132 protein-coding genes, 1 tRNA gene, 2 pseudogenes and 1 riboswitch are annotated in these 172,702 nt (G+C 53.8%); of the genes and pseudogenes, 49 read left to right on the forward strand and 86 right to left on the reverse strand.

Going from position 1 to position 172,702, the window contains the following annotated elements:
- Window positions 1-5 precede the first annotated feature (5 nt).
- Entirely contained in the window at window positions 6-1,346 is a 1,341-nt protein-coding gene (locus tag BLO43_RS06715; RefSeq protein WP_090906410.1) for a DEAD/DEAH box helicase, read from the forward strand.
- 56 nt (window positions 1,347-1,402) lie between these two features.
- Here BLO43_RS06715 and BLO43_RS06720 read toward each other — a convergent pair whose 3' ends face one another.
- The 6 genes from BLO43_RS06720 to BLO43_RS06745 form a co-directional block, all read right to left on the reverse strand.
- A complete protein-coding gene (locus BLO43_RS06720; protein WP_254773376.1) occupies window positions 1,403-2,599 on the reverse strand; it encodes a BaiN/RdsA family NAD(P)/FAD-dependent oxidoreductase in 1,197 nt (398 codons plus the stop codon).
- A gap of 36 nt (window positions 2,600-2,635) precedes the next feature.
- Entirely contained in the window at window positions 2,636-3,268 is a 633-nt protein-coding gene (locus tag BLO43_RS06725) for a class I SAM-dependent methyltransferase (RefSeq protein ID WP_090906412.1), read from the reverse strand.
- A gap of 212 nt (window positions 3,269-3,480) precedes the next feature.
- The gene (locus tag BLO43_RS06730; protein ID WP_090906413.1) at window positions 3,481-4,236 is read right to left on the reverse strand and encodes an HvfC family RiPP maturation protein; all 756 of its coding nucleotides are present in this window, start codon (window positions 4,234-4,236) and stop codon (window positions 3,481-3,483) included.
- Window positions 4,217-5,068, reverse strand: coding sequence for an HvfB family MNIO-type RiPP peptide maturase (locus tag BLO43_RS06735; protein WP_090906527.1), 852 nt, complete (start codon window positions 5,066-5,068; stop codon window positions 4,217-4,219). Before BLO43_RS06735 ends, BLO43_RS06730 begins: the two co-directional genes overlap by 20 nt.
- Window positions 5,069-5,081: 13 nt before the next feature.
- Window positions 5,082-5,489, reverse strand: a complete 408-nt coding sequence (locus BLO43_RS06740) for an EF-hand domain-containing protein (RefSeq protein ID WP_090906414.1) — start codon at window positions 5,487-5,489, stop codon at window positions 5,082-5,084.
- Window positions 5,490-5,625: 136 nt separating this feature from the next.
- Entirely contained in the window at window positions 5,626-6,006 is a 381-nt protein-coding gene (locus tag BLO43_RS06745) for a CREC-EF hand family protein (RefSeq protein ID WP_090906415.1), read from the reverse strand.
- Between the two features lie 562 nt (window positions 6,007-6,568).
- Here BLO43_RS06745 and dksA point away from each other — a divergent pair.
- Window positions 6,569-6,991 (forward strand): RNA polymerase-binding protein DksA, encoded by a 423-nt coding sequence (gene dksA, locus BLO43_RS06750; protein ID WP_074630862.1) that lies wholly within the window; start codon window positions 6,569-6,571, stop codon window positions 6,989-6,991.
- A 149-nt stretch (window positions 6,992-7,140) separates the two neighbouring features.
- Here dksA and pnp read toward each other — a convergent pair whose 3' ends face one another.
- The 12 genes from pnp to BLO43_RS06815 all read right to left on the reverse strand — a co-directional run bounded on the left by pnp (window position 7,141) and on the right by BLO43_RS06815 (window position 22,915).
- The gene (gene pnp / locus BLO43_RS06755; RefSeq protein WP_090906416.1) at window positions 7,141-9,249 is read right to left on the reverse strand and encodes a polyribonucleotide nucleotidyltransferase; all 2,109 of its coding nucleotides are present in this window, start codon (window positions 9,247-9,249) and stop codon (window positions 7,141-7,143) included.
- A gap of 143 nt (window positions 9,250-9,392) precedes the next feature.
- Window positions 9,393-9,662 (reverse strand): 30S ribosomal protein S15, encoded by a 270-nt coding sequence (gene rpsO, locus BLO43_RS06760; RefSeq protein ID WP_074630860.1) that lies wholly within the window; start codon window positions 9,660-9,662, stop codon window positions 9,393-9,395.
- Window positions 9,663-9,877: 215 nt separating this feature from the next.
- A complete protein-coding gene (locus BLO43_RS06765) occupies window positions 9,878-10,609 on the reverse strand; it encodes a phosphorylase family protein (protein ID WP_090906417.1) in 732 nt (243 codons plus the stop codon).
- Window positions 10,606-12,543 carry a squalene--hopene cyclase gene (gene shc / locus BLO43_RS06770; protein WP_090906418.1) on the reverse strand — a complete coding sequence of 646 codons (1,938 nt, stop codon included), beginning with the start codon at window positions 12,541-12,543 and terminating at the stop codon, window positions 10,606-10,608. The genes BLO43_RS06765 and shc overlap by 4 nt, the downstream gene beginning before the upstream one ends.
- Window positions 12,544-12,766: 223 nt before the next feature.
- A complete protein-coding gene (locus tag BLO43_RS06775) occupies window positions 12,767-13,546 on the reverse strand; it encodes an MlaA family lipoprotein (protein WP_090906419.1) in 780 nt (259 codons plus the stop codon).
- A 363-nt stretch (window positions 13,547-13,909) separates the two neighbouring features.
- Window positions 13,910-16,576 carry an MMPL family transporter gene (locus BLO43_RS06785; protein WP_090906420.1) on the reverse strand — a complete coding sequence of 889 codons (2,667 nt, stop codon included), beginning with the start codon at window positions 16,574-16,576 and terminating at the stop codon, window positions 13,910-13,912.
- Window positions 16,577-16,625: 49 nt separating this feature from the next.
- Window positions 16,626-17,321, reverse strand: coding sequence for an HpnM family protein (locus BLO43_RS06790; protein WP_254773367.1), 696 nt, complete (start codon window positions 17,319-17,321; stop codon window positions 16,626-16,628).
- Between the two features lie 118 nt (window positions 17,322-17,439).
- A complete protein-coding gene (gene hpnH / locus BLO43_RS06795; protein WP_090906421.1) occupies window positions 17,440-18,549 on the reverse strand; it encodes an adenosyl-hopene transferase HpnH in 1,110 nt (369 codons plus the stop codon).
- 323 nt (window positions 18,550-18,872) lie between these two features.
- Window positions 18,873-20,126 (reverse strand): porin, encoded by a 1,254-nt coding sequence (locus tag BLO43_RS06800; protein ID WP_090906422.1) that lies wholly within the window; start codon window positions 20,124-20,126, stop codon window positions 18,873-18,875.
- A gap of 269 nt (window positions 20,127-20,395) precedes the next feature.
- Window positions 20,396-21,229, reverse strand: coding sequence for an indole-3-glycerol phosphate synthase TrpC (trpC, locus tag BLO43_RS06805; protein WP_090906423.1), 834 nt, complete (start codon window positions 21,227-21,229; stop codon window positions 20,396-20,398).
- 2 nt (window positions 21,230-21,231) lie between these two features.
- On the reverse strand, window positions 21,232-22,275 hold the full coding sequence (gene trpD, locus BLO43_RS06810) for an anthranilate phosphoribosyltransferase (RefSeq protein WP_074630852.1): 1,044 nt from the start codon (window positions 22,273-22,275) through the stop codon (window positions 21,232-21,234).
- 76 nt (window positions 22,276-22,351) lie between these two features.
- Window positions 22,352-22,915 (reverse strand): anthranilate synthase component II, encoded by a 564-nt coding sequence (locus BLO43_RS06815; RefSeq protein WP_090906424.1) that lies wholly within the window; start codon window positions 22,913-22,915, stop codon window positions 22,352-22,354.
- Window positions 22,916-23,373: 458 nt separating this feature from the next.
- On the opposite strand from BLO43_RS06815, the gene BLO43_RS06820 reads away from it, so the two are divergent.
- From BLO43_RS06820 to BLO43_RS06830, 3 genes are all read left to right on the forward strand, one after another.
- Window positions 23,374-24,048 carry a heavy metal response regulator transcription factor gene (locus tag BLO43_RS06820; RefSeq protein WP_090906425.1) on the forward strand — a complete coding sequence of 225 codons (675 nt, stop codon included), beginning with the start codon at window positions 23,374-23,376 and terminating at the stop codon, window positions 24,046-24,048.
- Complete coding sequence (locus BLO43_RS06825) at window positions 24,035-25,468, forward strand: heavy metal sensor histidine kinase (protein ID WP_175443881.1); 1,434 nt, start codon at window positions 24,035-24,037, stop codon at window positions 25,466-25,468. The genes BLO43_RS06820 and BLO43_RS06825 overlap by 14 nt, the downstream gene beginning before the upstream one ends.
- Before the next feature lie 393 nt (window positions 25,469-25,861).
- Window positions 25,862-26,125, forward strand: coding sequence for a hypothetical protein (locus BLO43_RS06830; protein ID WP_090906427.1), 264 nt, complete (start codon window positions 25,862-25,864; stop codon window positions 26,123-26,125).
- 275 nt (window positions 26,126-26,400) lie between these two features.
- Here the strand turns inward: BLO43_RS06830 and BLO43_RS06835 are convergent, their stop codons facing one another.
- The 5 genes from BLO43_RS06835 to BLO43_RS06855 all read right to left on the reverse strand — a co-directional run bounded on the left by BLO43_RS06835 (window position 26,401) and on the right by BLO43_RS06855 (window position 31,699).
- Window positions 26,401-27,093, reverse strand: a complete 693-nt coding sequence (locus BLO43_RS06835; protein ID WP_254773368.1) for a DNA repair protein — start codon at window positions 27,091-27,093, stop codon at window positions 26,401-26,403.
- A gap of 130 nt (window positions 27,094-27,223) precedes the next feature.
- Entirely contained in the window at window positions 27,224-28,927 is a 1,704-nt protein-coding gene (locus BLO43_RS06840; protein WP_090906428.1) for a putative porin, read from the reverse strand.
- A gap of 24 nt (window positions 28,928-28,951) precedes the next feature.
- Window positions 28,952-29,620: a TonB C-terminal domain-containing protein gene (locus BLO43_RS06845; protein WP_090906429.1), complete on the reverse strand. Its 669-nt coding sequence runs from the start codon at window positions 29,618-29,620 to the stop codon at window positions 28,952-28,954.
- 4 nt (window positions 29,621-29,624) lie between these two features.
- Entirely contained in the window at window positions 29,625-30,029 is a 405-nt protein-coding gene (locus BLO43_RS06850; RefSeq protein ID WP_074630844.1) for an ExbD/TolR family protein, read from the reverse strand.
- An 11-nt stretch (window positions 30,030-30,040) separates the two neighbouring features.
- Window positions 30,041-31,699, reverse strand: coding sequence for a DUF2341 domain-containing protein (locus BLO43_RS06855; RefSeq protein ID WP_090906430.1), 1,659 nt, complete (start codon window positions 31,697-31,699; stop codon window positions 30,041-30,043).
- Window positions 31,700-32,270: 571 nt separating this feature from the next.
- Between BLO43_RS06855 and BLO43_RS06860 the strand changes: the two genes are divergently transcribed.
- From BLO43_RS06860 to BLO43_RS06870, 3 genes are all read left to right on the forward strand, one after another.
- Complete coding sequence (locus BLO43_RS06860; protein ID WP_090906431.1) at window positions 32,271-33,578, forward strand: glycerophosphodiester phosphodiesterase family protein; 1,308 nt, start codon at window positions 32,271-32,273, stop codon at window positions 33,576-33,578.
- A gap of 222 nt (window positions 33,579-33,800) precedes the next feature.
- Window positions 33,801-35,894: a PhoX family protein gene (locus BLO43_RS06865; RefSeq protein ID WP_090906432.1), complete on the forward strand. Its 2,094-nt coding sequence runs from the start codon at window positions 33,801-33,803 to the stop codon at window positions 35,892-35,894.
- 63 nt (window positions 35,895-35,957) lie between these two features.
- Window positions 35,958-36,602, forward strand: a complete 645-nt coding sequence (locus BLO43_RS06870) for a PEP-CTERM sorting domain-containing protein (RefSeq protein WP_090906433.1) — start codon at window positions 35,958-35,960, stop codon at window positions 36,600-36,602.
- Window positions 36,603-36,789: 187 nt separating this feature from the next.
- Here BLO43_RS06870 and BLO43_RS06875 read toward each other — a convergent pair whose 3' ends face one another.
- From BLO43_RS06875 to gspG, 16 genes are all read right to left on the reverse strand, one after another.
- Window positions 36,790-47,028, reverse strand: coding sequence for a filamentous haemagglutinin family protein (locus tag BLO43_RS06875; RefSeq protein ID WP_090906434.1), 10,239 nt, complete (start codon window positions 47,026-47,028; stop codon window positions 36,790-36,792).
- Between the two features lie 122 nt (window positions 47,029-47,150).
- The gene (locus BLO43_RS06880; protein WP_090906435.1) at window positions 47,151-48,875 is read right to left on the reverse strand and encodes a ShlB/FhaC/HecB family hemolysin secretion/activation protein; all 1,725 of its coding nucleotides are present in this window, start codon (window positions 48,873-48,875) and stop codon (window positions 47,151-47,153) included.
- 123 nt (window positions 48,876-48,998) lie between these two features.
- Window positions 48,999-50,495 carry a hypothetical protein gene (locus BLO43_RS06885; RefSeq protein WP_090906436.1) on the reverse strand — a complete coding sequence of 499 codons (1,497 nt, stop codon included), beginning with the start codon at window positions 50,493-50,495 and terminating at the stop codon, window positions 48,999-49,001.
- 101 nt (window positions 50,496-50,596) lie between these two features.
- Window positions 50,597-51,472 carry a PEP-CTERM sorting domain-containing protein gene (locus tag BLO43_RS06890; RefSeq protein WP_090906437.1) on the reverse strand — a complete coding sequence of 292 codons (876 nt, stop codon included), beginning with the start codon at window positions 51,470-51,472 and terminating at the stop codon, window positions 50,597-50,599.
- 95 nt (window positions 51,473-51,567) lie between these two features.
- A riboswitch (cyclic di-GMP riboswitch) is annotated at window positions 51,568-51,649 on the reverse strand.
- A 272-nt stretch (window positions 51,650-51,921) separates the two neighbouring features.
- Window positions 51,922-52,692, reverse strand: coding sequence for an XrtB/PEP-CTERM-associated transcriptional regulator EpsA (gene epsA / locus BLO43_RS06895; protein WP_302847681.1), 771 nt, complete (start codon window positions 52,690-52,692; stop codon window positions 51,922-51,924).
- Window positions 52,693-53,089: 397 nt separating this feature from the next.
- Complete coding sequence (locus BLO43_RS06905; protein WP_090906440.1) at window positions 53,090-53,740, reverse strand: type II secretion system protein; 651 nt, start codon at window positions 53,738-53,740, stop codon at window positions 53,090-53,092.
- Between the two features lie 16 nt (window positions 53,741-53,756).
- Window positions 53,757-54,203 carry a type II secretion system protein gene (locus BLO43_RS06910; protein ID WP_368086134.1) on the reverse strand — a complete coding sequence of 149 codons (447 nt, stop codon included), beginning with the start codon at window positions 54,201-54,203 and terminating at the stop codon, window positions 53,757-53,759.
- Between the two features lie 3 nt (window positions 54,204-54,206).
- Window positions 54,207-54,707, reverse strand: coding sequence for a type II secretion system protein (locus BLO43_RS06915; RefSeq protein WP_090906441.1), 501 nt, complete (start codon window positions 54,705-54,707; stop codon window positions 54,207-54,209).
- A 4-nt stretch (window positions 54,708-54,711) separates the two neighbouring features.
- Window positions 54,712-56,979: a secretin N-terminal domain-containing protein gene (locus tag BLO43_RS06920; RefSeq protein WP_090906442.1), complete on the reverse strand. Its 2,268-nt coding sequence runs from the start codon at window positions 56,977-56,979 to the stop codon at window positions 54,712-54,714.
- 11 nt (window positions 56,980-56,990) lie between these two features.
- A complete protein-coding gene (locus BLO43_RS06925; RefSeq protein WP_090906443.1) occupies window positions 56,991-57,506 on the reverse strand; it encodes a secretion system X translation initiation factor in 516 nt (171 codons plus the stop codon).
- The gene (locus BLO43_RS06930) at window positions 57,503-58,072 is read right to left on the reverse strand and encodes a hypothetical protein (RefSeq protein ID WP_090906444.1); all 570 of its coding nucleotides are present in this window, start codon (window positions 58,070-58,072) and stop codon (window positions 57,503-57,505) included. Before BLO43_RS06930 ends, BLO43_RS06925 begins: the two co-directional genes overlap by 4 nt.
- Window positions 58,054-58,590: a fimbrial assembly protein gene (locus BLO43_RS06935; protein WP_090906445.1), complete on the reverse strand. Its 537-nt coding sequence runs from the start codon at window positions 58,588-58,590 to the stop codon at window positions 58,054-58,056. The genes BLO43_RS06930 and BLO43_RS06935 overlap by 19 nt, the downstream gene beginning before the upstream one ends.
- On the reverse strand, window positions 58,590-59,414 hold the full coding sequence (locus tag BLO43_RS06940) for a hypothetical protein (RefSeq protein ID WP_254773369.1): 825 nt from the start codon (window positions 59,412-59,414) through the stop codon (window positions 58,590-58,592). The genes BLO43_RS06935 and BLO43_RS06940 overlap by 1 nt, the downstream gene beginning before the upstream one ends.
- The gene (locus BLO43_RS06945; RefSeq protein WP_090906531.1) at window positions 59,395-61,098 is read right to left on the reverse strand and encodes a GspE/PulE family protein; all 1,704 of its coding nucleotides are present in this window, start codon (window positions 61,096-61,098) and stop codon (window positions 59,395-59,397) included. Before BLO43_RS06945 ends, BLO43_RS06940 begins: the two co-directional genes overlap by 20 nt.
- A gap of 77 nt (window positions 61,099-61,175) precedes the next feature.
- Window positions 61,176-62,360 carry a type II secretion system F family protein gene (locus BLO43_RS06950; protein WP_090906447.1) on the reverse strand — a complete coding sequence of 395 codons (1,185 nt, stop codon included), beginning with the start codon at window positions 62,358-62,360 and terminating at the stop codon, window positions 61,176-61,178.
- A 6-nt stretch (window positions 62,361-62,366) separates the two neighbouring features.
- A complete protein-coding gene (gene gspG, locus BLO43_RS06955) occupies window positions 62,367-62,801 on the reverse strand; it encodes a type II secretion system major pseudopilin GspG (protein WP_090906532.1) in 435 nt (144 codons plus the stop codon).
- A gap of 1,351 nt (window positions 62,802-64,152) precedes the next feature.
- Between gspG and BLO43_RS06960 the strand changes: the two genes are divergently transcribed.
- Window positions 64,153-65,496: a hypothetical protein gene (locus BLO43_RS06960; RefSeq protein WP_254773370.1), complete on the forward strand. Its 1,344-nt coding sequence runs from the start codon at window positions 64,153-64,155 to the stop codon at window positions 65,494-65,496.
- A gap of 575 nt (window positions 65,497-66,071) precedes the next feature.
- Here BLO43_RS06960 and BLO43_RS06965 read toward each other — a convergent pair.
- The 4 genes from BLO43_RS06965 to BLO43_RS06980 form a co-directional block, all read right to left on the reverse strand.
- Window positions 66,072-66,656: a DUF1292 domain-containing protein gene (locus tag BLO43_RS06965; RefSeq protein ID WP_175443883.1), complete on the reverse strand. Its 585-nt coding sequence runs from the start codon at window positions 66,654-66,656 to the stop codon at window positions 66,072-66,074.
- A 98-nt stretch (window positions 66,657-66,754) separates the two neighbouring features.
- Window positions 66,755-67,351: an SCO family protein gene (locus tag BLO43_RS06970; protein WP_090906448.1), complete on the reverse strand. Its 597-nt coding sequence runs from the start codon at window positions 67,349-67,351 to the stop codon at window positions 66,755-66,757.
- 131 nt (window positions 67,352-67,482) lie between these two features.
- Entirely contained in the window at window positions 67,483-68,859 is a 1,377-nt protein-coding gene (locus tag BLO43_RS06975; RefSeq protein WP_254773371.1) for a hypothetical protein, read from the reverse strand.
- Window positions 68,860-69,126: 267 nt separating this feature from the next.
- Window positions 69,127-69,606: a hypothetical protein gene (locus BLO43_RS06980; protein WP_090906449.1), complete on the reverse strand. Its 480-nt coding sequence runs from the start codon at window positions 69,604-69,606 to the stop codon at window positions 69,127-69,129.
- 573 nt (window positions 69,607-70,179) lie between these two features.
- On the opposite strand from BLO43_RS06980, the gene BLO43_RS06985 reads away from it, so the two are divergent.
- From BLO43_RS06985 to BLO43_RS07005, 5 genes are all read left to right on the forward strand, one after another.
- Window positions 70,180-70,902 (forward strand): response regulator, encoded by a 723-nt coding sequence (locus BLO43_RS06985; RefSeq protein ID WP_090906450.1) that lies wholly within the window; start codon window positions 70,180-70,182, stop codon window positions 70,900-70,902.
- Window positions 70,903-71,003: 101 nt separating this feature from the next.
- Window positions 71,004-71,627, forward strand: a complete 624-nt coding sequence (locus BLO43_RS06990; protein ID WP_090906451.1) for a LexA family protein — start codon at window positions 71,004-71,006, stop codon at window positions 71,625-71,627.
- 19 nt (window positions 71,628-71,646) lie between these two features.
- Window positions 71,647-72,357, forward strand: a complete 711-nt coding sequence (gene imuA / locus BLO43_RS06995) for a translesion DNA synthesis-associated protein ImuA (protein ID WP_090906452.1) — start codon at window positions 71,647-71,649, stop codon at window positions 72,355-72,357.
- Between the two features lie 5 nt (window positions 72,358-72,362).
- Window positions 72,363-73,865, forward strand: a complete 1,503-nt coding sequence (locus BLO43_RS07000) for a Y-family DNA polymerase (RefSeq protein ID WP_090906453.1) — start codon at window positions 72,363-72,365, stop codon at window positions 73,863-73,865.
- A 3-nt stretch (window positions 73,866-73,868) separates the two neighbouring features.
- A complete protein-coding gene (locus BLO43_RS07005; RefSeq protein WP_090906454.1) occupies window positions 73,869-77,012 on the forward strand; it encodes an error-prone DNA polymerase in 3,144 nt (1,047 codons plus the stop codon).
- A gap of 109 nt (window positions 77,013-77,121) precedes the next feature.
- Here the strand turns inward: BLO43_RS07005 and BLO43_RS07010 are convergent, their stop codons facing one another.
- From BLO43_RS07010 to BLO43_RS07025, 4 genes are all read right to left on the reverse strand, one after another.
- On the reverse strand, window positions 77,122-78,057 hold the full coding sequence (locus BLO43_RS07010) for a hypothetical protein (protein ID WP_090906455.1): 936 nt from the start codon (window positions 78,055-78,057) through the stop codon (window positions 77,122-77,124).
- Between the two features lie 244 nt (window positions 78,058-78,301).
- Window positions 78,302-79,765 (reverse strand): 4-hydroxy-3-polyprenylbenzoate decarboxylase, encoded by a 1,464-nt coding sequence (ubiD, locus tag BLO43_RS07015; protein WP_090906456.1) that lies wholly within the window; start codon window positions 79,763-79,765, stop codon window positions 78,302-78,304.
- A complete protein-coding gene (gene ubiA / locus BLO43_RS07020) occupies window positions 79,762-80,634 on the reverse strand; it encodes a 4-hydroxybenzoate octaprenyltransferase (protein WP_090906457.1) in 873 nt (290 codons plus the stop codon). Before ubiA ends, ubiD begins: the two co-directional genes overlap by 4 nt.
- Window positions 80,631-81,176 (reverse strand): chorismate--pyruvate lyase family protein, encoded by a 546-nt coding sequence (locus tag BLO43_RS07025; protein ID WP_090906535.1) that lies wholly within the window; start codon window positions 81,174-81,176, stop codon window positions 80,631-80,633. The genes ubiA and BLO43_RS07025 overlap by 4 nt, the downstream gene beginning before the upstream one ends.
- A 318-nt stretch (window positions 81,177-81,494) precedes the next feature.
- Between BLO43_RS07025 and BLO43_RS07030 the strand changes: the two genes are divergently transcribed.
- Together BLO43_RS07030 and BLO43_RS07035 are read left to right on the forward strand one after the other, a co-directional pair.
- Complete coding sequence (locus BLO43_RS07030) at window positions 81,495-95,789, forward strand: non-ribosomal peptide synthetase (protein ID WP_175443884.1); 14,295 nt, start codon at window positions 81,495-81,497, stop codon at window positions 95,787-95,789.
- A 10-nt stretch (window positions 95,790-95,799) separates the two neighbouring features.
- Window positions 95,800-96,432, forward strand: coding sequence for a class I SAM-dependent methyltransferase (locus BLO43_RS07035; RefSeq protein WP_090906459.1), 633 nt, complete (start codon window positions 95,800-95,802; stop codon window positions 96,430-96,432).
- A 40-nt stretch (window positions 96,433-96,472) separates the two neighbouring features.
- On the opposite strand, the gene BLO43_RS07040 is transcribed toward BLO43_RS07035, so the two are convergent.
- The 4 genes from BLO43_RS07040 to hda all read right to left on the reverse strand — a co-directional run bounded on the left by BLO43_RS07040 (window position 96,473) and on the right by hda (window position 99,731).
- On the reverse strand, window positions 96,473-97,246 hold the full coding sequence (locus tag BLO43_RS07040) for a 4'-phosphopantetheinyl transferase family protein (RefSeq protein ID WP_139149248.1): 774 nt from the start codon (window positions 97,244-97,246) through the stop codon (window positions 96,473-96,475).
- 62 nt (window positions 97,247-97,308) lie between these two features.
- A complete protein-coding gene (locus BLO43_RS07045; protein ID WP_175443885.1) occupies window positions 97,309-98,289 on the reverse strand; it encodes a FecCD family ABC transporter permease in 981 nt (326 codons plus the stop codon).
- A gap of 99 nt (window positions 98,290-98,388) precedes the next feature.
- Window positions 98,389-99,051 (reverse strand): histidinol-phosphatase, encoded by a 663-nt coding sequence (locus BLO43_RS07050; protein WP_090906462.1) that lies wholly within the window; start codon window positions 99,049-99,051, stop codon window positions 98,389-98,391.
- On the reverse strand, window positions 99,048-99,731 hold the full coding sequence (hda, locus tag BLO43_RS07055) for a DnaA regulatory inactivator Hda (RefSeq protein WP_090906463.1): 684 nt from the start codon (window positions 99,729-99,731) through the stop codon (window positions 99,048-99,050). Before hda ends, BLO43_RS07050 begins: the two co-directional genes overlap by 4 nt.
- Window positions 99,732-99,846: 115 nt before the next feature.
- Between hda and purM the strand changes: the two genes are divergently transcribed.
- From purM to BLO43_RS07080, 5 genes are all read left to right on the forward strand, one after another.
- Window positions 99,847-100,905 (forward strand): phosphoribosylformylglycinamidine cyclo-ligase, encoded by a 1,059-nt coding sequence (gene purM, locus BLO43_RS07060; RefSeq protein ID WP_090906464.1) that lies wholly within the window; start codon window positions 99,847-99,849, stop codon window positions 100,903-100,905.
- Between the two features lie 44 nt (window positions 100,906-100,949).
- The gene (gene purN, locus BLO43_RS07065) at window positions 100,950-101,588 is read left to right on the forward strand and encodes a phosphoribosylglycinamide formyltransferase (RefSeq protein ID WP_074630809.1); all 639 of its coding nucleotides are present in this window, start codon (window positions 100,950-100,952) and stop codon (window positions 101,586-101,588) included.
- Window positions 101,585-102,340 carry a DUF3108 domain-containing protein gene (locus tag BLO43_RS07070; RefSeq protein WP_090906465.1) on the forward strand — a complete coding sequence of 252 codons (756 nt, stop codon included), beginning with the start codon at window positions 101,585-101,587 and terminating at the stop codon, window positions 102,338-102,340. The genes purN and BLO43_RS07070 overlap by 4 nt, the downstream gene beginning before the upstream one ends.
- Before the next feature lie 224 nt (window positions 102,341-102,564).
- Complete coding sequence (locus BLO43_RS07075) at window positions 102,565-103,845, forward strand: RsmB/NOP family class I SAM-dependent RNA methyltransferase (protein ID WP_090906466.1); 1,281 nt, start codon at window positions 102,565-102,567, stop codon at window positions 103,843-103,845.
- A gap of 340 nt (window positions 103,846-104,185) precedes the next feature.
- Window positions 104,186-105,481 carry a mechanosensitive ion channel family protein gene (locus BLO43_RS07080; protein ID WP_090906467.1) on the forward strand — a complete coding sequence of 432 codons (1,296 nt, stop codon included), beginning with the start codon at window positions 104,186-104,188 and terminating at the stop codon, window positions 105,479-105,481.
- Window positions 105,482-105,696: 215 nt separating this feature from the next.
- On the opposite strand, the gene gloA is transcribed toward BLO43_RS07080, so the two are convergent.
- The gene (gene gloA / locus BLO43_RS07090) at window positions 105,697-106,086 is read right to left on the reverse strand and encodes a lactoylglutathione lyase (RefSeq protein ID WP_090906469.1); all 390 of its coding nucleotides are present in this window, start codon (window positions 106,084-106,086) and stop codon (window positions 105,697-105,699) included.
- Window positions 106,087-106,275, reverse strand: a complete 189-nt coding sequence (locus BLO43_RS07095) for a rubredoxin (RefSeq protein ID WP_074630801.1) — start codon at window positions 106,273-106,275, stop codon at window positions 106,087-106,089.
- Window positions 106,276-106,320: 45 nt separating this feature from the next.
- Here BLO43_RS07095 and thiD point away from each other — a divergent pair, with 45 nt between their 5' ends.
- The 3 genes from thiD to hemL all read left to right on the forward strand — a co-directional run bounded on the left by thiD (window position 106,321) and on the right by hemL (window position 109,218).
- On the forward strand, window positions 106,321-107,163 hold the full coding sequence (gene thiD / locus BLO43_RS07100) for a bifunctional hydroxymethylpyrimidine kinase/phosphomethylpyrimidine kinase (RefSeq protein WP_090906470.1): 843 nt from the start codon (window positions 106,321-106,323) through the stop codon (window positions 107,161-107,163).
- Entirely contained in the window at window positions 107,160-107,828 is a 669-nt protein-coding gene (gene thiE / locus BLO43_RS07105; RefSeq protein ID WP_090906471.1) for a thiamine phosphate synthase, read from the forward strand. The genes thiD and thiE overlap by 4 nt, the downstream gene beginning before the upstream one ends.
- Window positions 107,829-107,934: 106 nt before the next feature.
- Window positions 107,935-109,218 carry a glutamate-1-semialdehyde 2,1-aminomutase gene (gene hemL, locus BLO43_RS07110; RefSeq protein ID WP_090906472.1) on the forward strand — a complete coding sequence of 428 codons (1,284 nt, stop codon included), beginning with the start codon at window positions 107,935-107,937 and terminating at the stop codon, window positions 109,216-109,218.
- A gap of 74 nt (window positions 109,219-109,292) precedes the next feature.
- On the opposite strand, the gene BLO43_RS07115 is transcribed toward hemL, so the two are convergent.
- Window positions 109,293-109,946, reverse strand: coding sequence for a c-type cytochrome (locus BLO43_RS07115; RefSeq protein ID WP_074634108.1), 654 nt, complete (start codon window positions 109,944-109,946; stop codon window positions 109,293-109,295).
- A 111-nt stretch (window positions 109,947-110,057) separates the two neighbouring features.
- Here BLO43_RS07115 and BLO43_RS07120 point away from each other — a divergent pair, with 111 nt between their 5' ends.
- From BLO43_RS07120 to BLO43_RS07130, 3 genes are all read left to right on the forward strand, one after another.
- Window positions 110,058-110,690 (forward strand): hypothetical protein, encoded by a 633-nt coding sequence (locus BLO43_RS07120; protein ID WP_090906473.1) that lies wholly within the window; start codon window positions 110,058-110,060, stop codon window positions 110,688-110,690.
- Window positions 110,691-110,957: 267 nt separating this feature from the next.
- Window positions 110,958-111,758 (forward strand): type I methionyl aminopeptidase, encoded by an 801-nt coding sequence (gene map / locus BLO43_RS07125; protein ID WP_074630796.1) that lies wholly within the window; start codon window positions 110,958-110,960, stop codon window positions 111,756-111,758.
- A 5-nt stretch (window positions 111,759-111,763) separates the two neighbouring features.
- Window positions 111,764-114,409: a [protein-PII] uridylyltransferase gene (locus tag BLO43_RS07130; protein ID WP_090906474.1), complete on the forward strand. Its 2,646-nt coding sequence runs from the start codon at window positions 111,764-111,766 to the stop codon at window positions 114,407-114,409.
- 44 nt (window positions 114,410-114,453) lie between these two features.
- On the opposite strand, the gene BLO43_RS07135 is transcribed toward BLO43_RS07130, so the two are convergent.
- Both BLO43_RS07135 and metE read right to left on the reverse strand, forming a co-directional pair.
- Complete coding sequence (locus BLO43_RS07135; RefSeq protein ID WP_090906475.1) at window positions 114,454-115,197, reverse strand: 4-aminobenzoate synthase; 744 nt, start codon at window positions 115,195-115,197, stop codon at window positions 114,454-114,456.
- Window positions 115,194-117,500, reverse strand: coding sequence for a 5-methyltetrahydropteroyltriglutamate--homocysteine S-methyltransferase (gene metE, locus BLO43_RS07140; RefSeq protein WP_090906476.1), 2,307 nt, complete (start codon window positions 117,498-117,500; stop codon window positions 115,194-115,196). The genes BLO43_RS07135 and metE overlap by 4 nt, the downstream gene beginning before the upstream one ends.
- A 165-nt stretch (window positions 117,501-117,665) precedes the next feature.
- Here metE and BLO43_RS07145 point away from each other — a divergent pair, with 165 nt between their 5' ends.
- A complete protein-coding gene (locus tag BLO43_RS07145) occupies window positions 117,666-118,580 on the forward strand; it encodes a LysR family transcriptional regulator (RefSeq protein ID WP_090906536.1) in 915 nt (304 codons plus the stop codon).
- A 123-nt stretch (window positions 118,581-118,703) separates the two neighbouring features.
- Here the strand turns inward: BLO43_RS07145 and BLO43_RS07150 are convergent, their stop codons facing one another.
- Window positions 118,704-119,447 (reverse strand): 4-aminobenzoate synthase, encoded by a 744-nt coding sequence (locus tag BLO43_RS07150; RefSeq protein WP_090906477.1) that lies wholly within the window; start codon window positions 119,445-119,447, stop codon window positions 118,704-118,706.
- Between the two features lie 408 nt (window positions 119,448-119,855).
- Here BLO43_RS07150 and BLO43_RS07155 point away from each other — a divergent pair, with 408 nt between their 5' ends.
- Window positions 119,856-120,278 carry a YqaA family protein gene (locus BLO43_RS07155; protein ID WP_074630791.1) on the forward strand — a complete coding sequence of 141 codons (423 nt, stop codon included), beginning with the start codon at window positions 119,856-119,858 and terminating at the stop codon, window positions 120,276-120,278.
- Window positions 120,279-120,395: 117 nt separating this feature from the next.
- Here the strand turns inward: BLO43_RS07155 and grxD are convergent, their stop codons facing one another.
- The 4 genes from grxD to hemA all read right to left on the reverse strand — a co-directional run bounded on the left by grxD (window position 120,396) and on the right by hemA (window position 124,043).
- Window positions 120,396-120,704: a Grx4 family monothiol glutaredoxin gene (grxD, locus tag BLO43_RS07160; protein ID WP_074630790.1), complete on the reverse strand. Its 309-nt coding sequence runs from the start codon at window positions 120,702-120,704 to the stop codon at window positions 120,396-120,398.
- Between the two features lie 97 nt (window positions 120,705-120,801).
- Window positions 120,802-121,662 (reverse strand): peptide chain release factor N(5)-glutamine methyltransferase, encoded by an 861-nt coding sequence (gene prmC / locus BLO43_RS07165; protein ID WP_090906478.1) that lies wholly within the window; start codon window positions 121,660-121,662, stop codon window positions 120,802-120,804.
- 54 nt (window positions 121,663-121,716) lie between these two features.
- Window positions 121,717-122,793 (reverse strand): peptide chain release factor 1, encoded by a 1,077-nt coding sequence (gene prfA, locus BLO43_RS07170; RefSeq protein ID WP_090906479.1) that lies wholly within the window; start codon window positions 122,791-122,793, stop codon window positions 121,717-121,719.
- Window positions 122,790-124,043 (reverse strand): glutamyl-tRNA reductase, encoded by a 1,254-nt coding sequence (gene hemA, locus BLO43_RS07175; protein ID WP_090906480.1) that lies wholly within the window; start codon window positions 124,041-124,043, stop codon window positions 122,790-122,792. The genes prfA and hemA overlap by 4 nt, the downstream gene beginning before the upstream one ends.
- Before the next feature lie 489 nt (window positions 124,044-124,532).
- Here hemA and epsA (BLO43_RS07180) point away from each other — a divergent pair, with 489 nt between their 5' ends.
- A complete protein-coding gene (gene epsA / locus BLO43_RS07180; protein WP_090906481.1) occupies window positions 124,533-125,336 on the forward strand; it encodes an XrtB/PEP-CTERM-associated transcriptional regulator EpsA in 804 nt (267 codons plus the stop codon).
- 59 nt (window positions 125,337-125,395) lie between these two features.
- On the opposite strand, the gene BLO43_RS16745 is transcribed toward epsA (BLO43_RS07180), so the two are convergent.
- Entirely contained in the window at window positions 125,396-125,569 is a 174-nt protein-coding gene (locus BLO43_RS16745) for a hypothetical protein (RefSeq protein WP_175443886.1), read from the reverse strand.
- 61 nt (window positions 125,570-125,630) lie between these two features.
- Between BLO43_RS16745 and BLO43_RS07185 the strand changes: the two genes are divergently transcribed.
- On the forward strand, window positions 125,631-126,698 hold the full coding sequence (locus BLO43_RS07185) for an acyltransferase family protein (protein WP_254773372.1): 1,068 nt from the start codon (window positions 125,631-125,633) through the stop codon (window positions 126,696-126,698).
- A gap of 607 nt (window positions 126,699-127,305) precedes the next feature.
- Here the strand turns inward: BLO43_RS07185 and BLO43_RS07190 are convergent.
- The 3 genes and pseudogenes from BLO43_RS07190 to BLO43_RS17045 all read right to left on the reverse strand — a co-directional run.
- A complete protein-coding gene (locus tag BLO43_RS07190) occupies window positions 127,306-129,219 on the reverse strand; it encodes a PIN-like domain-containing protein (RefSeq protein ID WP_090906483.1) in 1,914 nt (637 codons plus the stop codon).
- A gap of 492 nt (window positions 129,220-129,711) precedes the next feature.
- Window positions 129,712-129,930 (reverse strand): hypothetical protein, encoded by a 219-nt coding sequence (locus BLO43_RS17040; RefSeq protein WP_254773378.1) that lies wholly within the window; start codon window positions 129,928-129,930, stop codon window positions 129,712-129,714.
- A 756-nt stretch (window positions 129,931-130,686) separates the two neighbouring features.
- Window positions 130,687-131,064: pseudogene (locus BLO43_RS17045) on the reverse strand (phospholipase D family protein); the annotation flags it as partial.
- A 333-nt stretch (window positions 131,065-131,397) separates the two neighbouring features.
- Here BLO43_RS17045 and BLO43_RS07200 point away from each other — a divergent pair.
- On the forward strand, window positions 131,398-131,724 hold the full coding sequence (locus tag BLO43_RS07200; RefSeq protein WP_090906485.1) for a replication endonuclease: 327 nt from the start codon (window positions 131,398-131,400) through the stop codon (window positions 131,722-131,724).
- Window positions 131,725-131,984: 260 nt separating this feature from the next.
- On the opposite strand, the gene BLO43_RS07205 is transcribed toward BLO43_RS07200, so the two are convergent.
- Genes BLO43_RS07205 through BLO43_RS07230 form a run of 6 tightly spaced genes read right to left on the reverse strand, consistent with a single transcriptional unit; the run spans window position 131,985 to window position 138,342 of the window.
- Entirely contained in the window at window positions 131,985-132,509 is a 525-nt protein-coding gene (locus BLO43_RS07205; protein WP_139149249.1) for a hypothetical protein, read from the reverse strand.
- 8 nt (window positions 132,510-132,517) lie between these two features.
- Window positions 132,518-134,194, reverse strand: coding sequence for a DEAD/DEAH box helicase family protein (locus BLO43_RS07210; RefSeq protein WP_090906487.1), 1,677 nt, complete (start codon window positions 134,192-134,194; stop codon window positions 132,518-132,520).
- A 1-nt stretch (window position 134,195) separates the two neighbouring features.
- Window positions 134,196-136,538: an ATP-binding protein gene (locus tag BLO43_RS07215; RefSeq protein ID WP_090906488.1), complete on the reverse strand. Its 2,343-nt coding sequence runs from the start codon at window positions 136,536-136,538 to the stop codon at window positions 134,196-134,198.
- A 24-nt stretch (window positions 136,539-136,562) separates the two neighbouring features.
- Window positions 136,563-137,744, reverse strand: coding sequence for a DNA cytosine methyltransferase (locus tag BLO43_RS07220; protein ID WP_090906489.1), 1,182 nt, complete (start codon window positions 137,742-137,744; stop codon window positions 136,563-136,565).
- Window positions 137,737-138,144, reverse strand: a complete 408-nt coding sequence (locus BLO43_RS07225) for a very short patch repair endonuclease (RefSeq protein ID WP_090906490.1) — start codon at window positions 138,142-138,144, stop codon at window positions 137,737-137,739. The genes BLO43_RS07220 and BLO43_RS07225 overlap by 8 nt, the downstream gene beginning before the upstream one ends.
- Before the next feature lie 3 nt (window positions 138,145-138,147).
- The gene (locus BLO43_RS07230; protein ID WP_090906537.1) at window positions 138,148-138,342 is read right to left on the reverse strand and encodes a ribbon-helix-helix protein, CopG family; all 195 of its coding nucleotides are present in this window, start codon (window positions 138,340-138,342) and stop codon (window positions 138,148-138,150) included.
- Window positions 138,343-138,641: 299 nt separating this feature from the next.
- On the opposite strand from BLO43_RS07230, the pseudogene BLO43_RS17050 reads away from it, so the two are divergent.
- Both BLO43_RS17050 and BLO43_RS07235 read left to right on the forward strand, forming a co-directional pair.
- Window positions 138,642-138,728, forward strand: a pseudogene (locus tag BLO43_RS17050) (DUF736 domain-containing protein); the annotation flags it as partial.
- A gap of 206 nt (window positions 138,729-138,934) precedes the next feature.
- A complete protein-coding gene (locus tag BLO43_RS07235; protein ID WP_217628040.1) occupies window positions 138,935-141,076 on the forward strand; it encodes a helix-turn-helix domain-containing protein in 2,142 nt (713 codons plus the stop codon).
- A 281-nt stretch (window positions 141,077-141,357) separates the two neighbouring features.
- On the opposite strand, the gene BLO43_RS16395 is transcribed toward BLO43_RS07235, so the two are convergent.
- The 6 genes from BLO43_RS16395 to BLO43_RS07275 all read right to left on the reverse strand — a co-directional run bounded on the left by BLO43_RS16395 (window position 141,358) and on the right by BLO43_RS07275 (window position 145,858).
- Window positions 141,358-141,627: a hypothetical protein gene (locus tag BLO43_RS16395; protein WP_139149250.1), complete on the reverse strand. Its 270-nt coding sequence runs from the start codon at window positions 141,625-141,627 to the stop codon at window positions 141,358-141,360.
- Between the two features lie 286 nt (window positions 141,628-141,913).
- A complete protein-coding gene (locus BLO43_RS07250; RefSeq protein WP_090906494.1) occupies window positions 141,914-142,384 on the reverse strand; it encodes a MuF-C-terminal domain-containing protein in 471 nt (156 codons plus the stop codon).
- A gap of 234 nt (window positions 142,385-142,618) precedes the next feature.
- On the reverse strand, window positions 142,619-143,065 hold the full coding sequence (locus BLO43_RS07255; RefSeq protein WP_090906495.1) for a hypothetical protein: 447 nt from the start codon (window positions 143,063-143,065) through the stop codon (window positions 142,619-142,621).
- Between the two features lie 139 nt (window positions 143,066-143,204).
- Entirely contained in the window at window positions 143,205-143,513 is a 309-nt protein-coding gene (locus BLO43_RS07260) for a helix-turn-helix transcriptional regulator (RefSeq protein WP_090906496.1), read from the reverse strand.
- 136 nt (window positions 143,514-143,649) lie between these two features.
- On the reverse strand, window positions 143,650-144,390 hold the full coding sequence (locus BLO43_RS07265; RefSeq protein WP_090906497.1) for a hypothetical protein: 741 nt from the start codon (window positions 144,388-144,390) through the stop codon (window positions 143,650-143,652).
- A gap of 259 nt (window positions 144,391-144,649) precedes the next feature.
- Window positions 144,650-145,858 (reverse strand): tyrosine-type recombinase/integrase, encoded by a 1,209-nt coding sequence (locus BLO43_RS07275; protein WP_090906499.1) that lies wholly within the window; start codon window positions 145,856-145,858, stop codon window positions 144,650-144,652.
- Between the two features lie 392 nt (window positions 145,859-146,250).
- Here BLO43_RS07275 and BLO43_RS07280 point away from each other — a divergent pair, with 392 nt between their 5' ends.
- From BLO43_RS07280 to BLO43_RS07300, 4 genes are all read left to right on the forward strand, one after another.
- Entirely contained in the window at window positions 146,251-147,579 is a 1,329-nt protein-coding gene (locus BLO43_RS07280) for a tyrosine-type recombinase/integrase (RefSeq protein ID WP_090906500.1), read from the forward strand.
- A gap of 94 nt (window positions 147,580-147,673) precedes the next feature.
- Complete coding sequence (locus BLO43_RS07285) at window positions 147,674-148,567, forward strand: hypothetical protein (protein WP_090906501.1); 894 nt, start codon at window positions 147,674-147,676, stop codon at window positions 148,565-148,567.
- Between the two features lie 567 nt (window positions 148,568-149,134).
- A complete protein-coding gene (locus BLO43_RS07295; protein ID WP_175443888.1) occupies window positions 149,135-150,253 on the forward strand; it encodes a plasmid recombination protein in 1,119 nt (372 codons plus the stop codon).
- A gap of 238 nt (window positions 150,254-150,491) precedes the next feature.
- Entirely contained in the window at window positions 150,492-150,764 is a 273-nt protein-coding gene (locus BLO43_RS07300; protein ID WP_254773374.1) for a hypothetical protein, read from the forward strand.
- 220 nt (window positions 150,765-150,984) lie between these two features.
- Here the strand turns inward: BLO43_RS07300 and BLO43_RS07310 are convergent, their stop codons facing one another.
- Window positions 150,985-151,722 carry a hypothetical protein gene (locus BLO43_RS07310; RefSeq protein WP_090906504.1) on the reverse strand — a complete coding sequence of 246 codons (738 nt, stop codon included), beginning with the start codon at window positions 151,720-151,722 and terminating at the stop codon, window positions 150,985-150,987.
- A 426-nt stretch (window positions 151,723-152,148) separates the two neighbouring features.
- Here BLO43_RS07310 and BLO43_RS07315 point away from each other — a divergent pair, with 426 nt between their 5' ends.
- The 7 genes from BLO43_RS07315 to BLO43_RS07345 all read left to right on the forward strand — a co-directional run bounded on the left by BLO43_RS07315 (window position 152,149) and on the right by BLO43_RS07345 (window position 157,879).
- Window positions 152,149-152,925, forward strand: a complete 777-nt coding sequence (locus BLO43_RS07315) for a hypothetical protein (RefSeq protein ID WP_090906505.1) — start codon at window positions 152,149-152,151, stop codon at window positions 152,923-152,925.
- 358 nt (window positions 152,926-153,283) lie between these two features.
- Window positions 153,284-153,880, forward strand: a complete 597-nt coding sequence (locus BLO43_RS07325) for a LexA family protein (protein ID WP_175443889.1) — start codon at window positions 153,284-153,286, stop codon at window positions 153,878-153,880.
- Window positions 153,858-155,147 (forward strand): Y-family DNA polymerase, encoded by a 1,290-nt coding sequence (locus tag BLO43_RS07330; protein ID WP_090906508.1) that lies wholly within the window; start codon window positions 153,858-153,860, stop codon window positions 155,145-155,147. The genes BLO43_RS07325 and BLO43_RS07330 overlap by 23 nt, the downstream gene beginning before the upstream one ends.
- A gap of 30 nt (window positions 155,148-155,177) precedes the next feature.
- Window positions 155,178-155,309 carry a hypothetical protein gene (locus tag BLO43_RS17155; protein WP_302847683.1) on the forward strand — a complete coding sequence of 44 codons (132 nt, stop codon included), beginning with the start codon at window positions 155,178-155,180 and terminating at the stop codon, window positions 155,307-155,309.
- Between the two features lie 279 nt (window positions 155,310-155,588).
- Window positions 155,589-155,960, forward strand: coding sequence for a hypothetical protein (locus BLO43_RS07335; protein ID WP_090906509.1), 372 nt, complete (start codon window positions 155,589-155,591; stop codon window positions 155,958-155,960).
- A gap of 160 nt (window positions 155,961-156,120) precedes the next feature.
- Complete coding sequence (locus BLO43_RS07340) at window positions 156,121-156,369, forward strand: YlcI/YnfO family protein (protein ID WP_090906510.1); 249 nt, start codon at window positions 156,121-156,123, stop codon at window positions 156,367-156,369.
- A 175-nt stretch (window positions 156,370-156,544) separates the two neighbouring features.
- Window positions 156,545-157,879 carry a hypothetical protein gene (locus BLO43_RS07345; protein WP_139149251.1) on the forward strand — a complete coding sequence of 445 codons (1,335 nt, stop codon included), beginning with the start codon at window positions 156,545-156,547 and terminating at the stop codon, window positions 157,877-157,879.
- Window positions 157,880-157,950: 71 nt separating this feature from the next.
- On the opposite strand, the gene BLO43_RS07350 is transcribed toward BLO43_RS07345, so the two are convergent.
- Genes BLO43_RS07350 through hsdR form a run of 3 tightly spaced genes read right to left on the reverse strand, consistent with a single transcriptional unit; the run spans window position 157,951 to window position 163,568 of the window.
- Window positions 157,951-159,651: a restriction endonuclease subunit S gene (locus BLO43_RS07350; protein WP_090906512.1), complete on the reverse strand. Its 1,701-nt coding sequence runs from the start codon at window positions 159,649-159,651 to the stop codon at window positions 157,951-157,953.
- A complete protein-coding gene (locus tag BLO43_RS07355; protein WP_090906513.1) occupies window positions 159,648-161,105 on the reverse strand; it encodes a class I SAM-dependent DNA methyltransferase in 1,458 nt (485 codons plus the stop codon). Before BLO43_RS07355 ends, BLO43_RS07350 begins: the two co-directional genes overlap by 4 nt.
- Before the next feature lie 3 nt (window positions 161,106-161,108).
- Window positions 161,109-163,568, reverse strand: a complete 2,460-nt coding sequence (hsdR, locus tag BLO43_RS07360; protein WP_090906514.1) for an EcoAI/FtnUII family type I restriction enzme subunit R — start codon at window positions 163,566-163,568, stop codon at window positions 161,109-161,111.
- A gap of 69 nt (window positions 163,569-163,637) precedes the next feature.
- Between hsdR and BLO43_RS16400 the strand changes: the two genes are divergently transcribed.
- Complete coding sequence (locus tag BLO43_RS16400; protein WP_139149252.1) at window positions 163,638-163,868, forward strand: hypothetical protein; 231 nt, start codon at window positions 163,638-163,640, stop codon at window positions 163,866-163,868.
- A gap of 164 nt (window positions 163,869-164,032) precedes the next feature.
- Here BLO43_RS16400 and BLO43_RS07365 read toward each other — a convergent pair.
- A tRNA-Phe gene (locus BLO43_RS07365) sits at window positions 164,033-164,108 on the reverse strand.
- Between the two features lie 328 nt (window positions 164,109-164,436).
- Between BLO43_RS07365 and BLO43_RS07370 the strand changes: the two genes are divergently transcribed.
- From BLO43_RS07370 to lspA, 3 genes are read left to right on the forward strand one after another with little or no spacing between them, the layout of a single operon-like run.
- Window positions 164,437-165,426, forward strand: a complete 990-nt coding sequence (locus BLO43_RS07370) for a bifunctional riboflavin kinase/FAD synthetase (protein WP_090906515.1) — start codon at window positions 164,437-164,439, stop codon at window positions 165,424-165,426.
- Between the two features lie 25 nt (window positions 165,427-165,451).
- Window positions 165,452-168,277 carry an isoleucine--tRNA ligase gene (gene ileS, locus BLO43_RS07375; RefSeq protein WP_090906516.1) on the forward strand — a complete coding sequence of 942 codons (2,826 nt, stop codon included), beginning with the start codon at window positions 165,452-165,454 and terminating at the stop codon, window positions 168,275-168,277.
- 33 nt (window positions 168,278-168,310) lie between these two features.
- Entirely contained in the window at window positions 168,311-168,772 is a 462-nt protein-coding gene (gene lspA, locus BLO43_RS07380) for a signal peptidase II (RefSeq protein WP_090906517.1), read from the forward strand.
- Between the two features lie 149 nt (window positions 168,773-168,921).
- Here lspA and BLO43_RS07385 read toward each other — a convergent pair whose 3' ends face one another.
- The 4 genes from BLO43_RS07385 to BLO43_RS07400 form a co-directional block, all read right to left on the reverse strand.
- Entirely contained in the window at window positions 168,922-169,488 is a 567-nt protein-coding gene (locus BLO43_RS07385) for a cob(I)yrinic acid a,c-diamide adenosyltransferase (protein WP_090906518.1), read from the reverse strand.
- Window positions 169,489-169,535: 47 nt separating this feature from the next.
- Window positions 169,536-171,074: a DEAD/DEAH box helicase gene (locus tag BLO43_RS07390; RefSeq protein WP_090906519.1), complete on the reverse strand. Its 1,539-nt coding sequence runs from the start codon at window positions 171,072-171,074 to the stop codon at window positions 169,536-169,538.
- Window positions 171,075-171,435: 361 nt separating this feature from the next.
- Window positions 171,436-172,221 (reverse strand): hypothetical protein, encoded by a 786-nt coding sequence (locus BLO43_RS07395; protein ID WP_090906520.1) that lies wholly within the window; start codon window positions 172,219-172,221, stop codon window positions 171,436-171,438.
- A 302-nt stretch (window positions 172,222-172,523) separates the two neighbouring features.
- A partial coding sequence (locus tag BLO43_RS07400) for a NapC/NirT family cytochrome c (protein ID WP_175443890.1) occupies window positions 172,524-172,702 on the reverse strand: 179 nt, incomplete at its 5' end.

Here is a 172,702-nt window from a genome sequence, read left to right on the forward strand (position 1 = left end):
GTTTTATGTCTTTCTCTATCTTCGGCCTGTCCGATGAAATCATTCGTGCCGTGACTGAATGCGGCTATACCGACCCAACCCCCATTCAGCTGCAAGCGATCCCCGCCGTGCTCGCTGGCGGCGACTTAATGGCCGGGGCTCAAACCGGCACTGGCAAAACCGCCGGCTTTACCTTGCCCATCCTGCATCGTTTGTCCGATAAAAGCGTAAAAGGACCATCCAGCGGCCGTCCGCCGATACGTGCACTCATTCTCGTTCCCACGCGCGAACTGGCGGCACAGGTGGAAGAAAGTATCCGGGAATACGGCAAATACTTGAAACTGAATTCGATGACGATGATCGGCGGGGTCAGTATTAATCCTCAGATTACTCGCCTGAAGAGCCGTGTGGACATTCTTGTAGCCACTCCGGGGCGCTTGCTGGATCATGTGCAGCAACGAACTGTCGACTTGTCACGTGTTGAAATCCTGGTACTGGATGAAGCGGACCGTATGCTCGACATGGGCTTCATTCGCGAAATCAGAAAAATACTCGCGCTACTGCCTAAACAGCGGCAGAGTCTGCTTTTCTCGGCAACTTTCTCCGACGAAATCCAGACGCTGGCTGCCAGTTTGCTGAACAAGCCGGTGAAAATTGAGGCGGCGCGCCGCAACGCCACTGCCGATAATGTAACGCATGCGGTCCATCCGGTAGACCGTGAAAGAAAGCGTGATCTGCTTGCCTATCTCATTAAGAAGCACCATTGGTCGCAGGTGCTCGTGTTTACCCGCACCAAGCATGGCGCCAACAAGCTGGCGGAGTATCTGATCAAAAGCGGTATCCCGTCACTTGCCATACATGGCAACAAAAGCCAATCGGCGCGCACCCGCGCACTGGCTGAATTCAAGACGGGTAGCCTGCAGGTGCTGGTGGCAACCGACATCGCGGCGCGTGGAATAGATATTTCCGAACTACCCCATGTGGTCAACTTCGAGTTGCCTAACGTGCCGGAGGATTACGTCCATCGCATCGGACGCACTGGCCGTGCCGGGTCTGACGGCGATGCCGTGTCGCTGGTCTGTGTGGATGAGTTTAAACTGTTGACTGACATTGAAAGGCTGATCAAGCGAGAATTATCTCAACAGATCATCGCGGGTTTCGAGCCCGACCCGCGCATTAAAGCCGAACCGATTATGAATGGGAGCAACGGCGGGCAACGCCGCACACCACCGGAGCTACCGGGACGGCATGGCCGTACCCAACGAAAGAGCCAGCCAGGTACCAAACCACCAGCAGCCAGGATACCCGCAAAACCCGCTGCGGGTCGCATACCCACGCTGCATCGTTCGGGCGGGCGTGGCCGTTAATCCGATTTGTTCTCGTTACAACGTGATGCAAGGCACGATGGCAGCCAGCGTCTGAATTACACGAACTGACCCGCCGCATGACCAGACGCCCAAGCCCACTGAAAATTGAATCCACCCAGATGTCCCGTCACATCCACGACTTCGCCAATAAAATATAATCCGGGTATTTTTCTTGCTTCCATCGTCTTGGATGACAATTCACGGGTGTCCACCCCGCCCAGTGTCACTTCCGCTTTTTTATATCCCGCGGTGCCGCTGGGTGTGATTTGCCAATTATGCAATTGCGCGGCGATCTGCCTCAATCCGGTTTCACTGTACCGGTTTATCGGCTGGGCAGGCTGATCCCGCATAATATCGTCGCACCAGGCCTGTGCAAAGCGTCTGGGTAGATATTGCGTTATCAGCTTGGATAGCAGTCCCGTGCTGTGCCTGTGATCGAGCAGCCACGCCGCCGCGTCGAGATCCGGCAGCAGATTGATATGAATTGGGATTCCCGGTTGCCAATAGGAAGAAATCTGCAATATTGCGGGACCGCTCAAACCACGGTGTGTGAGTAATAGATTCTCCCGAAAGCAGGCGCCATTACAACTCACCGCCGCGTCAATTGCGACACCTGGCAGCCCTGCGACGCTGCTGGCTAGCTGACCCTGCGCGAAAGTCAGCGGAACAAGTGCTGGCTGCAGCGGCGTAACAGTAATGCCAAATTGCTCGGCGACACGATAGCCGAAGGGGCTTGCACCGATTTGTGGGATGGACAAGCCCCCTGTTGCGATGACCAATGAATCGGCCATCAAGATGCCGCAGTCGGTTTCCAGCATGAATCTGCCGGGGGCTGTATCGGCATGGATGCGGCTTATGTTGTTCACTCGACATGGCATTTGCCATTCGACGCCCGCCGCATCGCACTCATGCCGCAACAAGTCAATTATTTGCTGCGAGCTGCTGTCGCAAAATAATTGCCCCAGTTTCTTTTCGTGATAATGGATGCCATGTTTCTCCACCAACGTGATAAAGTTTTGCGGGGTGAAGCGTGCCAACGCGGATCGGCAGAAATGCGGATTGTGTGACAGGAAATTTTCCGGCCTGGTGTGGCGATTGGTGAAATTACACCGTCCCCCACCGGAAATACGAATTTTTTCCGCAAGCTTCGATGCATGATCCAACAGCATGACCGAGCGTCCACGCTTACCGGCCTCGATCGCGCACATCATCCCGGCCGCCCCAGCGCCTATCACTATTACATCCTTTTTTATTTTCATTCGATGTAACTGAACTGGATCCGGCAGGTGCTACTCCCCCACCTTGCGCCATACGCTGGCAAACCACGGCTGCTGCGCGCACGGCCGGCCGACGGGACGGTAATAGTGGGTAATTTCGACGAATTCGGCAGCGGCCATATAGCCTCGCCACCTTTCAATATCATGATATACGCCATAACGCCCGTGGGTCCAGCCCTCTTCGTCGTTCCCGCGCGGGTTGGAACTGAACAGCACGCCGCCCGGTTTCAGCGTCTTACACAACTCCGTCAGCACACGTGGCAGCTCACTGCCGGGAACATGAAACAGCGAAGCATTAGCGAATATGCCGTCGAAGTATTCATGCGGCAAATCGAGTCCGAGAAAATCCTGGTGCCACACTTCACAGCCGGTATGGCTGCGAGCCATCTCAACGAAGCGCGGTGCACCCTCAAGTCCGATCGCGATATGGCCGAGTTCGGTAAATACCTTGAGATCACGGCCCGGTCCGCAGCCAAAATCCAGTATGGTATAAGGTGATTTACCCTCGATGTATTTCAGCAACGCCGCGATATTCTGGTCGACGTCATGATCTTTCGTTCCTTCCCAGAAATGCTCGGCGTGCTCGTTGTAGTGGGCGAGCGTAAGGGAAGAAATATTCTTCAGGTCCAGCGGGTCGAGCTTCATGTGATGTTCGTATGTGCCGTCATAATAATCAAGTTTTTGTCACATCTCATACCCCAATTTGCGGAAACAAGAGAAATACGATGCTCAGAGATGCAATATCCGGTGTTCGGCGGGAGGTCTCTGATTTCCGCGTTGGGGGTATTCATACTGCCCGGGAATGTGGGAAACCCGCTTCGAGTTACGGAGAAACCCGGCGCATTACATTGTGTCCCCTAACGCAGAACACCCAGCAGCGCGCCCCGCGCCTGTAAATCACGCATAATTGCCAGCCCTCCCTGAATCACGACTTCAGGCGAGGGATGATGACTTTCCGTGGCAACAATTTCGAGTGCCGTTTGACCTGTATGCTCGGCGGTTTCTAACAGGCTCATTAGCCGCGAGGTAAATGCGTTGATTTCGGTGAATCGAATCTGATCGCTGTTATCGCGGAATACCAGTAAATAGGTTTCTATGGGCATGGTTCGTGCGCGCGGGCTGATACGATGCACGGGCCACCGGTAACAAAGATTGGCGAGTGCCGGGTTTAGAGCGGGACGTTGTTCCAGCAGGCTGCCGCCGGGATCGATGCAGTCCCAATTCGGAGCATCCGTTGAAACGGATAGTACCAGTTCCACCCATTCGTAGTGCGCAAGTTCCAGCATGAATTCCGGATAATCCGCCGGTGACGTCCATTCCGTTTGCAGGAATTGAATAAACTCATTGGGTATTTCCCTGAAAAAAGGCGAGCGGCTGCGATGCAGGGCAAGGAACGCACGCACGAGCCTCCTCCAACGACGCATTCCAAGTACTTTTCTGAGTACGGGAAAGCAGGTCAACAGGAAGCTCTCAACGTTGTTGTAAACCAGCCTTCTATATATCCGCATACGCGCTGCTTCAACGCCACGCGGACAAGCGTTCGCCTTAGGGTCACGGATATGTGCGGTAAAGGCGTACTGGAAGCGCTGAAATTCAGGAAGCGGCGCGGACATGGTTCGCACCCGCATATCGAGTCTGAGTCAGACCGATGCGCTCGACCTCATGCATCAGTTCATGCAGGGGGGGAATATTGAAGTCGCGCTCCAGCAACGTGGGCGCTATGCCGTGAATGCGGTAAGTTTGATCCAGCAATGACCATACCGGATCAATTACGTCCGCGCCATGAGTGTCAATAATCAGATTTTCCGCTTCATTGTAATGCCCGGCCATATGCATGTAGACAATGCGTTCCGTAGGCATCGCGCAGATAAATTCGATGGGATCATAAGCATGATTAACGCTGTTGACGTACACGTTGTTGATGTCAAGATGCAGGTCGCAGTCCGCTTCGGTTAATACAGCGCGGATAAAGTCTGCTTCACTCATCTCGGTAATAGGCGATCGCACGTAAAACGAGGCATTTTCCAGCGCAATGCGACGCCCCAGGATATCTTGAGCACGGCGAATGCGTGTGGCAACATATTTCACTGCTTCTTCGGTAAAGGGTATGGGAAGCAAATCATAGAGATGACCATCATCGGAACAGTACGAGAGATGTTCTGTATAAAGGGAAATCTGATGCTGATCCAGGAATTGCCGGATCTTGTGCAGCAACTCCTCATCCAACGGCGCCGGGCTACCAATGGAGAGTGAGAGTCCATGACAGACAAAGGGGTAACGCTCCGTGAAGCGGCGCAAATCCCGCCCCGTCACACCACCGAAGTCGATCCAGTTTTCCGGCGCGATTTCAAAGAAGTCGATAGCGGCGGGAACACACTTTTTTAGCTCAGGAATTAATTCCCGCCGAAAGCCCAGCCCTACGCTGGCACGGCACAGGGATTCCACCACGGATTGGGAATTACTTCTTCATCCCGCCATGGGGCGCTGTACTGGGTGCGCCGGGAGCATGGGGTGCGGTGGGTTTGGCTCCTCCATAGCTGTCAGCCTCAGGCTGATCGACAGCGCCATCCTTGTTGGCATCCATCCTGTCAAATATGACCTCGTGATGTTTCAGGAATTCCTGCTTCGTGACTTTGCCATCCTTGTTGGTGTCCACCATCGACATGCCGCATCGGCCTTCACCGGATTTTGCTCCACCCCCATATTTATTGGGATCCACCTTATCGGCATACGCGAGCATGATGCCTTTATCCAGGGATTGCGCGATGAAAGGATTATCGGTCGCCGAGGCGAGCGGCGCCGCACCGAGCGTAGCTGCAAAAGCGGAACCCACAGCCAAGGAAATCATGGTTTTCTTATTGCGCATGATATTTTCTCCTAAATTTTGGATGAAATATTATGTCACAATTCAAGAGGAATTGGAGGGCGGGCTTAGCTAGGGGGTCGACTTTCGTGTGAAAACCAAGCTCAGAAAAATCGCCCCCAGCTCAAAAAATTATCTCTTACTTGCTGCCTCCACACTTGCCGTCTTTCGTTTTCCCCTTTATCTCATCTTTGCTGACAAAGCCGTCTTTATTGGCATCCATATGTTCGAACATGGCGTTGTGATGCGCGGTCCACTCTTCCTTGGTGATCTTACCGTCATTGTTTGCATCCGCCATAGCCGCGCCACACCTCCCTTCGCCACATGCACCCTGACCACCGCATTTACCTTCTCCACCCTTCTTTTCGCCATATTTATGCGCATCGGCTACCATGTAGCCCCTGTCAAGAGATTGTACGGCAAAGGGGCTATCAGCCGCGGAAACGACCGGTGCACCACCAAGGCTAGCAACGAAAGCAGAACCAACGGCTATGGAAATAACGGATTTTCTGTTAGACATGATTTTCTTCTCCTGTATATTATAGAGGGATGTTGCGTTGCACTCTGATAGAAAACCGCACTTGTCGTAGCAACCCACAAACTTGCTCTCTTTCTTCTGCAACCAGGTCTCGACGCACGCGGATACCCTAAACAATCTCAACCATTATTGAAGCACCCAGCCCCAATTATTTGATCGGCAGAGCAAATAATGGCTATAAGTAACATAGCACAATTTTCGGCCAGGTGCGACAAATTGTCGCACCTGGCCGGTCACGGCGTGGGAACCACGAGAAGAATACTCATAGCAATGCTCATCGTTTATGGGCGATTTTGAGAAATGTGGCATTTATTTTATTCCAGGGGTATCCAAGCAATAGGAATTCTGCAAAAATTCGTGCTTCCGTGCGGGTGGGGTTCATGCAAACTGACTGACTCCGAAGTTATCTACAAACTCTTATATGGGTTAGAATTGACTTTTGCCGTATGTCGCGGCGGACGAATAGCAAGCGTATTGCTGTATAATATTTTTTTCTGTAAAAGTACCTTTATACGTCACCTGAAATATAAAAGGGATATTAAAAATGCCGCAAGAACTGCGTAAACCAGCGACCCCTTATAAGCTGAAGAAGGGGGAAAGCTACATGAGTTCCAGGCAGCTTATGCATTTTCGCAACATACTGGAAGGTATTAAAATTGAATTAGGGCAGGATATCGATCGCACGGTGCATACCATGCAGGATGAAGCGACGATTTTCGCCGATCCTAACGATCGTGCCAGCCAGGAGTCAGACATGGCACTGGAATTACGCAATCGTGACCGCGAGCGTAAATTAATCAAGAAAATTGATGAGACCATTGCCAAAATAGATACTGGCGATTATGGTTATTGCGATAGTTGCGGCATTGAAATTGGCCTGAAGCGCCTTGAAGCCCGGCCCACTGCCACTCTCTGCATAGACTGCAAGACTCTTGACGAGATAAGGGAAAAACAGGTAGCTAAGTAAAATTGATGTGTTTTCCGCAGGCCTATTTGCATCTGCCTGTTGTCGCAAACTTGTTTCTTCCCGTAAAAAAGCCCCTATCGCGCGATAGGGGCTTTTTTATAATCAACCGTAAAGAAATCAACATAAAGTCGTATTTTCTTGGTTAAAGCTTATGAAACAGTATTGTCAACACCCTCCATGGTAACGGCTTTCATGCTAAGACGTAGCCGTCCCTTGTCGTCCGCCTCCAGGACCTTGACCCGCACCGCCTGACCTTCCTTGAGATGATCGGCGACACTATTGACACGCTCGTTGGCAATTTGCGAGATATGTAACAAACCATCCTTGCCTGGAAGAACGCTAACAATCGCGCCGAAATCCAGGAGTTTCAATACGGTCCCGTCGTATACTCTGCCCACCTCCACCTCAGCGGTGATGTCTTCGATCCGTTTTTTTGCCACTTCGCCGCCTTCGGCGTTAATACAGGCTATCATAACGGTACCATCGTCGGCGATATCAATGGTGGTCCCGGTTTCTTCAGTCAGTGCACGGATTACCGCACCACCTTTGCCAATTACGTCACGGATTTTTTCGGGATTGATTTTAATTTTAATGATGCGTGGCGCATGTTCGGAAATATCTTCGCGTGTTGAAGGCAGCGCCTGCTTCATGATTTGAAGAATGTGCATGCGGCCTTCCTTGGCCTGTATCAGTGCGGCATGCAGAATATCTTTGGTGATGCCCTGAATCTTGATATCCATCTGCAGCGCGGTAATGCCCTTCTCGGTGCCCGCCACTTTGAAGTCCATGTCGCCCAAGTGATCTTCATCCCCGAGAATATCGGTCAGCACGGCAAACCGGTTGCCCTCTTTAATGAGCCCCATGGCAATGCCCGCCACATGCGCTTTCAATGGTACGCCCGCATCCATTAATGCAAGACAGCCACCACAGACCGAGGCCATGGAACTCGAGCCATTCGATTCGGTAATCTCCGATACGACCCTTAGCGAATACCCAAACTCTTCGGCGGAAGGCAGCACTGCAACCAAAGCCCTTTTGGCCAGACGTCCATGTCCGATTTCACGGCGCTTGGGCGTGCCTACACGGCCAGTTTCGCCGGTGGCGTAGGGCGGCATATTGTAGTGGAGCATGAAACGCTCTGAATAATCTCCCTGCAAGGCATCGATTTTCTGTTCGTCTCGCCCCGTGCCCAGGGTTGCAATCACCAGCGCCTGGGTTTCCCCCCGAGTAAACAAGGCGGAGCCGTGAGTACGCGGCAACAAGCCGTTGCGGATTGTAATGGGACGAACGGTACGCGTATCACGTCCGTCTATGCGAGGCTCGCCATCGAGAATCTGGGAACGTACTATTTTTGACTCGAGAGCAAAACAAACCTCCTTTACAACTTGCCCATCCGGCCCACCCTCTGTGTCGACACCGACTTCAGCAAAAACTTTTCTCCAGATGTTGTCGATAGCCTCGGATCGAGACTGCTTCTGCCTCAATTGGAATGCATCGCGCAAATCCGTTTCCGCCAGACCGGCGATTTTCTCAGTCAGCGCGATATCCGTTTCCGCTGGTGTCCAGTCCCATGCAGTAACGCCTGCTTCGTCGGCCAATTCATTGATGGCGTTGATTACCGCTTGCATTTGCTGATGACCGTACATAACCGCGCCCAGCATGATGTCTTCGGACAATTCCAATGCCTCGGATTCCACCATCAGCACAGCTTGCTGAGTACCCGCCACCACCAGATTCAACTGGGTTTGTTTCAGTTCGGTCGTGGTGGGATTCAGGATATACTCCCCGTTGATGTAGCCCACCCGCGCAGCACCAACAGGACCATCGAAGGGGATACCGGAAAGCACAAGCGCAGCCGAGGCACCTACCAGTGCGGGTATATCCGCGTCCACTTCATTATCGGACGACAGGACGGTGGCTACGATCTGTACTTCATTGTAAAAACGTTCTGGAAACAGAGGACGGATAGGACGATCAATCAGACGGGAAGTAAGAATCTCTTTTTCGGAAGGGCGACCCTCACGCTTGAAGAAGCTGCCGGGTATTCTACCGGCGGCATAGCTTCTTTCCTGATAATCCACCGTCAACGGAAAAAAATCCTGACCCTGCTTGGCATTTTTTGCACCCACCACAGTCACCAGAACCACGGTGTCGTCCATGGTAACCATCACCGCCCCGTGCGCTTGTCTTGCTATCTCCCCGGTTTCCAGCGTTAGTTGATGACGCCCGTAGCTAATACTTTTCTTGATTGATTTCAATTAACTGCCCTTTTTTTCAAAAAAACGTTCCCATCCATTTGCGATCAACCCGTTCCAGCATGAGACGCGTACTATCGTTTATCGCAAGAGACAAGAATTTTCATGTGCTCCGCAGATTTCCGTCGTAATTACGGATCGATAGTCTATTTGCGCAAGCCAAGACGCTCGATCAACGTACGATAGCTATCAGCGCTGCTGCGCTTGAGATAATCGAGCAGCTTGCGACGGCGGCTGACCATACGCAATAACCCACGGCGGGAGTGATGATCCTTGACGTGTGCTTTGAAATGATTTGCCAGATCATTGATACGAGTGGTCAATAATGCCACCTGCACTTCGGGAGAACCCGTATCTCCAGTGGCACGCTGATACTCGCGCACCACTTGTGCTTTTTGATCGGTTGTGATTGGCATGCGTGCTCTCCATTAAATGCTTGATACGAAAGGCCGGTATTTTACTCTTTAACAGCGTGAATTCTCAAGTAATATGATGACTTTATTTTATCGCTGATGTGACTTGAACAACCGGTGCCTATATTGATCTTCCATGACGAAAATCTTCTTTGGTACAAATATCACCCACTTGCGCAGCCAGGAAGCCACCTGGAATTTCAATATCTTTATCCATGCTAATCCGCTTCATGGGCGGAATGCGCCGAGGCAAGCCCCATTTCCCTGTCCGCGTGGTGTACCACTGCGGATAACGTGGAGCACGCAGCACGGGAGTCCACTCCGAGACGCAGTAGCGTGCCGAGCGGCACGGATCGCCGCAGCAATAACGGCAGCAGACGCATCATGTCGGGACTGCCGTCGCGGCGTATCGCGCTAAGCAGAATCGAGGGGGGTGAAAACTCCACCGGGTCCGAGATTGCCCGCACCGTCAGGAATGGCAACCCGGCATGGGCGGCGGCCTCCGCCACCGCGCCACTTTCCATATCCACTGCGCAAGCTCCGGTAGCCTGCGCCAACTCGCGCTTTGCGGTTGCTGAAGCCAGCACCTGCGTACTCGCCGCCAACATGCCACCCGCCACCCGTAAGCGGGCAGGAAGAAGCTGTCGCAGCCGGGCACGCCAGCCCAAATCAATTGGCAACAAGCGACCGCCGTAAATCGACTCCGGCAACACCAGATCGCCCGGCCGCAGGCTGGAGTCCAATGCGCCGGCGAGCCCGAAACTCATCAGAGCGGTAGCCCCGCCGGCTTTCAGGCCTTCCGCCGCTTCGTGAGCCGCCTCCGCGCCTATCCCGCAGAGCCATATCGCCGCGCTCTCCCCCAGGCTGATTCTTTTGTTAAATGGCAAGCGAAGTGGGGTAACGCAGCGAGCTTCCACCCGCATTGCGGTGACGATACCCACCTCCCTCACGCAGAGGTCTTCCGGGTCAGCGCATGAAATCTAGCCAAAGCCCACAGCGGAAAATAACTCGTATACCCATGATATTTAAGATAGAAAACCCGCGGGAAGCCCGGCGCGGTAAACCAGGGCTCATGCCATAGGCCATCGCTATCCTGCTCATGCAGCAGGTATGCTATACCACGGGATACTTCATGGCTCTGCCCCTCACCTGCCGCCATCAGACCGAGTAGCGCCCACGCTGTCTGGAAGGATGTGCTCGTCTCAAAACGCCCCGCTTGTTGTGGTTCGGAGTAAGAGTCGTTGCCCTCACCCCAGCCTCCGTCATCACGCTGCACGGACTTTAACCACTGTACCGCGCGACGAATGGCAAGATGACCGGAATCCACACGCGCCAACTGGAAAGCCTCCAGTACCGCCCAAGTACCATATATATAATTGCTCCCCCAGCGTCCGAACCAGGCTCCGCTGGGTTCCTGCTCGCGAAACAGGTAAGTCAAGCCCCGTTCCACCGCATTCTTATGCCTGGGGTCGCCGTGTAATGCCAGAAAACCGGTACAGCGGGCAGTGACGTCGCTGCTGGGGGGATCAAGCAAGGCACCATGGTCGGCAAACGGAATTTCGTTCAGGTAGTAATAGGTATTGTCACTATCAAAGGCCGCAAAACCGCCGTTGCGGGACTGCATGCCGGCGAGCCAGTCCGCCGCACGTACAATGCTTTCGCGATAACCCTCGGGATCCGCTTGATGCAATGCCCATCCCACCGCGGCAGTATCATCCAGATCCGGGTAATGAGGATTGGCGTACTGAAAAGCCCAGCCACCGCCCGCCAGGCCAGGATGCTCGTCCTGCCAGTCGGCGGGTGCGTCAAGTATCTGATTGGGAATCAACCAGTCAAGGGCCTTGCGGATGGGCTTCTCATCTCTGCCCGCGCCCTCCTGTAATGCAAGGCCTGTCAGCACGGTATCCCATACCGGCGATGTGCATGGCTGACACCAGACACGCTCGCCTTCGTCCACCAGCAATCCTTTAAGTGCGTTGCGGCACTGCTCTCGATACGGATGCTCATAGGGGTAGCCCAGCAATGCCAGCGCCTCGCTGGCATTTACCATCGCCGGGAAAATCGCTCCCAGTCCGCACTCGCCGTTAAGCCGCTCCACTGTCCAGCGCTCCGCCCGCTTTAATGCGATGCGCCGCAGAAAAGACGGAATAAATCGCTCGAATGGCGAGGCAATGCGCTCAATCATCAGAAATAGCCAATTCAGCCGGGTGCGTACCGGAAAGTAACCCCGTTCATTTTCCGGAGACACTGTAAACAGCTCTTGAATATGGATATTGCGCGGATTCGCGGCACGCGCTTTCAAGCTGCAAAGAATGGATAACGGTACCGTGACGGCACGTGACCAGTAGGCGATTTTACTTAAGTGGAACGGAAACCAGCGAGGCAACAATATGATCTCGACCGGCACAAACGGAACACCACGCCAGGGAATCTGGCCATACATGGCAAGCAGTATCCGCGTAAATACGTTTGCCCGCGCCGCGCCTCCATGTTCCAGAATAGCTGTGCGTGCGCGTATCATGTGCGGCGCGTCGGGAGAGTCGCCCACAAGCTTCAGGGCATAGTAGGCTTTGACCGTACAGCTTTGATCGAAATGGCCGCCGTAGTATAACGGCCAGCCACCATGCGCGGAATCCTGTTTTTCACGGATGAATCGGGCGAGCCTGACTTCGAGGTCCCTATCCACATCATCCATGAAATGCATCATTAGCACATACTCCGCCGGAATTGTACAGTCCGCCTCCAACGGAAAACACCAGTGGCCATCCTCTTTCTGCAGGGAAAGCATGGCCTCGCGCGCCGCGGTCAATCCATCTTCCAGCGCCGTTGAACTCAGGAATCTATCTTGCGAAGACAATCTGGCGGTACGCTCCAATCTTTTCATTCGTTTTTACCTATTACCGTACTACGTGGATCCATCGGCATATCCATCATTGAATCCCGATGGTAACCTCCGGCGATGCGGAGGTGGGTTGCATGGTCGGTTTCCCTTGCGGATGAGCCATGAGCTACCACCTGCCAACAACCGTCATTCCAGAATGACTGTCACATCGCAGAAAGAACTGATGCCGATCTAACGTTTTATTATACTCGCTTGAAATTAATTTTCAGAGTAATGGCTTGACCGTAGGCTTATTCTGCGCGGGATCGTCGTCGATCGGGTCATCGTAGACCTCCGGTGGCGGATCACCGTCATAAATCAGATGCTTACGTTGTTGTAAAAACCCCTCACGTACAAATAGATAAGGATCAAGCGCCGCTTGGTCGCGCACGCGCATGGGACCGGATAATCTCGCCCGCTTGTCAATAATACCCAGAACGGTGACGGGCCCCACAATGGCGGTACTGGCAACAGTCCCCGCATAAAATAAAAGATTGCTGAAAACGCTTACGGGAATGCCGGGCGCATCCCGATAGCTGCTGGGCCCAATCAGGGGAACAAACAAATAAGATCCTGTATTAACCCCCCACACGCCGAGCGTCTGCCCAAAATCTTCGTCGTGCTGCACCAGACCCATGGGCGTTGCCATATCAAAAAGTCCTCCCAGGCCAATGGTCGTATTAACCACAAAACGCAAACTGTCCTGGAGTCCCTGGCGACCCTTGCCCTGCAAAAAAGCATTCAGAATAACGTTCGGGTATGCAAGATTGTCATAGAAATTTCCGATCGAACGTTGCATGGGATTGGGAATATACTTGATATAAACATCGGCAACCGGCGCCAGAACGTTCCGGTCAACCATATCGGTGAAATCATAAAACTTGCGATTGGTTTTCTCGTTGGGATCGATCGAATCCATGCCTGTGACGTTCGGGCGCACGGTGGCGCAACCGGTAAACAGCACCGCACATACTAATAATAGAATGGTTGCCGGTGTATGCGTCATAATCAAGTAAGGCGTAAACCAACCTTGTTAATCGTAAATCTCCCGGGGCAGTAACATTTTTGCAACATAGCATAATAATTCAAGGTGCGCAGTATAAACAATTATTGTCAAATTGGCGCATAACTTTCTTTCCCGGATTTTTCTTAAATTCACGCTAAAATTTAATAAAAATTGTTTTGTAATGATATTTTGCAATTGAGTGGCATAGTTATTCATATGCCAAATTGAACAAAGTTTCCATACGAAACAAAAGACCAGCGAGGATGCGCGTCAATTCATAAAACATCCGGATTATAACTCCATGGATGCGACGTTCGCCGGAGAGGGCTTATTCCAATGACAGAAATGTTTCCCCGACCGCCCTTACGGCGAAGTGGAATGCGCGCTCCGGACGGGGGTACGCAGTATCGCCGGCAATATAACGAGTGTACAGATCAAAGTAAAAGTCAGTCCCACTGTCAGCATTATTCCAATACTGGCGGTGCCCTGGTGCGATGAAAGCATAAGACTTGCGAAATCCACCAAAGCGGTCAGAGCGCTATAAAAAATGGCGCGTGCGGTACTGGTGTGAATCAAAACTTCGCTCACCATTTCATTGTTCAGACTTCGGTGCACCATATGCAGACTGCTGTCGATACCAAGACCCAGCAACAATGGCAGAGCGATAATATTGGCGAAATTGAATGGGACATTCAACAGGATGGTGAATGCGGCGGTGAACAAACTGGATAACAAAAGCGGGGTCAGCACGAGCAACATGTATTTCACACTGCGCAGTATTATCAGCAATGCGACGACAATCCCCAACAGCGCCAGCAAGAACGCCTGAACGAATGCCTTCACGACGGCCTCGCCTGCATCAAGACTCACTATGGGTGCCCCGGTTGCATTGGGCGCCACTTCCTGAACCGCCCGCACAAAACGTCGTAATGCCTCATTGTCGTTGAGATCTTCCGCAGGATAAACCGCCAGCCGATATTCACCTGACTGGCTATGCCAACGCCCCCCAAGCGACGCGGGCAGATCCTGTTCCTTAAATGGAGCGGCTTCCGTGGCAGTGTGCAGACTCCGCAAAGCAATAGGCAGCGTCGCAAGCAGATCTTCCTCAATGGCATTCAGCAGCTTGCGTTTTTCGTCTGTGCTGGCTGCATCGAGCTGGACGAACAGCGAAGTCAGAGACGCCTTGAGGGTTCGTACGGTTCCAGACGCGGGATGACCAGGACGCTCGGCTATGAATCGATCTAATGCGGTGGCCAGTTCATCAAGCGCTTTTCGCTGCCGCAGCGAGGTATCTTCCCCGGTAGCTTGAGCCTTGCTTGAAACCGAGATCGGTCCCATCGTCAGTGCCATTTCCTCGACAAGCTGGAGTTTCTCCTCCTGCTCTGCCGGCACGAAATCGAGAATCGTGATCACCTTGCTCACTTCGGGAAGCTCAGCCAATCGCTGCGCCAGGCGTTTCGTTTCCTGGTGATCTTTGGCCAATACAACTGCGTGCCAGGGTGAATGGTCGGTATCCGCAAGAAGCTCCCGGAAAGTCCGCACCGCTTCCCCAGTCTGATCTTGCATATTCAGCAGATTGTAGTCAAATCTTACCTGAGGCAATAGGGCAATCGCGGCAATGGCTGCCACTGCCGTAGCGGCATAGGTCAACTTGTGCCATTTTAATGACCATTCGAGCACTTTGCCGACAGAACCCTTTGTAATGGAAGTCTTTGGCGGCCGTTTCGGCAGATAACGCAGGAGGGCAGGCCCCAAAGTAAGGGTGACCAACAGACTAATGATCATGCCGGTACCGGAGATGATCCCCAACTCCGCTACTCCGCTATAATCGGTAGGCATGAATGCGTAGAACCCAATGGCGTTGGTGATGGTACACGCAGTCAATGCGGCGCCTGCATCCCCGCCAGATATATGCGCGGCCTCTGTGGGCGGAAGACCATTTTCCAGAACCTCGCGATACCGCAGCAGAAAGTGGATTGCAAAATCCGCCCCCAAACCAATGTATAACACCGCAAAAGCAATGGAAATCAGGTTCAGGTGACCGACTACAGCAGTAGCGAAGGCCGCAGTGAGAATCAGACCCATTGTCAGGCAAAGTAGCACGTTGAATATCAGTCCAGCGGTGCGCATCGCGAAATAAAGTACCACCGCCACCAGGATAAATGTAATCATCCCGGCATATTCCATCCCGCGAAGCGAACTGTTGAGCTCCTCTTCGGCCAGGGCTACCTCACCGGTGATGCGCAACCGCACCGGCCCATCTTTCGTTACGCCAGTATCTTTTGCGGCGGCATGCAGCGCTGCGATGGATTGCTCGGCCGGGAACATCAGGGTGTAATCCAGTCTCGGTTTTACGACGATCAGTTCCTGGTATTTGCTTTTCTGGGGTTCGCCATGGAATAGGGATTGCCATGACAACACCCTGGGCGCACCCGCGAGCCGCGCATCCAGAGTCGTACTCAACCCGCTTAGCACAGGTTGAAGCTCCATGCTGCGCCCCTTGCGTAATTCGTCCACCGCGCCGGAAAGTACAGAAACAAAAGCGGGCAGGGTGGGATCTCTGACGATATGCGCTATTAACGGCTGTGCCGCGGCCAGACTGTCAGTGATCTGCTCCAGTTCCGGGAGGTTTTGATAGAGCAAGCCATTGCGCGCGAAGAAGTCATTTACGTTCGGGGGATAGACATCATGAAAGTTTGTGGTGTCCTCTTTTAAACGCGCCACAAGACGGTCTGCTGCCATATAGGCCTGCTCGGGTGTGGGCGCATCCAGCACCACCAGCAGAGTTTCCATGTCTTGCGGGAAGGTTTTATTGTAGTGCTTCATGTTGACGCGAAATGGCAGATGCTCGGAGAGCATGTCTGTGGTATCGGTATTCATGCCGAGGTTACGCGAAACATAGACGCTGGATGCCACAGCGGTCAACAACGCTCCAAAAAGAATCCAGGCGCCGTAACGGTAGGAGATGGTGGACCAGCGCGCAAAAATATCATAGATGCGGCTGTGAGAAGCTTTGGCGGAAATAGTCATCCTTCAGGAAGAATTTGGAGCGATCGGCCCTTGGTGCTGCGTGATTTTCTTATTCTTCTTCGGTCAAGGCGATCTTTTTCTTGAGCATGTCGATGAGCGTCTGAAAACCGTCACGCTGAAGGATAGCACGGTATTCAACACGCTTGAGCGCAAGGTCACTGACGCCGTCGGCAAGGATATTGACAATGCGCCACCCCTCCTTCCCCTGACGCAAAATATAGTCGAAACGTACAGGCTCGCCCTTCAATGGAACGAGCCTGCTGCGCACCATTATCTGCTCTCGCGGCATGACCTGCCGCTCCAGAAATTCAAAACGCTCACCCTCATGACTTTTAAACCACCCCGCGTAGGTGCCAATGCTGAGCTTCCGGAAAACATCCGTGAAAGTCTGCTGCTGAGCGGTACTCAGCTGAGTCCAGTTGGGACCCAAAGTGGTACGTGCGATAAAGTCCAGATCGTGAGTTTGATTGATGACGGGGGTCAGAAGTTCGAGACGGCCTCGATAGCCGAGTTTTTCGCCTTCGCGCATTGCCTTGATCAGGGACTCGTGCAGATGACTGACGACCTGCTCCGGGCTGCCGGAATCCATCGTCTCGGCCCAGGATACGGGCGTAACCATCAGCATGGCCGCTACTATTATCTGGAATTGCAATACAGACTTGATTGCACGCAGGACTTTCATATTGACTACCTTTACCGCAAATGTGCTGACCGCGCTGTAACGAAGCACCGAAATCCTTGTCATGGCCCAGAGAAATTCCTCGCCGGAACTACACGCTGGCAACAACTCGCGAATTCGATGGCGCTCTGACGCGCCACCGAACCCACGTGAATGCTCCGCGCCAACTCGCTGACCGGATCTTCTATCGCTCCACCCTGACAGGAATTCCGCCAATTGTTTTGCGAGCTTTCAGTTCTTCGGTTACCCATTTAGGTGTAGGCTCGGCCACCATTGGACCGGTCGTTCTCGGACCTTTGAGCGAGGCGAGCAATGCCTTCAGCGGATGCTGCAATGTATCTTCAACGGCCGTCGCTTCGTAACCGCAGTGGGCCATGCATTGCGCACATTTGGGATTGCTGCTGTTCCCGTATTTCTCCCAGGGAGTATCATCCAGCAGCTCCTGGAAACTGGCCGCATACCCCTCATCCGGTAATAAATAGCAGGGTTTCTGCCAGCCGAATATATTACGCGTCGGATTACCCCATGGGGTGCACTCGTAATCCTGGTTGCCGGCCAGAAAATCAAGATAAAGCTTGGAGTGATTCAATTTCCAGTCGCGCTTCTTGCCGATTTCAAAAATACCCCGGAATAGTTTCTTGGTATCTTGTCCCTTAATAAAGATATCCTGCTTCGGCGCACGTTCATAGCTGAATCCTGGTGCAATCGTTGCGCCCTCGATGCCTAGCTCCATGGCGTAATCCAGAAATTCGGCAACGTCCTCCGGGGTTTCACCCTGAAACAGGGTACAGTTCACGGTAACTCTAAATCCTCTTGCCACACACAATTTGATTGCCTCAACCGCACGGTCAAAAACGCCGTCCTGACAAACCGAGGCATCATGTCTCTCTTTCATGCCATCCAGATGGATGGAAAAAGTCAGGTAAGGAGACGGCGTATAGTCATCAATCCTTTTTTTCAACAAAAGCGCATTCGTGCAGAGATAAACATATTTCTTCCGGGCAATGATACCCGCGATAATTTGCGGCATCTCCTTGTGTATCAATGGTTCGCCGCCGGGAATCGATACCATCGGTGCGCCACATTCATCAACAGCCTGCATGCATTGCTCAAATGAAAGGCGCTGGTCAAGAACATCTTCCGGATAATCAATCTTGCCGCAGCCCGCACAGGCCAGGTTACAGCGGAATAAAGGCTCCAACATCAGGACCAAAGGATATTTTTTTACTCCTTTCAACTTTTGCTTGAGCAGATAGCTACCGACAGCTATCTGTTGACGTAAAGGAACTCCCATGAGTAAATCCTCCAAAAAACTTCAATAAAACTGACTGATAGCCGCACAGAAACCACTGTTCTTATTATTCTAAAATCATAAAGATTTTTTACGCTGCGCTGGCGGCCTATGTCATCTCTCTTTTTTGTTTCTTCCTGGTGGCATTTTATTGCATCAGTATATTAGCACGTATGCCTCATAAACTAAACACACAGCCACTTTAGGGTTAATACGCGAGTCTTGTTTATAACTTGGTCCTGAATTTCCCGCACAGCATATTTCATCACAAATCCGGCCAAAAAAATGGGGCGCCGAAGCGCCCCATTCCAATTGATTTGACTCGATTAAAAGTTGTGACGAACACCAACCGTGTAGGTAGCGCGGCTACCCGTTGCATAGCTGGGAGCCACTATACCACCGATATCATTTGCTGACGCAGCGTTGGGATTATCCACATATACATGCTGATAGCCACCGAAAACGCTGGTGCGCTTGCTGAGGTTGTGGATGGCACCTACCGTAAAGCTGTCAGAGCTGCGTTTCGCTGCTGAATTGATACCACCCGCATGTGCCTTGGTCATACCGCCTTGAGCCACTAAAGTAGTATTACCCCATCTGTATTGGGCACTGGCAAACCAGATATTTCCGTCCCCACCGGCGTTCATGGCAGAATTACATTGTCCTGAACCGGCTCCAGGAGCATCCAGCGGATTAGCCGTCAGGGAAGCAGCAGTGCTACAGGTTGCGGCGCCAATAGCATTGTTGATGTCTTCATATTGACCGCTAAGCTTGAAGTTTTCGAAAGCCCAGGAGGCACCAACACGCCATACTTCTTCGGTCTTCAAACCTATGGACTTCTGTGTCTGGTTGGCATTGTCCCTGGAATAGCCACCGAATATATCAAAACCCATGCCCATGTAATCCATATGGTATTTGGCAGCGGCCTGACCATCGAATTCGCCATTCCTACCGCCGGTATTACCATTGCTACCCAAGCCGCCGGGGGCTATGCCGGAGAAAATGCCGCCCTGTTGGAGAGGATTAAGCGTATTTGCGTCGCCGGGCATCAATAAACCTGAGAAGGAGAAACCTTCTATGTTAGCGGAATCGTAACGGATCGCGCTGTTGACGAACGTATTCGCACCGGAACCCATACCATTGGCGCTTGCAGTCATGGTGCCGCCGGAACCGCCGGCTTGCAGTGTGGTGTAGGCAAACGGATCAATCGTCATGCCGCCCGCGAAGTCCTTGAATGGAGACTGAACACGGCCGAATTTGATATCGCCCCATTGATTGCTGGAAAGACCAACCCATTGCTCACGCGGGGTGGTAGCCGAACCGGAACCGGCATTCAAGCCCTGTTCCAAACGGGCATTGGCCTTAAACCCATTGCCCAGATCTTCGGTGATATGCAGACCCCAACGTGACGAACGGGAATTGTCCTGCAACGATCCCTGGCTGGGCGTACCGGAAAAATCGACCAGGCTATATTCAGCTTGCACCCGGCCAAATATCGTGACATTCGTCCCCTGAGCGGATGCAACCACCGGGGCTGCGAGTGCCCCGGCGACAGCCAGTGCAATCAGTTTCTTTTTCATGTGGAAAATCTCCTTTAAAGTTGAAACGGTGGGGCCATCTCACCGACCCTATTTTCGGTAAAGTGCGTCCCGCTACTTGGACCTCTCAAAGTGAGAAGGTTGAGAGAGATTGTGCCCAAAGCAACAACGTGTAGCAAGGAAATCAAGAAACTTTCGGAATACGGGAGAAACTTGTGTTGCTTTTTTGCAACAAAATTGACTATACCGCGATTCACAACGCATACACCCGGAGAAGAAGGCCTGTTCGGCCATTTTCAGTGACTTAAACCCTACACGAATAATCGTTCCAGTTCAACCCCCGGATCATCGGCGCGCATGAACGCTTCCCCCACCAGGAAAGCATCAACCTGGTGATTACGCATCAATATCACATCGGCCGGCGTGTGAATTCCGCTTTCGGTAATCACGATACGCGCCGGCGGAATATGCTCAAGCATTTGCAGCGTAGTATCCAGCTGTGTCTCGAACGTGCGCAAGTTACGGTTGTTGATGCCAATCAGGGGGGAATATAACTGTAACGCGAGTTCCAGTTCCACACGATCGTGAACTTCAATCAATACCCCCATGCCCAATTCCCGGGCAAGCGATTCGAGCTTGCGCATTCCCGCAACGATTTCGTTTTCTGAGTGGCGTTGTCCGGTCAAAGACGAAGGCATGCAAAACACCGCGACAATGATCAGAATGCAGTCCGCTCCCATCGCACGGGCTTCGATCACCTGATATTCGTCCAGCATAAAATCTTTGCGCAGCACCGGCAGGTCGCAAGCGGCCCGGGCCTGCTTGAGGTATTCCGTGCCACCACTAAAAAATTGGCTGTCGGTCAACACCGACAGGCAGGCTGCGCCATGCGACGCATAACTCGCGGCGATCGTGGCAGGATCGAAGTGCTCACGCAGCACGCCCCGGCTAGGGCTGGCTTTCTTGATTTCCGCAATGACCGCGGGCAGGCCAGCGGCAATTCTAGCGCGGATCGCTCCCGTGAAGTCACGCGGCGGCGGGGCCGCTTCCGCTTCCTGACGCATCGCGGATAGCGGCTTGATCGCTTTTGCTGCGGCAATTTCCTGTACTTTGACGGTCAGAATCTCTTGCAGAATATTGGACATGACTAACCTGGCAAGACACTATTCCGATTTGAGAACTTGATCAGTTCCCGCAGCTTCGCCTTGGCCGCACCGCTTTCTATCGCGGCGCGAGCTTTTTCCACACCCTGCACCAGCGATTTCGCCACCCCTGCGACATAAATCGCCGCCCCCGCATTGAGCAGCACAACATCAAGCGCGGGGCCTGGTTGATTATCCAGCACCGATATCAACATTTCCCTGGATTGTACGCTGTCTTGCGCCTGTATCGTTTCAATCGCGGCCGCCTTCAAACCAAAATCCTCCGGTTTAACAGTATATTCGGTCACCTCGCCCCGCCTGAGTTCACCGATACGAGTCTCACCCGCTATGGTGATTTCATCCAGACCGCCTTGCCCGTTCCCGCCATGGACCACCATCACATGATCACTGCCCAGGCGCTGCAACACCCGCGCGAGAATACCGACAAGATCGGGATGAAATACACCCAGCACCTGATTTTTCGCCCCGGCGGGATTGGTCAATGGCCCCAGGATATTGAACAATGTGCGCACCCCCAGATCTCGCCGCACCGGCGCGGCATGCTTCATCGCACTATGAAAATTGGGAGCAAACATGAAACCGAGACCGATTTCCCTTATATCCTCCGCTATTTGTCCGGGTGTCTGATCAAGGTTGACGCCCAAGGCCTCAAGCACATCGGCGCTTCCCGATTTGCTGGATACGGAGCGCCCACCGTGTTTGGCGACACGCGCTCCAGCAGCGGCGGCGACAAAAGCGGCGGTGGTGGAAATATTGAAAGTATGCGCGGCATCCCCGCCGGTCCCGCATGTATCCACAAGATACCGATGATCCGCCACCTCTACCCGGGTGGCAAATTCGCGCATCACCTGTGCCGCGGCGGTAATTTCACCGATGGTTTCTTTCTTCACCCGCAGTCCGGTGATAATGGCCGCGATGAGCACTGGCGACAACTCTCCCCGCATGATCTGGCGCATGAGCGAAAGCATCTCGTCATGAAATATTTCGCGGTGCTCGATAATGCGCGTCAGCGCCTCCTGCGGGCTCATGATCCCGAATCCAAGGGCTGGCCAGGGTAGATTGTGCGGCGTTTGAAGCGCACAGCCAGGTGCGGAGACATGGCTCTCACTGATTCAGAAAGTTTTTCAGCAATTTGTGTCCGTGCTCGGTCAGAATGGATTCCGGATGAAACTGGAGACCTTCGACCACCAGAGTCTTATGGCGTACGCCCATGATTTCGCCATCCTCCGTCCAGGCAGTGACTTCCAGGCAATCCGGGAGACTCTCACGTTCAATGACAAGGGAATGATAACGCGTCGCCGTAAACGGACTCGGCAGATCTCGAAACATACCTGTGCCTTTGTGGAAAATGGGCGAAGTTTTGCCATGCATGAGTTTTCTGGCATGAACGATCTTGCCACCAAATGCCTGGCCTATGCTTTGATGGCCGAGGCAGACCCCCAGTATGGGAACCTGGCTATTGTAAAGTTCAATCAGCGGTATCGATATCCCCGCCTTGCTGGGCGTACAAGGGCCGGGCGAAATGACAATGCGCGCGGGCCTTAACCGTGCAACTTCATCAGGCGTGATTTCATCGTTGCGAAACACCCTCACTTCCTCACCCAGCTCACCAAAATATTGCACCAGGTTGTAAGTAAAGGAATCGTAATTATCGATCATCAACAGCATATCACCGCTATCTATTTGATTTTATTCGTCCAGAAACCAATGTTAGTCCCTCAATACCCGCTTTTTCTTGAGATATCGCTGGCTTTGACCCAAAGCCAAATACGTCATTATCTCCCAGTTAGTTTTAGAATATACCAGAAGTTCCAGATGGGGATCTGGCTGTGGTTATTTTTAGCAGCTTCCATACGCAGATAATTCTCGATTCGAAACAGCTTGAATCTCTTAACAGGACAAGTCGTTCTCCTTGGGTAGACGGGAGTATTTAATCCCGGCCCTACGTAGGCTGATATCACCCCATTTGCTTGATCCAGCAACAAAAGTACGGTTAAATTCGATCTAATTTATGCTCTACCACGCTCTGGTATAAACTATTGTCTAAGCTCTACAAAATTTCTGATGCCAGAAAAAACTTTCTCAATTGAATGTGATCGTAAGGTGCTTATACGTTAATTATATCAATGCATATTTTAATTATCGAAGACGAAAAAAAAACCGCCTCCTTTCTTAAGAAGGGATTGTCTGAAGCTGGGTATGTTGTCGACACTTCCGAGGATGGTGATGAAGGTCTGCTTCTTGCGCTTGACATAGACTATGACCTCATTATCCTGGACGTGATGCTGCCGGAGCGGGATGGCTGGTCTATACTTTCGGTGCTGCGCTGCAAGGAAGACAAGCGGACACCCGTACTTTTCCTGACTGCCCGGGATACTGTGAGCGACCGGGTAAAAGGACTGGAGCTCGGCGCCGACGATTACCTGATAAAACCATTTGCTTTTTCCGAACTGCTGGCAAGAGTTCGTCTGCTACTGAGGCGCACGCCGGTCCTGTATAGTGAAATCCTGAAAATTGCCGATCTGGAAATAGTACTTGGACGCCAAAAAGTCACACGCAATGGGAGCCGCCTCGACCTTACCCCCAAGGAATTTGCACTTCTATCGCTGCTAATGCGGCGCACGGGAGAGGTATTATCCCGCACACTGATTGCCGAGATGGTCTGGGACATCAATTTCGACAGTGATACCAACGTCATTGACGTGGCGATACGCCGGTTGCGCAGCAAGGTCGATGATCCATTCGAGCAGAAATTGATCCATACCATTCGTGGTGTGGGGTACGTGCTTGAGAACCGATAATCTCTTTCAGTCGAATACCGGCCCCACGCACGGATCGATTTCCCGGAAGCTGGCATGGCTGTATGCACTATCGGCCTCTGCCATGCTCTTCTTTACCTCGGGGTTCCTGTACTGGGTTCTTATCACGACATTGGAACAGGAGGATGAGCATTTTCTGCGCAGTCGACTTGGCATTCTTGAGACTATTTTACGGGAACAGCCGGGAGATACTCAGGTACTGGAGCGCGAGATCACCGAGGAAAACATCGCATTCGCCGGATCCCAACATCTCACGCATAGCCGGATATTAGACGAATCTGGTCGTACGCTGCACGAGTCCCGCGGTATGAAACAGGAAATCCCCACCAGCGCATTTCCTTCTCCCGAGACGCGCCCCCCAAAGGCAAAAAGATGGCGCTCCGACACCAATAAAACCTATTGGCTGATCGCCACATGGGCAGAAGACAATTCCCTCAGCGGCTCCCGGCGGCAAATACAGGTAGCCCTGGATGAGACAGAGGAGGAGCTGCTGATCACCCGGTATGAGTATTATTTATTCGACATATTATTGGTTGGTATTCTGGTATCCGTGATCATCGGTATTCTGATTACGCAACGCAGCATGAGACCACTTGCGGATATTACCGGTGCCGCGGAACGCATTACTGCCAGCCAACTGCACGAACGTCTCAATAGCGCACCATGGCCCCGGGAACTGGCTTTACTGACACGAGCATTGGACAGCATGCTTGCCCGACTGGAGGATTCATTTAATCGTCTTTCGCAATTCTCCGCCGATTTGGCGCACGAGTTGCGCACCCCGCTCAATAATTTGCGCGGCGAAGCGGAAGTGGCCTTATCCAAGCCGCGCGAGGCCCATGAGTATCGCGAAATACTCGCATCCAGTCTGGAAGAATACGACCGCATGTCACGGATGCTGGACAGCCTGCTGTTCTTGGCTAGAGCAGACAGCGAGCAGGCTGTGATTGCACTTTCGCTCATTAACGTGCGCACGGAAATCGAGAAAATAATCGTATTTTATGAGGCGGTGTCCACGGAGAAAAGTATCAGGGTACTGTGCGAAGGAGATGCAACGACTAAAGTCGATCCAGATCTTTTCCAGAGAGCCATTAGTAATCTACTTGCCAACGCCCTATATCACACCCCTGATGGTGGTTCCATCATTTTTTCCATAGATTCCAGCCAGGAGCGAGGAACCGGGATCATCTGCCGCGATAGTGGCATAGGCATTGCCCAGGAACATCTGCCAAAAATATTCGACCGTTTTTACCGCATCAATCCTTCGCGTAACGGGGAAGCAGAGGGCGCGGGACTCGGACTGGCTATCGTCAAATCGATTATCGGCCTGCATGGCGGTAACATCACTGTACAGAGCGTCATCGGCGAAGGCACGGCAGTGCGGCTTTTCTTTCCAGCCTAAACGTACGTCATAGCGTTATCCGACGGACAAGCAGGGCTCATACCCCCGGCTTCGCAAAGCACCTTCCATATCACATACAGGGTGTGTACAGCCCTTCCCCGAACATTACAGATTCGTAATAATTTCGCCATCTTCACGTCAGAATTCCCTCCCTATAATCCACCATGGTGGCTTTTGAAACACTATGGTTTGAAATCAATAGTACACACCACTTCGGGCTGGAGATGACTATAGAAACTAATCGCATAGTTGCTAAGCTCTTAGGTGATCTTATTGCTCACGGTCAGAAAATAATGTTTCGAGTATGATCATATTTATCTTATAGACGAGTGCCGAAGAGCTATCACGCGACTTTCCCAAGCGCACGTTGTCTCATTATGGAGGGGGACCACTTTGGAAACCTTAAGGGATGCCTTGGCAAGACTGAGCGAAGCAAAAGGCGAGAATTTCGCTATGCTTTGTTTACTGATTTGCTTCATAAATTCGTTGCCAACCGATAAACGGAAAAACTTGCGAAATGATTTTGAGAAAGAAGTAGAACTTATTCGAGTGGAGTGTTTGGACTCAAATATTTCAGAGCATTTTGACATGGGTGTAGAGAACACGGTGACCGCCATTCGCCTCCTCTTATCTGATGCTTTAAAAACATCAAACTGACCGCCTTTCTTCCGAACAGCACGCCAAAGCCAAAAAAAGTAACTGGTACGCGGCACAAGTAAAAGATGGCCCGGCGCAATTGTGACCGGTCGCCAACACCGCAGCAGCGTATCATTTGAAGATTCAGAAGATTAAAAAATAATCCGCTCGAGAAAGAGATTGTAAATCTCTCATGACCCGGTGTCCGGGCAGATGGACCAGGATGAAGGTAAGGGGGGAGGCTTCAAACCCCGGCAAGCCCCCCGCGAAAGGCACAGGGATTACCCGAAGCATCCTTAATGAATGGAACGTTCGAGACGCTGACCCTCAATCTCGTCCCGATAGGTTTCAAGCAGGTTCTCCATTTCGACGCGTTTCATCGCCGTAAATGGCTCCGCCTCCAGTATGGCGTTCACGGCGCCTTTGCTGGTATACCAATCGGACAGTTCCCGGCCTATCCGATAAAGCTCGCCATTATGCGTTTCGCAAAGTTTTGTTTGCTCATTCTGTTTTGTAAGGGCAGCTGTCATATTCTTCAGATCCTGTTCCAATTGTTTGCGTTGACCGGACAGTTCTTCATTCCGCTTGCCCGCTCCATCAAGCTGGGTGCGCAATTCGGCTGTTTCCTTGTTCGCCGCTTCGATATCCCGCTCAAGCCGGGACGCTTTGGCCGCCGCGCTCGCCGCAGATCGTTTGTGGGATTCCGTTTCGTTACTGGTTTTTTTCAGTGTTTCTTCCAGCGCTGTTTTTTCCTGATCCAATGCCGATTTCTGCTGCTGTACTTCGTTCAATTGCTGCTGCATGCGGCGTAATGCCTGCCGCTCCTTTTTTTGATCCGCATTGCCGGCGGCGCTTGCAGCCAGGGAAGGGGGGGACAAGGCTCCCGCCAGCAATACGACGGCGATTCCTTGGCACAACCATCGCGGAATCATTTTCTTACGGTTATTCATGCGAAAGCTTTCGATTGTCAGCAGAGTTTTTTTATCCAATTAATGTCTCTCACAGGAAACGGTATAGGCGTTGAACCCACCACCACCATACGTGCGCGGTAAGCACACCTTTTGGATCCCGCATTTCCCTGCCAGCCGGAAACTCGCGGCCCCACTTCCGCTCAAAAAGTCAGAACCGGGCATTCAGATCCAGATTGATCGAATCGATGGACAGAGGCAAGCCGCTGACTTGATCGTATGACATATAGCGGAGGCCAAGCCAGGTGTTATGCGCCACGCCGTACAGGCCCTGGATAGTGTAGCCCTTGTGGTTGGTTCCGCCCATGAGATAGTTGGAATCAGTGAAGGCATCCAGCATCGAATCCCGCTCGGAGCGGCGATAAAACCCAAAAACCTGCCACTGGTGCCGCTCCGCGATTATGGGGTAACCCACGGTGAGGCGGAGCTGATAAGCATCGATCTCCGGCTTGATGTTCTGCCCACTGCGGGCAAAAATTTTATTCTCGTCATAACCCACGTTGCGTACGTAGTCCACAGTGCCAATAACATGGATGGGCTTGAATTTGGAGTAGTCAGCCACCATGGTCACGTTGGCAAGCCGGTAATCGGCCGCCAAAGCCCATAGATTAGTAGTGGGGTCACCATCGTTGTCGATGTTGAAAAGACTGTTGCCTTTTTGCCTGAACAGCGGGGCGCTCTGATTGAACAGAGTATCGCCAAAGTTCGGGTTGCGGACGCCGTTAATATTGCGGTAGTCATAATAGGCGGCTCCCAGCCTGAACTTGGTGTCGGTATTCTCGGGTGCCCACTCCAATCCGGCCTGAGCCCCGAAGAACCATTTGTCCTTGGCCTTGACGGTCTCGCTTTGATTGATTTGCTGCAATGGAAATACCCCGGCGTTGAGGAACGGCTTGACGGTCCTGCTTTCTTCTTTCAGCCAAGGATGAAGATTGATTGCCAGCCCTTCAAAGTTTAGGTCAACGTCCCATAACAGATCGGTGTGTACGACTCCGGCCGTGGGTACGGTATGCGGCCCCGTCCTGAGCGTTCCCGTGTAGATATTTCCGACAGTGCCCACGAAGAAAGGATTGGGAATACGTCCGGCACTGACCGTGACCCAATCAAGGGGCTTGAGTTTGAGGTAAACCTGATCCACCACAATGGCAAATTTGCTGTTAAAGGTTCCAAATGTCTGAAGGGTGGAGACCGGCGATCCGATGGATATCGGGGGGGGGCCCAATACATCCCCGGTAAGTGGCGGATCATTGATATTACCGGTGGTTAACCGCAACCCCAGATCCACTCCGCGGGTGACGTTGGCGTTGATGCCGAGCCGGAAGCGCACCCGTTCCCGATGAAGGCTGTCCTCAGTGGTATTGTCGATATTCTGGCCGTTGGCCTGAAAATTGGCCGCGGGAGCGTTGGTGTTGGCGTAAAAGTCAGCTTGCTCGCGCAGGCGTATATCTCCTTCCATCGTAAAGCGGTTAACCCACTCGGGAACGGCATTCACGTCACCCCAGCGTTCCTGCTTGGCCTGACCCACCACTTCTTGGCGTAACTCATCGCGAATTTCCTTTTTGACATGCTCGGGTATGTAAGGAACCCGTACCTCGCCTTTCTTCGGCTCGCCAGCCGCCGGCTGCGGGTTCCCCTGTGCTTGCTGCAGGGAAGCCCTTGCCTTCAGTTCCGCCTTTTTAATCATTTCGTCGGCCACTTCCTGCTTGATCACGCCTTGCTCAACCAGCAACCGAATCAGATTCAACGTGGTTTCATACAGAACTTCGACCTTCTCGCGCTCATCGGGTTTTGCGTGCGCGCCGCCCGCGAATATCGCCGTCATGGCGGCAAGGGTGAGTATCAATCGGATATTCATTATAGTTTTTTTTCTTATACAAAATCAGGCACGCGAGGTCACGCGTATCTTCAACGGTTGTGGCATGTCGGCGGGTGGATTCTCACGCAGGGTCCGCAAGTTCTTCAGCACATCCTGGATTAATTCATCGACTTTCGGATCACCTGTTTTATCGACCGCCGCTATTCGTGATACCTTCCCGTCAGCGTCAATCCATACCTTCACCACCACCCTGTAAGTCTTGTCTTTGAGCGCATGCTCACGCGCCAGCGCATCCTGAAAAGCGGAATTCACCGCGTCATTTACTATGGCGTCATACCAGGCCCATGGATTCCCCCTGGAGCCGCCGATAAGATCGGCCCCGCCTTTCCTCCCCACGAGTCCGAATCCGTCACCACTTCCCGTTCCTTCGGCATCGACACCCAGATCCGGCCCCGGCGGCGGTTCATCGGCTTGATCCATCGGTTCTGGCTCTGGTTCGGCCAGCTTTATTTCTTCCTTCACCACCGGTTCCGGGGGTTTTTCCGGTGGGGGCGGGGGAGGCGGCGGTTTGATCAAAGTAATCTGCTGAAGCGACGGCTTTCTCTGCGGCGTATCGTCGTCCAGGAAATGTTTCAACCACAGCCCCGACCCGACCAGGACAACTCCACAAACCGCAACACCTGCCCAGCGCCTCCAGGAGACTGGCCTTTGCTCTTCCTTGGGGTCTTCCATGGCATTATTTCACCAGGCGCTGGGTCACCAAGCCCAACTGCGTGATATCCAGCTGACCCAGTAATTCAAGTACATCCATCACCTTGCCGTACTGCACTACCGTGTCCCCCTTGACTACGACCGGCAATTCTGGATTAGCCGCTTTCAATTGACCCAGACGGGTTCGAAGCTCATCCAGCGTCACGGGATAAGCATCCAGAAATATTTGCCCGCTTTCGTTGATCGTGATCGCTTTGGTTTGCGGTTTAGCCAGACTGGGGGAACTGCTGGCTTTGGGCAGGTTGACTTTTATACCCTGTACCGATGCCGTCGTCATGATAATGAAAATCACCAGCAACACGTAGGCGAGATCCAGCATGGGCACCACATTGATCTCGTCGTAAAGCTCGTTGTCTTCCTGAACCTTCATGCCATTCCCTGTCAGCGGCTGTAATTTTCGGCAAGCTTGGTAATAAACTCATCGACAAAGATATGCATTCTCGATACGATGGCCTTGATGCGTGAAGCCAGGTAGTTATAGCCAAACAGTGAGGGGATCGCTACCCCCATCCCCGCCACCGTCGCCGCCAGGGCCGCCGCGATGCCGGGCGCAATGGCGTTGACATTGACATCACCAGCGGCCGCAATCGCCGCAAACGTGATCATGACCCCCATTACCGTGCCCAGCAGGCCGATGAAGGGCCCGCCGGAGATGGCGATGGTGAGCAGTACCATGAATTTGTTCATGCGCTGAATTTCTTCCAGCAGCCCGGCGTCCAGGCTGGCGCGAATCGCATTAAGCGATTGCGGCGACAGCGACTTGTCAATATGGGTCGCATCGGTATCGTCGAAGCGATGCGCCAATTCAACTGCGCCAATATGATAAATACGGTAGATCGACGAATGCTCGAACTCTTTTCCCAACCCCTTGGCTTTGTCTATCACCGCCAGATCGGTCGATAGTTCGCGGAATTTGGTCATAAAGCGGTGATTGGACTTATCCACCCGGTTAATGTAGACAGCCTTGCTGTACATCACCCATATGGCGATCATTAGCATGATCGCCAGGAAACCAATCGCAATCCACCCATCCACTGTCAATGATTTGAGGATAATGCCCAGGTGCGAGGCTTCTTCACCGCCTTCGCCTGCCTCATCCTCGCCCAAGGTGACCAGTTTGCCGTCCTGCCCCTGCGCGGCCTGCACCGCAATCCAGTCCGCATTGCGCGCCACGCCAGACACCTGCAACTCGTCCATCTCACCCTGGAATCCAGCCCCCAGCGTTGCGCTGCCGGTTGGCAATACCACGCCCGGCGCTTCGCCCGCCGGCTTGCCGTCCACATATATGCGTAGCGCATTCGATACCGTTAATCCAAGGTGATGCCATTTACCCAGGCTCACCGCCGTGCTGGACACCAGGCTTGACGCGCCCGATTGCACCTTGACCATACCGCCTTCCAATGAGACGCGCAGACCATCGGATTGAACGATGACGCCATCCAGCGAGGCTGGCTTGATCCATACGGCGAAGCTGAATCCGCTGGTTGCATTCACGGCGGGAAGCGTGATGCTTTGTGACCCGTTGAATCCGGCACCACCGTTCGAGAAGGAGGCAGCTACCCGCTGGACGGAAGACTGCACCGCATGCAGGCCGTTTACGCCGCTGTCCTGGGGATTTCCGTCCGGCTCCGCAAAATGATAGACGACGCTGGCGGCATCGTAAGTGGCTTTCGGATTCGCTGCGGAGGTCGCCTTCTCGTTACCGAAATAAAGGAATATTTCCGTCTGCGATAACAATTTAGGTACGTTAACCCATACCAGCGCCAACTCATTCCCTACATCCCATTTCTCAAAATGGAATTTCAGTTCAGTCTTGTCATCTCCGGCGATCAGGCGCAGGTCGCTGCCGTTATCGTTGGCCGAGAAAAAATCAAAGTTTCCCGTGTGCAAGCGGATCAGTACCGGCGCATCCGCGACTTCACCCGCTGGATTGGTCAGTGTGATTTTCTTGCGGCCGGTCCATTCGTCATTCCACCAAGCGTGACTGGATAAAGAAACGGTGCATAAAGCAAACGCAAGCAGGAACGTAACGACACGCATGGGTCTATCAACCTGGGTATAAACGAGCGAGGATTATGCGCGTCCCAGATTACAGACATTAGTAGCGATAATGATCCGAACGCATCATGACCGGTCCCTGGGCAATGGAACGCGTTGAAGGTTGGAGAATTAATATCCACGGCCATCGCGGGCGGGAATCCGACTAATCGCGTCTAGTCTGTTTGACTCAGGCTTAGCCTGCAATATCAATAGGGTTTTGTAACATAGGACGATGAACCAGCCCATTAGAATTTGCATTGAACCGGCGGCTGTCGTTTCATCGAAATGGAGATTTTTGCGCGGTGGATTTCGCCCCTGCGAGAGGGACGGAAAGAATTTATTTGGTGTTGACTCCGGCTTTTATTCCCCGGCTTGCGGGCTGCGTCCAAGCCGGACTTGTTCTGATGTTTCCTGCTGCTACAGGCAGGTTTTTTTGCGGTACGATTTTCTCGCTTTGATCCGTTTGGATTAACAACAGCCACGTCAAATTGAAAAAGAAAACAGGTAGCGTCAGAAGTTACCATTGATCGTAGATGTCACTACCAAAGTTTTTTGTTACCCGGAGCCCGACATGTCTACCAAAAATTCAGCTTTCGCACTGGCGGCTTTTGCCCTGCTGGCTACGCTATCCATCATCGACATTGCCTCTTCCGCAAGCCGGCACGATGACGATGGGGATGATGGCGAATCGAGAAACAGTATGAATATCCAGCTCGGTCCGCGTCCTTTCTTCCTCGTCAATGACATGGAGCCCAGCGCTCTCAAGAACAGGCTCAAACATTGCGGCAATGGCCTGTTCCGTAAGACCGATTTCTCCATTGGCCACCGTGGCGCCGCTTTGCAGTTTCCGGAACATACGAAAGAATCTTACGAGGCGGCTGCTCGCATGGGGGCGGGTATTGTGGAGTGCGACGTGACCTTCACCAAGGACAAGGAACTGGTTTGCCGCCATTCGCAGTGCGATCTGCACACCACCACCAATATTCTTGCTACGCCGCTGGCTGAAAAATGCGCCAAGCCATTCACACCAGCGCAGGTTGATGCCGCCGGAAACATTATTCAGGAGGCTTCGGCACAGTGTTGCACCAGCGATATCACTGTGGAGGAATTCAAGAGTCTTAAAGGCAAAATGGATGCCTTCAACCCCGCCGCGACGAGCATTGCGGAGTATCTGGGCGGCACACCCAACTGGCGCACGGACCTGTATGCCGGTCCCACCAGCGGCACCCTGCTTACCCACAAGGAGAGTATCCAGTTATTCAAGACGCTGGGCGTGAAAATGACACCCGAACTCAAAAGCGCCAGCGTGACGATGCCTTACGACAGCGATGGCGACGGTGTGGGCGACTATACGCAGGCACACTATGCTCAACAGATGATTGACGAATACAAGGCGGCGAACGTCAAGCCCCGGAATGTGTATGCCCAGTCCTTCGACATTCGCGACGTGCGCTATTGGATCGCCAACGAACCGCAGTTCGGCAAACAGGCGGTTTACCTTGACGACGCCAATATCGTAGCTGAACTGCCCAATGCCGCGCAATTGGCCGCCTACAAGGCCGAGGGCATCAATATCGTCGCCCCGCCCATGTTTGCGCTGCTGGATATCGATGGCAACGGCAACATCGTGGCCTCCCGATATGCCCGTCACGCCAAGGCCGCTGGACTCGACATTATCACCTGGACCCTGGAGCGTTCCGGCATTCTGGCTGATGGCAACAACGACTTTTATTATCAGACTTTTGATTCCGCCATCAAGCGCGAAGGCGACATGATGAAAGTGCTGGACGTTCTGGCCAGGGATGTCGGCATTCGCGGCATATTCAGCGACTGGGCCGCCACCGTGAGTTACTATGCCAATTGCATGAAACTCAAATAATTCCCGGATCCCGCGGCTTTCAGGGTACGGAGTAAGGCGCAACGGCGCGAAATGGCGCCGTTGCGCGGGGCGGAGGGTTACTGGAGGCCGGTCATAGACTATTAGCTTTTATGACAATACAAAATTTGTAACACGAGAGTATGAAAATAAGCTCATGTAGAACAATTATGCGTTCAATTCAAGCCACTCACTGAACACCCCTGACACCTGCAAGGAGATATGATGAGCAGCGCCCTGCACCCCGATGGAAAAACAAATCCCCGTCGTACCAGCAGTAACGAATCCAACAACCCGTCCCTCCATGATCTGATCGAAGCGCGCAAACTATCGCGCCGGACCTTCCTTCAAGGTTCCCTGGGCATCACGGCGATGGCCGCATTCGGTGGTTCTTTGTTCGATGGCCTGGTCAAGTATGCCTATGCGGCACCCGCCCCTCTGAACGGCATCGGCTTCAGTTCGGTGCCCGCCAATTTATATCTTTCGGCGGGGGATGACAGGGTCACCGTACCCGCCGGCTACACTGCCCGGGTACTGGCCGCCTGGGGCGATTCCCTCACCGATGCGCCACATTGGGACTCTTCGGGCGCGATGACCGAAACGGTGCAGTTGCATACTTTCGGCGCCCATATCGACGGCATGCACCTGTTCCCTTTCCCCGCCACGGGCGCAGCCGGCATCGCCAATACTCGCGGTCTGCTGGTAACCAACCATGAGTACGTCGATCCTCCCCTGGTCAATAACATCACTCCCGCATCCGGCTACGCGGCCGCTGCCATCACCCTTGACATGATACGCGCCCAGCAGGCCGCGCATGGCATAAGCGTGGTCGAGGTATGGAAAAAAGACGGCATCTGGGAAGTCAAGCGTCCCTCCGCCTTTAACCGGCGCATCACCGGCAACACTCCCTGCAAGCTCAGCGGTCCAGCCGCCGGCCACGATTTGATGAAGACTGCCGCCGACCCCAGCGGCACGAAAGTGCTCGGTACGCTTAATAATTGCTCCAACGGCTATACCCCCTGGGACACCTACCTTACCTGCGAGGAAAACTGGAATGGCTATTTCTCCAACGAGACCGGGGATGCAATCGGCGTATCCGATCCGCAGCGGAAGCAGGAAATTCTTGCCGGCCAGGCACGCTACGGCGTGGTCAAGGGAGGCTCCGGCTACCGCTGGCACGAGGTCGATCAGCGCTTCCGCACCGACCTCAACCCGAATGAGCCGCATCGTTTCGGCTGGGTGGTGGAAATCGACCCCTGGAACCCAAAAAGCACTCCCATCAAGCGCACCGCGCTGGGTCGTATCAAGCATGAAAACGCCTGGAGCGTGGTGGGCGCCGACAACACAGTCGCCATATACATGGGTGACGATGAGCGCAATGAGTATCTTTACAAATTTGTCTGCGCCAATAAATACAACCCCAGGAACCGCGCCGCCAATCGCGATCTGCTGGACTCCGGCACGCTTTTCGTTGCCCGGTTCGACGCCGGCGGCAGCGGCCTCTGGCTGCCCCTTACGTGGGGCCAGAATGGCCTGGTACCGGAAAACGGCTTCGCCGATCAGGCCGAAGTGCTGATCAAGACCCGCCAGGCCGCCGATCGCCTGGGCGCCACCATGATGGACCGTCCGGAGTGGATAGCGTCGCACCCCGTCACGCGCGAGGTCTACATTACCCTCACCAACAACAATCGCCGCGGCAGCAACCCGCCCTCCGGCAACAATCCAGACGGCACCACCGGCGCCGGCAGCGCCCGGCCGCCGGTGGACGCCGCAAATCCGAGACCGGACAACCGCTATGGCCACATCATCCGGTGGCGCGAAAGCATGGGCAAGGTCGATGCTACGGATTTCGAGTGGGATATTTTTGTCGAATGCGGCGACAAGCTGGCCCCGCAGCCTCACCACCGGGGCAACATAATCGGTGACGACTATGGCGCCCCGGATGGCCTCTGGTTCGACCAGGACGGCCGCTTGTGGATCGAGACCGACCAGATTGGCAACGCAACCGGCGACTGGGCCAACATCGGCGGAAACGTGATGCTATGCGCCGACCCCTCTACTGGAGAAACCCGCCGGTTTCTCACCGCGCCGAAGAACTGCGAAGTCACCGGCGTCACCCATACCCCGGATGGCAAGACCCTGTTCATCGGCATCCAGCACCCTGGCGAGGATTGGCAAACCCATTACACCGAGAACTCGACCTGGCCCGATAGCGGTATCAATGGTCCGACCACGGCCAGCGGTTCTCCATCCGCATTCAAGCCACGCTCCGCGGTGGTGGTCATCACCAAGGACGGTGGCGGCGTGATTGGCACTTGAGGCGGCCGTTTAATTCACCCCCGCGATGCTAAAATCATCGCGTCTCGAAAAGGAAGAAACCTCATGAAGCTGAAAGCCCTGTTCATAGCCTGCACCATGAGCCTTGCCCTGCCGGCTCATGCCGCGCTCACCTCAAGGGCCACCGATATCCTTGATCCGCAAAGCATCGATTTCGAGAATTTTGACGGCCTTATCACCAGCGGCCCGGAGATCGTCGCACCCGGCGTAAGCTTCACCGGCACTCCGAACTCCATCCTGGGCGCCTACATCGCCGATCTGGGGAACAACGGCATATGGGGCGCAGGTAATCATTTTGCTGGCACGGATATCACCGGCACGCTCAGTTTTACCTTCGTCACTGGACTGACCCAAGCCGTGGGAGCTTTTCTTAACAGTTACAACGGCAGCCCCGTGGTCATCAGTGTTTTGGGGGATAACCACCAGGTAATCGAGTCCCATACCGTTAGTATTGATACACCGGATGGCCTCAATTCAGGGAGCTTCTTCGGCATCACACGGACGAGCGCCGACATTCGCTCGATTTCATTCAGCGGGCAAGGGCTGGTGGCTGACGACGTGACATTTACAACACCGATCCCGGAACCGGAGGCATACGCCATGCTCCTGGCGGGATTGGGCCTTGTAGGTTGGACAGCTCGCCGCCGTAGGACAGCAATAAGTAGGAATAAGCCTGAATCCGCCGGTTGACCACTCGTCCTTCATTAACGATGATTCGCTAAGGCTTTCTGTCTTGGCGAATTCGCTCCACGGCGGAAGCCGATAAAGGTTCAGACTGGATTTCGGGTCAAGCCCGGAATGACGAAAGATGCGGTAGCCCGCTGCTTATTTCTCCCGAACCACCGGCAGCCGGCTTCATCCTCCACCCCCGTTCTCGCTATTCCCCACGCCCGATCACCTCGGCTGAAATAAAGGTGGGTTTAATCTTTCTCATCGCGTCGGCAGTCCGTGCGGCATCCGACAGATTCTGCGACAAAGCCGCCGTCGCCTTGGATACATCATCTCCTTGCGAAGCAGCGCCCGAGGTGGTGGCACTGACCGCGCTGGCATCCGCCACCGGGGTGCCGGTGGAAGTCCCGGCCACGGCAATGTTGTCCGCGCCCAGCACGACCTGAGCGGCGATATTGAGGTTGTTCGCCCGGATGCCGGCGTCGCCCGCATTCACCGTGCCTTTGGGCGCGATCAGATCGATATCGCCCGCGACCTTGCCGCCGCTGGAAAGCGCACCGATCCCGCTGCCGGAAGCGGCGCCCTGCAATTCCTGCGTCACGTTGCCCTGCGAATCCACCTTGATGATCGGCGGCGGCACCGCGGTCGCCGTCTTCTTGCCTTTACCGGCGTCGATATCGCCCTCGCTCGACCACAGCAGCACATCCCCCCCGCCCACGGTAAGAATGCGCGACTGATTGACCAGGATATTGTTACGGGTGAATCCACGCACATTACCGTCGGCCACCGTGAGCATACCCAGGACGTCATTGCCGGTATTCACCAGCACTTCCGGCGTATTGCTGAGACCGACGATCAGGTCGCCGCCCGGCACCATGAACTCGATATTGCCGCCCCGCTCGGTCTTGATGCGGCTGGCGAACAGGTTGATCTCTCCCTGGTAATTCTTGAAGCTGCCATCCTCATTCTTCTCGCGTATCCCCGGAAACACCAGTTCCAGCGCCGCATAGCCGCGTTCATAATCTCCCGCGAACGGACTGTCGGGATTGTTCGTATCGCGACCGGTGACCAGCAAGGCGGTATAGAGCATCTCGCGCACCATGCCGCGCTGGGTATCCGCATCCCGCGCCTGGACCGCCTGGACCGCCGCCAGCGCATCGGTGCCGTTCAAATCGTCGTTCCCCACCAGCCAGCGCGCCTGCCATAGCAAGGCATCATCCGGGTTGCTACCTGCTTCTTCCAGTTCGGCGGCCAGCCGGCCAACGGCGCCAGTATAGTCGATTCCCTGCGCACCCACCCCCGCTGCCACATGAATATCGGCACCGCCCCTGGGCAGTTCGGCATTGTCGAGGTCGCCCCGGCTGACGATACCCGCCGACGTCCCGAGGTCGATATTACGTCCCGCAGTCACCTCCAGCCGTCCCAGGCCGCCTACCCAGATTTTGGCGTTGTCCGTCCGATCATTTCCGGAAGTAAAGACCACATCCCTGCCTGCGACTACCCGGCTGAGATCACCGGCATTGGCATGTTGCGCCAGAATGCCCACATCGCGCACATCCTGTCCCGCACGTACTTGAACCGCCTTGGATAAGTCCAGAGTAACTTCATTAAAGTTGCCCTGGATATCTCCCGCGACAGCATATACCCGCGCCGGTTGATTATCACCCGCATGCACGGGAACAGGCGCATGAAGAAATACTTTAAAATCGGAATCTATCGTGGAAAGCGGGAATTGATTGGATCTTACGGCGGGCCGGACTTCATCCGGGACCAGTGCCGGATCCCTGTCGCTCATGACTAGCGGCGCACTCATAGTGATGGAATTCGCCGCCAGCAGCGCCAGGTCAGCACGGGCTGCCGGACTCAGTACGCTCGATGTAGACGGCGTGTGAATATCTCCCTGAAACGCCGTAACCAAAAGGGTGGGCGGCAGCAAGGATAGTAGCTCGGGGTCATAGATAGTTTTCGATACATTGAAATTCAGCGGTCGTGTGTAACCGCTTACCAGTATGCTGGTCTGGTTGGTCAGAGTCGCCGCTCCATCCAGGCTCTGCAGTTGCACGCCGCTGTCCCGGCCGTAGGTCGAGAAGAGACTCCAACCAGCGACGTTGGAACTGGGGTTAGCAGCATTGAGGTTGAATGTTGTTCCCCTTCCGGCAGACTGGATCACCAGATGCGGATTCAATACCGTTTGAATATTGACATCCCCCCGCGCTTCCACCCGCGCTTGAGCATCCCCCAGCGCTAGGATGGTATAAAGTGGGCCACCACTCACATTCTGCCCGCTATCCACCTTGCCGCCCGCCTTCAGTACCAGTTCGCCATGGTCGGCATAATATTGGCCGCCCAGCAGATCACCGCCAGCTTCCACCCGCACGTCGCCACCGCCGGTTTTCACCAGTTGGCCGACATCCGGCGCGGTCGCCATCATGCGCGCCTGGGTCGGCGTGCTGGCAGAGACATTCTCCACCTTACCGCCGGCAGTGAGCGTGACACTGCCGCCGCCCAGCGCGCCGATCCCCTGCTGGAACTGGTCGAAGCGCACCCACCAGGCAGGCTGGAGCGTATATTCGCCAGTGGCATCATTCAATTTTCCCTGGCGGAACAGCCAGTTGGAATAGAGCTGTTTCGAGGGCATGCCCACTATATCGCCCGCCGCCGCCAGGCTCACGTCGCCGCCGCCCTGGCTGAACTGGGCATTGGCGGGTACGACAAATCCATTAGCCAAGTCGGCAATCCGGCCAGCGGTATAAATCGCCGCGTTTTCATCAGCCAGCCTGATATCGCGCCCCGCCGCAATGCGGATGTCGCCGGTGCCGGTGCGCACGAGTTTGCCCGCCGCCAACGTGACATCACCGCTGCCCGCCCTGACCGCCAGCGGATCGGCCGCATCGGCATCCGCTCCCGCAACCAGCCGGTAACCCCAGGAATCGCCGGGCAACAGCGTGGCCGGCGTGGTGCCGCTGCTGAATGACGTCGCCACGTTGAATCCATCCGACAGATTGTTATCGAGATTGAGGTTGCCCGCCGCCCGCAAGGTCAGCATGCCTGGCTCTTCTCCCGCGGGACGGGTGGCGAGATTCCAGTTATTGCTGAGGGTGAGATCGCCGGCCGAACGCACTTCAACCCCGGCGCGCACATGGAAGGCGGGATCGCCGGCCTTGCCCAGCCGCGAGGTTATCGCGGCAGCGTGAGACGCGAAGCTGGTGTTGTCGGTGTTCACTGTATCCAGGCTCAGCGTCGTGCCGCTGCTCGCACCGCTACCGGTAAGCGTGGTGATATTGTCGTAGACCTTGACCGCTTCGACCACTACTGATCGAGCACCGCTGATGTTGCTGTTGATGTTGCCCACTGCCACGTCGCTGCCTGCGCCGCCGCCGGTGCGGGGTGCGCGCAGCAACACCTCTCCTCCCTCGCTCGCCTGGGCGCCACTACCTCCATGCACATCCAGGGTACTGCCCGCAGCGAGATTCAGCCTCCCTGCGGTGGTGCCGATTTCCACTTCACCGCCATGCTTACCATTGCCGGTGGCGTAGGCATCCAGCTTTGCACTTGCCAGCACCGTTACATCATTCTTTGCATAAAGACGGATGTTGCCCGCATCGCCACCCGAGGCATCGACATGCCCCGCGACATCGAGCTTGCCGCCATCCACGGCAATATGGATGTCCTTGGCCTTGACCGTATCGGTTGCAGCCAGCCTGACATCGCCGGTGCGCACACGCAGCGTCCTCGCACCATCGAATACGCCCTGGTTGAGCGCCGTGTTCAACACGGAGAAGTCGGTCAGCGCAGCCACATCCAGGTCGAAGCGCCCGCCCTCGCCCCGGGCGCCGCCAGCATTCGCCAGGGCCGCGCCCTGCAAACTGCCGTCTGCTATATCCGCCGTACCATTGGCTGCGCGCACGATCACCTTGCCCGCGTCGCCGCCCGGCGACGCGGAGACATTCACCTGGGCGCCGGTTTGCACCACCACGTTGCCGTTATCGCTGGCCAGCTCGACGATACCGCCGGGCGAGGCGCGCTCGACGTCGAAAAAAGCCATCGAACGTCCGGCAGCGCTCGCTACCGCGTTCGCGCCCAGCGTAAGATTGCCGGACGTCGCCGTCAGTTGGAGCTGCCCCGAGGGCAAGATGGCCTCGGTATCGAACATCAAATCCGTGCCCGACAGCGCCCATCTCGCCCCCAGCGCAGTCACCGGCGCGAGCGCACGGTCTGCCGCCGTGTCGGCTACGTTGAGCGAGCCGGTTGTGGTCAGGGTTTGGTTGGTCCCCAGCTCGCCACTGAGGCGCGCAACATTCAGGTTTGCAGTTGCGGCGGCGATATCGGTGCTGCCCGAGCCGCGCCCGATGAGTTCATTGGCGCGGATGTCGACCTGGGAAAATCCCTGGATGGCTTTGGCGCCTTCGCCCAGCACCAGTTTGTCCGCCTGGATCGCCAGTACGCCGTTGCCAGGCGTGCCACCGGGGGTGAAGGTCGCTGCCGCCGGGTTGGAAAGTACGATGCTGGTTGCGCGCAGATTTGCGGTTTTACCGCCGTTGTTCAGCCCGGCCAGCCCGGCGCCCGACAGATTCAAGGCTTGCAGAGTCGGCTTGCCCTCGGCATTCACCCCGCCCACGCTGACATCCCCATACAGATCAAAGGTGGTGTAACTTGCCAGCGTCAACGAATTCAGGCTGTTCAGGCTGTCCAGTTCCGCCTGGCTGAATATCAGGCCTTCGGCGCCCGCCGGCGCATTGCCAAAATTGACGCGGGTCGCGCCTATCGTCAAATTTCCGGCGACCGGATTACCCTTATCGTCAGCAAAAAGAGTGGTGCCCGTAAACGCATTCTGCAGCGTGGCGTCCAGCGTGATCGAATTTGCCGAACGGATCGTGCTGCCGGTTTCACCCGCCAGCGTACCCACACTGCGATCCGGGCTACCGGTACGCGAAAAGCTGGCGGACGTTGACGCGACCCGTACCAGGGCGCCATTGTCGGCGGTTTCGTAGCGGTTTGTGTTATTCGCATCGCCCCCCGCACCGGGCTTAGGGTCTTGCGTCTCGATAGCGCTACCGGCTTTCAGCGTCAGGGTATCCTTCGCCGCCAGGATGATTTCGTCGCCCTTCAGGGCGTGATTGGCGTCGTTGGCCAATATCACCTCCTCGGCATTAACCGTGAGGAGTGTGCTGGCGCTACCCGGGGCGAGGCTGCGCGTGCCACCCAGGAACAGGCTGGCCGCACCCATGGCGTTGAGCGTGCCGGCCGCGATACGCGTGGCCAGCGGATCGATTCCCTGCGTTCCGGACGATGTGCCGTTGGTGATGGCGATTTTAAACGCGCTGATATCCACCGCCGCCCCCCGGCCGCCCCCGGCCGCGCCCAGTTTGAAAAGGGCATCCAGCTTAAGCCCGCCTGCGGTATCGATGGAGAGAAGCCCACCGTCCTGCGGGCGAACAGGGTTGGCGGCGAAAAAGTCCGAAGCACGGGTAAGCGTAATTTCCGACCGCTGCAAAACCTGCTCACGGGTCAGCACTTCAAATCCGCTCCACAAGGCGTCACGCGGCCCCCCTACCGGTGCCCGGCTGTCCGTGACATAACCCGGCACGACCTGGGTGCCATCCTGCCTGCTGTAAGCCTGGCCCGGCAACAGGTTATGCACGTCCGCGCCCAGCCTTACCGCATACGCGCCGGGCAGCAGTGCATAGTGCGCGGGCAGCAAGGTGTACACACCTGCCGGCAGACCCGGTATGCCGGAGAGATACACGGCATCCCCCGCCGCGCGGTCGAAACCAGTACTCTCCTGCCTGTCGCCTGGGGCGAATCCGCTCGCATAGCCCGGCAGGATGGCATAGGTATGGGCATCGTTCAGGATATCGCGCGACCCCCCTGGACCCACGCTGAACTCGTAGGCCTGCAAGTCGCCGCCGCCGGCGAGATCCAGAGTTGCGCCAGCTTGCATGTCGATATTCGCCGCCTGGGTGCGTATGGATTTTTCGGTCAAGCCAGACTGCGGGATTTCGTTCGAGTCGGGCCTGTACACCCAGCTGCGGCCATTCACCAGCATGCCAAACGGAATCAGGCTGCCGGGCGTGGCGGAGATCGAGGTCAGGCTGCCTTCCTTGAACGTCAAGGTATCGGTGGCGTTGAAAGCGAGTTGGCCGAACGGCGCCCACACATTGCCGTCCTGCACGATATTCGCGGCCGTAACCGTAAGGCTGCCCAGGGCGGATAGCGGCAGTGATGGCGGCAGGGTATTGCGGCTGAATGCAACCGTTTGCCCCGGCGCCTGGATGTTGATCTGGCTATAGGTTGTGGGGGCGATCACCGCACCGCTGAAAAGCAGATCGGACGCGCTCGCGAACGTGCCTGTCGGACGCGGCAAGCCGCCGCTGCTTACCCCCGACAGCCTGACCTCCTGGGTGCCGTTCAGTTCGGCGCGTGCCATGCCGGTCAGGGTCAGGTTGCCCGCGAGTTCCAGCAATTGTGCAGCCGCCTTGAGTGTGCCGCTGCCTGCAACCGGCGTGTTGACCACATCCACACGGTTTATGTCGTAATTTCCCAATCGCAGGGTCTCCGCCTTCAGTGCGGCATTCCCTCCCGCCGTTTCGATACGCGGCGCGTCGAGCACTACCTCTTTCAATGATAATGCCCGATTGGCGCCCAGATTCAGATTGTCTTCCAGCCGGATAGCGTCGCGGCTTTTGAGTGTGATGCGATCGAAACCTACCGTTTCCAGCGCTGTAGTGCCAACCTTTGTCTGCCCGTTCAGCCCGCCGGGGATGGCGGCGCCCGGAGCCAGTCCGCCTGCCAGCGGCGCCACTGCCGGTGCCAGACTCAGCACGCGCTCTCCAAGTGGAAAGCCTTTAGTGAGCGCATCACCCACATCTTCAAGTCCCAGAACAAGGTCAAACGTTCCACCGCGATTGAATACACCACCCGCCTGCGCCAGCAGGGTCCCGTCCAGCAGAATTCCCTCGCGTGCGATAATACCGAGCGAACCTGCGTCGCTGCCCACCCACTGCCCCAGCCCCCCCGCCTCATTCAGAATATCCAGCCGCACCGGCGCAGCCCCCGCCATCTTGATACTCGAACCCGCCTCAGCCACAACATAGCCATATTGTGCATTCAAAGCAACGGTGCCACCATTCAGCACTTCGCCCTGTGTAAGGCGATTGTTGTCAAGAAAAGTCAGCGCCGCGCCTGATACATCGAGAACCGCCTGCTTGCCCAGCCACAGACTATTGCTTGCATTGAAATCAAAGCTCTGGTCATGATCGAGCGTCGCCGTAATGCTACCGCCGGGCGCGCTGATGCTCCCTTGTATATCCAGCAGGCGCCCGGCCGACAGCGTGATGTTTGCCCTGGGATCGGCCTCGATGCGTGCGCCCGTGCCGATCGACAAATCACCCGTCCCATCCGCGGTATTTTTTGCCGTCAGGCTCAAATTCGCTGGTTGGCGCACCAGGTCATCCAGCTTTACCTGGCGGGCAAAATCCTCCACCCTGCCACCGCTGGGGCGCAGGGTATAGTCAGGTTGCAATTCCAGGCTAAGGACAGCCGGCTTGATCCGGACACCCTCGGATAAGGTCACATTGTCAATCCCCGCAAGATTGACATCGGCAAACCCGCCGCGCTCGAAAAACGCGGCGCCCAGGTTGACCGTGCCGGCAGTGCTGTCTGGCGTGCCGCCGATCCGGATTTTATTGCTGAAAACGGTCAGCATGCCACCTTTGCCGATGCCGTAGCCATGCATATTCTCCTCGGTGACACCCGACACTGCGTGGCCCGACAGGCTGATCTCGCCGCCATTGCCGGTGATGACATTGCCGCGGCCATCGATCCTGAGCCGGCCGCCGCCGGTGACATCCAGCAGCGTGTTTTGTCCCAGCGCAACATTGTCAACCGCGGTAAGCATGATTTTACCGCCATGCACCAGCGCGACCTCGCCCGAACCCGTCGGCACGCCGCGTAATTCATTCACCCAGGCCCCTCGTGCCGACAGCACCACGCCATCGGCCACCACAACATTTAATGGATCTGGTGAGCGACCGGGCAGCTCGTTTCTATGTGCATCGAGCACAATCGAGCCGCTTGGGGCCTCGATATCGGCGCCGACCGATATACCCTCCGCCGTGATATGCACGCTGCCTCCCTGGGGGACACGCAGAACCTCACGCACTGCCACCGCCTTGTTACTGAAAACTTCCAGGTTGGCAACTTTATCCTTGCCTAGCAATGCGGGATTGATGCGCAGGGTATTGATGAGATCGGATGATAACGCATCGCCAAACTTGAATCCCGCCGGCAGGAGGGCGCCGCTGCTGCTCAACTCGACCAACTGGTTAAGTTTGAATTCAATACTTCCCCCGAGAAGGGGAGCAGCCACTGGGTCGTAGCCCACCCTCAAACGCGCGCCAGCAGGCATGATGCCAAGGTCGCGCTGTACTTCGCCTACGATGGTGCGGCCCTGAATATCAGCCTGCATCACGCTCGCCCGCAGACCGATAACTTCCAGTGCGCCGGCATTCTTGCCCTCGGCATAGCCGGGGTCATAGTTGAAGCTCTGCCCCAGGTCGATCACCTCTTTTATGTTCCAGCGGCCGAAGTCTTGCACGTAGCGGGTGGCAATGCCGTCATAACGCACATCAGCGCGGGCATTGGCGATGTCGGTCAATACGCCACGGGACATGAGCAGCGTGGTAGGCACGCTGGCCGGAGTGTAATTCAGGCTGCCGCCCGACAGGTCAATCACCGCGCCGGATTCGATGATGGCCTCGCCCTGAGAGCTTACACGCACAGTCCCCCCCTCGGTCGAGCGTTCGGCCACGCTCCGTTCCAGGCGCGCCTGATAGGATTGCAGACTGTCCTTGGCGATGAGAGTGGGTTTACCCGCGTTAGCGTTGGCCAAGGCACGATTGATATCGACAAAAACCTTCTGACTGCGAAGCGGGCCGTCGCGATTGACCGGAGAGTCTTTCAGCTCATCCCCCCGCAGTTCGACTTCCACCCCATTGCGCGCCGTGGAAACAGCCACATTTTCCAATCCGGCCACATTGATGCGCGCACCGCTGGCAATATGAACACGGGCAGCATCAGAGACGGGTGCATCAAACATCTGCGTGACCGGATCATTGGTAAATAGCAAGCTAGGATTGTCCACAGCGATGAAATTCACTTCACCCGCCGGCGCATTGATCGCCGCGCCGCCCTCCATCCGCACATCCTGCCCCACCACTTTCACCTGGGAGGGGAGTACCAGTCCGGTGCCGGTCAGCCCATCCAGCACGCCAGTAGAGTCGGATACGTCCGGCAATACCTCGGTCAGGCTGCCGGCGCCGAGTACCGCGCGACCACCACGCGTGGAATTGTCCTGCCCCGTTGCCGCATCCTTCGCCAGCAGGTACACCGAGCCATTGGCAATCACCGAGGTCGTCGCCCGCGCGATGCCCTGCTGGTTGACCGCATATCCCACCATGGTGACGTTGCCGCGCGGCGTGCTCAGCTCGCCCAGATTGGTGACATGGCCGAGTTTGTCCAAGGCAGACTCTTTCAGTGCCACGGTCTGGCCATCCAGCTTGCCATCCTTGACACCAGTGTTGGCCGTTTCGAAATCAGCGAGGCCGGCCGGGCTGTCCACTTCCACCAGCAGGCCGCGCACATTGACGTCTTTGGGTTCAGCCGAAGCCGAACGCAAAAACACCCTGGTGCCCGCCGCCGCGATCACCTGTCCGTCGGGCGCTGCCACCGTGCCTTTATTGATCACCGTCGGCGCGATCAGCATCACCCGGCCCTGGCTGCCCGCCGTGATGCGTGCGCCCTCGAACACCTTGATGAAACCGCCCGTGCCCTCAAATTGCGGGGTCGTCTTCTGCGTGGTCAGGAAGGAATTAAGGATGAAGCTGTCGGCAATATCCAGACTGCTGGCGGTGAAGCTGCCGAGGTTCACCTGCGAGGAACCCATGAAAGCGATACCATTGGTGTTGACCAGGATGATATTCGCATTCTGCCCAACTGCCTGGCTGAGGATGCCGGCGATCACGCTGGGATCATTGTCCCAGACGCGGTTGAGTGTGGTGAAGTTCGCGCCCTGCACCAGGTTCTGCGCGGCGAGGCTTTCCACCTGCTGGAACTGCACCGAGTGGCCGGGGCTGACGTTAAAACTCTCCCAATTGAGAATCGCCTTGTCGCCCACCTGGTTGACAATGGCCTGATGGTCGTGGACATGATAATTCGCCTGCCCGGCCGTGACGAAATCCGGTATCCCGCCGCCGCAACTGCCGCCCGCGCAAGGCACCGGCAGTTCGGCCTGCGCGGATGGGCTCAGCAGCAACTCTACCAGCAGTAGGCCGGTTAGCAGCAGCGCAGCGCCGCTTGCCGCCTTGCCACGGCTGCGCGCGACTTCCGCCGCGGGAACCCGCATGCCCAGGGTGGTGCTGAAAATTAGTCTGTATAGTTTGCGATTCATATTCTCCCCGCTTTTTTTGTAATCCGGCCGAACGCAGTGTCTTGCGCGCTTATGCCGGTTTTCTGAATACGGCTTCGATATCGGTCATACGATGACAAAAATAAACTTTGTCTCAATCGGCATCACCACGCCTGCCGCACCAGAAAATGCACACGCTTATCCCCTGCTTTCGTTCTGTTCACATCTTCCAGCGCCACCGCCCAGCTGAATTCAGCCGTAAAACCGTGCCGGGCCTTGAGGCGCAAACCCGTTCCGGTACCGAGCAGATTGAAATGGTCGATCTGGCCGGGCAATGGTTGCTTCACCCGCACATAACCCCCGTCTATGAAAGCCAGCAGATGGAATTCTTCCAGCGCGGTGGTCAGATGCTTCGCATAATTGGGCGTAAAAGCTTCCAGCCCTCCCGTGGCACTGTCGTCACCCAAAGCCGCGACTTCGAAATAGCCGCGCACGGTACTTATCCCACCGACGATGGACTGCTCATTATTGATAAGCGGTTGGTCCGCGATCTGCCAGCTGGCGCGCCCATACAAACCCCATCCTTGGCGGAAAGTTTCGGTATGGGAAAAATTACCGCGCAGAAACATGTAATTGGAGTGTGCCTTGAACCGCTTGTTGGCAAATTCTGCTTCGTCCCCGACCAGCCCGCGCACATGGAAATTCAGCGATAGTCCAAGTTTGGTATTACGCCTTTCTCCTACCCAGGTACCGTCCCACCCCACGGTAAAGGGCAGATAGCTGATGGGCGTATTAAAGCTGCCGCCGTCAAGAAGATTCACTGCCTGACCAAAATCCTTGTAGTCCACCCCCAGCGTTGCGGTATGGAAGAATGTTTGCCCTCCCGGCAGCGGCAGGATGTAGCGCCCCCCGACTATCAAGCCATTGCCCAGCACATTGAGCGCACCCACCGACGCCACGTCGGACGCGGAATAGACGCTATACAAGGCGAGAAAGCCACCAAACGCCATGGGCATGGTGTAGTTGCCTGAAATCACCTTGCTCTGGTCGGGGTTCTGCGGCGTGATGAGTGCGGTCACCCCGAGACTGTGCTGCTTGTGCCACAGATTGTCCCAACTTACATTCGCACTGAGCCGCGTCAGTGTCGTATTCGGAATCTGCCGGCTGTTCAGCTCTATGCTGCCGTGCAATGGCAACTGATCCTTCACTTTCAGATCGACTTCCACCGTGCCGGGCGTTTTACCCGCCCTTAAAACCGGGGTGACCCCGCGATCGGCTGTGCGATTCAGGGATGCAAGCTGTTTCTGCATCTCGGTGAAGTTCGGCACGTTCCCCTCCGCCAGCTCCGGTACCGCGGCTTTGATATCAGCCGGGCTGAAATAGCGCGAATCGACCACACGCAGGCGTTTCACCGGCGCTTCGGTGACTGTCAGGTTGACAACTCCATCTTCGACTTTTTGCTGTGGAATGCTCACCAGAACCGTGAGATAGCCCGAGTCATGATAGGCGCGTTCCAGCGCATCACGCGCCTGCTCCACCTCCTCCAAGGATTTTTTCTCGCCCATGTAGGGATAAACCGCTTGCTCTATCATCGTGACAGGCAACAATGTCGCACCCTGGACCCGATATTCGAATATATCGAATCGCGCATCTTGCGCGTGGGATGCGGGCATCCATCCCATCAGGCAAACCAGATACGCCAGGTATCCCGTACGCAGCGCATTACGAAGGAACCGCTGAATCAGCCCTCCACGGCGCGCACCGCTCGCAAGAGCGGTAGAATCACGCCGCCCACCCCAAAGAAAACTGGGGACGTAGCCGGTCCCCCTGTGCCAAGGCTTACCGCCTGCCAGCAAAATTGGAGACTGATTCAGCGGTTCCCTAATCATTCGCAACATCCAAACCCACTTTGACCACCCGGCTTCCATATGTACAAATGGGACAACCCTCGAAAGGGTTGTCCCGAACACTACCTCTACCGGCGGCATTGCACCGCCTGTCAAACGCGATTACTACTGGACCGCAGGCTGGCAGGAGTTGCCAAGACGCGCACCCTTGGAGGTGGGGCCGCTGGAACCGGCCACCGGTGTAGCGAAGATGCCCTTCAGATCGCTCTCCCCCAGGGTACCGGTGACTGCCGCGATCAGTGCGGCGCCACTGGCGCTGGCAGGACTGACCGAACCGCCGGCGGTAAACGCCGCCATTTCATACCAGAAGTCGTAAGACCCATCCATCGCTTCCTCGCGCTGCTGGGCATCGGAGTTGGGGGATACACGATTCAGTTTGACGAAAGCCCAGCGATCCGCTGTGGCGGTAGGTGCTGGTGTGTTTTCCATGGATACCACGCCCAGGGCAAATTGGCTCGCGCCGGTGGCCGTGTTCAGCGCGGTTTTCACGCCGCCAGTGCTGGACTGCTCGGTCACGATAGCGGTAGCCGTGCTGTCGGTGGCACGTGCCGGCTCCAGCGAACCTCCAGACAATCCGGTAGCACACGGCTTGGCCAGGAAGCGCATGTTGGAAGCGGACTGGGTGCCGGAGGTAGGCACGCGGCGCGCTAGATTAACCACGGAACCCGCAGGTCCGCCGAAGATGCTGCCATCCACGCTGCCAATCGTACCTTGACCGGCAACAGCGGTATAACGCTGTGACGGCAGACTAGGCTGGCAGGCAGGCGTTAGATTGGGAGCGGTGGGTGTGCCATCGTCGCACGTCGCGGCCAGCAAACCATCGGCCACGTCATTCTTCTGCAACTGGAGGTACAACGGGTAGCTTACCGCCACGCCGAAGGCTTGGCCGATGTTGGTTGCCACTTCGCTGCCGATGGCGCCCAGATCCCGTCCGATTTCCAGGTTCTGCTTGTTGATCGTGTACTCGGTGTCGGAAAAACCGCCATCGGGATAGCTCTGGCCAGGAAGGGCCGAGGCATCGCCTTTGAGCGTGGTGGTGAAGGTCTTGGTAACCGTGTCGCTACAGTTGTTGTAACGGCCGATGGCATAGGACACACCGTTCAGGACGACGTTGGTGCTGCCGGCAGCGCCTGCGGCGCATTTACCGGCAGCGCCCAGCAATGCCAGGTTATTGACGCGTTTGATATTGCCCGGCAGGTAACCATTGGGATTGGGCTCGCCCGCCATGCTCAGATGCGGGGCGTAAGCGTTGAAGGAACCTGCTTCAACTGTGTGGTACACCACCACTTTCTTGCCCGCCAGCGAACCGGCGGCGGCACTCATGGTGCAGGCATAGGCGACCCGGTCGCCGCTGCTCTTGCCGGGCTCGGTGCCGGTGCTTTCCAGGTACATGTGGGCGTCATTGGCGCCGCCGTTGCCGGCCAGGCCATTGCAGAGCGACATCACACTGCGAAATACGGCATTGCTGGGGGCGGACGCGCCGGACAGCCACACGTAGGTGGTGGGGCCGGCGGCAATCTGTGCAGGAGTGAGGGCGAAAGCAACCGGGGTTGCGCCTAGCGTCGCGACTGCGAGCGCGATTTTACTCAATTTCAGTTTCATTTTGATATCCTTTTAACGGGTTGTATATGCGTATTCATCCCTTCTCCGCCTCCCCAAACGGGAGGCGGAAGCGGATCGAAGAAGCGAGTGGCAGTGGTGTTTCAGACCCCTGTGCGGCGACGGACCATCGCGCCGAGCATGCCGAGCCCGGCCAGCAGCATGGCCCAGGTATCGGCTTCCGGTACCGGGCTGGTGATGCTGAGGATACCGGCTTCGTTCAATGCAATCTTGGTGAACTCGCCCGCACCGATAACGCCGTCGTGATTCAGGTCAACACCGAAAGGAGTCTTGGTAGCCTGGGCAAGATTGGAAGTGGAGGAAGTCGTCAAAAACCAGAAGTTCTGCTCCGTACCCAGTACCTGGGTGGTGTCAACCGTAGTCTTCGCCATCCAGTTATCACCTTGGGTCGAACCACCAATTGCGCCGAAGAAGGTATTGGGAGCATCCGTCGGCATGGCAACACTGGCGCCATTGGCATCGGTGGCATGGGTGCCGCGACTATTATTGGCATCGATATACGCTTCCATGATGTTCATCGTTTTCACGTTTGTATTCCCCTGGCTTGGCCAGGAATTCACATTTCCCGTCATCAGATAACGCGAACCGCCGGCGAGATTCCGGTCGGTGTCATCCAGAGCGATCACATTGAATTCGATTTTACCTATGTTGGCTGCACCGACAAAATTCACCAATTGATTCCAGGAGGCGCCGTAGGCACCAGAATTAAGGTTCCACGTTCCGGCAAGGCCGGTCAGGCTGCTGTTCGCGGCGAGCACATCGTTCATTTTTAAGCCCAGATCGAACAAGGCCGAGATATCATCCCCACCGGTGGTAGCGGAATCGCCACCGTAATAGCGTACGTTGAGCAGGAGTTCACCGTTGCCGGTCACGCCACCGTCGATAGCGGCAAAAGCCGGCGCCGAGGCTGCCATGATGGCGGCGACCGCGAGTGCCTTAAGCTTGAAGTTCATTTTCATTACTGATGCTCCCTAAAAAGTTAAATGAGTTGCGCCTGATATCCGATTTCAACCGGCTGACCCATGCGGCTCGTGGCCCATCTGATCAGCCATCCTGGAGCAACCCGGCTACCTCCGCTAACGCTTAGGCCCGCGGCTTTCCGTCCCCGCCTCGCAACGGGTTTGGCTTTGTTCCCGTCTGGCGTGAAGTGCTTGCACTTTCTGCCGGACCCTTGCCACTATATGCAGTGATGGTTAAGCGCTTATGAAGCTCGACCATAGTTTCTGTAGTCCTTCCTGTTCATTTTTCCGTACCGGAACGACACCTGATCCATATCAATCCTTTTTCATGCCGCCCTCTTAGGTTAAAGACCCGATGTGACGTTAAATAGATAGGTCGATGAATTTTTCATAAGGCGTTCGGACTACGCAGCCGCTCGTGTCCGGATGTCTCAACGACTCGCTAGCGGCTAGAGCGTGATCTTCAACGCCATCGCCTTGGCTACCGCATGCGCCCGGTTGTTGACGTTCAACTTGCGCAGGATTTTTTGAATATGATTTTTAACGGTAAGGGGGCTGATTTTGAGCAAGCTCCCGATTTCAAGATTGCTCTTCCCCATCTGCACATAGCGCAGAACTTCCGTCTCCCGGTCCGTGATGAGTTTTCTGTTTTTTTCCACTATGGCACCGGGCTGGTGATGCCGTTCATGGAATAGCATTCGTACCAGTGCCATATGCATATGAGGCGCCAGCAGTTCGAGAAAGTATGCGTGGCGCTCGGTTAACACACCGGAAATTTGCGTAAAGGCAAACAGACTGCTCGTCCGGCCATTGGCATCGAACATTCCGTGCGCCGCGACGCGCTCCAGATTACCGCGCTTGAGATCATTCACAAAATGCTTGTAGGCAATGCCATTGGGATTATTAGGGCAAAGTAGAAATGGCTGGTTCTTGCCCGCGCTCCATGCCGACATGACACGGAATACAATGCCCCCATCCGGCCGGCAAAGCTCGGAAAACAGAATCTCGCTTATTTCAGTACGGCTGAATTTTTCGATGCTGATCGATTGGCCGGACCCCTCATCGAACACGCATATGAGCATGCCGTGCGGCAAAAGGCTTTGTAGCTCGCCTTGTGACCAGAGGAAGAATTGATGGCGCCGGAAAATGCAGGTTGATGAGTCGATGATCCGGAACAGATATTCCATTTCTCGTTCCGTGAGAGTAATGGTTCCCCCCATGATGCCTCTTATGCCTTGATTTTATTTGTGTCGCATACCCGGCCACAACATCGGTAAAGTTGTATTCTTACTCAACTTCGGAGCCCGGCTATTTTCAGCGCTCTGGATGACAGAATCATTAAGGTCGTGTGTCAAATTCGTGAATATGATGCAGGTAGAAAGGATCATGTCAGACGGCATACGGGCATTCATGGCGCCGCGGCGCAGATCCGGAGTCAAAAGATCGTTCAACCTGAATCGGTAGTTTGACATGAGCAGAGTGTGCGGTTTTTGGGATGCGGGCAGCGCATAGGGATGCAACGCGGTCACTGCGACCCTCGCACCGCCCGATTCCCGGCGGCTTGATATCTGGTTGCCGTCGCGGGGGAGTGGTTTCGCGACGAGCTAAGGCATGCGTTCAGTAGGCTGGCGGCGGGGAGACTGAACCTGACGCGGCCGATGGATCAGGTGAGAGTGGAGGGGGCGATGCTTCCGGCTGCGCCGGGGATTGCGGCTGGGATGGGGGTTTGGGTTGCGATTGAGGTGCGGGCTGAGACTTGGACTGAGACTGAGATTGGGGTTGTGATCCCGGTTGCTGCGGGGTGCTGCCAGCCTCTCCCGGCGTGTAGACGAACGCCCAGTCCTGATAACTCGCTGCGTCGGCAAACTTCGCATAGCGCTCGTGAAAATTTGCCCGCTTAAATGGTTTACGGGTCGAAAAACTATGGACTCCGACAATTCCGATGCCGGGCTTTCTGATCAATCCCCACTCTGCTCTGCCCGTCATGGGATCGAAATAGATTTTGCGCAAATGCCGTTTGGGTATCGGGAAACGATCATCGAAAAGCAATTTCTGCTCCGAATCCGGAAAACGCTTGGGCATTCCCGGAGAGCTCTCGTAGTATGATCCGATCGCCTGTCTGAACTGTTCTCCCACGAACATGAGTTCCACTTCTTTTTCCCGTCGCGCTTCGGTTTGCCATAGTTGTCCCGCGGCAGCCAGAACAATACCTGCCAGCGCGACTGTGAAGAGTATCCAGATATAGGTGAATCCTCTTTCCGCACCCATGCCTCAGATCCCTTTTTTACCACGCCTCGTAAAGTGTGCCATCTTTTGCCTGCTCAGGTGAACCGCTACGCACGTCATAAACCCCTCCGCCATCACGGGGGGGAGGCACGGCAACCCATGTTGCCGCGCTTTCCGTCAGCGGGTCGACCGGAATAGCGCGCAAATATCGCTTCTCCACCAATTCGTTCAGTTCGCTCGGGTATTTTCCGGTATCACTATAAAATTTATCAATCGCATCGCGCATGACGTGGAGATCCTGTCGCAGCACCACTTCTTTGGATCTGTCGAGCGAGTTAAAATACCTGGGCACCACAATACTGAGTAAAGTGGCAATGATCGCCATTACGACCAGTAGCTCGATCAGGGTAAAACCGGAATATCTCCAGTTTTTTACCGGAAACCCGCCGACTTTTCCGGCACTTTGCCTGGTTCTCAAAATGAAGGCGGAATAAGCGTTGCGCATCTCTCACCACCTGTCGTAAGCAATGCCATTCAAGCCAATTTGCTGCGAACGGGAGTACACATCAAAAACATCGTTACCCTCTTGCGGATTATCCGGCGGGCTTTCATAAGAACGCTTGCCCCAGGTTTCGGCATCAGGCAGCGCCGGGTCGGTGGACATGGGATCGCGGGGCAATCGCCGCAAAAAATAGATCTTGCGCTTTTCCGGATCCCTGGCATCGGGTACCCCGGCAACCAGGTCTTCCAGTTTGCGAGGATAGTCCGATTCGTCCGCTTTTCTAGCGATACGCCCGTCATTCACCGCCCGCTTATAGGCATCGAGCGCTTCCCGGATCTGCCTTAGCCCCACCCGCAATTCTTTTTCTTTTTCGCGCTGCGCGGTGAGTTCATACAACGGCATGGCCGAAGAGACTAGAACCGCCATAATGGCCATCACGACTGTCAACTCGACCAGGGAAAAACCACCATTTCCCGCTGGGCTTGCGGCCGGAATTATTTTCGCCATGCACTCAACGGATCTCGATATTCGCCACAGGGGGTAATTTAACCTCGGGTGGCGCACCCTCGCTGTCTCCCTGAAATGTAACGCTCCTGACGCTGACCTGAGCCGTGCCCGATTTTTGCGCAATGATCTTGAACGTCAGACTCGCCATCCCCCCGCCTTTGCCCAGTTTCAATTGGCGTACCCCGGATTTTTCTCCCTCATCCAGTACTTCAAGCTGGGCTGCGTCGTAATCCAGTTCAAGGTCGGCGGCGGGCAGGTTTTCCGCACCGGCAAGATTCACGCTAACGGTGAAATCCTTGCCAGGCGCAACCTGTTCCGGCACGTTCAAAGATAGCACCGCCGGGGCTTGAGGGGCGGCCGCGGCGGCCTCACGGACCGGCCGGGATTCATCGAGAAGCGGGCGCGGGATGTCCCTCTGAGTCGCCGCCACGCCTCCCGCGGGTGTGGATGATATCGCCAGCGATCGCGCCGCGACCTTGCTGATCCTTACCGGCAGCATTCCCGCGGTGTTCTCTGTGCCAAAATGAAACTCACTATCTATTTTTGTGCGCCGTGAAATATTGCGCAGGATACGTGGCGTTATCAGCAGCGCGATCTCGGTCTTATTGCGTGTAAGACTCTGACTCGAGAATAATTTACCAATCCAGGGCAAATCTCCCAACCCGGGGACCTTGGTGATGGTGATGCGCTCATCGTCGCTGATCAATCCCGCCAGAACCTGGGTTTCACCATCCCTCAGCATCAGCGTGGTTGCCGCGGTACGGGTACCCACCTGATAGGCGAGCCCACCCCCGGTCACGGGCACTTCCTTGACGATATTGCTGACTTCAAGACTGACCTTCATGGATACCTCATCCTGAAGCGAAACTGTGGATTCGACATCGAGCTTGAGCCCCACGTCAAGATAACTCACCGATGAGGCCACGCCGACATTGGCGGTGGCGGTCGTGGTGACAACGGGAACCTTGTCGCCAATGAGAACTTTTGCTTTCTCGCGGTTCTTGACACGAATGCGCGGATTGGCAAGGACATTGATGATCCCATCCTGCTGCTTGAGGTTGACGATCACTGCGGGATTGGCAATAAATGCGGTTAACCCCTTGGCGCTCCAGCCGAGGTCGTTGATCCCGGTGCTATTAATGGTCCAGGTTGCAGGAATGCCGGCGGCCACACCGCCCGCGGTGAGCATGTTCACATTGATTTGGTTAGGATACTGTAAACCAAGCGTTTGCAGTTTAGTACGTCCGATTTCCAGTACTTCGACTTCCAGCATGACTTCGGGATCGGCCAGATCATTCAGTGTAACCAGCCGCTCGACAAGTCGAATCGCGTCCGGCGTGTCTTTCATGACGAAGAGGTTTAGCGCCTCGTCCACGTGAATATCCTTGGTTTTGACCAGCCCCTTGACCATGGCGACCATCTGTTTCACATCCACGTTCGAAACATAGAAACTGCGTACCGCCAGGTCCTGGTATTCCTTCTGTTTGGCGGGTGTATTGGGATAAATCAATACCGAATTTTCGTTCAGCACTTTGTGTGTCAGCTGATTTGTCATGAGCAGCAGCTTGAACACATCTTCAATGTGGGTATTGCGCAGGAAAACAGTGGTTTTGGTATCCTGCTTGACGTCTTTGTCGAATACAAAATTGATCCCCGCGGTACGCGCCATAATTTCGAATATCGATTTCAAACCGGTATCGCGAAACTCGAGGGTAATCGGTTGCTTGAAACCTGTTTTTAACAAGGGTGGCTGCTCCATGGCCGCCCCGTCTCGCAACTGAAGTTCGGTAAGCTGTCTTATCAGCCGGCGGGCATCCTCTTGCATCGGATTTTCCTGCAGAACCAACCGGATCCCGGCTTCCGCAGCGGGATAGTCATTGCGCTGAAGCAATGCTTCCGCCTGCTTCAACGCCTCGATATGACGGCGGTCCATCTCGATAACCGCCAAACCCACCTGCGCACGTTCATTGCGCTGATTCAACTCAAGTACATGGCGAAATCCCCGCTCCGCGGCATCGAGATCGCCCGAGAATCGGGCATTCTGGGCCTCGACGAGCACGCGTCCCGCTACCGCCTCGCGCTGACGCGCGAGCACCGCGCGAATCTCCAGATTGTCCGGTTCTTCGCGTGCCGCCTTTTCCAGGCTTGCCAGGCCGGTATCCATCTTGCCCTCGGCAATAAGCTGCTTGCCCTCGTCAAAAGCCTTATTTGTCGCGCATCCGGCAAATATGGCCGAGATCATCACGATCAAGATATACCTTCCAGTTTTCATCGCGGGTTTCTTTATACTCCACTGCCTATCGAAAGCACTTGCTTGGCATTGAGCGGTATATAAGTCAGGGTGATGGCGTGATCGGTCACCTCATCCACCCGATATTGGTTATCTATTTTTTCTCCCACCTTGACGACATAGTTGCGTTCAGCCAAAGCGAGAAAGACCTGTGTTTGATCCCCTTCGGTCACTTTGCCGAGATATTTGAACATAAGGGGCGGCGGGGAGGGCGGCTGGGGTTTCGCGGTGGGGGGGGGCGGTATCCACGATTGACGGCTAAAAAGGTTGCCCGCCTGTGCACTGAATTTTCTGCGTTCCAGCCGCTCAAGTTCTAGTTGCGCGGTGTCATCTTCGGTGGCGTGCAACTCCTTCCTCTCCCCTGTTATCTCCCTTTGCGCCTTTTGTTCGGGAACCGCGGCTACCGGATCTGTGCCTCCATCTCCACCGCTCACCCACTGGGTAGCGAGAAGTGTCGCCAACAACGCTCCTCCCAGCCACACTACGCGCCCCCGTCCTGTTGTCTTCATCTCTTGCCTTCGTTCAAATAAAGATGAAACTTGAGACTCGCTTCGAGCAAATCGGATTCCACACCTTCACGTTTGATCACAATATCCACGAGCGCGATGGCGGGAACAACGCGCAAGGCATCGGCGATAAAAGCGCGCATTTGCGGATAACCGCCCCGAACCGGCAGCATCATTTCATAGCGCGCAAGCTTCCATCCCTTGTCGCGCACCATACGATACTCGCTACCGCTGATCTCCACGTTGGCTGCTTCCGCAACCTGCACCAGTTCCTTGATCCAGAACGGTGATGAATCAATATTCGGGAAAAAAGCATAGAAATCCCCCAGCCCTTGATCGCTTTGCATTTTTCTGCCTGATACACGCACCGGTTCCGCCCGAAAATGCAATCGCATCGTTTCGGCTTTCTCCATGAGTGCGCTTGACTCGGCCTGGCGCGGCAGCACCGCCGAAAAGAAAAACACAACCGAAAAAACCAGCAGTCCGAAGCCGATTTTTCCAGCACTGCCAAGCCGCTCCGTTTGCCAGCGTACCCGCAGCAATGTATTTGTCAGGACGCTTCGATCCATGATGCCATAACGGAAAAAATAATCGGCCGCTGCGGATCGTCCTGCTTGACTTCATACTTAAGCAGATAGGCATCCTTGAGGACCGGTTCGCGCTCCAGGGCGCTGACGAAATCAAGCAATGCCGCCATACTCTTTGCCTCACCTCCCATTCGCATCGTTCGGCCGGCGGCATCCGGCTGGAACGCCAGCAGAGCCACCTCGGGACTTGTTGCATATTCGACAGAATCAAAGAGCGCACCCCACGGCAAGTCGATCTCGCTCAGCACCGCGTTGGCTCTTCTAATTTCCTGCTTTATTTCCCGTCCTCCCTGTGCTGGAGAAACCAGTGGCTTCGTCTTCCTTCCCGTCCGTGAATCCATTGAGGCGATGCGCAAATCCCAGTAGGCCACTTCGTCCGTTGCCCCTTGATATTGATAGAGCACACCGGCTAAAGCAAGCATACCCAGCGCCAGCATGATGTATCCGGCACTTCGTGCTTCCTGTCCGCCGTCAGGAAATTTCAGATCGAGGCTACGCATCAGTTTTTCCCGTCTGGAGCCGCGACAGCGAGCGGATAATGCGACGGTGCGAGCATACTCTCGGTCTGCAATGGAATAATCCGCCAGCCGCAATCTCCCGGTAATGCCAATTCCGGATGCTCCGGCGCAAATAGATAGACCTGCTCGACGGCTTCCTTGCGCGCTGAAAACAATATTGCTTCCTGATCCAGCGCAGCAAGCAGCTCGTCTTCCGCGTTATGCAACATACGCTGGTTGCGTATCCCCTGCCAGACGCCGTTCGATAACGAGACGAGGCAAAGGCGCCCGGTTTCCATGAGGGCAAACCATATCCGTTCCCCCTTGAATCGTTTGCACCATTGATCGAAGGCGCCCGACAGGTAAGGCACTATACTTTTTAACCTGACTTTGTGTTGCGTTGCGAGTTCGTTCAATCGTTGAAGCAGGATACTTTCTATCGCAGCGCAGACGCCCCCGTTGCATGGGTCCCAGGCACTCATGCTCAGCGTCCATGCCCCCGCTCTCTCTCCGTACACCTCACGCATGTGAAAAGCCGCGTAGGCGTACAACTCGGCGGGGGTCAGGATTTGCGCTTGTGGTGATACCACCGCGTATCGCACAAAGTCGTTAGAAATCGTGATTATCATATCCACGCCGGCGGCATCCACGATCATCTGATCCAATTGCCTTAGTGGTTGCTCCCAGGCAGGCGAATCCGGATCGCGCTCGCAAGCCGCCGCCAGCCTGGCAGCCTGCACCGGCTTTATTCCGCGGTAAGAACGCACCAGCTCGACCCGGCCCGGCGCGAAAAAAACCCGCATCTGATCACGCCACAATGGTGACACGATTGGCCTCCTGCAGACTTGTTTGCCCGGTTTTCACCATCTCCAGCGCCGCTTCACGCAGGAAACGGGTACCGCCACGCCGCGCCGCCTCTTTTATCCGGCGTATGGGTTCACGCGCTATGATGAGTTCACGGATTTCATCGTTCAATACCAGCATTTCCGCGATTGCATTTCGCCCACGGTAACCGCTCCCCCGGCACTGGCCGCAACCTTTGCCAACGCGGAACCGGAATTCGCTAGCTTGCTCGGAAGTAATGCCGGATTCCGTGATCAGTTGCTCGTCCGGCCGTTCTTCTACCGCGCAATGTGAGCAAAGCAGCCGAATCAGCCGTTGCGCGGCGATTCCGTTCAAGGCTGAGACAAAACTATAGGGGTCCACCCCCATATGCGAGAAGCGGCCGATGACGTCGAACACGTTATTGGCATGCACCGTGGTAAATACAAGATGGCCCGTCAACGCCGCTTGTATGGCGATCTGCGCCGTTTCGGGGTCACGGATTTCGCCGACCATGATCTTGTCCGGATCGTGCCTCAAAATCGAGCGCAAACCACGTACAAAAGTCAGCCCCTTTTTTTCGTTGACCGGTATCTGCAGCACACCGGGTAGCTGGTATTCGATCGGGTCCTCTATGGTGATAATTTTGTCTTGCCCATCATTGACTTCCGAGATCGCGGCGTACAGCGTTGTGGTCTTGCCGCTGCCGGTGGGACCGGTAACCAGCAACATGCCATACGGTTCGGAACTGAGACGGCGGAAACTCGCTATGGCGGCCTGATTGAAACCAAGATGATTCAATGTCAGTCCCTCGACATGGTCGGCAAGCGCCTGCCGGTCGAGAATACGCAGCACGGCATCCTCGCCAAAAATACTCGGCATGATCGAAACGCGGAAATCGATCTCCCGTCCCTGGATCGAGATCTTGAAACGGCCATCCTGCGGTACGCGGCGTTCGGCAATATCCAGATCGGACATCACCTTGATCCGGGAAATCACTTGCTCGGCCAGGTCTGGACCCTGCACCACACCGATCAGGCTCAGCACACCATCGATCCGGTATTTGATTGACAATGCGCCTGTCACCATTTCGAGGTGAATATCGCTTGCCTGCGACTTATGGGCGTCATATAGCGTGGAATGTACCAGCCGCACCACTGGGCTGCTGCCTTCATTAATCGTCTTGAGCGAAAGATCTTCCTCACCCGCTTTCGTGGTCCCGCGTTCCGTTGCGGGGAGTACACTATCCATTGCGCGCATTGTCTTTTCCTGCAGCGCAAAAAAAGCGGCCAGGTCGGCGGGATGCACCAGATGCCATGCCGCCGCGACATCAAACCGGTCTTCCGCCCACGATCTCAGGTTAGGCGAGAATGGATTGCCCACGGCAAGAACGTATTGTTTCTCCCGCTGGAGCAATACGCATTCCCGTGTAACCGCCTCATTAAAAGACAGCGTCTCAAACGCAGGATGAAATGCCCGCAAACCTTCCATCGTTAATACGGGCATCCGGAATAGACGGCCGAGTTCCGCAATCAGCTGATCGGGCGCAAGACCGCAGGTTTCTTCCAGAACCGCCATCACTGAAACGCCCCGGATCAAAGCCTCCCCGCGCGCCTGCTCAAGCCGATGCGCATCCACCAGCGGCGTTGCAGCCGAGGGGAACGCGAGATCACGCGCCGCGTCAGCCATATTCTCGGAAAGCACATCCACCGGCAGCGTTGCAGCCAACGGTAACGGTAACGGTACGGCGGCTTCAGTCAATTGACTCAATTGACGCTTCCCGCCAACTGGAATATCGGCATATACATGAGTATGATAATTCCACCGATCACGCCGCCAATCACTGCCATGAGCAAAGGTTCGATCAGCTTCGTCATCCACTCGACCCAGCGTGCAATTTCTTCATCGTGAAAGTTGCCGATACGCTCCATCATTTCTCCCATGAGACCGGTTCTTTCTCCGACCCGCAGCATGCGATCGCCAACCGCAGTGGTCAGCCCCTCTGCTTCCATCGCGCTGGAGATTGTTTTTCCCTCGCTTATGCGAGCGGCAGCCGCCTTCACCCTGGGCCGGAAATGCGGCTCCAGCAGGCCGCTGACCATTTCCAGCGCTTTTGTTATCGGAATGCCGCCGCGTAACAACATGCCCAGCGTCCGGTAGAAACGGGCAAGCTGATAAACCCGCATACGTTCTCCAATGGCGGGAATGCGCCATAATTGCTGGGCCAGCCACACTCTGAACAACGGTCGCGTTATACCGTAAATAACAACGCCAAGCACGGCTGTTCCGCTAACTGCCAATAGCTCGCCCTGATCGTGCACCAAATTCCCCCATTCAATCAGCATGACGGAAAGCCAGGGCAGGTCGGAGCCCATGTCCTCGTAAATGGCGCTGAACTTCGGTACGACAAAAACCAGCAGAAACATTGCTACCAGCAGTCCGATCACCAGCAAAAGAACCGGGTAAATGGAGGCACCGATCAGTTTCTTGCGAACCAGATCCATCTGCGTCTGATAGCCGATGAAACGCGTCAGCGCTTCGGGCAGATCGCCGGTGCGCTCGCTGGCCCGCGCAGTCGCGACATACAGGGGAGGAAACGCTTGGGGATATAGCTCCAATGCGCGTGATAAAGTGATGCCTTCATAGAGTCGCGCCAGCAGACCCTCGATAACTTTCCGCACAGCGGTATCCTGCTCTTTATCCAATAGCGTCTCGATACTCTCCACCAGGCTGAGTCCCGCTTCCAGCAGGGACAACAACTCCTGGCTGAAATGCGCCAGCGGAAAACGCAGACGGGATTTTGGCATCCAACCGCCAAACCTTCGGCGTACGTTCAAAACCATGCCGCCCTGCGACGTTACCTGGAGACGAGCGTCATCCTCGTTCTCCGCATCGAGTTCGAGAAATACCGTGCCTTGTCCGGTAAGCACAGCTTTCACTTCGTAACGCATCTCAGTCTACCAGTTCGTGATATCCGCCGCGTCGCCCGTCCCGCCAGGCTGGCCATCCTTACCTTGGGAGTACAAATCGAATTCCGAGCGTTCACCCGGATTTTTATAAATATATGGCCGCCCCCACGGATCAGGCGGCACTGCCTTTTTCAGATAAGGCCCCTGCCACCTCAGTTCATTGCCCGGACGTGTCACCAGTGCGGCCAACCCTTGCTCGGTGGCGGGGTAGCGGCCGATATCCAGGCGATACTGATCCAGCGCCTTCTCTATGGCATCAATTTGTGCCTGAGCCGCTTTGACTTCGGACTTGCCCACCTGGGAAAAATACTTGGGCGCCACATAACCGGCCAGCAGTCCAATGATGACCATGACGACCAGCAACTCAAGCAACGTGAATCCATTTTCTACTTGTGTGCGACGCTGGATACTCCAATATTTCATTTTTTTATTTCTTGAGCTATTCATAGACTCGCATGGCACAGAGTGTAGGGGTCTCACGTGACAGAATGATTACCAGAGTTGATGAGACGTGTGAAGTGATTAAACCTGAATCAGGTGGATAATTGCTTTTTCGATTCAACAAATTGATCCGTAAAGACATTCTCAGAAACTTGATCTTCGCTTCCTGGATGGATTCGCCGCAGGATCAAGGTTGATCCGTAGCTAAATTGTGCAAATTATATATGCCTTCCCATAATGATGCGCGCTATCAGGATAATAAAATGCTGTGAAATTCTTTCCGACATCTCAAAGGGATGGGGGCACAGCCATCAAGAAGATATCAGGAATCTCTTGGCATTGAATATGGCAAGGAAACCCCGATGCAGCGGTGGTTATTGTCCTTTTCAAAGGCGCTGGGTGTTCGTGCTTCTTCGGCACGGTGGGTATCTGGGCGATTGCGGCAATCCTGGCGAGTCACCGGGACAGGATTGCGCAGAGCGATTCGTCGATCCATTTTTTCCGCATCTGCATCTTTGTACCATGCGACTGCTTTAGTCCGCATGCTCTCTAAACACCCGGCATGTCGTTCCGCTGTCATAAGCTCGACATACCGTTATGAGATAGTTGCGGTGTCTATCTTCTCCTTGATAGATATCTTGGGTGTCTATCCGAAAAATGGACACGCCAGCCCGGCCCAGTAGAAGTAATTCTGCGCCGGGTTTTTTTATTTGATGCTCATCTGTTATTGCGCAGGGCAAACCTAAATCCGGCAGCTGTCCGCTCATTCACTAGGTTGCCAATGATCAGTATCAATATTTTGCGCTATTTGCCCTCATATTCTGGATAAACCCCCATCCAGCTGCCGGATTTAGGAAAAAGGCCGATTAGCTCAACAATCCGTATCGATTCATTTCCATCAGACAATTCAGCTTCCTGAATAGTGTTATTCAGAATGAATTCGGAATCCGTTTCTCAATGGCCCGGCTGGTCTTCTAATATTTGTGCATCATGCACTTATCGGTTTCTGCAGGTAACGGACGAGGGCAAGCACATGGTCATAGCAATAATTGCCCCTCAGCCTCGTAATTATTAGCCAGGCTTTAAAAACAATTACCTTGATAGACGATATAAGCGATCGTCATTATTATTTTACATGCATAAAGAAGCCTGCGAGCTGCAGGCTTTCAGCATCGGTGTTTCAATTAAACTTAACGTCTTCGTAAACACTACGCAATGTTGCCGTGTGAAACTTCTGCAAAGCAATCTTCAAAAAAAGATTCATTACATAACAACGTAAAGGGGATGACATCCGAATTTAATTAATAATTTACGCTCTGGGAGGTGCATCATCATGAGAATTGATGGGAAGAAAGAAATTGAAGAGGGCATGAGGGTATCACCCCCAGCGATACAGCTCGATCTAAACAGAAAGAGCGGTTACCTGTACGTTAAAGTCGCGATGTTAGCGGCGCTAGCGACGAGTTTTGTGGCTTTCCCATCCGAGGCGCTTGCCCTGAACGGTCTGGGGCACCCCGAGATGAGACCTCGGTGGACTATCGATGACACCAAATGGTTCACCCTCGGCGCTGGTTTTCGCGGTTCGGGTGTGTGGGTGGAAAATAAGGATGCCGGTAACTTTCAAGATAACTTCAGCATCGACAATGCGCGTGTCTTTCTCAACGGGCAGATCCATAAATATATCAAGTTCGAAAGCTATACCGAGTGTATTTTCTGCAATAACACCGGCCCGGGGGACAATCCCAAGATGTCCTACAATATTCTCGCCGCGATCGGAAAAGTCGAGATCAACCGTTATGTCAATATTTGGGGCGGACGCATGCAGATACCGACAGAACGGGGAGAGTTAAGCGGTCCTTTTCACCAGGCGACTCATGACGCCTTCAAGACGCCTTTTTTTCCGCAGGATTTCAGCACTAAATTTGGTAGCGGGGGTGCGGGCCGCTATGGCCACGATGACGGTGGCACTTTCTGGGGTAGTGTTGAGCCAGGTTTCATCAAAGGTACGCTGGGTTATGCCGGAGGCGTATATAGAGGACTCCAGTCATCTACTCCCATGCACATGGGACCCAATCAGGGTAATAGCGTTGCGTTGGCCGGACGCCTTACTTACAATTTTTTGAATCCGGAAAAGAATCCGGGCTATTACAACCGCAGTACTTACTTTGGTAAAGCCGGAGACATTCTCGCGCTTGCGGTCGGTGCCTCGTATCAAAAAGACGGTGCCGGCTCATTCGCACATCGCAGTAATTTCCTTGGTCTTGTCGGCGATATCCTGTTTGAAAAAGCTCTGCCTAAAAATAGGGGCGTATTCACCGTCAATGGAGAGTACAAGCAATTTTATGCAAATTATTCCCCTGCGGCCTTTGCCGATCCGGACTGCTTTTGCTTATTCGACGGAAAGTCATGGACGGTTACCGGGCTTTATCTGATACCCGTCACGGTAGGGATCGGACAATTCCAGCCTTATGGAAGATTCACCAGTATTCAGCCTGATCACAGCAGCAAGCGGGAAGAAATCGAGGCGGGTGTGAACTATATCATTGATGACTTTAATATGCGTATTGCGGCGTATTACCAGCATGGCGACCTTCGCACCAAAGGCTCGAACTACGCGCCAGATGTGGTCGGCGACAAAGTGGATGTTTTCAAATTATCATTCCAGCTGATGATGTAAAACTAGGTTAATCTGGACATAGATGTTGGCGAAATGGGAACGGGTTTTCGATCTTTAAATTCTATGGTCGGGTTACGCTGCGCTAACCCGACCTATCAGATTTGGATAGTCATGGCAGGAGGATTCCGTTTCCCTTCCTCTTTCCTGGATTCTTCCGCCGTATTTACGGTGCGCCAGGATCATTGGGAAACATGGCAGGGTTATATTTTAGGGAGATCTCAACAGGCGATTTTCCGAACTTGCTGGTATCGTTGCTGGGGCAAGGGGCGACGAGGTTAAGCGCGGTATTTTAGCAATGTGCTTGAACTTGGGAAATACGCTGAATAATGCTGGCCGCTTCCGCGTAGATTGAACTAATCGTCAAAGTTATTTCGGATATTCCGTTCAAACAGGGTCATGACGAAACCCGAAAATCATCAACGAATCGTCACCCGATTCAGCTGCGATTCAGCAGCCCATCATTTAATCGTAGTCTGATCGTTGTTAAATGTTGGGATTGGTGGGCTCTGTTACGCTTTACCCATCCTGCATAAGCCATATGCGCAAAACTGAGAATGATTCACCGGCATAATTGGCTATTTTTCACCCTGAGACTGTTGCGAAACAGGTTGATTGAGACTTTGCTCACCGGTATTGGGCTGTTGCCCAGTCCTTCGCGGTGTACAAATCTTATTGAGCAGCGTGACAGCGGAGAATCGTTTCTCCTCGCCACGACCTTTTCTTGCTTGATCATATACTTCACTAATTTTTAAAATATTCCCTTGTATGCTTGCCTTGACGGTATAAACATCAAAACCCAAATCACCGCCGAAATTAATCCAGTCGATAGGTACAGTGAATTCCACTCCCCGAAATATATGCCTGGCATTAAAACCGGCACGTAAATTATATTCTCCAGGTTCACTGAATATTCTTGACAATGCCTGGTTTTCTGGTTGCAAAGCTCCCTCATATATCAAAAGCTTATTTCCATTTTCCTTATTTATCGGAATAAGGAAAACATGAGTTTTTTCGTGCAGAACTTGCAGGAGCAAATAATTGTTGTCTTCTCCGCCAATCCATTCGCCTCTGGTTTTGACTTGAAATACCAAATGATTATCTGGGGAAATATCGGTTGTTACACGTAAAATATCAAGCTCTGGAGACAGGGATTTATCCATGGACGATATGATGGAACGGGGATCGGCTTCGATTTGCATCGCTGAGACGGGTAGATTACCGATCATCATGAGTAGTGACAGGAGCACAGGGGTCCAATTCATGACTTGAATAACTCTTTATTTTCACGGAATATTTTTGCAATATTGGCTGTGTCTTTTAACGCATCGAATATCACTCTGATTTTTCCTTCGGGGTCGATTAAAAATGCCGAGGTGCTATGATCAACTTGATAGTTGAGCTTGTTGCCGGCATTCTTCGTATAGAAAACGGCTTCCACACCAAAAGTCGCCTTAAAACGCTCCAGTTCTTCACCTCCAAAGCGTAGATAAGCAATGTTTGATCCAAAGCTTTTCGTGTAGCTGGATAAGATCGCATTCGTATCTCTATCCGGATCCACTGTTACGAATGTCCCATCCAGTTTGATCTGCTCGGCAGCGGCGGCTTTAACGAGCATGGATAAATTGGCAAGTGACATGGGGCAAACATCCTTGCAATGTGTAAATCCAAAAACTACCAGCTGCCACTGATTACTTTCGCCCGCATGCGCTTGCCTCAAATAAGAAATCGTTTCAACTTGTAGAGCCACTGGACGAGGCAGGATGACAATTGCCGCGTTGGCGTTGGCTTGAGTAAATAGCAGGAATATAATGATAGCGGCTAATAGGCGCGGTTTTTGCAAAACCCTTTGTTTCATTCGGTTTATCCTTTTTTCCAGTCCCGATGATCATCTTGTTTGCCACATTTAAGACGGCCCACCTTTGATTTCACCCGCATGATGAATCCTTAGGTAAAAATAGATGGGCCGGGCATAACGATGATTAAGAATTAACGAAGACCCCCTGCCGCAAATATGCCATGCGGTTGCACAAGGCCATCGCTAGGCCCCCATACCTTGGTAACTGTATCCGTTGCGGTATCAATTTTGATCACATACCCGGAAACCCAGCTTGCCACCAATAAGTAACGATTATCCGGAGTTGGGCTAATCGTGTGCGCAACGGTATATCCCTTGGGGAGCTCGAAACCTGGTTTGAGTCTTTTTATGAATCGTGGTTTATCGCGATTGGTTAAATCGAAAACCGAAATGAACCCATCATTCGCAAATGTATTGTCAAGCGTATCTTCTTCCGCAACATAGAGCTTGCCATTCACTACCGCAATATCGGATGCTGAACGGAGGACGCCAGCGCCATTGACATCAATGGTAGGGTCGGCAATTTTTTTAGCGAATCCTGCCAAAGTATCAAGTATCCATACACTGGGTGGGATAATTTTCTCTGTGGTTGACGGGGTTAGTGAGGTTTTATCGAACTGCATTGAGGCGGTAACCGCATATCGCTCATCCAACCAATACACGAAATGGGTTAAAGCCGCGTGCCTTTTCTCATTACCCAGCATGATCTGGCCTACCACTTCCAGTGCACCGGTTTCCCGGTTGGATTTGTATACATCAATCACACTGTTATCAAAGAAATACCCGGTTCCAAGGCCAATGGTGCCTGACCTGTTGAAATTCACGCCATGGGTCTGTTCCGTGTACCCAGGTATGACAATGGGGTCTACACTTGCGAATTGATTCGTCTTGTGATTGATCACACGTACTCTGTCCGAAGTAAACTCCGTGAAATAAAGGAAATCCGAATAAGGTAATAGCGTGGGACCATGAATCTGGGTTCCCCTGCCTATCATCCAGTTAGGAATGGCCTGGACGCCATTAACCGGTTTGACGAACGGGAGCTCCGAAGGCGTGTTTGGGGTATCGACCGGCAACAATGCGTCCACTGTTAGCGAAGCTGAACCCGCATCCCAATTAATACTGTTAACACTCAGGGCGATAATGTAGGAAGGATGATCTGGCGTATTATCGGACGTTATAAAGATTTTATTCCCTTCCGGCATAATCACTGTATGCTGCAGAGGAAGATCTCCTGGCCAGCCAGGGATACTAAGCGGATCCACTATTATTAGCTTGTCATTCTCGTAGTTAAAGAGATAAATCATGCGGGTGTGATAATCGATGGAGGTTGCCACAGGCTGCAGATAATTGTTATAAACATTTGGAGATTGCCAAATTGGCAGTGGCTTCGGAGGATATTGATAAGCTGACAGCGGCGAAGTCTCATCTATTGCACTGACAGTGCCGGCCGACAGCGTAAGCGCGCATATGGCCGCTAATGGAACCAGGCGAGATAGTCTCTTCATTAAAATCATTAGAAATCCCTCTTGCACGATATTGGTAATAAAATTCTTAATACACTGGAATCACCATATTCCAATCGTTTAAGAAAACCGAATTGAAGAACATGCTACTTTTGATTTAAAGCAACCTTTGATTGACCTGATGTATCACGATCGATCGCAGGCTCAATACAGGTACTCCACTTCAACCCGCGCCAGGGGGTGGGACATTATTCATAATGCTTAGTCGGTTTACCCCACCGCATGCGGTGGGGTATCTGACCCAAGAAATTAAAGCCCTTCCCCTTGTGTATGCGTACGCATGTTGACACTATAGGAGTCTGCCCTGGCTCCGGTGGAATGGTCCTTCGCACTCGGGACTATTGCCTGGCCACCATACGTCAAGTCTCCTTTTATCTTCCGTGTTTCCTCCAATTTCAGGTGCTCATGTCCTGCATAGGAATCCGCCCTGGCTTCGACTGAATAGTCCTTCATACCCGGGGCTATTGCCTGACCGCCATATGTCAAGTCTCCTCTTATCTTCCGTGTTTCCTCCAATTTCACGTGCTCAAGCCCTGCATAGAAATCCGCCCTGGCTTCGACTGAATGGTCCTTTATACCCGGGACTATTTCCTGACCACCATACGTCAAGTCCCCTTTTATCTTCCGTGTTTCCTCCAATTTCACGTGTTCATATCCTGCCTGTGCCGCGGTAATAGTCAGAAAGCTGAGCGTACCAGCGGTTAAAAATGCTCTATATGAAATATTCATGAAACCTCCTCTATATAACGTAGAAATTGAATACACCAAATATCGATTTGAATACTTGGTTACGACTACCTAATTGTCATATTATGTGGCTGCTAAATTACCAGAGCTATTGTTGAAAACTCCTGAAACCGCCAGTCCGTATGCATATAGGGCTGTACGCTCTGTTATGACAGGAATTTCGACTTCGCTCTGCCGGTTCTTGCTTTGATTTTTTTATTCGTACTGCTTTCAGTACGTCGATACGCCTTACCCAGAACAGGGATTACTTAGGCGCAATTGAGTCTTCTTTGAGAAACCTGTCCGATGGAGGTTTATGTGGTTGAGACTTTATTGAACTCAGTTTAAATTCTGGCCGCTTGACCGACCGGAGCATTTAAACATGTAGCAATCATGGCATAATCATATGACGACAATATGAAACCAATTAAATTACGCCAAATTAAATTATCTTTGGCAAAGTCGCGCCAACAGCAATTCTTAGATTGATACGATTTCCACCTGCTGGTGACAAAGGTGCATAATCGATAAAACCATACTATGCTTCTTAATAACTTCAAAGATTGGTAGAACGCTATGGACCCTTTCTCTCACATACCCATCCGCGTCTTGCTGGTCGACAGCCGTCAGATTGTTCTATGGGGATTGGAGAAACTCATAAACAGCGAGTCTCCGCGCATGGAAACCGTCGGCAAGGCGAGCAATGGCACGGACGCCAGGCGGCTGGCCAGAGAGAGTCAACCCAATATTGTTTTACTCGACCTGGAACTTGGCGGAGAAAGGGGCGTGGACCTTATTCCCGATTTGTTGAAGATGGGAAATTTTCACATCATTGTCTTTACCGAAATTCACGATCCCACCACCATCGACGTGGCTATATTTAATGGCGCCCGAGGCGTGGTATATAAAGAAGAGCCTACGCCAACTATCCTAAAGGCTATTCAGAAGGTTCACGATGGCGAGCTGTGGCTCGATCGGAGGACGACCGGACGGGTCTTCATCAACTTTTTACGTACAGGCCAAAAGCTGCCAGTCGACCCGGTTGCGGGAAAAATCACTGCGCTTACGCGCAAAGAACGCGTGATCGTCAATGCTTTCGCGAATGAGGCGGGCGCCTCGAACAAGAAAATCGCGCACACGCTGGGTATTAGCGAACAAACCCTGCGGAATCATTTGACATCCATTTTCAGCAAGCTGGAGATCACGAACCGCTTTGATCTTTTCATGTTTGCCAAACTCCACCATCATCAGTTCAGTGTGACAGGTACCCGAACTGAGTCTCCCGCAAGCCGTTTATAACTGGCTGATTGCGGGCGGCACCCCATTTCCTCTTCAGTTCGCTTGAATACAGAACAATTGTTCTCTATAATAAGGATGATCGTTCTTTATACTTGGTTATTATGCAACCGCTCGATATCTCCTCTTATCTTGGCAAACTACAGGATTACTATGCCAGGGAAAGCGTTATCCCTTCAATAACCGCATTGTCTGCACTTTGGAACGGAAAAGCGCGTTCCTGGACACATCAGATTGTTCGGCGTTTGAAGGAAGAAGGCTTTCTTGAGAATGCGCCGGGTGGCCGGTCACGTCCCGGACCCCGTTTTTTCGAGCGAACAGTCGGACATGCGGTTCGGGCGGGAATGCCTCAACAGGCCGCCGACGTCCAACCTGAATTGCTGCGCATCGACGATTATCTTATCGAGAAACCTTCCCAGACCATCCTGTTTCCCGTCAAAGGCGATTCGATGATTGATCTGGGGATATTCGAGGGCGATATGGTGATTATCGAACGCGGCAATTCACCTTCATCCGGTCAAGTGGTATTGGCAATCGTGGATAACGAATTCACGCTCAAAATCCTGGCAAAGGATAAAAGAGGTTATTACCTCGAAGCGCGCAACCATAACCGAGCCCAGGACTACCCGCCCATCCGTCCTGAACAGGGACTGGAAATCTATGGCTTGTATGTGGGCCTCATTCGAAAAGCCCGTACTTCCGGATATCCCCTTGGTTCCAATCGTTGATTGATGAACACCCTTAGCCATGCCAACGCTTGCTTCTCCATCCTTACCCTTGGCACCCCTATCGCTTTTACAAATCGAAACCCGATTCCGGGACCGGATATGGCGGGGCGACCCATCAGGATCTGCCCCTGATCAGATCATTTCCAGTGGCTTCAATGAACTGGATAAAGCGTTGCCGGGGGGAGGATGGTCACTTCACGGTCTGACGGAATTGTTGTTACCAGCGGAAGGGCTGGGAGAAATAAGATTATTGAGTCCATCGCTTGAGCAAATCACCCGGAATGGCAGGCATATTCTATTGGTGAGCCCGCCTCATATTCCCTATATGCATGCGTGGGAAAATCTGAATATTGATAGCCGGCACATTGTGATGGTCAGCGTTGACAGACCGGCCGAGCGGTTATGGGTGCTCGAACAAGGCATCAAAAGTGCCGCCTTTGGGGCTGTCATCGGCTGGCTGCCCGACATAAACCAGCAAATGACGCGCAGGCTTCAAATTATTGCGCGGACTGCCGCCAGCCTGGTTTTTTTATTCAGGCCGGCGAGCGCACAATTTGAACCCTCCGCAGCCTCGCTAAGAATATTGCTCGGTTCAGTACGACAACATATGCTTTCCGTGCGCTTGCTGAAGCGCAGGGGTACCCCGACTGACTTGCCCATTTTCATCACCCTGCCCGCCAGGCCTTTCCCCCGCTTCATGACTTCCTCAGCAACCTTAGCTCATGCGTGAATGCAATGTTGTGGATCGCCCTCCATTGCCCGACACTATCGCTTGACTGGATCGAGCGCCGATTTCCTGCGGCATTGATTCCCGCAATGGCGGCAACGATTCGCAAGGGAAATCAGGTTTACATCCGGCAAGCCAATAAGCCGGCACAACGGTGGGGAGTTGCGGCGCACCAGCCTCTGGCCAGCGCATTGTCTCTTTTTCCCGGTCTGGTAGTGGTGGAACATGACCCGCATGAAGAAATGAAAGCATTGCGGGAAGCTGCGTATGCCGCGTTTCGTTTCACGCCCCATATTGTCATGCAAGGCAGCGGCCTGATCGCTGAAGTTTCCGCAAGCTTGAAGCTATTTGGCGGCTTGAAAAAATTATGCCAGCTGCTCAGCCAGGCAGTGGCCGCGCAAGGCTTGCAACTCTGCGTGGGGATTGCCCCCACTGCCAAGGGGGCATGGCTGCTTGCGCAATCCGCCCCGCTGAAAACCGTCATCAATGGCGCGGGCTCCAGGTTCCGATCGTTGCTGGATTCCCTGCCCATTTATTTACTGGAATCGGCTCAGCCTTATCTGGAAGTCATTCGCGGCATAGGCTGCAGGACATTGGCTGATTTACGGCGACTGCCTCGCAGCGGCCTGGCACGCCGGTTTGGTCCAGATTTGCTGACAGAACTGGATCGTGCCTGCGGCGACTCGCCAGATCCGCAGCAGTGGCTTGAGGTACCGGAATATTTTCAACAAAAAACGGAATTAATGGCACAGGTTGAAAGTGTCGAGTTGATATGGGTGCCGATGCAGCGAATGATCGGGCAAATGTGCGGCTGGCTGTCTTTGCGTCATGCCGCAGTCCTGGAATTCTCATTCATCTTGCATCACGAATATTCACTGCGGCAACCGCACAAATCCACGCCACTCCACATAAAACTTTCCGAACAAAGCGACGACGCGGAACACCTGAGGCTCTTGTTGCGTGAACGGCTGGAGCGCATGGAAATAGTGGCCCCGGTTTGCGGATTGGAGCTGATAGCGGATCAGATAACGGCAGGAACAAATCCTAATCTGGAGCTGTTCCCAACCTCGCAATCGGAAGCAACCTCACTGAACCGGTTTATCGAAAAAGTTTCTTCCCGCCTCGGGCCGCAAGCCATTACCGGTTTGAATGTTATCTCTGACCATCGGCCGGAATACAGCCAAAGGTTTCGGCCTTTGGAAATGAGCAAGGAGAGTCACGCTTCATGCCGGAAAGCAACTCCATCGGCATCGACGTATCCCTTGACTCGTCCGGCATGGCTGATGAAAGTCCCACTGGAACTGAAGGTGCAACGCGATCAGCCGGTCTATGGTTCGCCATTGACATTGATTGCGGGACCGGAGCGAATCGAAGCAGGCTGGTGGGATGATGCGCCGATCACCCGCGATTATTTTATTGCGGAAAATGCGCTCGGCCAATTGTTATGGATTTACCGCGAACATCCGGCAGAGAGAAATAAAGGCTGGTATTTGCAGGGGCTCTTTGGATAAATCATGGCCCCTTCTGCTCCTGACTACGCTGAACTGCATTGCTGCTCCAGCTTCAGCTTCCTGAAAGGCGCATCCTTTCCGGAAGAGCTGGTGGAGCAGGCGGCGGAGCTAAGCTATAGCGCACTGGCCATAACGGATGAATGCTCCATGGCCGGCGTGGTGAGAGCGCACGCGGAGGCGAAGAAAACCGGCCTGCATCTTTTGATCGGCAGCCAGTTCATCCTGGAAGATGGGTTACGACTGGTCTGCCTCGCGATGAATCGGAATGGCTACGGCAACCTGTGCGAATTGATAACACTGGCAAGGCAACGTGCCGAGAAAGGGACTTACCGTATAAGCCGCGAGGATCTTGAAAGCTGTCACGACGCGCCGCACCTGGCTCTCCTGCAGGATTGCCTGGTCTTATTAGTCCCTGGCCGGGCTCAGAAGAGCAGATCCCTCATACATGACATGCGCTGGATGCTGTCGCTATTTCCAGAACGCTGCTGGACTGCTGTCGAATTATTGCTGCACGCAGACGAAAATCTGTTGTTTGAGAGAGTCCGGCAAGCTGCAAAAATTACGGGAATGCCGCTTGTGGCGGCTGGCGATGTCACCATGCATGACCCTTCCCACAAGCCCCTGCAAGATACGATGACCGCCATCCGTCTCGGCAAGCCGTTGTGCGAATGCGGCTATGCGCTACAACCCAATGCTGAACAGCATTTACGCAAGAGGGAACGGTTGAATCAGCTCTATCCGCCGGAATTCCTGCAAGAGACCATCGCAGTGGCAAAACGCTGCACTTTTTCGCTGGATGAGCTGCGCTATGAGTATCCCGAGGAATTAACAGGTACGGATGCCAGGGCGGATGAAACGTATGCGGATTATCTGCGGCGAATGGTCGAGGAGGGCATGGCAAGACGTTTTCCCAACGGTACTTCGATCAAGGTCGAAAAGCAGATCGAGCAGGAGTTGCAATTGATCGCCGAGCTTGAGTATGAACCCTACTTTTTAACGGTGTACGATATCGTAAGGTTCGCCCGGTCGGAGGGCATTCTTTGCCAGGGGCGCGGCTCGGCAGCCAATTCCGCGGTCTGCTATTGCCTGGGTATTACCGAGATCGATCCGGAACGCAGCAATTTGCTGTTCGAGCGGTTTATCTCCAGGGAACGCAATGAGCCGCCCGATATCGATGTCGATTTCGAACACCACCGTCGGGAAGAAGTTATCCAGTATATCTACCGGAAATATGGCCGGGATCGTGCCGCCATCGCGGCCACGGTCATCACCTACCGCACTCGTTCGGCGGTCCAGGATATCGGCAAGGCGCTGGGGCTTGATCTCGAACGTATCAAACGCCTATCCAATTCTTTGGCCTGGTGGGATAAAGCCTCGGACATTCGCAATCGCCTGGCCGAAAATGGCTTCGATCCCGACAGCCCGGTTATCCAGAAGCTGATGCAATTGATTCCAGTCCTATACGGGTTTCCACGTCATTTGTCCCAGCATGTAGGCGGTTTCGTCATCTCGCGCGACAAGCTGTGCCGCATCGTGCCTATCGAAAACGCCGCCATGCCGGATCGCCGTATCATCCAGTGGGACAAGGACGACCTTGCAGCGGTAGGGCTGATGAAAATCGATGTGCTTGCGCTGGGCATGTTATCCGCGATTCGCCGCACGCTTGATCTGGTTTCCGCCCGGCGAGGCAGCCCATTCCGGATGCAGGATATCCCGAAAGAGGATAAAAAAACCTACGACATGATCTGCAAAGCCGACACCATCGGCGTCTTCCAGATCGAATCCCGCGCGCAGATGTCGATGTTGCCACGCCTGAGGCCACGAGAATTTTACGATCTGGTGATAGAAGTTGCCATCGTCCGTCCAGGGCCGATCCAGGGCGGCATGGTGCATCCTTATCTGCGCCGCCGCCAAGGACTGGAGCCCGTGAGTTATCCAAGCGATGAAATCAAAACCGCCTTGGAGCGAACACTCGGCGTCCCCATCTTCCAGGAACAAGTCATGCAAATAGCCATGCTTGCCGCCGGCTTCAGCCCAGGCGAAGCGGACCAGTTGCGCCGCTCCATGGCCGCCTGGAAAAGAAAAGGCGGACTCGGTTCCTTCCATGCACGGCTAATCAACGGCATGGTCAGCCGGGGTTATGACCATGAATTTGCCGAGCGAATCTTCCGGCAAATCGAGGGTTTCGGCGAATACGGGTTTCCGGAATCCCACGCCGCCAGCTTTGCGCTACTGGTTTACGTATCATCCTGGCTTAAATGCCACGAGCCCGCCGCATTCCTGTGTGCGATGCTCAACAGCTTGCCGATGGGTTTTTATGGCGCTTCGCAATTGATCCAGGATGCGCAACAGCATGGCGTTCAAATCAGGCCGGTGGACGTGACAATCAGTAAGTGGGATTGCACGCTTGAACAGATGACCAAGGCTTCTAGACCCGTCCCACCCAATGTGCAGCTAGGCTTGAACAGGGTGAAAGGAATCGGCTTGAAAGCCGCCACACGTATCGTTGCGACAAGAGAAACGGCTTCTTTTGAAAGCACGGCCGATCTGGCGAACCGCGCCTCTCTGAATACTACTGAAATACGCGCTCTCGCCAGCGCCGATGCATTACGCGCCTTGGCAGGCCACCGGCGCGAAGCCCTATGGGCAGCCGCCTCCCATATCAGACAATCAGACCTGATGCGGGATGCTCCGGTAAAGGAGACACTGCCCACCATTGCTGCTGCGCCTGAAGGAGAGGAAATTGTTTCTGATTACGCCAGCATGGAACTCACCCTGCGCAGGCATCCACTTGCGTTGCTGCGGCCAAAACTGGCCAGAATGAATTTGCGCTCGGCAATTGAGCTGGATAATTACCCGACCGGGCGATTGGTGCGGACGACCGGTATCGTGACATGCCGGCAACGCCCTGGAACTGCAAGCGGCGTCGTATTCGTAACGCTGGAAGATGAGACCGGGATAATAAATGTGGTGGTGTGGAACCTGCTCGTCCTGAAACAACGCCGCGAGCTATTGAACTCAAGGCTTTTGACGGTGTATGGGGTGTGGCAACGCGAGGGTGAAGTTAAACATCTAATCGCCAAGCGGCTGGTAGACCATAGTCATTTACTGGGTAACCTGAGGGCGGAAAGCCGGGATTTTCATTAAGCTAAGGATATATATGTTTCTCCATGAAGAGGATTTTCCTTTCTGTTTAATGTTTGATCAAAATTTCAGTCTTCGCATAACTCGATGCGTTAAATAGAGAAGTCCACTCTCATTGCCTTACGCCGGCCGCCCGTTTTTCTATAGCCTCAACAAAACTCCTATCGTGCTCCCCCGTGACCAAATAAGCAAAAATGGAGCGTAATGAGCTTCGAAGATGATAGAAATCATCAATCATCAAGGGCGCATATGGAAACTCGCCGAATCGACTAGAGGGATGAAGGGTCATTACACGCTGGTCGTAAAATTCTTGAAAATACCTCTCCAATGGAGCTTCAAAACCTAAATATTTGTCAAAATGATCGTGCAACCATTTTGCAGCATCTTTGGCATTAGGATTTTTCGCCCCTTCTGCGGTTAGTCGTTTGAGTATCAAACGGAATGAGGCCTCAAGCGCAATAAAGCAGGTAATAGTTGCTTCTTCAAAAAACTCCGAATATCTCGATAGCATGTCTGACTTTAGCAGCGCACTAAGCCCCCTTAACAAGAGATTGTCGTTTGGTGCAATGTTTTGCCAGATTGACGATTGACGAGATAAATCAACATGATCCTCTTCCACCAAAGAGTAACGATGTGTAAGACATTCTTGCAGCGCTGCGACTTGATACCCCCAATTGGGTCCGTTTATGCCCTGTATCACTAAGTTGCGAATAGCTTCGGCAGTAGAGTCCTTCATAAGGTCGAGATTCTTCCGATTAATGACAGGTGAGTAATAATGGACGGGATAAAAAATAAGCTGTTGCTCGTCCCAGAGTTCACACAGAAAAATAGACCCAATAAAGCGGAGTTCCTCAAGGGTAAGCCAGTCCATTTCAGAATATGGCACGTTCGCGTTGACCGGTATCCCTCGCATGCTTAGTGTTACGCAAAAGACAATCTGCTCGTCCGCCCAGAACAGTCCCTCAGGTTGAGAAATGCGAGCACGGGGATATCGGCCTCTAGGGTGAAAAACCCGAACCTTGTACCGCGGCTCATTGAGAGCCGCCATAAGCTCTTTTCCCTGAAGATAGCGAAAGTATGGGCGCCGAAACATGCGTCAGATATTGCCTAGCGTCTAAATTAAGGATCGCATTTCAGCAGGTCCCACTTAAATGATTAGTTAGCGAATTGAACAAATGCCGCAAATTGTTCTAAAGTCTCTCAACATCGTTGCCAATTAATCCATTTAGGATGAGAGTCTTGAAAGTCACAATCAGTTTTGGTGGTAGTAGTTTCGAATTAATGGAATGAGGTCAAAGTCCCAGTTCCTTCCAGATCTCATCCACCCGTGCTTTCACCACCGCATTCATCACAATGGGCGTACCCCATTCCCGATTAGTCTCTCCCGGCCATTTATTGGTGGCGTCCAGTCCCATTTTCCCGCCCAAGCCGGAGATTGGACTGGCGAAATCGAGATAATCGATCGGCGTATTTTCCACGATCAGTGTGTCACGCGCGGGGTCGACGCGCGTGGTAATGGCCCAGATGACTTCCTTCCAGTCGCGGATATTCACATCGTCGTCGGTGACGATGATGAATTTGGTATACATGAACTGCCGCAAAAAACTCCACACGCCAAACATGACGCGCTTGGCATGACCGGCGTACTGCTTTTTCATGCTTACCACCGCCATGCGATAGGAACAGCCCTCAGGAGGCAGATAAAAATCGACGATTTCCGTGAACTGCTTTTGCAGCAGTGGCACGAATACCTCATTCAGCGCCACGCCGAGTATGGCCGGTTCATCCGGCGGCTTGCCCGTGTAGGTGGAATGATAGATCGGGTCGCGCCGCATGGTGATGCGCTCGACCGTGAATACCGGGAAAGTCTCTTGCTCGTTGTAATAGCCGGTGTGATCGCCGAAGGGGCCTTCAAGCGCTGTTTCGCCGGGATGGATATAGCCTTCCAGCACGATTTCCGCGCTGGCCGGGACCTGCAAATCATGACTCAGGCATTTGACGATTTCGGTCTTCGCGCCGCGCAGCAACCCGGCAAATTGGTATTCGCTCAAGCTATCCGGCACCGGTGTCACGGCGCCGAGTATGGTTGCCGGATCGGCCCCCAGCGCAACTGCCAGCGGGTAGGGCTGCCCCGGATTGGCCAGACAAAAATCGCGAAAATCCAGCGCGCCGCCACGATGGGCGAGCCAGCGCATGATGGCCTTATTGGGCGCGATCACCTGTTGCCGGTAAATACCCAGATTCTGCCGCGTCTTGTGCGGACCTCGGGTGACGGTCAGCCCCCATGTGATCAGCGGACCCGCATCACCCGGCCAACAGGTCTGGATCGGCAGTCTGCCGAGATCCACGTCTTTTCCTTCCCATACAATGTCCTGGCAAGGCGCGCGGGAAAGCTCCTTCGGTGCCATGTTGAGTACCTGCTTCAGCACGGGAAATTTTTCCCACGCATCTCTCAAGCCTTTGGGCGGATCGGGTTCTTTCAGATAGGCAAGAAGTTTCCCTACTTCGCGCAGCGCTTCCACCGACTCCTGCCCCATGCCCATCGCCACGCGCCGCGGCGTACCGAACAAATTCCCCAGCACGGGAATGGTATGACCCTTGGGTTTCTCAAACAGAATTGCCGGACCGCCTGCTTTCAATACCCGGTCGCAGATTTCGGTCATCTCCAGATGGGGATCGATCTCCGCCGTGATGCGTTTCAGTTCGCCCTGGCTTTCCAGTTGGGCGATAAAATCTCGCAGATCCTTGTATTTCATGGGAGATTGCCTATCAGATAATCAAGCGCGATGCCGGCAAATATCGTTGCGCCGACCCAGTTGTTGTGCAGAAAAGCCTTGAAGCAGCGCCCCCGGTCACGATCGTGAATCAGGCGGTATTGATAAATCATCAGTCCCAGTGCAACCGCCAGCCCCGCATAATACATGACGCCCAGTTTCTGGATCATCCCCACGATGGTCATGATACCCAGAAAAATGGCATGGCATAGCATCACGCCGAGGACATCGAAACGGCCGAAAGTAATGGCGGAGGTCTTGATGCCGATCTTGAGATCGTCAACCTTATCCACCATCGCATACTCGGTATCGTAAGCAATCACCCAGAGAAGGTTGGCTACCATCAATATCCAGGCGATGAATGGCACCTCGCCGGTCTGCGCGGCAAATGCCATCGGGATGCCGAAGCTGAAAGCAATGCCGAGATAAGCCTGTGGCATCGCGAAGAAGCGCTTGGTGAAGGGATAGCTTGCGGCCAGAAATAGCGCGAATACCGACAGCTCGATGGTAAGGCGATTCAACGGCAGTATCAGCAAAAAAGCGCACAAGCTTAATCCCGCCGCCAGCAGCAGCGCCTCCTTCGTGCTCACTACGCGCGTGGCCAGCGGACGGTTTTTGGTGCGTTCGACATGCGCATCAAAATTGCGATCGGCATAATCATTGACGACACAACCGGCGGAGCGCATCAGCACCGTGCCCAATATGAATATCACCAGGACAGTCATGCTGGGCAGGCCATCCGCGGCAAGCCACAAGCCCCACAATGTCGGCCACAGCAGCAGCAGAATGCCGATGGGCTTATCCAGCCGCATCAGCCTCTCATAATGGCCGAGGCGTTGTGTGAGCGTCACGATGACAGCTCCAGAATGGAAGGAAGAAATACTTCGGTGACGAGTATGGATTGCCCCCGCAAGCTGAACAGGGAACGGCGCGCCCATAAGCCCAGGGGGTTTACCTGCAAATTCTGACAGGCACGGCGGAAAAGCGGATGCGCTGAATTCAACTTCCTGAATCGAAGCGGGGTGCGTTTAACCACGGGATTCGTGAACAATACGGTGCCCAGCGACCGGTTACCCAGGCCATTCAAACTGCGCCAGGCGCCGCGAAGATCTTTTCTCGCCACCACCGAATGTGCAAATACCACGGGCGTATTGCCACAATACAAATAGACCTCCCGTACCAGCGCCAGCTCGTTTCGACGCAAGTTCATCACGGCAAGCTCATCCCCGCACACCGTGGCCAACGACTGGAACACCGGTTTTACGCGAAATTCGCCGCGGCAGCGCTGTTGGATAAGTTGGGTCAAAGAGCCACGATTCTGCAACCAGCCGCGCGCACGAGGCGATAAGGAGGGAGGTGCGGGATACCATGCGGACAACTCGGCAGCGTTCATCAGGGGTAAAACTGAAAAGGGTGAATTATGCCGCATAATCCAGCGTGGCTGAATCCTTTATCCCTGAACGCGATCAGTCAGGGCCCAACTTGTATTTCTATAACGTCTTGTACGCACCCCGAAGGCTGTGCGCTTCACCTCATCCAAACGCCGATCCGGGTTGAAATCTCCCTGGAACTGACCTAAGTTTAAAGTGGCCTTTTAATCCGGGTTTGATTTATGGCGAGGAGAAATACTGTTCCTTACAGCACGAGAGCACTCGAAGCCGACGCATACGACAAATGCACGGGATCGGGGAATGACGCCGAGGGAACGGTCATGATCGAAGACGCCGTAGAATCGTCTCGATCGGCTAACAGTGAAGCATTCCTCTTTCCCACGTCTTTTGCCCAGCAACGGCTCTGGTTTTTCGAGCAGTTGTATCCGGGCAGCGCAGTGTATCACTTGAGCACGGTGCTGCCGTTCGATGGTCCCCTGGACCGCAAGGCGCTGGAAGACAGTTTGGGCGATCTGCTCGACCGCCACGAGGCACTGCGCACCACATTCACCGCCCTCGACGGTGTGCCGGTGCAACTCGTTGCACCAGGCTTGCGTATCGACTTGCCGCTGGTGGATGTCAGCCAGCCGGCGGCCGGTTGTCTGGAACGTGCCCGCGCCGCCGCCAGCGCCGCCCTGGCCGCCCCCTTCGATCTTGTGCGCGGCCCGCTGCTGCGCGCCAGCCTGTTGCGGCTCGAGACGGATTATCATTGGCTGGTGCTGGTGTTCCACCATATCGTGGCCGATGGCTGGTCGCTGGAGATCCTGCATCGCGATCTGCGCACGCTCTATGCCGGCAGGGTCAGCGGTGAGCCGCCGCTGCTGCCGGCATTGCCGATCCAGTACGCCGACTTTGCCTGCTGGCAGCGGCGTATCCTGCAGGGCGAACGGCTGAATGCTTTATTCGCCTACTGGCAAAAACAGCTGGAGGATGCGCCGGTGGAACTTTCCCTGCCCACCGACCGGCCGCGCCCGGCCCAGTCCAGCTATCGCGGCGGACGTTGTGGGGTATGGCTGAATGCATCGCTTACCACGCGCTTGCGTGCACTCGGGCAAGCGCAGGGTGCCACCTTGTTCATGACGCTCCTGGCCGGCTTTGGCGCGCTGCTGGCGCGCTACAGCGGACAGTCCGATCTGGTGATCGGCACGCCCATCGCCAATCGCACCCGCAGCGAGCTGGAGGGATTGATCGGGTTTTTCGTCAATACGCTCGCCTTGCGCCTCGATCTTGCCGGCGACCCCTCGTTTGCCGCCCTGCTTGAGCGGGTACGCACCGTGGCGGCCGAGGCGTATGTGCATCAGGACATGCCTTTCGAGATGCTGGTGGCCAGGCTCGCTCCTGCCCGCCATCTCAGCCAGGCGCCCCTCTTTCAGGTGATGTTCGCGCTGCAAAACGTCCCTTCCGGAGAGCAGGAGGAAGCAGAAACGGAAGGGGCATCGGCGCCGGCCCATCGCACCCAGGAAGAGTCCACCGCCAAGTTCGATCTTCTGCTTTCCCTGGTGGATGATGGGCGCCGGGTGACGGGGTATTTTGAGTATAGCGCCGATCTTTTCGATTCCGATACCATCAATAGGATGGCAGGTCATTTCGAGGCATTGCTGGCGGCCGCCGCTGCCGATCCGGCCTGCCGCTTCTCCAGCCTGCCGATCCTCACCGAGGCCGAGCGAGCACAGCTTTTGTTCGAATGGAACGCCACGCGGACCGAATATCCCCGAGAATCGTGTATCCATGAACTATTCGAACAGCACGCGGCGGCATGCCCCGACGCAGTCGCCCTGGTTCTTCAGGATCACCGCCTCACCTACGGTGAACTCAACGCCCGCGCCAATCAGGTTGCGCACCGCTTGCGCGGGCTTGGCGTGGGTTCCGAGACTTTGGTTGGGATCTGTGTTGAACGCTCCTTTGATCTCATCATTGGCCTGCTCGGTATTCTCAAAGCTGGCGGAGCCTATCTGGCGATGGACCCCGGCGACCCGCCTGCCAGGCTATCGGCAATGATAAGCGACGCGAAACCAGCGGTTTTGCTGACCCACCGCCGGTTCCGCAAGATACTTCCGGGAAAGACTGTAAAGCTGGTTTGCCTTGACGACGCGCGGGAGGAAATCGGGCGCGAGTCCACGGATAATCCTGTCAGCGGCGTAGTGGCGGACAACCTCGCATATGTCTGCTACACGTCGGGATCAACCGGCGTCCGCAAGGGGGTGGCAGTCGTGCAACGTGCCGTGGTGCGGCTGATAAAGGAAGCCGGCTATGCGACATTTACGCCCGATGACGTATTCCTTCAGTTCGCGCCGATAGCGTTCGACGCTTCAACATTCGAGATCTGGGGGTGTCTGCTTAACGGCGGGCGGCTGGTAATCATGCCACCCATCGCACCATCGCTCGAAGAACTCGCCGATGTGATAGAACAATACCGGATCAGTACGCTCTGGTTGACGACAGGGCTCTTTCACCAGATGGTCGATAGCCATTGCGAACGCCTGGGTGGTGTGCGCCAGCTCCTTACAGGCGGCGACGTGCTGTCGCCGGACTACATCCGCAAGATGCGCGAGCGACATCCACAATGTCTGCTGATCGCCGCTTATGGCCCCACCGAGAACACCACATTTACCTCCTGCTATCGCGTGCCGCCTGCGGAAAAAATCCACATTCCCATTTCCATTGGCCGGCCGATTGCGAATACGGAAATGTATGTGCTTGACGACCGGCTTCAGCCGGTACCCATCGGAGTGCCGGGAGAACTTTATATCGGCGGCGAGGGCCTGGCACGCGGCTATCTCCACCAACCGGAACTCACCGCGGAGCGATTCATTCCCCATCCCTTCCGCGCCGGTGCACGCGTGTACCGGACCGGAGATTGGGTACGCTATCTTCCCGACGCCAATCTGGAGTTTCTCGGACGGCGCGATCAGCAAGTCAAGGTGCGCGGATTCCGCGTCGAGCTGGGCGAGGTGGAAGCGGCGCTGCGCGGATATCCCGGCGTGCGCGAGGCAGTGGCAACCGTGCGCGAAGACACGCCCGGTGACAAGCGCCTGGCCGCTTATGTGGTGGCGGATAAATCGCCTTCGGCGAGCGAGTGGCGACACTTCCTGCAAGCACGCCTGCCGGACTACATGGTGCCCTCGGCATTCATGACATTGCCGGCCTTGCCGCTGACCGCCAATGGCAAGATCGACCGGGCGGCCCTGCCGGTGCCGATGGTACCAAGGGAAACCGAAGCCGTGGTGCCGCGCACCGAAGACGAGCAGCGACTGGCGGAGATATTCGCCCAGGTACTGCGGCTCGGCCAGGTCGGTATCCACGATAATTTCTTCGAACTGGGCGGCCATTCGTTGCTCGCCACGCAAGCCATCTCCCGCATCCGCGATGTTCTGCACGCGGCAGTGCCTCTGAATGTTCTCTTTGAGGCGCCCACCGTCGCGGAGCTCGCGCTGCGCCTGGGCCCCCGCTTGATGTTACAGCCAATCCCGCGCCGTAGCCACGAACAGGACAGCTCCCCCCTTTCCTTTGCCCAGCAGCGTCTTTGGTTCCTCGATCAGCTGTCACCGCAAAGTACCGCCTACAACCTCTGCACAACGTTCTCCTTTACCGGCCCGCTGAATACGGAAGCCCTTGAAAAAAGCTTGGGCGAAATTGTCCGACGACACGAAATTCTGCGCACCATCTTCACTACTATCGACGGACAGGGAGCCCAGGTAATCATGCCACCCTCACCGCCAGCATTCACCGTGGTGGATCTGCGCCATGCACCGGCAGGTGAGGCACGCAGGATGACCAATTCCGACGCCGCGACGCCATTCGATCTTGCGCGGGGTCCACTCTTGCGGGCTACATTAATGCACACAGGCGAATCGGATCATGTACTGATGCTGACGATGCACCATATCGTCGCCGACGGCTGGTCCCTCGGCATTCTCCAGCGCGAACTGGAAATCCTTCTCGAGGCCAATTCAGCTGGCCAGCCTTCGCCATTACCGGAATTGCCGATACAGTATGCCGATTTCGCCTGCTGGCAAAGGCACATTCTCCAGGGCGATCGGCTGGACTCTTTATTCGCCTATTGGAAAAAACAACTCGAGGACGCACCGGTGCAGCTTTCCCTGCCCACCGGCCGGCCGCGCCCAGCGGCGCAGAGCTTCCATGGCGCTTCACTGTCGGCAACGCTACCCTCGGCGTTGACCGAGGGGCTGCGGACCCTGTCGCGCAACGAAGGTACAACCCTGTTCATGACGCTTCTGGCTGCCTTTGGCGTGCTGTTGTCGCGCTACAGCGGGCAGTCCGATCTGGTGATCGGCACGCCTATCGCCAATCGCACCCGCAGCGAGCTGGAGGGATTGATCGGGTTTTTCGTTAATACACTCGCCTTGCGCCTCGACCTTTCGGGCGATCCCTCGTTCGTTGCCCTGCTCGAGCGGGTGCACACCATGGCAACCGGAGCGTATACACATCAGGACATGCCCTTCGAGGTGCTAGTGTCCAGGCTCGCCCCCGCACGCCATCTGAGTCATACGCCCCTCTTTCAAGTGATGTTCGCACTGGAAAATCACGCGGAAGAGACGCTACCGCCCACGAGCGGCCGGGCCATGGGCGATATCGTCGAATCACGCGGAGCGGCGAAGTTTGATCTCACCCTGATAATTGCCGAGTTCAATGACGTAATTACAGCAACCTTCGAATATGCCACGGACCTCTTTGATTCGACGGCCATACGTCAAATGCTCGGTCATTTCGTCGTGATGCTCGAAGGCGTCATCGCCAGCCCTGAACAACGCATATCCGAGCTGCCGCTGCTTTCCCAAGCGGAACGACAGCAACTTCTGGTGGAATGGAACGCTACCGAATCCGCTTTTCCACGCGATTGCTGCATCCATACATTATTCGAGATCCAGGCAGCACGAACGCCGGAGGCCATTGCGCTTGAAACGGTCGATGAACAACTCACCTACGCGCAACTCAATCACCGGGCCGATCAACTCGCCGCCCGCTTGCGCGGACTCAGCGCCGACACCCCGATAGGATTGCTGACCGATCGCGGCACAGGACTGGCCGTTGGCGCCCTCGGCATCCTCAAGGCAGGCGTGGCGTATGTTCCCATCGACGCCACGTTTCCGGAAGAACGAATCGCTTTCATTCTTTCCGATACCGGCGCACCGGCGGTGGTGACCCGTAGCGCATTTACCAACCGGCTCAGCGGCTACCGCGGCCGCGTCATCTGCATGGATACCGCCCCTCCGGACGAAGCAGGCAATGCCCCGGCGGGCGGCATTGCCTCAGGCACCACGCCGGATAGCCTTGCATATGTCATTTATACTTCCGGCTCTACCGGGCTGCCGAAGGGGGTAATGGTTTCGCACCGGGCGCTGGTCAATCATGCCACGGCGGTCTCCGGCGCTTATGAACTCTGTGCGGCGGATCGCATATTGCAGATTGCGTCTCCCGCGTTCGATGTAGCGGCGGAGGAGATTTTCCCCCCCTGGCTGTGCGGAGCAACCGTCGTCGTATGGCCCGATATCGGTCCTCCGGTCTTTTCGGATCTGCTGGATTTCGTGGAAAGCCGTCGCCTCACCATCCTGAATCTTCCCGCTTCCTACTGGCATGGATGGGTGGCGGAACTTGCGACGTTGCGGTTGCCGGAAAGTCTGCGGCTGGTGATAGCCGGCAGCGAACCGATGATTGCTGCGCGATTGAACGACTGGATGCAGCACACGCATGAGCGAATCCGCCTGATCAATGCTTATGGCCCCAGCGAGACCACCATCACGGCAACCCTCTGCCAGATCGCCCGGTTTGCGGTTCCCGCGGATCAGACCGGCGTCCCGGCTTCTGTCGGCCCTGTTCCCGTTCCGTCTGTACCATCCGTCCCTATTGGCCAACCGATTGCGAATACGGAAATCTATGTGCTTGACGACCGGCTTCAGCCGGTACCCATCGGAGTGCCGGGAGAACTTTATATCGGCGGCGAGGGCCTGGCACGCGGCTATCTCCACCAACCGGAACTCACCGCGGAGCGATTCATTCCCCATCCCTTCCGCGCCGGTGCACGCGTGTACCGGACCGGAGATTGGGTACGCTATCTTCCCGACGCCAATCTGGAGTTTCTCGGACGGCGCGATCAGCAAGTCAAGGTGCGCGGATTCCGCGTCGAGCTGGGCGAGGTGGAAGCGGCGCTGCGCGGATATCCTGGTGTGCGCGAGGCAGTGGCAACCGTGCGCGAAGACACGCCCGGTGACAAGCGCCTGGCCGCTTATGTGGTGGCGGATAAATCGCCTTCGGCGAGCGAGTGGCGACACTTCCTGCAAGCACGCCTGCCGGACTACATGGTGCCCTCGGCATTCATGACATTGCCGGCCTTGCCGCTGACCGCCAATGGCAAGATCGACCGGGCGGCCCTGCCGGTGCCGATGGTACCAAGGGAAACCGAAGCCGTGGTGCCGCGCACCGAAGACGAGCAGCGACTGGCGGAGATATTCGCCCAGGTACTGCGGCTCGGCCAGGTCGGTATCCACGATAATTTCTTCGAACTGGGCGGGGACTCCATTCTGGCGATCCAGATTGTCGCCCGCGCGCGTGGCAAGGGGTTGCGCTTCACACCCCGCCAGCTTTTCGAGCAGCCCACCATCGCCGGATTGCTGACCGTTGCAAATACCGGCTCCATCGCGGCGGAGCAGGGAATAGTGACGGGAACCGCGCCGCTCACCCCGATTCAGCGCTGGTTCTTTGAACAGGAACTGGCAGATCCGCAGCATTACAATCAGGCGGTGCTACTGACCGTCTCGCGGGACATCGATGACAATCGCTGGATACGCACTTTTGACCAGCTTCTGGCCCACCATGACGCATTGCGGCTACGCTTTTTTCGCACTGGCGATGGATGGATCCAGACACTTGCCGATCCGGGTTCAGCGACGCCTTACCGCCGCATCGACTTGTCCGGGGTTGCACGATCGCAACGCATGACGGCTGTAGCGGAACGAGCGGCGCAGGTGCAAGCAAGCCTCGATCTTTCCCGTGGACCACTCCTGCACGCCGCACTATTCGATTTCGGACCGGAAGAAGAGGCCTCCTTGCTGATCGTGATCCACCATCTGGCGGTTGATGGGGTTTCATGGCGCATCCTGCTTGAGGATCTGGATACCGCCAATGCCCGGATGGACCATCCCGCCGTCCTGCCGCCGAAGACCACGGCTTTCACCTCCTGGGCCGGTAAACTGGCGGCCCACGCAAACTCGGCAGATCTCATGGTGGAGGCGAAATACTGGCTCGCGGTGTTGCCCATGCAGGCGGCACCACTCCCCAGGGATTTGCCGGCGCCGCCGGAGGCCAACACCGCCGGATCAAGCCGCACGGTGGTGGTTTCTCTCAGCACGGAAGAAACCGCGTGCTTGCTGAGGGACATCGCACGGACTCATCGCGCCCGCATTGATGAGATACTGCTTACCGCCGTGGCTCTCTCCCTTGCCCGGTGGATCGGGGCGGGTGAGACGCTGGTTGACGTGGAAGGCCACGGCCGGGAAACCATTTTCGATGACGTCGATTTATCCCGAACCGTCGGCTGGTTTACGACGATCTTTCCGGTAGCCCTCGATGTCGGCGATTGCGCCAACCCCGGCGGGGCGCTGCGGCGAATCAAGGAGCGGCTGCGTGCGATCCCCCGGCGCGGTCTCGGTTATGGGCTCCTGCGGTACATGAGCAAGAGCGAGGCTGGAGACCGTCTGAAAACGCTCCCGCAAGCACAAATGAGCTTCAATTACCTCGGACAATTCGAGTATTCCGCCGATCCCGTTGATGCCGATGGGAACTATGGGAACGATTGGCGAGGACCAGCGTTCAGCGAGCGCGGCAGGCGGCGTTATCTTATTGACATCAATGGGGGCATTTTCTCCGACCGGCTGCACCTTTCCTGGATTTACAGCGAGGCGATACATCACCGCGCCACCATCGAAACACTGGCGGCGGCATTCCTGGAAGAATTGCGTGGAATAGTCACCTATCACCCATCCTCCAGGGATATGGGATTCTCACCGGCGGATTTCCCGCTTTCGAATCTTGACCAGGCGCAACTGGACGAGCTCCTGCGTGACAATCCTGACCTTGAGGACATCTATCCTCTGTCGCCGATGCAGGAAGGAATGTTGTTCCACACCCTCCTCGATCCGGATTCCGGAATCTACGTCGAGCAACTCCTCCATTCCTTCGCAAGTGATATCGATATCGAAGCATTTGAGCAAAGCTGGCGGTGCATGGTCATGCGTCATCCGGCGCTGCGGACGACGTTCCATTGGAAAGGTCTCGACGCGCCGTTACAGGTTGTCCACCGCGACGCCCAACTGGACTGTGTCCACCTTGACTGGCGTGAATCTTCCCAGACAAGTCAACGGCTCGATGATTTTCTTGACGCGGATCGGAAGCGGGGTTTCGATCTTTCGAAAGCGCCGCCGATGCGAATTTTTCTTATCCGAACCGGCGACAATCAGTTTGAGTTCGTCTGGAGCCATCACCATGCCCTCCTTGACGGATGGAGCGTGCCGATTCTCTTCTCGGAACTGGGAGATTTCTACGATGCGATCCAGCGTGGTGTCCGCCATGAGCCGCCGCCACCGCGCCCTTACCGGGACTATATCGCCTGGTTGCAAGAGCAGGACCGGAATGCTGCCCAGGCTTACTGGAAGCAGGCGCTCCAGGGATTTTTTGCCGCCACACCGTTGGTGGTGGACCGGCCACATTCGGGGGCAGGAGGAGCGGGAGAAGCAGGGGGAGCCGAGGAACATGGGGAACGATATATCCATATGTCAACCGCTTCAACAGCAACGCTGGAAACTTTCGCGCGCACGCACCAGCTCACGCTCAATACACTGATTCAGGCGGCCTGGGCACTGCTCCTGAGCCGCTACAGCGGTGAAACCGATATCGTGTTCGGCGTCATCGTGTCGGGACGTCCGGCAGCGATTGCCGGCGTCGAATCGATGCTGGGGCTTTTTATCAATGCATTGCCGTTACGCGTTTCCGTGGCAGAAGATGCCCCCCTCCTTGATTGGTTGCAGGATCTGCAAGCCCGTCAGCTCAAGGACAGGGAATATGAATACAGCTCGCTCGCGGAGGTGCAACGCTTAAGCGAAGTAACCGCCGGACAGCCCCTTTTCGAAAGTCTGCTGGTTTTTCAGAATTATCCCCGTCGCGAACCGGCAACGGGAAGCAAAGCCGCCAGCGCAACCCGGTCGGTGGAACGCACCAGTTACCCCTTGACGGCAATCGCGGCACCGGGCGAGGAACTCCTGCTCAGGCTTCTGTATGACCGTGCGCGTTTAGACGATGCCACCATCATGCGCTTGCTCGATCATTGGCAGGCGCTGCTGGAAGCCATAGCGGCGAACCCTGCCGGGCGTCTCGCGGACCTTTCATTGCTCACGGCTGCCGAGCGGCGACAGCTCGCGGACTGGAACCATACCCGGCGCGAATATCCGCGCGACCGTTGCATTCACGAGCTCTTTCTGGAACAGACGGCACGCACGCCCGATGCAGTCGCCCTTGTCCATGGCACCACCCGCTTCACTTATCGCGAGATCAGTGATCGTGCCCACATGATTGCCAACCATTTGCGCCGCCTCGGCGTGCATCCGGATACACCGGTGGCGCTCTGTCTTGAACGTTCGCCGGAGATGATAAGCGGAGTACTTGCCGTTCTCATTGCCGGGGGCGCCTGCGTGCCGCTCGATCCGGCATACCCGCGAGAGCGGTTAACCTTCATGCTGCAAGACAGCGGAGCACTTTTACTACTTACCCAGCGCGCGCTGGTTGATCGGTTGCCAGCCCATCGCGCACTGTGCCTGGATGAACCGCTTCCACCGCTGCCGGGCGACCCGCTACATGCCATGCCAAAACCGAAAAATCTGGCCTACATTATTTATACCTCGGGGTCGACCGGCAAGCCGAAGGGAGTAGCTTTACCCCATCGGACACTCGTTAATCTGACAGGCTGGCAGCATGGGGAACTCGGTTCAGGGGGCAACACGCTGCAATTTGCGCCATTGAGCTTCGACGTCTCGTTTCAGGAGATTTTCTCGACCCTTTGTGCCGGCGCGACCCTCATCCTGGCCCCCGAAACATTGCGGCAGGACCCAGTGGGGTTATGGCGGCTGATCAGCGAACAACAAGTTAACAGGTTATACCTTCCCTTTGTTGCACTACAGCAACTGGCGGAGGCTGCCGTTCACGTCGAGCCGCTCCCGGCAACCTTGCGAGAGATCATCACTGCCGGGGAGCAGTTGCAGGTCACGCCCCAGATCCGCAACCTGTTCAGAAATCTCCCCGGATGCCAATTGCACAATCATTATGGTCCATCGGAAACCCACGTGGTCACCGCTTACACGCTTATGGGTCCACCCAGCACTTGGCCCCTTCTGCCCCCCATCGGCCATCCGATTGCCAATACGTACATTCACCTGTTTGATCCAAGCCAGCGCCTCGTACCCATTGGTGTGCCGGGAGAAATGTATATCGGCGGGGACAGCCTTGCACGGGGTTATCTCAACCGGGATAAACTGACCGCCGAAAAATTCGTTGCCGACCCTGATTGTCCAAGTGCACGTCTTTATCGAACCGGTGATCTCGCCCGCTATCTTCCCAGTGGCGATATCGAGTTTCTTGGCCGCCTAGATCACCAGGTCAAGATTCGCGGTTTTCGGGTTGAGCCAGGCGAGGTGGAAGCCGTGCTCACCAGCCATCCCGCAGTGCGTGAGGCCGTCGTGATGGCACGGGAGGATGAACCAGGCGACCGCCGGCTGGCCGCCTATGTGGTGTCCCGGATGGAAACACAGCCTGCAGCCGTCGATCTGCGCCGGTTTCTACTCGAACGGTTGCCGGAGTATCTGGTACCCCCGGCTTATGTCTTTCTCGGCAGTCTCCCTCTCACACCGAGCGGCAAGATCGACCGGCGAGCGCTTCCGGCTCCGGATCACTCACGTCCGGATCTCGGACGCGCCGCCGTTCTGCCTCGTACGGACGACGAAACACGAATTGCGCAAATATGGATGCAGGTTCTCGGTCTCGACGCTGTCGGGGTGGAGGATAATTTCTTTGAGTTGGGTGGGCACTCATTGCTGGCAACGCGCGTAATCTCAAGGATTCGGGACACTTTCCGCATCGAAGTCCCATTGCGCCAGCTTTTCGAGTCCCCGACAGTTGCCGGTCTCGCGCGTGCCATAGGCCGGGAAACAGGCGAGGCCACTGCCGAGCCGGCTATTCTGGCCGGGCTACGGACGGATCCCTGTCCGCTATCTTTTGCCCAGCAACGGCTCTGGTTTTTCGAGCAGTTGTATCCGGGCAGCCCGGTGTATCACTTGAGCACGGTGCTGCCGTTCGATGGTCCCCTGGACCGCAAGGCGCTGGAAGACAGCCTGGGCGATCTGCTCGACCGCCACGAGGCGCTGCGCACCACCTTCACCGCCCTCGACGGCGTGCCGGTGCAGCTCGTTGCACCAGGCTTGCGTATCGACTTGCCGCTGGTGGATGTCAGCCAGCCAGCGGCCGGCTGCCTGGAACGCGCCCGCGCCGCCGCCAACGCCGCCCTGGCCGCCCCCTTCGATCTTGTGCGCGGCCCGCTGCTGCGCGCCAGCCTGTTGCGGCTCGAGACGGATTATCATTGGCTGGTGCTGGTGTTCCACCATATCGTGGCCGATGGCTGGTCGCTGGAGATCCTGCATCGCGATCTGCGCACGCTCTATGCCGGCAGGGTCAGCGGTGAGCCGCTGCTGCTGCCGGCATTGCCGATCCAGTACGCCGACTTTGCCTGCTGGCAGCGGCGTATCCTGCAGGGCGAACGGCTGAATGCTTTATTCGCCTACTGGCAAAAGCAGCTGGAGGATGCGCCGGTGGAACTTTCCCTGCCCACCGACCGGCCGCGCCCGGCCCAGTCCAGCTATCGCGGCGGACGTTGCGGAGTGTGGCTGAATGCATCGCTTACCGCGCGCTTGCGTGAACTGGGCAAAGCTGAGGGCGCCACCTTGTTCATGACGCTTCTGGCCGCCTTTGGCGCACTGCTGGCGCGCTACAGCGGGCAGTCCGATCTGGTGATCGGCACGCCTATCGCCAATCGCACCCGCAGCGAGCTGGAGGGATTGATCGGGTTTTTCGTCAATACGCTCGCCCTGCGCCTGGATCTTGCGGGCGACCCCTCGTTTGCCGCCCTGCTTGAGCGGGTACGCACCGTGGCGGCCGAGGCGTATGCACATCAGGATATGCCTTTCGAGATGCTGGTGGCCAGGCTCGCTCCCGCGCGCCATCTCAGCCAGGCGCCGCTCTTTCAGGTGATGTTCAATCTGCTGAATATCGATGGACGACTCCCCGGCGATGCAGCGCAAACGCCGGATGCCGGACCGGATGCTGAACGGGATGGCGACTCCGGTGAACCGGCCGAACCGGAAGAATCGGGAGAGTCGGGAGAGTCGGCAAAATTTGACCTCACGCTCTATGCCATTGAATATGACCGGACCATTCGGCTCCATGCGGTGTATGCGCGAGATCTTTTTGAGTCCGGGACCGTAAGACGCATACTCGGCCACTTTACAACACTCCTGGAAGCCATAGCTACCCATCCTGACGTACCACTCTCGCATTTACGGCTCACTCATCAAATACCATCCGGAAAAAACAGGGTTGCGCCCGCGAGCTCTTTTAATGAATTCCCCGAACAAGCGATCGAACAATCGATAGGGGGCCGTTTTCGCGAGCAGGCGGAGCGCTATCCCGATCACATTGCCATCCGGATAAAAAACGAGCAATGGACTTATAAGCAACTGGAAGCGCTTTCCAACCGGATTGCCAATGCGATTCTCTCCTTGCGTGGCGAAAGCGTGGAGCGCATCGCCCTGTTCTTTCGCCACGACGCATCGATGATCGCCGCCATATTTGGCATACTGAAAGCCGGCAAAATCTACGTCCCTCTTGATCCCGCTCATCCTCCCGCCCGGACTGAGCGGATTATCGACAGTTCCGGGGCGGCCGCGGTCCTCACCGATATCGATGGCTTTTCCACAGAATATGCGCAGGTGATCCGGCTTGGCGAGACCGAACGCTTCGAGACAAACCCGCCACCCCCCGTGTCTCTTGGCGCTATCGCCTACATCCTCTATACCTCAGGATCCACGGGGGAACCGAAGGGTGTCGTGCAGACTCACCGCAACGTTCTTGGGCATGTCCGGACCTACAGCAATAACCTGCATTTATGCGCCGATGACCGGCTGACATTTGTCTCTTCGTACAGCGTTGATGCCGCGGTTCAGGACATATTCGGTGCCCTGCTTAACGGCGCGGCGGTTTATCCTATTTCGGTGCGGGAGAATGGCGTGCAGGCGCTCGTCGATTGCCTGGTGGAACAAGAAATTACGGTTTTTCATTGCGCGCCGACCCTATTCCGCCATCTCATCCATGCACTGTCCAATTCAGCGCCTGGAATCACGCGTCTGGAAAAAATCCGCCTTGTCGCGCTCGGAGGCGAAGCCGTGTACCGGCGCGATGTCGATCTTTTCCGCACCCATTTTTCTCCGGACTGCCTGCTGGTCAATGGTTTCGGCCTGACTGAATCGACCCTGGCGCTACAATATTTTATTGATACTGGAGCCACGCTGATGCGCGACGCTGTACCCATCGGCTACCCGGTCGACGGTGTCGAGCTTTTATTGCTGGGCGACACCGGAGAACCGGTGGACGTCTACTGCCTAGGGGAAATCGTGTTGCGCGGTCCCTTTATCGCCATGGGCTATTGGCGGCAAGGCGGAATCGCGGCATTTCCACCGGATGGCGGAGGAGGGCGGCTTTACCGTACGGGTGACCTCGGCCGCCGGCTTCCGGATGGCAGCATCGAATTCATCGGGCGGCGGGATTTCCAGGTGAAGATCCGGGGCTACCGCATCGAACCGGGAGAAATCGAAAAACAGCTTCTGGAGTATCCTGGAGTGAAGCAAGCGGTGGTTATCCCGCAGGAATACGTCGATGGCCAAAGGCTTGTAGCCTACGTCTCGGCGAGGCTCGAGCAGGCTCCGGCGTCCGATGGCTTACGGCGGCATCTTGACCGGCGATTGCCTGATTATCTGATACCAGCGGTATTCGTCGTGCTTGAAGAATTGCCGATCACCCCCAGCGGCAAGATTAATCGCCTGGCATTACCGGTGCCGGAAACTTCGGACGACAGCTTTGCTCCACCGCGTACCATCGCCGAGACAAAACTCGCCGCAATCTGGCAGCAGGTACTCGCCATCGAGCACATCGGTATTCATGATAATTTCTTCTCCATCGGGGGACACTCGCTGTTCGCGACCCAGGTGATCTCACGGTTACGCGATGAATTCGGGGTCGAACTGCCGCTACAGCAGATTTTTGAGATTCCCACCATCGCCGGCCTGGCGCTGGCTGTGGCCGCCGCGCAGGCTGAAAGCGCGCCGCTGCCAAAGATTGACCCGCTGCCGCGCTGGCGGCATCGGGCAACGGTTTCCCCGCTCGGGGAGCTTATATTTTCCAATGATCTGAAGGCGATGCTGGATCGATTTGCCGCCACCGGCGGCACGATCGCGACGCCATTTTGAGGAGAGCGCTATGGACGCAATACAGCAACGGGAAAACCCGGAGATAAAGCTCGTCGAAAATAACGAGGAGGTTACGCTCTACATAGACGATGGACAGGCAATGCAAGGATGGGAAAGTGCGCTGATGTGGGAATCCGCCGACATCCTTTGCGGCTACGGTTCGGAATTTCTGGAAGTGGGATTGGGTCTGGGTATTTCGGCGTTACGCATCGCCGCCAACCCGGCCACGCGCCATCATACCGTCATCGAGAAATTTCCGCGGGTCATCGAGCTTTTTCGCGAACGCAACCCGTCCCCGCCGCCAGCGCTGGAGATTGTTCATGCGGATTTTTTCGAGTATATCCAGCGGATGGAGCCGGAAAGCCTCGACGGCATCTTCTTCGATCCCTATCTCGTACCGGTTTCACTGTGGGACGACGAAGCCTTGTGGATGGAAGTGATGCCGGCCGTGACGCGCGCCCTGCGCAAAGGCGGAGTCTTCATCCCCTGCTTTTCCACGCGCCCGGTGCTGCGGTGGCAGTTCGTCCACCACTTCGATCGTATTGTTGTCGAGCGCCGCTCCTATGCATCGTACGAAACCACGGATTACGTCAAGAAGGATACCGGCGACGCATATATCCAGTGCTTCGTTCGAACCCGATGAGAACCGGCGATACGACAGCCACAGCGCCAAGCTCTCCCACTCAGACTATACGCCGCAGCAGCACGCCTGAGTCGTAATCACGCAACTCGACCCGGGTTGACGCAACATCCACGGCGACGCAGCCCAATACGTTCCGGCGGGGCTCGAAAGGCAGCAGCCGCCATGAACTCAGGTGAGCGTCATCCTCGGAATCGGAGAGAATTTTCGGCTCCCCTCCTTCTGCGAGGCTGATCTCAAAGCTGTTCAAGGGCTTTGACAACCCCCGCCCAAGAGCCTTGATATAAGCTTCCTTGCACGTCCAGAGAGTGAAAAACCGGGTGTCCCGCGCCTGAGCGTCAGCCGCAAGCAGCCATGCTTGTTCGCCAGCGGCAAAATACGATGAAATCGAAGCAAGCTCAACGGAATTGCGAAGGATCTCGACATCCACTCCAACGTCGGTCCCCTGAGCGATTGCGTGGACGATGCAATCGCCGGAATGGGTGACATTGAACCGCACCAAACTAACCGGATGATGGATATACAATTTTCCGTATGGATCCTGCTTGAACCGGATCTGAGTGGGATCGGCACCCGTATATCGCGCCAGTAAACAACGCAGGGAGGTGCGCGCCAGGATAAAGGATTCCCGGTCGCGATCGAAATGGAATCGGGCTGCGCGGCATCGCTCCTCTTCATCAAGAATGGATAGATATTGATCGAGCGGAGTCCTCGTCTGCGGTACGGACATATACCAGAGGTGAACCGTCCCTGCGGGTAATTCGGTGGCTGGTACGGAAGTCATGGAGTGCGTGTGATGATATTTCCTGACTTGCAATTCTAATTCCTGGAGCCAGCCTTATCGAAGACTACGGAGCAAACCGGCGGTCTGCCACAAAACTACGAATGTTTTTTCGACAGCAGCAGCAACAGCATCGGTACGCCCAATAATGCTGTCAACACCCCGACCGGCAATTGCTGGGGCGCCCACAAGGTGCGCGCCAGGGTATCGGCCAGCGTAAGAAAGCCGCCCCCCAGCAACACCGACAAGGGCAATAGCCAACGAAAGTCGCTCACCCCCAGCAGGCGGACGGCGTGGGGCACGATCAGCCCGACAAAACCGATGGCGCCCGCCAGCATCAGCGCCGCCACAGTCGCCAATGACGCGCCAAAGTAGACCCCAATCTGCAATGGCAGCACGGCCACACCCAGCGTTTTTGCCTTCATCTGGCCGAGACTCAGAACATTGAGGCTACCGGAAAATAGCAGGCTCATGGCCGCTACCATGATCAGGGTGATCCACGCAGGCAGCAATCCTTCGGCGCGGGAAACGTCGCCCATCAGCCAGAACAGCATACCTTTTACATCGCTGGCCGGCGCCAGGGTCAGAATCAACGTGGTCAGGGCGGTACAGCCAGCGGACAACACGACGCCTGTCAGAAGCAGCCGGTAAAGATTCCAGTCACCAGCGCGAAAACTCAGGCCAAACACGATGGCAATCGCTGCCAATGCGCCCGCCAGTGATGTCAGATTGGTCAACAGGAGTCCCCATCCCAGCAGCATGGCGGCAAGCGCGCCCACCGCCGCCCCGCCGGATACGCCCAGAATATAGGGATCAGCCAGTGGATTGCGCAATAAAATTTGCAGTAGCGCTCCCGCTAGGGCGAGCAGGCCACCACAGGCGAATGCCGCCAATACGCGCGGCAGGCGCAGTTGCCAGACTATTTGATGGGAAACGCTGTCAGCTGGCGAAAACAATGCACTGGCAACGCCGGAAACAGGGATATCCACGCTGCCGAATAGCAATCCGGCGAACAGGCTGCCGAGTGCAAGCACCGAAAACAGAATCAGCAACCGTAAAGGATGTCTGGCGTAAGTCACACCAGAACGCAAACACTCAGAATCCCGGGCGAGGGCATACAGGCAGCACGGACTGTTTGTTCCAGCCCCTCCCGCGCACGGCGGAACGTTCCCGCAACGTTATCGCAGGCTGATGATGGGCCACGCATTTTTTTCGGCATAACCCTTGAGTGTTGCATCAGGATCCACCGCGACAGGATGGGTAACTTTGTTGAGCAGCGGCAGGTCATTCAGTGAATCGCTGTAAAACCAGCTTTCCAGGAACGACAGCCACGTCAGATTGTGCGCATCCAGCCAGCTTTCCAGCCGCGCTATCTTGCCTTCCCTGAAACAGGGTAATCCTGAAACCTGGCCTGTAAATTCGCCATCCTTCTGCTCTGGCTCGGTGGCGATCAAATTGCTTATACCCAGTGTCCGCGCGATCGGTGCGGTAACAAAGCGATTGGTGGCCGTGATGATGACACATAGATCGCCGCCAAGCATATGCCTGTTAATCAGTTCGCGCGCACCGGGCGCTATCAGGGGCAGAATCCTCTTCTCCATGAATTCACGGTGCCAGGCATCGAGCTGAGTGCGAGGGTGGCGCGACAATGGCTTTAACTGAAAATCCAGGAATTCGTGGATATCGAGCGTACCGGCTTTGTACTGCTCATAGAATTCCACATTGCGTGCTTCATACACTTCCCGATCCAGCACGTGCTGCTCGATAAGGAATTGCGCCCATTCGAAATCGCTGTCGCCGGCCAGGAGGGTATTGTCGAGGTCAAACAGGGCAAGTTTCATGATGCCACCTGCAATAACTCGCGTACCAATGGAACGGTGACTTTACGCCGGTTCGCCAGCGAATAGCTATCAAGCGCATCGAGCGTAGCCATCAGGGACGGTAAATCGCGCCGTCCATGACGAAGCAGGTAGTCGCACACCTCCTGCGACAGATCGAGCCCACGGCTGGCGGAGTGGCTTTTCATGGCTTTTGCTTTTTCCTCGTCAGTCAATTCATGCACCTGATATACCAAACCCCATCCCAAGCGGGTAACAAGATCTTCACGCACTTTCAACTTCAATTGCGCCGGAGCGGCGGAGCCGCTTACCAGGAGGAGCGCACGGCCCTCCTCGCGAATACCATTATAGAGATTAAACAAGCCAATTTGCGCATCGGCATTAAGGCGATCCACGTCATCCACCATCACGCAATCGGCATCGCTACCCGCGATGAAACTGGTATTCGCATCACATGCAAAATATGCTGTACTCATTTTATCGTGCATGCATAGTCCCGCCATCCCCTGCAGCAAGTGGCTTTTGCCGCATCCCGTACCGCCCCATAGATAAACAAAATGTTCCCGCTCCAGTCCGGCGAGGATATTACCCAGGGTCTGTAACAGTTCGGCGTTCCGGCCCGGCACGAAATTTGCCAGCGTTGGGGGTGGCGATGGGGCGATGTCCAGCACCAGTTGTTTCATCTACGAGCTTTATATCGTGCAGATCGCGGAAGTCGGAAGTGTTTAGGGATCATTTACGGTAAAATTGTGCTTCCTGAAAAGCGGCACTCTATCTGCAACTGAGCGAGAACTCAACTTGACTTCATCTAATCCCGAAAATCCCGACGCTATCCAGCTTTCCTACCGCGATGCGGGCGTGGATATTGATGCGGGTGACCGCCTGGTAGAAAACATCAAGCCCTATGCCAAACGTACCATGCGTCCGGAGGTGCTCGCGGGCATAGGCGGCTTTGGGGCGTTGTTCGAAATCTCCAGGAATTACCGCAATCCGGTGCTGGTATCGGGTACCGATGGCGTGGGCACCAAATTGAAGCTCGCATTCCAGTTGAACCGGCACGACCATATCGGAATAGACCTGGTGGCAATGAGCGTCAATGATATTCTGGTACAGGGGGCGGAACCATTGTTCTTCCTGGACTACTTCGCCTGCGGCAGATTGGACGTGGATACCGCCACCCAGGTAGTCAAGGGTATCGCGGCGGGTTGCGAACAAGCGGGTTGCGCCTTGATTGGCGGTGAGACCGCCGAAATGCCGGGCATGTACCCGGAGGGTGAATACGACCTTGCGGGTTTCGCGGTAGGCGTGGTGGAGAAAGATCATATCATCACCGGTTTAACTATCCGGGCGGGTGATGCAGTGCTTGGACTGGCTTCCAGCGGTGCGCATTCCAATGGTTACTCACTGATCCGCAAGATTATCGAAAAAAATAACACAGACTTGTCGACCGATTTCGGGGGTAAAGCGTTAATGGATGTAATCATGGCGCCGACCCGTATTTACGTAAAAGCGGTGCTCGAACTGATGAAGCATCTGCCGGTTAAAGGGCTGGCTCACATTACGGGTGGCGGATTGGTGGAAAATATTCCACGCATCCTGCCAGAAAGTGTCGTTGCGGTACTGCAAAAAGGCCACTGGGAAATCCCGCTGCTTTTCCGCTGGCTGCAGGAGCAAGGCAACGTGACCGAAAGTGAAATGCACCGTGTGTTTAATTGCGGCATTGGCATGGTGCTGATCGTGGCGCCGGAACTTGCCGATAGCGCGGTGAAGATATTGCAGTCTGGGGGCGAAACCGTTTGGCGTATCGGCATCATCCGGCAACGGGATGCGAATGAATCGCAGACGATCATTGAGTAATCGAGACAAAGATTGTCTTTGGTCATCCTGTTGATGCTGACATAATGAAGTCCCTTGTTATTCTCATTTCCGGTCGCGGCAGCAACATGGAAGCGCTGATCGACGCAAAACTCCCGGTCAGGATAGCCGCTGTCATCAGTAACAGGCCGGATGCGGCGGGGCTGGAAATTGCCAGGATGCATGGATTTGAAACAAAAGTACTGGATCAACGGTCTTATCCAGTTCGCGAGGCATTCGATACCGCCTTGGCGGAAACAATCGACGCTTACGAACCGGACCTGATCGCACTCGCCGGTTTCATGCGCATTCTGGGAGATGGCTTTGTTAACCGTTATTGTGGAAAGCTGATGAACGTTCACCCTTCACTGCTGCCCGCCTTTCCCGGCCTCGACACTCACGCCCGGGCCCTGAAGGAAGGCGTGAAGATACATGGCTGCACCGTGCACTTTGTAACCTCGCAGGTGGACCACGGCCCGATCATCATTCAGGCGGCGGTCCAGACATTGCCCGGCGACACCAAAGAAACGCTCGCTGCACGGGTATTGCAACAGGAACACCGCATTTACCCCGAAGCGATACGCTGGTTTATGGAAGGCCGACTGAAAGTCGCCGATAATCGTGTGGAAGTGAGCGATGCCGTGGCTGATGGTTCAATTTTATTCTCACCGGAATTACACCAATGAAACTTCTATCTGTTGCCCTGTCATGCGGACTATACTTTTCCGCTTTTTTCACCTCGTCCGCTCTGGCCGCCGATATTCCCGCTCGTGTCGACATTAGCTACTCGATAACATCCGGCGGCCTGGAAGGAGAAGTGAATGATACATTGCAAATCAAACGTGAAAAAGGCATGCGCAGCTATGCCATCAGCAGCGAAGCCCGCGCCAAGGGGATGCTGGCGTTAACACAACCGGAACCTATCATGCTTGGTAGTGCGGGCAGTATCACGGCGGAGGGATCACTGCGCCCCAGCCGCTTTTCCGATCAGCACGGCAAGAAAATACCCAAAGTAGCTATTTTTGACTGGAACAAGAAATTGCTGACCCTTCAGCATAAACGCGGGGAAGAGCAGAAGGCCCTGCCTGCCAACATCCAGGATAGGCTGAGCCTGCACTATAGCTTCATGTTCTCGCCTGCTCCCGGCAAAGTTATCGATCTGTACGTAACCGACGGCAAGCGGCTCGAATCGGTTCGCTACACCGTTGGTAAGGAAACACTGGATACCCCGATGGGCAAGCTCGAAACCATCGTGCTCACAAAACAGACTGAAACGGATGGCGAGCGCGACAGGAAAATCTGGCTTGCCGTTGACCACCATATGCTCCCGGTACGTATCGTGGCCACCGAGAAAATGGGCATTGTGACGGATCAGATGGTTACGAAAATAAGCTATGGAGAGCCCGCGAATAGCTTAAAACAGGGACGCCTTCAATAATCCCGAATTCGGCGGCGGACCATTTTTGTGCGGTATGGCGGTATGATCGACAACCATCTCGTGCGCCACTTGACTCTCCTCCTGGTGAATTCGCGACAGGCCGAATTTCGAATAATTTAAAGCCTGAGAATTTGTCATCCTTCCACAATTTGGGATGTATGTTGTACCCCACTGTGCGGATGTGCCACGTCTCCCTCACTCCTACTTTCGCGGTATCGACATAGATGCGTATTACTCCTGCTCACCTGGACATGGTCACCGCCGCGCTGCGTGCCGTGCTGCCGCTGGATCACCCTGCCGATTCAATACTGCGGCATTTTTTTCGCGAGAATCCGGCGTTTGGGGCGAATGACCGGGCATTTATCGCGGAAAGCGTATTCGGCATTTTGCGCCACCGTTTTTTTCTTGAAAGCGTATCCGGCACTTCCACGCCCCGTTCCTTGTTGCTTGCCTATCTGGCCAGGTTTCAGGGTATGAATTTGCGCGAGCTGCTGCCGCTCGTCAGCGAGGTTGAAGCAAAATGGCTTACCGGGATCAAGGCAGTGACTCCGGAATCGCAGTCGCCTGCCATACAGGCCGAATTCCCTGAATGGCTGATGGAGAAGCTGCGTGGCTTCATGCCAGATAACGAGATTCTCGATCTGGGACGTTCGCTGCAACGCCCCGCTTCACTTGATTTGCGCGTCAATACGCTGCTTGCGAACCGCGACGAAGTCCTTGCGTTGCTGAACAAGGACGGAATTGAAGGCAATGCCACGCCGTACTCGCTTATCGGTATCCGCCTGACCGGCAAGCCGGCTATCAACCGCCATGAACTGTTCCTTACCGGCAAGGTGGAGGTACAGGACGAAGGCAGCCAACTGCTGGGCTATTTGCTCGCACCAAAGCGTGGCGACATGGTGGTGGATTTCTGCGCGGGGGCGGGGGGGAAAACGCTGATGCTGGGTGCGCTGATGCGCTCACAGGGACGCATCTATGCTTTCGATATTTCCGAAAAACGGCTGAACAACCTGAAGCCGCGCCTCAAGCGTTCCGGGTTATCCAATCTTTATCCGCAGCGTATTGCCAACGAAAACGACATCAAGGTAAAACGTCTGACGGGAAAGATTGACCGGGTACTGGTGGATGCACCGTGCAGCGGGCTGGGAACATTACGCCGCAATCCGGATCTGAAGTGGCGGCAGTCACCGCAGAGTATCGAAGAACTCAAGCGCAAGCAAGTGGCGATTCTATCCTCCGCGGCGAACCTGCTCAAGCCGGGTGGCAGGCTGATCTATGCTACTTGCAGCTTCCTGCCGGAGGAGAACCAGGAAATTGTCGAGCGCTTTCTCGCTGGCCATCCCCGGCTCATACTGCTGAACTGCGCCGAACTTTTGGCGCAACAGAAAATTCCGCTCGATACCGGCGTATATTTGCGGTTATCGCCCGGTTTACACGGTACGGATGGTTTTTTTGCCGCCGCGATGGCACTGGTAAAGCAGGAAGATGACATTCCCAATCCGTAGCGCTTCCCTGGTTGGCTGTCTGATTGTCCTCCCTGCAACGTCCGCGGCTGCCTTCGGCCATCCTGCAATTTTGGCAGCCGGTCTCCTGTAGTTATTCCCGTCGCCGGCACGGCGCAAGCTGCCTTTACGCCAGGAGACGCTGCCGGCCCAAGCCGCGCTGCAAAAATTTGGAGAATGATGAGTGGGTGACAAGAAGAAACCCGGCGCTCACCGATCTTTATCTGAAAAATCGACACCGCCACTACGAACACTCGCAACCCAGCGTACGGCACGGCAAACCGGTCCTTGCTGTTGCTCGTGCTAGAATTTATTACAGCGCACGCTTGGTTCCAATCTACTCATGCAACCTGATAACGAAATCGAAATCCAGAGTCTGCTACGCAGCCTGATCACCGATGTGCAGGAGATCAGCGTCCTGTGGCAGCTTGCCGTGATACTTGCAAGCCTGGGACTGGCATGGCTGCTGCAAAAACAATTCAGACAACGCATTTCACCGGAAGCAAGCGCCAGCCGCACGCTGAATATCAGCATGGGCAGCTTGAGCCGGCTTTCATTCCCACTGCTGGCGCTTGTCCTGGTTATTGTTGGAAGAGAGGCGCTCAGGCACTGGCATTCGACCCATCTCCTCAATATCGTTATTCCGTTATTGTTTGCGCTCGCGCTGATTCGCGCGGCTGTGTATATACTGCGCCGGGTTTTTTCCAGCCAGGAGTGGTTGCGTCCCTGGGAGCGGTTCATTGGCTGGGCAGTGTGGATCGGGCTGGTACTCCACATAACCGGTCTGTTGCCGGAAATTTTGACCCTCCTTGATGAAATCTCCTTCCATATTGGCAAGCAACGTCTCTCAGTACTGCTGATCGTGCAGGGAATTCTTGCATTTACAATCAGTATGCTGTTGGCGCTTTGGCTGGCCAGTTCGCTTGAAGTGCGTATCATGCAAGCCGGTGCGCTAAATATCAATCAGCGGGTAATCCTGTCAAAAGTTACCCGCACTCTGCTGATTCTCCTGGGTGTGCTGGTCGCATTGCCCATGGTGGGGGTCGACATTACCGTCCTGTCCGTATTCGGTGGCGCGCTTGGCGTTGGGCTGGGATTGGGTCTGCAGAAAATTGCCAGCAACTACATAAGCGGCTTTATCATTCTGCTGGATCGCTCCCTGCATATCGGCGACGTCGTGACAGTGGATAACCGTAAAGGTGAAGTCACTTTACTTACCACGCGGTACGTGGTGCTCAAAGTCGACGACGGTACCGAAGCCCTTATCCCCAATGATACCTTCATCACTTCAACGGTTATCAGCCAGACCTATTCGGACCACCGGATACGCCTGATTCTTCCGATTCAGATCGGCTACGCAAGCCCTGTTGAAGCCGCCATGAAAATCATGCTGGATGCCGCGAAAAAACAGCAACAAATATTGACCGATCCCGAACCCATGGTGATCCTCAAGGAATTTGCCGACAGTGGAATCAATCTTGAATTGATTATCTGGGTTGAGGATCCAGAGGGTGGAGCACTCCGCTTACGTTCCAGCCTGAACCTTGAAATCTGGACAGAATTTCAAAAATACGGTATCGAGATCCCCTTCCCGCAACGGGAAGTGCGGCTCGTGCGGCCAGCCAAATTAGAAAATTAATGGCGGGAATTTAACAGCAGAATCCCAGAATCCATTAGGCCGCGAGATGATGGCGGGGCAGATTGCGAGACAGTTTTGGCGTTTGGGAAAAGTCCATAGTCTGGTCTATAGACGCTGCGCTGGTGGCAAAAACGGCAGCGAAAATCGCCGAAAACTGACCGCCCTCACTCAGGTAGGCTCGGAGAGCCGCCTGATGGATTATCTGGATTTAATGCTCATACTGTCTTTTTTTGTATGAACTCGATCTTGTAACCGTCCGGGTCCTCGACAAATGCAATCACGGTGGCACCATGTTTCATGGGTCCTGCTTCCCGTGTAACGTTGCCGCCACGCTTTTTTACTTCTTCACAGGTCTTGTAGGCGTCATCCACTTCTATGGCAATATGTCCATAGCCGGTGCCCAGGTCGTATTTTTTTACATCCCAGTTATGGGTTAATTCAAGTACCGCGCCATCCGCCTCATCCTGATAACCGACAAACGCAAGCGTAAATTTTCCCTCGGGGTAATCCCGCCGGCGCAATACTTTCATTCCCAGCACACCCGTGTAGAAAGCAATGGATTCTTCCAGATCGCCGACTCGCAGCATGGTATGCAAAATACGCATTTAAATTTCCACCATTTCAAAATCTTCCTTGCGCGCGGCACATTCGGGACAAGTCCAGTTCATTGGTACGTCTTCCCATCGTGTCCCGGGGGGAATACCTTCTTGCGGCGATCCTTCGGCTTCGTCGTATATGAAGCCGCAAATGAGGCACATGTAACAACGGTAAGCGCGAGTTTCGGTAGTGGGCATGATGACAGGGATTTGGGTTAAAATGCCATTTTACGGTATTAGTCCATGTCTCAGCCACCCCCTATAGTACTTTCTTTCGCCGCCAGCGACTCCAGCGGCGGCGCCGGTATCCAGGCCGACATCCTCACTCTTGCCAGCATGGGTTGTCATCCGCTGTCGGTGATTACCGCTATTACCGTGCAGGACACGGCCGGGGTGGATGATGTCATGGCGCTGGACCCGGAATGGGTGGCGGATCAGGCGCGCGCGGTTCTTGAAGACATGCCGGTACATGTCTTCAAGATCGGAATGCTGGGCAGCGTGGAGATTATCACGGCCATTGCTGAAGTGATTTCAGATTATCCTGATATCCCGCTGGTGCTGGACCCGGTGCTTACCTCGGGCCGCGGCGACGAACTCGCCAGCGAAGATATGCTGATCGCGATGCGCGAATTATTGCTTCCCCAGGCGACCATCATCACTCCCAATAGCCTGGAAGCGCGGCGGCTCGCCCAGGATGATGAAGACGATGATGACGACATACAGAACCTGAGTCAATGCGCAGGCCGTCTTTTACAGATGGGTTGCGAATACGTGCTTATCACGGGAACCCATGAAAATACGCTACAGGTGGTCAACCATCTGTATGGAAACGATGGCGTTATCCGATCGGATTCCTGGCAACGCCTGCCGGGTTCCTACCATGGTTCCGGCTGCACGCTCGCTTCGGCCATTGCCGCCGCGCTTGCGAATGGCTTACCCATTGCCGAGGGGGTATATGAAGCACAGGAATATACCTGGCAGTCGCTTAAAGCCGGTTTTCGTCCGGGAATGGGACAGTTTCTGCCCGACCGGCTATTCTGGGCCCGCGATGAGATAGATGCCGTGGGCGAGGATAAAGTGAAATGACCCGGCCAGAACTCGGAGGGCTATACGCCATCACACCGGAGATGACCGACACCTCAGGCCTGGTTACGATGACGCAACAGGCGCTGACAGGTGGAGCACGTCTGGTTCAATACCGTAACAAGACAGCGGGTACCGCGCTGCGACTGGAGCAGGCATATTCACTTGCACATCTTTGCCGAAAATTCGGCGTACCCTTTATCGTCAATGATTATCTCGATCTTGCCGTTGAGGTCGGTGCGGATGGTGTACATGTGGGACGGGACGACGCGTCCGTAGCCGAAGCCCGACGCAGGCTCGGGAAGGGGAAAATTATTGGAGTTTCTTGCTACAACCGGTTGGAGCTTGCCGTCGAAGCCGAGCGGGACGGTGCGGATTATGTCGCATTCGGCGCTTTTTTTGATTCTCCCACCAAACCGGGTGCGGCGGCGGCACCCATGGATTTGCTGGATCATGCAAGGCGGAAACTGCATGTTGCTGTGGTAGCTATCGGGGGCATTACTTCGGATAATGCCGGAGAACTGATAAGCCGGGGCGCCAATGCAGTAGCGGCGAGCAGTGCTCTGTTTGCGACTGGGTATATTCGATCCGCAGCCGAGAATTTTTCCCGGTTATTTCAATCTAATCCCACGGCTGATTGCTTATTTCCAGATCATTCTTCAGTGTAACGCGTGGCCCACAATACCTTGCATCGCTTGATACTCTTTTTTATGAGTTCGCCATAGCTGCGGACTCACTCTCCGTATTCCATTCCCAATAAACATAGGTTATCAAATGACTTCACGTAATCAGCAATTGTTTGAGCTTTCCCAGAAATATATTCCAGGCGGGGTTAATTCGCCTGTACGTGCCTTCAAGTCGGTGGGCGGCACGCCGGTATTCTTCCGTCGGGGGCAGGGCGCCTACGTATGGGATGCGGACGATAAACCTTATATAGATTACGTCGGTTCCTGGGGACCGCTGATTCTTGGCCATGCCCATCCCGAAGTAATTAAAGCGGTCCAGGCAGCGGCGCAAGACGGTTTGACTTTTGGCGCACCCACCGAGGCTGAACTCGAAATAGCGGAGTTGCTGTGCACACTGGTTCCATCGATCGAGCAGGTGAGACTGGTAAGCTCGGGAACCGAAGCGACGATGAGCGCCATTCGCCTGGCACGCGGGTATACCGGGAGGAACCGCATTATCAAATTCGAAGGATGTTATCACGGCCATGATGACGCCCTGCTGGTGAAAGCAGGGTCCGGGGCGCTTACTTTCGGTCATCCCAGTTCCGCCGGGGTTCCCGCCGGAACCACATCCAGCACCGTAGTGCTGGATTACAACGACCTCGCCGGCGTGGAGCAGGCGTTCAGCCAATTTGGCGACGAAATCGCCGCTGTCATCGTCGAACCCGTGGCGGGCAACATGAATCTGGTCGCGCCGAAATCCGGCTTCTTGCCTGCCCTGCGCGAGTTATGCACGCAACATGGCAGCGTACTTATCTTTGATGAAGTGATGACCGGCTTTCGTGTTGGACTGGAATGCGCCCAGGGGCTCTACGGCATCAAACCCGATCTTACCACGCTCGGCAAAGTGATCGGCGGCGGCATGCCGATGGCTGCTTTTGGCGGTAGACGTGACATTATGCAGTGTCTGGCCCCATTAGGGCCCGTGTATCAGGCCGGTACGCTTTCCGGCAACCCTGTCGCAGTGGCCGCGGGGCTTGCCACGTTGAAGCTGGTGCAAATGCCGGGATTCTACGAAAAGCTTGCTGCCAGGACTCAACAACTTATTGAGGGTCTGGCTGCAGCCGCAAAAAAACACGGTATTCCCTTTTGCGCACAGGCGGTGGGGGGCATGTTCGGCCTTTATTTCCGGGAAGGCTTGCCGGCAAGCTATATTGAAGTGATGGAATGCGACAAGAAATCTTTTAACCGTTTTTTCCATGCCATGCTGCAAGAGGGGATTTACTTTGCGCCGTCAGCATTCGAGGCGGGCTTCGTTTCGACAGCACATGGTGATGTCGAAATCGATAAAACGCTGGATGCGGCTGACCGGGTATTCGGTGCGCTGAAATAAAGAAATAAGAAACGGCCGGATCAATCTGGATCAGGCCGTTTTATTTTGATTGGCGTCATTTCAAATTCGAGGGCTTAGCGCAAACCGGAAATAAACTCTGATACCACCTGAATTTCCCGTTCGCTCATGCGAGAAGCAATCATGTGCATCACGTTATTGGGATCTTTGGTGCGCTGATCGGTCCGGAACGCTCGTAGTTGCGCCGCAACATATTCCGAATGCTGGCCCGCAAGGCGCGGGTAGTTAGGTGGAATGCCAACACCATTGGGAGAGTGGCAGCCGGCACAGGCGGGCAGGCCGGATTCCAGATTTCCACCACGATAGATCTTCTCACCCTGTTGCGCCAGTGCTTTGTCCTTGGCGCCACCAGACCTGGAAGTTTGCTGAGCATAATAGGCACCGAGATTCTTCATATCCTCCGCGGAGAGCGGCGCCACCATGGCACCCATAATCGGGCTTTCGCGCTCTGCGGGTTTGCCATCTTGCGGCTTGAAATTCTCCAGTTGCTTGGTGATATACTCGGCATGCTGGCCAGCCAGGCTGGGATTTGTGGGTATGACACTGTTACCGTCGGGGTTGTGACAAGTTGCACAAATTTGTGTGGCAATTTGCTGGCCTTTAGCTGCGTCACCCTTGCTCTTATGGACCTCGGGAGCAGTTTCAGCGGAGACTTGATTGGATAGCGCCAGTGCGGCAAATAACAACACCACATTCGAAACTGATTTCATGCCATGCATTTCATGACGCTCCGAGAAAAATAAATATAACCATGCTATCAACATTGTATTTTAACAAGGTGAAAGCCGGTTAACAACCATAAAACCATAAACCGCCAACAAATGAAAACATTATTTTTTCTGCTGTTGCTTGTCAACGTTGTTTTCGCATTCTATATTCAGATGCCGAGACCGTTATCCGGTAGCCACGTACAGCCATTGCCGGAACTTCAGCCGGAAGGAATCAAGCCGTTAGCCACGTCTGTCAACTGCCTGGAATGGGCCTCCTTTTTTGAGGCGGATCTGGAGCGGGTCGAGGCTGCGATAGCCAGGCAAGAGCTGGGGGATAAGATAAGCCGGCAACCAATGGGCAAGACTCCGGTCTTTTGGATACATATCCCTCCCCTCAGAAGTAAATATCATGCCATAAAGAAGATGGGGGAGCTTGGAAGGTTGAAGTTAACCAATTTTTCTCACGTTCAAGACGATAGCAAATGGAATAACGCTATTTCCATGGGGTTTTTCCATAACATAGATGAAGCCCAGAATATGATGGTATCGCTCAGGAGCAAAGGCGTAAGATCGGCGGTTATCGGAGCACGCAACCTGGAGCAGATAAAATTCGTAGTGCAAGCACCATCGGACGATATTGTCAGGAGGATGACGGACCTGGAGCGCGAATTCCCCGGCAGCGAGCTGAAGAGGACCGAATGCAATGCATCGGAGCAGGAGCTGATGGGTACCAATGATAAATAACAAGTGCAATCCTTGCGCAAACATGCCAGGTCCTTTTCATTATCACGCGTAACCCAGGGAATCTCGGGGCGGCCGTGGAGCGTGTCGCTGGCAAACCCGGATGATTTGTTGAGGGGTTCCCAAAGAAGGGTCCGGAATGAATCCCGGGCTGATTTTCTCCCCCCGCCCCTTACTGCAGTTCTCTGCCAATTGCACACACGATACCACTCTTGCAATGCATTCACTCAACCGCCATCATACGTTCTTATTCACTCATCGGAAGCGACCATGACCGTACCTCTCAAATCCCCGCAAGAAATAGAGAAAATGCGTATAGCGGGCAGGCTGGCGTCGGAGGTACTTGATTATATAACCCCCTTTGTCAAACCGGGGGTCACGACCAATGAGCTCGATACCTTGTGCCATGATTATATGGTCAATGTGCAGCATACCGTTCCCGCTCCACTCAATTACGCACCGCCGGGATATTCACCTTATCCAAAATCCATCTGTACCTCGGTCAATCATCAGGTGTGTCACGGTGTGCCGGGGGAGAAAACACTGAAATCCGGAGATATCGTCAACATTGATGTTACCGTCATCAAGGATGGGTATCACGGCGATACCAGCCGCATGTATTATGCTGGCGAACCAGGAATCCAGGCCAGACGCTTGTGCGAAATTACGTATGAATCCATGTGGCGTGGTATCGAGGAAGTTAAGGCAGGAAAACAATTGGGGGATATTGGCCATGCTATCCAGCATTTCGCCGAAGGTCATGGATGCAGTGTGGTGAGGGAATTCTGTGGCCATGGGATCGGCACAAAATTTCATGAAGACCCTCAGGTACTCCACTATGGCCGTGCCGGTACCGGGCTGCAGCTCAAAACGGGGATGATTTTTACCATCGAGCCCATGATCAACGCGGGGAAAGCGCCCATACGCCAAATGGCCGACGGTTGGACCATCGTCACCAAGGACCACAGCCTGTCGGCACAATGGGAACACACCGTGCTGGTCACCGAAACCGGATACGAGGTGCTGACCCTGTCCGCCGGTGCGCCACAGAAGCCTGCTTTTCGTTCCTGAACGTCATGAAGCCCCCCGGTGCCAGCTCACCGCGGAATCCTTCCGATATCGAAGTAGGCAAGAAAGCGCTTCTTCAAGGCCGCGAAGCACTACGTCAGCACTATTACATGAGCAAGAACGGCACAGCCCTTCTGCGCGGCCATTGCCGCCTGGTGGACGACGTTTTATGTCAAGTCTGGCGTGACATGGCGATGCCGGCTTCCATAGCGCTGCTGGCGGTAGGCGGTTATGGACGCCGGCAGCTTTTTCCCTATTCCGATATCGACCTGCTGGTGCTGCTTCCCGCAGGGAAAAATAAGTCTGGGACGGTGGACGATGCTATCGAATCCCGGCTGGAACACTGGGTAAGATTATTATGGGATATCGGCCTGGAGGTTGGACACAGTGTCCGCACGCTCGCTGAATGCGCGGAAGAGGCGGACAAGGACATCACCGTGCAAACCAGTCTGCTGGAAGCCCGTCTACTTGCCGGGCGCCGTCCGCTGTTCAGTCAATTTTCGCGAGCCATGCAGGCAATGCTTGAGCCGCGCGCTTTTTTTATCGCCAAGCAGCTTGAGCAACATCAGCGTCATGGCAGATATCACGATGCCACGCACAACCTTGAACCCAATATAAAGGAAAGCCCTGGCGGGCTTCGGGATTTACAGAACATTCTATGGGTCAGCCGTGCCGCGAAGCTGGGAAAATCCTGGCCGGATCTTGCCAAAGGGGGGGTTATTACGCAACGGGAAGCCCGCCTTGCCCAGCGTCATCAAACTATCCTGCAAAACCTGCGCATCCGGCTGCACTACCTCGCGGGAAGGCGCGAGGACCGTTTACTGTTCGATTATCAGACTTCTCTCGCTGAAGAGCTCGACATAGTCGGCAAGCCACCGCGTCGTGCAAGTGAAATACTGATGCAACGCTACTATCGTGCCGCCAAGGCGGTGACGCAGATCAATACGATCCTGTTACCTACACTACGCACGGAGATTTTTCCTGTTACGGATACCGTGCCGGTCATCATCAATGAACGTTTTCAGAAGTGCGGCGAATTGCTGGAAGCTTGCGACGAAGATATTTTCCGGCGGGAGCCGGGCACGATCCTGGAAAGTACCCTGCTACTGCAGCAGCATCCTGAGTTAAAGGAGCGCAGCGCGGCGACGCTGAGGGCGATGTGGCGGGCCACACCTCTCATCAATGCAGCCTTCCGGCGCGATCCGCGCAATCGCGCCCTGTTCATGAGAATCCTGCGGCAACCACACGGACTGACAGATGAGCTGCGCCTTATGAACCGCTATGGCATCCTTGGGCGCTATATCCCGGCGTTTGGACGCATTGTCGGCCAGATGCAGCATGACCTGTTTCACGTTTATACGGTGGACGAGCATATCCTGATGGTGGTGAGAAACCTGCGTCGTTTCATGGCGCCGGAATTCACTCACGAATATCCGCTATGCAGCCGGCTCATCGGCGAATTCGAACGCCCGGAGGTACTCTATCTTGCGGGACTGTTCCATGACATTGCCAAGGGGCGCAATGGAGATCACTCGGTGCTTGGAAAAACCGACGCCAGGCAGTTCTGCGAACGACACGGGATGCGAGCGGAAGATACAGAGCTGGTTACGTGGCTGGTGGAAAATCATCTGGTAATGTCGATGACGGCCCAGAAAAAAGACATCTCAGATGCGAGCGTGATTGAGGATTTCGCCACGCGTGTCGGCGACGAACGTCATCTCATCGCGCTTTATCTGCTCACCGTTGCGGATATTCGAGGTACCAGTCCAAAAGTATGGAATGCCTGGAAGGGCAAGCTGCTGGAAGATTTGTTCTGGATAACGCGGCGGCATTTTTACGGCGAGTCCATCCATGCGGATGGAACGCTAAAAAACCGCAAAAACAAGGCGCTGGAATTGCTGCAACATGCCGGCATTCCCACCAGTGCGCATGAGCGGCTATGGTCGGCACTCGATCCCACTTATTTGTTGCTGCATGATCCACAGGAAATCGCCTGGCATACGCGCCACTTGAGCCACCGGATGAAATCGCCCACGCCGGTGGTCAAGGCACGTATCGCACCCGCCGGGACAGGCATTGAGGTATTGGTCTACGCACCTGACCAAAAGGATTTGTTCGCACGTATCTGCGGCTTTTTCGATGGTCTGGATTACAACATCGTCGAGGCCAGAATTCATACCACCCGCGACGGCTATGCGCTCGATAGCTTCCTGGTGCTGGATCCCTTCAATGTGGTGGAGCATCAGCGCGATGTCGTCGGTATTGTGGAGCATGAACTGGCACAGCAATTAAAGCAGCAGGTACCCTTAAAACCCCCGCTGCAAGGACGCCTGAGCCGCCATCTCAAACATTTTCCGATTACGCCGGAAGTCGATATCGAACCGGATGAAAAGGGTATGTACCATGTTCTGTCGATTGTAGCGGGAGATCAGCCGGGACTGCTGACGCGCATCGCGCAGGTGTTGGTGAGCTTCAGTGTCAATGTACACGGCGCCAGGATAAATACCCTGGGTGAACGCGCCGAAGACACATTCCTGATTACGGGAGAAATACTGAATGAGACGCGAACCGTGATCCGCCTTGAGACAATGCTGCTAGAGGCACTACGGACCTCGAGCGAAACATCCGGCGCCAACCCGGGAAATCGTCATTAATCAACACTGATCTATTAAATAAGCGTCAACTACCGGATTTAGATTTAATGCACCGTAACCGCGGCTTCTTCCTCGCTGGCAAGGTCCTGGCAGTAATTCTCGTAGATACCATCGAGAAATCCCCATAGCGCATCGCATGCCCGGGTGGTTGCCGCCAGCACTTCTGCCTGCTTCTCCGGCGTATCGGCAAAGCGCTCGATCAATGCCCATTCCGCTTGCGAATGGTGCACGTCGGCTTCCTGGTGGACCGTAAAGAATTCATAGCTGTCCGGATCATTCATTCCATAGAACTTTGTCAGACCGTCAATCTTTACAGCGGCAATTGCCGGTACCTGCGATTCAAACGCGTGCATCGCCGCTAGACCTGCATAAAACGGCTGGTTCAGGCAGATGTCCCGGTAGGTCGATACCAGCCTCGCCGTGCTTGGCAGGGCGGCGGCATTGGCCAGGCTCTTGTCGCTGGAACCCAGCGCCAGGGCGAAAGTCTTCCATAAGGCGGGATGGTTCTTTTCGCCATGCTCTTCGCTGATCAGATTCTTCAGTACTTCCTGGCGCACGCTGATGTCGCCGCTATGGGTTTCGGTATGAAGATGCGGCGTATTGAAATGCACCGCGCTCAGATAGGTCGGCTCGGCCAGCACGTTATGAAAATACTGTTCCGCGTAGTGGCGCAATTGCTCTTTGGAAAGCTTCCCTTCCGTCCACGCGACATAAAAAGGATGCTTCAGCAGATGCCGCGCATCAATGATGGAGGTGACTTGTGTTTTGAGTGACGAGGTTATTTTCATGCTGGCAAGGTTTCCGTTTGGGAAGTATTTATTTGGGCGCGTAGCTGCCGCGCGGCTTCGACCATGCGCTCCAGTGCTGTGACGACTTCCGGCCAACTGCGCGTCTTCAAGCCACAATCCGGGTTAACCCATAATTGTTTTGAATTGATCACCTGGCAGGCTTTCTCCAATAATTCCAGCATCTCGCCGGTCTCTGGAATTCTTGGCGAATGAATATCGTATACGCCGGGCCCGATTTCATTCGGGTACTTGAATTGACCGAACCCATCCAGCAACTCCATACGTGAGCGCGAGGTTTCGATGGTAATAACGTCGGCACCCATATCGGCGATAGCTGGCAGAATGTCGTTGAACTCCGAGTAGCACATATGAGTGTGTATCTGCGTATCATCCTTTACACCGGAACTGGATACGCGGAATGCTTCCACCGCCCACTTCAGGTATTCATTCCAATTGGCTTTTTTGAGCGGCAGCCCTTCGCGAAACGCCGGCTCGTCAATCTGAATGATACCGATTCCGGCACGCTCCAGATCGGCGACTTCATCACGGATGGCTAGAGCGAGTTGCAGCGCCGTGGTTGAGCGTGGTTGATCGTCACGCACGAACGACCACATCAGCATGGTAATGGGACCGGTTAACATACCCTTCACCGGCTTTGTGGTCAGACTCTGCGCATATTGAATCCAGTCCACCGTCATGGGTTCGGGACGAAAGATATCGCCGTACAGAATTGGCGGCTTGACACAGCGGGAGCCGTAGCTCTGCACCCATCCGTTCTCGGTAAAGGCATAGCCGCATAATTGCTCGCCGAAATACTCCACCATGTCGTTGCGCTCGGCTTCGCCATGAACGAATACATCCAATCCGATCTCTTCCTGTTTCCTGATTGCCAGCTGGATTTCCCTGCGCATCGCTTCCAGATACTGCAAATTGCCGAGCTCACCTTTTCTGAACGCGGCACGTGCCTGACGAATCTCCGGGGTTTGCGGAAATGAACCGATCGTTGTGGTGGGCAAGTCGGGAAGTTGAAAACGCTGCTGCTGCAGCACCTGACGCACTTCGAACGGACTCGTACGGTGACTGTCATTCTGCGTCAGGCGTTGCAGGCGTTCCTGCATTACCGGGTTATGGTTGCGGGGTGACTCACGGCGCTCTTGTCTTGCCCTGGTGGAGGCATCCAGTTGCTCGCGTATGGCGTTCTCTCCCTGGTTCAGACCCTGCCCGAGGATCGATAACTCTTTTAGCTTCTGTACCGAGAACGCCAGCCAGTTTTTTATCTCGCTATCCAATCGGGTTTCCAGCTCAAGATCCACCGGACAATGCAGCAGCGAACAACTGGGCGCAATCCATAACCGCTCACCCAGGGTCAACTGCGCGCGCGCCAGAATCGCCAACGCCTGTGCCAGATCGGCGCGCCATACATTGCGTCCATCAATGATGCCCAGCGACAGAACTTTTTCGGTTGGATAACCTTCGAGAAAAATATCAAGCTGATCCGGCGCACGGCATAAATCGATATGCAAACCATCCACCGGCAGGTTTTTCAAGCGAGCAGCATGGTTATCCACCGCTTCAAAATAAGTGGCCAATAACAACTTCGGCAGTTTTGTTCCGGTCGCGGCCAAGGCAGCGTATGCCTGATCCAGACCGCTCAACCAGTCATCCCCTAGATCAAGCGCCAGGAAAGGTTCGTCGATCTGCACCCATTCCACACCAAGGGAGGCGAGCCGGGCCAGAATTTCACGATAGACCGGCAGCAGATGCGCTAACAAGTCGAGCCGGTTGAAGCCGGGCTCTGTCTCTTTGCCGAGATATAAATAGGTCAGCGGCCCGATCAGCACCACCTTCGGTGAAATGCCCAGCGCCTTGGCTTCCGCCACTTCCCGGAAAAGTTGCGACGATGCAATACGGAATCTTGTGTGTGCATCGAATTCAGGGACGATGTAGTGATAGTTAGTGTCAAACCACTTGGTCATCTCCATCGCCGGCTGACTCGCCGTTCCACGCGCCATTGCGAAATACAGATCCAGTCCGATTTCGTCACTGCCCGCGTTGAATCGTGCGGGCGCCGCGCCCAGCAGCGCCGTCATGTTCAGCATTTGATCGTAAAGTGCGAAATCCCCAGCGGGAATCAGGTCAATACCCGCTTCACGCTGTGTGATCCAATGGTGTTTCCGTAATTCGGCCGCTCTGATTTGCAGCTGTTGTTCGTCGATATCGCCACGCCAGCACGCCTCGAGCGCCTGTTTCAGCTCGCGACGCGCGCCGATGCGCGGGAAACCGAGATTATGTGTCAAAGCCATGATTGCTCCTCATTCCTGCCGGTTATCGGGTTAGTTGCCAACTCAGTTGCCGGCTCAAGTGCCGGCTAGTTGCAGTAAGCGGCCATTGTGTGGCAGACTACGCTATGAATCAAATGAAATGTTCTAAAGAAATTATGAATGGTGTTCATAGTTATAGCCAAGATCATGCTTGAGTTACGCCACCTGCGCACGCTGGCGGCATTGCATGAAACCGGCAGCGTGTCGCGCGCCGCCAAGCGTGTACACCTGACCCAGTCTGCGTTGTCCCATCAGATCAAGGCACTGCAAAGTCACTATGGCCTGCCGGTCATACAGCGCCGGGGACAGTCCATCGAACTCACCGATGCCGGGAAACACCTGGTGGCGCTTGCCGGAAAGGTGTTGGATGAGATTCAGGAAACTGAACGGGATCTCGCTAAAATCTCGCAGCAGGCATCAGGAAGCTTGCGCATCGTACTGGAATGTCACACCTGCTTTGATTGGCTGATGCCGCTCATGGATGAATTCCGCCTGCACTGGCCGGACGTGGAACTGGATCTCGTTTCCGGATTCCATGCCGATCCTGTCAAACTGCTGGAGGAAGGAGGCGCAGATGTGGTCATTGGATCGGAACACAAGCGGCAACGGGGCATTGTCCATCACCCGTTATTCCGTTTTGAGATTCTCGCGGTATTGGCACCGGAGCACCCCCTGCGCTCAAAGCGGATACTGCATGCGGCGGACTTTGCCGATGTAACGCTTATTACCTATCCGGTGCCGGAAGATCGCATCGATCTTATACTCAACGTGCTGAAGCCCGCCGGTATCCAGCCACAGCGGCGCACGGCGGAACTGACCGTCGCCATCCTGCAACTGGTGGCCAGCCGCCGTGGTGTCGCCGCGCTACCCAGTTGGGGCATCAAAAACTATGTGGATCACGACTATGTGATTGCCCGCCGCATCGGGACCAATGGACTATGGAGCGACCTGTATGCATCAACACTCAAGGAAACTGCATCCCGCCCCTATCTGCGGGACTTCCTGACAACCGCAAGGAATACCTGTTTCGCCACACTGGACGGAATTATTCCGCTGGAATGAGGTTTTTCACTCCAAATAGTCAACACGGAAGAAACTGAAGGGAGTAAATCAGGGAAGGTAATGATTTAAATCCGGTGAGCAAACGAACCATCGTTTGCTCACCGTTAATGTGCCGATGAGTGCCTAGTGTAGCGTAACCGCGGCTTCTTCCTCGCTGGCAAGGTCCTGGCAGTAATTCTCGTAGATGCCATCGAGAAATCCCCATAGCGCATCGCATGCCCGGGTGGTTGCCGCCAGCACTTCTGCCTGCTTCTCCGGCGTATCGGCAAAGCGCTCGATCAATGCCCATTCCGCTTGCGAATGGTGCACGTCGGCTTCCTGGTGGACCGTAAAGAATTCATAGCTGTCCGGATCATTCATTCCATAGAACTTTGCCAGACCGTCAATTTTTACAGCGGCAATTGCCGGCACCTGCGATTCAAACGCGTGCATCGCCGCCAGACCTGCATAAAACGGCTGGTTCAGGCAGATGTCCCGGTAGGTCGATACCAGCCTCGCCGTGCCTGGCAGGGCGGCGGCATTGGCCAGGCTCTTGTCGCTGGAACCCAGCGCCAGGGCGAAAGTCTTCCATAAGGCGGGATGGTTCTTTTCGCCATGCTCTTCGCTGATCAGATTCTTCAGTACTTCCTGGCGCACGCTGATGTCGCCGCTATGGGTTTCGGTATGAAGATGCGGCGTATTGAAATGCACCGCGCTCAGATAGGTCGGCTCGGCCAGCACGTTATGAAAATACTGTTCCGCGTAGTGACGCAATTGCTCTTTGGAAAGCTTCCCTTCTGTCCACGCGACATAAAAAGGATGCTTCAGCAGATGCCGCGCATCAATGATGGAGTCTATTCTTTGCTTAAGAGATACGTTGGTTGTCATGGTTTTCCTCTTTAACAGAGATGGGTAATCGGACAGCATATCATCGCGAAATAATATCGTGAAGTCAAATTTTGGCGACTAAATTTCCATCGACATTAATTAGTGACCGTAGCCGTGCCCGTAAAACCATTCCTTACCGGCATCCACTTGCGGCGTATTAACGGCTACACTGCTGCTTTATCTGCTTTCGGATTATCCTGAATCCGATAGTGGGACCGGGTAAGTGTGTGCGGTTTTTGAGGACAGGGCAAGGCGCAGCAACGCAGAGTCCGGTGTCGCGAGAGTCGTGCAGTCCGCCCCGTAGCGAACTCACCTGGAGCGTGAGCGTCAAGTGGCACATAGAATCGTTATTAATCATAGAATTGAACTGATAAATGAGCGGTCAACTACCGGATTCAGGGTTACTTTATGGATGAGCAAGCCAGCCTGCTGGCGCTATTCACCAGCAGTTTTCTTGCGGCCACGTTGCTCCCCGGTGGCTCGGAAGCTGTCCTATTCGGCGTTCTGACCGCTTATCCCGAGCTTTACTGGTCTGCTTTGGGAGTCGCGTCGGTGGGCAATACCCTGGGTGGCATGAGTTCGTACGCTATCGGGCTCTTTTTACCCGATGAGAAGGCATTTTTTGAAAAATCCGGGGGTAATCTGCGCGGCCTGGCGTGGGTGCGTAACTACGGCAGTCCGATACTCTTGCTGGCGTGGGTGCCGATTATCGGCGATCTGTTGTGTGTCGCCGCGGGGTGGCTTCGGATCAACTGGATATTGGCAATGCTGTTCATGGCTGCCGGAAAGTTTGCGCGTTACTGGGCAATCGCGGCGGCTATCAGCCCGTAGTTCAATTGACTGTTGCCCAATAAAAAAGCCGGCTGCTGACTTATCGGCCGGCTTATCGGTTCTTGTCGACTTATATCGGTCTTCTATCGATTCTCGCGCAAGATCAATCCATCCTCGTCATTTCTGAAGTAACTTCTGTAGTTCACCGCTCTGGTACATTTCTGTCACGATGTCGGAACCGCCGACAAACTCACCGTTGATATAAAGCTGCGGAATAGTCGGCCAGCTGGAATACTCCTTGATGCCCTGCCGGATTTCCGGCTCGGTAAGCACATCCACCGAGAAAAGATTATCCACCCCGCATGCATTCAGAACTTTCACGGCATGGGCGGAGAAGCCGCACTGAGGGGCTTGCGGCGTACCCTTCATATAGAGCACCACGGGATGAGTGGTCACCTGCTGTTTGATGGTTTCTTGCGTATTCATATAGGGCTCCTCGTCAATTTAATCAATCTGAAATCTGATCATGGGAAATAAAACCGTCTTCAGAAATATGATGCATCTCGGTTAATGTATCCCAGAATTACATTCTAGCAGTTTCTTGCGAGAAACTTCCAAACCGTCCGCCACTGACCCGCGGTATGCCTGCCAGATCGGAACGGGAAAGCACGCTATGAAAACCCGCTTCACCCAGCAGATGCCTGCATGCTTCCGCCTGATCGTAGCCATGTTCGAACAGCAGCGTACCATCCGCAACCAGATAAAGGGGAGCGGACGTAATGATGAAGCGAATGCAGTCAAGACCGTCGTCACCCGCTCCTTCCGTGAGTGCCATGCGAGGCTCGAAACGCAAGTCGCCCTGAGTGAGATGAGGATCACCGTCGGCGACATACGGGGGGTTGGAAACAATGAGATCGAACCTTTCCCCGGACAGTCCATCGAACCAGTCGGTTTCGATGATGCGTACATTGCTTGCATTGAGCTGCCTGGCATTTATTTTGGCGATAGCCACGGCACCGGCTGAGGAATCTACCGCCATGATGTCAGCAAGTGGGCGATGTTTGGCGATGGTCAGTGCGATGGCGCCACTCCCGGTCCCCAGATCAAGAACTTTGCAAGGACGATCCAGAGGAAGCCGCTCCAACGCCAAATCCACCAGTAACTCGGTTTCAGGCCGGGGAATGAGTACCGCCGGTGTAACATTGAAATCCAGGCTGTAAAATTCACGTTTTCCCATGAGATAGGCGACCGGTTCGCCATGAACACGCCGTGCCGTCAATAAGTGAAAGGATTGCGCCTGTTCCGCGGTAAGCTCGTGTTCGGGATGGGCAGCAAGATGGGCATGGCTGGCGTTGAGCACACTTTGCAGCAACATGCGTGCGTCGGTATCGCCAATGTCTCGGCGCGCTTGATGGAGCGCTTGCAATATGGTGATTTGCTGCATCACGAGATTCAACCAGATAATCGCGCAAAAGTAAGGAGTTGATACAGAGGCTGTCTACTCGCCCATCGCCGCCAATTGCTCCGCCTGATGCTCGGACATGAGCGCTGAACACAGTTCAGTCAAGTCTCCATCCATGATCTGTTCGATCTTGTAAAGCGTGAGATTGACGCGGTGATCGGTTATTCGACCCTGCGGAAAGTTATAGGTACGAATGCGTCCCGCGCGGTCGCCGCTGCCGATCAACGATTTACGGGTAGCCGCCTGTTTGCTCTGCTGTTCCTGCGTTTGCTTATCGCGGATTCGTGCGGCCAGAACGCTCATCGCCTGCGCTTTGTTTTTGTGCTGCGAGCGTCCATCCTGGCACTCGACCACGATACCGGTCGGCAAGTGAGTGATGCGCACCGCGGAATCCGTCTTGTTGATATGTTGGCCGCCCGCGCCGGAGGCGCGGTAGGTATCAATTCTTAATTCCGCCGGATTCAGCACCACGTCCATGATTTCGTCCGCCTCGGGCATTACCGCGACGGTACAGGCGGAAGTGTGGATACGGCCCTGCGTCTCGGTAACAGGCACACGTTGCACACGATGACCGCCTGATTCGAACTTGAGTTTGGAATAGGCGCCGTTACCGATGATCTTGGCGATGATTTCCTTGTACCCGCCCGCTTCGGACGGGCTTTGAGAAATAATTTCCACTTGCCAGCGCTGACGCTCCGCGAAGCGCGCATACATGCGAAACAAATCGCCCGCGAATAACGCCGACTCGTCCCCGCCTGTTCCGGCACGGATTTCCAGGAAAATACTGCGCTCGTCATTGGGGTCTTTGGGCAGTAACTGTTTCTGCAGTTCCGCCCCGATCTGTGTGAGCCGCTCTTTGCCATCGCGCATTTCAGCGTCGGCAAAGTCGCGCATCTCGGCGTCGCCACACATTTCCTGCGCGGTTTGAATATCGCGCTCGCTTTGGAGGTAGGCCTCGTAAAGCTCCACCACCGGCGCGATCTCCGCACGCTCACGCGTGAGCTTACGATAATTATCGAGATTAGCGGTGATGGTTTCGCTACTCAGCAGACGATTCAACTCCTCCAGGCGCACGCTGAGCTGCGTGAGCTTGGCAGCGATACTTTTATTCATTCTGGACGGTGGAGGTGGTACAGGCGGTTGATCAGATCGACGAGATCGTCACGTTCTTCCGCCGCGGCATGATTGAGCGCGTAAGAGGGAATGTGCAGAAATTTGTTGGTCAGGCCGTTACTCAGGGATTCCATGATTTTTTGCGGATCTTCGCCCTTGGCCAGAAGCTTCCTGGCCCGCTCCAGCTCATGGCGCCGATATCGTTCGGCCTGGTCACGCAATGCGCGGATGGTGGGAACCAGCTCACGCGACTCCAGCCAGTGCATGAAATTGATCACATTCGAATCGATAATCGCCTCGGCCTGGGCTACCGCGCCCTGGCGTGAATCCAAACCTTCTTTGACAATGTCAGCCAGATCGTCCACGGAGTAGAGAAACACATCATCCAGTTCCGCCACTTCCGGCTCTACATCTCGCGGCACTGCCAAATCCACCATGAAAATGGGACGATGCTTGCGCGCTTTGATCGCGCGCTCCACCATGCCCTTACCCAGTATAGGCAGCGTACTCGCGGTACAGGTCACTACAATATCGTGCGATGCCAATTGCTCAGGCAGCTCATTCAGCGTAATCGCCTGCGCATTGAAACGATGCGCCAGAACCTGTGCGCGTTCACTCGTGCGGTTGGCTACGGTGATACGCTTCGGATGGCGTGCGGCGAAATGACTGGCGCATAACTCGATCATTTCCCCCGCTCCGATAAACAATACGCGCTGCTCACCGATGTCGCCAAAAATCCGCTCCGCCAGCCGCGTGGCGGCCGCGGCCATGGAAACGGAATTCGCGCCGATCTCGGTGGAGCTGCGAACTTCCTTGGCGACGAAGAAAGTACGCTGAAACAACTTGTGCAACAGCATTCCGAGCGTGCCGGCGTGCTCGGCGGACTTCACCGCACTCTTTAATTGGCCGAGTATCTGCGGTTCGCCCAGCACCATGGAATCCAGTCCGCTGGCCACCCGGAAGGCATGCTTAACCGCTTTTTCGCGAGGCAGTTTATAGAGATACGGTTCCAGTTCACGCGCCTGCAAGTGATGAAAATCCGCCAGCCAGTGCGTTGCCTCTTCCGGTTTCTCGGTACTGCAATAAACCTCGGTGCGATTGCAGGTTGAAACGATTGCGGCTTCTCTTACCGGACGGCGGCCCACAAAATCTTGCAGCGCGCGCTCCATCGCATCTTCCGGGAACGAAACCTGTTCGCGGACATCCAGCGGCGCGGTCTGATGATTAATGCCAAAGGCAAATAGCTGCATAGAAGACAATGTAAGCAACCGGGAAGAATCTGAAAATTTGTTGATTATAGTATTACAAGCGTTTGAATACCATTAATTAGAAGGATTTTTGCGTGGAAGAGTTTCCAGTTTACAGAAAAATATGAGGCGCTTGATGGGAATATCACGCCTGCTTCGGCTGCCTGCCGCTCATCTCTCGATGGAGATCCGCCTCATGATTCTTGATACGCTTTTTCACGGGGATCGTCATCGTTGTCGCAATTATTTACATATTCTCCAGCCTCTCTTTTTGGCTTCTGTTAAGCTCCTGTTTATAAGCAGGATTAATGATGGGAACGAAACTTGCTTCAGCAAGAAGCGTGTATGAAGCATGGGTGGTCAGCACTTCATACCATCGAGACATGATAGGCCAAGTCTTGCATACAATAAGTCATGATGCTGGCGATATCCTGCAGCGAGAGGGTTTCAAAAGTCCCGCGCCGGATGTTGTCTGAACATCAGGCGTAAAGCATGACCTACAGAATGGATCATCTCTCCACCTTATCCGCCGAACATCTCGACCGTTACCAGCGGATCATTACGGAAGCGATAGGCATACGTCGGCACAGCGAGTTGCTGGCATGGTTACAGGGGGAGTTGCAATACTATCTGCCGCATGAAATCTTGATTGCCGTGTGGGGTAATTTCACGGAAAATCTGATTTGTTATGACATTGTTTCAGCATTGCCCGGGGTCAGAACCGAGTACTCCGACCCGCGAACACTCACGCCGCTACTGCAAGGATTGTTTAATCGCTGGGTCGAACTGGGAAAATCGCCGTATACACTCGGCGCCGGTGACTCCGGTTTCCTGCTGGAAGAAGGCGATCTTCAGTGTTCCCTCGGCAAAGCATTGCAGGGCATGCGATCTTTACTGGTACATGGCCTGACGGACGAGCGGTCAAACCAGGACTGCCTTTATGTCATCTTCAGCCTGGAAAGAAAACTTCAAGATTCGCTTGGCGCAATGCAAATTCTGCTGCCTTATCTTGACACGGCGTTAAGCCAGGTTACGCCCCTTGTTCATCCCGAGTCTAATGCACCGGTATTAACAGCTCAGCCGAAAGATGGAGAATACTGGGGGTTGAGCAAACGTGAAACAGAGATCATGAATTGGGTAAAGATAGGCAAAACCAATCTGGAAATTGCCGCTATTTTAGGCATAAGCGTATTTACGGTTAAAAATCACCTGCAGCATATCTTCAAAGCACTTAATGTTGCGACTCGAATGCAAGCTGCTATAAAGATTACAGAGAGCCGCAAGCGGGATAGCTGAAGCCCGCTCAAAAATAGTTAAAGCCCATTAATCAGCCGATAGAATTTATATTCTATGGACTACAAAATTATATTAAAATAACCATATTCGATAAATGGACTAACGCTGTCGGGAGAAAACCAATCCCGGCCGAAAATCTGAGCCAATACCGTGCCGAAATCCTGTTTCTCTTTTCCCCGCCATGCATCGCCATGGGTCAATGAGAGACTTGGCATCTGTTCTGCGAATCTCATCCTGTCCCCCGCAAAATCTCTCTGAGTAAACCTACGCTACATGCGCGCTGATATTACGAGGATGCCCCTTGTGGATGCCCTCAAGGCCATCGCCTGCTTATTAATTGTGTTGCATCACCTGGCGGCCTATGGCCCCATGTCGGAGATCGCATATCCGCTGTTTCCTGGTCTGATCGACGGGCTTTACGAATATGGAAGAATGGCTGTACAAGTTTTTTTTGTCATTGCGGGCTTTTTGTTTGCCGGGAAACATGCGCCAGGCGGGACATTACTTGTGGCCCGCCCCGTTCAAGCCATCAAACAACGCTATTTCAGACTGGTCGTACCCTATCTCGCCGCCTTGATCCTGGCGATCGGATGCGCAGCTGTTGCAAGAAGCTGGATGATCCACGATTCCATCCCTGACGTGGCTGAACCCCTCCAGTTTCTGGCACATGCATTTTTGCTGCATGATTTACTCGATCAGGAGGCGCTATCGGCAGGTGTCTGGTACGTGGCGATCGATTTTCAGTTGTTCACCGTTACCGTGATTCTGCTCTGGCTATCAGGGAAAATCCAATCCGGATACCCGAACCTGAAAGCAGCCGGTCTAATTTTGATTACCGGCTTAACTTTAGCCTCACTGTTCGTATTTAACCGGGATACGTCCCTGGACGAAACCGCTTTCTATTTCTTTGGATCATTCGGTCTCGGGATTCTGATTTATTGGACTTCGAGCAGACAACAATCTCTCTGGCTCCTCCTGCTGCTGATTCTGATCGTGGTAGCGGCCTTGCTGGTGGACTTCCGTTCCCGGATAGCGGTTGCAGGGATTGTAATGCTGATGTTGGGCCTTGCCAGGCAATATCGCTCCGTACTAGAAAATTTTCCCTTACCGAATTTCCTAAGCACTCTTGGACGTATCTCCTACTCGATATTCCTGGTTCACTTCCCCCTGTGCCTGATCGTCAACGCAACATTCTTTCGCCTTTTCCCGGATCAACCCATCATGAATGCATTCGGGATGATTTTGGCTTTATGCATTAGCGTTCTGGGTGGCGCTCTATTTTTCAGGTGGGTGGAGAGCGGATGGAACAGGCCTGCTTATTTCTGGAGGAGGAGTAAAGAGAGGGGTGTTTCTGTGGGCTAGCCCGACGTAATCCCCAAGGAGATGAAGCAAGGGTTCTTATAGTTAATTGATTATTGGAAAGGGCATACTCGAATACTCTTGAAAAGCCCAAGCAGATAACAGCTCTCAAACATGGCTTTCTCTTTATACCCCCAAATATATCCCCAGAGGCTTAATGCTAAGAGTCGAGCGATTAAATTCGGTGTTAAATTTTCAACTACTAAATACTAAATTCATAAATTAGTCCGAGAACTCGCGTTACCCCAATAAAATAAAAAAGGACTAGCGATTAAGCTAATCCTTTGATTTATTGGTGGCAAGGGCTCAACCAAACAAACCTCTAAAGCCTTTTGTGATGAAGGAATAACATAATTCAAGAAACTGTTATACCAACAAATATACCAACAGATATCTTGAGCTTTTGGTGTCAGGCGGGGAGCATTGCAATCCTCATCGCCGGTATTGCCAGCGGGAAGGCGTTCCTCTTGAACACCGCAGTGGAAAGGTGGGAATAAGCAGGACTATCCGAGCATTAGCTCTCGCAATTTATTGCTCTGCTGCGGTATGTTCATTTCGGCCTTCACTTTGCTCGACTTTCAATCTGAACGTTTTCAAGTATGGGCTTAGCTCAACGTGACAGGTTTAGTAATTTCCCTGGCGGGAGTAATAGTATTTTATTGGCATGTTGGGGTAGATTAAGTCGAACATCAATTGCCCACTCCGGTACGGCATAACTATTGCTGAGTTCGGATTTTATCTGGTCGATAGTTGTTCTGGATGGTCCAGACCTAAAAAAAACATCGATTTGGTCTTCCGTCGCAATCCTTTCATTGCCGAGAAATTGGACAGATTGAAGAACAAACGTCTGCTTAATTTGTTCGTCATCTTCACTCTGCTCTTCGGTAATTTGGATAATTAGTGGAAGACAATCAGCAGATCCGGGTTTGAATACGATATTGTTCTCGTGATTGTTTATTTTTGAAGCGATGAAATCGCAGGCATTTTTGAACTCAGCTTTCATAACCGCTTTCATTATTTCTTCAATATGTGCAGCCTTTGGTGTTCCTCTAAATTCTCCGTCGCTGTTGAAATATATTTCATATAGCATTCCACTCAACAGATGATTTGCGGTTTGCTGAGGAAATCTTGCGAGCTCAATATCTAGGTTTTTCATAAACTCAAGAGCCTTCTGCGCATTTCCACAAGCAGCTTGATATATATTGCGCCCCAAGACAAACCATTTACGCGGCTCCGCCTCCTCGTCTCTAAACTTTTTAATGTTCTGTACTGCTGGGTTCTGAACGTACCAGTTATGAGACTTCAAAGCTTTGATAGCAGCATCAATGGAGTCGGACCCATCAAGCTCATAGGCGCTGTCACGAAGCGCATCTAACGGGTATTCAAAAACGAAATCGGCAGCGGCGGAATCATTCTCCTCCAGCGGAGTCGAACGAGTTGGAACCAAAACGGTCTCCGAAGCATACTTAAGTTTCTCAGTTGTAACGGTAGCACCGGATTCCTCATCTGCTGGACCGCCTTGAGTCGTAACTTCTGCCTCACGTGCCTTGCTTACCTTGTCTTCTATCTGGATAGCCGATGCTAGGTTTTCTAAACCTTTTGGTCTAATCGTAGAAAGAGCTTTAACCAGGATCGGCAATGTAACTATATGAATTTTGTCATGGCCGACGGTCGCTTGAAATTCCGCCACCAACCGGGGATCAGTTAGCTTTAACACGGGTTCTCTATTAGGGATTTCTTTTTTTTCACCTTTTATTTCGACGAGGCGCTTTGTTGGTCCATAGACCCAGTCGGCCTTCTCATCATTTGTTACAAAAATTAGATCGCGGGGATTTTTTTCTTCGGTTGCGGATTGTATAAATCCTTTTTCCTTCCCTAGCGACAAAATTTCAAACCATATTATTAAGTCACCGTATTTATTCTCAGATTTTCCTGAATCTCTGAAACCGGGGGGCAATCGGTGAGAGTTTCGTGCATCTCCTACTGCGCTTGCTCGCGCACAGAGATCCGCCAGATCGGAATCAAGTATACAGTTTGACAAAGTGGTTGCAATTTCGCCATGTATGCTCCATATGTCGAACTGCTGGTTGAAAACACAGGTGAAGCTTCCCAGTTCATCTATCGCCTTATCGAAGCCTTCCAGAAACTCCTCACGCGAGCCCTTATAGGCAATCTTGTTTAGGATGTCGCCGTCTACGAAGGAAGCTGCCGTTTCTCGCAATGTTGTTAATGAGTTCGTAAGCTGCGTAGGGCCTGCTGGTGCATAATCAGAAAACTTTCCAGCTTTGAATTTCGCCCGATATTCATGTGCTGCCCATGCCGGAATAAATAACCGACCAAATGTCAGTTCTAATTCCGTTGTCCAGTTGAAAAAATCTTTTCGGGCAGCGGCGTGAAGTTTATAAAGATAACCGAGAATGCTCGTATCAAGAATTACGTAAGTTTCAGGGTTCTCCGCAGTTCGCCCCAGCTCTTTAAGGTACTGCTCTTCCGTATTAGGAAGAATATGCTGTCCAAGACGCATCTGGTTCTCCGAATTTCCTCACATCTGCAAAAATTAACGGAAGAAAATAGTTATTCAAAACAATTTGATACCTTACATGGGAACTTTTTTCAAATTGTTGGTATGAGGAACTGCTTCCCGTTACTATGGATTGATTGTCAAACCGGGGGGTTCCCTACAGTCATGCATTCCCCCTCCGATAAAGGAATTACACTCAAGGTCCCAGTTCCTCCACACCTTCTTAAAGTGCAATTGTGGCTGACGCAGGCAGCCAATACGAAAGTCGCGCAAAGGGACTCGCACCTCAAGTGGCGTTCGGTTAGCGGCTTCGTTAGTTCTTAAGATGTGATGCGATCTCCTGATAAATGTTTCCTGCTTCAGCCAAGCGGAATCTTCAGTACTAAATCCGCCAGATAAACGGGGAAAAAAATAATACTTCGCTCAGCCAGTAGGCACGGATTTCATTTATGTCACTTCCACCGGCACGAGAGGTGAATTAATAATATTTGTTAGTTAAATACCAATTCTGACATCACGACCCAGAGCTCTCAAGCCCTTACTGGTTCGCATATTACGTGGGGGAAATTCGTCTGGACGAGCCCAGCCTATAATTTCGCCGAGGCTACTTAAGCCTATGTGGTTTATTGCCCATTGCTTATCTCGGATCGCATTCCACAGCCGTTGGGCAACACTTCCACTTCCCCAAACAACGTAATCTAAGAGATCGAGCATGGACTTTCCATCATTTGATTGCTGACGCCAAAGCCATTCACCGAACTTCAGAATCTTATCGTCTCTTGCTTGGGGAGTATCGGGTAAACCGAGATGCTTATTTTCCTGCTTAATAGCGTGATCTCGGATGGCATGGACATGGGAAACGGCTTCGATAAATTCCACCTCTTTCAGTTTGAGAATGCGTCCCTTGGTGAAAAACTCGCGTAATTTAGGAGACCATTCATAAATAGTACGCTCTTCAAATGTATGATCAAAATCCGCCTTATGCCACCACTGAAGTGCATCACGAAGCGCTAACTCAGGATTTATGGAATTCCTTAGATAATATTCTTCGTAAGGATGTCGTGTTCCGTCCTTTACCTGCTTGTAATAATAAGCGTGTAAGAACTGGTCTGCTTGTACCCCCGCCGGCACAGAATCATCGATCCATGAGGGCCTAACACCGGGAGCCGAGACCCTGGACCCAATCATGCGCATGAGCTCAAGCGTTTCATTCCAATCTTGCTGAAAATTCTGGAAGCGTTTTCCCGATGACCGTGTTTTGTCTACATGTATAAGCCCGTGGTTTTTTGGTATTTGACGTTCTTTTTCAAACTGCCGTTCGATTCTATAGTCGGCCTCTCTCAGCCCTGATCGTTGGGCGGCGAGCTTGGCTTGCTCGTGATAAATCTCACTATTTAAGCGCGTTGCGTGATCCTCGAGTTCCTCGAAAAAGTTACGTACCTCGGATTCCATTCCGGTTTCAATCAACTCTTCTTGGGAGAGAAATATCCCTGCCTCAATGTTCGAGAACCACGCGCGGTCTGAGAGGTTTGCTGATCCAATATAGACTCCCGATTCAACCCACCATATTATCTTCGCATGCAAGATGTCAGGTACTAGGCTGCACTGAATATTGGGACTAGCTTGATCGATGAACCACTTCAAAATTTCTGGATCAACAGGGACCGTATGATCATATCGACCGAAGAATTCGAGTGGCTTCAAATAAGACGCACACGCTTCGAACAACTGCATGTTATTGCGATTAGCATAGGCAATAGCAGCACGAACGCTGGTGCAGTCATCCATCATTTCAAACAGGAGGTTTACTAATAGTTGCTTGTTAAGAGGGCCGGCAATATAACGCATATAGGGTATTGGGTAATTTAGAACGTTGTCGGGATTGCTCCTCTGGTTCCAAGGTTGGAACTGCGAGATTGCAACATTCTACCTAACTCAACAGTACACGCTAGCCTCTTGAAGTACACCGTAGCAGAAAAGTGGTTATTACGAAGAAGATCCTTTTCGATTGTTTCAAAAATGATGGTCTATCGAAGATGGGCAAGTAACTAAAAACTCATTCAATTCTCTATTTTCATTTGACGTAAACATATCTTGAAATATTCTCTCCGATGAGCTCAATCGACTGAAAGCAACTGATCCGTTTAGAGTGCTAATTTAACGGCATATGGAAGTGCATACGTGCAAAGCTGCAACGTAGGTTTACACATCTACGGCTTCCGTGTTGCCGAGCCTCAACATGATGGGACATCGCACTGGCATCTGTTGTTTTTCATATCGCAAGAGAACGTTAAAGAAGTCGGGAGCATTATTCGAGACTACGCCATGCGTGAGGATGGCGATGAGCCCGGCAGGGCGGAACGGGTAAACGTCTGGGGCAGGCTTGGGGCATACGTCAATTTTCAGCAGATTGGCAGGCCGGCTGTGACGTTATGGCGCGAGTTACGACGCCATGGGTGGGGCAGGAGTGGCCGAAGGACTACAAGAGCTCTGGGAGGCCGCAGATAAGGGTGAATGGGACCGCTTTGTTATGTTGATGGTTGGGCCCAAAGCGAAACGAAAAGATTTCCCCATATCACTAGCCAAGCAGTGGAACGACGAGCCTAATCAGAATCTCAGCAATTACAGAAGATTATCTGTTACGCCCTAGTCGTGTAGCTCGGCCCACACCAGTTAAAGTCTCGTCCTATCTTTGCAAGATGCAGGACTGCTACATTGAACATAAAACGCTACCGTCGCTCGCCGCTTGCAGCACTGCTGCGATTGAGCTAGTCGATCCAAGCCAGATGGCGCAGTCCCAGCTTTTGACTTGCATCCAGGATCATCTCCCGCATTCCGGCGTTTGTGGTTTTTCCGGTTTCTATCAGTATCGCCGCGTGAGGATGTCCAGAGTCCAGTTGATATGCCCGTTCAAAAACTGAGATCAGAATCGACTTCCACTCCCTGCTGTTACCCCAGCAGATAATCCTGCCATCAAGGAGCTGACGGCCGTGGGGCTTGTCATAGGATTTTCTTACTACGGCCTCGTGCACTTCCATATTAATTGCAAGCAGCACCTTATCCCAGTTGTCCTTCGACCGAGATCGGAGATAAGGTTTAAGCAGCGAGTCCTTGATATAGACCCGAACCTTTCTTGCGTCCATGAAATGGGAAAGCACACCACCGACGTCCTTGTCCTTAGTCCAGTTCTCATACCATGCTGTTCGCTCTAAATCAGAAATCCTAAGCCAATCCAACTCGTCCGCTTTTGCCCAAATCTTCTGCCTGATGCGGTCCCGGATATCGGTTGGCAACGCAGCGCTCATTGAACCGATCCAGGAGATACCGCTATCGGAAAATTGAACTCTGGAAGTTCCAATTTCGCATCTCCCTCGCGGCTGAAAAGATCGGCTTGGTCGAGAAGCCATTCGAACATGAAGTGACCGGCCCCTTGATCGGAGAACTGAATTACGCGTTCTACCAAATCAAGATGCTCCACATCACCGGAGATCGATTTTTGTAGATCGATGACCTCAGCGATGCGCCTCAGGTCACTCACGAAATCGAGCACCACCACCTTTTCCTTGTTCGGCGCCAGACGGAGGCCCCGACCGAGTTGCTGAACGAAGATGCGCCGACTGTGGGTCACACGCATAAACGCGAGCATGTCAACGTCGGGTACATCCACACCCTCATTGAAGATATCCACCGTTGTTACTGCATTGATGGTGCCACGGCGCAGCCCAGCCATCGTTTTTTCCCTCTCGCGAGGTTCCATCTCCCCCGTGATGCATGCTGACTTAAAACCATACAGGCGCAGCATCGCAGCGAAATTTTTAGCGTGCTGGATGCCTGCGCAAAACACAATGACGCTTCGTCGCGCTTCGGTTTTGAATGTGTCCGCGATGACACGAGCCGCCTCTTCATCGCGTGTCGGGATAAGCAAGCGAGTGTTCAATTCCTTGATTGAGTATTCGTGTCGCGACTGCTTGCGAACAAAATCCCAATCAATGTTGTCCGCCAGCAGGCGATAGTCCGCCTCACAAAGGAAGCCGCGGCGCAGGCCTTCGTCGATGCCAATTTTTGCGACGGGCTGTCCCAGAATGGTGTCAATGTCGAAGCGATCACCACGCCATGGCGTAGCCGTCGCTCCACCCACCATCGGTGCGCCGAGTTCGTCGATTACGCGACGAAAACTTTCCGAGCCAATGTGGTGCGCTTCATCCACCCATACGAGGCCGAACTGAGGCAAGGTGCTCAATCGCGGTAGAACACTTTGGACAGTGGCGAAAGTGATGCCGTCCCAGAATGTCGGCTGCTCGCCTCCCACCAAGAGATGACTGGGAATGCTCTTCGGGAGTTGTTGCCAGAATTCTCGCTGCAGTTGTTCGACCAACTCGCGCTTGTCAGCCAGCACCAATATTCGCCCAGAATCGATAACACCATCTCGAAGAAGTTGCGCCGTGGTCTCGGCCATGACCACGGTCTTTCCTAGCCCAGTTGCCAGAACCAATTGACCTCTACCAGTCTCTCGTAGCGCGGCCCCAACACGCTGAACGCAGTCATCCTGGTAATCCCGTAATTCGCGCCGTGCCCTTGGATACTCCGGGCTGCGTCGCATCATGTCGATTAGAGTGCCTGGAGGAAGCGACTCAATACGGATGCCAAGACGACCATAACGATCGATAGCCCCGTTCAGTGCGGGGCCGAACGCACGTGATGTCGCGATGGCCAAGCGGTCCGCCTCGTAGTATCGCGAGGCCTCGACTACCTCCTCGACTGAATGAGGGTCGGGATAGCTATCGCTAGTAAATTTGCATTGGACGACCCAGAGCTGTCGGTTCTTGACTCCCAGCACATCGGCGCCACGATCTCCTGAGCCACCGACTATCCGAACATCCTCAAACGCATTTTGAACCAGAAGACGAGCCACATCTCTCTCAAAGGCGCGCCAGGAACCATTGAGAAGACGACGCGAATCGAGGAAAAATCCCTCCATTTCAGGTGTTTCCGTCCGAGCCAAGAATTCGTACGGAGAGCGTCGCGCGAATCAATTCGTCTCGATCACACCGATCGATGTCGCGCGGACTCTGGGAGGCCAGCCAACCGGCATCCGCCAAGTAGGCGTCATAGCGCTCAATCACGCGGACTCGAGCTTCTTCATTCACTTTTTCATCGCCATAATTCAAGCTAGCATAGGGTTGCGCCCAGAACTTGCCGTCAAAGAACAGCTCCGGATTCTGACGCACGAACAGTCGAATATCGGCCGGCTCAGCATACCCAAGGAACTCACCAGAATCGATCACTGTCTGAGCACTCGATATCCCGGTAGAAGCCAACTTGCGACGAATCTTGTCTTGCGCCGCTACAGGTAATCCGGAGAACAAAGCGCTGAACGCATTCGCGTCACTCAGGAGCCCTATGGATTGGGCGATCTCCCGAAGCGCCCTGTCGGCAATGGCTATGATGCTCTTAGGATCAAGCTTGGTGTCTTCGGCGTATTCACTGCGAAGATCCGCTAGGATAGTGGCGAATACAGCCGAATCCGGACTGGTCTCGCGCAAGAACTCATAGGTTTTAAATGCCAGTTCACACAACACGGCATCCATCGGTGTCATCGTGACTGACCGGAACACAGGATTATCGGGATTGAAGAGGAACAGAAAAGTCCGTGTACCTGGGTCCTCGATCTTCAAGGCCCAAGGCGCCTTGCGAGGCAGGTCTGGATCGTCGACTCCAACCACAAATGCCTCGACGGTGAACTCGACTTTGAGCAGTGGATGCTTATAGATACGTGACAACTCATGCAACTTCTGTCGGGTCGGGGCGGCAATTGTTTTACTTGCGCCAGAGCTGCTTCCAGGTTGGGATACCATACCCAAATTACCTGCAGGCGCTGCATCGCCTTCATCAAGAAATCCATCCGGCGCCGCTGGTGTCGCTGACCCGGCCCCGGTGGTTGTCGGCGTCGCACCAACAATTCCCCGATCTTCCTCCTCAACCAATGCGTACCACTTGTCGTCGGATTGGTATTCAGGGTCGCCCTTATTGAACAGATCGGCCATTTCCATGGCGCGCTCGTTGTTCTTAACGGCAAAAATTCGTGACCAACGTCCCGTCTTACCTTGTGGACTACTTCGGCGGAATGCTTGGAATAGACGATAAAGCGGCGCATTGGAGGGCTCGAAACCCGAAGTACGAGCTTTCTGCGGCTGCAGCGGCCCCTCTCCACGAATTAAAGCCACCATTTCCGCCCAGGATGTGTCATCTCGTTCGAATCTATCTTTGGTATAACTTACTCGACAATGGTCGAGGTGAACCTCGCCGATGAAACGTCCTCGGTTGCGTTGGTCATCAATGGGATACTCTCGTTCTGGCCTTTCACCTCCAGCCCACACGAATAAATCCTTGTTCTGCACTTCAATGACCCGTCCGTTCCGAATGATGTCGATACCAAAATCTTCCTCATGCATGTAGCGCTGTAAGCCTACCCACCCATGCAGTCGGCGCTTAACCTCAATGGTCTTACAGTCGGAACCATCCGTCGGACAGCTTTGTTGTGCAGAAAAGGAAATCATGCAGGTCAGGCAGTAGTGCCGGGATTGAAGTGCGTAATCGAAGCTTTCCACCGCGTGCACTGGTTTGCCATCGCTTCCTTGCACTGAGCGATCCAGCCCCCAGTGGCAAGGACGCTTCGGTTGGACGTTATGTCCGTTGAGTTGCAGAGAAAACGAATTCTCCCTGGACAGGAGCAATGGCGCGTACACGCGTGCCAATTGCCGGCGGATCTTTTGATGATTAGCGCTCTTTGCGAAATAAAGGCGCTGATCAGCCTTGAGTTGCAGAATTTTGATCTCGGTGCCGTGTGCCGCCGAATCTGGCTTAGGCCGCGTGAGGCGAGGCGTGTGGTAGCTCCTTGTTCGACGCAACTCATTGAGGTCAATGCGCAGGCCCGTCCACTCACGATCGCCCGCGCGAGTTGCATACACCTCGGTGATCATACCCAGGCGAGCCGTAGCAATGTTGAAACCCATTCCAAACAAGCCAAGGTTGTCCAGCGGATTGTTCCCGCTCCATCCAGCGCGTACAGCCCTTTCTAACTGCTCGATCGTCATACCGGAGCCATTGTCTCGGATCGTGACGGCGGCAACAGCTTGATCCTGCGTGGGCAGACTGATCGACACCGACGGCGACTCAACCTGTTCTCCGCTGCGACGCGCATTTATGAAGGCATCCACGCTGTTGTCGATTAGTTCCGCGAGGCATTTCCATTGGTCGAGGTTGATCTCACCAAGAATCTGTAAAACGCGGGGGTCGGGAGTTAGATCGAAATCGTTTGTCATGGTGGTTTTGGTCTTTAGATCAGTTCATAATTCGGGTTGGAGTGACGCAAGCGTTAGACTGGCTGCGACAGAGCGAGCCACAACCTCGGCCAATTTCACTGGAACGGCGTTTCCGAGCTGACGCATGGTTTGACTCCATGAGCCGTGGAACTCGTATTCGTCAGGAAATGTTTGCAGCCGCGCGGACTCTCGCACCGTGAAATAGCGGACCTTTCCATCATCCTTGATGAACATGTTCTCGCCACCAGGCACTCCGTGGTAACCGGCCTTCAACGTCTTCGATGGTTCATCTAAAACACTCCCGGTGTGACCCACGTAGGCTCTAGCACCCGGAGTGAACACATGGTTCGGAATCTCATGATCTCTAACAAACTCCGGGTCAGGAAGACCGCTCAACGCGTCACGAGTTGTTCGCCAACGATCAAGGATCAGCAAGGAAGACTTCGTGCGCAAAAGCTCCACGTGTTTCGCGTACCGCAGTGGCACTTCTAATCTCCGCTTTCGGCTGATGCTGTGTTCGTCCCAATATGTCCCGTTGATCCATTTCGAAACAAGCAATGCGTCCTCGGCATGAGTTGGATCGGGAAACGACCATCGAGCACCTACGTCGGAACGAAACCCGACAAAGAATACTCGCTCCCGCTTTTGAGGCACTCCATAGTCAGCGGCATTGAGTACGTCGAACAACACGTTGTACGTCGCCTGGCCTTTGTTAGACGAGTGATGCTGTTCCAAGCGTGCACGATGCTGCATCCAATTCTCATCCTTACGCCGCGTAAGTTCCGGGTACTGCAACTGCAGATGGATGTGTGAAAAGTACGAGGCGAAGGTCTTACGTGTAAGCCCTTTGACATTCTCAAAAATGAACGCTTTAGGCATCAACTCCCGCACGGCGCGAACGGCTTCCGGAAACATGTTTCGATCGTCACGCTGCGCTTGGTGTTTACCACCCATCGAGAATGGTTGGCACGGAGGGCCTCCGGAAACGACCGCTATGTCTTGGCCGAGTGTTCCGAAGTTGAAACTTCGGGCATCGACTTCGTGCACCGGCCATCCCTCGACTGCGTGGGCGTGACGAAGCTGATTTTCACGGAAGGTTTCACAAGCATCGTGATCCCATTCCACAACTGCCGCATGTTGGAAGCCAGCGCTCGCCATGCCGATGGCGAGCCCCCCCGCGCCGGCGAAAAGTTCGACGCTACGCATCAAGAAAATCCCTTATTCTTATTTCGAGTTGAGCGGCATCGCGCAGCTCGCATTCCCATATAGTCAGCACATCCCAACCCGCCTCCCGCAGCGCGCGTTCGTTTTTCGTATCGCGCTGCCGGTTCGCGTCAAGCTTGGGTAACCAAAAATCTTGGCGTGACTTGGGTAACCGCGCTAATGCACAGTTGTTGTGCCTGTGCCAAAAACAGCCATGGACAAACATTACTTTTCGACGAGAGCGAAACATGAGGTCCGGCTTTCCCGGCAAATCCTTCGCGTGTAAGCGGTATCGATACCCCATCGCGTGTACTATCCGCCTGACCATCATTTCCGGCTTTGTGTCGCGAGAGCTCACACGTCCCATGATTTCCGAGCGCCGGGTCGGCGTGACGCTGTCCATATATCATTTGAAATGCGCTAAAAGCGGCCACTGGTTGGCGACATACTTTTCAGCCGCGTCCCGTATGACACACGCCAGCGATACAGTTCTGTCGCACGCCATTCGCTCCAGTTCAGCATGAAGTCCCTGAGAAAGACTTACGGATGCCCGAGCGGTGGATTGCGGATCTAGCTCGTCAGCATTCTTCGATTGCTTCATTGAATCACCTCGCACACCACTTTGCATCACATTACATCATATTGATGCGCTGCATTGAAGAGTCTTGCCGTTTTTATTCGCCGCTGTTTGGTTAACATCCGGCGTACCGCCATCGGCCTGCGCCCGCACTTAGTGCCGAATCGCGACCATGCGGTTATGATCCCTGACGCCTCCGGCCTGTAAGGGACTGTGCACCCCGCATGACTCTTGTACCTTCGTGTCGGTGGATGGGAGGTTTTGTTCCCTTCACTATATCACGGCGTGCTCGCAATCAAGGGCAACGCGTGCCCTTCACGCTTGCGGGCCGTGGCAGTCTGTTGGTGACGCTGAACGCTCCGTCGTTTCCGGCGACCATCTACGCCCGTCTCATTGAAGAAGACAGCACCATAACCTGCTCGGTTGCGCACCAAGCCGGCAGCCTGATAGTCCCAGTGCCTCGCCCACCCTGGCGAGCCACCCTACCCAGGGGCAGCGCGAGTGTTGCCGTGCCAGCTCGCGTACAGGGGGCGCGAAACGTCTTAAGAAACGTTGCTATTGACATTACAGAAACGTTTTTGTATCATTTCTGTATCGTTTCTATAAATCTAGGGTGATGATGAATAAACACGCGGCGATTGGTAAGCGCATTGCTGCCCTGCGTGATGAAGCAGGACTTAAGCAGAACGAACTCGCAAAGAAACTCACCTGGAGTGCCGCAGTGCTCTCCCGCGTCGAGAATGGAGACCGACCGCTGGCACCGGAAGAACTTCAGACCGTGCTCGATGGCATCGGCACGGCTGATGCCCTGAAGCTGCGGGAGATACTTGAGCGCCAGTGGCAGATGATCCCGGAGCCTACCCTCGGGGACCAAGATGGCGACCTACTGTGGGAAGCAGAACGGATGGCACAACAGGTGCATGCGCTCGCCGAGCGTCCCGATGTGAAACAGTTCTACGAGCGCCGTCTGCTTCGTTATCAAGAAGAACTGCTCGCTAAAGCGGCAAGTGTGGGCGATAAACGCTACCGGGCGGCCTTCATAGGCACCATTGCGGTAGGCAAGTCCACTGCAATTTGCCGCGCGGAAGGTCTCGAAATCCCGGGCAGCAAAGGGATGCCAAAAGCCGTCCTAGAAACAGGTGCGGGCGGCATCACCATCTGTGAAGTGCATGTGCGACGCGGTCCCGGATATGGGCTTATCGTGGAGCCATGCACCGAAGATGAAGTGCGACGACACGTTGCCGATTTCGCGAACTTTCTTGTGAATCCTCCACAAGCTTCGCGTTCAGCAAATGAGGATGGGGAAGGTGGTTCGTCCCCCGGAATCTCGCGCGAGGTCGAGCGTGCCTTGCGGAATATGACCGGGCTTCGACGTCGCCGCAGCGAAAAGCGTTCGGACGGCACGATCATTCCTTCGGTCGATGAAGCCCGCGAGCTGGCCGCGCGGTTCACCGATGCCAAGTCGCTGTCCGTGGAAATCCTGTCCCGTATGGAGTTGCATAAGCGCGATCGCCGCGACATATGGCACGACGATACCACGGGTAAACCGCCGCTCGATTGGTTACAGGAAATCTTCGAACGAGTCAACAATGGTCGCAGCGAGGAATTCACTTTGCCACGCCGGATTGAACTTGTCGTTCCTGTTGCGATCCTAGGCGATGAGTCGGTTTCAGTCACGTTGATCGACACACAAGGCATCGACGATATTGCTGAACGCGGCGATCTTGAAGTTCATTTCGATGACACGCATACCGTAGTCGTCTTGTGCACCGTGTTCAATGAAGCGCCTGCAACTGCGGTGCGGCAATTGCTGACCCGTGCTCAGGAAGGAGGAGTTCGGACACTGGACAGTCATGCAGCCATCCTTGCACTGCCACGACCCAGTGAAGCACTCGCTGTCAAGGACAATGGGTTCCCCGTGCAGTCGGCCGAAGAAGGCTATGAAGTCAAGGGCGAAGAAGTGCAGTTGAAGCTGCAACCTATGGGGCTTGACCACTTGCCTGTCTTGTTCTTCAATGCCACAGAGGATGCACCTGAGCAGTTGCGGAACTTCATCCGCGCACGCATCAAGGCCGTGCAAGAGTGGCAGCGCAACGAATTGTGTGAAATCATCGCCGGCGCTAAATCCATGCTTGAGAACTACGAGAAAGATCAGGCTCGGGAGGCAATGGCGGCCGCAGCCCGTCGCCTGACAATCTGGCTGGACCACAATGAAGCAATCCCAGCACAAACCAAGCGACATGTCCACGACAGCCTCGTGGCGGCCGTTGGCGCCGCACACCCACGCACCGTCTATGCCGCCATAGTCAGGGATGGCGATTGGTGGAATCTCAACTATGCCCACCAACTCAGTCACGGCGCCCGACGCATCGCTGCCGGTATTGCCGAACCGAAGTTGCAGAAGTTTAAGGAGATTGCAAAGAATCTGCTGCAAGACGATCAATTCAGTGATGCCCACGACCTCATCCATCAAACAGTCAGATCGATGGAGGCTGGCTTCGATGCGCTTGTCCGAAAGGCCCAACTGGTTGGGCAAAGCATTCATTCGGATGAAATGACCGCCGACGCCAACTTCTGGAAGACTTGCTATAGCGAATGGGGAAGGGGTTCGGGCTATCGTGATCGCATCAACCACCACAACCAAAGTTGGTTCGAAGAGAAAAACGAAAGTGGAGCCGATGCCCGCGTCATGCAACTAGTTACGGACAGTTGGCACGAAGCGGTCACGACCGTTCGCCATCTGCTAGCGCAAGACTGAGAAGATGGCCGCCAGGATGCACAACAACATAGGGGCTGGCATACACGCTCCTGAAATGACCAAGCTGATGACGTTCTACCTCAGCCCCGACCGTATTCTCCTTGACCAATAACGGAGTGGGTTCCGCCTCAGGTTCTTTATGCGCTGCAAGGACGTGCCCATGGCCGCAGCCATACTGGGTAGCACTGTCGGCAGCTACGTGCCGGATGCAATTGCGTCAGACGGCGCCAAGACCCTCCAACAGCTTGCGGTAGAGAACGCGATTCAGCCGCGCACTCCCTTCATCTACGACGTGCATTTTTATGGCAAGGGAGTGGCCCGCTAAGACGGTGCCCAACGGATATTGAAGCCCTGACCGGTTCCGCCCACTTCGTCCCGGGCCTTGACGTATTCTTCCACATCGACGTCTTTGCCGGCGTCTCGCGCTTGGCCGTCAACAACTCGGTTTGCGAGTTGAGTTCCGCTTCGGTCAGGCTGATCTCGCGCATGGTCGCGTTCCTCGATGGCGCATGGAGGGCATGCAGGTAGCCCTCCACGTCCTCGTACGCCACGCCCGCCACGCCGGAACATGGGTAGTCTTGATCAGTGTGGTGCGGTCTTCGCGCTCGAAATCGTCCGTGCGGGCGGACACCGTGCCGGAGTAGCGTTCCTCGGTCAGCATGCCGTCCTCTGCTTCGAACGCCCCGGCCCGCTTCTGGTTGTCCCTAAGCGGTTTGAACCGGTCCTGAAAATAGTAGATCAAAGACTCGACCACCTTTTCCATGGGGTCGCGGAACAGGGTAGCCGTGGGGGATGCGGGCGTTGTAGTGCCGGTGGCCGTGGCCGAGCGGGAGAATCTTAACTCAGGGTCGTTACGGATTGCGGAGAGTTATCCGTGTCATATACAATAACGCCGTCAGGGGTCGCATTAGCTTGGGGCTGGTGGGAATTATACCCGCCCGAGTCTTCAGGCCAATCGCGGCCCTTGCGGTTTTCATACCCCAGCAATAGTCCCGCATCGACCCAAACATGCACTTCCGCATCGGGTCTAGGATACATCGTGCGGATCTCGTTAAGCCGGATATGGTCTTTGGTTATATCCAAGTCTATTGCAACCGTGATATTTCCCTTCGCATGCCACACCTCGGTGATAAGCACAACATGTCCCTCACCGTCGGTTGACTCGAATACCGCAATAGGGGTCTGCACATTTAGTGCAACATCGCGCAGGTCAGCAGCATGCTTTGCCTCTACGTCCAGTGTCTCAGTGCCAAAAACTGACGAAGGATGTCGTCCAGTCTTTTCTGCGGACATTTCAGTGCGTACCATGCTGCGTACCACTTGTCTGCGTACCCGGATTCCACCATAAAATCACGCCTTATTGAGATGGTCAGGGCAAAGTAAAGAATAAGGAGAATTGATTGGTAGAGTGGTAATTCTAGAAAGGTGAACGCCGGGCGGGTCAATTTGCTTCGACATAATGGGTTAACTGGCCCACCTGGCGGGTCAATAATGAAACAACTAAAAATGATTAATACGCTGGGCGGGTCAACCATTGATTTGTTAACCCGCCCAGCGGGGCACCACTTTTAATTTTGGCAGGAAAGGTAATGGTTCGTTTTTCTTCCATGTCCCTCGCGGACTGCCTGTCGACCTAACATCAAGCTTTCCTTTGCAATCGTCTATCGCATAGAACGTCAGCGCGTATAGGCTGGCCTTGTTTCTTCCACCTTGCCGGGTCACTTCAAGCCATTCCCCTGCCAAAAGCTCTTTTAACGCTTTGTTAAGGGTGTCTTTTGATTTCCATCCTCTACCCTGCATAACCGTCCATGCGGCGCATAAATCACCATTGTTGTCCCCTTTGTATTGAGCTAAAAGATCATTCAATAATTTGACGGCATGGGCTGATAGACGAACAAATGATTGGCTTCGTATCACCACGAAAGGCAGGGGCACGAAGCCCCCACCCTCCCGTCTAGCTTGTGCATCCTTGAATCGATTTTTAGCCATGGCCTAATCATCCGATTGGCGAGAAAAAAAGCAATATACGCCCCACAACTCGGTTAAAGACAAACCGGAAATATCAGGACCTATGCCGAGATGAGAAAACCGTACCAACAGCCTTTGTAAGTGTTCTAACCAGTTCTCATCACTCACGGGCCACCTCCTGTACCAAGCTTCGAGGTTCACCCCTGGACTCGTTATCGTTCTCGTGCATCTCAGCCGGTTCCAGTACCTTTTCTTTTTTCTCTCTGGCTTCAATACGGGACTGCTCCCAAGCTTCAATTTCTGGCGCTATCCAAGCAGTAGTATTCTCCGACAGCTTAATCGGTTGGGGAAAAGTGCCTTTTTTCGTCCATGCCCAAATTGCTGAGCCCGATACATTGAAGCGGGCTTTAAGTTGTCGCATACGGTAAAACCGGGGCAGAGGTGTGGCATGTTGAGGTGTATCTCCCATATTCGCATTCCTTACGATGAATTACCCAGCGCCGCCCTGTGCGGCCCTGTATGGGAGAATTTAACTATATGAAAATAAATAACATAAGCCCATGTGCGGGCATTGTGTACGCCTTGCAAGGAGGGGGTACGTCTTGCTAGGAGGAGGTAGATTTGCGTTTGGCTGCCGCTACGTACTCTGTTAGTTTTCGATGTGATAGGTAGGGGAATTTTTTTAATAACACGTCCGCCGCTTTTTCATTACCCAGGGCCGAGGAAATGTGGGCTTTCCAATATTCGATAACTTCGTCACGACGCTGATAGGTCTGTACATGTCGCTTCAGGGCATTAGCTTTAGCAAAATGCGTTTTGTCTATACTTCCCTTGCTATTTAGCTTCCATGAAACAAAAAGTTCGCGTGCGACCAACTGTAATTTTGCGAATTGCTCAAATTGTCCTTTAAATAACATTAGCTTAGCCAATTCCGATGAAAGAACACTTAAGCCTAAGACAGACATTGCATTAGCATCATCCACCTGACGAGGAGGAAGTTCATCGATAAGGGAAAGTTCCAAAGGGGTCAGTGTGCGAAAATCAGGAGCTTTCTTGCGACTTGGCAACTCGCTAATCTTTCCTTGGAGACTAGCAAATGGTAGTGAATAGCGTTCAGCAATTTCCGGGGCAAATGTCAAGCCTTCGAAAACTTCAGGAAGTGTTTTATAGTGCCTAATAGAAAAAACAAATGAAAATCTTATAAAAGATTTGACTTCTTCATCGGTTCTCATTCCTAGATCATAGAGTTTTTTAAATAACTCTTGTTCACAAGCAAGGAATTCATCTATAACCGCTTTGGAAAGCGTTTCCGGATCATATGTGAGCGTGACTAGTGATGTTCGCATTTGATATCCAGTTACCACAAAAAACAATCGGTTACTACCTCTTAATTCTAGATACACGGAGCCGTGATGCCTTGGATATCCCCAAACATTTTCTCCACTTGCATCATCCCAGCGACGAGCTCTTTATATGACGACAGGGTAAGACGTAACGCCTGTGACATGAAGAATTGCTGCAGCTTGGGGAGCGAGGGATGAAACAACGAACTTGCTGATTGGTATTTCACAGCTAGGGGGCAGAGCGCTATCGACATGAATACTGCTACGCACTTAGGGGTATTACTTCTGCTCCTGATTTGATCTTATCTAGATAATCCGCCCAAACCCGCATCATTGCCTTCCGCTGCTCGATAAACTTGGTACGGTTGTAAGCCATTCCAAGGACATCAGGGACCTTGTGCGCTAGTTGGTGTTCAATAATATGCGGATCTATTCCCAGTCTTTCATGAAGGATAGTGCGAGCCATTGCTCTGAATCCATGCCCGGTAATTTGTGTTTTAGTGTCGTAGCCCATACGTTTCAATGCGGCATTGATGGCTGCTTCGCTCATGGCTTTTTTTGGATCGTGTCCACCTTGAAACACATATTCCCCATGTCCAGAAAATGGATATAGTTCCCGGAGGAGGGTAACCGCCTGCTTGGGCAAAGGCACAAGGTGGTCAGTTTTTGTCTTGCTTACCCAATAACGCCACTCACCGGCATCTAGATCTATGTCCGCCCATTTAGCCATCCTGAGCTCTCCTGGACGAACAAATAGCATAGGCGCGATCCGCAAGGCACATTGAACAGTAAACGAACCTTTAAATCCATCAATGGCGCGCAGCAATTCTGCAACGTCTTTTGGCTCCGTAAATGTTGCCATGTGCTTGGCGGTGGTCGGGGGTAATGCCCCTTTCAAATCAGCGGTGACATCACGCTCGGCGCGTCCTGTCTGTACCGCGTACCGGAATACCTGTCCACAAACCTGTAATGCGCGATGGGCCGTCTCAAGCTTGCCCTGCTTTTCTACACGCTGTACAGCTTCCAGTACTTGTCGCGCGGTAACATCGGCGATGGGCTTGCCGCCCAGCCACGGGAAAAGATAAAGCTCGAAACGCCTAATCACTTTTTCCCGGTGACTGAACGCTTTGTTTTTCATGTGAGAGGCCAGCCATTCACGCGTTACTACTTCAAAGCTGTTCTCCGTACGTTCCAGCCTCGTTGCCTTAGCCGCTTTACGATTCTCACTTGGGTCTACCCCTGTAGCAAGTAACTTACGCGCAGCGTCACGCCGTTCACGGGCAAGAATTAGAGATACATCGGGATAGACGCCCATGGCCAGCAACTTTTGCTTGCCTTCAAACCGATAGGCAAGCCGCCAGTACTTTGAGCCATTAGGCTGTACTAATAGGAACAATCCGCCCCCATCAGCCATCTTGACAGGCTTATCCACGGGCTTTGTTTTCCGTACAGCTGTATCAGTCAGCTTCATGGAACCTCTATCTGTTGGTACCAACTTCTGAATGTTGGTATCAGTAGCTGGAATATACCAACAAAGAGGGGTTGATTGCAACAGACGGGAATGAACGGCGCAAAACAAAAAACCCGCCAATCATCATGATTAAAGCGGGTTTCGTGGACCGCATTGGACTTGCTAAAACATATCACTGGTGGCCAAGGGCGGAATCGAACCACCGACACAAGGATTTTCAGTCCTGAATATTCATGATTTATCGCCGTTGATTGCTATTCTATAACTCTACTACAATGCATTATTATCAATAGCTTAATAATATTAAGCTATTTTGTATGTTGATATTTATTCAGATGTATACTGTGAATGTAGTTACAAATTGGTTACAAATTTAGACAAAACGTTACAACATGGCAAGGGTCAAATTAACCGCAGGGCGAATCGCAGACTTCGGGTGTGGCGAAGGGAGGACACAAACCTTCCTATGGTGCGATGAGGTACATGGCTTGGGAGTGCGTGCTACTGCCGGTTCAAAGCGCAAGCGATACATTTTTCAAACAAAGGTTAATGGGCGATCCATGCGTCTTACGATTGGCGAGGTGAGTATATGGAGCATTGACAAAGCGCAAGTAGAAGCCCGCCGCCTGCAAGTCCTCATAGACAACGGCAATGATCCGCGCCAAATGAAAGCTGATAAAAAAGCTGCGGAGGACGAGGCAAGGCTTGCTAAGGAAACTGCGGCCGTGTCGTTGATGATGCAGAAAACTCGCGAGTCGGTAACGCTAGGTGTGGCATGGAGTGAATATATCGCTGCACGCGCTCCTTTTTGGAGCCAACTACATCATCGAGACCATATTCGTGCGATGCATGCCGGTGGTGAAAAAAGGTCCAGAAGCCCTAAATTAACTGAACCGGGAGCCCTCGCATCACTGGCAACAGTTCGCCTAATTGATCTGAGTCCCGAGCTATTAACGGAATGGGCAAAACGGGAAGCAACGAAAAGACCGACAGTCGCCCGCCTTGCTCTACGGCTATTGAGAGCGTTTTTATTCTGGTGCAGTAGGCACAAGACCCACAAGACAATCGTTACAGGCAACGTCGCACAGAGTAGGGATGCCCGCGAGAGTTTGGGCAAGTCCACGGTTAAGAATGACGTGTTGCAGCGGGAACAGCTACCCGCATGGTTTGCCGCCGTAAAGCAAATTAAAAACCCTGTAATCAATGCGTATTTGCAGGCGCTGTTGCTGACAGGCGCACGACGCAATGAATTGGCCTCAATTCGCTGGGATGATGTGAATTTTCAGTGGAACAGCCTAACCATTAAGGACAAGGTGGACGGGTTGCGCGTCATTCCATTAACGCCGTATGCGGCAAACTTGCTGGCCGCCCTACCGCGCCGTAGTGAATGGGTATTCAGTAGCCTTACCGCCGGATCTGGCCGCCTGACTGATCCTTCAATAGCCCACCGCAAGGCCTGTACTGTCGCCGGTTTAGATGTAACCTTACACGGGTTGCGCCGCAGCTTTGCGAGCCTATGTGAATGGATAGAGATGCCGAGTGGAATCGCTGCACAAATTCAAGGTCACGCGCCCCAAGGTGTGCGCGAACAGAACTATATCCGTCGCCCACTTGATTTGCTACGTAAGTGGCACGTCAAAATTGAAGCATGGATATTAGAACAAGCAGAAATTGATTTTGTACCGGCTCAACCCGGTCTACAGGTGGTAAGAAACACCTAATCTTAAGCTCCATGCTATTCCGACGAAAAGGAAAAGCTGAAGCTTCACCGCTGTCTGGCGCCTTTAATCTGAAGGAAAACACCGAAGTTGGGATATGGCAAAGTTGGGTAATGAACTGGAAAAGCCTTTGAAATGCGATTTTTCAGCGTTGATTGATTATGGTTGTATTACCGTTAGTCAATGCGCATTAATGGCCGTTGTAACAAATATTCGCGGGTACTTCGAAGATAAACATGTGGAAGCAGTTACTCATTACATGAGCCTGGCTTATCTGGATATTACGGAAGGTCGCCTAAATGCAAAACATCCGCTGACACACATTCCATACTCTGAATACCTACGAATGAATAAAGCGGGATTGTTCAGTTTCGAGGGAGACGACATACAAGGCCCCAACTGGAATTGGCTTATTCCCCTGGACGAAGTGGAGCGATGGATACAAAGCAAAGGCATCTACATTGACCTTGATCTATTTAGAGCCAAGATATTTGCCCAGGGGGGTAAATCATTATCAGATGTTGTTCCAAAGATTGAACCTGTGCAAACGCCGATTTTAGGCGTTTCCGATGGTCAATTGGTAACTCATAACAGTGCAGACGGATGTTTTGATACTGATAAACCAAACAGCTGCGTCGATTCATTACCGGTGCATTCTGAAAGCGACATGGACCTGATACAAACCGATGTCATCGAGGTGGATCACGCCGAAACCATGGCCGCTTTGTTTGACTCAGTTCGGATAGAGGTGCTAGAAAAGATGTTTCCCGCAAAAGGCAAGTGGAAAAGTTGGGCAGATCATGCCGGTGAGAACGGGCTATGTGCAGCACGCACTTCTCGTGCAAAATTTAATCCATATAAAGCTGCCATGTGGTTTTTGGGTCAAGGGATAGCGAACTGGGATCAAGCCCATTGCTATCGAGTATTGGCAAAAAACCTCCCAGCCCGATCTTTCGATGAAAGGCATTTGCTCATCGACGCTCAAGACTAAATCCCCGTATTTCCACGCCCTGTACAGCTATTTAGGCGAGAAATCTCCGGATTTCCCTTGAAATCTCCTCAATATTCCTCCAGATTTTCACGACTGAAATATAAGAGAAAAAATAGGAATCTTCTTTCAACGCAAAAGAGGGTTCCGAAATGGTAAACATACTTGTTCAATCGCCCCCACTGCTTGCAGCAGAACTCCCTTTTGATCCTTTCAAATCGCTAGGCAAAGTAAATCTCCATTTACCGCCTCCGCGTGAGAAGGTTGTGGATCAATCGATATTACCGCTAGAAAACGAGATTGTTGAATTGCCTCCTTCGATGAGAAAGGCAATTCCTCAATCGCCTCTTCCCCCGTCAACAACACCCCCTTATGTTCTATTTCCTTCATTGGAAAATGTTACTTGCCCAACCGTATCAACCAGTGCGGCCGCATATTACTTAAACCGCAAACCGCAAACCTTGAGAGCGTGGGCATGTTTAGAAAACGGTCCGATTCGACCAATCCGCATTAACGGGCGTCTTGCGTGGGGCGTGGCCGACATCAAACGACTTCATGGAGGGGGCTGATATGAACATAAGCCATCCTACTACTATAAGCCCTATCTATAGCCATCCGGCACCGTTTCTCGTCCTAAAAAAACTGAGAGGTAATAATGTTTTGAGGATTGCCGCCAAGCATAACTTGCGCGAATTGCAAGCAGAAATTGGTGCCGACGACCATATAAATCCAAGCAGGACGGGTATGAATCAAATTCTTGCCGGGGCCGGAACCGCTTCCGACGTTGCTGCTGCTGCGGAACATCTGATGCATGATGCAGGTGTGGGAAAACTACGCCGCGATGCCATTCGCGCGTTAGAAATAGTGGTTAGCCTGCCCCCCGCAGCGGTCATCGACTTACCTGCCTTTTTTTCCGAGGTACTGAACTGGGTGCGTGACTTCTTTAACGTGCCAATTTTATCGGCGGTGCTCCACCTTGATGAAGCAGCCCCTCATTGCCATATACTGCTATTGCCACTAGTGAATGGACATATGGTTGGGAGTGATCTGGTCGGGTACAGAAACCGTCTGAGAGAAATACAAACAAGTTTTTACCAACAAGTGGGCCAACCCTATGGATTGAGTCGTCCAAAGTCGCCACAGCGCTTGAATTCGGCCCTCAGGCATAAATGTGCATCTATTGTATACACTGCAATTGTTGATAACCCTGATCTGCTCCTGAAGCCTGAGGTCGAGGTTGCTGTGCTTGAGGCATTTGGTCGTAATGCGGAGTCATTGTTTGTGGCGTTGGGGCTAACGATGCCCACGCAAATAAAGCTGATTAAGTCATTTGTGGACATTATGACTGCACCTTGCCCCCCCGAACCAAGGAAGAAACATATAGGGTTCACCCAAGCGTTTAACCATATAGGGTTTGCATCAACAACTGCTGCAAATAATCAAACCCTATCCTGTGTAGGGTTTGAGGTTAAACCGCCGCATTTTGCGTGTATATCTGCCCCTACTGAGGACACCTTCACAGGCAGCCGAGACCAAGACACCTATACCCGTGAGTATGACGACGACAATCCTGCTGAGCATTGGGACAGCGAACGAGGCGAGTTCTGGAAACCGCCAACCAAACCATCAACAGTACGAGATGCTGCAATGAGAGAAATGGAACGAGGACTTGTTCGAGTACGGCATTGAGACAATACTGGCGGTGTAGGGAGTCAGAATAGTCAACTCGGATTGAATGCGCCTAGCATACATACTGACGCCGGGAGCGCAGGAAAAGACACCACCTTATAATGGTAGACTCATCCGCGCCGTGCCTATGCGACGTTTATACACGCTCACTTAGAAAGAGTCGTTCTTGTCATCCCGCGCAGTTGGGTCAAAATTAAGACTTTTAGTGGCTTTGTAGACAAGTTTTTATAGGTAAAAAATGAAACAGCAGGTAGGAAGCGCAAAATTTCAGCCGGTAACCATTGATAACAAAAGCGGTGCGTGTACCCCCACCCCCTTAAAAATCAAGATGAATGCCCTTGAGGATGTGCGGCGTGAAATGGCCCGCGTGTACAGGGAAGCTCGGGTAGGAACAATAGATACAAGCGAGGCGGGGCGGTTGGCCTATATATTGAGCGGTATTGCAAAACTAATAGAGGCAACGGAGATTGAAAAACGGCTCGAGCTCATGGAAAAGGAATTTCTGAAATGACTATACTTACACGAGTGGAAGCACTGGAAGCAGCGTTATTAAAGCCAAAAGAGGACGAAAGGTACAAGCTTGTATTGCTAAAAAAGGGAGAAAGTCGCGAGGAAGGTATCATACGTTCGGAATTGCAGGACTGGCCTCCTGACAAAATCATTGTAATAACGTTTGTAAGTCCCAAAAATATAGACTGTTAAATTCAAACTCTCTTTACCCCTCCATCCACTCATAGTTCTCTCGTCACTGCATCAATCATGACATCTATCCCCAGTGTCTTGAAATAGAAAGGGCGTGCCACTTGTAGAATATGTAGGGCACAAGCACCCACTTGTGATGCCGCTTCACACGCCTTCGATGCCTGTTCGGGGCTGCCCACAACAATTCGAAAAGATAAGGTTTTGGTGTGTATGTCTCCTTTCATCTCCACCCCATTAGTAACGGACGACTTATTGGGATGCGCCCCTTGGTCTATTGTATGCTCATATAGTTGCTGCATAATTCCATAGAGCCATTTGCTTTTGACCTCTAAAGTTTTCGCGACCTTACAATATGCAAATTGTTTCTTGCAATCTTTTCTAGATTCTTCGTTTCTGTCACGGTTCAGCCAGACCATGCCGAGCTGCGGATTCGCCTCGATGTGTAACGCGTACAAAGCACCCTCCACACATTCACGCATCAATATATACGCTTCTACGGATTGACCGCTCATAGCCATCATGCACGTACAGCGAAACGAAGACCACGCACGCCACAACAAAGATGCGAAAAAAGCATCTTCTCCGAAGTCAGAACAATTCTGGAAGGCGACTTCAAATGCTTGGTCAAGTATTACGAACTGCCCATATCGGTCGCTATGGCTTTGGTTAGACCAAATATTAGTGACAGCCCAGTTTAAGTAGCCCGATAGAGAGCCCGCAGCAATGGAGTGGGATTCAGATAATGTGTTGGTCGGAACCTCAGCCAATCAATTTCCTCCATTTGTGTGGTGTGTCATCTCTATCCGGCCATACCGCTGGCGCCAGCGCTTCCCAAGCTTCTGATAGGATATATTCCTCAGACAGAAAATAAGATTGTCATAATCTATAACAGCCGCATACGAAACCGAGTTTTCACCAATCATTTATCGCACTGTGCTTGTTATCCATATAACCACTCAGAATTGCGCAACTAGGGAGCAAATCCTAACCATCGCTGAACTAAATATGAAGGGAGAATAGGTGCATCCCGACCGCTGACATTTTGCGAAAAATAGTCGGGCCATATATCGTGATGTCTTTTTCATATCCTACCGGATGCGGCGATTAAGGTATGTAAAGTAAAGTCAGGAAGACCGTAAGATGATGATTGGGAAAAGACACATTAAAGTGACTAATGGGGTTTGAAAAATAAGATGGCTAAACACAATATTACGATAAAAGAATTAACGGTTCCGGTTTCCGCCATTAGAAAGTTAAGTCCCCATGAACGCTACGCATACTACTTGCTGGGACACATATTTAATGAGCTGATGTATCTACAAAAGCTCACAAGCTTTGCTATGCCAAAACATAAGGATACCCGTGCCGTTCGCCTTGGTCCAGAGCTTGCCCAGACACTTTTTATTCTTCGCATTGCTGCTTCAAAAGTATGGGAGGCGGACATATGTTTGACTAAACACGCCGTAGCATCGGTATTAAAGCAAACAATATTTCCATTATTCCCCGAAGGCCGCGTCATGCTAGACACACTTCAGATAAAACTCAAGAAAGCTAAATGGCTTTCGCACATTCGAAATAAGCTGAGTTTTCACTATCCGAAGATGGAAGATTGGCGAGACGTTACAACTCCGACAGAAACTTGGGAAGACGACTCTATTTTAATGGGAGATTTGTCGTCCAACATGTTCTATAGCGCATCAGAGAGTATAGCCCAGCATTGGATGTTCGGAAGGATTGACATGTCTGATCCTAAAATAGGAGTCCGTCCTATGATAGAGGACATGGCGGATTTGCTATCTCTGATGTGTACGCTTCTTGACGAGCTCCTAACGGTTTTCTTAAGAGAAATAATTCTTGACGGCAATACCGAGCCAAAGCAAATCGGAAAGGTATCAGCGGCAGATATTAATAGTTTCGCGATCCCTTTTTGGATTCATAACCCAAGCACCAAGAATAGCGGGAACAAATAAACCCCCCCGCCGAAGCAGTTGAAAGCACCGATAGAGACGTAAGTTGCCAACAAGGGGAGCGCGGAAGTTCCTGCAAAACCTAATTTTGTTAAAGAGATGCAATGTTCTACAAAACGACATACCCACCACCGACCTTAAATGATTGCGCCAAAAACAATTTCGGTGCGATTTTGCAAGCATACAGAAATGCCAGAACGCCATTTTCAATAATTTCATAAGTATTGAATTTACCACGAAAATTTTGCAGGCTGACTAAGAGTTTGCAATAAAAAAGGAACAAACACATCTATATCTAAATTTTTTCGTAGGGAATTCGTGATATATTGAACTCTGTACAGAGTTCAATATAGAGTACATTATGGGTACACGCGGCGGCAGAAGAGAAGGATCAGGTCCCAAGAAATCGATGAGCCCATATGGAGAGAAAACGGCCCTCATTCGCGTCCCGCTAAGTCGTAAGGACGAGGTGCTGGTTTATCTCGAACCCTTCAGGAAGGCGAGGCAAGAGAGTAGTAAAGATAAGCCTCAACTTCCCCAGGCACTGCCCAATCCGCCTCCCGTGCCGCGCCCCATCTACAGCGGCAAGATATCAGCCGGCCAGTCACGCTTTCCTTCGCCCGCCCAGGACTATGAGCAGAAAACACTGGATCTGAATGACCGTTTCATTGCCAATCCGCCCGCAACCTTCTTCTTTACCGTCAAGGGCGACTCCATGGTGGGGGCTGGCATCTTCGATGGCGCCACACTTATTGTAGATCGCTCGCTCAAGCCCAAATCCTCCAACATCGTCATTGCCGACGTGGATGGGGAATGGATGGTCAAACGGCTGTACAAGCGCAATGGCGTCATCAAGCTGTTGTCCGAGAATCCTAACAATGCCCCTATCGTGCTGGAGGACGGTCAGGAACTGGTTATCTTTGGTGTCGTGACCTATGTCATCAACGAAGCCAAATAGGCCAGTCTTTGCCCTGTGCGATGCCAATTCCTTCTATGCTTCCTGCGAGAAACTGTTTCGGCCTGATTTAAGAACAGTACCTGTTGTCGTCCTATCCAATAATGATGGTTGTGTGATTGCGCAAAGCAGGGAAGCCAAAATACTGGGCATAAAAATGGCAGGGCCCTGGTTTGAAGTGGAGGAACGTGCCCGAGAAATCGGGGTGGTGGAGTTCTCCTCCAACTATGAACTGTATGCCAACATGAGCCACCGCTTCATGGCGACATTGAAACCGTTCAGCCCCAGGCAGGAAGTCTATTCCATCGATGAGAGTTTTCTTGATCTCACCGGCATGAATCGTGATCTGGTGGCGTATGGACATACCATCAAAGAAACAGTCATGCGCTGGACCGGATTGCCGATCTGCGTGGGCATCGGCCACGGCAAGACGTTGGCCAAACTTGCCAATCATTATGCCAAGAAAGAGCCAACAATGAAGGGGGTATGTGACTTCAGCCAAATAAGCGAGGAAGAACTGAATTCAATTCTAGAGAAACTGCCGGTCTCATCCGTGTGGGGGGTGGGGCGAAGGCTTGAGGCCAGTCTGAAAGCGCTTGGGGTGGAAAACGTATTGAGACTGAAGAATGCCAATCTGAGGAGAATCCGGGAGCGCTTCGGCATCACCATGCAGCGCACGGTGCAGGAACTTAATGGCGAGGCGTGGCTGGAACTGGATGAGGAAATATCCATGGCCAAGCAGGTGATGAGTTCACGGTCGTTTGGCGAGCGCGTGGAGAGCCTACAGCAACTGCGGGAAGCGATCAGCTATCATGCCGCCAATGCAGCGCAACGGCTTCGCAGGCAGGGCCTGTATGCAGGTGTGGTATCAATATTCATCCAGAACAGCCCATTCGATCAGGCAAAGTTCTATGGTAGGAGTGAGACTATTGCTCTGCCAGCCCCGACTGATTGCAGCCTTCAGATCACCAATGCAGCGCTGTGGATACTGAAGAAAGTGTATCGACCCCAGGTCTATTACCAGAAGGCTGGGGTGATGCTATCCGAACTGGTGCCGGTAGACGGACAGCAGGCTGACCTCCTCGGATTCTCATCCACCCACAACAAATCGGGCAGTCTGATGGAGACGGTGGACACTATAAACAGGAGGTATAAAAGAAGCACGATTTACCTGGCATCAGAAGGAATAGCGCGGACCTGGTCTATGCGGCGCAGTTTCAAAAGCCCGAACTACACCGGTGACTGGAATCAGCTGCCAGTAGTTAGCTAATGCCAAGAAGAGTTCCATGTGGGAGGGAGGATGGCAACTACCAAACGCGAAGGCCGCGATTGGCTTGAGAACTCAGCCGCGACCAATACGCAGCAGCCCCAAACCAAGGCAGCCCTTGACGATCTGATTATATGCGGTGGCCATATCTTCGTGCAACCATAACGATCATGCCAGAATGGTAACCCTTTTACCCCCTAAGCGCTTTACCTCAGAACAGACCCTGCCAGCATTTAAGTAATACCCATACTCAGCAATAGGTGTACCTCAGTCCAATTGTTTGTTAAGCCATTAAACCTACAATTCGACCTGGGGAATAGCTGATTTTAAGGGCATCCTCAAGATGCAAAAATTTACGCCGTTAATTCACCATGATGGTTATTCAGCGGCTTTATAAAATGGCGTGCCTCTAAATCGGGGAAAAGCAACAATAACGGAGAAGATATGAAAAAAGTCGTTGCAACAATGGTCGCTCTTAGTTTGACAGTTTCGGGCTGTTCGGCATTTGTGCCAAAAACTCAGACTGTTAGTGCAGTGTGCTCAGAGCCTGACGCGAACCTTCAAATCAATGGTCAGGTGTACCAAGGAAAAGCTCAGTATGAAGCAAAGAAAAACAAGACAGTTGCCATCATGTGTACGAAAACAGGATATTTCCCCGCACAAAGGACAATTGACCATTCATTGAGCGGAACAGGGGTCGCAGATGCCATCGGGACTGCCCTTTTCTTGCTTCCTGGCCTCGGCCTTTTTACTGCTGGCGCATGGAAGCTTGATGAAACAGATGTAAATCTGGCCATGATGAAAAATGAAAAATAACATGATCCCCGCAGCTGGATAGGGGCAAGAATTTGGTGTCATTCTTGAGTGAACTCCCACCGTACAAATTTGACTGACACTTTTTGTTGGATTTATCCCAATGAGTCCGCTTGATAAAAGCTCCAAGCGTTAGCTCGACGGCATTGCGCTAAATAAGACGATGACAAACATCAGAACGCCCGCACCAGAAAAGAAGGCCAGCTTTCTCGATACACCAGAAGCTTCGCAAGACACCAGCAAAGCCCCTGACTACAAACCCAAGGGGGTTATGAAGGGCACCAAGCGGCAAATCAGTTTGACCATACCGCCAGCCCTGCTAGCAGAAATCGATGTGCTGGCAGACGAAGAAGGACTCTCCAGGGCATCATGGATTAGTCAGACACTTCGCCGGGCTATCAAGCATGGCTGAATGCCCGCGAAACAGGTTGAACGTGTGCCAAATGCTTGGCGTTTCCCAGGCACATCAGCCTCTGACGATGAAATTTTGCCTGCTCTGTCCGCCTGATCCGGAATAAAAGCTTTCTCCAAGATGCTTATTAAAATGCACATCGCATGGGCGTTTAGATGTCAAATAATATGGACTCATGATGGCTCCGACCACCTTCACAGTTGTCAATGACGCGACATTAACTGCGGCAATCGCTGCAACCATTCAGACGTTAGTGTACGTCGCTCCTGGTATTACCAAACCGGTTGTCGAAGCCCTAGCTGCACGTCTAAAGTCACAGCCAAATCTGTTATGCACACTTATTCTGGACTTGGATCCAGAGGTATACCGACTCGGGTACGGTACAGAAGAGGGTTTGCTGGCTCTGCAGAACCTCGTCATCCAACAGCAACTGGAATTTCGCCAGCAGGCCGGCCTGCGAATCGGTTTGCTGATAACAGACGATCAGACTGTCATCTACTCGCCGACACCGCTGCTCATCGAAGCTGGGTCAATCTCCTTGAATAAACCAAATGCCGTTGTAATCCTGCCCAAGAGCAGTTCTACGGTTGCATTGATGCGGGCGTGCGCGGCTAATGGTGACGATAGCGAAACTACGCCACTTCCTCAAGATGCGGAAATCGGGCGGTCATCTGCGACACCCGAAGCCGTTAAGACATCCCTGCAAGCACTGAAAGACGTTCCACCGAAGAAATTCGACGTTGCTCGTGTCGAGCGTATATTTGAGTCAAAGATTCAGTTTGTAGAACTCGAATTGACAGGCTATCGCCTGTCGAGCAAGAAGGTAAGTATTCCAAATGATCTGCTTGTAGGTGAGGACAGTGGGCTCAAGGACAGGCTAAAAAACAACTTCATGCTTCTGCAAGGGGAGCAGACGCTGACAGTACAAATTCCTGAGTTCGATGCAAACCTCGAGAAAATCAAATATGAAAACGGGCAGGTAAAAATGGTGGTCTGGTCAGAATCGGAGCTTGAGAAGCAACGCAAAGCGCTTTACGACGATTTTCTTATCAATATAACGAGTTATGGTTGGGTGATCATGCGCAACCGGCGGCGCGAATTCGATGCTCGAGTGAAGCGGTTGCAAAAGCAAATTGAAGCATTCAAAGATGCGGTCGAGAAAACGCTTGAGTACACATTAATTGACGCGGTTTGTGTTCTTGCGGATACGCTGCTTCCCAGGATACGAGACAACCTGCCGGCACGTTATACCAAGTTGACTTCCGCGAAACCAAGTGATGTGGATTTGCTGTACATGATTAAGAATGACCTTGAGCGTACCTTCGGTAGCCACAGTGGGCTGTTCAGCCCTCAACTGCGCTGTGTTTTCAAGGATGTGACATATGAATCGATTCAGGACAAGAACTTTAAGGCACTCTTGAGTGCGGCTATGCGCAAGGCAGGCGGCGAAGGTTTTGTCCGCCAATTGTTCAGGGAATACGATGCCGCACCTGAGGCGAATGGGCGTTAGAACGAGCATCGGCCGCATAAAAGCTCTGAGCAGCACAAGCTTCATCTAGAACAATATCCATCGCCATCTTCCTAGACAAGAGTCAGAGCTTCATGCAACACGGCTTCCAGCAGGCGGCGGCTGTCAGTTGCTGTGGTTGTCAGTTGGGCTTCCAGGTGGTCGCAGAAGTCCATCAGTTCATCGACTTTGGCAACGATACGGTATTGTTCGGCGAGGGGAGGGAGGGGGAATGGATAGTTGCGGAGAAATCCAAGAGAGACAAATGGTTGCAGCCCGCCAGCTGCAAGCTGCCGCATTTCAATTGCCGCGTTTTGTAGGAATAAGCGCAGAAAACCTGGATGTGAGCTGGGGCGGTGAAAATACTTAAACAGGGCAACGTTCTTGATGCTGAAGGTACAGTCAGTGTCCACAATCACCGGATTGCCAATACTCCCGATCATTGCTAGAAGGATATCGCCTCTTTCCACAAGTGATCTTTCAGAAATTTGCCGGTGATCCTGTTCGCTAATGAATTTAATGTCATCGAAAGAGAGTCGTCCGGTCGAAAGATTTTTGCTTGTAATTAGTGGGTATCCGATATCGACATACTTTGGTGTGTCATGTGTTCCATCTCTTACATCATAAGCAATCCCCAAGCGCGTAGCTGTCCATAGGAGGGGAAGATTGAACGGAATGTCACCCTCGGCTAGCGGCTCAAGTGTCTTCGTTTTCCGTAACTTCCCCTCCTTTAACAACCGCCCCTGCTCCGCCTGAATCCGTTTCAGCATTTCCGCCGCTGGTTCCTCATTAGGATCTTGAGGAACAAGGCGGCCGCGCACGGCGAGGTTGAGGATGGTTTGACGCAGTTGCTTGATATGCGCTGGGCTGGTGGTGAGACGCGGCAGGTGGTCGAAGGTGAAGCAAGCATCCGAGCGGAAAGTTTCATCATCGGCAGGCTGATTCAGCCGTTGTAGGGTGGCAGCTACCAACCGGTCGCGACTTTGCTCCCGCTCGTCTTTCGCCGCCTCCAACTGGTCACACAGCGTCATCAGTTCGTCAATTTTGGCGACGATGCGATGTTGTTCGGCGAGGGGTGGCACGGCTATAGGACATAGGCGAATATCTTTAAGATAAAGGGCGTTTACAGCCATCCCCTTTGTCACCCCTCGAATAAACAACTGACCAACGTCGCTTTTTAGAAAGTAAGCCAAGTATTGTGGAACCAGTTCTGATAAGGAACGTATCAGTATGACGCTGCCCATTAAGCAAAACACAGCATTTAACTTGATCACACAGCAGCGCCCGATAGTTCCTCGACTGCATATCAGCAAATCTCCAAACCGAGGGTCACAACGTTCTCGGAATCGTAATCCATCCTTGTAAGATACATATTGAGGATCATCAAGCGAGACCCCCCTATCCAGAATATGCTTTGCTGTGAGTAATAACATGCCGTTCTGAGCTTTGTTCGGGGACAAGTGCTCGCCATCCGTAATCTTTGACGCAACTTCATCGAGTCTCAACCACAACCAACCATCCGGTAATTTAAACGGGATATCTTCATTCGCAATAGACGGTAGCTGTAATTCCTTCTTTGTCGTTCCATGTGGAAACAGCAATGCCTTCTCCGCCTGAATCCGCTTAAACAACTCCGCCGCTGGTTCATCGTCGGGAACTTGTTCAACTAGCTTGCCGCGCACTGCCAAATCAAGAATGAAGCGGCGGAGGCGTGGAATAGCGTCGGGAGCCTCACTAAGGCGAACGAAGTGCTGCAGCAACTGTCCAGAATTCATCGCAACAGCGCCTCGGCCAAAATGTTCTTGAGCTGGTCGCGCAGACCGGCGGTCTTCTGTTCGTCCCGTTCCAGCTTGGCAAGCAGCTCTTGCGGATCGCCGTGGTCGTCGGCAACGGTGTGCGGGTTTTTGAAGTCGAGGTTGTAGTTGCGGGCCTTGATCTCGGCGAGGCTGACTTTCCACGCGACTTCGGTTTGCTGCCGCGTTGCCCGTTCCGCCCCGCCCCACCAGTCCACGCAGCTTTGCAGATGCTCAACCCTGATAGGCTTGGTCATCGAGTATGCCTTTTGGTTTTCCGGTACACGGTGCTCATAAAACCAGATTTCTTGTGTTGGCGTCCCTTTCTCCAAGAACAGCAGGTTGGTGCCGATGCTGGCATAGGGCTTGAACACGCTGTTGGGCAGACGCACGATGGTGTGCAGGTTGCACTCTTCGAGTAGATGTTCCTTGAGGCGGGTTTTAACGCCTTCGCCGAATAGTGAGCCGTCCGGCAAGACAATGGCAGCGCGGCCGCCGGGCTTCAACAGACGGATGAACAGGGCCAGAAATAGGTCAGCGGTTTCCTTGGTACGGAAATGCGCGGGAAAGTTGGACTCGATGCCATCTTCTTCCTTGCCGCCAAACGGTGGATTGGTGAGAATAATATCTACCCGGTCCGATTGGCCATAGCTGATGTAAGGCCGCGCCAAGGTGTTGTCATGGCGCACGAAACTGGGATCTTCGATGCCGTGCAGCAGCATATTGGTGACGCAAAGCATGTGCGGGAGCTGTTTTTTCTCCACCGCCCGCAGATTGGCCTGCATGCTCTGTTCATCCTTGACTGTTTTGACATAGCGGTCGCGCATATGGCGAATGGCGCAGGTGAGAAAGCCGCCGGTGCCACAGGAGGGGTCAAACAAGATCTCACCCGGCTTCGGGTCGATGCGATCCACCATGAAGGCGGTGACAGCGCGGGGAGTGTAATATTCGCCCGCATTGCCCGCACTTTGCAGGTCGTTGAGTAATTGTTCGTAGATGTCGCCGAAGTGCTTGCGTTCGGCCAAATCGTTGAAATCCACGCCGCTGATCCTGTTGATTACTTGGCGTATCAGTTGGCCGGACTTCATATAGTTGTAGGCGTCTTCAAATACACTGCGCACAACACGGCTGCGGTTGGCATCCTTGCCAATGATAGGGAGTTCCTTGAGCTTGGGAAATAGCTCGGTATTGATGAAAGTCAGCAATGCGTCGCCGGTGATGCCTTCCGGATCAGCGGCCCAGGCCCGCCATTGCAGGGATTCCGGGATCGGGGAGCGATAGTTGTCCTGCATCACCTCCAGCTGTTGATCCTGGTCGTCGACGATTTTGAGAAAGAACATCCAACAAAGTTGGGAGAGACGTTGGGCATCGCCATCGACACCCACATCCTGGCGCATGATGTCCTGGATGGATTTAACGATAGTTCTGGCTGACATGGTTTAAATAACTTCCTGATAAAGAGCGGCTTGCAGTTCGTGAACGGCGTTCTCGAAACTGGCGCGTGAGCCGAATTGCTTGATGAGCTGGAACGGGGTTCCCATCTTATTGAAGGGGGGAATTTCAAGAATCTTGGTGTCATCGAGACCAGCGACCATGCCTTCGTCCTGATATTTAGCAAGCAGGGCTTCAAGCACGGCGCGCGCTTGTGGACCGTACTTGGTGAATACGTCACGCTTGCGCACATTGTTAGCGCGGTCATGGCGCGTGAGTGGCGGCTGGTCGAAGGCAATATGACAAATCAGGTCAAACGGATCAAGGTCTTTGCCAACCTCTTCCAGCAATGGTGCCAGCAACAACCCCTCTTCCGCCAGTTCTTCAATGATAGCTTCCTTGCGCTTCACGGACTTCCAGCGGCGTAAAAACTGATCGAGGCTGGTGTAATGCTGGCGGATCGCCTTCCGGCTGTAATCGCGCAGGGATTCAGTAATTAACTTGCCGTTTTCATCGAGATATTCTACCCGCTCGGTCAGCACCGTGACCGGCCTGCCTTTGATGTAGAACTTACGCGGGGCATCTCCGCGGTCTTGAGGTAGATGGATATCTGACGGTTCGCCATCGACCACCGTTTCGTCTGCGCCGGGTTGTGGCGGAATGGGGTCTTCATCAGCGTTATCAGGTGGCGGCATGTCGTCCGGTGGAACGACGGGGTCATCCTCACCTGGCTCATAAATTTGTACCGGCTCGCCGTCGAAATCAGGATCGGCAAAGTGGTTGGTCGCTTTGCGAAAGTCGATCAGGGTGAAGTAATACTTCTTCGTATCTTCATGCACCCGTGTACCCCGTCCGACAATCTGCTTGAACTCGGTCATGGAGCCGATTTCGCGGTCGAGCACGATCAACCGGCAGGTTTGCGCATCGACCCCGGTGGAAAGCAGGCGTGAAGTGGTAACAATGACTGGGTAAGTCGCTTCCGGGTCGATGAAGTTGCCAATCTGCGCCGCCCCCTCGGCATCGTTGCCGGTGATGCGCATGACATAACGTACATTCTGCTGGACGAGATCCTGGTTTTCATTGATGAAGGCTTGGCGCATCCGGGCCGCATGTTCGGTATCCACGCAAAAAACAATCGTCTTCTGAAATCGGTCGCCACTTTGTTTAAGATGGTCCGACACCCACTTGGCGACGCGCATAGTGCGCTCGTCAATCACCAGATTTCGGTCAAAATCCTTCTGGTTGTAAATGCGGTCATCGATTTCGTGCCCATACTGGTCGATTTCACCCTGCTGGGGGCGGTAGCCTTCCACATCCACGTTCAGATGTACCTTGATGACCTTGTAGGGGGCGAGGAAACCATCACGAATGCCCTGTCTGAGCGTATAGGTATAAACTGGCTCACCGAAGTAATGAATATTGGAAACATACTCGGTTTCTTTGGGCGTGGCGGTAAGACCAATTTGCGTGGCGGCGGCAAAATATTCCAGGATTTCCCGCCAGGCAGAATCTTCGGCAGCACTGCCACGATGGCATTCGTCAATGACGATGAGGTCGAAGAAGCCAGGTGAGAATTCACGAAACAGTTTTTGCCGCTCTTCGGGGCCGGTGATGGCCTGATACAGCCCGAGATAGATTTCGTAGGCGGTATCAATACGGCGGTTCTGATCAAGAGCTGTCGCAATGCCTGCTAGGCTGCCGTCAGCTCGTTCAATAGTTTTGGCGCCGGTACTCAGTTTAGCCATGGCCGCACCGAATGGGCGAAAATCATTGACCATGGTCTGGTCGATCAATACATTGCGGTCCGCCAAAAACAGAATCCGCTTCTTTTGCTTGCCCTTCCATAGTCGCCAGATGATCTGAAAAGCGGTGTAGGTTTTGCCGGTCCCGGTCGCCATGACCAGCAAAATGCGGTTCTGACCTTTGCTGATGGTTTCAACCGTGGCGTTGATGGCGTTGCGCTGGTAGTAGCGCGGTTCCTTGCCGCTGCCGTCGTCGTAATAGGGTTGCAGTACAATCTTTTCCTGAGCGGGCGCCAGTCCCTTCCAGGTGCAGTATTGCGTCCACAGCGTTGCAGGGCTAGGGAATGCGTCAAGCGAGAGCGTAATTTCCAGTTGTGTGCTCAGACCGGTGCGATCATGAAACACGAAACCGTCACCATTGGACGCGAATACAAAGGGAATATCGAGTGTGATGGCGTAATCCAGCGCCTGCTGCATTCCGTCGCCTATGGCACAGTTATTGTCCTTGGCTTCAATGAGGGCGATTGGAAAGTGCTGATAATAGAGGACGTAATCGGCCCGCTTGGCCTTGCCTCGAGTGACCAGCTTGCCCCGCACAATGATGCGGCCCTTGGTGAAGAAAACTTCGCGGCGAATCTGGATTGCTTCATCCCACCCAGCCTGAATGATGGCGGGTGTGATGTACTTGGCGCAAATATCGGATTCGCTTAGCGTTTTTTTGGTCATGTTGTCCTATATAACGCCACAGAGTGGAGAGCAAGGTCAGAGTTAACGCAGTCGGGGGGAGGCTCTAATTTGCCATTAAACCGACCTCATGCGCCATTTGTCGATTTTATCAAACTCGGCAATATAGGCATGGACGCCAACTCTGATAGCCGGTTTCGGCTTTCAGGCAAAGTGATAGGGAAGCTTAATGCCGTTGAAAAGAATTACCGTGGCAATCCTTATAGCCGGTGGACACGATACAGTTCGACCGGCGACGTGTTGCAAGGTAACTCGCACGGTGTTTTTCGCACCTTGAGTTAATACAAGCAGTGGGCAAGAGATAGTCCGGCAAATTTTCGTTTCTGAGGAGGTAAAAAGCAGCCGAAGCGCTGTCTCATTGAGAAAACACGGTTACAAATCGGTTACATTTATTAATAAAATAAAAAAGTGTACACAAGCATTCGCCTGTAACTCCTTAATTTTATTGGTGGCCAAGGGCGGAATCGAACCACCGACACAAGGATTTTCAGTCCTCTGCTCTACCGACTGAGCTACTTGGCCATTTGAACCTATTCATTCCGTGACACAAGGATAGCAGCTTCAGAAGCTACGCTATCCTGAATACACAATATGAAATTTACCTACGCCGCCAGCGAGTACCAATCATGCTTTCGGGAGTCCGCAATTCTAGCACAGCGCAAAACTCATTGGAACACAAGCGCACACCACGGAACGGTCTGCCAAAGAACACGAACGCGACTACGCGAGCCCTTGCGCCGGTGTCGTTGATCTCCACTTCCGAACGAGCGAATCCGTTATTTATGTAACTGCCGTATAGACCCGCTTGCCCGCAACAGGCTACAATTCAAGCTTTTAGTAGCATCTTGTCATGCATGTTTCCCGAGGCATCCCCGTTCAGGCAGAAGCTCCCGTTGCGCTGACTATAGGCAATTTCGATGGGGTGCATCTAGGCCATCAGGCGATGCTTGTCCGTCTGAAGGAAGCGGCTAACCGGCTCGATCTTACCGCTTGTGTGATGATTTTTGAGCCGCATCCGCGCGAGTTTTTCGCGCCGGATCAGGCGCCCACGCGGCTTACCAGTCTGCGCGAGAAGCTGGAGTTGCTGGCGGCGGCAGGCGTGGATCGGGTGCAGGTATGCCGTTTCAATTTTGATTTCGCCAGGATCAGCGCGGAAGATTTCATTGTCCGCATCCTGCGGCAGGGGCTTGCCGTCAGGTGGATTCTGGTGGGCGATGATTTTCGCTTTGGTGCACGCCGCGCCGGTGATTTCACCATGCTGAAATCGTTTTCCGCCGAATGCGGTTTCGAAGTGGAAGAAATGCCTGCCTACGCCGTGAATGGATTGCGGGTTTCGAGCACGGCGGTTCGGGAGGCTTTGGCGGAGGGAGATCTGGACCTTGTTGGGCATCTGCTGGGGCGGCCCTATGGTATCAGCGGGCGGGTGGTAAGTGGTGACAAGCTTGGCAAGAAACTTGGCTTCCCCACCGCCAACATCCAATTGAAGCACAACCGGCCTCCTCTGTCGGGCATCTGCGCGGTAGAAGTCGAAGTAGGAGTCCGTGGCGCTGCGGCTTCATCGTTGCCGGGAGCGGTCAGGGGTGTAGCCAGCCTGGGCGTGCGCCCGACCGTACATGAAAATGGCAAGCCGGTGCTGGAGGTCCACCTGTTCGATTTCGATCAGGAAATTTACGGCCGTCATTTGCGCGTACATTTTCTGCACAAACTGCGGAATGAGGAAAAATTTCCTGATCTGGAAACGCTCACACAACAGATAGCGCGAGACGTGGAGGATGCAAAACATTACTTTACTTTGCACCCTTCCACGTTTTCCGCTGGAATTGAAAAACCTTTTACATAGATCGAATTGATGTTGGCTATATTCCATGACCGATTATAAAAAGACGCTAAACCTGCCCGACACGCCTTTTCCCATGCGCGGCGATCTTGCCAAGCGTGAACCCGCCATGCTCAAAGTCTGGCAAGAGAAGAAGCTTTATCAAAGAATCCGCGAAGCCTGCCAGGGTCGTCCCAAATTCGTGCTGCATGACGGACCGCCTTATGCCAATGGCGATATACACATCGGCCATGCGGTCAACAAAATCCTCAAGGATATTATCGTCAAAGCCAAAACGCTGGCTGGCTTCGATGCCCCTTATGTACCGGGCTGGGATTGTCACGGGCTGCCGATCGAACACCAGATTGAGAAAAAACACGGCAAAAATCTGCCGGCGGATAAAGTACGCGCACTGTGCCGCGCTTTTGCGCAGGAGCAGGTAACACGGCAGAAAGCGGATTTTATCCGGCTTGGCGTGCTGGGCGATTGGGATAATCCTTATCTCACCATGAATTATCGCACTGAGGCAGGCATTATCCGCGCACTGGGGAAGATTCAAAGAAGCGGGTTTCTCTACCAGGGCCAGAAGCCCGTCAACTGGTGCATCGATTGCGGCTCTGCGCTGGCGGAGGCAGAGGTCGAATATGAAGACAAGACGTCGCCAGCGATTGATGTCGGCTTCGAGGTCATTGGTTCCCGCGCCCAAAATGCCGGAGATCCTCTCCCGCACCCGTTAGCTACGGCTTTTAGCATATCCCTGCCAGAGAACACCAAAGTATACGCGGTGATATGGACTACCACACCGTGGACGCTACCCGCCAATCAGGCGGTGTCAGTACATCCCGATTTTGATTATGCGCTGGTGGAAACGCCTTGCGGATTGCTCATACTGGCCGCCGATCTGGCGCAAGCCTGCCTTGATCGCTATGGGCTGTACGGGGAAACGCTCGCGACGTGCAAAGGCGCGGGGCTGGAAGGCACTCTGTTGAATCATCCCTTCAACGGACAGGAGGTACCTATTATTTGTGGCGGGCACGTAACCCTGGAAGCCGGGACAGGCCTGGTGCACACGGCGCCAGCACATGGGCTGGACGATTATTTTATCGGCCAGAAGTACGGTCTTTCCAATGATAGCCCGGTGGATGACGATGGCAAATTCATCGCTACCACACCGGTCGTTGGCGGATTATTTGTATGGAAAGCCAATGATGTGGTGATCGATACACTCAGGGCTAGCGGACACCTGCTGCATATGGAAAAGATCCAGCATAGCTACCCGCACTGCTGGCGGCACAAAACCCCGATCATTTTCCGGTCCACGCCACAGTGGTTCATTGGTATGGGCCAGGATAATTGGGCAGGCAGTTCTCCTCAGGAGAAAACGCTGCGGGAACTTGCTATAAATGCCGTGGAAACCACGCAGTTTTATCCCGCATGGGGTAAGGCCCGCCTGGAAGCGATGATCAAGAACCGGCCCGACTGGTGCGTATCGCGCCAACGGGACTGGGGCGTGCCCATGGCATTTTTTGTACACAAGGAGACGGGGACTTTGCATCCGCGTACCGAAGAATTGCTGGAACAGGTAGCGAAGCGTGTTGAACAACGCGGGATAGAGGCATGGTTCAGCCTGGATGCGGCGGAGTTACTGGGGGAAGAAGCGCAAGACTACAAGAAACTCCCAGATACGCTGGATGTGTGGTTTGATTCCGGGACCACGCACGATACGGTTCTGAAGGCCAATACCCAGCTTAAATACCCGGCTGACCTTTATCTGGAGGGCTCCGACCAGCATCGCGGGTGGTTCCAGTCCTCGCTTCTGACGGGTTGCGTGATTGATGGGCGCGCACCTTATGATGCATTGCTCACCCATGGTTTCGTGGTGGATGGCCATGGTCACAAGATGAGTAAATCCAAAGGTAATGTCATTGCTCCGCAAAAGGTAATGGATAACTCGGGGGCGGATATTCTGCGGCTATGGGTGGCATCCACCGATTATTCCGGCGAGCTTTCCATTTCGGATGAAATCCTGAAGCGGGTGGTGGAGAGTTATCGGCGCATACGTAATACGCTGCGCTTTCTTCTCGCCAATCTGGCTGATTTCGATCCCGCTACGGATGCGGTGGCAGTGGAACAATGGCTGGAAATAGACCGCTATATGCTGGCTTTCACCAAAGAGCTTCAGGATGAACTGACGCAGTGTTATCAGCGTTACGAATTCCACCTGGCGGTTCACCGCCTGCATAACTTCTGTTCCGAGGATTTGGGTGGTTTCTATCTGGATATTCTCAAGGATCGGCTATATACCGCTGCCGCTAAAGGTATCCCGCGCCGCTCGGCCCAGAGTGCGCTATATCACATCGCCCATAGCCTGGTGCGCTTATTTGCGCCCATCCTCAGCTTTACCGCTGAAGAAGTATGGGAGCATTTGACAGGCAGCGCCGCCGACAGTGTTCTGCTGCACACTTGGCACGAATTCCCATTGCAATCGGATGAAACAGTATTGATAGAGCGCTGGACCCGACTACGCGAACTGCGCTCGCTGGTGCAAAGACAATTGGAGGACTCGCGCGGCCGGGGGGAAATCGGTTCATCGCTTGCCGCCGCGGTGGAGATTCATGTCGGCGGAGAAGATTTTCTGTTGCTCGATTCGCTGGGTGACGATCTTCGACTTGTCATCGTCACCTCCGAAGCTCGCGTGATCAGGTCGGAGACACCGCAGAATGTGGAGGTTGCTGTCACCCCATGCACTCATCCGAAATGCGAGCGTTGTTGGCATTATCGCCAGGATGTGGGAATCGATTCCGGCCGTCCCACGATCTGCGGCCGATGTGTATCCAATCTTTTCGGTTCGGGCGAAGCCCGGCGATATGCCTGAGATGACGGACTATGCATGGGGGCATCAGGTACGATGAGACTTCAAGTCGGCCTGATCCTGGCTTCGATCATACTGGTACTGGATTTTGTCACCAAACGCTGGGTGGAATCCGCTTTGTTTTACGGCGAGCATATTCCATTGACCAGTTTTTTCAACCTGGTGCTGGCGTATAACGCAGGCGCGGCGTTCAGCTTCCTGAGTGACGCAGCCGGCTGGCAGCGCTGGTTTTTCAGCGCGATAGCAACGGGAGCCTCGGTGCTGATTGTTTATCTGCTGCGCAAACATGCGGCCGAGAAGCTATTTTGTGTTGCGCTAAGCCTGGTGCTGGGTGGGGCACTGGGTAACTTGTGGGATCGCATTACGCTGGGTCACGTGGTGGATTTCCTGGACTTTCATGTCGGCGGCTACCACTGGCCCGCGTTCAACGTAGCGGATTCCGCGATTTTTATCGGCGCCGTGTTGCTGATCGTCGATAGTTTCCGGCGTAAGGAATAGCGCAGAATGGATTGGAAATGTGCTGGGGGAGCTTCGTGAATCCGGCAACCGCGTGCTTATTTATCAGCCTGGCGTTCTAATTTTGCAAGAACTCTCTTGCGACTTGATTTTCATCGTTGGGATGAGTCCGCTACCGGATTCAGGATAATTTAGACAGGATCCGGCACACGATTCTTTCCTGGCTGCCATAACACATCTTCCACCCCTTGCTGACGATTTAAAACACGGCTCAGCACGAATAGAAAGTCTGACAGGCGGTTGAGATACTGGATGTGAAATGGGATCATTGCTTCGCTTCGAGCCATCCTGACCAACCATCTCTCCGCACGACGGCATACGGCGCGCGCGACGTGACAAAGGGCGGCTGCGCGAGCGCCACCGGGAAGTATGAATTCCTTAAGTGCGGTTAGTGTGGAATTGTACTCATCGAGTTGGTTCTCTAACCGGCTTACTTGCGCTTCACTCATGCTGCTCCGCCCGGGAATGCTTAGATCGCCCCCCAGGTCGAACAAGTCATGCTGGATATTTTCCAGTTTGATACGCACTCCTTCCTCGATATTTTCTGCAAGCAGCACGCCGATGCAGCTGTTAAGCTCATCCACGGTGCCGATAGCTTCGATACGTAAACTCTCTTTGGCGGATCGCGTACCATCACCTAGGCCTGTGGTACCGTCATCGCCCCTGCGGGTATAGATCTTTGTTAGCCGTTTACCCATTGCTACTTCCTATTAATGGAATAATGTGGCAGCGGATCACACTCCCGCTACTCGTCCTGTTGGGGTTTAGGAGGAACTCGCGGCATGAATAGCGCAGGCAGGGGTTTATTTTGCTGCCCCCGGCGAAGATGGTCGGACGGTCTCTCTCCGGTGGATGAGGGTGCCGTCGCGCTGGAGAGTGCGGAAGGAGTATCCGGGGGTTTTTCCGAAGGCGTATAGGGCTGCGTGAACAAGGGATCCTCTGGCGGTTTGACGCGCCCCCCTTGTACGCGCTTGTACTCCCCATGTCCTTCATGTTTATTGAAATCCTTGGAGCGAGAAATCGGATGAGTTTCGTTAGGGCGTTTGCGGGATTCGGATTGTTTCTTCTGTTCCGGCTTGGCAGACTCGTTCCGATTGGGTCGATGATGAGCATCTACCAATCCTTTTTGATGATGCGGTGATTCCGCCTCGAATCCAGCGACCACCTCTGTATTAAGCTTGATTTTCAGAAGTTTCTGGATACCTTCGAGCAATTCGTTCTCATCCTCGCATACCAGCGAAATTGCGTCGCCTTTGGTGCCGGCGCGGCCGGTGCGGCCGATCCGATGGACATAATCTTCCGGCGTGGTGGGCAATTCAAAATTGACGACATGCGGCAGGTCCTCGATGTCCAACCCACGCGCGGCAACATCGGTTGCCACCAGAACCCGTACCACCCCTTCTTTGAATTCTGCCAGCGCCTGGGTGCGTTGAGGCTGGCTCTTGTCGCCATGAATCGCGGTTGCGGTGATGCCATCGCGCTCCAGTTGCTGAGCCAGGCGGCCGGCACCATGCTTGGTGCGGACAAATACCAGCACCTGTTTCAAGTCTTGCGATTTGACAAGATGTGTCAATAATTCGCGTTTACGCTCACGCTCAACCGGATATACCACGTGCGTCACCAATTCGGTAATAGAATTACGCCGTGCCACTTCAATCAATACGGGTTGTTTTAATAGTTTATCCGCCAGTTTTTTGATTTCATCAGAAAAAGTGGCGGAAAACATCAGGCTTTGACGTTGCGGCGGTATCAGCGCAAGAATACGCTTTATGTCGGGCATGAAGCCCATGTCAAGCATGCGGTCGGCCTCATCCAATATCAAAATCTCGATCTTGGAAAGATTCATCGTTTTCTGCTCGATATGATCCAGTAGGCGTCCAGGTGTCGCTACCAGGATCTCCACACCCGCGCGCAACTCCTTCACCTGGGGGTCGATATTCACGCCGCCGTATACCACCGCGCATTTGAGCGGCAGGTATTTGCCGTAGGTCTTGACACTTTCATACACCTGCGCCGCCAATTCCCGCGTGGGAACCAGGATCAATGCGCGAATCGGATGCTTGGCGGGCGATACGCTGGTGTTGGCATGGCGCTGCAATCGATGCAGCATGGGGAGAGTGAAGCCGGCAGTCTTGCCGGTGCCGGTTTGCGCCCCTCCCATTATGTCCTTGCCCTCAAGAATGGGCGGAATTGCCTGTGTCTGAATGGGAGTAGGCTCTGTGTAGCCCTGATCGGCGATAGCGCGCAGGATCTCGGAAGATAGATTGAGTTGATCAAACGACATATTTAGACTCGTAAACCGTCTGCCAACACTTGTTGGGACCGGTCCAGACAAAAGAGTTAATAGGGAGAGGATTTGTAAGACAAAAGAACACAGCCGCTGGTTGCGGCGGTAACCGGAATATTATGCCGCAACTATCAGCAAGCATCATACAACACATTGGGAAATGTCGCCAGAACAACAGCTTGTATCAACTGAGCAGCCTGATGGATCGAAAGGAGATCAGCTGCAAAAGTGCCTGACCGGTCCACATTTCGCCGCTCTTTGGACTAATAGAGTAACTGCTAAGCTTCGAAATCGTCAAAATCTATCCTCGCCCCTCACTTTGCCACCTCGATTCTTCAAGTTTGGCAGAGCGCAGCGCCTAATCATTTCTTACGCCCTGATGGACATCCTTTTGTGGTTTTTCAGCTTTAAACCACTCGCCACCTTTTTTCAAAGCCCTTAGTAACGGCGGAGCGCCACCAATAGCCACCGCGTCGACCAAACAATACCACGCCGCAACACCGCTGGGTGGATTTCCCTGAGACAATGCAAAAATGGGTTCTATGGTTGCCCACTGCCATGTTCCGGCTGCTGTACCAATCAATTCCAGCCAAGTGGTAATAAAGAAGGCGGCGAGATAAACCATGGGCGAGCGGCCCTTAAACAGGTAGATGAGGAAAACACAGAATAGTATCGCACCCACCTGATCGCCCTGCGCCGGGTAGCCGCTAATCCCCCAGATTGACCATATTCCGCACACCAGTACGACAAACGCAGCTATTTTTCGGGCATATTTCAAAAAAAATCCCGAACGCGCAAGCGCAACAGCCGTTAAATAAACCATCCCGTGGCCAGGTGGGACATAGGCTGGTACATTCCCAAACCGGTAAGTATAGCCGCCCATGTAAATGGAGGCGAAATGCTCACCCAGCGTGGCAAATGCCACCGCTATGATTACCTGCATCCGTACTTCTTTATTTTCTCCAAAAAGTAATCCCAGTAGAAATGTCCAGGCAATGATCCCCATGAAATTTTGCTGTTCCATGCTCCCGCTGGCGTCCATTACCAGACTGATCGCCACGCAGAAAAAAGTTAGCCCCGCTATAAAATAGTCGCGCACTCTATGCGAACAGATGACATTGACGGGTGGGAAATTACGCAGCATGGTCTATGCGGATCTTATCTGGGTGGGAAATTCGGACCTGCTCTCGGTTCTGGCAATGCGGCAAATCAATCACTTGCCTATGCTCACATGGAATAGCTTAGCAACGGTGAAATCCGGGTAGTTCAGTTGGATATTCGTTCTTTTTTCTATGAAAAAGACGGTAGTCTTCAAGCAATGCCTGCCGCTATATAGGGGTATTTTAAGCGATTAAAGCCGCCGTTCCAATAGATAAGTTGGAAACGGCGGCTTATGTGGGGAATCAGTCTAGCCAATTAAGGAAAAATCCGCGGAGAAGCACCGAATCATCCCTCCTCTTCTTCCTCCTCCTCGTCGTCCTTATCCTTCTTTTCAGGCTTGAGGACCATCTTGCCTTCCTTGCGGCTGGCATTGAGGTCGGTCTCGGCGACTTCCTTGTGCACCAGGTTCTGATGGCAGTCGATGCAGGTGGCCCCTTCGGTCTCCATCTTCTTGTGCGCGGCCT

Origin of the sequence: Nitrosospira sp. Nsp13 (assembly GCF_900101945.1) — a bacterium.
Lineage (GTDB): Bacteria > Pseudomonadota > Gammaproteobacteria > Burkholderiales > Nitrosomonadaceae > Nitrosospira > Nitrosospira multiformis_D.

Coding starts and splice junctions, on each gene's coding strand:
- BLO43_RS06715 (WP_090906410.1), top strand. CDS start 6: ATGTCTTTCTCTATCTTCGGCCTGTCCGATGAAATCATTCGTGCCGTG.
- BLO43_RS06725 (WP_090906412.1), bottom strand. CDS start 3,268: ATGAAGCTCGACCCGCTGGACCTGAAGAATATTTCTTCCCTTACGCTC.
- BLO43_RS06730 (WP_090906413.1), bottom strand. CDS start 4,236: ATGTCCGCGCCGCTTCCTGAATTTCAGCGCTTCCAGTACGCCTTTACC.
- BLO43_RS06740 (WP_090906414.1), bottom strand. CDS start 5,489: ATGCGCAATAAGAAAACCATGATTTCCTTGGCTGTGGGTTCCGCTTTT.
- BLO43_RS06745 (WP_090906415.1), bottom strand. CDS start 6,006: ATGTCTAACAGAAAATCCGTTATTTCCATAGCCGTTGGTTCTGCTTTC.
- dksA (WP_074630862.1), top strand. CDS start 6,569: ATGCCGCAAGAACTGCGTAAACCAGCGACCCCTTATAAGCTGAAGAAG.
- rpsO (WP_074630860.1), bottom strand. CDS start 9,662: ATGCCAATCACAACCGATCAAAAAGCACAAGTGGTGCGCGAGTATCAG.
- shc (WP_090906418.1), bottom strand. CDS start 12,543: ATGAAAAGATTGGAGCGTACCGCCAGATTGTCTTCGCAAGATAGATTC.
- BLO43_RS06775 (WP_090906419.1), bottom strand. CDS start 13,546: ATGACGCATACACCGGCAACCATTCTATTATTAGTATGTGCGGTGCTG.
- BLO43_RS06785 (WP_090906420.1), bottom strand. CDS start 16,576: ATGACTATTTCCGCCAAAGCTTCTCACAGCCGCATCTATGATATTTTT.
- BLO43_RS06790 (WP_254773367.1), bottom strand. CDS start 17,321: ATGACAAGGATTTCGGTGCTTCGTTACAGCGCGGTCAGCACATTTGCG.
- hpnH (WP_090906421.1), bottom strand. CDS start 18,549: ATGGGAGTTCCTTTACGTCAACAGATAGCTGTCGGTAGCTATCTGCTC.
- BLO43_RS06800 (WP_090906422.1), bottom strand. CDS start 20,126: ATGAAAAAGAAACTGATTGCACTGGCTGTCGCCGGGGCACTCGCAGCC.
- trpC (WP_090906423.1), bottom strand. CDS start 21,229: ATGTCCAATATTCTGCAAGAGATTCTGACCGTCAAAGTACAGGAAATT.
- trpD (WP_074630852.1), bottom strand. CDS start 22,275: ATGAGCCCGCAGGAGGCGCTGACGCGCATTATCGAGCACCGCGAAATA.
- BLO43_RS06815 (WP_090906424.1), bottom strand. CDS start 22,915: ATGCTGTTGATGATCGATAATTACGATTCCTTTACTTACAACCTGGTG.
- BLO43_RS06820 (WP_090906425.1), top strand. CDS start 23,374: ATGCATATTTTAATTATCGAAGACGAAAAAAAAACCGCCTCCTTTCTT.
- BLO43_RS06840 (WP_090906428.1), bottom strand. CDS start 28,927: ATGAATATCCGATTGATACTCACCCTTGCCGCCATGACGGCGATATTC.
- BLO43_RS06845 (WP_090906429.1), bottom strand. CDS start 29,620: ATGGAAGACCCCAAGGAAGAGCAAAGGCCAGTCTCCTGGAGGCGCTGG.
- BLO43_RS06850 (WP_074630844.1), bottom strand. CDS start 30,029: ATGAAGGTTCAGGAAGACAACGAGCTTTACGACGAGATCAATGTGGTG.
- BLO43_RS06855 (WP_090906430.1), bottom strand. CDS start 31,699: ATGCGTGTCGTTACGTTCCTGCTTGCGTTTGCTTTATGCACCGTTTCT.
- BLO43_RS06860 (WP_090906431.1), top strand. CDS start 32,271: ATGTCTACCAAAAATTCAGCTTTCGCACTGGCGGCTTTTGCCCTGCTG.
- BLO43_RS06865 (WP_090906432.1), top strand. CDS start 33,801: ATGAGCAGCGCCCTGCACCCCGATGGAAAAACAAATCCCCGTCGTACC.
- BLO43_RS06870 (WP_090906433.1), top strand. CDS start 35,958: ATGAAGCTGAAAGCCCTGTTCATAGCCTGCACCATGAGCCTTGCCCTG.
- BLO43_RS06875 (WP_090906434.1), bottom strand. CDS start 47,028: ATGAATCGCAAACTATACAGACTAATTTTCAGCACCACCCTGGGCATG.
- BLO43_RS06880 (WP_090906435.1), bottom strand. CDS start 48,875: ATGATTAGGGAACCGCTGAATCAGTCTCCAATTTTGCTGGCAGGCGGT.
- BLO43_RS06885 (WP_090906436.1), bottom strand. CDS start 50,495: ATGAAACTGAAATTGAGTAAAATCGCGCTCGCAGTCGCGACGCTAGGC.
- BLO43_RS06890 (WP_090906437.1), bottom strand. CDS start 51,472: ATGAAAATGAACTTCAAGCTTAAGGCACTCGCGGTCGCCGCCATCATG.
- epsA (WP_302847681.1), bottom strand. CDS start 52,692: ATGGGGGGAACCATTACTCTCACGGAACGAGAAATGGAATATCTGTTC.
- BLO43_RS06905 (WP_090906440.1), bottom strand. CDS start 53,740: ATGGGTGCGGAAAGAGGATTCACCTATATCTGGATACTCTTCACAGTC.
- BLO43_RS06910 (WP_368086134.1), bottom strand. CDS start 54,203: ATGCGCAACGCTTATTCCGCCTTCATTTTGAGAACCAGGCAAAGTGCC.
- BLO43_RS06915 (WP_090906441.1), bottom strand. CDS start 54,707: ATGGCGAAAATAATTCCGGCCGCAAGCCCAGCGGGAAATGGTGGTTTT.
- BLO43_RS06920 (WP_090906442.1), bottom strand. CDS start 56,979: ATGAAAACTGGAAGGTATATCTTGATCGTGATGATCTCGGCCATATTT.
- BLO43_RS06925 (WP_090906443.1), bottom strand. CDS start 57,506: ATGAAGACAACAGGACGGGGGCGCGTAGTGTGGCTGGGAGGAGCGTTG.
- BLO43_RS06930 (WP_090906444.1), bottom strand. CDS start 58,072: ATGGATCGAAGCGTCCTGACAAATACATTGCTGCGGGTACGCTGGCAA.
- BLO43_RS06935 (WP_090906445.1), bottom strand. CDS start 58,590: ATGCGTAGCCTCGATCTGAAATTTCCTGACGGCGGACAGGAAGCACGA.
- BLO43_RS06945 (WP_090906531.1), bottom strand. CDS start 61,098: ATGGCTGACGCGGCGCGTGATCTCGCGTTCCCCTCGGCTGCAACGCCG.
- BLO43_RS06950 (WP_090906447.1), bottom strand. CDS start 62,360: ATGCGTTACGAAGTGAAAGCTGTGCTTACCGGACAAGGCACGGTATTT.
- gspG (WP_090906532.1), bottom strand. CDS start 62,801: ATGAAATATTGGAGTATCCAGCGTCGCACACAAGTAGAAAATGGATTC.
- BLO43_RS06960 (WP_254773370.1), top strand. CDS start 64,153: ATGAGAATTGATGGGAAGAAAGAAATTGAAGAGGGCATGAGGGTATCA.
- BLO43_RS06965 (WP_175443883.1), bottom strand. CDS start 66,656: ATGGATAAATCCCTGTCTCCAGAGCTTGATATTTTACGTGTAACAACC.
- BLO43_RS06970 (WP_090906448.1), bottom strand. CDS start 67,351: ATGAAACAAAGGGTTTTGCAAAAACCGCGCCTATTAGCCGCTATCATT.
- BLO43_RS06975 (WP_254773371.1), bottom strand. CDS start 68,859: ATGAAGAGACTATCTCGCCTGGTTCCATTAGCGGCCATATGCGCGCTT.
- BLO43_RS06980 (WP_090906449.1), bottom strand. CDS start 69,606: ATGAATATTTCATATAGAGCATTTTTAACCGCTGGTACGCTCAGCTTT.
- BLO43_RS06985 (WP_090906450.1), top strand. CDS start 70,180: ATGGACCCTTTCTCTCACATACCCATCCGCGTCTTGCTGGTCGACAGC.
- BLO43_RS06990 (WP_090906451.1), top strand. CDS start 71,004: ATGCAACCGCTCGATATCTCCTCTTATCTTGGCAAACTACAGGATTAC.
- imuA (WP_090906452.1), top strand. CDS start 71,647: ATGCCAACGCTTGCTTCTCCATCCTTACCCTTGGCACCCCTATCGCTT.
- BLO43_RS07000 (WP_090906453.1), top strand. CDS start 72,363: ATGTTGTGGATCGCCCTCCATTGCCCGACACTATCGCTTGACTGGATC.
- BLO43_RS07005 (WP_090906454.1), top strand. CDS start 73,869: ATGGCCCCTTCTGCTCCTGACTACGCTGAACTGCATTGCTGCTCCAGC.
- BLO43_RS07010 (WP_090906455.1), bottom strand. CDS start 78,057: ATGGCGGCTCTCAATGAGCCGCGGTACAAGGTTCGGGTTTTTCACCCT.
- ubiD (WP_090906456.1), bottom strand. CDS start 79,765: ATGAAATACAAGGATCTGCGAGATTTTATCGCCCAACTGGAAAGCCAG.
- BLO43_RS07025 (WP_090906535.1), bottom strand. CDS start 81,176: ATGAACGCTGCCGAGTTGTCCGCATGGTATCCCGCACCTCCCTCCTTA.
- BLO43_RS07030 (WP_175443884.1), top strand. CDS start 81,495: ATGATCGAAGACGCCGTAGAATCGTCTCGATCGGCTAACAGTGAAGCA.
- BLO43_RS07035 (WP_090906459.1), top strand. CDS start 95,800: ATGGACGCAATACAGCAACGGGAAAACCCGGAGATAAAGCTCGTCGAA.
- BLO43_RS07050 (WP_090906462.1), bottom strand. CDS start 99,051: ATGAAACTTGCCCTGTTTGACCTCGACAATACCCTCCTGGCCGGCGAC.
- hda (WP_090906463.1), bottom strand. CDS start 99,731: ATGAAACAACTGGTGCTGGACATCGCCCCATCGCCACCCCCAACGCTG.
- purN (WP_074630809.1), top strand. CDS start 100,950: ATGAAGTCCCTTGTTATTCTCATTTCCGGTCGCGGCAGCAACATGGAA.
- BLO43_RS07070 (WP_090906465.1), top strand. CDS start 101,585: ATGAAACTTCTATCTGTTGCCCTGTCATGCGGACTATACTTTTCCGCT.
- BLO43_RS07075 (WP_090906466.1), top strand. CDS start 102,565: ATGCGTATTACTCCTGCTCACCTGGACATGGTCACCGCCGCGCTGCGT.
- BLO43_RS07080 (WP_090906467.1), top strand. CDS start 104,186: ATGCAACCTGATAACGAAATCGAAATCCAGAGTCTGCTACGCAGCCTG.
- gloA (WP_090906469.1), bottom strand. CDS start 106,086: ATGCGTATTTTGCATACCATGCTGCGAGTCGGCGATCTGGAAGAATCC.
- BLO43_RS07095 (WP_074630801.1), bottom strand. CDS start 106,275: ATGCCCACTACCGAAACTCGCGCTTACCGTTGTTACATGTGCCTCATT.
- thiD (WP_090906470.1), top strand. CDS start 106,321: ATGTCTCAGCCACCCCCTATAGTACTTTCTTTCGCCGCCAGCGACTCC.
- thiE (WP_090906471.1), top strand. CDS start 107,160: ATGACCCGGCCAGAACTCGGAGGGCTATACGCCATCACACCGGAGATG.
- hemL (WP_090906472.1), top strand. CDS start 107,935: ATGACTTCACGTAATCAGCAATTGTTTGAGCTTTCCCAGAAATATATT.
- BLO43_RS07115 (WP_074634108.1), bottom strand. CDS start 109,946: ATGAAATCAGTTTCGAATGTGGTGTTGTTATTTGCCGCACTGGCGCTA.
- BLO43_RS07120 (WP_090906473.1), top strand. CDS start 110,058: ATGAAAACATTATTTTTTCTGCTGTTGCTTGTCAACGTTGTTTTCGCA.
- map (WP_074630796.1), top strand. CDS start 110,958: ATGACCGTACCTCTCAAATCCCCGCAAGAAATAGAGAAAATGCGTATA.
- BLO43_RS07130 (WP_090906474.1), top strand. CDS start 111,764: ATGAAGCCCCCCGGTGCCAGCTCACCGCGGAATCCTTCCGATATCGAA.
- BLO43_RS07135 (WP_090906475.1), bottom strand. CDS start 115,197: ATGAAAATAACCTCGTCACTCAAAACACAAGTCACCTCCATCATTGAT.
- metE (WP_090906476.1), bottom strand. CDS start 117,500: ATGGCTTTGACACATAATCTCGGTTTCCCGCGCATCGGCGCGCGTCGC.
- BLO43_RS07145 (WP_090906536.1), top strand. CDS start 117,666: ATGCTTGAGTTACGCCACCTGCGCACGCTGGCGGCATTGCATGAAACC.
- BLO43_RS07150 (WP_090906477.1), bottom strand. CDS start 119,447: ATGACAACCAACGTATCTCTTAAGCAAAGAATAGACTCCATCATTGAT.
- BLO43_RS07155 (WP_074630791.1), top strand. CDS start 119,856: ATGGATGAGCAAGCCAGCCTGCTGGCGCTATTCACCAGCAGTTTTCTT.
- grxD (WP_074630790.1), bottom strand. CDS start 120,704: ATGAATACGCAAGAAACCATCAAACAGCAGGTGACCACTCATCCCGTG.
- prmC (WP_090906478.1), bottom strand. CDS start 121,662: ATGCAGCAAATCACCATATTGCAAGCGCTCCATCAAGCGCGCCGAGAC.
- prfA (WP_090906479.1), bottom strand. CDS start 122,793: ATGAATAAAAGTATCGCTGCCAAGCTCACGCAGCTCAGCGTGCGCCTG.
- hemA (WP_090906480.1), bottom strand. CDS start 124,043: ATGCAGCTATTTGCCTTTGGCATTAATCATCAGACCGCGCCGCTGGAT.
- epsA (WP_090906481.1), top strand. CDS start 124,533: ATGACCTACAGAATGGATCATCTCTCCACCTTATCCGCCGAACATCTC.
- BLO43_RS16745 (WP_175443886.1), bottom strand. CDS start 125,569: ATGAGATTCGCAGAACAGATGCCAAGTCTCTCATTGACCCATGGCGAT.
- BLO43_RS07185 (WP_254773372.1), top strand. CDS start 125,631: ATGCCCCTTGTGGATGCCCTCAAGGCCATCGCCTGCTTATTAATTGTG.
- BLO43_RS07190 (WP_090906483.1), bottom strand. CDS start 129,219: ATGCGTCTTGGACAGCATATTCTTCCTAATACGGAAGAGCAGTACCTT.
- BLO43_RS17040 (WP_254773378.1), bottom strand. CDS start 129,930: ATGCTCGATCTCTTAGATTACGTTGTTTGGGGAAGTGGAAGTGTTGCC.
- BLO43_RS07210 (WP_090906487.1), bottom strand. CDS start 134,194: ATGGAGGGATTTTTCCTCGATTCGCGTCGTCTTCTCAATGGTTCCTGG.
- BLO43_RS07215 (WP_090906488.1), bottom strand. CDS start 136,538: ATGACAAACGATTTCGATCTAACTCCCGACCCCCGCGTTTTACAGATT.
- BLO43_RS07220 (WP_090906489.1), bottom strand. CDS start 137,744: ATGCGTAGCGTCGAACTTTTCGCCGGCGCGGGGGGGCTCGCCATCGGC.
- BLO43_RS07225 (WP_090906490.1), bottom strand. CDS start 138,144: ATGGACAGCGTCACGCCGACCCGGCGCTCGGAAATCATGGGACGTGTG.
- BLO43_RS07230 (WP_090906537.1), bottom strand. CDS start 138,342: ATGAAGCAATCGAAGAATGCTGACGAGCTAGATCCGCAATCCACCGCT.
- BLO43_RS07235 (WP_217628040.1), top strand. CDS start 138,935: ATGATGAATAAACACGCGGCGATTGGTAAGCGCATTGCTGCCCTGCGT.
- BLO43_RS07250 (WP_090906494.1), bottom strand. CDS start 142,384: ATGGTACGCACTGAAATGTCCGCAGAAAAGACTGGACGACATCCTTCG.
- BLO43_RS07255 (WP_090906495.1), bottom strand. CDS start 143,065: ATGGCTAAAAATCGATTCAAGGATGCACAAGCTAGACGGGAGGGTGGG.
- BLO43_RS07260 (WP_090906496.1), bottom strand. CDS start 143,513: ATGGGAGATACACCTCAACATGCCACACCTCTGCCCCGGTTTTACCGT.
- BLO43_RS07265 (WP_090906497.1), bottom strand. CDS start 144,390: ATGCGAACATCACTAGTCACGCTCACATATGATCCGGAAACGCTTTCC.
- BLO43_RS07275 (WP_090906499.1), bottom strand. CDS start 145,858: ATGAAGCTGACTGATACAGCTGTACGGAAAACAAAGCCCGTGGATAAG.
- BLO43_RS07280 (WP_090906500.1), top strand. CDS start 146,251: ATGGCAAGGGTCAAATTAACCGCAGGGCGAATCGCAGACTTCGGGTGT.
- BLO43_RS07285 (WP_090906501.1), top strand. CDS start 147,674: ATGGCAAAGTTGGGTAATGAACTGGAAAAGCCTTTGAAATGCGATTTT.
- BLO43_RS07295 (WP_175443888.1), top strand. CDS start 149,135: ATGAACATAAGCCATCCTACTACTATAAGCCCTATCTATAGCCATCCG.
- BLO43_RS07300 (WP_254773374.1), top strand. CDS start 150,492: ATGAAACAGCAGGTAGGAAGCGCAAAATTTCAGCCGGTAACCATTGAT.
- BLO43_RS07315 (WP_090906505.1), top strand. CDS start 152,149: ATGGCTAAACACAATATTACGATAAAAGAATTAACGGTTCCGGTTTCC.
- BLO43_RS07325 (WP_175443889.1), top strand. CDS start 153,284: ATGGGTACACGCGGCGGCAGAAGAGAAGGATCAGGTCCCAAGAAATCG.
- BLO43_RS07330 (WP_090906508.1), top strand. CDS start 153,858: ATGTCATCAACGAAGCCAAATAGGCCAGTCTTTGCCCTGTGCGATGCC.
- BLO43_RS17155 (WP_302847683.1), top strand. CDS start 155,178: ATGGCAACTACCAAACGCGAAGGCCGCGATTGGCTTGAGAACTCAGCC.
- BLO43_RS07335 (WP_090906509.1), top strand. CDS start 155,589: ATGAAAAAAGTCGTTGCAACAATGGTCGCTCTTAGTTTGACAGTTTCG.
- BLO43_RS07340 (WP_090906510.1), top strand. CDS start 156,121: ATGACAAACATCAGAACGCCCGCACCAGAAAAGAAGGCCAGCTTTCTC.
- BLO43_RS07345 (WP_139149251.1), top strand. CDS start 156,545: ATGATGGCTCCGACCACCTTCACAGTTGTCAATGACGCGACATTAACT.
- BLO43_RS07350 (WP_090906512.1), bottom strand. CDS start 159,651: ATGAATTCTGGACAGTTGCTGCAGCACTTCGTTCGCCTTAGTGAGGCT.
- BLO43_RS07355 (WP_090906513.1), bottom strand. CDS start 161,105: ATGTCAGCCAGAACTATCGTTAAATCCATCCAGGACATCATGCGCCAG.
- hsdR (WP_090906514.1), bottom strand. CDS start 163,568: ATGACCAAAAAAACGCTAAGCGAATCCGATATTTGCGCCAAGTACATC.
- BLO43_RS07370 (WP_090906515.1), top strand. CDS start 164,437: ATGCATGTTTCCCGAGGCATCCCCGTTCAGGCAGAAGCTCCCGTTGCG.
- ileS (WP_090906516.1), top strand. CDS start 165,452: ATGACCGATTATAAAAAGACGCTAAACCTGCCCGACACGCCTTTTCCC.
- lspA (WP_090906517.1), top strand. CDS start 168,311: ATGAGACTTCAAGTCGGCCTGATCCTGGCTTCGATCATACTGGTACTG.
- BLO43_RS07385 (WP_090906518.1), bottom strand. CDS start 169,488: ATGGGTAAACGGCTAACAAAGATCTATACCCGCAGGGGCGATGACGGT.
- BLO43_RS07390 (WP_090906519.1), bottom strand. CDS start 171,074: ATGTCGTTTGATCAACTCAATCTATCTTCCGAGATCCTGCGCGCTATC.
- BLO43_RS07395 (WP_090906520.1), bottom strand. CDS start 172,221: ATGCTGCGTAATTTCCCACCCGTCAATGTCATCTGTTCGCATAGAGTG.